Annotated in this window: 143 protein-coding genes, 7 pseudogenes and 1 other annotated feature; of the genes and pseudogenes, 61 read left to right on the top strand and 89 right to left on the bottom strand. The window is 57.1% G+C overall.

The genetic code is table 11. The annotated features are described in order from the left end of the window. Positions 1–144: 144 nt before the first annotated feature. A complete protein-coding gene (locus FH08_RS0109415) occupies positions 145–462 on the bottom strand; it encodes a helix-turn-helix domain-containing protein (protein ID WP_235210312.1) in 318 nt (105 codons plus the stop codon). A gap of 258 nt (positions 463–720) precedes the next feature. Continuing rightward, positions 721–1,206 (bottom strand): helix-turn-helix domain-containing protein, encoded by a 486-nt coding sequence (locus tag FH08_RS0109410; protein ID WP_031358081.1) that lies wholly within the window; start codon positions 1,204–1,206, stop codon positions 721–723. A gap of 237 nt (positions 1,207–1,443) precedes the next feature. Here FH08_RS0109410 and FH08_RS0109405 point away from each other — a divergent pair, with 237 nt between their 5' ends. From FH08_RS0109405 to FH08_RS0109395, 3 genes are read left to right on the top strand one after another with little or no spacing between them, the layout of a single operon-like run. Then, a complete protein-coding gene (locus tag FH08_RS0109405) occupies positions 1,444–2,490 on the top strand; it encodes a single-stranded DNA-binding protein (protein ID WP_031358080.1) in 1,047 nt (348 codons plus the stop codon). Between the two features lie 3 nt (positions 2,491–2,493). Next, positions 2,494–5,097, top strand: coding sequence for a DNA topoisomerase (locus FH08_RS0109400; protein ID WP_051888010.1), 2,604 nt, complete (start codon positions 2,494–2,496; stop codon positions 5,095–5,097). Next, the gene (locus FH08_RS0109395; RefSeq protein ID WP_031358078.1) at positions 5,094–7,361 is read left to right on the top strand and encodes a hypothetical protein; all 2,268 of its coding nucleotides are present in this window, start codon (positions 5,094–5,096) and stop codon (positions 7,359–7,361) included. Before FH08_RS0109400 ends, FH08_RS0109395 begins: the two co-directional genes overlap by 4 nt. 27 nt (positions 7,362–7,388) lie before the next feature. Here FH08_RS0109395 and FH08_RS0109390 read toward each other — a convergent pair whose 3' ends face one another. The 10 genes from FH08_RS0109390 to ltrA form a co-directional block, all read right to left on the bottom strand. After that, on the bottom strand, positions 7,389–8,627 hold the full coding sequence (locus tag FH08_RS0109390; RefSeq protein WP_031358077.1) for a hypothetical protein: 1,239 nt from the start codon (positions 8,625–8,627) through the stop codon (positions 7,389–7,391). A 37-nt stretch (positions 8,628–8,664) separates the two neighbouring features. Continuing rightward, positions 8,665–9,042 carry a hypothetical protein gene (locus FH08_RS0109385; protein ID WP_031358076.1) on the bottom strand — a complete coding sequence of 126 codons (378 nt, stop codon included), beginning with the start codon at positions 9,040–9,042 and terminating at the stop codon, positions 8,665–8,667. A gap of 55 nt (positions 9,043–9,097) precedes the next feature. After that, positions 9,098–10,135: a tetratricopeptide repeat protein gene (locus FH08_RS49360; RefSeq protein ID WP_160172448.1), complete on the bottom strand. Its 1,038-nt coding sequence runs from the start codon at positions 10,133–10,135 to the stop codon at positions 9,098–9,100. After that, on the bottom strand, positions 10,071–10,646 hold the full coding sequence (locus FH08_RS52495; RefSeq protein WP_160172447.1) for a hypothetical protein: 576 nt from the start codon (positions 10,644–10,646) through the stop codon (positions 10,071–10,073). Before FH08_RS52495 ends, FH08_RS49360 begins: the two co-directional genes overlap by 65 nt. A 22-nt stretch (positions 10,647–10,668) precedes the next feature. Then, entirely contained in the window at positions 10,669–11,742 is a 1,074-nt protein-coding gene (locus FH08_RS50310) for a TraU family protein (RefSeq protein ID WP_268810822.1), read from the bottom strand. Between the two features lie 84 nt (positions 11,743–11,826). Continuing rightward, on the bottom strand, positions 11,827–12,897 hold the full coding sequence (locus tag FH08_RS0109370; RefSeq protein ID WP_031358073.1) for a TrbC family F-type conjugative pilus assembly protein: 1,071 nt from the start codon (positions 12,895–12,897) through the stop codon (positions 11,827–11,829). A gap of 64 nt (positions 12,898–12,961) precedes the next feature. Further along, positions 12,962–13,477, bottom strand: a complete 516-nt coding sequence (lepB, locus tag FH08_RS0109365) for a signal peptidase I (protein WP_160172446.1) — start codon at positions 13,475–13,477, stop codon at positions 12,962–12,964. Further along, entirely contained in the window at positions 13,467–14,186 is a 720-nt protein-coding gene (locus FH08_RS52490; RefSeq protein WP_031358071.1) for a hypothetical protein, read from the bottom strand. Before FH08_RS52490 ends, lepB begins: the two co-directional genes overlap by 11 nt. Continuing rightward, positions 14,183–16,609, bottom strand: a complete 2,427-nt coding sequence (locus FH08_RS0109355; RefSeq protein WP_031358070.1) for a TraC family protein — start codon at positions 16,607–16,609, stop codon at positions 14,183–14,185. The genes FH08_RS52490 and FH08_RS0109355 overlap by 4 nt, the downstream gene beginning before the upstream one ends. Positions 16,610–16,795: 186 nt before the next feature. Then, positions 16,796–18,163, bottom strand: a complete 1,368-nt coding sequence (ltrA, locus tag FH08_RS0109350) for a group II intron reverse transcriptase/maturase (RefSeq protein ID WP_031358069.1) — start codon at positions 18,161–18,163, stop codon at positions 16,796–16,798. A gap of 228 nt (positions 18,164–18,391) precedes the next feature. On the opposite strand from ltrA, the gene FH08_RS0109345 reads away from it, so the two are divergent. Beyond that, positions 18,392–19,546: an IS110 family transposase gene (locus tag FH08_RS0109345; protein ID WP_031358068.1), complete on the top strand. Its 1,155-nt coding sequence runs from the start codon at positions 18,392–18,394 to the stop codon at positions 19,544–19,546. Between the two features lie 842 nt (positions 19,547–20,388). Here the strand turns inward: FH08_RS0109345 and FH08_RS0109335 are convergent. From FH08_RS0109335 to FH08_RS0109270, 13 genes are all read right to left on the bottom strand, one after another. After that, positions 20,389–20,712: a TrbC/VirB2 family protein gene (locus FH08_RS0109335; RefSeq protein ID WP_051888007.1), complete on the bottom strand. Its 324-nt coding sequence runs from the start codon at positions 20,710–20,712 to the stop codon at positions 20,389–20,391. Between the two features lie 87 nt (positions 20,713–20,799). Beyond that, on the bottom strand, positions 20,800–21,234 hold the full coding sequence (locus tag FH08_RS0109330) for a TraV family lipoprotein (protein ID WP_031358066.1): 435 nt from the start codon (positions 21,232–21,234) through the stop codon (positions 20,800–20,802). 153 nt (positions 21,235–21,387) lie between these two features. Continuing rightward, complete coding sequence (locus FH08_RS49355) at positions 21,388–22,686, bottom strand: TrbI/VirB10 family protein (RefSeq protein WP_051888006.1); 1,299 nt, start codon at positions 22,684–22,686, stop codon at positions 21,388–21,390. Positions 22,687–22,688: 2 nt separating this feature from the next. Further along, positions 22,689–23,786 carry a TraK domain-containing protein gene (locus FH08_RS0109315; RefSeq protein ID WP_031358064.1) on the bottom strand — a complete coding sequence of 366 codons (1,098 nt, stop codon included), beginning with the start codon at positions 23,784–23,786 and terminating at the stop codon, positions 22,689–22,691. A gap of 82 nt (positions 23,787–23,868) precedes the next feature. Next, positions 23,869–24,750, bottom strand: a complete 882-nt coding sequence (locus FH08_RS0109310) for a TraE/TraK family type IV conjugative transfer system protein (protein WP_031358063.1) — start codon at positions 24,748–24,750, stop codon at positions 23,869–23,871. Then, positions 24,747–25,025: a type IV conjugative transfer system protein TraL gene (gene traL / locus FH08_RS0109305; protein WP_031358062.1), complete on the bottom strand. Its 279-nt coding sequence runs from the start codon at positions 25,023–25,025 to the stop codon at positions 24,747–24,749. Before traL ends, FH08_RS0109310 begins: the two co-directional genes overlap by 4 nt. Next, entirely contained in the window at positions 25,022–25,471 is a 450-nt protein-coding gene (locus FH08_RS0109300) for a hypothetical protein (RefSeq protein WP_152602767.1), read from the bottom strand. The genes traL and FH08_RS0109300 overlap by 4 nt, the downstream gene beginning before the upstream one ends. Positions 25,472–25,880: 409 nt before the next feature. Beyond that, positions 25,881–26,423, bottom strand: a complete 543-nt coding sequence (locus FH08_RS0109295; protein ID WP_031358060.1) for a hypothetical protein — start codon at positions 26,421–26,423, stop codon at positions 25,881–25,883. Beyond that, complete coding sequence (locus FH08_RS0109290; protein ID WP_031358059.1) at positions 26,420–27,091, bottom strand: hypothetical protein; 672 nt, start codon at positions 27,089–27,091, stop codon at positions 26,420–26,422. Before FH08_RS0109290 ends, FH08_RS0109295 begins: the two co-directional genes overlap by 4 nt. 46 nt (positions 27,092–27,137) lie before the next feature. Next, positions 27,138–28,415, bottom strand: coding sequence for a GspE/PulE family protein (locus FH08_RS0109285; protein ID WP_051888004.1), 1,278 nt, complete (start codon positions 28,413–28,415; stop codon positions 27,138–27,140). Beyond that, a complete protein-coding gene (locus tag FH08_RS0109280) occupies positions 28,412–28,846 on the bottom strand; it encodes a hypothetical protein (protein WP_031358057.1) in 435 nt (144 codons plus the stop codon). The genes FH08_RS0109285 and FH08_RS0109280 overlap by 4 nt, the downstream gene beginning before the upstream one ends. After that, on the bottom strand, positions 28,843–29,451 hold the full coding sequence (locus FH08_RS49350; RefSeq protein ID WP_051888001.1) for a lytic transglycosylase domain-containing protein: 609 nt from the start codon (positions 29,449–29,451) through the stop codon (positions 28,843–28,845). Before FH08_RS49350 ends, FH08_RS0109280 begins: the two co-directional genes overlap by 4 nt. A 34-nt stretch (positions 29,452–29,485) precedes the next feature. Continuing rightward, positions 29,486–29,806 carry a hypothetical protein gene (locus FH08_RS0109270; RefSeq protein WP_031358055.1) on the bottom strand — a complete coding sequence of 107 codons (321 nt, stop codon included), beginning with the start codon at positions 29,804–29,806 and terminating at the stop codon, positions 29,486–29,488. A 141-nt stretch (positions 29,807–29,947) separates the two neighbouring features. Between FH08_RS0109270 and FH08_RS0109265 the strand changes: the two genes are divergently transcribed. From FH08_RS0109265 to FH08_RS52480, 12 genes are all read left to right on the top strand, one after another. Continuing rightward, positions 29,948–30,976 carry a conjugal transfer protein TraF gene (locus tag FH08_RS0109265; protein WP_081889411.1) on the top strand — a complete coding sequence of 343 codons (1,029 nt, stop codon included), beginning with the start codon at positions 29,948–29,950 and terminating at the stop codon, positions 30,974–30,976. Further along, entirely contained in the window at positions 30,976–32,457 is a 1,482-nt protein-coding gene (locus FH08_RS0109260; RefSeq protein WP_031358053.1) for a conjugal transfer protein TraH, read from the top strand. Before FH08_RS0109265 ends, FH08_RS0109260 begins: the two co-directional genes overlap by 1 nt. Positions 32,458–32,635: 178 nt before the next feature. Further along, positions 32,636–33,175: a hypothetical protein gene (locus tag FH08_RS51285; RefSeq protein WP_235210311.1), complete on the top strand. Its 540-nt coding sequence runs from the start codon at positions 32,636–32,638 to the stop codon at positions 33,173–33,175. Between the two features lie 420 nt (positions 33,176–33,595). Beyond that, entirely contained in the window at positions 33,596–34,630 is a 1,035-nt protein-coding gene (locus FH08_RS0109245; protein WP_031358051.1) for a hypothetical protein, read from the top strand. A 516-nt stretch (positions 34,631–35,146) separates the two neighbouring features. Beyond that, entirely contained in the window at positions 35,147–35,392 is a 246-nt protein-coding gene (locus tag FH08_RS0109235; RefSeq protein WP_031358049.1) for an AbrB/MazE/SpoVT family DNA-binding domain-containing protein, read from the top strand. Further along, a complete protein-coding gene (locus FH08_RS0109230; RefSeq protein WP_031358048.1) occupies positions 35,389–35,787 on the top strand; it encodes a PIN domain-containing protein in 399 nt (132 codons plus the stop codon). The genes FH08_RS0109235 and FH08_RS0109230 overlap by 4 nt, the downstream gene beginning before the upstream one ends. A gap of 31 nt (positions 35,788–35,818) precedes the next feature. Further along, complete coding sequence (locus tag FH08_RS51730; RefSeq protein ID WP_152602766.1) at positions 35,819–36,013, top strand: hypothetical protein; 195 nt, start codon at positions 35,819–35,821, stop codon at positions 36,011–36,013. Positions 36,014–36,406: 393 nt separating this feature from the next. Beyond that, on the top strand, positions 36,407–37,000 hold the full coding sequence (locus tag FH08_RS0109215) for a hypothetical protein (protein ID WP_031358047.1): 594 nt from the start codon (positions 36,407–36,409) through the stop codon (positions 36,998–37,000). 1,093 nt (positions 37,001–38,093) lie between these two features. Beyond that, positions 38,094–38,699, top strand: a complete 606-nt coding sequence (locus FH08_RS0109210; RefSeq protein ID WP_031358046.1) for a hypothetical protein — start codon at positions 38,094–38,096, stop codon at positions 38,697–38,699. Positions 38,700–38,715: 16 nt separating this feature from the next. Further along, positions 38,716–38,877, top strand: a complete 162-nt coding sequence (locus FH08_RS52485) for a hypothetical protein (RefSeq protein ID WP_160172445.1) — start codon at positions 38,716–38,718, stop codon at positions 38,875–38,877. 16 nt (positions 38,878–38,893) lie between these two features. Continuing rightward, positions 38,894–39,574 carry a hypothetical protein gene (locus FH08_RS0109200; protein ID WP_031358045.1) on the top strand — a complete coding sequence of 227 codons (681 nt, stop codon included), beginning with the start codon at positions 38,894–38,896 and terminating at the stop codon, positions 39,572–39,574. A gap of 688 nt (positions 39,575–40,262) precedes the next feature. Next, entirely contained in the window at positions 40,263–40,532 is a 270-nt protein-coding gene (locus FH08_RS52480) for a DUF1488 family protein (protein WP_031358044.1), read from the top strand. A gap of 602 nt (positions 40,533–41,134) precedes the next feature. Here the strand turns inward: FH08_RS52480 and FH08_RS0109190 are convergent. Further along, positions 41,135–42,505: a hypothetical protein gene (locus tag FH08_RS0109190; RefSeq protein WP_031358043.1), complete on the bottom strand. Its 1,371-nt coding sequence runs from the start codon at positions 42,503–42,505 to the stop codon at positions 41,135–41,137. 102 nt (positions 42,506–42,607) lie between these two features. Between FH08_RS0109190 and FH08_RS54125 the strand changes: the two genes are divergently transcribed. Beyond that, on the top strand, positions 42,608–42,790 hold the full coding sequence (locus FH08_RS54125; protein ID WP_326928941.1) for a hypothetical protein: 183 nt from the start codon (positions 42,608–42,610) through the stop codon (positions 42,788–42,790). Between the two features lie 195 nt (positions 42,791–42,985). Here FH08_RS54125 and FH08_RS0109175 read toward each other — a convergent pair whose 3' ends face one another. Beyond that, positions 42,986–43,570, bottom strand: a complete 585-nt coding sequence (locus FH08_RS0109175; protein ID WP_031358042.1) for a DUF7713 domain-containing protein — start codon at positions 43,568–43,570, stop codon at positions 42,986–42,988. A gap of 699 nt (positions 43,571–44,269) precedes the next feature. Then, on the bottom strand, positions 44,270–44,515 hold the full coding sequence (locus FH08_RS0109165; RefSeq protein WP_031358041.1) for a hypothetical protein: 246 nt from the start codon (positions 44,513–44,515) through the stop codon (positions 44,270–44,272). Between the two features lie 640 nt (positions 44,516–45,155). Between FH08_RS0109165 and FH08_RS0109155 the strand changes: the two genes are divergently transcribed. The 3 genes and pseudogenes from FH08_RS0109155 to FH08_RS0109145 all read left to right on the top strand — a co-directional run. After that, positions 45,156–45,398 carry a type II toxin-antitoxin system CcdA family antitoxin gene (locus FH08_RS0109155; protein ID WP_031358040.1) on the top strand — a complete coding sequence of 81 codons (243 nt, stop codon included), beginning with the start codon at positions 45,156–45,158 and terminating at the stop codon, positions 45,396–45,398. Then, positions 45,398–45,718 (top strand): CcdB family protein, encoded by a 321-nt coding sequence (locus FH08_RS0109150; protein WP_031358039.1) that lies wholly within the window; start codon positions 45,398–45,400, stop codon positions 45,716–45,718. Before FH08_RS0109155 ends, FH08_RS0109150 begins: the two co-directional genes overlap by 1 nt. Before the next feature lie 254 nt (positions 45,719–45,972). Then, positions 45,973–46,377: pseudogene (locus tag FH08_RS0109145) on the top strand (DDE-type integrase/transposase/recombinase); the annotation flags it as partial. Between the two features lie 527 nt (positions 46,378–46,904). Here the strand turns inward: FH08_RS0109145 and FH08_RS0109140 are convergent. Beyond that, a complete protein-coding gene (locus tag FH08_RS0109140; RefSeq protein ID WP_152602765.1) occupies positions 46,905–47,210 on the bottom strand; it encodes a hypothetical protein in 306 nt (101 codons plus the stop codon). Between the two features lie 306 nt (positions 47,211–47,516). Here FH08_RS0109140 and FH08_RS0109135 point away from each other — a divergent pair, with 306 nt between their 5' ends. Further along, a complete protein-coding gene (locus FH08_RS0109135; RefSeq protein ID WP_031358036.1) occupies positions 47,517–48,527 on the top strand; it encodes a zinc-dependent alcohol dehydrogenase family protein in 1,011 nt (336 codons plus the stop codon). Between the two features lie 222 nt (positions 48,528–48,749). Here the strand turns inward: FH08_RS0109135 and FH08_RS0109130 are convergent, their stop codons facing one another. The 3 genes from FH08_RS0109130 to FH08_RS0109120 all read right to left on the bottom strand — a co-directional run bounded on the left by FH08_RS0109130 (position 48,750) and on the right by FH08_RS0109120 (position 52,145). After that, a complete protein-coding gene (locus FH08_RS0109130; protein ID WP_235210310.1) occupies positions 48,750–49,697 on the bottom strand; it encodes a polysaccharide deacetylase family protein in 948 nt (315 codons plus the stop codon). Positions 49,698–49,864: 167 nt separating this feature from the next. Further along, positions 49,865–50,977 (bottom strand): NADH:flavin oxidoreductase, encoded by a 1,113-nt coding sequence (locus FH08_RS0109125; RefSeq protein WP_031358034.1) that lies wholly within the window; start codon positions 50,975–50,977, stop codon positions 49,865–49,867. A 43-nt stretch (positions 50,978–51,020) separates the two neighbouring features. After that, complete coding sequence (locus tag FH08_RS0109120) at positions 51,021–52,145, bottom strand: porin (RefSeq protein ID WP_051888000.1); 1,125 nt, start codon at positions 52,143–52,145, stop codon at positions 51,021–51,023. Between the two features lie 284 nt (positions 52,146–52,429). Between FH08_RS0109120 and FH08_RS0109115 the strand changes: the two genes are divergently transcribed. Both FH08_RS0109115 and FH08_RS0109110 read left to right on the top strand, forming a co-directional pair. Then, the gene (locus FH08_RS0109115) at positions 52,430–53,434 is read left to right on the top strand and encodes an AraC family transcriptional regulator (RefSeq protein ID WP_031358032.1); all 1,005 of its coding nucleotides are present in this window, start codon (positions 52,430–52,432) and stop codon (positions 53,432–53,434) included. Positions 53,435–53,857: 423 nt separating this feature from the next. Beyond that, positions 53,858–55,225 (top strand): MFS transporter, encoded by a 1,368-nt coding sequence (locus FH08_RS0109110; protein WP_051887999.1) that lies wholly within the window; start codon positions 53,858–53,860, stop codon positions 55,223–55,225. An 83-nt stretch (positions 55,226–55,308) separates the two neighbouring features. Here FH08_RS0109110 and FH08_RS0109105 read toward each other — a convergent pair whose 3' ends face one another. The 8 genes from FH08_RS0109105 to FH08_RS0109065 all read right to left on the bottom strand — a co-directional run bounded on the left by FH08_RS0109105 (position 55,309) and on the right by FH08_RS0109065 (position 65,394). Next, positions 55,309–56,805, bottom strand: coding sequence for a M81 family metallopeptidase (locus tag FH08_RS0109105; protein ID WP_031358030.1), 1,497 nt, complete (start codon positions 56,803–56,805; stop codon positions 55,309–55,311). A 144-nt stretch (positions 56,806–56,949) separates the two neighbouring features. After that, complete coding sequence (locus FH08_RS0109100; RefSeq protein ID WP_235210309.1) at positions 56,950–57,996, bottom strand: alpha/beta fold hydrolase; 1,047 nt, start codon at positions 57,994–57,996, stop codon at positions 56,950–56,952. A 1,458-nt stretch (positions 57,997–59,454) separates the two neighbouring features. Next, positions 59,455–60,345: an HpcH/HpaI aldolase/citrate lyase family protein gene (locus FH08_RS0109090; RefSeq protein ID WP_035565712.1), complete on the bottom strand. Its 891-nt coding sequence runs from the start codon at positions 60,343–60,345 to the stop codon at positions 59,455–59,457. 3 nt (positions 60,346–60,348) lie between these two features. Beyond that, positions 60,349–61,545, bottom strand: a complete 1,197-nt coding sequence (locus tag FH08_RS0109085; RefSeq protein WP_031358027.1) for a CaiB/BaiF CoA transferase family protein — start codon at positions 61,543–61,545, stop codon at positions 60,349–60,351. Positions 61,546–61,564: 19 nt separating this feature from the next. Next, the gene (locus FH08_RS0109080) at positions 61,565–62,419 is read right to left on the bottom strand and encodes an FAS1-like dehydratase domain-containing protein (RefSeq protein ID WP_031358026.1); all 855 of its coding nucleotides are present in this window, start codon (positions 62,417–62,419) and stop codon (positions 61,565–61,567) included. Between the two features lie 84 nt (positions 62,420–62,503). Then, entirely contained in the window at positions 62,504–63,436 is a 933-nt protein-coding gene (locus FH08_RS0109075) for an electron transfer flavoprotein subunit alpha/FixB family protein (protein WP_031358025.1), read from the bottom strand. 13 nt (positions 63,437–63,449) lie between these two features. Next, positions 63,450–64,199 (bottom strand): electron transfer flavoprotein subunit beta/FixA family protein, encoded by a 750-nt coding sequence (locus FH08_RS0109070; protein WP_031358024.1) that lies wholly within the window; start codon positions 64,197–64,199, stop codon positions 63,450–63,452. A 22-nt stretch (positions 64,200–64,221) separates the two neighbouring features. Then, positions 64,222–65,394, bottom strand: a complete 1,173-nt coding sequence (locus FH08_RS0109065; RefSeq protein ID WP_031358023.1) for an acyl-CoA dehydrogenase family protein — start codon at positions 65,392–65,394, stop codon at positions 64,222–64,224. A 109-nt stretch (positions 65,395–65,503) separates the two neighbouring features. Here FH08_RS0109065 and FH08_RS0109060 point away from each other — a divergent pair, with 109 nt between their 5' ends. After that, positions 65,504–66,433 (top strand): LysR substrate-binding domain-containing protein, encoded by a 930-nt coding sequence (locus tag FH08_RS0109060; RefSeq protein WP_031358022.1) that lies wholly within the window; start codon positions 65,504–65,506, stop codon positions 66,431–66,433. 25 nt (positions 66,434–66,458) lie between these two features. On the opposite strand, the gene FH08_RS53265 is transcribed toward FH08_RS0109060, so the two are convergent. The 6 genes and pseudogenes from FH08_RS53265 to FH08_RS54325 all read right to left on the bottom strand — a co-directional run. After that, positions 66,459–66,791 (bottom strand): TauD/TfdA dioxygenase family protein, encoded by a 333-nt coding sequence (locus tag FH08_RS53265; protein WP_081889407.1) that lies wholly within the window; start codon positions 66,789–66,791, stop codon positions 66,459–66,461. A gap of 1,164 nt (positions 66,792–67,955) precedes the next feature. Next, entirely contained in the window at positions 67,956–68,951 is a 996-nt protein-coding gene (locus FH08_RS0109045) for an RDD family protein (RefSeq protein WP_031358020.1), read from the bottom strand. A 173-nt stretch (positions 68,952–69,124) separates the two neighbouring features. Beyond that, positions 69,125–70,888: a ShlB/FhaC/HecB family hemolysin secretion/activation protein gene (locus FH08_RS0109040; RefSeq protein ID WP_031358019.1), complete on the bottom strand. Its 1,764-nt coding sequence runs from the start codon at positions 70,886–70,888 to the stop codon at positions 69,125–69,127. 647 nt (positions 70,889–71,535) lie between these two features. Beyond that, complete coding sequence (locus tag FH08_RS51720) at positions 71,536–71,895, bottom strand: hypothetical protein (protein WP_152602764.1); 360 nt, start codon at positions 71,893–71,895, stop codon at positions 71,536–71,538. Continuing rightward, positions 71,882–84,346 carry a hemagglutinin repeat-containing protein gene (locus FH08_RS48245; RefSeq protein ID WP_051887992.1) on the bottom strand — a complete coding sequence of 4,155 codons (12,465 nt, stop codon included), beginning with the start codon at positions 84,344–84,346 and terminating at the stop codon, positions 71,882–71,884. The genes FH08_RS51720 and FH08_RS48245 overlap by 14 nt, the downstream gene beginning before the upstream one ends. Positions 84,347–84,415: 69 nt before the next feature. Further along, a pseudogene (locus tag FH08_RS54325) lies at positions 84,416–84,523 on the bottom strand (ESPR-type extended signal peptide-containing protein); the annotation flags it as partial. A gap of 668 nt (positions 84,524–85,191) precedes the next feature. On the opposite strand from FH08_RS54325, the gene FH08_RS52475 reads away from it, so the two are divergent. Next, positions 85,192–85,332 (top strand): hypothetical protein, encoded by a 141-nt coding sequence (locus FH08_RS52475; RefSeq protein WP_160172443.1) that lies wholly within the window; start codon positions 85,192–85,194, stop codon positions 85,330–85,332. Between the two features lie 483 nt (positions 85,333–85,815). On the opposite strand, the gene FH08_RS0109010 is transcribed toward FH08_RS52475, so the two are convergent. The 7 genes and pseudogenes from FH08_RS0109010 to FH08_RS0108985 form a co-directional block, all read right to left on the bottom strand. Next, a complete protein-coding gene (locus tag FH08_RS0109010; RefSeq protein WP_031358017.1) occupies positions 85,816–86,610 on the bottom strand; it encodes an SDR family NAD(P)-dependent oxidoreductase in 795 nt (264 codons plus the stop codon). 101 nt (positions 86,611–86,711) lie between these two features. Next, entirely contained in the window at positions 86,712–87,341 is a 630-nt protein-coding gene (locus tag FH08_RS53260) for a ketopantoate reductase family protein (RefSeq protein ID WP_268810821.1), read from the bottom strand. Next, positions 87,321–87,746, bottom strand: a pseudogene (locus tag FH08_RS53255) (ketopantoate reductase family protein); the annotation flags it as partial. The gene FH08_RS53260 and the pseudogene FH08_RS53255, both read right to left, overlap by 21 nt. Before the next feature lie 68 nt (positions 87,747–87,814). Further along, entirely contained in the window at positions 87,815–88,843 is a 1,029-nt protein-coding gene (locus FH08_RS0109000; RefSeq protein WP_031358016.1) for a ketopantoate reductase family protein, read from the bottom strand. Positions 88,844–88,971: 128 nt separating this feature from the next. After that, entirely contained in the window at positions 88,972–89,796 is an 825-nt protein-coding gene (locus tag FH08_RS49330; RefSeq protein ID WP_051887986.1) for a 3-keto-5-aminohexanoate cleavage protein, read from the bottom strand. A gap of 43 nt (positions 89,797–89,839) precedes the next feature. Continuing rightward, positions 89,840–91,039, bottom strand: coding sequence for a metabolite traffic protein EboE (gene eboE / locus FH08_RS0108990; RefSeq protein WP_031358014.1), 1,200 nt, complete (start codon positions 91,037–91,039; stop codon positions 89,840–89,842). A 72-nt stretch (positions 91,040–91,111) separates the two neighbouring features. After that, entirely contained in the window at positions 91,112–91,417 is a 306-nt protein-coding gene (locus FH08_RS0108985) for a Dabb family protein (RefSeq protein WP_031358013.1), read from the bottom strand. 423 nt (positions 91,418–91,840) lie between these two features. Between FH08_RS0108985 and FH08_RS0108980 the strand changes: the two genes are divergently transcribed. The 14 genes and pseudogenes from FH08_RS0108980 (at position 91,841) to FH08_RS0108915 (ending at position 105,373) form a co-directional block, all read left to right on the top strand. Next, positions 91,841–92,947 (top strand): sugar ABC transporter substrate-binding protein, encoded by a 1,107-nt coding sequence (locus FH08_RS0108980; protein ID WP_035565708.1) that lies wholly within the window; start codon positions 91,841–91,843, stop codon positions 92,945–92,947. A gap of 87 nt (positions 92,948–93,034) precedes the next feature. After that, positions 93,035–93,985 carry an ABC transporter permease gene (locus tag FH08_RS0108975; RefSeq protein ID WP_031358011.1) on the top strand — a complete coding sequence of 317 codons (951 nt, stop codon included), beginning with the start codon at positions 93,035–93,037 and terminating at the stop codon, positions 93,983–93,985. After that, complete coding sequence (locus FH08_RS0108970) at positions 93,982–95,502, top strand: sugar ABC transporter ATP-binding protein (RefSeq protein ID WP_031358010.1); 1,521 nt, start codon at positions 93,982–93,984, stop codon at positions 95,500–95,502. Before FH08_RS0108975 ends, FH08_RS0108970 begins: the two co-directional genes overlap by 4 nt. 23 nt (positions 95,503–95,525) lie before the next feature. Continuing rightward, positions 95,526–96,497 carry an ABC transporter permease gene (locus FH08_RS0108965; protein ID WP_051887981.1) on the top strand — a complete coding sequence of 324 codons (972 nt, stop codon included), beginning with the start codon at positions 95,526–95,528 and terminating at the stop codon, positions 96,495–96,497. A gap of 57 nt (positions 96,498–96,554) precedes the next feature. Continuing rightward, positions 96,555–96,887, top strand: a complete 333-nt coding sequence (locus tag FH08_RS51715; protein WP_152602762.1) for a hypothetical protein — start codon at positions 96,555–96,557, stop codon at positions 96,885–96,887. Positions 96,888–97,080: 193 nt separating this feature from the next. Next, positions 97,081–97,869 carry an SDR family NAD(P)-dependent oxidoreductase gene (locus FH08_RS0108960; protein ID WP_035565775.1) on the top strand — a complete coding sequence of 263 codons (789 nt, stop codon included), beginning with the start codon at positions 97,081–97,083 and terminating at the stop codon, positions 97,867–97,869. A gap of 334 nt (positions 97,870–98,203) precedes the next feature. Then, positions 98,204–99,178 (top strand): zinc-dependent alcohol dehydrogenase, encoded by a 975-nt coding sequence (locus FH08_RS0108955; RefSeq protein WP_031358007.1) that lies wholly within the window; start codon positions 98,204–98,206, stop codon positions 99,176–99,178. Positions 99,179–99,305: 127 nt separating this feature from the next. Next, on the top strand, positions 99,306–100,187 hold the full coding sequence (locus FH08_RS0108950; RefSeq protein ID WP_031358006.1) for an intradiol ring-cleavage dioxygenase: 882 nt from the start codon (positions 99,306–99,308) through the stop codon (positions 100,185–100,187). 54 nt (positions 100,188–100,241) lie between these two features. After that, a pseudogene (locus FH08_RS0108945) lies at positions 100,242–100,724 on the top strand (iron-containing alcohol dehydrogenase); the annotation flags it as partial. 48 nt (positions 100,725–100,772) lie between these two features. Further along, positions 100,773–102,004, top strand: a protein-coding gene (locus FH08_RS0108935) for an IS3 family transposase (protein ID WP_419177991.1) whose coding sequence is annotated in 2 segments (ribosomal slippage) — positions 100,773–101,061 and positions 101,061–102,004 — 1,233 coding nt in all. Because the reading frame shifts where the segments join, the coding sequence is not laid out codon by codon here. Then, positions 101,051–101,167: a sequence feature (AL1L pseudoknot), on the top strand. (Overlaps the previous gene by 117 nt.) A gap of 38 nt (positions 102,005–102,042) precedes the next feature. Beyond that, positions 102,043–102,642 (top strand): annotated as a pseudogene (locus FH08_RS0108930) (iron-containing alcohol dehydrogenase); the annotation flags it as partial. Between the two features lie 94 nt (positions 102,643–102,736). Beyond that, on the top strand, positions 102,737–103,810 hold the full coding sequence (locus FH08_RS0108925) for a zinc-binding dehydrogenase (RefSeq protein ID WP_031358001.1): 1,074 nt from the start codon (positions 102,737–102,739) through the stop codon (positions 103,808–103,810). A gap of 54 nt (positions 103,811–103,864) precedes the next feature. After that, positions 103,865–104,149 (top strand): YciI family protein, encoded by a 285-nt coding sequence (locus FH08_RS0108920; protein WP_031358000.1) that lies wholly within the window; start codon positions 103,865–103,867, stop codon positions 104,147–104,149. 309 nt (positions 104,150–104,458) lie between these two features. After that, positions 104,459–105,373 (top strand): LysR family transcriptional regulator, encoded by a 915-nt coding sequence (locus FH08_RS0108915; protein WP_031357999.1) that lies wholly within the window; start codon positions 104,459–104,461, stop codon positions 105,371–105,373. A gap of 243 nt (positions 105,374–105,616) precedes the next feature. Here the strand turns inward: FH08_RS0108915 and FH08_RS0108910 are convergent, their stop codons facing one another. The 10 genes from FH08_RS0108910 to FH08_RS0108865 all read right to left on the bottom strand — a co-directional run bounded on the left by FH08_RS0108910 (position 105,617) and on the right by FH08_RS0108865 (position 115,762). Continuing rightward, on the bottom strand, positions 105,617–106,693 hold the full coding sequence (locus tag FH08_RS0108910; protein ID WP_031357998.1) for an SDR family oxidoreductase: 1,077 nt from the start codon (positions 106,691–106,693) through the stop codon (positions 105,617–105,619). Between the two features lie 98 nt (positions 106,694–106,791). Further along, positions 106,792–107,886 (bottom strand): maleylacetate reductase, encoded by a 1,095-nt coding sequence (locus FH08_RS0108905; protein ID WP_031357997.1) that lies wholly within the window; start codon positions 107,884–107,886, stop codon positions 106,792–106,794. Beyond that, a complete protein-coding gene (locus tag FH08_RS0108900) occupies positions 107,883–108,743 on the bottom strand; it encodes an intradiol ring-cleavage dioxygenase (protein ID WP_031357996.1) in 861 nt (286 codons plus the stop codon). The genes FH08_RS0108905 and FH08_RS0108900 overlap by 4 nt, the downstream gene beginning before the upstream one ends. Positions 108,744–108,770: 27 nt before the next feature. After that, positions 108,771–109,055, bottom strand: coding sequence for a YciI family protein (locus FH08_RS0108895; protein WP_031357995.1), 285 nt, complete (start codon positions 109,053–109,055; stop codon positions 108,771–108,773). A 26-nt stretch (positions 109,056–109,081) separates the two neighbouring features. Further along, a complete protein-coding gene (locus FH08_RS0108890; protein ID WP_031357994.1) occupies positions 109,082–109,987 on the bottom strand; it encodes an NAD(P)-dependent oxidoreductase in 906 nt (301 codons plus the stop codon). After that, positions 109,984–111,072, bottom strand: a complete 1,089-nt coding sequence (locus FH08_RS0108885) for a 2,3-butanediol dehydrogenase (protein WP_031357993.1) — start codon at positions 111,070–111,072, stop codon at positions 109,984–109,986. Before FH08_RS0108885 ends, FH08_RS0108890 begins: the two co-directional genes overlap by 4 nt. A 56-nt stretch (positions 111,073–111,128) precedes the next feature. Next, the gene (locus FH08_RS0108880) at positions 111,129–112,097 is read right to left on the bottom strand and encodes an ABC transporter permease (RefSeq protein ID WP_031357992.1); all 969 of its coding nucleotides are present in this window, start codon (positions 112,095–112,097) and stop codon (positions 111,129–111,131) included. Then, on the bottom strand, positions 112,094–113,077 hold the full coding sequence (locus tag FH08_RS0108875) for an ABC transporter permease (RefSeq protein ID WP_031357991.1): 984 nt from the start codon (positions 113,075–113,077) through the stop codon (positions 112,094–112,096). Before FH08_RS0108875 ends, FH08_RS0108880 begins: the two co-directional genes overlap by 4 nt. Continuing rightward, the gene (locus FH08_RS0108870; protein ID WP_031357990.1) at positions 113,061–114,611 is read right to left on the bottom strand and encodes a sugar ABC transporter ATP-binding protein; all 1,551 of its coding nucleotides are present in this window, start codon (positions 114,609–114,611) and stop codon (positions 113,061–113,063) included. Before FH08_RS0108870 ends, FH08_RS0108875 begins: the two co-directional genes overlap by 17 nt. Continuing rightward, entirely contained in the window at positions 114,608–115,762 is a 1,155-nt protein-coding gene (locus FH08_RS0108865; protein WP_031357989.1) for an ABC transporter substrate-binding protein, read from the bottom strand. Before FH08_RS0108865 ends, FH08_RS0108870 begins: the two co-directional genes overlap by 4 nt. Before the next feature lie 239 nt (positions 115,763–116,001). Between FH08_RS0108865 and FH08_RS0108860 the strand changes: the two genes are divergently transcribed. Next, positions 116,002–116,928: a helix-turn-helix transcriptional regulator gene (locus tag FH08_RS0108860; RefSeq protein ID WP_035565699.1), complete on the top strand. Its 927-nt coding sequence runs from the start codon at positions 116,002–116,004 to the stop codon at positions 116,926–116,928. Between the two features lie 1,696 nt (positions 116,929–118,624). Here the strand turns inward: FH08_RS0108860 and FH08_RS0108845 are convergent. Further along, on the bottom strand, positions 118,625–119,068 hold the full coding sequence (locus FH08_RS0108845; protein ID WP_031357987.1) for a type II 3-dehydroquinate dehydratase: 444 nt from the start codon (positions 119,066–119,068) through the stop codon (positions 118,625–118,627). A gap of 24 nt (positions 119,069–119,092) precedes the next feature. After that, entirely contained in the window at positions 119,093–120,460 is a 1,368-nt protein-coding gene (locus FH08_RS0108840) for an MFS transporter (protein ID WP_031357986.1), read from the bottom strand. 206 nt (positions 120,461–120,666) lie between these two features. On the opposite strand from FH08_RS0108840, the gene FH08_RS0108835 reads away from it, so the two are divergent. Then, positions 120,667–121,449: an IclR family transcriptional regulator gene (locus FH08_RS0108835; RefSeq protein ID WP_031357985.1), complete on the top strand. Its 783-nt coding sequence runs from the start codon at positions 120,667–120,669 to the stop codon at positions 121,447–121,449. Positions 121,450–123,013: 1,564 nt separating this feature from the next. Here FH08_RS0108835 and FH08_RS0108830 read toward each other — a convergent pair. From FH08_RS0108830 to FH08_RS0108820, 3 genes are all read right to left on the bottom strand, one after another. Beyond that, entirely contained in the window at positions 123,014–123,652 is a 639-nt protein-coding gene (locus FH08_RS0108830) for a hypothetical protein (protein WP_152602760.1), read from the bottom strand. 28 nt (positions 123,653–123,680) lie between these two features. Continuing rightward, positions 123,681–125,066 carry a cytochrome-c peroxidase gene (locus FH08_RS0108825; protein ID WP_063771181.1) on the bottom strand — a complete coding sequence of 462 codons (1,386 nt, stop codon included), beginning with the start codon at positions 125,064–125,066 and terminating at the stop codon, positions 123,681–123,683. A 150-nt stretch (positions 125,067–125,216) separates the two neighbouring features. Continuing rightward, complete coding sequence (locus FH08_RS0108820; protein ID WP_051887974.1) at positions 125,217–127,547, bottom strand: alkaline phosphatase family protein; 2,331 nt, start codon at positions 127,545–127,547, stop codon at positions 125,217–125,219. Positions 127,548–127,892: 345 nt separating this feature from the next. Here FH08_RS0108820 and FH08_RS0108815 point away from each other — a divergent pair, with 345 nt between their 5' ends. Then, positions 127,893–128,864, top strand: a complete 972-nt coding sequence (locus tag FH08_RS0108815) for a 2OG-Fe(II) oxygenase (RefSeq protein WP_081889400.1) — start codon at positions 127,893–127,895, stop codon at positions 128,862–128,864. A gap of 636 nt (positions 128,865–129,500) precedes the next feature. Here the strand turns inward: FH08_RS0108815 and FH08_RS0108810 are convergent. Beyond that, positions 129,501–130,778: an epoxide hydrolase family protein gene (locus tag FH08_RS0108810; RefSeq protein ID WP_200878722.1), complete on the bottom strand. Its 1,278-nt coding sequence runs from the start codon at positions 130,776–130,778 to the stop codon at positions 129,501–129,503. A 2,046-nt stretch (positions 130,779–132,824) separates the two neighbouring features. Here FH08_RS0108810 and FH08_RS0108795 point away from each other — a divergent pair. The 5 genes from FH08_RS0108795 (at position 132,825) to FH08_RS0108770 (ending at position 136,738) form a co-directional block, all read left to right on the top strand. Next, positions 132,825–133,250 (top strand): hypothetical protein, encoded by a 426-nt coding sequence (locus FH08_RS0108795; protein WP_031357977.1) that lies wholly within the window; start codon positions 132,825–132,827, stop codon positions 133,248–133,250. Positions 133,251–133,843: 593 nt separating this feature from the next. Then, a complete protein-coding gene (locus tag FH08_RS0108790) occupies positions 133,844–134,572 on the top strand; it encodes a cytochrome c biogenesis CcdA family protein (protein ID WP_031357976.1) in 729 nt (242 codons plus the stop codon). A 1-nt stretch (position 134,573) separates the two neighbouring features. Then, entirely contained in the window at positions 134,574–135,107 is a 534-nt protein-coding gene (locus tag FH08_RS0108785) for a thioredoxin family protein (RefSeq protein WP_031357975.1), read from the top strand. A gap of 247 nt (positions 135,108–135,354) precedes the next feature. Further along, the gene (locus tag FH08_RS0108780; protein WP_031357974.1) at positions 135,355–135,594 is read left to right on the top strand and encodes a hypothetical protein; all 240 of its coding nucleotides are present in this window, start codon (positions 135,355–135,357) and stop codon (positions 135,592–135,594) included. Between the two features lie 310 nt (positions 135,595–135,904). Then, positions 135,905–136,738, top strand: a complete 834-nt coding sequence (locus tag FH08_RS0108770) for a response regulator (RefSeq protein WP_063771180.1) — start codon at positions 135,905–135,907, stop codon at positions 136,736–136,738. Between the two features lie 140 nt (positions 136,739–136,878). Here the strand turns inward: FH08_RS0108770 and FH08_RS0108765 are convergent, their stop codons facing one another. The 3 genes and pseudogenes from FH08_RS0108765 to FH08_RS48230 form a co-directional block, all read right to left on the bottom strand. Continuing rightward, a complete protein-coding gene (locus FH08_RS0108765; protein ID WP_031357972.1) occupies positions 136,879–138,192 on the bottom strand; it encodes an epoxide hydrolase family protein in 1,314 nt (437 codons plus the stop codon). Between the two features lie 270 nt (positions 138,193–138,462). After that, a pseudogene (locus FH08_RS0108760) lies at positions 138,463–139,449 on the bottom strand (redoxin domain-containing protein); the annotation flags it as partial. 183 nt (positions 139,450–139,632) lie between these two features. Beyond that, positions 139,633–140,004 carry a hypothetical protein gene (locus FH08_RS48230; protein WP_152602759.1) on the bottom strand — a complete coding sequence of 124 codons (372 nt, stop codon included), beginning with the start codon at positions 140,002–140,004 and terminating at the stop codon, positions 139,633–139,635. Between the two features lie 195 nt (positions 140,005–140,199). Here FH08_RS48230 and FH08_RS0108750 point away from each other — a divergent pair, with 195 nt between their 5' ends. From FH08_RS0108750 to FH08_RS0108735, 4 genes are read left to right on the top strand one after another with little or no spacing between them, the layout of a single operon-like run. Then, positions 140,200–142,629 carry a PAS domain-containing protein gene (locus FH08_RS0108750; protein ID WP_063771179.1) on the top strand — a complete coding sequence of 810 codons (2,430 nt, stop codon included), beginning with the start codon at positions 140,200–140,202 and terminating at the stop codon, positions 142,627–142,629. Further along, positions 142,626–142,997, top strand: coding sequence for a response regulator (locus tag FH08_RS0108745; RefSeq protein WP_031357969.1), 372 nt, complete (start codon positions 142,626–142,628; stop codon positions 142,995–142,997). The genes FH08_RS0108750 and FH08_RS0108745 overlap by 4 nt, the downstream gene beginning before the upstream one ends. 10 nt (positions 142,998–143,007) lie before the next feature. Further along, positions 143,008–143,718 (top strand): response regulator transcription factor, encoded by a 711-nt coding sequence (locus FH08_RS0108740; protein ID WP_051887970.1) that lies wholly within the window; start codon positions 143,008–143,010, stop codon positions 143,716–143,718. Continuing rightward, complete coding sequence (locus FH08_RS0108735) at positions 143,711–144,142, top strand: ester cyclase (protein WP_031357967.1); 432 nt, start codon at positions 143,711–143,713, stop codon at positions 144,140–144,142. The genes FH08_RS0108740 and FH08_RS0108735 overlap by 8 nt, the downstream gene beginning before the upstream one ends. Before the next feature lie 95 nt (positions 144,143–144,237). Here FH08_RS0108735 and FH08_RS0108730 read toward each other — a convergent pair whose 3' ends face one another. The 10 genes from FH08_RS0108730 to FH08_RS0108685 form a co-directional block, all read right to left on the bottom strand. Then, positions 144,238–144,888 carry an ANTAR domain-containing response regulator gene (locus FH08_RS0108730; protein WP_035565693.1) on the bottom strand — a complete coding sequence of 217 codons (651 nt, stop codon included), beginning with the start codon at positions 144,886–144,888 and terminating at the stop codon, positions 144,238–144,240. Position 144,889: 1 nt separating this feature from the next. Further along, complete coding sequence (locus FH08_RS0108725) at positions 144,890–146,044, bottom strand: transporter substrate-binding domain-containing protein (protein ID WP_031357965.1); 1,155 nt, start codon at positions 146,042–146,044, stop codon at positions 144,890–144,892. A 78-nt stretch (positions 146,045–146,122) separates the two neighbouring features. Continuing rightward, on the bottom strand, positions 146,123–147,109 hold the full coding sequence (locus FH08_RS0108720; RefSeq protein ID WP_031357964.1) for an acetamidase/formamidase family protein: 987 nt from the start codon (positions 147,107–147,109) through the stop codon (positions 146,123–146,125). A 13-nt stretch (positions 147,110–147,122) separates the two neighbouring features. After that, positions 147,123–147,830, bottom strand: coding sequence for an ABC transporter ATP-binding protein (locus FH08_RS0108715; protein WP_031357963.1), 708 nt, complete (start codon positions 147,828–147,830; stop codon positions 147,123–147,125). Further along, the gene (locus FH08_RS0108710) at positions 147,827–148,537 is read right to left on the bottom strand and encodes an ABC transporter ATP-binding protein (RefSeq protein ID WP_031357962.1); all 711 of its coding nucleotides are present in this window, start codon (positions 148,535–148,537) and stop codon (positions 147,827–147,829) included. Before FH08_RS0108710 ends, FH08_RS0108715 begins: the two co-directional genes overlap by 4 nt. Beyond that, complete coding sequence (locus tag FH08_RS0108705; RefSeq protein ID WP_419177990.1) at positions 148,534–149,571, bottom strand: ABC transporter permease subunit; 1,038 nt, start codon at positions 149,569–149,571, stop codon at positions 148,534–148,536. Before FH08_RS0108705 ends, FH08_RS0108710 begins: the two co-directional genes overlap by 4 nt. A gap of 63 nt (positions 149,572–149,634) precedes the next feature. Beyond that, entirely contained in the window at positions 149,635–150,504 is an 870-nt protein-coding gene (locus tag FH08_RS0108700) for an ABC transporter permease subunit (RefSeq protein ID WP_031357960.1), read from the bottom strand. Between the two features lie 95 nt (positions 150,505–150,599). Then, a complete protein-coding gene (locus tag FH08_RS0108695; protein ID WP_031357959.1) occupies positions 150,600–151,835 on the bottom strand; it encodes an urea ABC transporter substrate-binding protein in 1,236 nt (411 codons plus the stop codon). 346 nt (positions 151,836–152,181) lie between these two features. Beyond that, positions 152,182–152,868, bottom strand: a complete 687-nt coding sequence (locus FH08_RS0108690; protein ID WP_081889399.1) for a response regulator transcription factor — start codon at positions 152,866–152,868, stop codon at positions 152,182–152,184. Positions 152,869–152,878: 10 nt separating this feature from the next. Further along, positions 152,879–153,250 (bottom strand): response regulator, encoded by a 372-nt coding sequence (locus tag FH08_RS0108685; RefSeq protein WP_031357957.1) that lies wholly within the window; start codon positions 153,248–153,250, stop codon positions 152,879–152,881. 530 nt (positions 153,251–153,780) lie between these two features. Here FH08_RS0108685 and FH08_RS0108680 point away from each other — a divergent pair. Further along, positions 153,781–154,434, top strand: coding sequence for a carbonic anhydrase (locus FH08_RS0108680; RefSeq protein WP_031357956.1), 654 nt, complete (start codon positions 153,781–153,783; stop codon positions 154,432–154,434). A gap of 43 nt (positions 154,435–154,477) precedes the next feature. Continuing rightward, the gene (gene cynS, locus FH08_RS0108675) at positions 154,478–154,948 is read left to right on the top strand and encodes a cyanase (RefSeq protein WP_031357955.1); all 471 of its coding nucleotides are present in this window, start codon (positions 154,478–154,480) and stop codon (positions 154,946–154,948) included. A gap of 213 nt (positions 154,949–155,161) precedes the next feature. Here cynS and FH08_RS0108670 read toward each other — a convergent pair whose 3' ends face one another. Beyond that, positions 155,162–156,244, bottom strand: coding sequence for a glycerophosphodiester phosphodiesterase family protein (locus FH08_RS0108670; protein WP_035565689.1), 1,083 nt, complete (start codon positions 156,242–156,244; stop codon positions 155,162–155,164). 196 nt (positions 156,245–156,440) lie between these two features. Further along, positions 156,441–157,478, bottom strand: coding sequence for a D-cysteine desulfhydrase family protein (locus FH08_RS0108665; RefSeq protein ID WP_031357953.1), 1,038 nt, complete (start codon positions 157,476–157,478; stop codon positions 156,441–156,443). A 246-nt stretch (positions 157,479–157,724) separates the two neighbouring features. Between FH08_RS0108665 and FH08_RS0108660 the strand changes: the two genes are divergently transcribed. Both FH08_RS0108660 and FH08_RS0108655 read left to right on the top strand, forming a co-directional pair. Beyond that, positions 157,725–158,438, top strand: coding sequence for an SDR family oxidoreductase (locus tag FH08_RS0108660; RefSeq protein WP_031357952.1), 714 nt, complete (start codon positions 157,725–157,727; stop codon positions 158,436–158,438). A 152-nt stretch (positions 158,439–158,590) separates the two neighbouring features. Beyond that, positions 158,591–159,691 carry an NADH:flavin oxidoreductase gene (locus FH08_RS0108655; RefSeq protein WP_031357951.1) on the top strand — a complete coding sequence of 367 codons (1,101 nt, stop codon included), beginning with the start codon at positions 158,591–158,593 and terminating at the stop codon, positions 159,689–159,691. Positions 159,692–159,750: 59 nt separating this feature from the next. Here the strand turns inward: FH08_RS0108655 and FH08_RS0108650 are convergent, their stop codons facing one another. Further along, positions 159,751–161,331 carry an MFS transporter gene (locus FH08_RS0108650; RefSeq protein WP_031357950.1) on the bottom strand — a complete coding sequence of 527 codons (1,581 nt, stop codon included), beginning with the start codon at positions 161,329–161,331 and terminating at the stop codon, positions 159,751–159,753. A gap of 119 nt (positions 161,332–161,450) precedes the next feature. Then, positions 161,451–164,378: a PAS domain S-box protein gene (locus FH08_RS49325; RefSeq protein WP_051887966.1), complete on the bottom strand. Its 2,928-nt coding sequence runs from the start codon at positions 164,376–164,378 to the stop codon at positions 161,451–161,453. A gap of 656 nt (positions 164,379–165,034) precedes the next feature. Here FH08_RS49325 and FH08_RS0108635 point away from each other — a divergent pair. The 3 genes from FH08_RS0108635 (at position 165,035) to FH08_RS54320 (ending at position 166,948) form a co-directional block, all read left to right on the top strand. Next, positions 165,035–165,451: an organic hydroperoxide resistance protein gene (locus tag FH08_RS0108635; protein ID WP_031357949.1), complete on the top strand. Its 417-nt coding sequence runs from the start codon at positions 165,035–165,037 to the stop codon at positions 165,449–165,451. Positions 165,452–165,761: 310 nt separating this feature from the next. Then, entirely contained in the window at positions 165,762–166,100 is a 339-nt protein-coding gene (locus tag FH08_RS0108630) for a BON domain-containing protein (protein WP_160172441.1), read from the top strand. Between the two features lie 425 nt (positions 166,101–166,525). Beyond that, complete coding sequence (locus FH08_RS54320) at positions 166,526–166,948, top strand: DUF3331 domain-containing protein (protein WP_075583303.1); 423 nt, start codon at positions 166,526–166,528, stop codon at positions 166,946–166,948. Positions 166,949–167,178: 230 nt separating this feature from the next. On the opposite strand, the gene FH08_RS0108625 is transcribed toward FH08_RS54320, so the two are convergent. Together FH08_RS0108625 and FH08_RS0108620 are read right to left on the bottom strand one after the other, a co-directional pair. Continuing rightward, positions 167,179–167,529 (bottom strand): BON domain-containing protein, encoded by a 351-nt coding sequence (locus FH08_RS0108625; protein ID WP_031357947.1) that lies wholly within the window; start codon positions 167,527–167,529, stop codon positions 167,179–167,181. Positions 167,530–167,597: 68 nt separating this feature from the next. Then, positions 167,598–168,440, bottom strand: a complete 843-nt coding sequence (locus tag FH08_RS0108620) for an alpha/beta fold hydrolase (RefSeq protein WP_031357946.1) — start codon at positions 168,438–168,440, stop codon at positions 167,598–167,600. Between the two features lie 553 nt (positions 168,441–168,993). Here FH08_RS0108620 and FH08_RS0108610 point away from each other — a divergent pair. From FH08_RS0108610 to FH08_RS0108595, 3 genes and pseudogenes are all read left to right on the top strand, one after another. After that, positions 168,994–169,689: a dienelactone hydrolase family protein gene (locus tag FH08_RS0108610; protein WP_031357945.1), complete on the top strand. Its 696-nt coding sequence runs from the start codon at positions 168,994–168,996 to the stop codon at positions 169,687–169,689. A 162-nt stretch (positions 169,690–169,851) separates the two neighbouring features. Next, positions 169,852–170,493: pseudogene (locus FH08_RS50290) on the top strand (response regulator transcription factor); the annotation flags it as partial. Between the two features lie 181 nt (positions 170,494–170,674). Continuing rightward, positions 170,675–171,442, top strand: coding sequence for an alpha/beta fold hydrolase (locus tag FH08_RS0108595; protein WP_031357942.1), 768 nt, complete (start codon positions 170,675–170,677; stop codon positions 171,440–171,442). Positions 171,443–171,695: 253 nt separating this feature from the next. On the opposite strand, the gene FH08_RS0108590 is transcribed toward FH08_RS0108595, so the two are convergent. Beyond that, the gene (locus FH08_RS0108590; protein WP_200878721.1) at positions 171,696–173,192 is read right to left on the bottom strand and encodes a catalase; all 1,497 of its coding nucleotides are present in this window, start codon (positions 173,190–173,192) and stop codon (positions 171,696–171,698) included. Positions 173,193–173,469: the final 277 nt, after the last annotated feature.

Raw genomic sequence — 173,469 nt, 5'->3', positions numbered from 1 at the left:
GGTGCGAATTCCGGTCAGCATCACCTCCGACCTCACCCTTGTCAATGGCTCCCCGCTTCGTCACCGTCTGCGAGCACTGGTTGCCTACGCAACCATACTGACACATCATTCTGGAGCACGCCGCAGTCCAATAGCACACTGCGACTAACCGTGTTCCGACACTTTGCGAGCTCGCGAAATGGCCTCAGGGCGCTGGAGCAGCGTGGCCGCGTCGACGTCCAGCGCGATTGCGATCTTCTCTATGTTGTCGATCGAGACATTGATCCGAGCTCGCTCCACCTGACTGATAAATGTGCGGTCGAGGTTTGCAGCGAAACCAAGCTGTTCCTGTGAGACACCCGCTGCGACGCGACAAGCCCGTACGTTGTAGGCAAGCAGCTCCCGTAGTGTCTTGGTCGGCTGGGATGGAGAAGGCGGCTTCAGTGTTGGCGACATGAACGCAATGCTTTCAATTCGAAGCATTTACATCCACAGCTTTTACACGTATGAGCGATAGAGCAGACCCGAATCAGGATGAAAGACCTTGTCAATCAACTGATGGGATGAATTCAGCCAGACCTCTGTCTCTGCGCCGTCTGCGCGGCCGGCACTGAAACGGTCTTGCAACGGGTCGCCCCGTCTAGTGTCTGTTTGCGGAATACAGCGGGCCGCCTCTAGTGTTCGGTCATACGACTAGCGGGCGGCCGTGGTTTCGCGCGACGGGCAATGAACACGCAGTTATTAGGGCTTCGGGATCGGTTTATTAAAAGCGGTCTCCGGCAGCTCCATGTGTGCGTGCTCGAGCAGAGTCCGCTTCGCGTACAGTTCGTACATCATCACGAAGGCCAATTGAACGCTTTCGGGTGTTTCGTTCCAGTCATCAGGGCTGGGCACAAGAACGTTTGCAGACGGATCGAGTTCCAGCTTTCTAAGCGCTAAGGCTAGAGATTCCTTTACGCCGTGAGAGACCACGCAGTCTTGCGCAGTGATGTAATTGCACCAGACCAGGATTGTCAGGACTGGCACTCCAAGGAACTTGGCAAACTTTTCTACATTGCTTTTGTCTCCTCCTCCCAGCCATCGGTCTCCAGCAAGAATACCTACCACGTGCGAGTAGGACAGTCCAAGAATCTCCGAGAGTCTTCGGGCATCAATGTTATGGCGAGCCATCATCGTCTTGACCTGGACGATAAGTTGACGCTGCTTCTCGAGGTAGGGGTGATCCATGTTTATGTCCTAGGGACGAAAGTAAAAGTTGAGGTCGATCACTTATGAGGTCGACCACTTATATACTCAATTTATGAAAATCTCACAATTGCTTTCTAAAATCTGTTGCAGGTTCCGCCTGGTAGGCTCTAGCAGGCCAAATGCCGAAATCATCGGCAAATTTTTCGCAGCGTGGCCAAAATTATTTCCTGCGGAGATTTTAAACTAGGATGGGAGTTCCTCAAATGGGAGCTTTCCATGACCGAAAAGTCCATCACGTTACTGTCTGTTGCCGCGCGGTCAGTACCTGCAAAACACCAGTACTACCGGGGCTTCAAGAACGTTGTCTACCTCACGGGTCACATTCATTCGATTGAGGGAGCAACGATCTGGATTCAGCTGACGAATAACCTGAATCTGCTCGTTCCCGTGACGGTGCCACCCGGAATCCGGCTACCGAGACCGTTCAAGGTGCGTGAGGCGGTAAAGATGATCTGCCAGGTTCAATCTCACAAGGAAGAGAGCGGAGAGCCGGGCCTTCGCGTGTACGCCCGTTCGTTTGAACGGCCGAACGTCCTCGAGCTACCGAACAAAAGCGCGTTTGAGAAGGTCGTTCCAGAACGCGCGCCTGAGGACAAAGACTTCCGCCCCTACGGTAGCGGCTACCGCGCGAGCAATGCGTGTAATCAGGTGAAGATTGCAGGCATGGTGGTGGGCATCAGCGTTCGCAAGACGGAAGTGGATCCGGGCGGTGAGGTCGTGCAGTCTGGTGCCTGTACTATTCTTTTGCGACAGGACACCGAGGAGGAAAACGTGATTCCCGTCAAATACTATGGGAAGCTCGCCGAGACAGTTGCTTCGTACATCAAGCCCGGCGACATGATCTATGCCGAGGGCAAATACCGGGTAAAGCCTGTCGAGATCGAAGGTGAACTGGTCGACGGTAAGCCTAAGGTGCGCCGCGTTCCGTTCATTCAGATCATGGAACCATCACTGCCGACTGCGATCGACATCGTTTATATCGGGGGTCCCGTAGACAAATACCCATCCTGGATGATCGAGATGCATCAGCGCTTCAAGCGCGGTGCGAAGCGCGCAGGACGCCCCGCGAAGCAAACTCCCGCGGCGCCGACTTCCACTGCGTCAGAAGCGTCAACGACCACTGGAGTGACGCCAGCAACACGCGAAGTTGACGTAGCGACGCTAGACCTCGAAAGCCATCCTCTGTGGGCGACCCTTTCCGCAGAACACCAGCAAATGTGCCGTGATAATCCAGAAGACCGGAAGATGATTCTTGGGGAGTAAGCCATGAAATCCCTGATCATCGCGGAGAAGCCGTCGGTCGCGAAGGACATCGCCAAGGCGCTCAATGTACGGGTTGTCGGGGACCATTGGGAAAACGACTCCCTGGTGATCTCCAATGCGGTCGGGCACCTTCTGGGGCTGACTGCGCCACCCGAAATTGCGAGCCTGCTCCCGGTCATTCCGGAACGCTTTGCGTTCGAGGTCCGGGATAAGGCGCAGAACCAGTTGAACAAGCTGATTACGCTGATGAAGCGACCGGATGTCGACACGGTGATCAATGCGTGTGACGCTGGTCGCGAAGGAGAGGAGATATTCCGGCTGATTGTGGAATACGCTCGCACATCCAAAACGCTAAAGCGGATGTGGCTTCAGTCAATGACGCCTGGAGCTATTCTCCAGGCCAGCAAAAACCTGCGCAGTGACGCGCAGATGCGGCCACTCGCCGACGCTGCCCGAAAGCGCAATGAGAGCGACTGGATCGTTGGGATCAATGTCACCCGCAGTTGTTCGCGTATACGCGGCGAGCAAACCACTGCTGGCAGGGTTCAGACGCCGACCCTCATGATCGTCGTGGCGCGTGAAGAAGCGATCCGCGCTTTTGTGGCACAAGAATACTTCGAGGTTCGGGCGCGTTTCACGCTTGCGGCCGGAGCGTATGACGCAACGTGGCACTGCCCTGCAGAATTGGTTAAGCCTGGCGCGCCGGCAGAGAGGTTGTGGGAACGGGGAAAGGCGGACGCGATTCTCTCCCGCTGCACCGGACGCAATCCGGATCGAATCGAAGAACACACAACGCCAAGCCGCTCGGGCGCACCCGTGCTCTTCGACCTGACAACGTTGCAACGCGAAGCGAACCAACGTTTTGGCCTCTCTGCAAACAACACGCTGAAGATCGCGCAGGCCCTCTATCAGACCCACAAGGTTCTGACCTATCCTCGCACGGATTCGCAGGCGTTACCGGAAGACTATGTGCCGACCGTAACCCGGACCGTTGAGGCCCTTGCGACGCAAGGATATGCAGAAGCTGCGCGACGGGTGCTCGATAACGGGTGGATCAGGCCGACAAAAAAGGTCTTTGATAACAGCAAGATCTCCGACCACTTTGCCATCGTTCCCACTGGATCCAATCCACAGGGTTTGTCGGCAGACGAGGCGAAAATCTACGATCTGGTTGCAAGGCGACTGCTCGCCGTCTTTCATCCAGATGCGGAATTCGCAGTGACGCTGCGTACAGCGTGGATTGGCGATGACCGATTCGTCGCACGCGGCAAAGTGCTTGTCGCACAGGGATGGCAAGCCGTGTATGGGGACGCCCCTGCGAAGAAGGCCAAGAAGGGTACCGACGGCGACGCGGAGGCCAAGCTACCAGCACTGGGCGCAGGTGAGCGAGGCAAGACCGAGTCCATGAAAATCAGCAAGGGAGAAACAAAGGCGCCACCTCGGTTCAACGAGGCAACGCTACTCTCCGCCATGGAGCATGCAGGAAAGGACGTAGCTGACGATGCGCTGCGCGAAGCGATGGCCAAGAAAGGGCTGGGCACTCCGGCCACGCGTGCGGCGACGATCGAGAAACTGCTCGAGGAGCAGTACATGACGAGAGAGCAGCGCAACCTCGTTCCCACAGCAAAGGCCTTCGAGCTGAAGGCGCTGCTCACACGGCTTGATGCCAAAGTGCTGCTTTCGCCAGAGCTCACGGGAGATTGGGAGGCGCACCTGAAGCGTATCGAGGAGGGGCAGGCGAAGGGGTCGGAATTTCTCGATGGAATCAAACGCCTGACGGTCGATATCGTTAACCGTAGTCTACAGGTACCGCCCGCCGCAACGTGTGAAGCATGCGGCAAGCCGATGATGCGGCGCGAGGCAAAGGGAAACAGGGGCCATTTCTGGGGATGCACAGGCTTCCCAGCGTGTTCGGCAACCCGTCAGGACGTCGATGGCAAACCCGGCGCGCAGCAGGCCGCGCCTACTTCGACTTCACCAACCGGCGAGACCTTCGCTTGTCCGACTTGCCGCAAGCCCATGATCAGGCGCACAACCCAGAATGGGGCTTTCTGGGGCTGCAGCGGTTACCCCAAGTGCAAGACGACTCTTCCGGATGCTGACGGGCGGCCGGGCGAGGCACGGACATCCCGTGAGGCACTGGGGAAAGTGACCGCGGCAGCGAAGGGGGTCACATTTCCGTGCCCAAAGTGCGGCAAAGCGCTCATGCAACGAAAAGGCGCAAACGGCCCCTTCTGGGGTTGTACGGCCTACCCGATGTGCAAGGCGACGTTGCCCGACGATAACGGCAAGCCGGGCGTCAGAACGGCCGACGTCGCGGGAAAAGCAACCCGTTCTGAGGTCGAACGGCTGACCTTGCCGCCGGCTCGGCCAAAACCTCCGACAGGAGCCACCGAGACGTTGGCGAAGTCCGGAACCGTCGCCGTCGCGGAAAAACCCGCATCGTCGACGCCGGCGAAAGTAACCGGTGGACCTATCGGATCAACGTGTCCGGGTTGCCAGAAAGGCACGCTCACACTCCGCTCCGCGCGCGCGAGTAACCGCCCATATGCCGGTTGTACTCATTTCCCCGAGTGCAAGTACTTCTACTGGATGGATAAGCCGTGATATCGCGTCAACAGCCCATCATCAAGGCTACCGCGTTTGTCTCGATCTTCTGGTGGTGTCTGCTGACGTTGTGGCACGCCGGCTGGAGCTTGAGAGATATGGTGTTGCACGGCGCGACGATGGGCTGGGAATATTCTCTCGCAGTCATCGTTTCCGTTGCAACCGGTATTGCCGCAGGCTCGGCGGTCACCACGTATTCGATCTGGTTCGACAGACGCCAGGTGCAAAAAGCGCTGAAAGGAAGGATCGAGCGCGGTGTCAGCATTACGATCGGACCCATACCGATTCATCTCGGCGAGTTGCCGCGCGACGACAAGTCGCTTTCAGAGCATGACGTCGCGGCAGTCCGCGAGATTCGCGAAGACGGTTCAACCGGATTCTTGACCCAGTGGCACGCGCATTTCGACGCGCGTGCACCGGAGCACAGCAGGCTCATGTACGCGCTGGAGCGGGTCATGGCACAACACCGTGCCCTGCCAGCGACCCACGTTCCAGGAGGCCACGGCGGTCGCAATCTGCTCGTTCATAGCCTGCTGGTTTGCTGGTACATGGTGAAGCTGGCTCCGTCGCACAACTACAACGGCACAATCAAGCTGCCTGACTTCAAGATCACGTTAAAGCTCAAGGAACCAGCGTATCAGTTCGACGGTGACGACCCGCTGATTGCTCTGGTGGGACTTGCGCACGATATCGGGAAGATCGAATGCTACGAGTACGATGACAGTGGTGCGCTGATCGGTTGTCGTCGTGACCATGATCTGACGGGCTCGCGCATACTCGCGCGGATGCCGGAATTCTGGGATCTGCCTGACGATGACCGCGATACGCTATCGCTTGTAGTTGGGCATTACCACCATCCCCAGGACATGCCCACTCTCGATGGGTTCGAGGTCCTGTCCGATCGCAATCACGCGATGCTTGAGCTGCTGATCCGAGCGGATGTTCTCTCGTCCAAGCGCGAAGCGGGCCTGAATGCTGCGGCGGCAAAAGGCGAGCTGGGCGGCGAGAGCCAGTTTGTTGAAACAATTGAAGGCAAGGATCTCTGGAAGGCGGTCGAATCCGTTCTGACGCGCGTTGGCACGATCAACGGTCGAACGGGCTCCGGGAACATCGGCTTCAAGTATCGCGACCCGGCTAGTGGCGCGAATCTTGTCTACCTCGTCGAGAAGGATTTCATTGACGCTGTCAGCGCTGAAGCGCGTGTCACCAACACCATTCAGGAACTCAGGAACGACGTATCCGCGGTCTCGAAAAAGGTGTTGATGCTTTTCAATGATCGTGGCGTGCTGTACACGGATCGCGAACGCAGTCCCTCGACGGCACTCTATAACGTCCAGTTTTTCGCGGCGAAAAGCTACTGGGCAGACCGCGAGCGCAAGGTGCCTAAAAGCGGAGAAGAGCGGGGCGCGCCGGCGTTCCGGTTGGGCTCGGTCATTGTCATCAGGGCTGACACCCTTTTCCCTGCGCTTGGCCAGTTAGCGGATTTCGACAAGGTGCCCGTGATCGGCAAGTCGAGGCTGGGCATGGGCGGCGTTCGCAAGGCGGGAGGCGCCGATCGCACCACTATCGCGGATCTTGCGCTCGGTGCCGAACTTCAGCCTGAAGTTACTGACTCGACACCCGTAGGGGATGCAGGCGAGGAAATGCCCGGTGGGTTCGACCCGCTTGGCGCCGCTCTTCAGGCGCAGGAGGCGATTCGGCGTGCGAAAGAGTCAACGGCGCCCTCGGCGCCGGCCGACGGGGAGGTCAATTCGGAAGCGAATTCTGACAGCGGTGACGGCGGAACGCCTTGGGACGACGAGGAAACACCGTGGGACGAACCGGATAGCGGCGAGTCAAGCCCCGGGGCTGACCCAGTACCGGATTCATCTGAGTCGCCATCGGCGCCAGTTGATAATGAAGAAAATGTAACGCAGGATGGCGAGAATTCAGCCCCCGCTTCTGCCGATCCTGCGCCGGCGCCGACGTCTGGCAAGCAATCCTTGTCGCCACGCACCCTGTCGAAAGCGGTCCGTTCGATGCTGTGGACGGGAATATCGAAAGGGGAGCTCGTGCACCGCGAACTTGCCGCCGATGATGATAGCCCGGGTAACAAGGTAATGTGCCGCACGGCCGACGTGAAAGCCTACATGGCCACGCGCTCGAAGCTTTCCTATACCTTTGAAGATATGGACGAGGCCATCAGGCAAGGTGTGATAGATGGCGTGCTGGTCGTCGGTGTGTGCTATCAGATCCTGCGCGACGCGCCGCGTGGCGGCGCATGACAACGATGAGCGCCGGCGGCGCCGATCTTAGCCGCCGCGCGCCTTACCTGAGCTTGTGCCCTGCTTCTCAAGCTGCAGCACAACCCGGTGGATTGAGACCAGCGTTTCCAGGTCAACCGGTTTGCGATTCTGCTGCCACCAGCGGTACATCGTCGACTCACTAACGGCCTGGCCTTCGGGCATATTCGCAGTGCACAGGACCGCAATCTCTCGAGCCGCCTTTTCGGGCGATGACTTGAGTCGCAGGCGCTTGCGCCAATTCTGAACGATCGTTTGCATGTCATTCGTGATCAGAAAGGCAGTATCCCGCTTTTTGAGTAACTGGGCGCGAAGGGCCTGCGCACGCGCGAGCAGACCCTGCGCCTGTTCGTGCCGATATACGTTGCCGGAGAGCAGCGCGGACACCACGGCCGTCGACGCCTCGAGGGCCTGTGCGAAACTTCGGTTCGTCATGCCGAGCTCGAGGCGAATCTCCAGCAATTCGCGGGCGGTCGGTTGGAGCTCCCGAACGGCCGGATCTGGGGAAGTCTTCGCGTCGGCCATCTCCCGCTCGATTTCAATCGAGTGCGCTTCGTCAATGAAGCGGGGTTTCTCGGTAGTCAGGTAGGGGGACAGTTGCGTTTTCATGGTGGAATCGCCTGAGGATTTTCGCGAATTATACGGGTCAATTTTATTTCTCGAACCAAGTGGTCGTCCGGCGCGACGATAACGGGAATCACTGCGAGGAATCGCCTGAGGCCAGCCCAATCGTTTGATTTTTTCGGCCAGCGCGCGCTTTGCGCTTTCCTGATCGAGGCTGATCTCGACATGATTGCCCGTCGCGGGTGAGGCGATCGTGGCCTCGTCCGGGATGCGGCTTACCGCATCTGAGTGGTCCTCATCATCACCGTCGTCCAATAATACTTCCCGCTGCGCGTTGCGCAAGGTGCGAGCACAGTTCTCCGCCGTCGCAAACACGAGGGAGTACACGTTTGCGGGCTCGTCGAGGTTGGCGAGCAGCTTTTCCGTGAGAATGAGCCACATGTTCATCATCAGATCGTCCGCGTCGCAGCTATACGCGAAGGCGTGTCGCATGGTCATCGCTCTTACGCGTGGACATTGAAGCCATGCCCGGGCCAGCTCCGGCGACTGACCTGTCCACGCCGACCGGGGTAGCCGGCCAAGTGCCACGTGCAGTACACCGGGCGGACGCATCGATGTACGCTGCGTCAACTGGCCCGTGCCAGAATCCAGGCTGACATGGCCGGAGATTTCGATCTTTTCCATTTGTGTATTTGCTCCAGGGTTCTAACGGCGAGCCCGGCTATGCCCCGTTCTCGCGTGGAAGTCGTGAGCAGGCGAGCTCCATCTTCTCGAGGGCGTTGTCTCCGGCGCAGGCGTAGTGGATCAGGGCCTCGCGGGCGACAGCATTGAGGTTCCGGGACGCGTCCCGAACCGCGATGATGCGAGCCAGCTCGTGCTCAAGACAGCTTGAGTGAGGAGGCAGCGAGCGCTCAACGCGTGAGGCGAGGTCCGCGACCGTTTCTGTCGTATCGACGTCGAGTCTGACGTTGCCGGCTGTGTCGACAATGATCCGCGGAACGCCGAACGTTGTGGCCCGGACATAACGGGCGATCGAGCGCAGGAAGTCGTCGATCGGGTGATCAGGCGATAGACGCGTATCGTGGCCGGTATGTCGCATCGTGTATGGCGCGGCAGTGAGTTATGGGAAAAGCCTTGCCTGCGGGCCGATCCGGTCAGGAAGGAACGGTCCCGAGGCCGTACTTTGGTTCAGTATTCATGGGCGCCCGATAGTCGACCCGTTCCGGCACACGGGCGTGACTTTGTAACCACAAGCGGGCGCTCTGCCGGGCGGTATCCTGCTGGTTCGGGTTGAGCCCATTCATCGCAGCCTGGGCAGCGCGGGCGTACGAAGGGTAGCCCTCGGAAGCAATCAGAAGCCACCGTGCTGCAGTGACAGGGTTTCGATCGAGCAGAGAGTTGGGATCTGAACTCTGGATAACGGCCAAGGTGTACATCGCCTCCCGGCTCCACAGATCCGCTGCGGCTGTGAGCTTGAGGTTCGCTTCGACCTGGTTGGCTTGCATCCCAATCCCACGCAACAGGCAAAGGCCAAACTTGTAAAGTGCATAGGGCTCCTGGCCCGCGGCCGCAGCGCGGTACCAGCGAGCGGCTTCGTCGAGGTCTCGTTGAACGTTCAGGTATCCATGCTCGTAGACGTTTGCAAGATTCATGGCAGCCGGGACAAACGCGTGCTGATCATCCCCTGCCGACGCGGTGAACCATTTCACAGCGGTCGCGGGGTCCGGTGAGATGCCATTGTCCCCGTACAGGTAGATGAGGCCCATGTTGTAGGCCGCGAGGGTGTTTCCAGTGATGGCCGTCTTGTCCGCGGCAGTGCGGCACGCGATACCGTAAGCCTTCATCGCAATCGCTAGATCTTTGCCGACACCAGGCGCCTTGCCAACGTGGTGCAGGTACCCGAACTGGAACGCTGCCCAGCGATCCCCGTTGTTGCCGCGTTGACGCAACTCTTCGAAAGCGGCGTTGCTGCCGGCAGCAGCTGCACGATAGAGGTTGTACGCGCGCTTCTCACCGTTGTCGAAGAGGCTAAAGGGTGCGAACTGCGCGCGAGCGCCTGCGGGAATGGCAAGGAGAGTGACAATCGTGAAGAGGGCTGATCTCCGCTTCGTTTGGATCACCGTCATTTCAGTCGCCATCACCACTTCCTCCGTCGCTACCACCTGCACCGTCAGCGCCGTCCGATGCCCCACCACCACCTCCGCCGCTGCCATCGGAGGCGGGCGCGCAGAGCTGGGCCATGCTTGGAAATGACTGTTGAGCGGCCTTAGGGTTGACCGCTCCCCCGTTGGAGTAGGACGTCGCATATGATTGCATGGCCTGAATCCAGGCTGCGCATGGTGTAACGGTTGAACCAGCGGGGAGGCCCATGGCTGAGAGCGCATTCGCCGCGCTTAGCGCGCCGCTTTGCATGGCACTTGTTTCCTGCTGCGATGTATACGGTGAAGTGAGTGGCGCGTTCGTCATTCCGGTACTGCCAGCGTTCGCACCGCCCAGCGAGCTGCCGACAAGACCGGTAGTACTCCCCGGAGTGCTACCGGCGGAGGAGACCAGTTGACCCGCTCCGCTCGCCTGCGACGTCACAGACGCGGACGCGCCGGCGGCGGCCGAAAACCCGTCTGATACCTGTGCTACCGCGCTTTCCGGTGTTGCCGCGACTGGCAGGCCGGAAAATAGCGTCACCCAGATTAGCTTTTTTCGCATGTGATGTCCTTTGTTGTCACCGTCACTCTTCGCAATGGTCTACCCATCGCCAAACGAGATACGCTTCGTCCTCACCGGTTCCGGGCACCTTTCGACCCAACCCCCAGAGGTATTCAGATGAACCAACACTGTGGGCACACCGGTTTTCAAGGAACGAGACCGGATTGATCGAGCCTGCGTTCAAGGAAGGATCGCTGTCAGTCCCGACCGAGTTACCGGCCTCGCTGACCGGGAACATCATCGTCATCTTGAATTCGCTCTTGTTCATGACGGGCATAGGAACGGGACTGCAGGCGCCGCTCACCACCGCTTCCCCGACAGTCGTCATGCCGTACTTCGAATTGACGGCGCCGTACCTTGCCATGGCATTCATCGTGTACATGACCTTGGCAGCAACAAGCGACGATCCGGTAGTGACGTCCTTGTTGCCGAAGTTGCCGGTTAGCGGGTATGCCGCTCCCCAGCACCCCATCCACCAGAACATTGCGTCGTCGGCGGCGCCGGCAATACTTGCGAGGCCCGATGCCATTTCCGCCGCGCAATCAAGCGGCGCGGCGATCATCGCGACAGGATTTTCGAAAGCAGCCGCTTCAGGAAACAGCAGATTAGAAAGTGCTTCGTCGTCCCAGAAAGGAAGAAACAGCGACGACATATACGAGTCATCGCTTATTCCGAGATCGGCACTTCCCGATCCAACGATGGTCGCGAATATAGAGGACAGAGGGAAGTCGTAGAGGTTGAATTGCCGAAAGCCGCCTTCGGCCAATGACCCGGACTCTGCTGTTCCTCCGGAGCCACCCGTGCGTCGACCGGCACCTAGTGTGCTCCCGAGATTCAGGCCTCCGAGCATCGGCGAGCATCCGGGCGAGCGAGTGGTCTCAATAACAGAAATAGGTACCCACGTGCCCTCTGGGTATCCGGGAATCTGGATATCAAACGGTCCATCGCACCAGCAGATTGTCTGGCGGACGGCATCATAAGGCGCGTCAACATCGTTTGGCGGAATGACGTCTACGCCCGCTATGATTAACGGGAACATTGAGTCGTAACAAAAGTTCGTGTAAAGGTCTGAAGGAGACGCAACGTTGCAACCCATGGCGACGCTTTGCGCCTGGACGCTGGCCGGATGCAGCAAGAATGGGATGACGAACGCGAGAAGCCGGAGAAAGTGCCTCATGGCCTACATGCCTCCTTCGACTCGGGGTGAAAACGTCTGCACGACAAGCAAGCCGTTTTCAGCCGTCAGCAGACTTGGAGCGGCCTGGAGCTGGAAGCGCTTGACAATAATCTTGTCGAGCATCATGGGCTTGATCCCGGTTTGCTGAACAAGCGTGCTCAGGCCCTCCTCGTCGAAGTGCGTGACGAGCAACCGTCCGTGGGGGTAGCGCTGCATCCATGTGCGGGCCATCGCGATTTGTCGCTCGTCGGCTGGGTCGATAATGACAATCGCACTTCCAGGCAGTCCCGACTTGGCGAGTGGGTTGTAGCGGGTCCCCTTGGCTATGATCAGATTGCCTTTCCGGTCTCGGATGTCTTGAGGGAACGTGACGCTCAGGTCAACGGTATACCGTGTGTCACGCTGTGCGAGCGGAAGCGGGGTCCCCAGATCCATCTGGCGCTTCATGTTTGCAGCCGTTCGACCTTGCCATGCCTTCCAGTCGTAGTGCTGCATGCGGTCGCGGAATACGTCGGCGAGATCCTGCTCGCTCACGGGCCACGTCATACCGGTAGCGCGAGATTTAACACCGGCGTCGATATCGCGGGTTGCAGATTCGATGGAGATTGCTCCGTCGACGCGATACCACTTGTGATCAACAACTGATTCGTGCATCACGACGGGCACTCGCGTCACGTCCCACCTTGCAAATGCCTGGGGAAGAACTGCAACGACAGGCTGGCCCTCGCGTAGGCGATTTTTGAAGTCCGTCACGGCCTTGACGTGTTCGTTGGTCTTGCGCCCGTTGTTGCCTTCCAGACCACGCAGAAAGAACACAACGTCACGCCGTCCGCGGCCTTCGTCCAGCAGGGCTGAGAGTTCACGATCTGGCATTGACATTGAAATGAAGACCGCAGTCTTGGCTTTGAGAACCGCTTCGGTCGCGGGATTTTTCCCGTTGTCATGCGTCGTCGGACCTCCGAACACGGACTGCGCCTTGAGCGCGCCGGCTCGGATCTGCTGGTTCTGTTCACGGACGATCGCCAGAACGTCGCTGGTCGCCCCTACGCCGGCGCGAATGTTCGCGCCGGTCACCGCGGACTGCGCATTTGCGAGCTGCGCAATGACTGTGACTCCAGCGAGCAGCGCTGAGATTTGCCTAATCCAGCAACGTATCTTTAGTGACGATTTGATCATGACGAATCGGTCCCCAGTAACGGGAGTCATATGAACGGTATTCGGATCCGAACACGAAGTACTGGCCGGCAGGAATGCGGTACCGGGTGTCCCACGTGTTGACGGGCTTGAAGAAGTGCTGCGCACCCCGCGCGAGCGTGCCAAGGATCTGGCCGTTAATGCTGATGACCCCTTGACCGATCACCACCGTGTCACCGGGCACACCGGCAACAATCTTGGTCATGAGTGCACCCCGCGGAAACAGGGATGCCTGTTCGTTTCGGAAGGTGACGAGATCCCCGCGCCGGATCACACCTGTATCGATGCTTCCCCAGTACCATTCCCACGGAAGGCAACCGGTTTCTTCACGGTCGAAAAATATGTAGCCGTAACGGTGCAGGAGATCGGCAGACGGCCGCGCCCCAAAGAGTGCGACTGGAACGAACGCCAGTATTGCCGCAATGAGCGTAGCGTTCCGGGCGGGCAATCTAGTTATCAAGTGCCGGGCTTCCAATGGAGGGACTTGTGGGATTGCTTCCGACGGAGCTCGCGGTGCTATCTGGTGCGGCAGCAGGGGTGGCAGCCGGCGTCGCGCCGGGGAGCGCGTCGGGCGCAACGATTTTCTGCGCACGCGACCAGTCAAGACCGAGCTCGCCGGCTACCTGCGCGCTAACGTCAATTCCCGCAGGCGCAGCGACAATGGCCTCCCGACGGACCAAGAGGCAGCTATCGGCAAGCGCGCCGATAGTCGCATCCATTTTCTGCAGCTGGCTACGGTAGAAAACCTGCGCCTCAGCGGCAGATTTTCCGTTGGAGCGGGTCAAGAGGTCTGCCACCATCAGCGACGTAAGGCGACTCATATCAATCGTGCTGTAGCAGGTGGCACTTCCCGTATTTGGCGTCGAGGACTTGAACCAGGCGAGTGGCGAAATGGACGGCATATGTGCGACCAGCGCGCGGCCTCCAAACAGCAAACCTGTACATACCAGCGCGACGGTCGCGACCAGCCGGAGCATGCCCCAAAGACCAGCGCGCACCGATGGGGCGGCCGCAGCCGCGGTATCAGCGATGGCGCCCGTACCCGACGCCCGCGAATCGATGGGACCGTCGTGGGCACGCTGGGTATCGTTCGACGTCGGCGTGCCGAGGGTAGGTTCGGACCGGGGCGGGTTCTGAGGCACGTCGGGGCTAGGCGAGCTCTCGCTCATGCGCTTTCTCCGCGAATGAATTCATGAACAGCTTCGATGACGTCGTCGCCGCGGTCTGCTGCGGCGAGGATCACGTGTTTCTCGGCGCCTTCCGATGAGAAGAGCACCTGGTTAAATCGCGATTCAACAAGTCTTGCGATCCCCGAGCCGCTCTCGGTCCGGAAGTAGATCTCGGAATATCCACCGCGACCCTTGATAGTGTGAACACTGCGCAGCAGGTCGGCCTCCGCTTCGCCGATATCCATCCACCCGTTTTTGCGAGCCAGGTTGATGGACTCAGATGCCTGCTGCATGATGAATTTCGTCGCGGCAGTGCCGGCGATGGTCGGGCCATGCGGACTGTTGTAGAGCTGCGTGAGGTTCTGAAGAATCAACCCAATCGACCCGGTTTCTTTGCGGACCTTCGCGTACAGCTGGGCGATGAAGCGAGCGAAGGGTTCGTCGGGCATGATGTCGCCGCCTTCCTCAATCACGAGGATTTTTTGCTGCACGCTCCCCTTCGTCGCATACATGTCCTGTTCGCAGCGGATCATCAGCAGCTGCTGGATGACCTGTTGCAGGTGAGGTTGCGATCGCAGTTCGAAAAGCTCGAATGTGACCAGCTGCGCGTCGGCATGCAGTGTGTTCGGGCCAGAGAACCATGCGCCGTAAGGACCTTCAGTGGTGAACGGGTAGAGCTTGCGTGCAAGTTCACGGCTGATTTCGTCATTTGCCTGGTTCATGAGGTACTGGTAGACCTGAGTGACCTCCATGGCGGGCCCGTACGATGCCCACACGCTCTTGATAGAGGACATGATCCGGACGGCCTCAGACGAACGGGTGGGCTCGTTCGGATTGGCCATCTTGCAGAGGAGGGCCTGCAGCACGCCGATACTTTCGTCAATGTCAGTGACGTTCGTAAAAGGGTTGAGGCTATCGCGGGTCTTGTCCGTAAATTCGATGTAGTCGCCGTGATGAGCCTTGGTGAACTTTCCGTGTGAACGACGGATGTCCAGAATCCGAACGATCGCGCCGAGCGCGAGGTAATCCTGCAACATGCGCTGCACGGCAAACGACTTTCCCGCGCCGGCGTCGGCCGTCAGCAGCCAGTTGAAGTTCGAGTTACGACCGTGAAAAAGGTCATAGCCAAACGGGCGGCCGCGGCGAGTGGTCAGAAGCATCGCGTTACCGTAACCTCGCCACTCGTCGATCACGGGCAGGAACTGCGCCGCATGGACCGAACCCATCGTGAAGAACCGGCGCGTTCGTTCAATGCTCCTAGCGCTAGGGCATAGAGGTAGGGTGTTGTAGAAATTCGGCCACGTGATGTGTTTTTCGAGGGACATCTGCATGTCCTTCCCAGAAAAATACGACTTGAGTCGCGCCGCCATACGATTGATATCCCGCGCTGAGCGATTAAAGAGCGCGAGCGTGGTATTGACTTCAACGGCATTGGCCCCGGAGTCGAGCGCCGATATCAGAGTATCGAAGCCTTTTTTCTTCGCGGCAAGAAGCGGCACCCACTTGAGTAGGGGGCCGAACGCCTGCTGAGTTATGAGCACTGACTTTGTTCGCACTCCACCAATCTTTTTGCTTTGCTCAGGGACGTGGACGGTTGTGGTTAGAACAAATGGCATGCTGATTTGCGTGCCGGTTCCATCGGGCGTTCCGCGCAGCAGGTCCATGAGATACAGGCTGGCTTTTTTGGGGTATTTCGCCGTCGTCATCAATCCGATATGGACGTGCCCCGCGCTGGTTGGAGAGTCGGCACGAATCGTAGACTTCAGCTGTTTGATACGCTGGCTGGGAGTGAAGATCTGATCACGAATGGTTTTATCTTCATCGTACGAGCGATTCCACTTTCCATACATGTCGAAGTAGCGACGCAGGACTGCCAGATACTCGTCGGGACCGATCGGCTCGACAGGAAGCTTCGCTGCCTCGTACATCGCCTGCACGCGGTCACGCAGCTCGCGGAACTCCGCTATCTCGGATGCCTTAGGGAAGGGTATGCCTCGCGTCGGAATCTTTATTGCCACATAGTGGCGGGCGTCGAGCACGCGTGTGGTCAAGGTCGGTGCGAGTCGCTGGTGGGCAGCAGCAGCGATAAAATTTGCGCGATCATCGCACGCGACTTTCGCTACTCGGTTGCCGTATGGGCTGTGTACACGCGCTTCCCGGTACGGGGAAAGCTGGTCGTCCAGATCCGGGACAGCCATCTGGATGTCCTGAATGAACGTGCCAGGCGGGTAATGTTCGCCGAGCACGTTCTCAAGCATCTTCTGGATGTTGATGTCCGCACCAGTAATGAAGTCACCCTGAAGAAGTGCGCCGAGCGCACCGTCTTCGAAGAAGAACATATTGTCGTCGGCAGCAAGACAGGTAAAAGCGTCTCCCGGTCGGTTGCGATCAAGCATTTCAGCTATACGGTCGGTAGCACCCATCAGAAGTCCAGTTTGAGTCAAGGTTGCCGAATGTGTCTGCCGAGGGTATCACCAATCGCAATAAGATAATTATTTGCGACTAAGGGTAACTATCAGGATCGGGATAGGGGCAGACCTCGCGGCCCGACCCCTCCCACACCACCGTGCGTACGGGTCCGTACACGGCGGTTCGGATCGGTTGACCGGCTATGTGCGTAACGATGGAAGACCGAGGGAGCCGAGATAGCGATTGGTGAGCGCGCGTTGCAGAGCGGGACTGTTGCTCAGCCGCCATGCATCGTGTGGGGAGCCGACCGTTTGGGCGGCCAGATTCCGGTCGACACCGCGTGCTGTCAGTTCCCTGAAGCGGTTGGGGCTAGTCCCCCACTGTTTCCAGAACACGCAGCGAATACGGCGTCGCACCCACTCATCCAGCCGCTGTAGCGTACTGGGCGTCTCGCAGAAGCCGAAGTAACCGCGCCACCCAGTAAGATAGCGTTTCAGCCGCTCCATCAACTGTTCGATGCTGATCCCTCGTGTGCGTTGCGTTAGCTCCCGGATTCGTTCCTTGAACCGAAGAAGTGCCTTGGGCGCGATGCGCCGTTTGACGTGTCCACGGGTAAGGAAGGTGAATCCGAGAAACTTCCGCGTGTGAGGTTCGGCCACCGCGCTCTTCGCCTCGTTGACCTTCAACTTGAGCTTGCCGGTGAGGAAGGCTTTCAGCCCCACCATCACCCGCTGACCCGCGCGTTCGCTGCGTACGTAGACGTTACAATCGTCGGCGTACCTCACGAAACGCAGCCCGCGTCGCTCAAGTTCCCGGTCGAGATCGTCGAGCATCAGATTGGATAACAACGGTGATAGGGGGCCGCCCTGGGGCGTACCCTCGTCCGTTGCGCCAACCATCCCGTTCTCCAGCACGCCCGCCGTCAGGAAGGAACGGATCAGCTTCAACATCCGTTTGTCGCTGACCCGTTTTGCCACCCGGCTCATCAGGATGTCGTGGCTCACGCGATCGAAGAATTGTTCGAGGTCCAGGTCTACAACCCAGCGATGTCCCGCCTGAATGTAGCCTTGCGCGCGCTCCACTGCCTGATGTGCCGAGCGTCCCGGGCGGAAGCCGTAACTGGCATCCGAGAACGTCGGGTCCCACTGCCTTTGCAACACCTGCAAGACCGCCTGCTGGACGAATCGATCAAGCGCAGAAGGAATGCCGAGCTTGCGCACGCCACCGCCATCAGGCTTGGGTATCTCGACCCGTCTCACCGGTTGGGGCTTGTACGTGCTGTTGAGCAGCGTGTCTCTTATCGACGGCCAATGCTCACGCAGGTACGCCGGTAGTGCCTGAACCGTCATGCCGTCCACGCCCGGCGCGCCCTTGTTCGCCTTCACACGTTTCAACGCCTGTCGCAGGTTTCCCCGCTCGCAGACTTCCTCCATCAGTCGGTCACAAGCCGACGGGCTTTCAGGTTCGGGGTTCGCCGCCATAGGTTCAGCCCCTCGGGCGGCAGTCCTCCGGGCTTCACCCAGATTTCCGTCGCCAAGGACGCGTTGCGTTTTCTGCTGCGCTCCCATGTCGAGTTCTCCGGCTTACTCGCCGCTCCTCTCCGTTTGGGCCTTCCAGCGTTGCCGCTGTACTATGCCCGCTGCTGACTCCTGCACGATGGTCAACGGCCCTTGCGAGCCGTTCAGTCCTGATTCCAGGACACCGCACAGGCCTCCCGAGATCCTATGAGGCATCCAGGCGGTCGGCGAACTGAGGGCTAAAATCAGCGTGCCAAGCCTCATTCACAGGAGAACATCATGCGCACAGATCAGGCATACCCAACGCATTCCGAAGAGGTCGTGCTGGCGGTGTCACTGGAGCTGGCCGCCAGCAAGTGGAAGGTTGCGCTGCACGATGGCCGGCGCGAGCAGCCGGCGGTGCATACGGTCGCGCAGCCGCAAGCCGCGGCGCGCCTTCAGGCGGTGCTGGACCTGATCGAGGCACACAAGGAGAAGTGGTCGTTGCCGGCGGGCGTGCGGATCGTCGTGAGCTACGAGGCCGGCCAGGACGCGTTCTGGATTTATCGCGCGCTGCGGGCGCGACACGTCGAGTGCTACGTCGTCGATCCGGCAAGCATTCCGGTCGAACGCCACAAGCGGCGGGCCAAGACCGACCGGCTCGATGCGATCAAGCTGGTGATCAACCTGCGCGCGTGGCTGCGTGGCGAGCGCGACCGCATGCATGTGGTTCACGTGCCGTCGCCGCAGGACGAAGCGTCGCGCCAGCTGATGCGCGATCGCGGGCAACTGCAGAAGGAAGTGCTGCAGCATCGCGACCGGATGCGCAAACTGTTGGTCACGCTCGGTTGCTGGGACGACGTCGACCGCAAGGCCTTCGCTGGCCGGCTCGCGCGTGACGAGGTGAGGTGCCACGACGGCGCACCGCTGCCGCTCGAGTTGCGTGAGCGGCTACTGCGCGAGTGCGAACGGCTGGCGCTGACCGAGCAGCAACTCGCGGCGTTGGAGAAGACGCGGCAGGCGAGTTTGCCGGCGCCCGCGCGCGAGCGAAGCGATCACTTGGCGCGCCTGAAGGGCATTGGCGAAGTAGGTGCGTCGCGCCTGACGCTGGAGCTGTTCTGGCGGCAATTCCACAACCGGCGCGAACTTGGTGCCTGCGTTGGCCTGGTGCCGCAGCCCTACGACAGCGGCGAGAGCCAGGTCGACCAAGGGATCAGCAAACAGGGCAATCGACGAGTGCGCGCGTTACTTGTCGAGATGGCGTGGTCCTGGCTGCGCTACCAGCCCGACAGCGCGCTGACGCAGTGGTTCAACCAGCGCACGCAGGGCACGGGACCGAACCGCCGCGCGCGGCGCATCGCGATCGTCGCGGTAGCGCGGCGGCTGGCGATTGCCCTGTGGCGCTATCTGAAGGACGGCGTGATTCCGGAAGGTGCACAACTGAAGTCGGCTTAGGCCATCCCGTTCGCAACCCGCCGGTAACGCGGAGTCAGGCAGTACGCAACACACACGTCTGAGGTGAACATGCCCGTGAGCTTACCGGGTTGCCAATGCAACCGATTCCTGAGATGGGGCATGTTCCTGGAGATGATTCCGGCGCAACGCGCATGCAGGATGAGGCTGGCCAGGCGCCAGCGGATAGAAGGTTGTGAGACGCTGGAGTCTCACGCGCGCGATGATCGGCTTCAGACCTGGGTGGCATGGAATGGATTACAGCCATTGTTGACGGCGGTGGAACTCCGCCGGAATATGCAGCACAAATGGCGCTTGTATGGTGGCGAGCTATCGCGCTCGCCACCATACGCCAGCATATTGCCCCTTCGCAGCGTCAAGGGTCCGCTGCGCCAGGCTTCGCCTGCCCTTGACCCAGTTATGGCGCTTCCGCGCGAATGCCGGGAAGGACTTTGACCGATGATTCGAGAGCCACAGTCAGTTTGTGAAAGGCCTTGACAACTTTCTGCTCATAGAAGGTAAGCTCAACCGCCTTCGCCACACGCCTGCCAGATCTACCACCCCGGACCTTGATGGTTATGGACTTCGCGATCATCGGCTCGCTCGTCCGGCCGAGTAGGCCTCATATCTGATTTCTGTTCGTCAGGTCGTGGCTTTGCTACACGCTTCCTTCAGACCCCTCCTCACGACGACGCCCTTGCGTTTCGCTAGCCCTTCACCACCATCAGGTTGGGCAGGGGACTCGCACCCCCAAGCTGTTGCGCATGCTCGGCGCACCGAAAAAAAACCGCCCGATGGGCGGTTAAGAGACCGGATTGCGGGGAGCAATCCGTCACGAGGTCTAGCTAGAAGATGGCCGAGAACATGCCAGTGAGAATGGTCGGGCCGTAGATAGCCGTTAGCGTGATGCCGAGACCCAGCAGCACGCCGCCAAGCGACCCGCGGGCAACCGCAGAAATCAGTGCGATCGCAATCCCCAACAGGGCCAGCATTTTCCCGCCCGAACCACTGAGAACGCCTGTCAACCACTGGACGACCGTATCGAAAGTCGAGTCGCTGCCGGCGAACGCGTGGACTGCCACCAGGCACACCGCGAGAATTACGACAATCTGCAGTAACAGCTTTTTGCGGGATTTCGGATCTGCCCAGCGTTCCTTCAGATTGGCCATCTCGGCTCCGTGCAAGGTTCAAAGTGGTTCGAATGATAATTGATAATCGCTTTGTGATTTAATAGTATGTTATGAGATTTCTAAAAATCAGTTACTCGTGTTGGTAGTTGGCAACTGACTCTGTGACTGCGCACGAGCAACAGGGCGTGCGGGGGTAGGCCGGCTTCCACCAGGCCCAGAGGTCACGAGTACTGCGCCCGTATTCGGGCTCGGGTCGATCCGGTAGGGCACGAGCGTCTTCGCCTGAGAGGTGTTCGAGTTATTGCCAATGGCCCAGCGGCGGGGCGTCACTTCGACGAAGACGATGCTTGGGAAATGGAGTTGCTGCTGATCGTCCTGCCACGTGTTGATCCACAGTCGCATGATTTTTGCCGGTTCCATCACGGGCATAGACTGCTGGACGGGTTCGGGCAGGCTGACCTGAATGGCTGACACCGGTTGCGGGTCAAGGAGACCTTGGCGTACGTCCTTGCCTGAGCCCTTGGCTTCGGCCGCCTCGACGGCCGCAGGGTTGTTAGACATCGAATAAGCTTCGCGCGCGGATACGCACCCTATTCCCTGACCGCCCGGGCAGGAAGGTGAAGAGGAGCCGATGCCGAACATCGATGCACAGCCGGACAGTGCCGTCGCCGTCAACGCGGCGGCCAAAATTGATTGGAAGCGCACGCTTCGTCCTTAAATGGGAAGGCTTACGCCTTTGGTTAGGATCACATCGACCTGTCGCAGGGGATTGATTTCGACGACGGGGACAATCTCCTTTGCAAGGTCGGTGTAGTGCTGGGCGGCGTTCGCGAAGGCTTGACCGACCGGAGCAGCTATTTGCTGGCCGTTGTTACTGTTGCTTCCAAGTTGGACATTCACACCACTGCTATGGATGTCCGATGCTTCGGTTGCGACATAGGTCGCAACGCCTTCGCCGACCGAACCTATCAGCGCGACGCGAATGGCGTTTGCAATGAAGGCGCCGTCTTTGGCATCAAGGGTTCCGCGCAGGCCCGGTTTCCCGTCTTCACCGACGACGTAACCGTCAACAGCCACTTCGACAACGCGCCCCCCCTTCAGTACGCAAGACATACGTTCGGCTCGCAGATTGGCCCGGGCAGTAGACAGGTCTCCTGTCCCGGAGACCATGAGGAAGCAATCCTTGACGGACGCGCGTTGCTTGCCGGGGAGGATGGCGTCTTTGTCGAGCCGGATGAGCATCGGGACCGGATCTCGCTGTGATGCCCGGGTCGTCGGAAAATCTCCGCCGTTGATTGCGAGGCCGCTCGTGATGCTTCCCATCGGCAGGAACATCTGCGGGCCGTCAGTAGCCTTTGTGTTTCCGGATTTCGACACGCTGGCCCCGCTCGCAGACGAAGAGGCGGCCGGCGTGTCGGTCGTGTCCCCCACGACTTCAATGCCGTCCGGCTGATCGTCGTTCGAGCCGGTCGCGCCATCACCGTTGCCATGTGGCGGGCTGATCGGCGAGGCTGCGACGGGCCCAGCGCCGGGCAATGGGCTGTTCAGACGAGGCTGCCCGGAGCCAGGAAACGGCGATGATCCAGGAGGTGAAATTCCGTCGCCGCTTCCTGGAGTCGGAAGCTGGGAATTCGTTCCAGCAGCGCCCGCGCTCTGGCCGTGCGTCAACGCTCCAGGACCGCCTGAACTGGTGGGATTGTCGCGTTGCTGCGTCTCGAGCGCGCTGAACCGGTGCTCCGTCTCATTCTGTTGCGACTGGAGGCGATGGTCCATGTCCAATAGCTGACGCTGGATCGCCGTAACGGTCGCATTAACATCGGTAAGATCCGTATTCCGCTGAGGTGGGGCAACCACGTTCACGCTGAGTTTGTCGCTGGGCGGCTTCGGAGGCGTCGTCTTGACGCTGAATATCCACGCGCCCGCACCGAACGCGAGGATCGTGCCGACTACAACAGCGCGCTTCTGGCGGGCAGGCGTCATCAGCGCCCAGTTGCGTTTGAGCTGGTCGAACATGATCACATCACCTGTTTGGCGAACATGATGAACACATCCGTGGTTTCGCCTGGGCGCACCGCGAGGTTCGGAAAGATGGTGACCGCAAGCACGTGCTCGCTGCCAAACGCCTCTTCAGACAGCGTGACGGATTCCGTTCCTGCGTTGGTCAGGCGGTATCGATAAATGTCTGCGTCAGAGCCTGCATACCGACCGACAGGGCTGGCCTTGATGGGTCCCGAGATGGCCATCGGCGCATCGAGCGGCGCCTGCGTGTAGCCATCCGGTATCTGGCCAAGTACCGCCTGTTTCATGGCGGCCGTGATGCCACCAACATAGCTCGAGTCTTCGCCTGCGGATTGGGCTTTGTTGCTTATCTCGGGAATGGCGCCGTCGAGTATAAGCGTGACGGAACGGCCGGCGATCTTCGCGGGCAGCAGGTGAAGGGACACAACGGGCGAGTTTGCTACCGCAGCATCCTTTACGAAAACGGTGGTCTCTTCCTTCGGCGAAAAGAAAACATCCGTACCCAGGACCCGTGAGCCTGAAGTATCCTCACCCCCAACTTTCTTGGCGATGACCTTCGGGGTCGTGAAGGGCGTTACCACCATGTTTGGCTGCGTGCTTGAGACCTGAAAGTCCGCGGTCACGCCGTGCCGTACGTGCAGTACAGCAGGGTCCTCCCCCGGCATCTGATCCACCGTCGGATTTGGCGGTGCTGGAAAGTGCCCATGTGGCGCAACGCGCGGGGTTTGCGGCGGTAGATTGACTATCGGAACTGTCGGGGCGGCCCGCGCTGGACTCTGTACAACTTCTTCGCCCGGACCAAGGCCGTCGGTCGACGCGTCGCCCGTCTGGCCACTCTTGAGGGAATTTACAAGCCGGGAAATGTCGGCTCGCGTGAGTATGGGCGGCAACGTCTGATTACCCGGAGCGACCGCGGCCTGGCGTGGCTGCACCGCAGCCGGAGCGGCAGCGGGTTGGGCAGACATGTCAGGTGTTGCCCCGGCCGGTGGATCCATCTCGATGTGAACGTTCTGCACAACGCCACTGTCCTGCGCGAATACTGTAGCGGGGGTCGCGGCGAGAGCGATAGTGAGCAACGCGATGGCCCGGGCCACGGGCCCGCGTCGAAAGCTCGTTCTACGCCGACGATCGACAGGGCGCTTGATAGATGGGGATAGCGTATGCACGGTCGATCCCTTATAGGCTTCCGGTTGATGCGTTGGCAGGATCGCGCCCAGTCGGTGTGACGGGTAGCGCAGGTGCAGGCCCCGAGTCGCGACTAGCCGTCGGAAGCCCACCGGCCGGAACCGGCTGGGAGATACCCGCGTTAGTGCCGGTACGGTGACTTGGCACGGCGCCTGCGCCGTCGGTCGGATTTATGCGACCCTGCCCGCTTTCAAGAGCGCCCCGGATGTCATCTGCCTGAGGTGCGATATTGGGATGCAGACGATCTCTGACTGTCGTGTTCGACGTAGCTGCCGGATGAGTTTTCTGCCATTGCAGAGTGCGGGCGGGACCCACGTACGAAGTGAAACCCGTGATTTTCGGCAGACCCGCAACCATGTGCATGGTCAGCTCGTAGGTAACAGGTAGTTGAGCCACGGGCTGAGCGGTGGTCTTATACGCAGTCGTGTTAAGCGTTCCTTCGATAAACACCTTGTGGGTGGACGCCTCCCAGGCCGTGTTATGAGGGACGAATACGTTCAAGGCGCCGCTCGTCGTGTACGCCGGATCATCGGCGATCGCATAGATCTGGTCGCGCACAGCCGGGTAAATCGTCGCATCAACGATGAATGCCAGATGGTCCGCAACGAAATGTGCGGTTTGCGGCGTCACCGATCCAACGGCACTCGCGACGTACAGGCCCCACGACTCATAGAAGTTGGATGACGCGCTGTCCCAGGCAACGGAGTATTCGGCAGTCATGTTGGGCGGCTGCTCCACGAGTCGCTCATGCATAGACGCGATCTTGAATGTGAGCGCCAGGTTGGCCAGAACGAGCCCGCCAATCGAGGCGGCGAGCCAGTAGTTCGCGTTGCGCGTGCCGTCCCAGGTTTGAAAGAGGCGAGGCATCTTCATTGGATGAATTCCCTGGCGAGCCCATTGGTAAAGTTTCTGTTGAGAGACATGAGGCCGTACCAGTAACCCATGTGGTGAAGCGTGCCCGGCAGCATGTTGCGCTTGTAGCGTATGTAGACGACGCTGAGCGCAAGTCCGGCCAGAACGGAGGTCGTGAAGCCGTTCATGATTACGCCGAAGCCCATTGCGAGCAGCACGGGCAACAGGTCGTCGGTCTCCCAGAACACGATCTGCGGTGGGTTATCGATCATCTGAGGGATGTCGCGCTCGATCACGGTGCACTCCTGGAATTTGATGGACGGCAAAGCGGCGCGACGGATTTCGCCAGCGCCCGCTTCACCTTGTGCCGCAAACGACTGTGCTTGGTGACTATCGGTGCTGTCTTGAGCACCGGCTCGTCGTCAAGATCGAGCGGCGCGGAAACAACCATGGGTTCGGGCTGATCGATCTCCCACCCATCTGGCGGGACCGGTTTGACGGGTTGAGCCGTGATAACGGGCTCCTGCGCGGTACCGAGGCTCGCGTAATCTGAACCGGTCGAACGCGTTTCAATGCCCAGCCAGCCGCGTTTGGCGACATACGGCTCGGGCGCATGCTCCGGCGCGCACCCTCCGAGCAGCCATGTTGTCGCGACCACCACGAGGAGGTTGCGACTGGATGGTGAAATGGCGCGCTGCATGCGCTTCGTGCGCGCAGTTGCCCGCTTGTAAAAGCCCCTCAAGATCTGCTCCTGCGCAAATGCCGTATTGCCCGCAATGGCTTGATGATTCGCCAGAGTAGCAAAATCTCCATGAGGTAAATAATTATCCTGAGGCGAATAAATGCGTTCTTCGCATGCGGAAAAACGAGTCGAAGCGTTGCTGGAGTCCACCCGTCCTCGGCAATGGAGGATACGGGCGTGCATGCGCCAAAATGCAGGGGCCAGGCGCTTAGCGAGAGCGTGGATAGGAACGCAGCGCGGAAGGGGCTACGAACCTGCCAACTGTCGCACCGCACTGGCGTCGGGCCCGGCGTGAACTCCCAGGGCGCGCTTGCTGAGTCCGCGGCAGCTGCGTGCGAATCTGCTTGTGGCGTTTGCGGTTGCTCGCGCGATATCGCTTCAACATCCGAGCACAGCGCGCAGGAGGCGATCAGGGCGCAAGCCATTCGGCAAATTCTGCCCATCCGCCGTATCCTAGTTTGACAGGTTGATCTTCGATAACGAACGCGGGGTAGCCGGGTAGCGACCGCGTGGCCAAGGTGTTTTCGTGTTGCGCGTGCTTCGCGAGCGGAGTGACGGGAACGCTCCAGCTTTGAACGAAGAAACCTTCCATGCTGTTGGCCGCAAACGCGCGAGCGGCTGCCGCGGCAGAGTCAGGCGTGTCGCCCACGGGCACGAACCGAAGCTCAAACGATAAGAGAGTGCGATCGTGAATGGCCGCATGGGTGCGCAGGTCAGATAAGGCATTCCTGCAAATGTCGCATCCTGAGTCCAGGATGAACCAGAGGGGAGTCCTGCCCAGGGACGGTTCATCTACGATGTACTTGAGCGCGCTCGTGTCGAGCTGAACCTGGAGGCTATGCGCAGCGCCGTCGAGTTTCATCGGAGTCGGCGCTGCGCTTGCTGAAGTGGGTGCTGTCACCGGCGCGAGAAGCGCCGCGATACACCCGGCGAGGAAGTCGCGGCGGCTCATGAGTTCATTGCCCTGGAGATCAGGCCGTTGAGCAGCTGGACGAGCGTTCCATATTTCCCGCCCGTGTAGTTCGCGTTGGTCGTGTAGCGGCCGCCGACGCCAAAATCTGGAGTGGCGCTTACACGATACCGGCGCGCGAGCGCGGCCGCCCGCAGCAGTCGGTCCCGCGTTTCGGGCGAATGTAACGCGGAAAGAACCACGTCGCGTCGCAGACCCATGCCGTAGAGAATCTGAGGAAAATCCTTGGCGGTGGGCATCGGATCGCGTCGTTGTCCGAGGTCATACGCACGTGCCTCGAACTCGGCCATTCGATCGGGGATGAGACTGCGTGCGACGTAATATGCCGCTGCGGCAGACAGGTCCGTTGGATCATCGATCATCAGCGGGACCGGGACAAAGAGTACCGGTTTGGGAATCGTTCTACCCCATGCCTCGAATGACTCTGCGTATTGGGCGCAGAATGGGCAGGTGTAAAGAAAGAACAAGAACACCCTGTTGCGGTCTTCTGCAAAGTCGCCTATTTCGAGATAGGGCTTGATGTTGATCTTGCCGTTGTCCTGGCCCACGAGGCTCGAACTGGTTGGAAGGCCAGGTACGGTTCCGTCGTCATCAACGGCCTGTGCGTTGACCGGCCGAGCGCCGATGCCAGTCAAGCTGGCGATTCCCATGGAGGTGGCCGAAAGGAGAAAGTGTCGTCGGTTTGCCATGGAACGCTCACTGGGCGAATTTAAGTGCTGTCCTGAAGTCGACAAGCCGCTGCGAGCTCATGTCGATTCCGGCCTGGAGAAGGGGCGCGTATTGTGGTTGCGCGAACGCCTCTTCGCGCATCGCTTCGCGATCACCACGTTCGATGCCCACACGTAGCGAATCGGTGCCGACGAGCATCTCCATGATCGGAATCCGCCCTTTGTAGCCATCCCTGCAATGTTCACAGCCGCTCGGGTTCGCCGCATAGAAAGGACGATGGAATTCAATACGGGAGCCGCCATGCTTCGTCTTTATCCTCTTGATCTGTTCGTCGGTCGGTACGTGCAGGGTCGAACAGCTCGGGCACAACATGCGCGGAAGACGCTGAGCGGTGACGAGACGAATCGCGTCTGCGATTTCATATGCTTTGACGCCCAGGTCGAGGAAACGGGTAATCGTTGAAAGCGCATTGCGCGTGTGAAGCGTGGACAGCATCAGGTGACCCGTGTTTGCAGCGGTCAGCGTCACGCCTGCGGTTTCTCCGTCGCGGATTTCGCCTATTAGTCCGGCTTCAAAATCCTGACGCAACATCGCTCGCAGAATCCTGGCGAAAGTACGGTGTGCGGTGACGGCGGTCTGTGTAGCTCCCCTCAGCGTGTATTCGATCGGGTCCTCGGCGGTCATGATGTGGATGTCCGGCTCGTTTAGATGATCGAGGCAGGCATATAAGGTTGTCGTCTTGCCGGAACCGGTCGGACCGACGTTGAGGATGAGACCTTCTTCTTCCTCGAGCGCTTCCATTAGCGCTGCACGAAGCTTGGACGGCATCCAGATGTCTGCAATCTTTCTCGCCGCGTTGGCCTCGTCAAGAATCCGGCAGACAATCGACTGTCCAAGGTCACTTGGGAGAATGCAGACCCGGATATCCACGCGGCGTCCGTCGACGGCGACAGTGAACTTCCCGTCGAGCGGTGACTCAGTGTCGGATACCTCGAGGTTGCAGCGCGAACGGATCTTGACGTTGATTTCCCGCGCTGCGTTGCTATTCAGAAGGAACCGCTCGCGCAGCACGCCGTCGGTTCGAATGCGCACCTGAAAGCCGTTTTGGTGATGTCGCATGTGGATGTCGGATGCGCCCTCCCGGCAAGCGGTCGGAAACAGATAGTTCAGAAATTCGACGAGCTTCCCATCACCGCTCGAGGTGCTGATAAACCGGTCGAGACCGTTATGAAGAAACCCGGTGGACGAGACGAGCAACGACGCGAAGTCAGGTTGCGTGGCCACGACCAGGTCTGGCGCATTCACAGCTTGTCTCCGTCGTTTTCACTTCCCGTCGCCGCAGTTGTGGAGGCAGCGGCGGTGTCGCCACCGCGATGGTGGCGGTTAGTCGCCCAAGGCTGCGGATCCTGGCCGGCCGTGTCTGCCGCAGTGCTGCCGCGTGGTCGATAGTCCCCAAAGACGGGGTCGACATCGTTGAAGCGGGGAAGGGGTTGTCCATCGTAAGCCCAAGACCAGATCGATGAACGGCATGCCTCGATCATAGGCAGAGCGTCGTCACGCACGTCGCGTCCGGTATCTTCATCGAGCATCCCGATTACCGCACCGAATAGCCGTACGCTCGCGCCTAGAGGCATGCAGGTTCGGCTGACACGTACAGCAGGGTCTGTAGACACCATGACATAGGTGACCCATCCAACCAGCGCGGCGCCGGCCACATAGGAGATGACCGTCTTCATTCGGTTCCGTCCTCAGTCGTAAAAACAATGTCGGTACCCGGAGCCGCGCCGGCTGGCTGCCGAGGCCCGGAGTTTGGCTGTGAATGTCGTCGTACCGAGCCCAGGCGAGGGGGAGGGGTACCCTGGTACCAACTCCAGACCTTGCGCACGTACTCCTGGCGGGCGTCGGTACAGGCTTCCCCCTTGAGTTGGGTGCAGGCGCTGTTGTATGCACCGACAGCGTTCCAGCTAGCACCCTGCTGCCGGATGGTTCGCGCCAGAATCCACGCCCCGACATCGATATTCAGGCAGGGATCGTCAAGCAGGCGATCGCGCGTAATGCCAAAACGTGCGAGTGTCGTCAGCCAGGATGAATTGATCTGCATAAGGCCAATATCAATCGTGCCCGTACGCGAAAAATGACTGAGATTCCTCGCGTCGGGGCGACCGCTCGATTCCGTCTCTGCAATGGCCCACAACAGGCGCGGGTCAATGCTGTATTTCGCTCCCGATGCGACAAAACAGGCGCCGACGTCGGCGTCAGATTGCGCGAATGCGGCAAGCGTCCCGGCAAACAGGACGGCTACGAAGACGAGCCAACGTGTCCAGAAAATCGGCAGTCGCATGATTTTTCAGAGTGTCAAGAACGTGCGCAAAGCATTACATCGACCTTCCCGGAAAGACCCGCGAGTGCACGGACGACACAACGTGACGGACATATTGGCCCGTCGACGAAACGGCCATGTGCGCCGCCTCAACGATGAGCAGGGCGAGTCCGACATCGAACAGGGTCACCGTAATTGGGATGAGTGTTTCAGCGACGGTACTTTGCGCGATGTTCGTCGATAAGGCCCAGATCGCTTCCACAAACACAGCCGCCACAGAGTCAACGACGATGTGCGGGAACAGTGGGACAAAGGAAGCATTCGTCAGGAGCGAAGCGACCATGAGTCCGAGCGCGACGCGGAGGATTTTTGACATGTGTAGAACCCCGTTGGCATGAAAGAGTCGGCCCCTGAAATGCAACGATCAGGCCGTATCCGGGAAAAGCGGATAAAAAACAGTCTCACAATAGAGTTACTATAACCGTATTCAGATTGTTGATTTAATGGTCAAGCACCAATGTCGCCAAGTCGAACGCGAAGGATTCTGGTCTGTGTCGCACTGTCCGTGGCGGGAGGGATCCTTGCGGGCCCGGCCGCGCAGGCAGACGGTTTCTACGAGGGAAAGAGCCAGGGATGGTTTTTTTACGACGACGGCCGCGCGCCGGCGCCGGCCGATGCTGTAGAGGCTGCGCCGGCAAGCAGTGTCGCGGCCGCCCCGGTCCCGGCGGCTCCGGCACCCGCGTCAGCGACGTCGAGTCCGGAGCCTTTTTCAGTCCAGTGGCTGAGCCAAAAGATGCAAATACTGAAGCTGAACGCGATGAACCACCCGACCGAGGAGAACCTGCAGGCGTACATGTGGGCTCAGCGAATGATGCTCGACATGAGCCAGAACTTCGCTGACGTCGGTTCGAAAGTGGCTGCGGAGGATCCATACCTCAACGAAGAAGTCAGGTTCCCGACAGCGGCGGCCGCGCGCAGCAACGCGCTATGGCACGTCGATCGCGCTCGGGAAGAGATCCTGACCGATCTGTCTGCACACGCAGGCCTGTGGTTCTTCTTCGATTCGCGGTGCCGGTTCTGTCAGGACGAGTTGCCGACGGTGAAGGCGCTTACTGACAAATACCACTTCCCCGTTAGGTACATCTCCGAAGACGGGGCGCCGTTGCAGGGGATGCGGCCTGAGGCCATGGTGGTCGACCGCAATCACGGCACGTTCAAGTCGTTCGAACTGAAATTGACGCCGGCGGTGGTACTCGTTGTACCGCCTTCGACGGTGATGATCGTGGCGCACGGCGCAATGGCGCAGGATGAGCTGCAGCGCAAGATCGTCGAGGCCGCGATCGACGCCCAGCTGGTTCCGCAGGACCTGATGGATACCGCGCAACTTGAAAAGCGGGGAATCATCAGTCCGGCGGATCTGGATAGGATGAAGAAAGAGGCTGCAGCCGCCAACACCGATGACCCAGCGGAGCTCGTCAAGCTAATGCGGGAAGCGGTTGGCCGCCGTATGCCAGGCGTAGTTCAGGGTACAGGGGAGCACCAGTAATGAAACTTCGGCGCACTATTCTCGCAGCTGCAGGGCTTCTTTCTTTCTTTTGCTCCGCTGTCCACGCGGACGTAAATTCGTCGCTGAACTCGATGTGGAACTCGTCAGCTGGCGGGGCGATCACTGGCCAGAATGGCATGGGTGTATATGGGCCGTCCTATTACATGCGTGCCCCGGTGGAAAACTACCAGCTTGTGCACATCGATCCGCCGCGGCTCGCGGCGGGCTGTTCAGGCATCGACGCTTTTTTTGGCAGCTTTTCAATGTTATCCGGCGCGCAGCTCGAGTCGCTCGTGCGCAGCATTATTCAGGCAGCACCTGGATACCTCATGCAGTTGGCAATCAAGGCAGTCTGCGACGACTGCTACTCAATTATGGCTGCCATGAAGCACTATGCGGACATGCTAAATAACGGGCAGATCAATTCATGTGCGGTAAGCAAGGCCGTTATCGGAAGCGCGATCAGCGCGACCGGCCTCGATAGTGAAGTGGGTGGGTCGTTTGCAAAGGACGTCGAAAACCAGACTGCCGTGGCGAAGGGCTGGTACACGGATATGTACGCTGGACTGAATGCGGCTTTCTCCGGCGGTCCAAACGTCAATCGCGGTGCGATGCAAAACGATACGACTGGGTACCGAAACACGTTTTTCAATACGATGTTCGCGACGGGGGCAGCAAACACGATGGACCTTGGTGCGCTCGGCGGGCAGGAACCGGGCATGGAACTAATCATGAGCCTGTTCGGAACTGAGGTGCGCCCCGACACCAACAACAGTCCGGTTTCGAAATCGCCAATTGACGACAAGGTATTTCCGGCGTCATTGACCTGGGAAGACCTTAAGGAAGGGTTCGATCCAGCCAAGCCCAGGCAGGTCTATCTATGCAACGACTTCCAGGCCAATGATGAGGGCTGCCAGCAGGTGGCGCAGACCAACTTTACCTATCAGGGGATCCGCCGGTATCTGATCGATCAGCTCGCGGGTGTACAGCCGGCAGCACCCGGTGGTACATCCAGTCAGCCGGGCAACATCATTACGACGATTCAGTCCGGGTCCATTATCTACGACTACAACACTGGGACGGCCTTGACTTCGACTCAGCAGCAGTTCGTCAATGTTTTGGGTATAAACATGCAGCGGATAATGATGGAGCTTACCGGCCTGAACCAGAACGACGCGATCCAGCTCTACAACCAGTTGATGGATGTGATGGCGGATCAGGTCACGTCGTCAGTGTCGTTTGCGATCATCAGTTCAGTTCAACAGGCATACAACCCAACGACCCAAGCGTCGCAATCGATAGACAATATATTGAAGCGGATCTCGCCGATGAACGCCGACCAGAAAGCGGCGTTCCTAAAGTTTCAGCGCGACGCGCAGCAGAGGAATGATTTTGAGGCCCGGGCAAGGCGGACCATGGCGATCATCGAAGAGCTGAAGGAACTGAGAACTGAAAACGGTCTGATCAGCGCTACACATTGATCGGCCAACCGGCGAGCCAGAATGCGCAGCCTTGGTCGATCTGCCGCACGCATCCTCTCGACAATCGGACAAAGTCAGGCACGCCCGGGTAGTGTTAAACAGCAGAGGAATCGCGGCATGAGAAGGACATATGCACGAACGCTCGAGCGGCAAAAATACGAGATGATGGAGTAACCCAATGGCTGGCGAAATGTACTCGATTGCTCTCGAGGCGAGAGTCTACTGGGCGCACCACAGGGTCAGCGTGGTGGCTGGCAACGAGAAGGGCGCAGAATGGAACCTTGGATGGGCGGTCAAATTGGCAAGGCGTTGCGGCGAGGTCGCCGCGCGCGAGAATCTGGAGCTGCCGCAATTAGTAGCTGACGTTCCACAACTCACCTGCGAGTGGGAGGCCGGGTTCAAGGCCGTACGCCTGAAACTCCTGAAGCTGCGCACGCGCGAAGGTCTCACGGACTGGATCAGTGCGATGGCCGATGAGGCAAGCAGAGGCTGCGGACAGGTCTATGAACTTTTCGTGAAGCGCTTTTCAGGGATGCTCGACGCGAGGCTTGGTGAGGTCGAGTTAGAGTATCAAGCGCTTGCGATCGAAATTGCGAAGTCACACGACTATGCGACGGCCGAGGAACTGAATGCCGCGTGGGAAGAAATTGAGGCCTCGGGCGGTTGTTCGCTCACGGGTATCAATCCGTGGTGCTGCCCCTGTGGCCGTCACGAATAGCGCCGGACTGGTTGGTTCGTCAGTCGCTCCTGCGCTCGCCGCCATCGGCGTCAGAGCTCTCTCCGATGAGCGCGGATCAGAAAACAGCGTTCGTAAAGTTCCAGCGTGACGCGCAGGCAAGAATAGGTGTCGAAGCCCGTGCGCGGCGCACCATGGCTATCATCGACGAGCTGAAGGAACTGCGATCCTAGAACAGCGTGGTTAGTGCCACGCATTGAGACGTCGTAGGTCGATTGTCCATGGGCCGCCTCTTGAGAGTGCGAATTTTTTTCGTCGGTACGTTTTGACAATAGACCTACGTGCGTTGGGCTCATTCAAGCGGCGCGGTTGGATCACGCAGCATATTTTCCGGCGAGACATCACCTGTGCTCAGTTCACCGCTCGCCTCAGCAGCGGGCTTACTTAAACAGGAGATTCATCATGGAAGTAGAAAGCGAAACACGTCTCTATGAGTCGAGCGTCATTGGGGAAATGGATTACTTCCAAGCCCAGCGCATGATTGATGCTGCGGTCACAAAGGTGCGTGGCTCTGAAGTTGGCGCATATCTCACGGTTGACCATCCCAATGCAGACGTGGGCTTCCAATTCGTGATGGTTGGTCCTGACGGGCGGACAAACAGGTTGCTTGCCTCGAAAACCCATCAGGATCGTCTGGACGCGCACTGGGGCGGATTTGTTGACGCGTACGGAGCCGCGGACGGGATGAACCGGAAGCTGAAAGCGCACCCCGCGGAAGTTGCTAACCTGCGATCGCTGTATGAAGCTGCGCCACTTGGCACGTGGCAAGTGGTGGACGGCGGCACGGCATACTATCCGCTTGCAATCGCGTGTAACGAGCACATTCTAGTGAGCTTTCATTCGTGGGACAGAGAGCGCGAGAAAAAGGCCGCGGCTATTGTGGAACTGCACAATGCGTTGCCGGCGCCGTTTGCTTTGGCAGAGTCGGGCATCGATTTGGCCGCCGTACGTAAACTTCAATCTTTGCACGAAGGACTGCCAGCCGAACCTTGGTCGGTTCGGCAACGTGATGGACGCAGCGCTGTAGCGGTGTTGTCCGGCAAGACACAGGTTATATCCTTCGATTCGTTTGAACCGGCCGCAGACTCGGTGGCCAACCTGGTCGTCCAGATGCATGCGGTGACGCCGCGCTTACTGTTCGCGGCAATGGAGGCGGCTTTGATCAATCGGGAAATGCCGCAAACTCTGGGGACGACGCGCGAATACCTGTTTGACGCTAAGCTGGATGCGTCTGTCCGCATTCGCGCAGTGAGCGAATGTGCCGCACGAACAGCCCTTCGTACAAAGCTTGATGCCGCAAGCGCAAACGTTGGTGAGATTCTCGGGCAGATCATCGTCTGCGAAGTAAGCATGAACGATGAGCCGCACTTGGCCGAAGTCGATGGCGAGGAACATGTCCCAGCTGGGAAGCTGGAAAGCCCATCGCCGGACATGTAATCGAGCCGCAATCCACAGCCCGCCTTCTGACTCCAGAAGGCGGGCTTTTTTACGCCTGTAATTTCGTCATTTTCCGAGGAAGTGAGGTTTTTCATGGCTGTCGGCGGCGCGTGCGCTCGGGTGCAAGCAAACTTCCTCGTAATACCCGAAAATGCGGCACGAAAACTTCGGGATTAACGGGCAGCGGCGCGATCAGCTATTCGTGCGAAACGCTGACAGAGATTGTCCGGCGACTGCATCAGCAAGCCGGGATCGAAAGCGGTAACGCATCGGCAGCTCGACGCACGTTTGCCGTGCGGCTACATCGCGACGGTCGCTCACTGAAGCTCATTCAAGAGCTGATTGGAGTTTCGAGCCTTTCTGCCGTAAAGAATCTCATCGACGGCGATCCGGTGCGGCTGTCGGCGATTGTGAGCGGGGTGATTTGAGAGCGACAAATCGCCTGTCAGGTGTCCATTTTTCGCTTGCTTTTGCATGCGCCTTACCTTAAAGTAAGGAATACCTTTAGGGGGCATCATGACAGCAGCAACCATCACATCGAAAGGCCAGGTCACGATCCCGGTTGACGTGCGCAACCAGCTTGGCCTGGAATCCGGCGACCGGATCGAATTCAGTTTCAACGAGGAAACGGGCCGGTACGAGGTCTATCCGGCCACTCGCTCTCTCGCGTCGCTCAAGGGCATCGTGAAGAAGCCAACCAAACCGGTTTCGATTGACGACATGAACCGAGCCATCGCCGAGCAGGGGGCATCGGCACGATGATCGGACTGGATACAAACGTGTTGGTCCGCTACTTCGCGCAGGATGACGCGGCGCAGTCGAAGAAGGCGACGGCGCTCATGGAGTCCTTTTCGGCCGAGCGGCCGGGCTACGTTTCGCAGATCGCGCTAGTCGAGGTCGTGTGGGTGCTCGGGCGCAGCTATGGTGTCGAGCGAGACCAGATGAAGGACATCATCGAATCCATGCTTGGCACGAAGGAACTGGTTGTCGAAGGCGCGGACACAGTGCGAAAGGCACTTCGCGTTTTCGCGGCGTCAGATAAGGCGGATTTCGCAGACTGCCTGATCGAGCGGTCGGGGCACGTCGCGGAGTGTGAGTACACCGCGACGTTCGATGTGACCGCCTCTAAGGTCGTCGGAATGATGTTGATTAAGTAACGGCGGCGAAAGCCGATAACAGGGAAAAGAAATGGCGAGGAAACCGGCAAGCCCTCAACCGGGCGGCACGTACATGATGGAAACCTCGGACGGAAGGACGATCATCTTCACGTTCGTCAACGTAGGGCACTACCGGGTCGGGGGCAGGGACATCCGCACATCGACCTACAGTGACCTGGCATCGCCCTATACGGTCGCGGCCGGTCCGTTCGAGTACCCGGGATAGGAAACACATGGCTTTGACCGGACGCCAACGCTGGCTCGCACTCAGCCCCAAAGAACGTGCCCGCATCGTTCATGAAATATCGTCCGGGGGAGCTACGACCGACTACAAGGCGAACGGTAAGCGGTTGAACAAGTCGGGCGGGCGTCTGATGCCCGGTGGCACGTCAAAGAACAAACATCGGTAAGCAACGGAAACCGCAAAACTCGTTGAATCAAATTCTATGACACTGGACACTCAATTGGGGATCGGCGAGGCGGTGCTAGCCGTTATTGGCGTGGTGGTGAGTATCGCAGGTATCGCTGTTGCTTATTTCTCCATCACAAGCGAATGGGCTCGCATCAGGAAACCCGAGGAACCGCGAAATGGAAGAAACCCTGAAGAAAGATCAAATCAATGCCGAGTTTGGAAAACATAGTTGAAGAACGACAAGTCGCCGTGCAACGCATCGGGCAACACGAAGCCCGGCACTGGATGGTCGCGCGCTCACTGGGCTTTGATGTTGGCCCTCTGGAGCTATCGCTCACTGGGCGCGGCAACGAACAGCCCGTGGCACATAAGGCAAGCTCGACGATTCATTTGCGACGTGATCTGCAGTCGGTCGATGACATCGCGACGTATCTTCGTGACCGTGTTCAAGTCCTGTACGCCGGCGCCCTCGCTCAGGCGCTGACTGACGGCTTGATTGATGAAGTGATCGTGAAAGATGCGTACGAGGGCAACGCTAAAAGCGACGTCGATAAGGCTGCGGAGCATCTGGAGCTACTGCTCAACGTCGAGCGAGGCGCGGATCCGTCGCTGCTGCAACCGTCTGCTCGCCGCGATGCGCGCAACGCACTCTGCAACGAATTGTTCCAACTCGCAGCTAGCCGCGTCCAGCAACACGCCTCGCACATCATGAAGATCGGGATGGAACTCGGCCGGCGAGCTGCTCAGAACAAGGTTGCTGTACTCGACGCAGGCGAGATCGAAAGTGTGCTTGCAAACTAACGGCGAAGGCGAGGCGGAATGTTCTATTCAAGTTCGCGCATCAAACAATCTGATCCAACCTTTCGGTGAGTAACCGCGGAAAACAAGGCACGTATGCGCCTCTCACCGGCCGATAGCCGGAACCACAAAAACGGGGAAATAAATCCAATGATTAAGGCAAAACTGATTGCATCAACGCTGGCAATTGCAGCGACGCTCGGGACAGCCGCTAGCGTTCTACGAAGTGAAGCACGGCGTTGAAATGCCTGAGTAGATCGTAACTCGACGGGGGTTAATAAATGTCACGATTCACGAAGACAACCGCGCCTAACGTCAAGTTAAAGGGCGGTAGCTGGCGTTCGAAAACATCGAAGGAAGACAGCCGCGATAAGCGCCGCAGAACGGTGGCTGTAGCGATGGAGGCCGGGAACAGGGAACGGCGTAACGCGAAAGCACGCGCGCAGCGTAGAACGCGTGCCATGCGCAATAATAGCGGGTTGCTTGACCCGCTAATCAATCTCGCGTTCAGGCTGCTGTCATGGTTGCTGTTATTGCCTTTCCGGCTGCTCTACAGAGGCATAGCGCGATTATTCAGACGCCAGTAAATAGATAGTGCCAGTCTGAACCGCTGGCAATTGGTTAGTAGGCAGTTTCCCCTTGAATCAAGCTCCCCGCAGCAAGCTGCGGGGTATGAACTGCGCTTTCCCAAGCAGCCGGTTTCCAACCGGCCTACGCCGCAAGCGGCGGGGAATCCGACCCGAAGAGATTGAAAGGATCGGAAAACCGAGTCGGCGACAACGCCCGTGGCTGTGTGTCGGCGATCAAGAATTTAAGTTGACTGAGGAAAGGTGCGAGTATGGCCAATGTCATCGGCCGATTAAAGCAACGAGTCGCTAGGCGGTACGGCAGAATTCGTCCGCAGACAGTCGTCGAAGTTGTTGTAACGCGAGAAAGAGGAATGTCTGAGCGGGGAACGGAGTCGAGGCAGCCAACACGCGACGACAGGTCGCTAAAGACGGCGTCGACGTGTTATGCCTGTGACGCCGCGCCAACGACGGACGAACATGTACCTCCCCGGTGCCTTTTCCCGGAAGCAAAGAATTTGCCGCCAGGTATGGACCTTCGCAAGTCGTTGATTACGGTTCGGTCGTGCGAAGAACACAATACGGTGAAGTCAAAGGACGACGAATACCTGCGGCTTATGCTCGTAATGAATGCTGCAAACAATGTAACTGCACGCGCGCATTTCGGCAATAAAGTAATGTCTGGCATAACGCGCAGACCTGCCTTGATGAATCAGTTGCTCGAGCAACAGGTCGCCGTATACATCCAAGATTTGGATGCCGATACGACGGAAAAGACCATTGCTGTGCCCGTCGATATGCCGAGACTTGATCGTTGCTTCGAACTGATGGGCAACGCGCTCTATTTTTTCCACTTCAAGCGGCATTGGACTGGTACTGTCAAAACCATTCCTCATTTCATAGTAGGCCTAGACGCGGAGGACCGGAACGGAAACGATTTCTCCCGCCAGGTTGAGTGTGTGGTGGATCAGGCGGTGGCGAACAGCGAACAACTTGGGGAGAACCCGGAGGTATTCTCGTATCGATATCGTGAGAACCCTGAGCCGGCCTGCGCGGTGGTCATGGCATTAAATTTTTATGAGGGCTCGAAGGTCACGATATTGTTCGAAAAAGCTGCCCAGACCATCCCGGGCTGAGACATTGGAAAACGCGATGCAGAACCAGTCCGCAATTTCGATGTCGCTTCATCCGTTCGTTGCCGTCGTGGCCCGCACGCAGTTCCCTGCGGATGCGATGGCAAAGTTGGCGGCCGCAGGCGCGGTGGAATCATCGTCGGCAGAAGAACAGCAAGTGATTAACCGCTTACCGCTATAACAAAAGGGATTTCAAGATGGTCGATGCGAAGCGATTCCAGGCGCAGGAGCTGGTTGTCCCCGAAGTGCTTGGCGACGTGCGCAGGTTGAGCGACAGCGAACGTCTTACGTACATCGCGATCGCGCTCGAACGCGCCAAGGACGTCGCAGCGTCGTTGCCCGATGGTGCAACGCTCTACAACGCATTCGCGCCTCTGTTGAGCTTCGTTGTGGCCAACGGTTACTTTGCCGGTTGCCATGATACGTCGGCGGTGCTGTACATGTGGTTATGCCAAGCCGGCTGTCGCGAAGACAGCATGGCACTGTGCATTGGGGAGGTGAAAGGGCACACCGGACGTTTCGATCATTCCTGGGTGGAAGTGAACGGCAAAGTGCTCGATGTGGCCGTTTGTGCGCCGGGTCCAAACGGAGGATTTGCCGGTGGCCCGGTGTTCGGTGGAATGGACCTAGGCAGCAACACCGTGCCAAGGACCAAATTTGGTGTTGCGTCAGAGGATGCGTTGGATGACGAAGCCGCCACGGTTTACGGCAAGAATCTGCGTCAGTATCAAGATTTTCAGGTGTCAAGGGGCTACAAGTCTATGGCTCAACTCGTACAGGAAGTGTACGGTGAGGACGGTAAAACGTTGATCGCCAAGTATCGCGACGTTAAGCGTGATTGGCGCAACCCGACGTTGAAACCGAAAGGACCAAACTAAGTACGCACCCCGAGCAACGACACGACAGGGAAGGTCGTCGCGTGCCTGTTCCAGATTCAGAGCGGCCACGAGCAATGAATGGGGCTTGCGGCGTTCGGCACGATTTCGCAAATGCGGTTCACGCGAAAATGGTCGTCATCGAGTAGAAACCTGCGAACAAATCGACAACGGAAAAGCACGTGAAGGACTTTCACGTTGCGGCATTCATCGGGAAACAAGGGGCGCACATGAACAACGCTGAACAACTGGATCTTGCATGCTTACTTACCTTTATTCGGTTCAATCGCGCCTCCGTCGGTGGATGACAAATAAGAGGGCTGCAGCGGACAGTAGTTCAAACAACTTGAGTTGGTGGTCGGCGTTCGCCGCGCGAAATCCGGCATGCTTAGACAGAGACCTGCTCGTCGTGGGCGCCCGGCGCCTCCGGACTGCTCTCCCAGCAGAGCCGCTTATCCGGTCGCGACCGCTTTGCCGTATTTGAGCGAAACTCCCCCGCGCGAACCGTGAGATGCATTCTCTGGGGGCACACAGGCGGGTCATTAATGGCAAAATGCGCTGTATGGACCAACAGTGCTTCTCATTGAATTGCAAAGCACCTAAGTTTCCCGTTAAATCCGATGCGGCGAGGCCAAAATGGACCTCATTTCCGCGAGGGCCGGTTTTTCAGCGAATGAAGCAGGGGTGCAAGATGGACACATTAAGCGTTGCCGAAATTGTTCTCGCCACCGATGGGACGGCGGTCGAGTTTCCGATTTTCGTCGGCGGTCGAGAAGTTCGTTGTTTGCTAACGCGAGATGCATTGGAACAGTTCTTTTGGCTGCCACCAGATGCCAACGAAGCTCGTGTGCGCAAGGCATTCGCAGACGGACGCAACCGCATCTTTGCGTTGGCAGTGCGCAGAGCAATGCGAGCCAAGACTGACTCTTTGAAACTGACGGCCAGTGACTTCGAGCGATAGTCGTCCTGTCGTCTGTTACTGACATGTTGCCGACAATCTTCATGGACGACTACTTCAAGAAACCATGGTCCCGTTAGAACGCGAAGAACCTAGTACTGAGCGTCGGCGCTCACCGGAAGCTCAGGCACTTGAACGAGTAGCCGGGGCAGCGCGCGAGGTGCAGGCCGCGTCCGCTGCATTAGAGCGCCGCTATTGCGAGCAGGATGCTCAGCAGCCATCGCTCCTTGAGTTAGCCCGTTTCTCGGCAGCGATGCAGGAGCTCAAAGACGCGCGCGAAGCGTTCGACTTGCTTGTAGCGGGCGACTGCCGTCCTCGATAGCACGGTAGTTGCGCTATGCTCAGGCGCTTTCCGAACCCTGTTATTGGCCCATCTGCCAGGGATTAGACATGCGCCCTGTGCACACGCATGGTCCATGCAGCATACCGAAACAAGGACAATTTCGTGCCGAGCCTCGCGGCGGGAGAACGACGATCGTTCTGCACTGGAAATGATCGACCGCTCCATGCGCTCTGCAGCGAGGCAGAGTTGGCAATCGGCATGCAAAAAATGGGGAGCCAACCGAACGTCCGGCCGGTGATGTCAATTGCCGCGTCATTTCTAATCAGAGCGACACGATTTGTTGCAATAATTCCAACGCTTTCATTTCGTCTAGATGACCAGTGCGCGCTTTACCCGCGAGTGTCTTGATCAGCGCCTCCGCTATCGGTGCAATACCTAGCAAATCGTCCAAGCTTGTTGATGAAATGAGGCTGCGCGGCTCCGAAATGACCTGCGTGACGGAGGCCGGTGCCAACTCCTGACGGGCGGTAGGGAACGAAACGTCGTTATTGGCAGGTTTCCGAATCGACGAATCGTCCGCAGGCGGGACCGCTTGATCTTGTTGCCCAATGATCACATGCGGCTTGACGGCAAGGTCTGTTGGACCGTCTGTGCCATCCGCATCGCGGGGGAGGGCGGGTCGAGCACCTGCAGATTTTATCTTCTTAACCGCAGGCTTCTTCGCGGCCGGTGTCGTTAACTCAACCGCGAGTGGCGTCTTTTGCTGAGCAGATGCATTGGAAGATGACGGATTAGCGAGCAAATCCGACACCGACTCCGGGATATCCGTTACTGTGCGCGGAATGTCCAGCCAGCCAGTCGGCAAACCAAGGCGCTCGGTGAACCGGTTTGCTTCGGCATCGTCTAAACGTTTCTGCCCATAATAACGATTGGCCATGTTGGAGGCGCTAATGTCCATCACTGTGCCGAGCCGCACCTTTGTTCCTTTGCGGGTCGTCAGCACGTGCAGATTAGCGCGGCGGATTTTTTCCAAAGCTGCGACGTCGTTCAAAGGCAACGCTTGCTGAGCCCCTGATTTAGAAGACGCTTTGACTTTCGCAGGTGTCGGTTGCGGTGGGGTTGTCGTGGTAGGCTTCACCGCTGTGGTGTTGCTTTTCGCGACGGCCCTTGGCGAGGCGACAATTGTCTTCTTTGGCATCTCAGGCTCTCTGGGCAAACTATCGGTAAGGGTAAGGCGGTGATTCACCTGTGTGGCAGGCGCTGACTTCAATACTTGCTCGTACGCAAATTCCGGTTCAGCGTTCGCGTGAATGAAATCAAGCGGTGACTTTAAGCGAGCAATCGTCTCAGGCGAGAGGACAGGATTGGGCTGATCGAAAAATCCATCCTGTAGCCCAAGCGTGGTTTCGATGTGAAAGGCTGTCTCGGGCGTAAATCTCTCGCCGTTTAGCAGCTCAGCCACGCGTGTTAAGTTGGAATCGAGGCCCAGCGCGACGTTCTCCTCACCCACGGCATCTACCAACAACTTAAACGAACGAGTTTTGAAAATGGATGCCGTCTGGGCCGGGTCTCGCGCAGATGGAGCTTTTACGTACGGCTTGTTTGGTCGGTGGGATGTCGTGTTTGAAGGTTGGCGCGATTGGCGCTGACCTTTGTCTCGAGGTCCCGAGTATCGCCCGTGTGTTTGACTCATAAAGTAGGGCTCCTTCGAGAAATCACTATCAGTGTTGGCATTATAGGCGAGGGTGCCCTGACATCGGCCTCGCCGTACAGGAAATAAGCCATTCTCGTCATCATGACTCTGAACGCCCTGCTCTCGGCGACCTCCATGTCGGGATCGAGGGGCAGCATGGAGTTAGCGAATTCGCAGATGCCGAAGTTTGCCGATGCGCGTGGAGTGTTTCAGGATGAAATCGGTGACGTACTCGGGAAGCAGGGCGGCCGGAAGATTCGCGGGAACCTCTTCGACCGCCCGTGACGGAACACGGGCGATGTAATCGTAGGGCGCTCTCCAAGTTGTGCTCGTAGCTGACGCGATAGTTCATGATGGGCCAGCTTTTGGGCAAAGTCGTTGTCACGCCGAGTTTTCTTAGCGCACACCCTTTTCCCCTGTTTTCGACGGTGTCGCTCCAGCTTACGTTTTCGGTGCTTACATGAAGCCGCCAATCACACCTCACATCTCGTCACTCGGATCGTGCACTTCAAGCTTAAACTGCCACCCTTCAAATGTCATCAGCATGTGCCCGAGCTCGTCCCACTCAACGCGGCGACCGTCTATGACGACACATGGCATACGTGAATCGTCGCTGCCATCCCATTCGATTCTGCCGCGGACGGTATCGTCGATGATCTGCAATCCGAGATCAGTGTCCCTTATGTGGATGACCGCAAGCGAACGGCGCATCTTTTCAATCAGCATTCCGAGCAAAACGAACTGATCCGCTAGCGGATCGCCAATGATTTGGAAGCGATATCCCGAAGGTTCATCGTCGCTTGTCGACTCGAATGACTCCAGCGAAAGTTTGTCGCCGAAAAGGAGTGTTCGAAAATGGAATTCGTGGGCGACTCCGTTAGCATCGTTCAGGTGCACCGGCTCAAACTTGATCGAACCGAAATTGTCGATACCGGCGTGGTGAGCCATTTCGCGATTGAAGCAGGCGGTGCACAATAATCGTCCGCTCAGCCCCTCGTTTGTAGTATTGACAGTTTCGTACGGCGGCACGTTGGTGCCGCAAGCTGCGCATTGGCTGACGGACATGATGGAACTCCAGGGAATTCAGATACGCAGCATCCGTCACAGTGCACTTCACCTCGCCGTGGCCCGCTGCAGCACAAAAGATCGGTTTCGTCTGGCCCCTGCATATTTTGGAACGTCTGAGATAGCTCTTGGCGACTACGCGACCGGGCAACGCTGACAACATATCAAGCACTCGTGGGGTCATCCATTAGCCAGCTGACATCCAAATCGTGAAATGCGATAAGTCGCAGTGGCCTCCTCATCAGCCGGTGCGCGACTGACCTCCAAGTCGTCTCTAGTATGATGCATCTCGCTTCAGCCGTTCTGCAGTAAGAGATCCGGGTTATGGTGCGTTTGTCTGCGAGACATGTGGCTGAGTTAGCTGTTCATCTGTCGCACATATGTCTGCCCCTTTTTCGTGATCAGACACCCGCCGTGCGGAGCCGCCGAAACCAGCTCACTCCTTTCCAGTTCTGTTTGGATGTCCCACTCAAGCATGAGGGGCGCTAGCAGCGTGTTCGTTAAGTTCCAAAAGCGCGGTTTTCGCTTTTGCACTGAGTTTTTCTGGCATGCCCAGCTCCTTAGAGCCCTCAAGACGCCAACTATGACGAATGTTCGATCGCTTGTCAGGGACGTCGTGCTCGGGGAAGTGATGGTCCTACCGGATAGCGACACTGCCACGGCGACAACTAGGGGGAACGAGCGTTGCGGCCGCCTGGCTCAAGCCGTGTGTCCACCATCAATCAAGTTGCGCGCCTCGCGGGCGCTGAGGTTCAACGCCCGCTCCGCGGTCATTTGTTCCTTATCCTGCGCTTCCGCCGGCCGGGTTTCGTTGAGAAGAAATTGCCCCGTGGATATGTCTTCGATGGCAACAGTAACATCAAAACGCACACGCTCAGGATCAGCGTCATTTCTCACTGCGTTCATCGAGACGGTAAAGCCTTTGTGCACAAACGAATTTTCCATCAGCTACCTCCGTTGATTAGGCGACCCTTAGTATGAGCCAAATCATCTGCCCGTGCCGTCCTGCTGGTATCCACGAGCAGTCGCACATCATCGCCCAGGAAGCGTGTCCCATACCATGAACCTTGGCGCCTCCATATCGAGTCTTCGAACGACGGTGTGAATGTTTTTGCCGTCACCGCAGTGCGTTACCAAAATGTGCATCTGCGAAACAAATCTTGCGCGACATGAAAGCTGATCACCATACTCTGAGCGAAGATATCTTGCTGCATCGCAGATTCGCTCGCTTATTTTGGAATGCGAACGAAAACTCGATTCTTGGCACCTACGGCTACGTGTTGCGCGACAAAGGGAACGGCAAATGTCAGCGTTTATCGACGCTGGAGTGATGTTTTGCAATAAAAGACAGCGGGTACCGTTGCGTCGCTTGCTTGGCCGTTTCTGTTGCGCGGAATCCGGTCGTGAGCCTTGATGTTGCGTGCGGGTACGGCCGAAATCCGCAACGCTTCTTTAGATACCACTGATGTTGATAATGTTAATTATGTAAAATTAGGATGTACCGGACGCTCTGAGGATGAGTTTCTACGAACGCTCATCGTTTATGTGGACTATAATGCACATGTTTTCAAACATGGAGATGCGCATGGGTAAGGCACTCGAAATCCGGGCGCGCAAGTCCACGAACGTCACGCTGCCGCCTGAAATCCTGGATCGGGCCAAGGAGCTCGGGATCAACCTTTCGCGCGCGAGTGAGCGTGGCGTGCGCGAAGAAATTCAGGAGACTGAGGCTCGTCGTTGGGCCGACGACAATGCCGAGTTGGTCGCAGCATACACAGCGATGGTTGAACGCGACGGGCTGCCGCTTTCGAAGTACAGGACGTTTTAATGGCGCGTTTTGATCTCTACGGTAATCCCGACGACGAGACGCGGCGCCTCGCGCCGTACCTGCTCGACGTGCAGAGCACGCATGTCGGAATCTTGCCAACGCGCATCGTGATTCCTTTGCGACCCACCCCGGATCTCGGATTCTCAGGCAAACCGTCCGATTTGCTGCCGGTCTTCGAGATCAACGGCGAGAAACACTTTCTCGACACGCCCGCCATGAGTGCTGTTCCCCTGAACGCGCTCGGCAGACGCATCGGCTCCCTGGCGGATCGCCGCGATGCCATCTTGGCTGCACTCGACCGGATTTTCGGCGCCTACTGACTGAAGACGACATGTGGTCGGTCTAGTAGGTAAAAACTGGCCAAGGGGCAGATATCAGCGGCTCTTTTGACACTCAGCGTTGCGCGCTAGTGTTGATCTCCGACGTCTACAATCCATCTATTCACAGCTCGGCACTGCCGCCCTTTTCGTGATTTCGTGCACCGCTGTGTTATGTGACTTATAGACTTAGACGCTACCGTCGAGATTTGCCTTTCGTTCGGTGCAGCAACCATTAATTCGCATAACTGATTAAAATGCGATCATTCGCTTTATGTCAAATTACAGCTGTTTCCGCCATTAGATTCTCCCAAGATGAATGCACACGCGCAGCACGCCTTTTACTTGCCGCCGGCAACGACGAACTCGCGAAAATTGTCTTGGCGCAAACGCCCAGCTATGCTGCGACGAACAGAGACTTGGGGATGGACGTTGAGCACCGCCAGCACAAGGAATTGAACAACCGGGCGCAGAACTCGCATCAACCAACACGGGTGCGCGAGAAGGTGATGCGCCGCTTCAAATCAGCGCGCCACCTGCAGCGATTCACTTCGGTCCACGATCAGGTGGCAAATCTGATTATGCACTGCCGCTACAACGCGAACGCGCAAGAGAAGCGGCAGGCGCGCACGCATGCCTTTGAAGCGTGGGAGGCGGCGACCGGCAATCCGATGCTGGATCGCCTTGCTGCACAAATCAGCAATATCCACGATCTACGTCTTCGCTTGTGCGACCTTTAACAACGTGACAGTACCCGTCAATGGATGAAATTAAAAGCGATGGCGAATAGCTAGACGAACTGCCGCCTGGCGATTGGTCGAACAACGGTCGTCGCTTTAGTCTCACTCGTTTCACCCGCGTCCCAGCGGGCATCGATGAACAGTCGAATAGCAACTCCAATCGGTTGGAAACGTCGCCAGCGTAGCTGATACAGCGAGCGTGCCGCGCGGCCTTGCTGGGCTCTTCTCCTTGAAAACTTCGCATATTTCCAAACAGCGTGTCCCATCGGGTATGCCGCCGTCTTGCCGTTTATGACGGCGGTCGTGTCGACGGAAATGACCTCCCACGGTTTGGTTCACACTCCTTTATGACATCCCCACAGACCGATCACGAAACGACGTGCCGATCAAGTCAGAATGCCAGCACCGCATGAATTATCGATTGCAATCCACCAGCCGCCATTTGGTTGCTAACGCAGCATGTCGGCGCCGCTCCCTTCCAAAAGCGGACCGCCAGACTTCATCTCCAATCCCCAGGCACAGACATAAAGCGCGATACCATCGCCCTCGACGATTTGGCGCGTGCCGAACTCGATCGGCAGGTCAAGAGTAGCTGCTGTGAACTCGCGGATAGCCCCCAAGCCGGTCAAACGTTTCCCGGGTTTAGGCAATACCGCGGCGTCGTTTTCATAACACGCCACAGCAGGCTCGACGTCGCGACACGCACGGGCATCTACCAGTGACGCCATCAAGGATGCAGGTGATCGGGAAGTCATGGCATTGCACCCCTAGGTAGGAATTTTCCAACCCAACAAGATCAACACTCCAGAAAGGGATCGAGCACCTGATGATTGAAGTCATCGACCATTTCATGCTCATTCGGCCCCGGGCGAGAACGCGACGTGCCCGGACACTTTGTCTCACATTGAAAATATAACGTCCCGATAGGTCAATCAAAGGATTGTCCGCGCACTCATTGTTCGTTAAGTGGAAATTCAGATCAACATAAGGTGATGTTCAATGTCTTCAATGTCTTCAATGCGTTCGTTTTTCTATCGTTGGAATGTTTGGGAGGAGCCGTCATGAGAGCTGTGCGCATCCGTGCTCCGGGAGGATTGGACCGGCTTGAGATCGTCGAACTCCCGGATCCAGGCGCGCCCGCTGCCGACGAAATCCGCGTGCGGATTCGTGCGAGTTCCTTGAACTATCACGACTATCGCGTGTCTTCTGGAGACGCTCCGAGCATTGATTGCCGCATCCCCATGGCGGATGGCGCCGGTGTCATCGAGGCTATCGGAGGGGATGTTTCGGACTTCGAAGTTGGTGACCGGGTTGTCTCCGTGTTCTTCCCTCAGTGGCACGACGGCCCTCCCCGTGTCGTAGGAGACTTCTCACACACGCCCGGCGATGGCGTGGACGGCTATGCGCGCGAGGTCGTGGTGCGCCCTTCCAGCTGGTTCACGCGAGCGCCAGCGGGCTACACATATGCCGAAGCTGCAACCTTGACGACCGCTGGCGTGACAGCTTGGCGAGCGCTTGTGTCGGACGGCAAGTTGAAAGCGGGCGACACGGTACTTGTTCTGGGCACGGGCGGCGTGTCCATATTCGCCTTGCAGATCGCGCGGTCCATGGGCGCTACGGTAATTGCAACTTCATCCTCGGATGCAAAATTGGAGCGGCTCAGCGCGATGGGCGCCGCGCATACCATCAACTACAGGACCCAACCGGACTGGGGGCGCGGAGTGACCGACTGGATGGGCGGTCAGGGGGTCGATCATGTCATGGAGGTCGGTGGCGCCGCCACCTTGCCGCAATCGATTTCGGCGATCCGGATCGGAGGCCGTATATCGCTGATCGGCGCTTTGACCGGACGCTCCGGCGAGCTTCCGACCGTTGCTTTGATTGTCAAGAACGTGTGCCTGCAGGGCGTGACTGTCGGCAGCCGGTCGGACCAGACTGGCTTGATCGCCGGCCTGGAAACAACGGGCGTTAAACCGGTGATCGACCGAAGCTTTCCCCTGGAGGAACTCGCGCAAGCCTTTAAATACCAAATAGAGGGGCGCCATTTCGGCAAGATCGTGGTTGAGTTCTGAGGCCGTAATTGACGCATTCGAACGCTTGGGCCAATGACCTTCGTCCGCCTGGTCCAGACGAAATGCAACGCAATGCAACGCAATGCAACGCGAGAAAAGTTAAGCCAGCGTCGCGGTCGAGCGTGCGATTATCGGCGCAAGGCTCGCCGTTTCATTTCCGGCCGGACGAGACCGGAAATGAAACGGCCGGCAGCTACGGCCCGGATCTGCCAGAGAGGCCGATTACTGGCGCGAATTCTGAACGGCATAAGCGACCAGTTCGTCGTGTCGCGCGAACCAAACGCCATCCGGCAAGCTCTTTGCGTGTTTGATCAACTCTTCCACTATCCATATGCGCGAGCGGTTGGTGATCACGTGCGGGTGCATGGTGAGTTCAAAGACCCCTCCTTCTGCGTAGGCGGCGTCCAGTTCACGCTTGAAGATGTCAAATACTTGCGACGGTGGTGTGTAAGGTCGAAGTCCCTGAAAGCGATGCATCAAAAAATACACAGCGTCGTCACGAACCCAGTCAAAAGGCAGTTCGACAATGCCGGTAGGCTGCCCGTTCATCTCAAGTTCATAACAGTCGTCGTCCGCGCACAACGACGAGTCGTAAGCAAAGTCCAGATCTTTCAGAATCTGCAACGTGTGTTCCGAGAAATCAGCCGAGGGTGAGCGAAAACCTGTGGGCCGGTTGCCGGTTATCTGTTCAAGCGTATCCAGTGAACGGGCGATCAGATCGCGCTCGTCATTCATGCCCAGTTTTGAATTGAGCTCATGGATCCAGCCATGGACTCCTATCTCATGGCCGGCGTCGACGATTTCGCGTTGTTCGTCTGGATAGAGAAGCGCCGTCACGGCGGGCACGAAAAAACTCGCCGGCACGTCATATTTTTTCAACAACGAGAGAATACGGGGAACGCCCACTCGATTGCCATATTGACCCCAGGCCAATCGATTGATAGACACTCCGCCATCACGCAACTCGTTGGTCTCATGGTCGGAATCAAACGAAAGCGCTACAACGCAGCGAGCGCCTCCCTTCCATTCCAAGGGCCGAAAGCTGCGCCCGGCGCGTACCCGGTTCACTAGGCGACGCCACTCTTTTTCCGGCCATTGCCAAGGCTGGACTGTACTTTGCTCGCTCATTGCAATTCTCGCTTCGCGCACATATCGCGCGATGTTGTTCAAGGAAGGGATCTGTTCGACACCGCAGAATGGTCAGTACTACTCTAAAGCCCCCAGGCATGCATCGGTTCGCAGGCTGGGACATCCGCTATACATTCCGGGTCGTAAGCATCACGCGATACGCATCGAAACTGAAATGCTTTTTTTATGGACATTTGAGCGGACACTCGTCAACTGAGTGAAGTCAGTGCGCTCGGCGTAAAGTCGCCAAGTTCGTGAGTCCGTCCTTCACGCACTTTCTCGAGCCAGGCGGGGTCCTGCAACAGCGGACGCCCAACGGCGACCAGATCAAATTCGCCCCGCTCCAGCCGCGCAAATAACGGCTCCAACGACACAGGATGAAAGCTCTCGCCTGCGAAAGTGGCGTAGACATCGCCCGAAAGACCGACCGAGCCGACAGTAATAGCGGTGACACCCGTCAGGCGTTTTGCCCAGCCGGCAAAGTTCATATCCCGGTCGTAATCCGGAAATGCAGGTTCCCAGAATTTGCGCTGCGAAAGATGAAAGGCGTCTGCGCCCGCCTCAACCAGAACGCCGAGAAAACGCTCCAGTACATCAGGCGTATCGGCAATGCGGACGTTGAAATCTTGCGGCTTCCACTGGGAAAGGCGAAAAATCACAGGAAAGCCTGGACTCACCACGCGTCTGATCGCCTTCAAAATCTCAACTGCGAACCTCGAGCGCTCAATGAGCGTCGCGCCGCCATATTTATCGCTACGCAGATTGAGGTTGTCGAAAAAGAATTGGTTGATGAGATAGCCGTGGCCACCATGCAATTCAACGCCATCAAAACCGAGTTGCTCGGCATCCGCCGCCGCCCGCGCGAAAGCGACTATGGTATCGGCGACATCCGCGTCGCTCATAGCTTCGCTCACCCGCTTGCCAGATAGATCGAGGCCGGATGGACTTTCGAGTGGAACTGGTGAATACCAGTCAGGCGTCGTATTCGAGCGCTTTTGACCGGCATGCCAGAGTTGAGGAACGATACGTCCTCCTGCCGCGTGCACTTCTTCCACGACTTGTCTCCAACCGGCGAGCTCGACCTCACCATGGAAACGGGGAATGTCCGGCTCGTTGACTGAAGCCAGACGCCCAATCCCGGTCGCCTCCGTAATGATGAGGCCGACGCCCTTCTCCGCCCGCCGGCGGTAATAGGCGGCAACCTCTGCAGTCGGCACACCGCCGGGTGAACGAGACCGGGTCATTGGCGCCATGACGACTCGATTCGGAAGTTCCAATGCGTTCAGCCGGTAAGGGCTGAACAAGATATCGATACCCTTCATTGGTTCGGACCTCTAATGGACGACAACGTGAATCGTAGAACTATCAGAACAAGTGGTAGATGCCAATGCTGGCTCCCAGTTGGCCGGCGCCGAGCAAGGTCTGAGTCTGGGTATCCAGACCCATGTTGCTCGCAGCCGAATTCCAGACCTTTCCGACATTCCCATAAAGAGCCGTCCTTTTAGAAAACAGATATTGGGTTTGAAACGCCAACGACGTCGGCTTCGCGTCAATACCGGTGACCTTCTGGTGGTACAAGCCCAAGGCCAGTAACCAGGCAGCAGTGACGTGTTGAGTGACGCCGCCCCAGTACAGATTGGAGTTCTCGACTTGACTACTCTCGACCGTTCGCAAATGACGATAGCCGGCAAAAAGCGAGGTGCCTCCGAACGTGTACCGCCCAGCAGCGGCAATCCGCTCTGCCCGTGCTCCCGTGGTCGGCGCTGTAATGGCCAGCGACGGAACAAACAGACCGAGCTCGTACTGGTTGGCCACCAGAGGACCGTGGATCTTGTCGTACACCAGCGCAGCCATCGCGCGCTTGGTCGTATAGTCAACTGACGCCGAAATTTCCTTCGAATGCCCGGCCGCTCCCGCAGTAGAACCAGGAGGGGTATCGACTGCGTTCTGTCCGAAGCTGTAAAGCACATTCTCGTGGAAAGGACCGTCCGTGCGCGTGTAGCGAACCCCATTGTCAACACGTGAGGTGAAACCGCCATCCTGAGTCAGCACACCAACATTCGATCCAAATAACGGGTCGAGATAAAGCAGTACGTCATAAAGCGGGGTATATACCCTGCCCATGATGACTTTATTATGGCCATCGCTTAGCCCGACCCATGCAGACCGGCCGAAGAGCCGGCCACCTTGCAGAGAGGTGCCGGTATTCGGATTAAAACCCGCCTCCAGCTTGAAGATCGCCTTAAGCCCGCCACCCAGGTCTTCAACGCCAGTCATGCCAAACAAATTACCGTAGACTTCACCCGACCCCAACGTCACTGACGAGTGGCGTGTTTTCTGCGCGTTGGTCTGATATTCCAGTCCGGAATCGAGAATTCCGTACAGCGTCACGCTGCTTTGCGCCACCGCGTAAGCAGGCGCCAATATGGCGCTGGTCAGTGCCACCGCTACAGCGCACCTTTCTTTCCATGCCTTGCTGAAGATGACCATGATGCGTTCCTGTCCGATTGTCGAATGAAGTTTGTGAACAGCGAGCCAATTTGCTAAATTGAAATTGCTTAGGTTTGCTAACCTAATGATTTGTGATACAGATGAATTGCATCGAAATACTGTCCGCGTTGCCCTAGGGCCCGAATCGTTGTACGGCTTAACAATGTTCTTTTGACCGGTTTGACTATAGGGATCCAAATTTATTATCCGTTGACATTCTGGGACATATGCTTTTCAATTTGGGACAGGCAAGTGCCATTCGAAAACGGCTGAGCGGAGGCGATATGACGAAACGGGTCGTGAGAAGCGGCACGCTTTTTGGCTACATGGAAGCAGCGCGGGAAGTTGAAATCGATGGCGACGCGCTGTTGCGTAGTGTCGGTTTGCGAAGGGATTTTGTGGACAGCCCTGACAGCCTGATCTCCCTTGATGCGTTTGTTGATCTGCTGGAAGCGTCCGCGAATCAGTCAGGCCGGGCTGACTTCGGCACTCGCATGGCAATTGCGCGAGGCGTTCCTGATTACGGCGTCGTGAGCCTCTTGCTGCGGGAAGAAGCTACGCTCGAAGAAGCATTACGTACTTACATTGCTCACATCCATCATCATTGCATTGGAATGTACGTGGACCTGGACACACGCTTTGGCAAGCCATTCCTTTCGGTCCAGATCGTTTCCGAGGGTCCATCCACGCAAGTGATGCAGTTTGCGGCCTGCGGACTCGTGCAGCTGATACGGTGGCTGGTAGGCCCGCACTGGAATCCGGATGCAATCTGCCATGAACATTCGCGTCCTGCGCGCACCACGATCCAAACCAGTTTCATGCGCTGCGAGACTCGTTACGATCAAGTCATAAGCGGAATCCTGCTTGGGCGCGATGCTCTCAAGCTGAAGGTAATTACGTCGCCCGAGGTGCTGCGTCGACAAGCCAAAGCATTGATAACACAAACCCTTGGCAGCACGTCGGATCAGTTCGAAGTACAAGTCGCGCGCATCCTGAATCAGAAATTGCACGATTCCAGCTGCAGCGCGGACACGCTCGCCGCGAGCTTGGGCATCAATCGACGGACACTCCACCGGCGACTTGCGAGCAAGGGACTTTCATATTCCGCGATGCTGCAGCAGGTTCGATCCGATGCCGCCAAGAGGCTCGTTGAAATAAACACAATGCCGCTGACCGAGATCGCCGAGGCCGTCGGCTTCGGTAGTCTCAGCTCGTTCTCCAGATGGTTTCAAGCTAGTTTTGGCTGTTGCGCATCGGAGTGGCATCGCCATGACGCAAGCTCGACGTGAGCGGCGCGTTGTTGATTTCTGGTCTGATCATCAACGCGCGTGTATCTTCGCCTTCTCTTGCTTGGCGAGGACCTGCTGGCGCTTGATTTCGACCATGTCATTACTGAGCGATAGTGTTGGTCTGGTCTGCGGTCGCAACGCATGAAGTTCGCACTGCCATCATCCAGGATCTTTTGGGCGGCCCCTCGCCCGCGTCGCAAAGCGGCTCTGACGCTGATGTACCAGCCAATGCGCCGACCTTGAATGTCTTCTCGTCATAGCAGGCCGCCCGACAACGCGCTCGTGACTGTCCACGGCGTTTCTCCTACCTGTCCCAATTTGCAAAGTGAATGTCACAAACGGAAAAGCCGAAAGGATTTTGCGCTCTTACATTTAGGCGCAAATAAGGATTCCCAGAACATTCACTTTGACTGGAGGCGGTACATGAAAAACGTTGAACCGGACCGCGATACAACGCAGTCGACCAGGTCCCGCATACCCGGTTGGCGCACTGTTATTTTGACGGGGTTACTGGCTTTATCGTTTGCCTTCTCGTACATGGACCGGCAGATTTTCCCCTTGCTGATTGAGCCGATCCGGCACTCGTATGGATTGAGCGACACCCAGATTGGCGCACTACAAGGATTGGCCTTCAGTGCGTTTTATGCATGCGCAGGCATTCCTCTTGGATGGCTGGTAGACCGGTACCGCCGCGTCAGCATAGCAGCGGCCTGCGTGGCCGCGTGGGGCCTAGCGACCGCTTCGTGCGGGCTATGCGGAAGCTTTGGACAATTTTTCGTCGCACGCGCAGGAACGGCGATCGGCGAAGCGGGCTGTTCGCCGGCTTCCTACTCGCTACTGTCGGACATGCTGACCGGGCGCGCACTATTGCGGGCGACCTCCGTCTACAACACGGGGCCTTACGTGGGCGGCGGGATGGCACTGATACTCGGCAGCAGCACGCTTCATTACTTCAATGGAACGGGTGGCGCAACGTTGCCGCTCGTCGGGCGTGTGGATGCATGGCAGGCAGTGTTTGTCGTGCTGGGATTGCCGGGCTTGCTTCTTGCCGCGTTCATCTTGATGTTGCGTGAGCCGAAGCGTCGCGAATCCGGAAACCAGCATATGGACATATCGACACTTGCTACCATCAAGGTGTTGTTCGGGTCATCACAACTGATGACCTATTACGCAGGGTGGATCTTTATCTCATCGGGCTTGTTTGTTCTTCTGACCTGGTTCCCGAGTGTGATGATCCGGGAAGGATTCGGTACTGCGTCGGCGATAGGACGACCACTCGGAGTCCTGTTTCTCGCGGTCGGTCTAAGCGGCTGCGTCTTGTCTCAGTTTCTGCTTCGGAAACTGGACAATACGGATTTGGTCAGCCCGTTGCTCAGGCGTCTGACAATCGTGATTGCGCTACAGATACCTTTGGTCGTGGCATTTACTTTCATCGATACAGTGACCGTTGCTTACTGGTTTTACGGATGCGCAGTGGCAACCTTTTCGGTATTGACGACGTTCATGGTCACTCCTATCCAGCTTGGCGTTCCTAATCGTATGCGGGGCCGGGCGACCGGTTTATTTTTACTATCAAACTACATGATTGGAGCGAGTATTGGACCGGCCGCAGTAGGAAAGTTAAGTGACCTGATGAAGTCCAATCCGCATGGCCTCACTAACGCATTCGTGATCGTACTCTGCGTATCGAGCGTCGGCGCCGCCTTGCTAATGTACCTTTCATCGACAAAGCGGACAGTAGTGACTGCCGCCGCCTTGTCCCGGGGACAAGTCTTGTCCGGGAATCCCTGAAGTCTTGAGGTCTTCCGCAGGGAATGCAAAGAAGTTCAGGTCCGATATTTCAGACCTGAACTTCTTTGAATGATAAATGATCGTTACAGCCTGCGGAGAATGTTGTCAGGCAGTTTCTTCCAGGGCAAATCTCCCGGATCGGCAGCCATGGCACCACGCGCTTTTGCCGTCAACACATCCTTGAGTTCGTCCTCTACCAGCGGCACGAAGTCGGCACGGAAGTGGTTGCTGCTCTTCACCACCAGTATCTTCATCTCTTCAGCATTGATGCCCACGAAGCGAAAGAGCTCCCTGTCTTGCGCGCCGATTTTTGCGCTTGCCACGACAACGAGTACGCCATCGATTTCAACACAAACGCTCGGCCCAAGCTCGGCGACAAAACCTGTCATCTTGGGACCCTTGAAAGTGACCCTGCCGCTGCTCGCCGCGAGGACCTTGAAAACCCCTTCGACTGGAGGATCGGACGGGCCGTCCCAAAGCATGGATGGCTGTCCGAGGCTCCCTTCGAAAGTCGCTCCTACGCCTGCCTCGGTCGCCTTGGATGCGAAGCCAGGATCATTCATCACGGCTAATGCGACACGTCTAGGAAAGGCTCGGCCAGCACCCTCGTCAAGCAACGCGCGCAACATGCCGGTCGTGGATGCGGTCCCGCCGATCCCGGGGTTGTCTTGTGTATCTGCAATCACGACGGGCTTGTCCGTCTCTTTGCCACGACGAATCGCCTCCTTCACCGCGTTCTCGGCGGTATAGATGTCCAGGCGCCATTGTGTAGGCTCACTCGCCATGGCTTCGAGTTCCATAAGCGCTTCTTGAGCTTGCCCGCCAATGCTCCAGATCATTGGAGCGCATTCCGCGAAATCTGCCGATGGAAAAGCCATGCAGAAACTCGACAGCGTACCCATCTCTTCATCCAGTTGAACCAACCGGTCGTAAATGGCCTTCGGCTTGCCAAAGGTCGTGTTTTGAGAATTGACGGGAATGAGGAACGGCAGCCTTGAGAAACGAATGGACTCGCGCTTGCCAAGTGCAAGCCGGCGTTTCAAAGCCTCGCCAGCCAGAACGCCCGTCTCCACGTAGTCAATATGCGGATAGGTTCGGAACGAGACGAGTGCATCAGCACACTGAAGCATTTGATGCGAGACATTTGCGTGCAAATCGAGACTCGCAACAATGGGAATTTCGTCGCCAACGAGTGCTCGAATACGGCTGAGCAGTTCGCCTTCCGCATCGTCGAAACCTTCCGCCATCGCAGCGCCGTGCAGATCGATATATACCGCGTCGAACTTCAAGCTCGCCACATCCCGGCAAATCTCAGCGCAAATATGTTCGAAGGCCTCTGCAGTCACATAAGACGAGGGCACGGCAGCACACCAAAAGCTCGGCACAGGCTCCCAACCTTGTTCTCTCGCAAAGCGGAGAAAGCCCATGCCGGGCACTGCCACCTTCTCCAGCATCTCAAGCATGGGGGCGCCTCGCACAGCGGCCGGAAAACTCTCGCCCGCTTCAAATGCGGACCAAGACGCTTTCTCGGAAGCGAAGGTATTAGTTTCGTGCTTGAATCCCGCTATTAACACTTTCATTGATGACCTCGTTCGAAAATCGCGCGAATTCCGGGGCATTCGCGACGACATGCAATATCAGAAATTCCGCGATATCTCGCCATCGCTCGACAAGAAAGCGCGGTGCAGCTTCAGAGAAGTGATAGGTGACGTAGTCAATCCGCGTTAAACGGCGTCGATCCAAGCCGTCACTGCAGTGTTGAAATCGGCTGGTCGATCCTGCATGATCCAGTGCCCCGAGTTGGTCCATACGTCGACTTTTGACTTGGGATTTGTGAACCAGGGGGTCATCGTGCTGGCCTGAACCGGATCGCGACACAGGTGGTAGAAAGGCAACTTCAAGGTTTGGCAGAAGGCCGCACTCGCCTGCCCAACACCCACTTGCGCGGCACCGAGGAACAGTGGGCCGAACGACTCGATCACGACGTCCGCCGGCATTCCCGGGACGCGCCTCGCGTGCCATCGCTTGAACGCCGGATTAGTCGCGGGATCGTAAAACGCCTCGAACAAAGTCGCGGCTGCGACAGCCGGCCCCTGAGAGACCAAACTATCTGCAGCCTGCTGGAAAACCGGCGCGTAAGCGGCTGCGAAACCCAGGGATCCGTCGACGGATACGACGGCACTGATCAAGTCTGGCCGGCTGGCCGCTACAAGGGCAGCGATCTGACCACCCATTGAATGCCCTATAAGGGTGAATTTCTGGCCGGGATAATTGGTCGAGATGAACGACACAATGTCCGCCACGTAATCAGCAGGCAAGTACTTGCCCGACGGCATGACCTCAGACCTGCCGTGTCCTCGCAGGTCTAAAGCAACAACCCGGTATTTACTTTCAAACACGGGGTACTGCCAGCTAAAGTCGTGAGAGTCACACGTCCAGCCATGCAGAAACATCACGTTCTTACCCGTACCCACATCGGTGTAGAACAGCGTCGCCGCCGTTGAGGCCGTCGTAGCTGCGGACGCGCCGCCGCAGCCGGCCACTGCGCCGGCTGTGGCGGCGCCCATCAAAATCAGCAGACTACGCCGGGATAGCTGTACCGTATCCATGAAATCTCCTTTAACGAAAGCAAGGACGCCGGCTCCGGGAATTTGGAAACTGTTGTCGCTTGATCGGAAGTAATGATGTTGTATTTGAGGCTTGACACCGCCCTGCCGCGCGAGCCAATCAAGGCGTGTTTGCGTGAGCGGAAATGGGCGGTGATCTGACATGCGACCTTCACAAGCTCGTCGATATTCCACGCGCGATGCCCGACGACTGAATGTAAATCTCTCAAATTCAGTCGCTTTTGCATTTCGGGACAAAAGCTGTTCTGATTGGGACAGATGTCGAAACATTCAGGAACGTGTGGATGGCGCGGGTGACGAGTGGTCACGACTGCGCAGACGTCCAACGTCGCATGCGAGTTCGAGTTAGACGACGAGGGAGGCCGTCTCCGCACTGCGAAGTTAGTGATGCCCAATGAGCGGGCAACTCACTATCAATGTAATTTTGATAGATAGGCTAGCAATTTCAGCGGTTGCATCCACGAAAACTGCCCCCACTGGACGCTGCCCGCGCTGCGGCCCGAATCAGACGTGGCCGGTTGCAAGCGGCACTAATCGTCAATAGTGGCCACCTGCAAGGCAGGCTGTGACTCGACTGTTGCGCGCAACTCGGCATGTCGCTCATGCAACCGGACGCAGCCGATCGCGACGGCGCATCCGCAGACGCCGCACGATGAGCGCGAGACCTCTCTCTTTAACCATACTCTTAGACGAGGACACCCCGATACTGAGGATGCAGAGCTCGTGCTCGCTTTCAGTTCAATCGATTTTCTAGATGCCGGTCCGTACGAAGGACGGCTTATGCCTAAGGTTGCAGGACGCCTGCGCCTCGCTCACAGGCAGATCTTCGTCCTTATCTTTGATCTCTTCGTCGGCAATCAAGGACAGCTCCTGAGGCGTTTTCTTGGGTCTCGGCCGGTATTGTTGAATCAATGGCGATAACAGAATGAAGCGTAAATGAAGAAGGACAGCTGACGCCGAAAGAAGACCCGCTGCTTTTATCAACGCATGGGCTTTAACCAGCCAAGACGAAGTCAACTCGTTACCCAGACGCCGATGCCGATCGCAATTAGCAGATCAAGGCGCAGACTACGAGCCATCCGCGCCGCAAGATCGTGCGCGCCTCGCTTAGCTCCGCACCTATTCAGCCAATGGCGACGGATCTGGCGAGGACTAGTAACTAGGGCATGTTCCTCGCTGGCTTGAATCCAGTCGTCGATTGTTTCCCGTTGGTTCGGCGCGATCGCCCCGCACAATTGCCGACACTGTAGCCGACGTGACCACTCTACGCATGTAGCTGGCATGCTCAACTACATCAACGACGAGACTCGGCTAGGGTTACCAGTTCGGACAGGGAATCAGCCGAAAACGGTCGTTCGGCCAAACGACGTGAGTGCTCCTCCTGCACGTACCCGGTCGGACGACGAGCTGCCCATATCCAGCCGTGGCGCACATGATGCAGTTGCGCAATCGTGATCTGCTCGGGAATCAGGAGTCACTGCCAGATCGGCGGGCTAACGCCTCGCAGGCTGATTCGCAACTAGAGAACAGAAGTGGCTTCGGAAGAGCCGGAGTTCATCGGCCCACTATAAACACCTCCTTCATCTATTTTTCGGGGCTGATTCAAGCCCCTGCTTTGGCGCGGTCTCCCGGTAGCGGTTGTTTTTCTGCGTTTGCGACAATCGCCTCGGCCGCGCGGATCACGGGCAGATCGACCATGCGGCCCTCCAGACTGAAGGCTTCGCCACCATGCCTGGCGGCTTCTTCGAGCACGCGGTGCGCCCAGGCTTGCTCGGCCTCGGTGTGGCCGAACGCATCGTTCACCTCGGCAACCTGGGCCGGGTGTATGCAGAGCTTGCCGCCGAAGCCGAAGGCGCGCGCGCGTCGGGCATCGGCTGCCAGACGCTCAGCGTTGCTTGTTTCGGTGGTCACGCCGTCGATGGGCGCAGGCAGTTTGGCGCGACGCGACGCGGCCACGAGCGTATTACGCGCAAATGCCAATTCGAACTCTTCGGCGGTTGCACGCATGCCCAAGTCGAGCTGAAAGTCCAGGTGACCGAAGGCCAGACGCACGACCTGGGGCTCGCGAGCGAGCGCATTGGCTGCGTCGAGGCCCGCCAGCGACTCGATCAATGCCACGATGCGCGCCGCATCGCCGAGCGTTTTGGCCACGCTGCGCAGCGCGCCGGCATCCTCAGCCTTGGGTAGCATCACCGCCACGCCTTGGGGAGTCCAGTCACGCAGCAGCGCGATGTCGGCCTCGTGCCAAAGGTTGCCCGCAGCGTTCACGCGGACCACGGTGCGTGCCAGTTGCGCGCGCGTCATGCGCGGCAGATGTTGCGCGAGTTGCTCGCGCGCGCTGTCCTTGCTACCCTCGGCCACCGCGTCTTCGAGGTCGATGATGATGCAATCTGCACCCGAGCCAAGCGCCTTGACGAAGCGCTCGGGCTTCGTGGCCGGCACGAATAGCAGGCTGCGCGCATGGCGCTCGGCAACACCAACGGTTGTGGACATGGTTCAGATCACTCCGTCGACTTGCAGCTTCTCGATGTCAGCATAAGAGCGACCCAGCTCTCGCAGAATGGCTGCGGTGTGTCCGCCCAGCGCAGGAACTGGATCCATGCGGACATCGAAGCTGTTGACGTTAGCGGGCGGCAGCAACGCCTGGAGCTCACCAGCGGGTGAACCGATGGTGGTAAAACGCTGCCGCGCTTGCAGTTGCGGATGCGTCCACAAATCGCCGACCTGGTTGACGGCGGCGTTAGCGATCTCGGCTTGATCAAGACGCGCGATCACATTCTGAGCCGTGAGGCTGGCAAAAGTCTGCTCGATGACTACCTTTAAGGCTGCGCGGTTTTCCACCCGGCGAACGTTGGCGTCAAAGCGCGCGTCGACCGAGAGTTCAGACCTGCACAGCACGATGTCACAGAACAGTTTCCACTCGCGCTCGTTTTGCAGGCCTAACATCACCACCCGGCCGTCGCCCGCCTTGAATGGGCCATAGGGATAGATGGTGGCATGCGCCGCGCCGTTGCGTCCAGGCGGCGGCTGACCGTCATAAGCGTAGTACATGGGAAAGCCCATCCATTCGCCAAGCGCTTCGAGCATGGAGACCTCGACATGCGAGCCTTCGCCGCTGATATTTCGCTGCAGCAGCGCACTCAGAATGCCCGTGTAGGCATACATGCCCGCCGCGATGTCGGCAATCGAGTTGCCCGCCTTGCTGGGCTCCTCGTGCGTGCCCGTGACCGAGAGAAAAGCGGCCTCGCTCTGGATCAGCAGGTCGTAGGCCTTTTTGTCGCGATAGGGGCCGTCGGAGCCATAGCCCGAGATGTCGCAGACGATGAGCCTCTTGTGCTTCGCGTGCAGCGCCTCAAACGCCAATCCCATCCGTGCGGCCGCGCCGGGCGCGAGGTTTTGCACCAGCACGTCGGCCTTGGAGATCAATTCGCCAAGCACTTCCTGGGCCGCTGGCTGCTTCAAGTCTAGCGTTAGGCTTTCCTTGGAGCGATTTGTCCAGACGAAATGCGAAGCCAGCCCACGGGTGCGATGGTCGTAGGCACGCGCGAAATCGCCGACGCCAGGACGCTCCACCTTGATGACGCGCGCTCCAAGGTCGGCGAGTTGGCGGGTGCAGAACGGCGCGGCAATCGCGTGTTCCAGTGTGACGACAGTGACGCCGCTGAGCGGCCCCTTGCGGTTAGGTTTTGACATGGCTTGTCTCGTCTAGGTGTTATTCGATTTCTGCGCCGGCCTGCATAGCCAGTTGGCCCTCGGGGCCGCTCGCCCACAGACGTGCCGCCGCTCCTTCGACCTTGCCGCTGACCGTAAACGGCGCGGTGTCGAACAAGGGGCTGACGGCCTTGAATTCAAAACTGCGGACAGCTTTACCCGGATGCGCGCGGCGCATTTCTTCCATAAGCAGCGTGGCGATCAGCGGCCCATGCACCACGAGGCCGGGGTAGCCCTCTTCCTGCATGGCGTAGGGACGGTCGTAGTGGATGCGGTGGCCGTTGAAGGTCAGCGCCGAATAGCGCATCAGCAGCACGGGGTCAGGCAATACAGTGCGGCTGAACTGCTCGTCGGTGGGCGCCGCGATAGGCTGTGGTGCAGGCGCCCCAGCCGCCGGTGCGTCGCGGTAGACGATGTCTTGTTCTTCGCGAATAGCGATGCCCAGCGCATCGCTGATTTGGTGCAGCACGGTCACGAACACGAGCTCGCCACTGCGCCCGGACTTGCTCTGTATGCTCTTGATCGTGGAAACGCGCCGCACTTGTTCGCCCAACTCCAGCGGACGCAGAAACTGCAGTCGCCCTCCGGCCCACATACGCCGCGGCAGCGTAATGAGGGGCAGAAAGCCGCCGCGCCGAGGGTGGCCGTCCGGGCCGATGCCGGACTGTCGCTCACCCGGCAGAAAGTACAGCCAATGCCACAGCGGCGGCAGTTGAGACGGCAGCGCGCCGGCATCGGCCACGTCCAGCGTGGCTTGCATAAGCCGCACAGGTGCTTGGGTGATCTGGTCCGTTCTTTCATCGCTGCGGCCCACCCACGCGTCGAAGGGTTCAGGGCTTTCAAGACTCGTTCGCATCGCGCTCTATCCGGGCAAGGTGACAACCACCTCTAGCGCTCACCTGCTTAGCGCTGGAAGCTCTTTTTTCAAATGCTTCAGGCGCTACAGCGCCTTGACGAGGTCGGGCACGGCCGTGAACAAATCGGCTTCCAGTCCGTAGTCAGCCACGCTGAAGATCGGTGCCTCCGGGTCCTTGTTGATTGCTACGATAACCTTCGAATCCTTCATCCCTGCCAGATGCTGGATTGCACCGGAAATACCGCAGGCGATGTACAACCGCGGCGCCACGATCTTGCCAGTCTGGCCCACCTGCAAGTCGTTCGGAGCGTAGCCCGCGTCCACTGCCGCGCGCGACGCGCCGATAGCCGCACCCAGTTTGTCGGCCAGAGGCGTGATTACTGCCTGGAACTTCTCTGCACCGCCGAGAGCTCGGCCGCCCGAAACGATGATCTTGGCGGCCGTCAACTCAGGGCGGTCGTTCTTCGTCACTTCACGGCTCACGAAGCTGCTCTTGCCGGAGTCGGCCACGGCTGACACGGTTTCGACTGCGGCGCTGCCGCCGGTGGCGGGCGCAGCGTCGAAGCCCGTTATGCGCACAGTGATGACGGCGACGCTGTCACTGCTTTGCACGGTGGCAATCGCATTGCCGGCATAAATGGGGCGCTCGAAAGTGTCGGGACTGTCGACCTTGATGATGTCGCTGATCTGCGCTACGCCCAGCCGCGCCGCCACGCGTGGCGCGGCGTTCTTGCCGTTGGCCGTTGCCGGAAACAGAATGTGGCTGTAGTTGGCCGCGATGGCCAGCACCTGGGCCGCGAGATTCTCCGCCAGAGCGTCCCTAAGGCTGGCGCCGTCGGCATGGATGACCTTCGCCACGCCGGCGATCTGTGCGGCGGCCAGGGCTGCGGCTTGTGCGCCTTCGCCAGCGACGAGCACATGCACGTCACCGCCGCACGCCCAGGCTGCGGTGACGGTGTTCAGGGTGGCGCTTTTGATTGATGTGTTGTTGTGTTCTGCAATAACGAGTGCGGTCATTTCCATCACCTCCTTAAATCACTTTGGCTTCGTTTCTAAGCTTATCCACCAGGGTCGCCACGTCAGGCACCTTAACTCCAGCCTTGCGCCCTGCGGGCTCGGCCACCTTGAGGGTCTTAAGGCGTGGAGTCACATCCACGTCAAGGTCCTCGGGCTTGAAAATGACTAGCGGTTTTTTCTTGGCCTTCATGATGTTGGGCAGCGTCACGTAGCGCGGCTCGTTCAGGCGCAGGTCTGTGGTGATGACGGCAGGCGTCGACAGAGATAAGGTTTCGAGGCCGCCGTCGACCTCGCGGGTCACATTGACCCCGTCGCCGGACACTTCGACCTTCGAAGCAAACGTGGCTTGAGGCAAGTCAGCAAGGGCCGCAAGCATCTGGCCAGTCTGGTTGGCGTCGTCGTCGATAGCCTGCTTGCCGAGGATGATAAGACCGGGCTGCTCCTTGTCCACCAGGGCCTTAAGAAGCTTGGCCACGGCCAACGGCTGAAGCTCGGCATCGGTTTCAACCAGAATGCCACGGTCCGCCCCGATGGCCATAGCCGTGCGGAGGGTTTCCTGGCACTGGGCAACTCCGGCGGAAACAACGATGACTTCAGTGGCTACGCCTTTTTCCTTGAGGCGCACGGCTTCCTCGACTGCGATTTCGTCGAAAGGGTTCATGCTCATCTTGACGCTTGCAATGTCCACGCCTGTGCCATCACCCTTGACGCGGACCTTAACGTTGTAGTCCACCACACGTTTTACGGCTACGATAATTTTCATTCGTTAGGATTCGTTTGGAAAATCAGTAGGACCGCGGAAGTTGCAGCACATGCTCGGCGACATGTCCCAGAATCATGTTGGTGGAAATGGGCGCCACCTGGTACAGGCGAGTTTCGCGGAACTTGCGCTCCACGTCGTATTCGCAAGCAAAGCCAAAGCCGCCATGCGTTTGCAGGCAGGCGTTAGCGGCTTCCCAACTAGCCTTAGCGGCCAGGTACTTGGCCATGTTGGCGTCGACGCCCGCGTTCTGGCGCGCATCGATCTTCTGACAGGCTCGCCAACGCATGAGGTTAGCGGCCTCGAGTTCGATGAAGCACTCGGCGAGCGGGAACTGAATGCCCTGGTTCTGGCCTATGGGACGGCCAAAAACCTTGCGCTCCGTCGCATAGTCGCGCGCCTTTTCGAGGAACCAGTAGCCGTCACCAATGCACTCCGCAGCAATCAGCGTGCGCTCAGCGTTCAGGCCGTCGAAGATCACTTTCAGGCCCTTGCCCTCGGTGCCAAGCAGCGCATCCTCAGGGAGCTCCAGGTTGTCGAAAAACAACTCGTTGGTCTCGTGGTTGACCATGTTGAGAATGGGACGCACCGTGAGCCCGTTGCCGATGGCCTTGTCGAGTTCGACGATGAAGCACGAAAGGCCGTCGCTCTTCTTTTGGACCTGGTCGAGCGGCGTCGTGCGGGCCAGCAGGATCAGCAGGTCGCTGTGCTGCACACGAGAGATCCAGACCTTCTGCCCGTTGATGACCCAGCGGCCGTCCTTTTTCACAGCCGTAGTCTTGAGCTTGGTGGTGTCGCTACCCGTGGTGGGCTCGGTCACACCCATGGATTGCACGCGCAGCTCGCCCACAGCAATGCGGGGCAGATAACGCTGCTTCTGTTCCTCGGTGCCACTGAAGACGATAGTGTTCATCACATACATCTGGCCGTGACAAGCGCCCGAATTGCCGCCCGAGCGATTGATCTCTTCCATGATGACTGAGGCCTCTACCATTGACAGTCCCGGACCTTCATATTCCTGCGGAATCAGCGCGGCCAGCCAGCCAGCCTTGGTGAGAGCATTGACGAATTCCTCGGGGTAGCCGCGCTCCTCATCAACCTTCCGGTGATATTCGGCCGGGAACTGACTGCACAAGCTACGTACTGCGTCACGTATCTCCTGATACTGATCGGGGGCAGAAAAAATGGAAGCGCTCATGGGTAAAGTCTCCTTCATTGCTTTAATTTATCCATAGTAATCTTTGATAATTTCGACGAATAATAGAATTATTTGATACAAACATCAGTTTTCGACATTGAGGTATCTGATGGATCTCAAGCAACTGCGCGCCTTTGTCACCGTAGCCGAGACCGGCAATGTCACCCGTGCATCCAGCCTACTGAATCTGGTACAGCCCGCGGTGTCGCGCCAGTTGCGCATGCTTGAAGAGGACATGGGTACCGAGCTTTTCGATCGCAGCCGTCACGGCATGAAGCTCACGCCATCGGGCAAAACCATGCTCGAATACGCGCACCGCATACTCAACGAGGTGGCGCGCGCCAAGGCGGAAATCCAGCCCACCGAAGGGCCAGTGTCGGGAATTGTGAGCATGGGTCTGCTGGCCAGCACGTCTGACCTTCTGGCCACGCTACTGGCAGCCGAGGTGGCGCGACGATATCCGCACATTCGCTTGCGGCTGACTATCGGCTACGCAGGACATTTGCAGGACTGGCTCGAAGCCGGAGACCTGGATGCTGCCCTGCTCTACGGACAAAAGGAAACACCCGCGCTGCACGTCAAGGCGCTTCTTGAGGAAAACCTGTGGGTGGTAGCCAATGCGTCCGCACGGCTGTCGCGCAAGCGCCCGCTCGCGTGGTCGCGGGTCGCGCGTGAGCCCTTCGTTCTACCCGCCGCGCCTCAGGGCCTGCGCGCCGTGATCGAACATGCTGCGACCGAGGCCGGCGTGACATTGCAAATCTTTGCCGAAACGAACGCACTGAGCGTGCAAAAAGAGCTGGTCGTGCAAGGTCACGGTTGGACAATCCTTCCGGCCGTTAGCGTCACGAAAGAGGTCGAACAGGGCCTCTTGTGTGCAGCACCCCTGGCGTCACCAGGTTTGCAGCGCACCGTCGTCCTGGCGGCGCCCAGCAGTCGACAGACCACCGCGCCCGTGCGCTGCGTTGTCGCTGTGCTGCTGGACTGCGTCAAGTCCACGTTCGAAGAGGGCTGCTGGCCCGATGCGCACTGGCTGGGCTAGACAACCTTCCGTCGTTTCCACAACATCAGTGCGGCACGCAATATTTTGATGCGGGCAAGCGGAACGTCGTGCGCTTCATCAAGCGCGGTTGCTCCAGCATCATGTTGTCTCGCCGGTGCATCGTGCAGCCGTTGTCCCACATCATCAGATCCCCCGAAAGCACTTTATGACGGTACATCGCCGAAGGATCGCCACCGGCGGCAAAAAGCTGAGGCAAGATCTCCGCATTCTCGGCTTTGCTGAGGCCGTCGATTGACACGAGGGTCGTCAGTTCCGCGTAGAGTGCCTTCTTGCCGTCACCGGATGCTGCAGTACGACCGGATGGTACACGTCCGGCGCACGGGCCATTTCTTCTGATTTACCTTCCAGTTCGGTCGCATTCATGATAGCCAGCCGCTTCGGATATCGATATGTGCCTATCCAGCTTTCGATCTTCGCCCGCACTTCAGGCGAGAGCAGTTCGTAGACGCGATACTGATCTGCTCAGTAAATATCGCCGCCGTCGCGGGGCACTACGACGCCATACAGGATTGCGCCTGTCGATGGCCTGGGACTGAACGTCTGGTCTGCGAGAGCGAGCCTGACGTCTGTCGGACGACCGGGTGAAAGCACCGTAGCCCCAGGCTCGCCGCTCCAGCTTCCAATCTCAATAAATTTCGAGTCTCGTTGGTCTGTCAGCTAGCTAGTAACGTACTTAAAATCGATCACTTCGCTTTATGTCAAACTGAACTATGAGTTCGATCCGGCTCAGTCTCCTATTCGGGGTGCGCTCAAGATTCGGAGTTTTGCGTACGCTTGCGTTCTGCGGCGCCTTGATGGGTAAGGCTTCCTGCTTTTCGTGCAGTCGTGGTATCGACTGCGCCAGGACAAGCGCGCGAAGTCGTTGATTTACATGATTGTGCGGTGCGGCTATCGTACGTTTTCATCCGAATATGACACTTATGGTCTGCGCCAGGACGTCGTGACGGCTGTTGTCGGCTATCTGGCTGGTCATAACCGCCCCGTCCACGAGGTACTTTTTGCGAAGCCGCGATCGCTTGAGGACGAATACGAGGCGGCTTTGTCGGCATGACCGTCGATCAGGTCGATCTGGCTGCACTTGAGGCCGTTCAGTCCCGACTCCACCATGACCTTCCACGGGCGTTGACCGCGGAGCACCGCGAATTTCTCGCCTCGCTCGTGAGACTCGAGCCAGACTGGTCACTGATGCCGTATGACCATCTACGTGACCTACCGGCAATCCGCTGGAAGATCGAGAATCTTGGCAAGCTTAGGACACACGCGACGCGACGCGCTCTGCCCATCAGGGTGCGTTACTGGAGGAAGGCTTCGCGGCGCTCGATGACAGCTAACTTGGCTCCCTCCGATCTCGAACGACTGCCATAGAGAAAGTCGAGCGCCTCAAGTCGACCCACTGTAGAGACATTCGGAGTTGCCGAAAGCGGCCGTCCAACAACGCGGCTTGGAGAAGTTAGGATGTGCGGTCCGCTATACCTGCCGATTTGCCACCTTCGCGGGACACTCACCCGTGGCCATCAGGATGCGTACTACGGCCAATCTTCGAAGCCCATTGCTTGGGCGACAAGGTCAAGGTGTACCCCCTACTCCAACTCGCAATGCCGAGAGTAACATCCTGTCTGGCTGCAATGCGAACAAGGTCCTGTAATGTGAGTAGACCTGAAGCCGAAAATGCTGCTTGCGCCAGGTTTTGCACCCCTTTGTCGCTAACGATGGCTGCGTTCCGAACAGTTGTGTCTACCGCGATCCATGTTTGGTCCGACTGTCCATACTTACTGTCGGTACGCGTGTTTCCCGTTATTACGCTGCTCTGCACGACACCGTCTATCGCCATGGTGGCCCGTTGAATGGCAGTCAAATCGGCCAACTGCGATGGCTTAAAGAAATGACTTACGCCGACACTGCCGACGATCATGAGCATGTTGATCGCCCCAATATAGAACCAGTGTTTGCGTGCGACCGATGCCATTTCCAAGCGTTGCTCTGACTGCGGCACGACCATCGTCAACGTAAAAAGATCGTGCAGCGATTGCCGGGTTGGTAGGTTGAAGATCAACAGATACGCGAGCGCAATTTCTAAAATCAAGTCAAATGTATTGTTGGTCCAGAAAATCGCCTCCTTGCCCGGCGCATGCAGAGATGGCAAGTCGATAAAGCTCATTCCGTTGAGTACGAGTGGAACTGCAATCACGGCGCATCGGCACCAGGCCCGACCGACGCTCAAGCTGAGGTTTCCTTGGTGGCCACATCTCACGACCTTGATTTTCATCACCCGTTTGCCGAGTGATTGGTTTTTACCCGGGCCACCTTCCAGAAGGGCGAAATACGCGGAGCCAATCGCGAAACCAATGATTCGCCCCCACCCGCCTATTTCAGATAGAGCATCGAAAAAGACGTTGGCAAGTATGATTCCGATCAGACCCAAGAAGAGGCAGTCGAGCCAAAATGCGATCGCCCTGCGCCAGAATCCTGCCGCGCGTTGCCCCGAAGCTTGGTTCATATAACTTTCGTTTGTGTTTTCCATTCAACTTGGTAGTCGTAGTAGATAGCCCTCAAACGCGACCCGGATTCCTAGGGAGCCAGCATCCCCATCGCAGCCTTCCTCCTTACCGACATTCATACCGCCAGCAATATCGATGAAGAGCGTTGCCGCGTTAATTTTTATCCTAAATTTTAGAATTGCGAAGTCAGCTGGAATCCCACCGTCACCCGTGCGGTTGGAAAGGTTCTCGGTTTGTAAAGGGGAGTGCCCGCGAACAGGTCATAAGCAAAAGAACCGAACTTGGCCGCCGCTGAACCTCTAAAGCCAATAACCGCGCCGGCCAGTTGTGTTCCTGCCAGCACAGCAGTGTTTTGCCCATATACGTGCCCGTAGTCGATACCAGCGTAAATCGATTGCCCCGTCGATCCGATCGGTATTTGCAGTTCGTTACGCCAAAAGAAGCCTCGCTCGGAGGCCAGCAACGTCTCCCCGTCAAATCCCCGAACCGTGTAGCGGCTGCCGATCGAAAGGTCATCGATGTAGAACAGCTGGTCGTTGGTGAACTGCCCGTGAAAACTGGTCACGTATCGCAGCGCCTCGCTTGCGATCTGAAACGGTACAGAGAGGTTCGCGTCAAGCACAGCCATTTTGAAACGATAGGTGGGACCGCCCGTTTGCGCTGACGTGTCGGGTGTCGCCCCTAGCCAGCCGATGCCCTGCCGGTACGCGAGGCTGCCGTCGAACTGCGTCGATCCGAAGAAATGCCGGTCGGTCAGCCCGGCTTCAACAAAGGTATTGTCCCGGCGCTGCTGCGTAATCTCGGTGTCTTCGATATAGCTCGCGCCAAAGCGCTTGGTCAATCGCATCTCCATGCCGAGCACATCGGCCTGGCTACGGCTTAGCACGCGCTGAATCTTGAGATCGAGGGTTTGACTATTGCCGCTGGAGACGAATGTCTGGTTGACGCCAGCGATCTGCTGGTAATACGTGTTTGTGTTGCCCGAAAGCGTGGCCGTCCAGAATCCATAAGGAATCGAGTAGAACGCATTCCAGCCGTGCGAGCCGCGCGTCTTGTCGCCAAACTCAAGATCCTGATTCGCGCCCGCATTGAAGATATCGTTCAACCCCAATAGATTGTCGATACCAATGCTCACGTTACCCTGCAGCTTGCCTGTCGCCCGCGTGCCCGAGTTGTCGACAGATGCTATGAACGTCCAGGGTTTCTGGCGCTTCACCGAAATCACTACATCACTTTCGCCAGGCTGCTCGGTGGGAACGATTTGCATATCTACGTCTTGGCTGGACACGTGCTTCATCTGCTCTAGGCCCTGCTCAAGTGCGCGCAGGTTTAGCAAGTCGCCTGAGCGCGCGGGGAAAGCAGTTTTCCACGTGCCGCGCATCGACGGATCGGCAAAACGCAGTGCACGGATGACGCCCGGTATCAGCGTGAGTTTCAGTTCACCACTCGACACGTCCTGCTGAGGCACGAGAACCCGCGTGGTGACATAGCCGCGGCTCAGGATGGTCTCGGTCAGCGCGCCAACAATCGTCTCAATGCCTCGCTTGCCGATACACTGTCCTGCGTAATGCGATAGCCAGTCCTGCGCGAAAGCGAAGGGGTCCAGAGGCAACGCCGAGGCGCCTAGCCTGCGCGCTGCATCGGGTAGCAGCGTTGGCACGTCAAGCGAGAAGCGGTCGATAGGGAAGCACGGTGTTTCAGCCGGAAGGCTGGGATAGGCGCCCGCCCGCGGCGCGCTTGATTGAACCGAAGGCGCATTCACGACACGTGCGCGTTCCCGAGCTTCGCGCTGCTGGTCGAGGAGCTGATTCTGCTGAGCCGCTGCGCGTGCGGCGTTTGCGGCATCGGTCGAAGCAGGCAGGGTTTGCGCCTGAGCACCGAAATTGGCGGTCAACAGACCGGCGCTTAATGCGACGTTGATCGTCGTGGATGCGATTTTGGTTGTTTCCAAGAAGCAGCTTGCGGGAAAATCACTAAATGCTTAGCGAATAAAGCGACGCACAGAAGTTTGTTTTAACGGCATCGATTGGGAATTCTTTAGTGCGAAGGAGTTTTGACCGTGACTCGCATTTACATCGTTCGATGAACCACAGCAGTTTTCGTTGTGGCCTGACGTCCCCGGGCTACTGAGACAGGAACCGTGCGTTCGCTTCCAGCGATTCCCGCGCCTCGCAACGCGTGTTCTTCCCGCCTCGATAGAATTGTCTTCAGTGTTCCGACCTGCTGAAAATGGCCCCGTCGCATCAATAGTGGGCGTCGCTGTTCCCTGTAGAGTCAGAGCACTCCAGCAGTACGGGGAATTTGTCCTGACCGTGCTGAATAAGGTTCATCACAGTCGACAATGGCGTATTCAACATGCACTGATTTTTCAAAAAGGAGTCGTTCCGTGCAACGTCATTGGTAACTTGCAAGCCAGTTGTGTCACGCACCGCGCTCGCCGGAGTCGAAGCATTCACCGGCAATATCTTCTACGCTTATTCGAACGCGACCTCTGACCGGTCCTTTCCTCGTAGACCTGTGCAAAGTCCTTGGCGCTGTCGTTCGCCCAATTGGGTTCGTGGGTACAGTGGCCAATATGCCGGTCTAACTACGGGCTACATAACCAAAAAATTCATCGAGCAACGCTAGATTGCGGGCAATTGCTTCTGTCGAAGCTTCTAACGTAAAGCGTTCTGAATCTTTGTATGACCAGAAATCTGCCGGCCCGAAATACTGCGGGCCGATCCCCAGAGATAGCCCGCTCAGACAAATATTTCGGTCCTTAACGATTGCATACTCAACAACATGCTTTCTATCCACTAAAAATCTAACGTAGTATCTTTCACCGCTCCCCGGTGCTTGGTCAGCAAAAATAGAAACATGTCTATTTTCAAGCGCTTTGTAGAATCCGATTACAGTTTCATAGAGCTGGGCGAAGCTCGTCATGTCATCATTTAGTTGCACGATAGAATCCCGATTTGTCCGGCACAATACGATATCCACTATCCTGAAGATACTTATATTCCAAATTGGTAAAGGTACCTACATTGGCATTGGCGGGATTAGCTGTAAAAACGAATGTCTTCCCTTGAGCCATTTGCTGATCCAGAAATGCCTTGTTGATGCTCCACATCTTGTCGGCACCGAGCTGTGCCTGAACGTTACTCCAGTCTGACATCGAAAAATAAGTCGCGCCTTGCGTTTGCGCGACAGCCTCATAAGAGTCGCTGCTGCCCGCAATATATTTTCCCAGTATAACTTCCGAAGCTCCAGCGTTATGTGTCGAACTCGTGGCCGCTTGAGCAAAAGCTTGTTGGATCAGGTCGACAGGCGCACCATCCCGATAATAGTTGTTGAGAATGATCGCCTCTTTGGCCGCTGCGGCAGTTCCAACTACAGCCGCACCGGTGCCTGCTGGCATCGCGCCGCCCGCTGCGATCTCACCTGCGCCAATCGAAGCCTGATTAACACACAGCACCGGATTGGCCACGCACGCTTCAACTGCGGCCGCCGCGCCTGCCACGACCGCAGGTCCTGCCGCAAGTCCGCCCGTGATCACACCCGCCGTCACGAGACCAACTGTCGGATTGGCCACTGCACCCGGTAACGCGCGCTGCTCTGGATTGAGCGACCCATCCGCGGTTCCATTGAGCAACGGACTTTTGTATTCCGTCGACGTTGCTGTGAACAGGTTTCCGGCGTTCTGCGTGATGTACTGCGCTGCCGTCGAATCAAAGCCAGGGCCACTCGCCGTGGCCTGATCAACACGAATATAACCGTTTGCCAGCAACATTTGCTGAGCCTGATCGACCGAAATTGACTGACCTGTTTTGTCCTCGTAGAACTGCGCAAACGCCTTCGCATTGTCGCTTGCCCACTTGCGTTCATCTGGATGCAATTGCCGGTTGTACCGATCCGCATTCGACGCTCCCACCGCTCCCGACGATCCTCCTAGCGCTGCGCCAATCCCACCAGCCTCGACGTTGTTCACAAGGTTTGTCACCGCCGCGCTCACGTCCGGGTTCGTGATCCCGAGTTGAACCGTCAGTTGTTTCGCCAGATCACCCGTGGCCTGAGAGGCAAGCACTGAACCGGCTGTTCCGGCAGCGGCGCCCAACGCATTCCCCCCACCCAATCCCACGACCAGCGCAGCGCCAGCCCCATGAAGCGCCGCCCGATATGCGCCGTTGTCGGCCCAACCATCCGCAGTGGTCTGGGCTGCATCGAGTGCAGCCTTGTTCGCGTCACTCGGATCTGCTTGATAAGCCTGCTGCGCAGCCGTCAATTGCTGATCGGCGGCCTTCTCTTTCGCCGTCGCAATATCTCCGACCGTTTTCGAAACCGCTTCACCTGCCGCACTGGTGGCGGCGGCCATATCGGCTTGATTCGTGAGGATGTTGTTCAGGTCAGGACTCTTGCTCAGAACCGTGTTTGTACCAGTCGTATCTCGCGACAAGCTCGCTAGATCCTGCGTTTGCTGCGTCCCGTTGGTCAACACAATACTGCCGTCGCTCACGGCGCTTCTGGTTGTACCGTCCTGACTCCCGTTTGAGTTCTGGGGCAAGGCAGGCAAGATACTGCCCGTGTTCGTGCCCGACGTGGGACCCGTCGGCTTTTCGACCGACTGACTACCGGTCGTCATGGCGCCGCTAATCCCCTTCGTCGACGCGCTGTAGTCCGCATGATTCTGAATGTCACTAAAAGTCAGCGTCCCAGTCGTCAGGCTGTTCTGGTCCGCGCTCGCCGTACTGGAAATAATCCCGCCCTTCAGATCGGTATTACCCTTTACCGCGATGTTGAATCCACCATCTCCGGCCGAGATGCCGGTCTGCTCGGCAACACTCGCGTAGTTGCTTGAACCGTTCTGGTTTTGCGCACTGAAACTGCCCGAGCCACCACCATACTGGCTGTAACTGACGGAACCACCCGCGCTCTGCTGGTGCGCGCTCGATTGGGCTGTGTCCTGCAGGCTTTGGAGATTTAGATTTCCCCCGACGTTGGCCGTCACGGTATTCCCTGTCACGGTCGCGCCGGTCAGGTTCGTGTCGCCTTGAGAAATGATGCTGGCGGTATCGGTGGCGGCAATGTGCGTGTTGTTCTGCGTGACGCTCGCATTGTCTGAGTTACCGCTCGCCTTCGAGGCCGAGGCAGAGCCGCCCCATCCGTTCGTACCGTACGAAACGGCCAGGCTCGTGCTACTCGACTCATTGGTGCTGTGGCTATTCGCCGTATCCTGAGATGCCAGCAAGTTCACCTGATTCGCTGCTGCGAGCGCGACGTTCGTCCCTGAGACATTGGAGCCGACGATATTCAGATTTCCGTCCACCGGGTTGCCCTGCGCGTCGCGACCGGTGGCGGTAAGCGAGACGTTGCCACCGCCGCTCAGATTTGAGCCCAGATTCGTGGTGCTGTTGTCGCTTTCCGTGGACTTGCTGTGGCTGTTGCCCCAACTGAGCTGGACCGCCATGCCCTGCATCCCGTTCTGCGTGCCACCTGCTGCGGTACTGCCTTCAATAGCACTCCCGGTATCGTACGCATCACGCGCTGCCGCCATTCCGTGCAACGCTGCCGCTCGTGAATCCTCGCTTTTAGACGCAGACCCAGCCTCCTGCGAGGTATTCTCCGCGAGACTGATCAAACCACCCGTCGCACCCAGCGTGAGACCGCTTGTTTTCGATTCCTGTGATTCGTCGTGATGCTGTGTGGTGACGGCTGAATCGATCGTGACGTTCGCTGCTGTCCCCGTAATGTTTTGCGCCGCAAGCACGTCACTGCCCGTGATATGCAAAGTGCTGCCCGCCGCAAGGTTGACACTTCCGTTTGTACTGCCTACAAGACTGCCTACCGGCGTGGTGGACTGATCGTTAGTCGCCACCTTCTGCGCATCAGTGCCGTATGACAAGCCGTCACTTGCACCAATCCCCGTCATGCTGGACTCGTGATAGGTGCTGCTTTGGCTTGTATTCTGCGTGGTCCCGATGGTCAGATTCCCGCCGGCCTGCAGGCCAACATCGTTAGTCGCGGCAATCGTCGAACCCGCTACCGTCAAATCCTTACCCGCAACAGCGCTTACTGAGTCGGCTGAAACAGTCGAGCCGATCGAATTCGTTGCGTGCAAACTGCTTGTGTCGAGAGTCTTCTCGTCATCGAGGAAGCCGGAATGGTGTGTTTTCGCCCAGCTATCGGCATCGTGGGTTTCGGTGACGGCACCAACCGTCACATTGCCCGATGCCAGCAGGTTTGCCGCCCCGGTTTGCGTGGTAACCGAAGAACCCAAGATCGCCAGATCACCCTTGGTCGCAGCAGCAACTGGATTGTTAGCCGGAGTAACGCTCATCGCCGTGAGCAGAGAATCTGCGGCACTCGACTGACCCGCAGCCAGCGTAGCTGCACCCACCGTCTGAACGCTGCTGCCCTGGACCGTTTCGTCGTAGGACGATTTCGTGTATTGGCTTCGCGGGCCACCCAGCGACGCTTCACTGTGCGTGTGCGTATCGACCGCCGCCGTCACCGTCAAATTGCCCGCTGCGACGAGCATCGCACTGTTGCCCGCCTGCACGATCGAGCCGGTAATAGTCGTGTTGCCACCCGATATGCTCAGCAGATTCGCACCGGCCGACAGCGTACTACCCAGGTTCTGCGTGATGCTGTCGTGCCCGTAGTTCTTGCCATCGCCCGTCTGCACGTCCTGCGAAGTGGTAAGCGCAACCGTTCCCACATTCAGGTTGCGCCCGGCCGCTACTACCGTGTTAGTACCGGCCGATATAGTCGCCCCCACCACATTCACGTCGCGCTGCGCGGTAACCGTTGTGCTTCCTGCGGCACTGATGGCGGCGACCGCCTGCACGCCCGTGCTCAAGACACTCGAAACACCGCCGTTTTCTCCACCGGTCGCCATTGTTTGCGACACGCCGATCGTTTGGGTTTCGTTCACGACATCTCGACCGGCGCTCACCACGACATCCTGCCCGCCGATACGCCCGCTTAAGTTGCGCACGTCCTGCACCGCACTTACTGTCGTAGTGCCGCCGCTGCCAATCACGCCCTGGTTGACGATGTTGTTGCCGAGGATCGTTGTCGCCACGTCGCTCACGATGTGGCCGCTGTTGTTGACGGTGTCCGCCGCGTTCATGTCCACCGTGTTACCTGCGACAAGCGCACCGCTGCCCGCGAGATCCACCGTATCGGCCTGCGCCAGATACAGCTTGGGTACCAGCACCGATTGGTGCGTGCCGTCAGGCAGCGTCACATCTTGCGACACCAGCCACACCATGTCGGTGGTCAACTGCTGCATCTGCGCATCCGACAGGCCCACACCCGGAGTCAGATTGAAATCCTTTGCATACGTCACGCCGTTATTCATCAAACCCGTGTATTCGTCCATGTTGTCCGAATAACCAGCGAGAAACGTGCGCCCCGTGAGGGCGGTGACCTGATTGCGCACGATCTGCTCTTCATACGCGCCATCGCCCAGGCGTTTTTGGACCTGTGTCGGATTGAGGTTCAACGCGCTCAGCATGTAGTCGCTCGACACGAAACTCGTGTACTGCGTAAAACGCGAATCGGTCGCGACCAGATAGGTTTGCGTCGGCGCCGTGTGAAACGTGTAGAGCCCGTTGGTCGGCAACGCCAGATCAGGCAGGCCACCGGAGGCCGTGCCCAGCGTCTGCGGATGCAGCGTCATGCCGCTTGCCCCGGATAACGTCGAACCACCGTGAACGGCAAGCGTGGACACGCCGCTGGTGGCGGAAAGACTCGCGGCTGCGATCGAACCCGAAGCGCCTGCGACTAACATACCGCCTGCGGTCCCCGATACGCCGCCCGAGCTGCCCGGAATGCCGGACAGAGTGGTCGCGCCAATCGAGCCCGATGCGCCTGCCACCGACGTACCGCCCGAAGTCCCGGTGGCAGATACCCCGCCAGCGCTGCCCGTCACACCTCCCAATTGCGTGCCGGTCGCGTTGCCGCCCGTGACGCCATTGCCGGTTACCGTCGCCCCTAGCCTGTTCACCGCCCCGACGGTTATGTTTTGTGCATCGGTCACCAAGGCTCCATTGGCCGTCGCAATCGCCGGCAACCCACCCACCGTGGTCGCGGCCGTCACCACCGCCGGATACAGTACCACCTGCGTGTCGCTGTTGTTCCCCGTTTTCTGGTGCCAATAGAACGTCGACGTGTCGGTCTCGCTCGTCGTCTGCTGCAGCAAGATACCAGTGTCGTTGACACTGCCTCCTGTCGCACGACGGATCAGGTTACCGCCTGCCGCCATCGTCGAGGACTGGTTGTTGATCGACCCGCCGTCGCTATTGATCCGGATCGTGCCTTGCGCCTGAATTTTCGCAGCCGCTGTGGCGCTAAGCAGTTGGTCGGTCGTGGTCGTGATCGCAGCGCTACGCGAGATCTCGTTGTAGTCGTGCGAATCGGGTCCCAGGTCATAGCGCACCCTGACCTGATCCGGCCGGATGTTTTTAGCCGGATCCCAGTCCGGCCAGAAGGTGATGGAATACGTCGAGCCGTTATCCTTGATGCTCTGGTAGTACTGCGTCGGATTGGTCGTGAGCGGCCGGGTGAGTTGCGGCGCGGGTGTAAATTCGTCGCTGTCCCATGTCCCGGCCGATTCTGTGTAAGTGTCCGTTGGTGCGACCGAAAACGACAGTGTCTGCGTGCCGGTGTTGAGGCTCGCGACGCTCGACTTGGGCACGGTGATGGTGATTGGAGCAGAAAGAGCGCCTACAATCTCAGCTTTGAGCGGGGCATTGTCACGTGACCAGGTCCACGGCCCGATTGTTTCGCTGTTGTACTGGCCCAGATCGCCCATCGACAGGCCTGCCGTCCAGACCGAGAGTGTTTGTGTGCTCGTTTGCGGCGTGCCCGCTTGCGTGACGATGCTCGTGCGGCTGTTGTTCACCGTATGCGCCGCAATGTCGATGCTGCCGTCCGCTTCTATATCGGCCGAACGATTCGTGAGTACATTAACCTGGTCGGCGAGCATCCCGGTCCCATCGCGATTGCCATCTCGCGCGATTTGCATATTCCCCGCGCTGTAGATCAATGCACCATCGAGATTCGACACCGAATTGCCGGCATAAATGTTGACAGCCTGCGCACCGGCGATCACGGCGCGCGAACCGATGTTCTGCACATCGGTCGCATTCAACTGCACGGCGTTACCGATGATGGTTGCCGTATTGGCCAGCGTTGCGCTGGTCGTGTTCACAGCGTCGCCTTCGATCCGCCCGTCATTGGCCAACGTGCCCGCAGCGTTCACATTGGTCGTTGCTCCAACGAGGTCGCCGCTCGCGGTATTGGTCACATTGGCGCCGCTCACTGTGAGCGTGCCGCCCGCACCCAGGGTCGCGGTATTGGTGACGTTACCGCTCGCCGCAAGCGTCAACCCGCCATCGGCATGCAGGTGATTCGCCGCGCCATTAGTGTAGTCACCCGCAACCGTCAAACTCAGGTTGCGGCCCGCTGTCATCTCGCCGTCGCCGACAATCGCACCGCTCGCGCTGATGTCGCGGTTCGAGCGGATGATGCCACCCTGGTTGTTCAAATAAGCGACGTTAGCGGACACGTCTAGCCCGCCGAGCAGGGTGCCACCGTTATTGGCCATCGACACGCTGGCCTGAATCAACCGCAGGGCCGTGCCCCCGTAGAGCAAGCCACCGGAATTGTTCACGCTTGCGATGACATTCAGGTTCAACGCACTCGAGCTCACCACCTGCGCACCCGACATGTTCGACAGGCTCTGCGCATTCACGGCGACATCGCCGTTGCCACCCAGGACGCCCGCCGCATTTTCGATACTTGCCGCAGAAATCGTCGTCGCGCCGTCGGCGGCATTGGTAAGGCGCCCCGCTGTATTGTTCACGCTCGCCCCTGACACGCTGAGCGTGCCATGCGCCGCGCTCGTGCCGTTCGCCGTGATGGTCCCCTGGACATTCGTCACCGCGCCGTCTGCCTGCACGGCAAGGCTTGCCCCGCTCTCTGTGAATCCGGCCGTGTTGTCGAACTGGCCGTGCGTGGTCACACTCGCGCCCGTGTTGCCGTAGAGTGTGCCGCCGCTGCGGTTCGCCACGTCAGAGGACGCCACCACGTTCAGGGTCTGTTGAGCCGATATCGAACCGCCCGTGTTATCGAGGCTTCCGAGTTGCGCCACAAGCGCACCATTAGTACCGATCCGCCCACCGATATTGGTATCGGCGCCAGCGGCGCTCAGGCTGAACTGGCCGGCGCCCGCATGCTGGATCACACCGTGGTCGTTGATCAGGCTGGCCGCAGTGATTCCCAGGTAGGTGGCGTTGCTCGACACCGTACCCGATGTGTTGATGAAGGTACCGGCGACGGTGATCTGCTGGTTGGTTGTGCCGTATTGCGTAAGCGTGCCGCCCGAATTGTTCAAACCACCTCGCGAGGTCACAGCGAGTTGCGTGCCTTCAAGGTGGCCGGCCGAATTATCGATGGAAGCCGCGCCAACGGAGGCGGTACCACCCGCACTCAAGAGCCCCGACTGATTGCTGAATGCACCGGGTATCTGAACGCCGATGTTGCCGGCAGCAACCAGTGAGCCGTTCGCGTTGTTCACGCTCTGGGCGGTAAGCGTCTCATTGCCAGTTGCGCTCACATCGCCCGAGTTGGTGATCTGCGCGTCCGACAGTGTAACGTCACCGTTGCCTCCAACGAAGCCGCGCACCGAGCCCAGCGCTGCGTTGGTGAATGCCTGTTGCGCGGTAACGGTCGTGAGCCCAGTACCGGCATTGGCGATTCGTCCTCCCGTGTTATCAACACCCGAACCGGACACGCTCACGGTCGATTGCGCCCCCGCTGCTTCGATCGTGCCGCTTCGGTTCGTTACCGTGCCCGTCGCTTGCACCGCTTGTGAGCCGCCCGCATGCAACATGCCGTTCGTATTGTCGAGCGCACCTTGAACAGTCAACGCCGAATTGCTCTGAGCCGAGATCGTGCCCTGCGCGTTCGCCAGATTCGCCGCAGTAAAAACAACATTGCCGTTGGTCGCGAGACTCCCGTCCACGTTGCTCACCGTGCCTTGCATGGAAACACTCATTGTGCCGTTCCCCGAGTGGGCAATCTGACCGGTGTCATTAGTCAGGCTAGCCCCTGTCACCGTCAGGTTCGTCGCGTTCGATGCAAGTTTTCCGCCGGTATTATCGATGGCGCCACCGGCGGAAATCGCCGTATCGACGTTTCCAAACTGGCTGATCGTGCCCTGTCGATTGGACAGGTTACCCGCTGTCGTGATGCTAAGGTGATTGCCCTGAATCGAGCCGGATCCGTTGTCGATCGATGCCGCCGACAGATCCGCTTCGACCGCCGAGAGAGTGCCTTGCGTGTTCGTGAAAGCTCCGGATACCGCGGCGGTCAGTGTGCCGCCTGCGGTGGTTGTCCCCGAGCTATTGTCGAACGACTGCGCGTACGCGGTTGCGTCGCCGAGCGCGCTGATCTGGCCGTGATTCGCCAGTGCCCCGGTGGCCGTCCGAAGTGAGCCATTTGTGCCTATCAGACCACCCGCAGCCCCACTTGCCGTTGTACCCGCCGCGTTCGTGAGTGTTCCAGTCGTCGTGATCGACAGCCCGTCACTGTTGAGCGAAACCAACCGGCCCGCCGTATTGTCGAGCGACGCCGAGGTGCTCGTCAGCGCACCGCCCGCCTGGATCTCGCCTTGCGTGTTCAGGATCGCACCGGTCGTCTGCAAGCCGATGGCGCCGCTCGCGGTGAGCGTTCCGGTACTGTTGTTGAATTGGCCTGCGACGTTCGCATCCCCGTTGGCCGAGACCAATCCGGCGTTGGTGACCTGCTGGCCTGACAGCGTGACCCCTCCGTTGCCGCCGATGAATCCCCCGGCCGCATTGCTTAAGTCCTGTCCAGCCGAAACGGTCATGACGCCATCGCCGACGTTGGCCATGCGACCCGTTGAATTGTCCACGCTCGCACCCGAAACGCTCAAGCTAGCGTGTGTGCCCGCGGCCTCGACGGTACCGCCCTGATTCGTGATCGCACCATCGGCCTGAACCGTTTGGGATCCGCCCGCGTGTAGCAGCCCGTTCGAATTGTCCAGTGCGCCGTGGACCGTCAGCACGGAGTCACCCTGCGCTGAGATCGTGCCTCGCGCATTCGCCAGACTTTCCGCATTAAAGACGGCGTTGCCATTGGTCGCGATGCTGCCCGACACGCTACTCGCAGCGCCTTGGACTGCCACAGATAAAGCGCCCGTGCCCGCGTGGGCAATCTGACCGGCGTCGTTGGTCAGGCTAGCGGTGTTCACCGTCAGGTTCGTCGCGTTTGAGGCAAGCTTCCCGCCGGTGTTGTCGAGCGAGCCGCCAGCGGTGATCGTCGTGTCGAGGATTCCAAGCTGACTGATCGTACCTTGGCGGTTAGACAGATCGCCCGCTGTGGCAAGGCTCAGGTGATTGCCCTGGATCATGCCAGCGCCGTTGTCAATCGACCCGGCCGAGAGGTCTGCTTCCACGCCCGAGAGCGCGCCTTGGGTGTTCGTGAGCGCTCCAGATACCGTAGCGCTCAGCGTGCCACCGGCACTGGTTGCCCCTGAACTATTGTCGAACGATTGTGCGTTGACGGTAGTGTCCGTTAGCGCACTCATCTGGCCGTGATTGGCAAGCGAGCCCGCTTTCACTTGCAGCGCGCCGTTGCTGCCGATCACCCCGCCTGCTGCACCACTGATCGTCGTACCCGTTGCGTTTGTCAGGGCTCCTGTCGTCGTGATCAGCATGCCGTCGGCGTTGAGCGACACAAGCCTTCCAGCCGTGTTATCGAGCGACGCCGAGGTGCTCGTGAGCGCACCGCCCGCCTGGATCTCGCCTTGCGTGTTCTGGATCGCACTCGTAGTCTGCAAATCAAGCGCACCGTTCGCGATCAGCGTGCCCTTGCTGTTATTGAGCGCTCCGTTGATTTGCGCGCGGCCACTTGCTGACACCGATCCAGCATTGGTGATCTGCTGGCCCGACAGGGCTACGTCTCCGTTACCGCCGATGAATCCTCCGGCAGCATTGCTCAAGCCTTGCTGCGCTGATACGGTCTCCGCGCCATCGCCGACATTCACGATGCGCCCAGTCGAATTGTCCACGCTCGCACCCGAAATGCTCAGGCTCGCGTGCGTGCCTGCAGCCTCCACGGTGCCGCCCTGATTCGTGATCGCGCCACCGGCTTGCACCGCTTGAGATCCGCCGGCGTGCAGCAGTCCGTTCGCGTTATCGAGCACGCCGTGAATCGTCAGCGTCGAGTCCCCGAGCGCCGAAACTGTACCCTGCGCATTCGCCAGACTAGCCGCATCAAGAATCACTTGGCCGTTGGTCGCGATGCTACCGCCTACGTTGCTCGCGGCGCCCTGGGCACCTACCGTCAGCACGCCAGTTCCCGCGTGCGCAATCTTGCCAGCATCGTTCGTCAGGCTGCCCGTAGCAAGTGTCAGATTGGACGCATTCAGCGTCAGCGTGCCCGCGGTATTGTCGAGCGCGCCGCCAGCGGTGAGGGTCGTGTCCGCCGTACCGAATTGTGTGATCGTGCCGCTGCGATTCGAGAAGTCTCCCGTCGCGGCAAGGCTCAAGTGATTGCCCTGGATCGAGCCGGAACCGTTGTCAATCGACCCAGAAGAAACGTTAGTGTTCGCACCGGAAAACGAGCCGCCAGTGTTCTTAAGCTCCCCGGTCACGGTGGCGCTCAGCGTTCCCCCTGAGGTCGTCGTCCCCGACGTATTGTCGAACACTTGCGCGTTAACAGCGACGTCCCCTAGCGCATTGATCTGACCGTGGTTGGCGAGCGCTCCCGCGCTGAGTTGCAGCGCGCCGTTGGCACCAATCACGCCACCCTGCGCACCACTCCCCGTAGTGCCCACCGCGTTCGTCAACGCACCCGTGCTCGAAATGGACAGTCCGTCGCTGTTCAACGAAACGATGCGGCCTGCCGTGTTATCGATCGAAGCGCCGGAAACACGCCCGGCGCCCGCTGCCTGGATGATCCCTTGCTGATTGTTGATCGCGCCAGCACTTTGCACGCTGGCGGTGCTAAGTGAAACGACCTGGCCCGCCTGATTCGAGACGGCACCTGCAGTGATGCTGAGCGGCCCCTGCGCGCTCGTCGACGCTCGATCGTTAATCAGGCTCCCCTGCGCGCTCGCATTCAACACGCCGCCCGCATGCGTCGTCGCGCCTGTCAAATCAAGGTTACCCGCACTCGCGGTCGCGGTCAGGTTGCCGTTCGTCGAAGTTTGGCTGCCGGAAAGGCTTGCGCTAGCGCCTTGCACCGACGCATTGCCGCCAGCCGCGTTCGTGCCGTTGGCAGACACCGAGTTCACGGCACTCAGCGTCAGGTCGCCGCTTTGCGCCATCGAACCATCGGCATTGACGCCCGCGCCTAACAGGCCGGTCGAGGCGATCGCGCTCCCGTTGACCGTGGTGTTTTGCTGCGCAGCGAGACTGCCGCTATTGGCAATCGTCCCACCTGAGTTAACTGTGACCGATTGCGCGGCATATGTCGTGCCGCTATTGGTGATGCCGTCGCGCGCCGAAAGTGACACATTGCCAGCGGCGCTTGTCTGGCCGGTGAGTAGCAGTTGACCCTGCGTGGTGAGCGTCAGATCGCCCGCCTGCGCCGCTTGCACCCCACGTAGCGACACCCCGACGCCTTGCTCGGTGCCGACCAGGACGATGCGGTTGGCATACATGCCGCCCAACTGGCTCACGTCGATGCTCACGCCGAGCGCCGTGCCGGTCCCAGCGATGGGCGTCGCCACCAGCGTGTCGTAGTCAACTTGATTCGCGCCTGTAACAACGTTTAGATTGTTCGCGTAGATCGCGGCATTGGCGGTGACCGCTCGCGCGATCAGATCGACTTGGTCGACATTCGCTGCATTCAGGCCCGCGCCCTGAACCGTGATCATTCCACCCGTCACCGTAAAACCAGAGACGTTTCCACCCGCATCGAAGTTGGGCGTGCCTGTCGTAAGCGTGGCTCTGGAAGTGTTGATGAAACCACCACCGTCGACCAGGATGCCATTGGCGTTAGATAGGATTACCTGAGCCTTGGGGCCCGCAACCTCTAGATAGCCATTCAAGGACGACGGTAAATTGCCCGTGACCTGGTTCACGATAATGCGCGCGGACTGGCCCGGCGCGAAGTTCGGATTGCCGTTGATGTAGCCCGCTTGCTGGGTTTGGACGATCGTGGACGAATTGTTGAGAATCATCCCAGCGTGCGGCACCGACAATTGCGAATATGCGTTGGTGGAAACCCCAGCAGCAGAGGGTGCGACGATGTTCACCTGCGGCAAACCGTTCGCTGTCTGAATGACTGTCGGCCGACGTGCGCCAGCATTTGGATCGGCTACGACCTGCCCAAGGACAGCCGTAGGCAACACGCAAGCCAGCACAGCGAGAGCCACCTTTCGATAGCGTAAAGTCGCCGAGCACTGCGATCGGTCCTGGCGGCCGTGACGCCCTGCACGAGTACTACGGGATCCACCCTGACTCGCTTGACGTCCAGTGCTAGCGGTTTCCTCAACAGCAACCAACATTCCCCGATGCCGGTTGAAAACCAACCGATGGCTTTTTGCATTCATTGTTCGACCCGATTCCAATACTTACATTTTTAAACAAAATGTAACATGCTGTAACGGTTTATTGTCTGAACAATCGCAAAAAATGCAAACTTTTAGGCCAAACTACAGTTTCGAAAGCAGTTAGCCCACGTAAATCGCCATTACTTGCACGGTTACTGGCCTCCGTCGGCAGATCGGACATCTCGTACTGGATTTGCAGGTATATGGCGCCGGTGTCGTCAACTGCCCAGGAGTGATGCCATCCCCACTCGCGATAGGTGTCGGTCACATCTTGGATACCGTCAAATGGAAGAACGCCCCCACCTTCAGCGGTCAGGAACGTCGAGAGCAGACCCTCACGGGCCAACGCACACGAAAAAACTCCAGCAAGGCGGGAGGGTGCATTTGGCGAGACCCGAGCCGCTGCAAAGGATGACGGAGACTATCGCCCCCTGAATTGGTGGCATAGAGCTGTTAATGAATCGGTGGATAAGATTCATCATTCGCGCGGCACCGTTCCCCGTCACCCGCCAAGAAATAATCGTTTTTTGGCCGGTTCGCCAAAATCACGCAATACACACCACTACTTCCGGAAAGACCCGCTTACCAAAAAGATGTTGTTGCCGCTCCCTGTCACGAAGGCCCGAACTGTTTCGCTCGAAAACCACCTTGCGTTGGTGAGATGCGCCATGTTCACGGGAACGCCGATGAGTTGCCTGCTCAAGACTGTGTATCTGGCGTGCTTTCTCTACGAAGCGCTGCCTGGCCGCTCGGTGCTCGAACCGTTCGCGAGGCCGAGCGAACTCTCTTACGGAGTGTGCAGGACGTAGAGCGCAAGGAAGGTTGGTCGATGTTTGACAAGAACGGCGCGATCCTGAAAATGATTCTCGCATTCAATTAAATTTCGAGCCTAGCTGATTTTCAGCGAACGATTCATATATATACATACTTAAAATCGATCAATAAGATTATGTAAAATTAATTAGGAAAACGGCGATAACGTCATTGATGGCGTTGCCTGCTTACCAGTGCTTCGCGCTTGGCTGCCCCGTGATCGCATCGTATGCGTTGATCGTGCCACCGCAATTGACCACAAGTAGTTCATTGCTGGGCGCGTCGAAATTGCTCGGCGCCGCCGCGATGCCCCACGGAGAGTTAAGCACACCCCCCAAGTAATGGGTCGCAGAAAATGTCCTGCTGTATCGAACGCGTCAACTGCATTGTTGCCGGTTGTTGTTCGAGCTGTCGCCACAGGCGTTGAGTCCTGGCACAACAGAGCGGACAGGCCTAATCAAGGTTGAGATACATTGAAGTCAGCTTATACTGTCTACTATCCCACCATCCACGCGCAGCGCGGCCCCAGTTGTCGCCGAAGCCTGCATCGAGCTCGCATAAACCACCATATTTGCGACCTCCTCTGTACTGGTCGACCGCCGGATGATGGATGAGCCTCGGGTTTCGAGTACGAACTCATCAAGAATTTGCTCAACCGGTTTTCCAGTTGCCTGCGCCCTTTCATTGAGCATTTCCCGAATACCGTCCGATAGCGTTGGACCAGGCAGTACGGAATTGACCGTGACGCCCGTGCCAGCGGCAAACTTCGCTACGCCTCGCGCGATACTCAGTTGAGATGTCTTGGAGAATCCATATGCGAGCATGTCACCAGGGATGCTAAGTCCAGACTCGGAAGATATGAATATGACACGACCCCATTTTCGCTCGATCATCCCCTGCAAATAGGCTCGTGTCAGCCGGACACCGGACATAACGTTGACCTCGAAGTAACGCTGCCACTCATCATCGTCGGTTCCTAGAATATCCCCGGGACCGAAGAAGCCAAGGTTGTTCACAAGAATATCAGCTGCTGGAATCGCCTCTACAAATGCATCACAGCCTTCACGCCCACCAAGATCGCGAGCGACGCCGCGCACCCGCGCGCCTGAGACATCCTGACGAATGCGCTCGATCGCTCGGTCCACGGCGTCTTGCTTTCTACCGTTGATCACAACCTCAGCGCCAGCCGCCGCCAGCCCAGTTGCAATGGCTAGCCCTATACCCGCGCTTGATGCGCTGATCACCGCTGTCTTTCCGGAAAGATCAATTTTCACTGTTTGATTTACCTCGGTAGTGGCACGTATCGGTCATGCTCGAATTTTGTGACCGGGAAAAACCGAAATGACCGTCATCGCTAGTCGCGTTATTTTCCAATTCAAGGTCGCATTACTTCTTTCAATAGGACTTGCATGTTTCCAACACCCGGTGTTTCTTGCCGTCGCTCAATTTGATGCGCAATGCGAACGATTGCTCGATTGGCAGGAGCGTTTCGTCCGGCAAGGGCCAGTTGGTCCACAACCAGCCCATTCATGTCATCAACCTCACTACGACGGCCTTTTTGCCAATCTTGAAGAACCGTCGTTGTAGTCTCTGGTAGAACGAACCCACTCATCAACGTATCCAAGAGCCGTTCAACGACCTTCTCCCGATCTGCGACATCCTCTGACCTCAAACCGAAAATCGGCAAGACGTCGTAATTTTGCAGCAAGCCTGCCTCCAAAGCTTCTTGACCTGAGCGCAACATGAACTCCCGCATACCCGGAAAATGCATCGCTTCCAGCATCGGGAGGCCCAGGATCGCAGTCGTCACCAGGGTCGTTGCGTTACTGATGATTTTCATCCATTTTGTGGCGCGGATATCCTTCACAATCGCTACCCGGCCTACATCACTTAACAGCGACGAAATTTCCAGTTCGCGTCCCTGCGTTTCAGTGCTTGTTGCTCCAACTGCAAACCAGGAACGATCGGGCGGAGAATCCCGGCGTACGACGCCTGGATCAAACATCGTCGATGAAATCTCTATCACCGTGCCCATGCTTCGGTGCGAACCAACGACCTCTGTGATCGCATCGACGGTCATCCCGTTTTGCACGCCGGCAAGCAAGCCGCCGGGTTTGAGATACGGCTTGATCAGGTGGCAGTGCCAGCGCGTGTCGTAAGCTTTGCATGACAGCAATACGATATCGAACTGGTCCGTGAATGTGCAAACATCGGAAAGATGAAAGGCACGAACTTCGGTCACTATCGTCTGGTCACGCATTATCTGCTTGACGCCTTATGCGCGCATTGCCTCGACATGAGCAGCCCATTGATCAATTAACACCACGTCGTGACCTGCACGCGAAAGATCGGCCGCAATCGTGGCGCCATTGGCGCCTGTGCCAAGTAGGGCAATACGGCATTGGGTCAATATCAACTCCTGGGTCCGTGAAATCAAACAGGTCGGGTCGACAAGTGATCCGCCTGGACAACTGGCCGCTACTTCACGGCATCGAGCAGAAGTTTGATGTTGGACGGATCAGCGTCGAGTTGACCCGACTCGATCTTGTGCGCAATCTCTACTACGCGCAGGTTGATTGGCGAAGATTTTCCGACTTTCTCCAGCCATTCGACGACATAGCCATTGACGTCGTCTGTTTCACCGCGGCGACCTTTACGCCAGTCCTGCAGCGTGGTTGTCAGCGTGCTCTCCATAGAGAATGTCTTGAGCACTTCATCGAACAGATCATCGACCACTTTCTCCGGTTTGGATGGGTCAACACCCGACATGCCAAAAATGGGCACGATCCTGCTACCGCTTGCCAGTGCTGCGTGGATTGCCTCGTAGCCCGCCTGGCGCATGAATTCGAGCATTCCTGGCACACGTGCCGCAGCAGCGAGGGGAAGATTGAGAATGGCGGACGGAACAAGTTCCGCTGCATTCACTACGAGCTTCATCCATTTGGACGAGCGAATGTCGGATGTCACTTCGACAGTGCCCGTATGCTTCAAAATATTGGCGATTGACTCGGCACGGCCCTTGGTCGCCGCGTCATACCCGCCAACGGCAAACCACGACGTGTCTTTATCGTTCTGGCGATTTGTAACGCCCGGAACGAACATGTTCGATGCTATTTCAATCACAGCACCAATGGTTCGATGCGGACCGACGACACTTGCGATCGCGTCAATCGACATGCCATTTTGCAAGCCCACGACTAATCCATCCGACTTGACGTATGGCTCGATAAGCTGGCACGACCACTTAGTGTCATATGCCTTCGTAACAATGAAAACTACATCAAATTTCTCGCGCAGTTCCGCCACCTCGCATAAATGCAGCGCTTTGACCTTTGCATTGATCGTGCGAGTGGGCAGGTTTACCGTGATACCGTTTTTCCGCATTGCCTCTACGTGATCAGGCCATTGCTCGATAAACGTAACGTCCAGCCCTGCGAGTTGCAGGTCCGCGCCGATGGACGCACCCTGAGCGCCCGTGCCGAGCATGGCAATTCTTAAATCAGACATTTCTAGATTCCTTGAAATTCAAAGTTGCGAACCCCGAGCAGACGGGCTGTTTGGTTCTGAGATCAGCAAAAACAGTGAAACGTCAGAAGCGTTTCTCGATTACAGCGATTCTGTCTCTCGTATTCCGGTCAAACCAGCGAAACCTGCGTTGCATCGTCGAGCGATAGAACGCGGCGAGCCTCGGCGAAAGACGCAGGCCTACGTCCGTATTCCTTGCATAGCTGAACCACTCGCGAGAGCGTCGCCTTATCGCGGTCATGGGAATCGTCATTCGCGTTCGCCTCAGCCGAAACGATTGCCTTGCAATGACCACCGGTATCCATCGACCAGCGTGCGAGTTCTAGTTCGCTTTTTCCTCGACCGATGCCTGACCACATTGCATCCGGTGCGAGCCGCCTGAGCGTTTGGACAAAAAAGCCGAAAGCATGTCGATCCGACGGGATTCCAAACTCTTGCCCGAAGCAGAAATTGACACGCAAAGGGCCCTTGAGCAGCCCGTCATTTTGCAACGACACCGCTTGAAACAACATCGACAAATCATGTAAGTCGAGAACCAGACTTGATCGGAGACGGGGTACCTGTTCTTCTTGAGAGCGCAAGATAGCGGTCGCGTCCTTGGCGAAAAATGCGCTCAACGGAACCGACACAATGTCAGGCGCAAATGCGCGGTAATCGCGAAGCAGATCAGCGAGATGCATGAAGCTGTGTGCCGTGATCTGAAAGATCGCTTCTGGATAAACATCTCGTATGTCGGCCACAATGCGGGCCAGCCGTTCGCTGCCTCCCGCGGGCAATGTGCCAAAGGTCATCGCCCCGAGGTCTATGACGCTGGCCCCCTGCTCGATTGATATGTTCACCAGTTCGATCAATCTGCTGGCAGCACCGTCTTGTCCGCGAGCAGAATCGTCAAACACATAGTGGAACGACGCACTGATGACACACACAGAATTCATGTCGCTTAACTCCCGCACAGCCGTTATAAAGACCGCGACATCGTTAGTCGATCAACTGAGAACGCACCCAGTCCAGCTCGCGGGATACATAATCGACAATGTCGCCAGTCTTAAGATGATCCGGGAGAACGTCCCACGTATAGGTTTCTATCTCAAGATGGGACGACAACGGTAATGCTTTGTGGAGTCGCAAAGCGTCCACGATTGCGAACCGCGTTGTCCTGAGGACACCCAGTTCCTCGAGAAAAACGGGTACATGGAAGTGGATACGCCATTCACGGGGACCAGGATCACGCTCCCACGCATCAAACGCGTCTTCAAGGTTTAGATATTGCTTGACCTTGCCGTCTTTGATTTCGCTCGTTTGGGTTAGGTAGATCGTGTCGGCGAACCTCCTGAGCGCGTCAATAGACTCTTGAGTCACCTCGGCAACGCGGACCGCAGACGCTTCCTGCAATTTGAAGATCGGTACGCCCGCATCCACGAGCCGATTCAACGAATCCTCAATATCCTCGCATTCCACGGCCTGATGACAGATATCGTACACAATGCCGACATATCTTCTTAGGGCGCCAATTGCTTCCGACACGGGCATTCCGCTGATCTTGGCCAGATGACGGGCCGACGCACCGGAATAGAGTTGCTCACGAAAATACGTCACGACGTCGTCGGTGGTCTCGAGATAGCAAGCGGGCTCAGGCTCCAGCGCAAGCGTCACTCGACGTCCCGTTGTCTTTTCGAGATTCGCAAGATGCGCAATCATCCTAAGTACATTTGTCGTCATCGTCGCCAAATACTCGGGCGTATCGACTTTCGGACGGAACGCAAGTGGCGCAGTCTGGATCGAAGGCGCGACACCTGCCGGTGCTAGATCAGCCAGAATATCCGCGACGTTCTTCGTATATTGCAAGCGTTCTTCTGTGTGCCAGTCAGGCTCATAGACTTGTTCCTTGACCAGAGTATTTTTGAAGGTGCCATACACAAAGGCGTTCGCCGTAAAAATATATAGATCATTCTCCTGAAAAAAGCGCTTGAGCTCTTCGCGCGCGCTCTTGTTTTGCACCAATTCATTTGCCGTTGCAGAAGCCAGGCGGATGCATACACCGAACGGTTCGTCAGGTGAAAAACGTTTCTTGACCTCGGGCAGATATTTACGAAGGCTCGCATTGATTTGCTCCCAATTGTCGCCAGGATGCACCAACGTTGAGTATGTAAGATGGTCAAGTCGATTGCCGATATCCATTAGTCTCTCCAGAATAGTTCTTGTACTGTGGCGCGGTTCTGTCTGCGATGAGTTGGGTCGATTCTTAAAAGCTCAACCCGTGGTCTCGTAGTCCACTTGATGTCGCGCAATGCGGATCTCCCCAATCAACCCTTTGACGCGAAGATGTTCGGGGTGATTCGCATAGGCAGTCAAGGCATCCAATGAGTCAAATTCGGAATACAGAACAACATCGCACGCATAGTCGACGCGGCTCGCGTCAATTCCAATCTCGAGCATGCGCATTCCGGGCACCTTGCCATTGAGCGACTCAAATGCCTGCTTTAAGAGATTCTTCGAATCCGTTTTTTCTTGTTCGGACGAGCCACCGACCCGCCACATGACGATATGTTTAATCATGTTTTCCTTTCTCTTTCATTTTTTGATTTCATTGATTCGAACTCGTCTTCGAGAATCAGATTTCGCGATCGTCATCGTGAGCGTACTGCGAACGACTATAAAGGCCGCATCTCCTCGCCGATAGCGCTGTCAACAGAAATCTAATTTCCGCTTAGTGGAAGAATTGCAGCGACGCAATGACCACAAAGCGATTGATGGACCGAATGCCTTCCTCAGTCAGGGTAATCCTTATGATTTTTCCATTTGGTGGAAAACTCATTTAAGGCACCCGCTCTTCTAATTTTGCTTGATCGAAACTATCGTTCTTTCACGTTGGCACCGCTTGGTACTTGAGCAGCTACCAGACATGTTTGACATCATTCCCGACGACGATTCACAGCTTACAAAAGTGAACTTAAATACATAACAAATATGGAGACAGACATGGCACATGCCGCCAAGACAAGAATCAAGTCGCTTGCGACGATACTTTCCGCCACCGCTTTTTTTGGTGGGCTGCTGGTCCAACCCCACGCGTTCGCTGCTGCCGGTTCCGGCGAAAAAATCATCGCTGGCATCGATGAAACGGCATCGGAATACTGGGCCGAATATGTTCGCGGTGTCGACGACATCGCTAGCTCGGCCGGGTCTAAACCAACGGTCATTGCGGACAACTATCAAGGCGACCAGTTGCTCGCGCAACTCGGCGCGCTCTATGCGGGTGGTTGTACCGGATGCTCCCTTACCGTCGATGCGACCTCAAATGCGTATGTGAAAGCTGTGGTTGAACGGTCTGCGAAGGCTGGTGTGTTCGTCGTCACAATCTGGAACCGCCCGGAGAATCTCCATCCGTGGGATACAGGTAATGGTAAATGGGTAGCTCACACCTCTTTTGACGGCGTCGAGTCCGGGTATCTGCAGGCTAAGGCGCTATGCAAGGCGCTCAACGGCAAAGGACAGATCGCTGCGATCGAAGGTGTTCCTTCCACCCCACCCGCGTTCCAGCGCATGGAAGGCCTTAAAAAGGCGCTGGCTGAGTGCCCGGGGATGAAGCTGGTTGATACCCAGGTCGGCGACTGGCAGGAAACGAAGGCGCAAACGATCGCACGTACGTGGCTAGCTCGATATGGCGATTCCCTCAACGGAATTTTTGCATCCAACGATGCAATGGCACGGGGTGCGGTGGCGGCTCTTCGTGAAAAGCAGCTAAATGGAAAAGTATTCGTTACTGGCTCAGACGGATCGAAGGTCGGTCTGGACATGGTCAAGAGTGGTGACATGCTTGCCACTGTGTGGAATGACGCGGTGCTGCAGGGTGCTGTTGCCACTGCGTTGGCCCGAGCCGCGGCGCTCGGAGACATTCAGCCCGACAAGCTCACCAAAGCACAACGGGACTTCTATCTGAAGCAGGAAGTTGTCACGAAAGACAATGTCGACCACTTCCTCGACCTGAAAGCCAACTCTCCAAAGTACACCTACGCCGATATTAAGAAAGATTTCTGGCAGTACTCGGCAGGTCAGATTCCCGTTGGTGTGAATGCCGCAAAGTAAATGCGCCAATGAGTTGGAGAGATCATGTTGAACTCGCATAGCGTTAGCAATAAAGACGTAGAGCTCGGGCGAAGCCGACCACTCTCGATGAAAACCCTGCAGAACCTGGGGCCGTTGATTGCCCTGGTGATAATGGTGATCGTCTTTCAGGCTCTGACGGGAAGCTTTATTAGCATCGGGAACTTCCGGTCGATCCTCGAGGCAGCTGCCGTTCCGAGCATCCTCGCCGTGGGGATCACCTTTGTGATCCTTCTCGGCGCAATCGATCTCTCCATGCAAGGCACCATCGCCACAGCGAGCATGACGCTCTCGCTGTTGGTGGCTAACGGAATCAATCAGCATGACTTCGGATTATCCGGCATCTTGATTGCGATTTCTATCGGTGTGATTTTCGGCGCCCTGAACGGCACCTTACACGTCTTCGGAAAAACGCCGTCTTTGATAGTGACCCTCGGAACGTGGTTTATTGGACTAGGCCTGGCAGCAGTACTTTTCCCCGATAGGGTGCCCACCATCCATGAGCCTTTGGTCCTGGGCTTTTCATCAGTTCACCTGGGCGGGTTGAGCTTGATCGTCTATATCGCGTTTGCGATTGTCGCGGCAGCTTATTTTGTGCTCAAGTACACGCGCCTCGGACGAATGATCTATGCGATCGGTGGAGACGAAGGGATCATCGTTGCGTCAGGCCTTCCCATCAAGCGCTACAAATTTATCGCATTTGTTATCTCGGGCGGTATCGCCGCATTTGGTGGAGTACTCCTATCGGCGCAACTAGGTAACGGCAATGCTGATATCGGTGCGGGTCAACTCTTCCCAGCAATTAGTGCCGCTGTCGTCGGTGGGACGCTATTGAGCGGAGGCCGAGGTGGCGCACTTCAATCGGCCCTGGGTGCAGTGATTCTTGAAGTTCTGGGCAATGGCCTGATTCAAATTGGCGCGGGCCCGTACTCTCGCAACATTTTTAGCGGAGCGGTGATTCTCGTGGCGATCAGTTTGACCAGTTACCACCTGCGTCGGAAATTAAGGGTCGTGAAATGACTACCATTCTCGAACTGAAAAATATCAGCAAGCGGTTCGGCCAGGTCGTCGCGCTCGACAACCTCAATCTTGAACTGAGAGCAGGAGAAGTGTTGGGTCTGGTTGGCCAAAACGGTTCAGGAAAATCTTCGCTTATGAAGATTCTAGCGGGTCTGCAGCACCCGGATTCCGGCGAAATTCTGCTTCGAGGCAAACCCGTTTCAATTCGTTCCGCGGCGATGGCAACATCCCTGGGGATTGGAATGGTCCATCAGGAACAGTCTCTGGTCCCCAACCTCACCGTTGCGGAGAACATCTTTATCGACAAGCCGAACCATGCTACGCGGGGCGGCATCTACCGCTGGCAAGCGTTGTTCGCGGCGGCACAAGCACAATTGGACAAGATTGGCGTCAATACCCGACCGGATGTGACAGTTGAGGACCTAAGTTTCGCAGAGCGTCAGCAGGTTGAACTGGCGAAGGTACTCGCCATTGAGGAATTGGTCGACCATCCTCCCATTGTTCTCTTCGACGAACCGACATCTGTGCTCAATCCAGATGAGATCAAGATCCTCTTCCGTGAAATCCAGCGCTTGAGAAGTCGCGCGTCCATCGTTTTCATCTCGCACCGGCTCGACGAGATTCTCGAGATTTCAGATCGGGTCGCCGTTTTAACGAACGGCGTCAAGGTGGCGGATGAGCAAGTTTCCGCTCTCGATCGGGACGAGTTATACAAACTCATGGTTGGTCACGAGCGCAAGGTACGACCACGCAAGGAGAGGGAGTCAATTCGCGTCGATACGCCTGGTCCACGCTTGAAGATCAGGAAACTCAGCGACGGCAGCAAGTTCAAAAATCTCGACCTCGACGTAGCACGAGGTGAAATCGTCGGGCTTGTCGGCGTACAAGGCTCAGGGGCTGAGGAGATCTGCCGGACCGTCTTTGGCGCAGGAGAATCAGTAACTGGCCAGATAACGCTCGATGATAAGCCTGCATTGTCACTCAGTCCACGAGACGCAGTCGACCACGGCATTGCATATCTACCCTCCAATCGGCGGCTTGAGGGCATGCTGGCAGGAAGGACTCTTATCCAAAACATGGTAGTCACTTACGGCCTCGAATATGGTCGCAGCCGCTTTTTCGTTGACTACCGTGCAGAGGAAGCTGCCGCGACCCACTGGATGCAGCGACTCAAGGTGAAGTCCACATCTGGGAAGGACCGAATCGAGCGCCTCAGTGGTGGAAATCAGCAGAAAGTGGTGCTTGGAAAATGGCTGATGTCCAAGAAACTCAAGCTCCTGTTGCTGGACCACCCCAGCCGCGGCCTGGATCCGGGGGCACGCGATGATCTCTTTGACGCAATCAGGGAACAGGCTCAGTTGGGCATGTCCATCGTATTTGTCGCGGATACCAGCGAGGAAGTCATTGAACTCGCCGACCGGATCATCGTGTTGAGGGATGGGCACATTACAGCCTCTCATAATCTTCGTGAAGGCGACATTCCGAGTCAAGAAGACATTGTCAAGTCAATGGTCTGAACAGCAATGAGGGGTATAAAAAAATGAACATCGCGAAACCTGTCAGTCCTGCCTTAGGGGTTTATTTCAGCCGAGCCCGTGGCCTGATCCCGCTGCTGGTTCTAATCCTGCTGGTCGCCGGAAGCTCCGTCTTTGCACCCGGCGTGCTGTCTACTGGCGGCCTGTCGAATTTCTTCACCGATGCGGCTCCGCTGCTGATTCTCGTGGTAGGAAGCACCCTGCCGATACTCGCCGGCAGCATTGATCTTTCCGTAGCCGGGATTGCCGCGCTGGTCGGTGTTCTGATCGTCAACTGCCATCCGGTCTTTGGGCTCTGGACAACACCCATTATCCTTCTAGGCGCATTTCTGTTTGGTGGACTTCAAGGTTATGTGCATGCGAAGCTACAGCTTCCGTCATTCATTACGACGTTGGCGACGCTCAGCATCGTAACCGGGCTTGCGCTATTGCTCTCGAACGCAACGGCGCTGCCGATTCCGGATGACGATTCGGTCGTCGGATGGATTTCCGAGAGCTCCGGCGTCATTCCAAACTCGATCATCGTCGTGTTGACCCTCACGCTGATTCTCACCCTTCTCATACGGTACACCCGGTTTGGCCGTGATCTCTACGCGCTCGGCTCAGGTGAACGTACGGCAATCATGTCGGGTGTCGACACGGTTCGTATTCGTTGCCTCGTATTTGCGTTGTCGGCGCTTTGTGCCGGGATCGGAGGCGTTCTGCTGAGTTCAATCACCGGATTCAGTTCTCCCGGCATTGCGGGCAACCTTCTTCTCCTGTCGATTGTCGGCGTGGTGTTGGGTGGTACTGCGATTTCAGGTGGTGTCGGCGGTATCGGCGCGGCCCTGGTGGGCGGCGTGATCACTGCATGGTTGCGCGTGATTACGGTCATGGTCGGCATTTCACCAACGACGCAGAACATCGTGTTCGGGGTCATGGCGCTGATCGCAGTGATACTCACCACAGATCGCGCAAAGATCGGAATCGTGAAGTAACGCCGTCCGATTTTCCTCGCCGGCGCCAGGTGTGATCCCAAGGATTCAAGGTGTCACATGGGAACTCTCTTTGACGAAACTGAAATCGTGAGCAAGATTGATGAAACCCGGGATCTGGATGCCCGCGATATGGAGATTATCGCGAGAGCCCTGGCTCTGTTACTAAGCGAACGTTCCCGCTGCTTCGAGCTAGCCGCCGAAATAGCACGGGCAAAGGGTGAGCCGTCGCCAAATCATAAGGACTTCGGATTATCGTCTATCTTGCGTCTGTCCCGTCGTTTCTCGTGTTTGTCACCGGAACATACGAGACAACAAGCGCGCCGATCCAAACAACAGATGATCAGTGCATCTGGCATCGCGCATATTAAAGACGGAGCAGACACGACATGAAAACGCCTAGCACCACTTCTACGGTTCTCCACCGTCAAATTCTTTGTATTAAGAAGTTTCTCTGGAGTGTGGTTTTCTGGCGCACGCGTGGAGAATGTGTAGACGATACGGATCAATGGTGGCGCAAGTAGAGAAACGTTCAAATCGACCACTCAAATGCGTAATCCTCAAAGTCTGGAAATGGAGAATTGTTGTGAATTCAAGAAAACTTGAAAGGAAAGTAGCAGTTGTCACAGGCGCAGCTCGAGGCGTTGGTCGAGGTATCGTTCTTCGGCTTGTAAAGGAAGGGGCCACCGTGATCGCAGCGGATCTTGCTTCGTGCGACGACACTGTCGCCGAAGCACTTGCCGCCGTTCCGGATTGCAAAGTCTCTTCGCTCCAGGTCGATGTTGTCAGTAGCGACTCAACGAATGCCTTGATCGAATCGACAGTCGCGAAACACGGCCGTCTAGACCTTATCGTCAACAACGCGGCAGTCGTTCAGACAATGATGCTGGTCGCGGACACTCCCGACAGTGAGTTTGACCGGATCGTTAGCGTGAACTTCCGGGGCGTATTCAATGGCAGCCGAGCCGCGGCCCGTGTCATGCGAGATCAGAAGAGCGGTTGCATTATCAACATTGGCTCCTGGTACGCGAAGCAGGGGTTCGCCAACTTTGCGGTCTACTGCGCAACCAAGGCGGCGGTCGTGCGAATGACTGAAGCGTTAGCGCTCGAAATGGCACCCTTTTGTGTCCGGGCAAACACAGTCTGCCCCGGAAACACCGAAACCGACATGCTTAAGAAAGCGATGAGAGAGGAAGCGGTGTTACGCGAGATAACTTATGAAGAACAGGTCCAGCACGTAAAAAACAGTATTCCATTGGGCCGACTCGGTCGACCGGAAGACATAGCTTCAGCGATTGTGTATTTGTCGTCCGAAGACGGCGAATATGTGACTGGGGAAGCCTTGAACGTGAACGGCGGTGTCATATTTTCTTGACTGATACTGGCTAGACGAATGCGGATTGGATTGACGACCGTATAAAGCTTAAATCAAGCGTCGAGACGTGAACTGATTCGAGTCGCATGGGTTCGGTGTTGATCAACGCTACGATAAAAATCAGATTGCAACATCTTGGATCTTCGCAACCCAAGCGGGGCACATGTTTTGGTCCATTTTCACACATAAGGCGCGGTTCTTCCAAAGACCAACCAAGAGCGCCGAGACAATTGACGAATCTCGCTTTTGGAGAGATTCACGTGTTCGGCGCTTGAAAGGCAGGTAGCCTTCGACGGCTGCAAGCCGCGACCTGAAAACCACCTTGAGACAAAAAATGAAAGCTCTGGTATTTGAATCCCCCGGAAAACCAGTAGTAAAGGAAGTCCCTATCCCAAGCATAAAAGACTCGGAAGTCTTGATACGCACGCGCGCGGTCGGGATCTGTCACTCCGACTACGAATTGCTCGGCGGCCGCTACATCATTCCGATTTCGTATCCCGTGGTTCCTGGCCACGAGTGGTGCGGTGAAGTCATGGCAATAGGCAGTCTTGTCTCCGGGCTGCAAGTGGGTGATCGGGTAGTCGGCGAGTGCGTCGTGGAAACACCCGAACGTCTGAATCATTTTGGATTTTCGATGGACGGCGCGGATCGCGAATACTTCGCTGTTCAGCCTGAATGGCTCCACAAGCTACCGGCGAATCTGGATGACACCACGGGCTCTCTGATCGAGCCGTTCACCTGCGGATACTACGCGGTGATGCGCTCAGGAGGTACCAACGCTAGCGAGACCGTTGTGGTTTCCGGCGGTGGCACGATCGGACTTTGCTCGGCGGCGGCAGCAGTCGGCATGGGCGCCCGGGTTATTGTGATCGACCCGCTAGAACGCCGGCGTGCGGCCGCCATCGCACTCGGCGCGGCCTACGCGCTGGAGCCGACCGACAAGGTGATTGAGCAGGTAATGGCGCTTACCGGCGGTAAGGGTGCGGAACTGGTGATCGAAGCATCCGGGCATGATTCGTCTCTCGAAAAGGTGTTCGACTTCGCTGCAGAAGAAGGACGCGTGTCAATGGTCGGCATTAGCCTTGACCGCAAGGTTGCTCTAAATCTCGGGAAGATTCAGATGCGCAATCTCACCGTTCGCGGCTGCATAGGGTCCCCTGGTGTCTGGCCGGCGGCGATTCGCTTCCTTGAGAAGACAGGGATCGATCTCTCACCTATTCAAACTCATCGTTTCGATCTAAAGGACGCCATTGAGGCGCTGAACGTTCCGCCAAGCGAGTGCATCAAGGTCACCCTTACCAACGACTGAGCGATAAAGGCGAGCGCGAAACGCGAGCGAGTACGACGAACGTGTGTGAGCTCGGGCACTGGAAATTGAGGTGGCTTCTGTGCGCCGTAAATGGCCGGCAACCTGATTTGACATTTAGAGAGAGACCATGCGCAATATCAATGAAAACACGATCACTCTAGCTGTGGTTGATTCCATGTCGGCGACGAAAGATGCCAGGCTGCGGACGGTGATGACAAGCTTGGTCCAACATCTGCACTCGTTTGCACGAGAAGTGAAGCTGACCGAAGATGAGTGGGCTAAAGCAATCGACTTCTTGACTGCGGTCGGGAACATAACCGACGACAAACGGCAAGAGTTCATTCTTTTATCCGACACGCTTGGCCTGTCGATGCTCGTTACCGCGCAAAACAACAAGAAACCTGCGCAGTGCACCGAAGCAACGGTCTTTGGCCCCTTCTACGTCCACGGAGCACCAGAATATGCTAACGGGGGCGATATATCGAACGGGGCGTCAGGCGAGCCTTGTTTCGTCAGCGGTCGGATTCTGGGTGTGGACGGGTCCCCCGTTACGTCTGCACGAATTGACGTATGGCAGTCGGATCAGGAAGGGTTTTACGATGTCCAGATAGTTCCCACTTCTCCTACGACGCCGGAACATCGGGCGCGTGGGAGATTGCGCAGCGCGGCGGACGGCGCTTTTCATTTTCGTTCGATTCTGGCGGAGGCATACCCGATACCTCACGATGGACCGGTTGGCGAATTGCTCGAGGCGCTGGGCCGCCACCCGTGGAGGCCCGCGCATCTCCATTTCATGATCACTGCGCCGGGTTATGAAACGCTGGTAACCCACATTTTCCGCAACGGGGATAAGTATCTTGACTCAGACGCAGTCTTTGGCGTGCGGTCATCTTTAGTCGCAGATTGGGTGCGGCACGAGCCTGGAGTGGCACCCGATGGAACACGGGTAAGCAGTGTCCACTACACGCTTAATTACGACTTCGTCCTTAATCCTGTAGATGACGCTTAACCACAATCCCTGAGATTTGATGAGTAAGTGGAACGTATTTCTCCGAGGTCAGCAATGGAATCGCTGGAGTTTGTGTATACGGGACGGCCGTCGAAGGTGGTGTTCGGAGAAGGCTCATTGAGCCATCTCGCACGCGAAATACGGGCGTTAAATGCCGAGCGAGCGCTAGTTATTTGTAGCCCGGAGCAACGAGAAACAGGGATGGAAGTCGGCGAGCGACTGGGTAGTCAGCTTGCTGGTATTTTCGACAAGACGGTGGCCCATGTCCCGATTGAACTTACACGAGAAGCGCTCTCTCTCGCGACAGCCCTCAAAGCGGATTCAGTGGTGGTCGTGGGAGGAGGATCAGCAATCGGTTTAGGGAAGGCAATCGCGCTCGATTCCACACTTCCTATCTTAGCCATTCCGACAACATACTCGGGCAGCGAGATGACACCGATTTATGGGATTACCGAGTCAGCGTTGAAGCGAACCGGTACAGACGTGAGAGTCTTGCCTAAGACTGTTATCTACGACCCAAGCCTAAGCACGACGTTGAACCGCCCCGGATTTTGAGGAGGCTCCAACCTCTGAGAAGATGGAGCCATGAACAAGTCGAATAAGTTTTCACCTGAATCCCGTGAGCGCGCCGTGCGTATGGTGCAGGAGCACCGCGGAGAGTACCCGTCGCTTTGGGCTGCGGTGGAGTCAATTGCGCCCAAGATTGGTTGCGTGCCGCAGACCCTGTTGGTATGGGTCAAGCGCCAGGAGGTTGATACCGGGGTGCGTGAAGGCGTGAGCACGACCGAGACCCAGCGCGTCAAAGACCTGGAGCGCGAGGTCAAGGAGTTGCGCCGGGCCAACGAGATCCTGAAGCTGGCGAGCGCTTTTTTCGCGCAGGCGGAGCTCGACCGCCGACTCAAGTGATGAGGGACTTCATTGACGCGCACCGGGCAACGTACGGGGTTGAGCCGATCTGCAAAGTGCTGCGGATTGCCCCGTCGGGGTACCGTCGTTACGCAGCTCAGCGGCGTGACCCCACACTGCGACCTGCGCGGGCTCGACGTGACGAAGAGCTGGTGCCGCAGATCGAGCGTGTCTGGCGGGCCAATATGCAGGTCTACGGCGCGGATAAGGTCTGGCGTCAGTTGGCCCGTGAAGGTACTGCGGTTGCGCGATGCACCGTCGAACGACTGATGCGTCGTCAGGGACTGCGCGGTGTGATGCGCGGCAAGGTGATGCGCACGACGATCAGCGACGACAAGGCGCCCTATCCGCTGGACCGGGTCAATCGGCAATTCCGAGCGGAGCGGCCGAACCAGCTGTGGGTTTCGGATTTCACCTACGTATCGACCTGGCAAGGTTGGCTGTACGTGGCCTTTGTGATCGACGTCTTTGCCCGGCGTATTGTTGGCTGGCGCGTCAGCAGTTCGATGCGCACGGACTTTGTACTTGATGCATTGGAGCAAGCTCTCTGGGCACGCCAACCAGAGCAGGACAGTCGCTTGATTCACCATTCGGATAGGGGGTCGCAATACGTGTCGATTCGATACAGCGAGCGGCTAGCGGAAGCCGGCATCGAACCTTCGGTGGGCAGCAAGGGCGACAGCTACGATAATGCCCTAGCAGAAACGATCAATGGACTTTACAAAGCCGAGCTGATTCATCGTCGAGTGCCCTGGAAGACCAAAGAAGCTGTGGAGTTCGCCACGCTGGAATGGGTGTCATGGTTTAACAACCATCGACTGCTGGAACCCATCGGTTACATCCCTCCCGCCGAAGCGGAAGCAAACTACTACCGGCAACTCTCTAATCAAGCTGTCCCAATGGCAGCGTAACTTAAACCCAACAGCCTCCACGGAACCCGGGGCGGTTCACGTTGCCCACAGGTCTGTCAGTGACAAGCGGAATCAATGCCATGGCCCACGCTGCAGAGGGACTCTACGCGCGTGACCAGAATCCGGTAACCAGCCTCATGGCCGAAGAAGGGATTCGCGCGATGGCGCAAGCGCTTCGCGGGATTGTCCGGGATCCTATCGACGTTGCGGCTCGATCAAAGGCGTTGTATGCATCGTGGCTATGCGGGACTGTTTTGGGTACCGTCGGAATGGCCCTGCATCACAAGCTCTGTCACGCGCTAGGAGGAAGTTTCGGTCTTCCGCACGCACAAACTCACACGATCATATTGCCACACGCCCTCGCCTACAACACAAATGCGGCGCCGCAAGCAATGAAGCGAATAGCGCTTGCAATTAATGCGGATGACGCTGGTTGCGGAATGTACGATTTTGCTAAAGAAGTTGGCGCACCCATGTCGCTGAGAGAGATCGGGATGCATCAGGACGATCTTGATCGTGCGGCAGATATTGTCTGTGCCAACCCATACTGGAATCCGCAGCCGATCGATCGAGGCCGAATCAGAAGCCTGCTTCAAGACGCCTTTGATGGCGTCAAGCCACGCACTTGGAAAATTTGACTCGTGTCCGGATCGCAATGCCCGGAGCACATTGATGCTGGTAGAAGACGCGATTTCGGCGTCGCCAATTCACACTAATTGATGGAGAAGATGTATGAAAGCAGTTCGATTTCATGGTAAGCGCGACATACGCGTCGAAGAAGTCGCGGCACCGGAAGAGCCGCTTGCTGACGATGACGTCCTTGTGCGCCCATTGGTCTGCGGGATCTGCGGTACTGATCTGCACGAGTATGTTGGCGGACCGATAGTCACGCCAAAGACACCGCATGCCTACAGTGGAGCAACACTCCCGCAAATCCTTGGTCATGAGTTTTCTGCAGAAGTCATGGACGTAGGTCGCTCGGTTAAACACGTGTCACCGGGAGACAGAATCTCCGTGCAACCGCTGGTCTCGCCGCGAGACGATTATTTCGGTCGTCGTGGTCTATTTCATCTCAGCCCTTGCCAGGCGTGCATTGGACTTTCGTGGAAGTGGGGTGGAATGGGTCAGCAGGCCGTGGTCAAAGGATACAACGCGATCCCGGTTCCGAAGAAACTGACCGATGCGCAGGCAGCAATGCTGGAACCGGCCGCAGTTTCACTCTATGCGTTAGACCGTGGCCGGGTCACAACCGGTTCGACAGTACTTATCTCAGGTCTCGGACCCATAGGTGCCCTGGCGTTGCTTGCTGCAAAGGCAGCGGGTGCATCGAGGATTTTCGTTGCGGAGGTCAATTCGAACCGCTTGCGAAAGGCGGTCGAACTCGTGCCTGATTGTATCGCGATAGATCCGTCAAAGATCGACTTGATCGAGGCAATTCGCGACCAGACCGAAGAAGGTGTTGGCGTTGATACTGCAATTGAATGCGTTGGCCTGGAGAAATCGCTCAACGCATGTGTGGACGCGGTTCGCCCTCAAGGCGTTGTTGTTCAGGCTGGACTGCACTCTTCTCTCGCTACGGTCGATGCAATGAAGTGGGCATTGAAAGATATCACCGTTGAGGCCACGTGGTGCTTCCCAACCTACAGCTTTCCTCGCGTCGCTGCGATGATTGAAAGCGGCGTCTTGCCGGTCGAGAAAGTCGCAACCGCGCAGATCGAAATGGACAACGTCGTGCGAGACGGCTTTGAAGCGTTACTGGATCCGTCAGGGGAGCACCTCAAGATCCTCGTCAAGGTTGGCGAATAAAGTCAGGACTTGAGATTGCATTTTTACAGACTACTCAAATCAAAAGGATGACAGATGAACTACATCGTGTATTGCCTCGATCATGACGGGATGGTCGACACACGTCTTGCACACTATGACGCGCATAAAGCGTATCTGGCAACCTTGCCGGTTAAGACGCTCATTTCCGGACCCTTGGTTGCCGATGATGACAAGACAATGATTGGGAGCTTTTTCCTCTACGAATCGGAATCGATCGAAGCGGTGCGGAACTTCGCCAAGGAAGACCCTTTTAATAAGGTTGGCATCTGGAAGACCATGGAGGTCCGGCCGTTTCTGAAGCGCGTTGACAATCGCTGACCAAGTGGTGGCAAGCGATCCTGCTTCAAACCAGTACCATGGGCTGTTCTTGGAGTGGATGCGTTTTTGTACAGCATAAGCGCATCTCTAAGCTAGTCGCCGCGCGGATCGAGTTTCTTATTCTCAACCACTCTTACTTTCCATCAGCTTGGTGGTCTATGGAGCGCGCCGCTTTGGCAGAGATGTTAGCGGCGGTTCCCGTTTAAAGTGCATGGCTTGCATGCGATGCAGTGATAAAATGTCAGTTCCTCCAGGTGTGTCAGATGTCAAAATAACTACTAGCTTTGAACGGGAATATGAAGGAGACTCATGGACCGTTGGACGGAATTTGAGCTGCTGGTTAAGACAGCCGAGTTGGGAAGTTTGAGCCGTGCGGCGCAAGCGCTGGGAATGTCGAATCCCGCTGCTACTCGTTATTTGTCGAGCCTGGAAGATAGATTGGGAGTAAGGTTGGTTGAACGAAGTACCCGACGGCTTTACTTCACAGAAATCGGTCGCGAATACGTCGAACGCACAAAAGCCATGTTGCAGGAAGCGAAGGAAGCCGACTCGACGGCTCAAGCAAGCAATGTGAATCCTACAGGCACATTACGGATATCTGCTTCCTTGTCATTTAGCATTCTGCATATCGCTCCGATCATTCCTGAATATACCCGTCTGTATCCAGAAGTATCGGTATATGTCGAAACTGCCAATCGATATCTCGACATGATCGATAACAGCATCGACCTAGCCATTCGTACCAGAGAATTTGAGGGAGATTCGACGATTACGATCCGTCGTCTAGCGGTAACGCGGCGAATTTTGACGGCATCTCCTGAATACCTTCAGTCAAACGGGGTTCCAGACAGCCCTGAGCAACTTGTCGATCATAAAATTCTAAATTACACCCTCTCAAAGAACTATCGAGAGTTGAAATTTACGCGCGGCACCGAGACCTCCACCGTGTTGGTCGATGGGCTCATGGAGTCGAACGATGGGCAGGTTCTACGTACAGCTGCGCTTCGCGGTCTCGGCGTGCTGATACAGCCAAAATACATTGTGTACGATGATCTCGTAGCAGGCCGGCTGGTTCCCCTTCTCGATGAATGGGATCTTCCGCGGCTCACAATCAACCTCGCGTACCCTAGCAGGAAGCATTTATCCGCGAAGGTACGGACGTTTATTGAACTGCTCTTAAAGTCGTTTCGTGAGAACGACTACGAGCGTCTTTGGACACGTTAGCGATTTACTTTTCGGACATTCCTTCGAATTTCTCTTCACCAGCGCGTCGGTCATTTTACGTTCGGCGGGCAGGTTGCCACTGCCCCGCCACATCACAACATGCTTGACCATAGGTTCCATCTCGCTATTCCGATCACGCCGGTACTCGCCGACAGCAAGCTCAAGCGAAATGGCGACGATCCTGTTCATGCAAGTCACCGTCCGAACAAAATCATTAGGCCACTTTTAGTCCCCTAGTAAAGTTCAGCCACGCGTTGGTATGATCCGCTCGGCGGCCAACCGGTCAAAAAGGTCGAAGAACGCCTCGTCGGTTGCCTGGTAGTCAAGAAACCCTGCCTTGCGACTTTTCGACATATCGGTGATGACTTCCATTGGGCGGCCAAGGTCCGCGTCGGTGTGCCACCAGGAAGCCAATTTATTGATGTCCGTTTCCGCCAATGAGAGCTGCGACGCGATATCTTGCCATTGTGCGACCGCATTTTGCATCCTGCTTTCGAGTGGACGAACTTCGCCATCGAACGCGATCGGCTCAATGTCAAAATAATCGGCAATGCGCGACCACATCCATTTCCACCGGAACACGTCTCCGTTGACGATGTTGAAGTCCTCGTTCTTCGCCTCATCAGCGGTGGCGGCCCATTCAAGCTGACGCGCCAGGAGACGGGCATCAGTCATATCTGTCAGGCTGTTCCATTGCGCCACTGATCCCGGAAATACAAAGGGCGTGTTCGTTTGTTTGCAAAGCGTTGCATATACCGCGAGGGTCGTACCCATGTTCATCGCATTACCAACGGCATAGCCGATGATCGTATGCGGGCGATGGACGCTCCAGGTGTAACCCAGCCGCTGCGCGCCAGCAAACACCCGATCTTCCTGTTCATAGTAGAAATTTTCGACATTCTGTCTTCCCTGGCTTTCCCGGAAAGGCGTGTCGGGAACTGCGCCCGTTGCATACGCTTCGAACGGTCCGAGATAGTGCTTGAGTCCGGTAACTAGAGCGACATGTTCAAGCGACGACGGCCCATCGGCGAGTGCGTCCAGCACATTGCTGATCATCGCGCCATTCACGCGAATATTTTCGGCCTCGGTCGCCTGGCGTGCCCAAGTAGTGAAGAAGACATGACTGACATCAAGTGCGCCGAGCGCAGTTTTCACCGATTCTGCTGCGGTCAAGTCAGCGAGTATCGGTTTGACCTCGGCCGACACGGCAGTCCGTCCACGGGAAAGTCCGTAGACCTCCCATCCCGATCTCACAAGCTGGTCGGCCAGATTGCTGCCAGCGATTCCACTAGCCCCGACGATAAGTGCACGCTGTTTCATAATGAAAGGCCTTTAAAGTTATGCACGGCTGAGGTTCACTTCGTTGCAAACGGCCGTGCAGATGATAGATTTCGCCCAGGCAACGAACGACGGTCAAACTAGTTACGCAGGAACGCAGATGAGATGGGCGTATCACCTTCAAACGCCATTTGCAGCAATGTTCTGACCGACTGCAGCGAAAGGGGCCGTGGGTTGAAATACGGCGAACGCATCGCGAATTCGGCCACGCGATCGAGGTCCGACTCGCTTACCCCTAGCTCCGCCAGCGAGGCCGGGACTGCAAGCTTGCGGCCAAGCTCGTAAAGCGCCACGGCCGGATCATCAGTGTCCAATGCACGAGAAAGCCGCGCTCTTGCATCAGGAACAGCAGGTAGATTAAAAGCCATTGCGTATGGAAGAATCACTGCATGCGTTTCCGCGTGCGGAAGATTAAGCGTACCGCCCAGGGTATGGCAAAGCTTATGGTGGAGCGCCATGCCGACGTTTCCCAATACCGTGCCACAAAGCCATGCACCGTACTGCGTGACTTCCCTTGCCTCGATGTCCTTCGGCTGAGCACACACAAAAGGGAGACCTTGAGCCAAGCTGCGAATGCCCTCTTCCGCGAACATGGACATGACGGGGTTGCCATCTTGCGCGTATAACCCTTCAGCAGCATGCGCAATTGCGTTGAGGCCGCTCGTAGCGCTCAAAGCAACGGGGAGCGTCAATGTAAGCGTTGCATCGTAGATTGCTGTACGCGGCAGCACTCGATGACTTTTGCCAGTTTTCTTCTCACTTCCGGCTGTCAGCCCGTAGATAGACGTCACTTCGGACCCGGCGTACGTGGTAGGAATCGCGACAATAGGCAGGCTTGTCTCAAGCGCGATAGCCTTCGCCAGACCCAGAGTCGATCCGCCTCCAGCAGCAACCAGACCGTCTGCGCCGTGCTCCTTCGCGGCCCGGACACCGGCTTCTGCCGTTTCAACAGGCACGTGCATGACCGCGCCATCGAATATTGCGTGGCAACGCGCGCCCCCAATTGCGCGCACCCTTTCTGCTAGCTCTCGCTGCTCAGGTGTACACAACACCAATGCCCGGCGGATACCCAACTCATCGAGCTCGTTACCCAGGCGTTCGAGCGAACCTGCACCAAACACAATGCGCGTTGCCCGCGTGCTGTAGATAAACGGTGTAGCAAAGTGAGGTTTCATGATGCGCGATTCAGTACAAAGTCGAAGTCGAGGGTGCTGAACGGCGTGTGCATGCGCGAGCCGTCGGGGGCTTGTCCTTCATCGTGATGAACCCACTGCGCAATGAGCGACGAACGCACACCGAACACAGCATCGGTATCCAGGTATGGGTCGCCATCGCGAAATACATGAGTGACAAGCCGTTCAAAACCTGGCGCGGTGATCATGAAATGAAGATGCGCAGGTCGCCACGGGTGACGTCCAAGTGCGGACAGCATCCGCCCCACCGGGCCATCATGAGGTATCGGGTAAGGGACCGAAACAATGGTTCGGAAACTAAAACGACCGTCGGTTCCGCTATGCAGCAACGCGCGCGCACGATGCACATCACTATCGTACTGAACGTCGTAGAAGCCTTCAGAATCCGCTTGCCAGACTTCGATCTCTGCGTTTCCAATGGGCACGCCATCAAGCCCTCTGATACACCCGGACACGTAACAGGGTTCGCCGCTCGCGCCGTTGGCGATATCGTCACCGTTTGCGTGGACCGGTGCACCGTCGACGAAGAAGGGGCCGAAAACCGTCGCTTCGGTGCACCCAGCCGGCTTGACGTTCGCCATCGCGGTGACGAGCATTGACAAGCCAAGTGTGTCGGATAACAGGATAAATTCCTGGCGCTTGTCATCGGTGATGTGCCCCGCTTCAGTCAGAAAGCGAATCGCCGACTCCCATTCTGGCTCCGTCAATTGCACCTCCCGCGCAAACGCGTGAAGGTGGTTGACCAAACTCGTCATGATCTCCTTTAACCTTGGGTTTGAGGCGCTGGCGTGGCGCGACAGCACCGCTTCGGTAATCGTATTTTCGTCAAGGTTTCTCATGGAGATGGGCTCATCGTTCCGGTTCAGTCAGCGATTGTCGACGCGTTTGAGAAAAGGGCGAATATCCACGCTTTTCCATATGCCGGCTTCGTTAAACGGATCCTTTGCGTTAAACCGCTGTACGTCGCCCATGTCCTCAGCCTCGTACAAAAAAAAGCTGCCGATCATGGTCTCCTGGTCCTGCGCAAGCAACGGGCCTGACATCACCATCTTCACCGGCGTCGTCGCAAGATAGGCTTTGTGCGCTTCGTAATGGGAGAGACGGCGTTCAACCATGTTGTCATGGTCGAGGCAATAGACTGTGTAGTGCATGTGATGCTCCTCAAAAAGATTGGCGCTTAGTTATCAAGGCCAGCGCTCAGTTCAACTGCACGCACGATGGAAAAGAAATCGAGTTCGGCGCCGTCTGCTCCGACGTAGTCTGCGAACTGCTGGCGCACCAGCGCAGCCGCGGCCATGGGAACTCCGGCAGCTTCGCCAGCCTCAACGACCAAGGACATGTCTTTCAGCATTTGCCGCGACGAGAACGCAGCCTTGAAATTCCTCTGTTTGAGCGGCTCCAGCTTGTATTTAAGAAGAGGCGATGCTGCAACGCTGTCGCCGATGACCGTCAACATTTCGTCCCAGTCCAGACCGCCTTTCTTGCCCAAGGTCAAGGCTTCGGCGAGTAGCACTGCCGTTGAGCCGACCAGATGATTGATCGCAAGCTTGAGATACCGGGCCTGCTGATCCTCGCCGACGTAATACTGCTTAGCCGAGATTGCTTCGAATATAGGCAGTACAGTATCAAAGGCTGCACGTGGGCCCGACGTAAACACGGTCAGTTGCGCTTTTTCGGCAAGGACCGTGCTGCCCGAAACCGGTGCAGCGATGTATCCAACGCCCTTCTCTTTCGCCTCGTCGCTAACTCTTACGGATACTGCCGGCGACACCGTGCTCATATCCACGTAGACCGCGCCGCGCGACAGATTAGAAATAACGCCTTGCGAACCGAGCGCCACCTTGATGAGAACCGAATCATCGGGAATAATTGAGAACACAACCTGAGCGGAAGCCGCCAGAGCCGCGATGTCCGGCGCAGGCCTTGCACCGTGTGCGGCAAGCTCACCCGCCCGCGTCGGGTCCGTGTCAAAGACGGACACCTCGTAGCCAGCCTTCAGCAGGTTGACGACGATGGGTGAGCCCATCTTACCCAGGCCGATCCATCCAATCGACGGTTTCTGTATTGCATTCGGTGTGCTCATGCGGCTGCTCGCTTGGATGTAAGTTGCGGGTTGATCAGGATTTTCATTTTGTCGCCGCCCTTGTCGCTCAAAGCATCGAAGCCTTTGGCAACGACATCGTCGGCATCGATCAGATCGTGGATTAGCTTCTCGACCGGAAACTTGCCATTAGCGATCATCCCGATGATGCGAGGCCATATCGTGACGGGGTAGCACCATGTGCCTTCGATGTGAATGTCCTTGAGCGACCATTTCATTGGATCGACTGTCGCTGTACCTACATGCAGGCCAGCCTGTACAACCGCGCCGGCCGAACGCACGGCATCAACGCACGCATTCAGAGCGTGCTGATTTCCTGAGCATTCAATCGCGACGTCGACACCCACGCCCTCAGTGAGGTCGCGAATCTTTTGTGGCAGTTCGCCATCTGTCGGATCGAAAATTTCTGTCGCCACACCAAAACCTGCCATCTTCGCCGCTCTTGCCGCATTGGGCTCGCTCACGAAAATTTGACTCGCGCCCGCCGCATGGCAAGCCAGCGCCGCGAGCACGCCTATTGGCCCGGCACCCGTGATCAACACCGACGAGCCAACAGTTACCCCTCCCCTGTCGACCGCGTAAAGCGCGACGGCGGCCGGTTCAATCAGCGCACCTTGTTTGTCACTGACGGAGTCGGGCAGCTTGTTCGCGTGATAGTCATTGATGACGGTGTATTCCGCCATCCCGCCTCCATTCCAGCTCAAACCAACGCACGCCATCTTGACGCACAGGTGGCGCATTCCACGAGTGCAGTAGTAGCACTGCCCGCATGACGCAAGTGGCATCACCGAGATGCGGTCGCCCGGCTGTACGTTCTTCACGTCCTTGCCGACCTCAAGCACCTCCGCGCTGAATTCATGCCCCAGCACTTGGGGCGCAGTTGCCCCCGTCAGAGGATGGGGTTCCGTAGGCACGACGATGGGTCCTGCTTGATACTCGTGAAGGTCTGTACCGCAAATGCCGCACCACATCGGTTTGACGATCATCTGGTTGGCGCCCATGCCGCTCGGATCGGGAATGTTCTCGACCCGAATATCGTGTGCGCAGTGAAACCGAACTGCTCTCATGTTCAATCTCCTTTTTGGCGGACAAATCCTTCATCAGTCGTCCGCGTTGAATGTCTTTATCGTGCGCGCCGGATTACATAGCAGGCTGACGCGCCGATAATGATTGCGCCTTTGACTATGATTTGTGCCTGCACTGGCATGCCAAGCAACAACACAATGTTGAAGACAATGATCAGGATTGCGGCGCCGACCAGCCCGCCAAGCAGCGTCCCCTTGCCGCCTGACAGAGCGACACCCCCCATGACTGTCGCTACGATGGAATCAAGCTCAAAGCCTCGTCCCACCCAGTTATCGACGATGCCGACAAAGCCGGATAGCACTAGCCCTGCTAGACCGGCCAGCAGTGCGCTGACGACGTAGCATGCGATCCGGATGACGTCAGGGTTCACACCGACCAAGCGTGCAGATTCGGAGTTCCCGCCGACCATGAACACGCGTCGTCCAAACGTCGACAAATGAAGCAAGACACCAAAAATAAGCGCCAGCACCACGACGATCAGCACATTGACTGGCATCCCGGCGAGGAAGCCTGTACCCATCTCATGAAATAGTGGCGGTACGTTGCCTGACGGGGCACCTTGCGTGTAGGCAAAGCGGAGGCCCTGTAACACGACGGCGGTTGCAAATGTTGCGAGAAACGGGGAGACCTGCCGCTTCGCGACCAGCAAACCGTTCAACAAGCCTGTGAGGACACACATGCCTATGGTCGCTGCAAAAATTTTTGGCGCTGAAGTATTCGTCCCGTCAAAACAAGTCGCGATAACTGCAGCCGTTGCCATGACTGATGCAACCGATAAATCCAGTCCACCGACGAGAATCACGAACACCTGCCCAATCACGACCATCCCGAGTGGGGCAAATTGCACCAGCATGTTGACCACATTGTCTTGACGCAAGAACGTCGGCGACAAAATGCCAGAGGCGATCACGAGGAGCGCAAAGAAAATGAAGATGCCGTAGCGACGCGCAACGTTCAAGGAAATGAACTGCGACCATGCGGGCCGTTTCGCAACAACGGCGCTCATGCTGCCACCCGTTTGCGTTGTGTATTGACTGAAACCGCGATAATCACCGCAAGCCCTTGCACAATCAATTGATACTGCGAAGGGATGCCCGCGAAATTGATCAGATTGTTGAGCAGACTGAGCAGATATGCCGCTATCAGCGTACCGATGACACCACCTCGACCACCTGTCAAAACTGTCCCGCCTACGACCACTGGCGTGATTGACGCCAAGGTGTAGTTCACACCTAGGTAAGGTTGACCCGAGCCGAATTGAGCGGCAAGGTAGATGCCCGTGAGACCCGCGCAGATCGCAGAGAAAAAGTACACAAAAAGAATTACGCGTGTCGTCGGAACGCCGGACAACGCCGCAGCGTGCTCGTCATCGCCCACCATGTAAATGTAGTGACCGAAGCGCGTCTTTCGCATCATGAAGGAGGCGACGAAAAACAGCAGCACGACGATCGTTGCAGTGACAGGGATATTCAGGAAACGGCCGTAAGCAACCGAATCAAATCCGTCCGGTACGCTGCCTGCTGGCCCCAGGGAGTAGTAAAGAATGCCTCCCTGCAGAACGGCTCCCATTCCCAGCGTGACAATCAATGGATGAACTTTCAACCACAGGATAAGACACCCGTTGATCAATCCGATTAAACCGGAAAGCAGGACTACGGCGATCACGGCAGTGGGCCAGCCGCCATAGGGATTGTCGGCGAGACCTGATGTGAGCGTTGCTGCCACGCTGATAATGGACCCGACCGACAAGTCGATGCCGCCAGTCAAGACCGCTAACGTCTGTCCGAGCGAAACAAGTGCGAGACCCGTTGCCTGCTGGTGCACATTGAGCAGGTTGCCGACAGTCGAAAAACGGTCGCTGATCAGAGTGCCGGATACAAGCAAGACGAACAGGAGAACAAGCACGACCCAAGCGGCTGCGTTATGCGATAAATGGCGGCGCATTGACAGCGACCGGCCGTTGTTCAAACTAAAGAGCGTACTCATGCTGGCCTCCTGTAGTGTGTGTCACCGAGGTCGTTGCGAGTCGCATAATGTCGTGCTCGGTCATGGCGCTGCCAGTGAGCTCGCCATTAATACGGCCTTCGTGCATCACCAGGACCCGGTCGGACATGCCGATGACTTCTTGGAGCTCGGAACTGATCATCAGAATTCCTAATCCGCTTTCGGTCAGTTGTCGCATGACTCGATAAATTTCAGCCTTGGCGCCCACATCTACTCCGCGCGTCGGCTCATCGAGGATCAGCACACGCTTGCATACGCGGACCCAACGGCTGATCAATACCTTCTGCTGGTTACCGCCCGACAGCGTCGACACACTACCCGTTGGACGTGCCCCAGCAATTGCATAGCTTTTGATTGCTTCCACAGCAGCAGCCTTTTCTGGGCCGCGCCGCATCAGGCCTAGCCGCGAGACACCTTTGAGCGTCGTTGCGGTGACGTTCTGAGCGACATTAAGCAGCATCAGCAAGCCTTGTGATTTCCGGTCCTCCGTGACAAAGCCGAGCCCGAGCCGGATTGCAATGGCGGGCGTAATGCGTGTTCGCTTGATGCCGCCAATCTTGACCACTCCACTTCGGGCAGGAAGAGCGCCAAAGATTCCAGACGCGAGTTCGGTGCGCCCCGATCCCACCATGCCGGCTATCCCCACGATTTCCCCTGCCCGCACCGACAATGATGCGTTGAACACCCTGTTGCCAACGCACAGATCACTTACTTCCAAAAGGGTTGGCGCATTCACTGCGAGCGCCGGCTTAGACGGGTAGATATCCTTCATCTCGCGTCCAACCATAAGGCGAACCAGCGCGTCCCGCGTGGTGTCGGATACGTTATGTGTGGCGACCTTGCGGCCGTCTTTCATCACCGTCACGCGATCACACAACGCGAAAATCTCATCCAGCCGATGCGAGATATAGACAATTGCAACACCCCGCGCCCGCAACGCACGTACACGATCAAAGAGCAGTTCCACTTCTCGCCCCGCGATCACCGCCGTTGGTTCATCCAGCACCAGCACTCGAGTCTCGCTGGCCATCGCCTTAGCGATCTCCACCATCTGCTGGTCGGCGACGGACAAGTTGCCCACCCGCTCTCGCGGGTCAAGTTGTACGCCCAATTCCGTTAGCAAGCGTTGCGCATCCCTGTTCATCGTTGCGTGATCGAGCAACCCCAGACGGGTGCGCGGTTCAGCGCTGGCGAAAATGTTTTCGGCGACAGTCGATTGCGGAAACAACACGAGCTCCTGGTGTATGACGTGAATGCCGCGACGCTTCGCGTCAGGTGCCGACTTCCACTGAACTACGCGTCCATCGAATCGGATCTCGCCCGCGTCGGGTGCATAAACCCCCGCCAGTACCTTAGTTAGCGTCGACTTGCCAGCGCCGTTCTCTCCAACGAGCGCATGGATTTCACCCGCACGGACCCCGAACGACACCTGATCGAGGCTTTTCACACCTGGGAATTCCTTCGTGATCTGGTGAAGTTCAATCAGATCAGCCGTGGAGACGACGCCGGCGCTCATTTCTCACCTGGCAGCGTGACCTTGAACGTGGACGGGTTGTAGCCCGGTCCCATGCCGCCATCAATGATTTCATCCGGAGGACCTTTGGCATCCACGATCTGGTCGAAGTATTGGTCGGGGTGTGGCACTGACGGCGTTTCGTCACCTCGGGTCAGCGCAATTTGCGGGCTGATTTCATAGATCTTGGGAAGGGACTGACCAGCGAGGACTTTCAACGCGACATCGATCGCCGTGCGCCCCATCGTCGGCGGATAGCCGATCTCGAGCATCGGGATTTTGTATTGCAGTGCGAGTTGAAGCGGACCGTTGAGGTCGGCAGTTGTATGCGGAGGGATCTCGCCCGCCTTAAATCCTGCAGCAACGAAGGCATCGATCGAACCCGCGACCGGCAGTCCATGCGCACACCAGACGGCATTAATCGTGTGACCGTACTTCGCGATCATGGCCTGCATCTGTTGCTTGGCTTTTACCGGACTCCAGTCCGAGTAGACCGTGTCCAGCACCTTGATGTCCGGGTACTGCGAAAATACTTGCTTGGCTGCTGTTTCGCGATCGGCACTCACACTTGATCCTGCTTGCCCAGCGAGCATGATCACGTTTCCCTTGCCGTGAAGTTTTTCCACGATCCACTGAGCCCATACGCGGCCCATCATCGCGTCAGATCCCGTTACGAACGATACAAAGTTATCCGACGAGATCCTGCGGTCGACCATGACTACGGGAATACCCTGTTTCATTGCGCGCGTCACAACCGGATCGAGTGCTTTCTGAGTATTTGCACTCACGATCAACAGGTCGACGCCACGTGAGATCAAGTCCTGTATGTCGGCAGCTTGCTTCGCATCGTCCATGTTGCCGTTGGTGATGATCATTTGCTTGATCACATCGGCGTGCTCGGAGGCAGCTTTCATCAGCGAGTGCTGCATCACGACACGCCAGCTGTCGCCCAAGCCCGCATTAGAAAAACCGATGACATAGGGCGCTTTCTTCTTGTACTTGGCCGTGTCCGAGAAAGGAATCTGCACCGCTGGATTAAAGAGGAATGTGCGGGGGGCACCGGTGTAGTCGGCGTGGGCGCCAAGCGCCGGGACCATTGACAACACTGTCGCGGCAAGCACGCCCGCACCCTTTCTACGAAAAGAAGATCGCATTAATGTCTCCGTAAGTTTTCTTATTCAGCGACGCGAGGTCTAGCGCCTCCTTGCACCGCCGCAAGTTTTCTACGCCGCAAAACCATCGTTCTTCAAGCCGCCTATAATCGTTAGGCCTTGAAGACAAGAATCGATCTGACGCGACGACGGACTGAGAGTGACACGGTTCGTTTCGCTAAACTAGCAACTGCTATTACTAGTATTGGCAGTAACAGGAATAGATTCAGGAGACGATTGCTATGGAAAAGCAGCAACGATTGGACGAGCTGGCTGACTTTCTGAGAACCCGACGCGCAAGGCTGCGTCCACAGGATATTGATTTTCCGTCCGGACCCCGACGAAAAACCCCAGGACTTCGTCGCGAAGAAGTGGCAGAAAAAGCGGGCATCAGTGTCACGTGGTACGCATGGCTTGAACAAGGCCGCGAGGTGAACGTCTCGTTTAGAACCGTCGAAAGCATTGCCAATGCGTTGAAGCTATCGCCGCATGAACGTACCCATTTGTTCGAACTGGCTAACCATTACACTCCCCCTGGTCCATATCCAATCGCGCAGAACGTGACGGATACGGTACGCCGCATGCTCGATCAGCTGGGCAACATGCCGGCTTATGTCGTTGATGGAAACTGGAATTACGTCACGTGGAACGAGGCTGCAACGAAAGTCTTCACAGATTTTCGAAAGCTGCCCGCGGGACGCTGCAATCTGTTGTGGTTCACGTTTCATGGCGAAGGCGCACGCAAGCTGTTTCGAGGATGGGATGCTTACGCGAAGTGCGTGCTTGCGCAGTTTCGTGGGGACTACATTCTTCGTCCATCCGGGGAGGTTTTCCTACGAGACCTTGTCGAAGAATTAAACGATACTGACTCGGACTTTTGCAGATGGTGGGCTGAGCACGACGTGCTTAAGCGCAGCGACTGGCGCAAGGCTATTGAGCATCCGGTAGCAGGGCTGTTGGAGCTTGATGCATTGTCGCTCGAAGTTCCCGACGCTCCGGGTACGCGCATCATGGTGTACACCCCTGCTCCTTCTACAGACACGGCTGAACGCATCGAGGCACTCATGAAGAGCTCGCGTTCAGCCACAAAAACCTTCGAAGCCGCTACAGTTCTTGAAACATTTCGGAAACCCACTGCACTGGCACTTAGGAAACGCCTGACCGAGTGATTGGTTGCGTTCAAGATGTCGGGGACTGTGAGGTTGCAAACAATCCGGGGTTGTTTGCAACCTCTATCCGCCCACCTTTTTCGATTGGACAACGGCGACGCGTGATGTGTGGCGGCAAGCTCGGTTGCCGCGGCTGAGAGCGCGTAGCCGAGGCTCGCCATGCGCGTTTCGTCGAGTCGGGAAGCGGGCCCGCGATGCTTATCAACCCAGCGCTGGATGACCCGGCCGTTGCACCCATTGCGGTCTTGCCAGGAGCAAACACTTCGTTGATCGCTGCATATCCGCGCGCTCGAGCCGTATGAATGAACTCAACAATCCTGGAATCGTAGTGTGTGCATTGGGCCCGTATTGTTTCGGTTGTCCGAAGCTCTGACACAATACAAGTTCAAGTGCCCGCTCGTCAGTCATGGCATCGTCCACGCATGTATGTCTTGCGGCACTGCAGGACAAAACTGGCCCATGCCCGGGTAACCGTTCGAATCGTGCAAACTCTGGCGGTTCTCACGAAACAGGTCTGAATCAATGGCTCGCATGCTATGTGCCATGGGCCATCCAAGAAGCGGCAAACCCTTGATGGGCAAGTCTCTGCACCCGCCCCCGCCATGAACGCTTACGCCTTGGCAATTGAGCTTACGCTTACCATGTGGTCGTAGGGCGCTTGACGATCGGGAAGCTTCGCCCGATCGTCAGTGCGGTGGCGCTCCTGTTTGTTGACTGGGGTTTTCGGCACCGTGGCTGCGGCAGCAGCCACGGTGCTGGAATAGTTAGAATTGCTTGACGGTTAGTTGCAAGTTGTTTTGTCCGGGTAGCCGTGACATAAAGCCGGCAAGTACCGCGTTCGCGTCTGCCAGAAAGACATCGAGAAATGCGAGTGAAATTGCGAAGCGGCCCGCGGCCGCGAGCGTCACGGACAGTTGCGCATCCTATGCTGACTCGCCCACAGCACACGCTGCACGAACGCAACGCCGCCGCGCCGGGCGACTAGGCGACCAGGCGCAACGCGTAGCCCAGCGACTAGTCGGTCAGCATGTCGGCGCGGTAGGTGACGGCAAGCGCCGTAAGGATCGCCAGCTCCACACGGTCCGGACGTGGCGGCACGCGCCGTTGGCCATCCGCATGGCGGGCATGTTCCGACGCTGCGTCATCCGCTTAGTCGTCGAGCGGGCGGCTGGCCGAATCCGGCGCGCGTATGCCCGAGGACTCCCCTGCCCTAAACGCGACGACCGCGGGTCAAGCGCCCTGCATGCCGTTTCTTGATGGGCCTTGTCGGACATTGGATTTTCGACCCCGGAAACCGAGGCGCAGTGTGAAAATGGGCTGTTTTTAGGCTTGAAATGCCATTCCGACTGCATTGTCAGCTGCTGACCGGCTTCGATTGACGCTGCAAATGCGCCTTCTGGACAGCGCCAGCGACTGGTGTAGAACTAGCCTTGATTGAGCAAGTACAAATGTCATCGCGGCGAGATCCGTAGAGTCAAAAAAGCGACGCCGTTGCGATGATCAGAAAAATGGCGCGCTGGTTGCGTGCCAGAGGCAGACGTTGTCGGTATCTCGCACCTTGCGAAATCAAATCTAACGTGCCACTGTGAGCTCACTGCCCGTCGCTCGCATCGCCAAACAAAGAAAAAACGGGATATCGACGCTCTCGCGATGGCTTCGGGCGCGCACAAGTAGCTCATTTAGCGCCGCGTCAACGCTATGCGCGCTGCATGGCGCCTGCGACCGCTCGAACGGCAAGCAGGTATCCGTCGACACCAAGGCCACATATCACGCCGCGTGCCGCCAACGAGACCAGCGAATGCCGATACTGTTCGTCCCGCTGGTGGATGTTGGTGATATGCACCTCGATCACCGGCTGACGAATCAGCTTGACCGCATCCAGCACTGGTATCGACGCGAACGAAAAACCGGCCGGATTGATGACGACTGCGGCATCCTTTTCGAAAGCCTCTTGCAGCCAGTCGACCATCACTCCTTCGTGGTTCGTCTGACGGAAGTCGCATTCGAGACCAAGCTCGGCCGCGAGGGTCTCAGTGCGTTCTTTCACCTGGGCCAGCGTCGTCGTACCATACAAGTGCGGTTCGCGCTTGCCGAGCATGTTCAAGTTCGAACCATTCAGGACATAAACAAGTGGTTTCATCTGCGGTGCCTGCTTTTCAGTGATTCAGTGTGGTTGGGATTGCGTGGACGGATGTGCCGATGAACCCATGACTTCTCCGGCAGAGTCGACCCGGTTCATATCGATACCCAGCGTTTCGGGTGCGGTCAAAATCGCGGCCAGCGAGATAACATTGAACGTGACGCACACCGCGACGACGCCCCACGGCGAGCCATTGCAAAGGGCGAAGAGCCAGACCGCAAGAACAGGCATGGGACCGCCCGCGATCAGGTTGGCGCCGGTATAGGCCAGCGCCGAGCCTGAGTAACGCACATTGGTCGGGAACGCTTCGGCGAATGCAACCGGCTGGATACCGCTCTGGAATTGCGTGAAGCCGAGAAAGAAACCCATTGCAGCCAGCATGGGCACGAAGCTCTTCGTATCGAGAATCTGGAAATACACGAAAAGCATGAGCAAGGTGGCGATCGAACCGATTGCAAGTGCTTTCCTGCGGCCGATCCGGTCGCTCAGCATGCCGCCGGCCAGCGCCCCGACGATTGCGCACACGTTCGCGCCCATCAACAACAAGAAGCCCGTCTGTTTCGGCACACCCAGCGTTTTCGTCACATAACTCAAGGAGAACACAACAATCAGATAAAAGATCGCCGCAGGACCGCAGAAGAACAGCATCCATCGGAGCACCGTTCGCCAGTGAAGCCGCAGCGCATCGCGAAGCGGACTGCCGACACGAACGACTTCAGTTTTACGGAACGCGACGAAAGCAGGCGTCTCACTGACTCGCAGCCGGATGTAGATGCCGACTATCACGAGGATGAAGCTCAGGATGAACGGAATGCGCCAGCCATATGTGTCGAATGCCTGCGCCGACATCGCCGATGAAAGAGCGAGCAGTACGCCGTTGGCCATGATCTGGCTGAGCGGCGAACATAGTCCGAGAAGGCCGGAGTATTTGCCGCGACGATCGGAACTTGCATGCTCGATCGCCATCAACTGCGCGCCTGTCGATTCGCCGCCCAGCGCGAAGCCCTGCAAGATACGCAGGATAACTAGCAATATCGGCGCCGCCACGCCAATGCTCGCGTAGGTCGGCAGCAAGCCCATCAACATCGAGCAGACGCCCATGACGGTGACGGTACCGAGCATCAGGTTGCGCCGTCCGAGTTTGTCGCCAAGGTAACCACAAATGATCGCGCCTAGCGGTCGCGCTGCGAGCCCGACACCGAACGTGGCAAGCGAGGCCAGCAACGCGGAAGTCGAATCCATCGACGGGAAAAAAAGCTTGGGCAGCACGGTGGCCGCCAGTGCGCCGTATAACGTGAAATCAAACCATTCGAGTGCGGTGCCGACAGCCGCCGCGGTCACTGCGCGCGTGCGCATCGCCTGCTGCGCGGGGAGGTGCGAGTGCTGATCCATGTTGTCTCCGTATTCCAAACCTTGTCGGCATCACGTCACGGCGAACTTTGAATTGTTCAACGTGCGTGGCGCGCCTTTTTCATGCGTCTTATCTTGCGAGACGGCTAATAGGCAGATTAACAGCGCTGCCGGGACGTTATTCCAGGCTGGAATCTCATCTCATATTGTGCAATCATCGTCGCCTGATCGAGAAGAAAGGACTCTCCATGCCAGGCGTAACCGAGCGGACATTAGCGGTGCTGGAATTTCTCGCGACACAGATGGAAGGAACGCCGCTCGCGTTGATCTCGGATCAACTTGAGATCCCTCGCAGTGCCTGCCATCGTCTGCTTGTCGATCTCAAGCAGTGCGGCTATGTACGTCAGTTACGCGAGCACGGTGACTATGTGCTGACCACGAAGCTCGCTGGGCTGGGGCTCAGTTATCTGGCGACGTCCGGCATTATCGACATTGCGCAAACGCTGCTCGACCGCCTCGCGGAATCGTCGGGAGAGCTTGTCCGGCTCGCTATCGTCGACGGAGACAGGCTGACGTGGGTTGCCAAGGCGCAAGGCGCGCTGAAGGGGTTGCGATATGACCCGGACATGGGGATGGATACCATCCTCTCGTGCAGTGCGACCGGCCACGCCTGGATGATGACCATGACCGATGAGCGTGCGCTCGAGTTGGTGACGCGCCAGGGGTTTGGGCAACCGAAGCAGTACGGACCCAACGCACCGACCACCGTGAAGGCGCTGCTGGCGTTCGTCGATGCCGCTCGTGCCCGTGGCTATGCAACGATCTACGAAGTGTTCGCGCCGGGAATGACGGCGATGGCTGCCCCGGTCCAGCGACGGGGTTACCCCGCGATCGGGGTCATCAGCATTGCAGGGCCAGCCGTCAGATTGACTGAGAAACGCATGGCCACGCTTGGGTCCGCGCTGCTGGCAGCTGCAAACGAACTCGCAACCGCGAGCCTGGCATCCCCGCTATTTGGCCGGATGCGCTAGCGTTCGCGTGACGAAGGCTATTTGTTCGAATACGAGGGCTGCCTATGAATCATCAACGCACGTTTACCAATACTGCCGATTGTTCGCATGTGGCCAAATCCCGGTCCGACGTTGAACCGGCGGGATACGCCGCCATTGATTGGTCCGCCTCAGGCAGAAGTCGACCATTTATAGACCATCGTATGAATTGACCGAACGACCGCGACCGCTAGCATCACAGACAACATACTGCAAACTCGCGTCGAGCCCGCCGCAGTCCTCCGATGCCACAAGAAATCTACTGAGATGCTATCCCACGCATCGGCTGCGATATGTGTCGCCGCCTACCGGGAATGGCAGACGAAAACGACGTCATATGAATCGAAAAGATCAGGCTGGAGGCCAGTCGCTTTGCTCGCCTGCATGACCGCCCGTTCAAGCGACCCAGTATCGAGCGCCTCTACTACGGTAGTGCGACGAATTTTCACCTTCTGAACTTCGACGCATCGAATTTTCCTGCGTGGCGATGGCTGCGTTGGCACAGTCAGCAGTTTTTCACCGCATCATTAGATCGAATCTGGCACAACGTGAAAATGTGGTCAAAAAAACCCGTCTTTCAACGGGCGCGCGATTAGTTGAGAGGAGCGTTGTCGCAAGGGACAACTGATCGTAGCCGTGCCCAGCAAGCCTGCATAGACACAAAAATGAAATGCAGCGCTGCTGAATCTGATTCAATGGCGACTCGGGGGCGCCAAGCTCCTCGCGGGCTTAAGGGCGGGTGTTTGTCAAGAAAGCGGACAAGCGAGCGAGACTTGTCAATGCGATACGCTGACAAGAGGGGATGCACTGAAACTTGCATTGCCGCTATGCGGCCTTCCGACAAACTAGTTAAGACATGTCCTATGTTTAACTTAGGATACCTTCATTGTCGATCTGTCGACTACGATCATTAGATTTATGTCAAGTCAATTAGGAAACCAGACCGTGCTCAAGTCACGGGTTTTCCGCGCTGATTAGTGTTCCACGATTGCCTCGAACGACCTGAAACGCAACGCAGAGCGTGTAGTGCACAATGCCCTCATCCATTGCTCATGTGGTAGTCCGTTCCATTAGAATGGGAGGCCCGGCGAACGTTACGTCGACGCCACCTGGTCTGGAGTTTCCTACGGATATAGTCCCAATCAGCATTTCTTGATCGGGGAAGCTCGAGCGCAACGTTTTGTTTCAGGAAACGGCCCGGATACATTGGGACACAAAGCATTGTGTGAAATCAGAATCCTAAATTTGATCAAACAGATCGCGACAAGCGTCCTCGGCGAGCAACGGCTTGGAACATCGCGCGTAACCGTCAACGCAACCAGCTTAACTCGATGGCGCTAGCCGAAACGACAACCCGTCTGGTTCTTTATTGAGGCGCAGCGAGGGCACCTCCCGAGGTATCCGGTTCACTGGCGAGATACCGACAACTCGGAAGTCTGGAGACTCACCATGAAAAGGCGATTGCATTCCTGACGGTCGCAGCGCTTGGAACGTGAGTGAACGAGAACACTTCGCGGGCACAACGAGCGCCTCAACCCCCAGCGCCCTATAGCGGCTGCCAACCGTCGCCACCGGCCACCAACACCTGCGTCAGTTCCGTGGAACCGCTGCCCTTGACCACACGAGCGAGTATCGGAAATGCGCCCTGCACCGCCGGATCGCGTGCCCACGGCGCCGGCTCCAGCGTGTAGGTGTAACGCACGGTGGCAACCAAGTGCTCAGGGCTGTCTTCGCTTTTGTGCGGCTTGTCCCAGCCCGCGATTTTGGCCAGATGCACATGGCCGTAGCATAGATCGGGTTGCGCCGCGTCGCTGTTGCGCCCGGCAGTCCGCGGCTGCGCGTTGAGGAACTGTCTCCCCTTGTCCGTCAGGTTGTAGCGCAATGCCTTCACGGTCTCGTCGGTGCCGTCCCGGTGATGCAATTTCATCTCAGCATTCACGTGTGCCACCAGCCCCGCTCGTTCGAGCGCTGGCATCTGGATGCCATCGCGCAAGCGTCCTGCGACAGGCACATCCGGCACGTCGACCGGCCAAATGTGACGGCCGATGCAAAGATCACCGTGGGCTTCGAGGTGCTTGTCCAGGGCGGCACGGAAGTTGACTTCATTGGCAGCGTCGGGGTGATCGCAGCCAGCAAGCGCCAGCATCACTGTGGCGAGCATGGGGGCGGACAAAATAGGTTTCATCGCTTGTTTCGTTCATTGGTGTTAGATATCACGGCGTAGCCGGCTTGCTTGCAGCGGGGTCGTTGATCGCGTCAGCAACGTTATGGACGTGCGGGCCGCCGACCTCAGCGTTAGCGGGCGGCACGAAGCCATCGGTCAACGTCTTCAGGAAGACGGCCAGGGCCTGCATTTCCTGGTCCGTCATCGGCGTCTGGCTGCCGGCGCCGCGCAGATCCAGTGGCATCTGGTTGTCGATATTGGCGCGGTACTTCGCCGGCAGGTCGTCGAACTTGTTCACCTTGCCCCTCGCATCACGCGGATACCACTTCTCTGGCGCGGTATCGCGCGTGTTGTAGAAGCGGAGCATTTCCTCCAATGACTTGAACACTCCGTTGTGCATGAACACGTGGCGCGTCGCCACGTTGCGCAGCACCGGCGTCTTGAACATGCCGCAGGTTTCCCTCGCGCCCTTGTCTTTGCCGGGACGATGGTCCGTTCGCAACGGACCGCACAGACCCAAGTCGAAATATTTCGGATCGGCGTTGGCGGGAATCTCCATGTTGCGCGGCACGCCGATCGCGTTGAACGAGTAATCGCTGGTCATGTCCTGGCTACCATCGTTGCCGCCGCCAATCAGGTGGCAGGCGACACAGTTGCCTTTGTTGGGATCGAGGAACACACGCAATCCGTGCATTTCAGCATCAGTCAGCGCACCACCCACCTTGTTGTTACGGTAGCGATCAAACTTGCTGCTGTACGGGTGGAAGCTTCGGTCTTCGACTTGGTACGCCTGCAGCGCCGCGCCAATCAACGCGAAGGCCTTCTCCGTATCGTCGAATACGTTGGGGCCATACGTCTCACGGAACTGGCCTGCATAAGCACCCTTGCGCACGGCCTGCACGACGGCGGCCCTGCTGGTGGCGGCCATCTCGTTGAGCGCCAGCAGCGGAATCGCCGCCTGCTCAGCGATCGTATTGGCACGTCCGTCCCACGTGAGGCCGCCGCCCGGTCCAGGCGGGCTAATCATGTCAGGGTTCTCGAATGTGTCCGAATACGGATTGGTGTAATCCTTGTACATCAGTGTGGGCACGGCGCGCGTGCCGGGCTGCTTGCCGTCACGGCCGCCCAGTTGCACAGCCAGATCATTGGCGGGCGCATAGGCGTGCTTCGGATCGTGGCACGAGGCGCACGACATCTTTCCCGAGCCCGACAGCGACTGATCGAAGAACAGTTTCGCACCGATCTGCGCGGCGGCCGATAGCGGCGCCGCAGGAGCAAGCGGCGGTGCAACCTTGCCCGGCACGGCTTGCTTCACCGCAGCCGGCGCGGAGGGCGAATGAGATGTCGAGATGGAATCCTTCGCGGGCTTGCACGCGGCGAGTGCAACGACGAACATGGCTGTCGTGAAGCAGGCAGCGAGCATGGTATAGCGCATGGTGGTGATGGGTTTTGGCGGCCGGCCATTCGAGCAGCGAAACGCGCGAATGAATCGGCAAAACTACATGGTGATAAGCACGGTACAAAGCCGGGACGCCCCCGCTCGCGCGGATGCGTTCCGGCCATGCACGGACTTCGCGTTTGGCGCTTACGGCTTGATCGTCCAGATGTTTGTCTGCGTGGTGTCCGGACCAGTGGATGTGCTATTGCCACTGCCCACCGAACCGCTGCCGCTGCCGCCCTTCTGGCTGCCGCCTGAAACCAGCTCACCGGCCTTCATCACGTACTTATGGTTCATCGGACGAACCGAATCGAAGTGCGTGTTGGCGCTGCCCGAGTATTCGGCCAGGTTGGCCAGGTTGCCCGCGATGAATTGCTCGGTGTACTTTGAGCGATTCATGTACGACGTCGGTACGCCCGGGTCCGCCAGCGCGAACATGTCCTGCATCGTGCGCACGAACGAAAAGTGGCTGTACGAATCCGAGTCCACGATCTGCTTCGGCGCATTGGGTTGGTTCGTCAGTAACGAGAAGATCGTCGGGCCGTCGCCCTTGTTGCCGCCGCTGTATTTCGGAATCGCAGTGGTGATGCCCTCGCCCAGAGGTGCACCGCTGGTGGCTCCCCCGCCCACGTTCCAGCCGCAGCACGACGAGCTTCCGTAGAAGCTCGTGCCTTCGTCGAACAGCATGACGATGGCCGAGCGGCGGTTCGTGTTCTTCCAGATTGGCGAGGCCTGTATGGTGTCCACCAGATACTTGGCATAGGCATCGCCACGCGCGATCCCCGAGGACGTGCAACTGCCAACACCACCGTGGATATCGTCGCACTGGTCAGGCACGATGTAGTTCAGCGCGCCAATGTCGCCGCTCTTGAGATCGTCCTCGAGCTGATGCGTGTTCCACGCGATCTGGTTGGCCGAGGCAAAGGATCCGATCGACGCATCCCACTGTCCGCCGCCGACCGAGCGGGCCAGATTTTTGAAAAAGTCCGGACGGTTGCGCACTTCGTCGAAATTGACGGCTGGGTGGTGTTTGGTCTTGTAGAGGCTGGCGGGCATCGTCTCGGTGACCCCCGTGGTGCGGTTCGTTCCCGAGATGGCGGTGTTGGCGACTCCGTCTTTGCGCGGATCCTGGCCCGGGTTCATCGACTCGCTGTACACCCGTGTGCCCATGCCCGCGTTGTACATCGCGGTGAACATGTTGCGGCGGCCCTTGATGTTGTGCACCTTCGTGTCGGAATCGCAGGCTTTCAACGGCATGTAGACATCGGTCGGCTGGCTGGCGGTGTCGCCGGCCGGCAAGCAATTCCACGCGTTGTCGTCAGCCACGCCCCAATCATCGGCGCTGGCGAGCGCGATGTAATTCGGCTCGCTGGGGTTGCCGGTGGAGAAGTAATTGGCGGCCTTGTTGCCTTCCACGTGTAGGTAATTGTAGAAGTTCGGATAGGCCGGATCGTCGATCGACTGGTTGCTGTGGTTCTCGAAGATCACGACAAACAGGTGATCGTAGCGCGGGATGCCTTCCGGATTGAACGCCGCATCCTGCGCGGCTTTCATCGTCTTGACCGGATCGATCGCGCTGTCGCTGACATAGCCGCGATCGAGGATCTTCGTAGCGAGCATGTAGCGGCCAGCCAGCGTGTTGGCCTCGCTCAGAAGTGCCTTGGACGCGCCCGAGCCAGTGATGTTCGTAAGTGAACTCACGACATCGTCGGGATTGACGGTCACGTCAACGGTGCCACCGGTCAGGCTAAGGCGCCCGGCGATGGCGGCCTTTGCATCGGCGAAACTCAATTGCTCGGCCTCAGTCAGACGCACCACTTCCGTTGACAGCGAGCTGATTACAACGTTTGCCCCCCCTCCGGCTTGGGCGGCGGCGCTACTCAGGTTCATCTTGCTCGCCACTTTGGTGGTGCCGGCGCGCGGGTCGGTGTACGTTGCGTCGGTATCGACTACGGCAACCAGGCTCGTGGCCGGAGCGGCCGGCGTTAATGTCAGTGTGAAGAGGCCGTTGCTGTCGGTGCGCGTGAACACTTCGCCTTCGTCGCACACGCCGTTGTTGTTGGTATCGGCGCACACTGTGGCATTGGCATACGTAATAGGCACGAAGGTCTGCTGCACGTCGTCGCCCGTGGTGCTTTTGGCGTAATCGACCCCGGATGCCGACGAATTGGCGAAGCCGGCTGGACTCTTGTAAGTCGCACCACTGACGATACCGCTGACCGTTCGCGTGGTGCCTCCGTTGCCACCACCGTCGCCACCGTTCCCGCTGTCGCCTCCGTTACCACCGTTCCCGCTGCCGCCGTTACCACCGTCGCCGTTACCGCCGCTATTGCCGCCGTTGTCGATACCGCCGCTATTGCCGGGGTTCGGGGTATTGCCGGGGAGATCGCCGCCACAGGCCGTAAGCGTCGCGGCTGCAGCAAGCGCGGTGAGCAGCGGAACAAAGCGATGGTGATTGCCTCGGAATTGTGGGTACATTTTTTAGCTCTCTTGTTCGTGGCGATTTATTAGTGATGTTGTCGTCGTGTACCCGTGTACCGCACTGATAGCCTCTCTCGGCGCTTCCTTCTGGCGAGTGTTCCGCCTGCACGAGATGTCGCCCCGACTGAGGCGACCTGTAGGCAACGTCGATCACGTAGCGGGCACATGCTAGAAGCCGAACATGACTATTTAATTACAAACTTACACATATGTTACTTGTAGCTTTCAATCGTTGTCTTTGTGGATAGGCAAAAGAAATAAAGTTGAAGTAATTCAGAAAGATAGCAACACTTGCATCCTGGCTAACCCGCGCACCGAGCGATTCGCTCCAGCAAGCTCGCAATGAAATCCGCTTCACAAACTGTCTTGCCATCCGCGTCCTCAAATGTCGCCGTGTCGCCCCGGCAGCTTGCCACCCTGCATTTCTCTCTTGAATTGCGCGACTGGATTGTCCGGGCACTGCAGCGAGGCGGCAGTCCCGATGACATCGCACGTGCACTTGCATCCCAACAGTTCGATCCGGACATGGCGCGCGACCTGGTTGATGCCTTCGCACGCGTGCTGCATGAATGCCTTCCTATGCCCGAATGCCAACTCACGATAGAACGCTCGCAAGCGGCAGCTGTGACCGCGCAAACGCGACTGCCACGCGTGTCGGTTTTGCCCGGCGGCGATCGAGACGTTTACGTGTTGTCCCGCGTCGAGAAGCCGCTAATCGCCGTGCTCGAAGGCGTGCTAAGCCATGATGAATGCGGTGCGCTGATTGCCGCGGCCCGTCCTCGCCTAGCACCGTCGACAATCGTTGATCCGCATACGGGGGAACCGGTGATCAGCCGCGACCGCAGCAGCATGGGCATGTTCTTCCGTCAGGCCGAAACGCCGCTGCTCGCCAGGATCGATGCGCGTGTGTCCGCGCTGATGCGAATGCCCTTGGAAAACGGCGAAGGTTTGCAGGTGCTGCACTACACGCCAGGCACGCATAGCAGCCCTCACTTCGATTTCCTGATCCCCGGCAACGCAGCCAATCAGGCGTCGATCGCACGCAGCGGCCAGCGCGTGAGCACGATGGTGATTTACCTTAACGATGTGTCCGTCGGTGGCGAGACTGTGTTTCCAGAAATCGGTTTGTCGGTGGTGCCACGCAAAGGCAATGCCGTGTACTTCGAATACTGCGACGCCATCGGCCAACTGGACGGCAAGACACTGCATGCCGCCGCCGAGGTGTTGAGCGGCGAAAAGTGGGTCGCCACCAAATGGATGCGGCAGCGAAGTTTCGTCGTTGCTGGCGAGGAAGGACGCGGCGGGATGATGTGACCGGCTGGATCTTCGGAAACAAAGAGGCTTGGTCCCATTAAGACGGCTGCTATGCTGCCGACGACAAACCGAATGACTGATCGATGAAACACGCGCTGGTTTTGCCTGTACCACGTGCTCAGGCGCCCGCATTCGCGTATCTGTAATCAAGCTGTCACCGCCGCGCGTTCGAATCTGTCAGCTTACGTTTGTGCGGCGTTGAACTATCTATCTGGATCGGATTGACGTGGTATTGATCGGGCGATGAACCTGATCGAATAACCTCTTCACGTGTTAGCCCAGGCAATGGATCAACGTTTGGTATCCGTACGCCCTTCTCTAAGCGCAGGTTTAGACGAGAAATCGAGAAGGTCGTTTATCCCAGCGCCGTTCACAGCTTCATCGAAGCGGTATTTATCCTTCTCGGCGTGAGCAAAACGGCGCTTGACAATACCAGCACGCAGACGAAGACCGGCATCGCGCAACGGAGGCCGGACTGAGACTCGATTGGTCGCAAGACGACTATCCTGTGGTATTCCAGCAATCGAAGCCACGAACCTTCGACGGGTCGATTCTGTGTGGACATCAACAAGTAAAACAGCCCTGAGAATTAGAATCTAACGCGGACGATGATATGCACCGTCCGCGCAACGCGCTTTAACGCAGCGGTCTAAATGCTACCCTGAGCTCCTTCGTGAGGACGTCCGGTTGCTCCCAGGCGGCAAAGTGCCCACCTCTCTGCAATCGGTTGTAGTACAGGAGATTCGGGAAAGCCTGTACTGCCCAACTCCTAGGAGCTTGATAGAGCTCATCCGGAAACGCACTGACTGCTACCGGGATTTTGATTCCCTTCGGCGCAAAGAACGCTAATTTATTCTCCCAGTACAGACGTGCCGAGGACACTGCGGTGTCGGTGAGCCAATAGAGGGTAATGTTATCCAGGACATCATCTCGTGAAAGGCCTTCGTGCTGGCCGTCAAAGACACGTGCGATGAGCGCGTAACTGCGCGCGTCGTGATCAAGCATCCAGGATGCAAGGCCGACGGGCGAATCCTCAATGCCGTACAGCGTCTGTGGTCGGTTCGTCATCTCCTGAGCATAAGAAAGACCATGTTTGTAGAAGAAGTCGAGCTGGCCATAAGCATATTGTTCATCAGCAGAAAGTCCGGATGGCGGCGCTCCGCCGGACTGGAGCGCTTTCTCAATCTCGGGAGGGACCGCACCCGGCATGTTGGTGTGAATACCAATGAGTTCCGGCGGCGCTTGCACCGCCATTTGCTCAGTAACGGCGTCACCCCAATCGCCACCTTGCGCAACAAACCGTGTGTAACCAAGCCGCTTCATCAGCACCGTCCAAGCGCGGGCAATATGAGCGGGATCCCAGCCGAGCGCAGTAGGCTTTCCGGAAAATCCGTATCCTGGCAGTGAAGGGATTACAACGTCGAAGGCGTCTGCTGCTTTCCCGCCGTGCTCCGTCGGGTTAGTCAGTGGGTCAATGATCTTGAGTTGCTCTATGATGGAGCCGGGCCATCCGTGAGTAACGATGATTGGCATCGCATTTTTGTTTTTCGAACGAACGTGGATGAAGTGAATTTCCACGCCATCGATGGTGGTCACAAATTGCGGCAAAGCATTGAGTCTTGCCTCAACCTTCCGCCAATCATAGTCAGTCGCCCAATATTGCGCGAGTTTTTGCATAGTCTTCAGCTGCACACCCTGTGTCCCATCTTTCACCAGTTCCTGGCTCGGCCATTTGGTCGCAGAAATCCGTCGACGGAGGTCGGCAAGAGCCTCATCTGATGCGTGGAATTGGAACGGACGTATCGATACATCGGCTGCACGCTGACCGTCCAACGATGCTGATGCTTTACTAGGTAGTGCTGTCGTAGTATTAGTAGTTTCGGCGTGAGGAGAGAGTGGCAAAAAAATCGCCATCGTCCCAACCAATGCGGAGGCCGTAAATAAACGCCTGTACGCGCATGCTTTTAGATATGTCATATTATCCACTTTCTCGTGTTTGGGGGGCTATCGTATATTTGGTTCGAGTAGCTGAATGACGAGCATCATCGCGTGCTCCTCTCTCGTATCTTCTTGGGTGTTTGCATGAAATTTTGGATAACTATGCAATTCAACCTTCCTTAACGTGGCGCCGACCGCACCGCCGAAAGTCCACTGGGAAAGAAGGCTGATGAAATATTCCGTGAAAATCGACTTTATATTGCTACTCGCTTGCGGCGCAATTGCATAGTGTTAGTACCCTCGATAACGCGTCACCCGGGTCAACCGCATCGATTGACACAACTGCGAAACGACTTCCACTGTGACGTGAAGTACTAGAAGGAAGGATCGATCAATCCGAATGACCGTCGTCCACCACGCAAGTGCACAATTTCCTGAGCGCATTTGCAGAGACTTGCGCTTTCATGTCGGCGATGGCGATATTTATGCCCTCCATAGATGGGACAAAAACTCCAGCGTGAGTCGGTTTTGGAGCGTTAAACGCGGCCGCGAGAACCCAAACAATGGCTCGCCGCAGTTGACTTAAAGTTAATGCAACGAGTGTCTATCTGCTAGCCCTACTAATGGATCTCACAGTCAGATAATGAGATAGTGGTTCTCATATCTTTGTATATCATCGGGCGCTTTCCTTATCGCCATAACTGCTGCCTCAATTGAACTGAAGGTTCCTGTGGGTACCTCGCACCGTGCAGTAGACCTAGACTCGCTCGTGAATGGGAAATGTCCGAAAAAGAGATTTCCCTTTGCATCGTACTAGTGTCTATGTGGCAGCATTGGCTCGTCAAATGTACCGGCTAGCGGCCTCCGATATCACTTTTTGCGTTCTCTCCGGATGACTGCTGACACGTGTCACCAAATCCAAGGTTTTGTCGCAGCAAGGAACTCTAAACGATCCAGCTCGACGTCGATAGGAATGCTTATATTGTTAAATATTATAACTGTACGGCCGCAGCCTTGACAGTCTTCGCTCGGAAAATCTATCAGGCACCTCGAAGCTGGGCCGAGCTTATCTACCACAATCTCGTCCCTTTCAACGAGGTCAACAACGGTTGTCGGCTGCATGCCAGCGGCCGTCATCTTCGGTAGCGAGCTCCGCGCAACATTCATTCACTACAGCAACCACTATGGCCGGGTAGGCGCGCAGACCGTGCGCGCCAACTTGCCCGGCATGCAGCCTTTTACGCGATTTCAATGCCGCAAGGGTTGCCGTCTGTTCGAAGCGAAGGCCGTCGCGGACGTCCCTCGGAGCTGCAACCACTAAGCGCTCGGTGATGGGTAATTCCTGCGCAGACCAGAGCGGTAGCGTTCATTCTCGCAATCAGTCACCTAGCCCAACGTCCACCTCCCTCACGCTTTCTTTTCCAGGTCCACACTCACATTTCGACGCGTCGAATAGCATCCACAAATCAACGGAAGCATAGTCATTCTCCTTCTGGGGCACACGGTGCCAAATCGCTACGAATTTGTTTGTCCAGAGTAGCACCAGGCTGGTCCTTCGACGTGCCGACCTATATAAAAGTATCGATACCATCGTGTAATGGATTCGGTTACACGATTATGGTGTGATTGCGTCTAGAAGAGGGTTTGCAACTCGCTTCATGCGCGTCGATGTCGTTCCAGGAGAAGCGTTCTTTCTATTCGACTGGAAACAGGTTAAACCCAATGTTGTTCGCACAAACAAGATGGAGCGCAAGGCGGCTCCTAGCCGCGTGGGCTTTTCGTGGCCATTCGAACCTGCCCTATACAACCCATAGAGAGATAGCGAACGGACAGATTCAAGCATCAAATGGCGGGCGGATATCGCTCACCCCGAAGCAGTCGGGGTTCTCCGCGGGCCGCGAGGATCGCAAGAATTCCCCCGGATCGGTCGAAGCCCTCAATGCGAGCACGTTTCAGATTCTCAATGCAGCCTGCTCGTGAACCAACAACAAAACCGGTGCCCTCGTGCACGGGAGAATGATCGTGAAAAGCCTCAATTTTCTGACGCATCAGGAAATCTTCGACGCTTCAGTGACACACCTTCTAAGCCAGGGTCAGGCAGTATTGCTGGCGCGTGGCGGCGGTGCATATCGGGGATATTGCGGGGGTTGCCCCGTTGGCAGTTTCATCAAGCCGCGCGACTATATGACCGCGATCGAAGGCGTACCCGTTCGCTATATCGGTGAGCAACAGGATCGGATACCCGAATACATGGACGTCGGCGTAGCAGCGCTAAAACGTGCGCTTCTGCGGTCGCACATCAACATCTACGATCCGACGACCGTCGAATTGCTGAGCTGCTTGCAGAATGTTCACGACGCCTTCGGAAAATGGGAATGGCGAGATCGCTTCTTTTCCATATCCCGTCAATTTGGTCTTTCAGCAGACCGGCTCAGATCAGTGGCTTGAGTGACTGGTTCGACCGGGCGACGTGCACTCACATGCTATGCGCAAAGGATATGTACGGAACAGAGATCGGACATCCGCTTTCTCAGCGGGCGGTTTCGGTGCAGCGCGCATACATTCGCCTGCCATAGGCGCGTCATACCCAAGTCGGTTGTAGCCTATTGTCGAGACAGCTCGCAATACGCCACAGATAGCGCAACGCGAGTTGACTCTTCGGCTCACGCTAAGGTGTCGGTCAACACCATCGATCAATCGAACCATTCCCGTCCTCGAGCATGAATGCATCCGAGATACGTCCCGATACAGGCGGATCCTGTTGTCGCGACTGACGCCAACCACAACAGAAGAATCATCATAGGGGACGTATGCGTGCCCTCGACTGACGATCAGCGCGATGGCCCGCTACAACAAGGCGGTGATTTACAGCCTGCTGTTCAACACCGTCTGCTTTACCGCCTGGCTAGCGCGGATATTTGTCTCAGATTGTGTCTGCACTCTCCCCGACATAAAAGGTTGCACCGCCCCTGTGTCGCAGACACAAGCCAGATACGTGAGGAGGTTCCAATACGGTCATACCAGCCAACGGAGCGCCCATCTTGCACAACACCATTGAAACACCGCTCGCCTTGCTGGCGGGCCTGCTCACTATTGCATCGCCCTGCATCCTGCCGGTCATGCCGATCTTGCTCGGCACCTCGGTCGAGCGGCCAAGCCGCATTCGTCCCTTGTTTATCGTTGCCGGTTTCATCCTGACGTTCGCCTCTTTCGCGATGCTGCTCGGCGCGGTCTCCAGCACAGTGCATGTCGCACAACAAGTTTTGCGCAACACCGGGATCGCATTATTGGCGCTGTCTGGATTGCTGCGCGTGTGGCCGGGTCCCTATGACTGGCTGGTAGCGCGTTTGCAGCCACCACTGCAACGCATTGGCGCCGCGGTCGCGCCCGGCATCCAGCCTGGAATTCAACCCGGAAGCGGCAACGCCGCCGGCTTCGTGCTCGGCATGTCACTAGGGGCGGTGTGGACACCCTGTGCCGGACCCGTGCTGGCATCGATCCTGGTGCTGGTGGTCAAGGCTCAGGACCTAGGATGGTCGGCACTGCTGCTCACGCTATATGCAATCGGGGCCGCCATTCCCATGCTGGCAATCATTTATGGCAGTCACTATATGACTCAGCGCGTCCGGATGGTGGCGCGTCACGCTGAACGCCTCCAGCAAGTGTTCGGCGTACTCGTAATCCTCACTGCACTCGCGATCTATCTGCAAGTCGACGTCTTGGCGTACGCCCGGATCGCCTCTATTTTCCCCTCCCTGAAAGGACTCTGACATGCTCTTCCGACTCAAAAACCTCGCCATCACGACCCTCCTGCTTGCAACGACGGCCACCGGCTCCGCTGCCTTCGCAGGCTCACCCAAGAACGGCGGGACTGCCCCGGAATTCACCGGTATCGATAAATGGCTAAACAGCGATCCGCTGACCATGCAGCAATTGCGGGGCAAGGTCGTGCTGGTCGACTTCTGGACCTATACCTGCATCAATTGCATCAATACGCTGCCGCACATCAGGAGCTGGAACCAGAAGTACAAGGACCAGGGACTGACGGTTATCGGTGTACATACACCAGAATATTCGTTCGAGCGCGACACTGACAACGTCAAGGCTGCGATCAAGCGCTTCGGGATCACTTACCCGGTGGCCCAGGACAATCGGTATGCGACGTGGGGCGCGTACAACAACCAGTATTGGCCGGCGGTTTATCTGATCGACAAGAAGGGGCAGGTTGTCTACTCCCACTTCGGCGAAGGCAATTATGCAGAGATCGAAGCGAAGATCCAGGCACTCCTCGCGCAGAAGGATTGATGTTGTATTGATGTCGAAATGTATCTGCCGGCCAAGGCGACACATCATTGGATTGGGGCATTTTTTCGACACACGCCAGATGCCTCAGTAGATTCCAATGCACTACCGCGAGATTCCGGAAACTGCTCTGAACCGGTAAGCGTTGCATATGGACATTGACGTTTCACTCGCAAACGTAGTACGCCATATTTATTATTCTTCGGCTCTCAGAATGCCTGGTGAGACGGAACAAACTGGAGGTTTCATCATGAACAAGCATCTCATTGGCGCCCTCATCATTGCGGCCAGCGTCGCGGCCGCCGGCCCGGCTTTTGCCAACGGCTACGGTCCAGCGGTCCACTACGACCCGATTTCAGGGGCACCAACGTCACAACGCGGGCAAAGCGTCCAGACACTGCGGGAGAACTACAACGCCACCGAAGCTCACGTCACGAGAAAAACGGACACACGGTCATATGGCGGTATTGCAGACTCAACGTCCGACTAGGGCGACCGCGCCGTACCAGCAGGAAATGGGCCCTCGCCCTTCGCGGATCACTAGTCGGAGTCGGACCGGGGAAGAACACGAAACCGCTCAGGCGCGAGTTCGCGTACGCCTGATACCTAGGTGTCAACTAACACCATCGTCTTAGAGATTCGCTCCCCTGCACGTGCTCCAATCCAGTGTCTGAGACATCAGTCTTTAACTGATGTCATTTCGAAACACTGGGTACAGCGCATGCTCGATATTGTCGATCAATGCCGTGTCGCCCGGAATCTTGCCGAGGCGCGGGCGCCGTCGGCTCCAGGAGCCGCGCATGGAGCATGTTGATCACATCCTGATCGTCGATCACGACCCCATTATCCGCCAGATGGTGGCAGAACATCTGCAGCATAACGGGATGCGAACATCGGTCGGGGCCAATAGCCGCGAAATGCACGCTGTACTCGATCGCGATCCCGTTGACCTGATCGTGCTGGACGCAACGATGCGTGGCGCCGACGGACTGCTGCTTTGCCGCAGACTGTGCGCAGGCAACCACCGCTCCGTCCCTGTCCTTGTGCTAACGTCCCGCAACGACACAACGGAGCGGATCATCTGCCTCGAAATGGGCGCTGACGACTACGTCGTAAAACCGTTCTCGGCGCGCGAGTTGCTGGCCCACATCAACGCCGTGTTGCGTCGCACGCGTATGCTGCCTCCCAATCTGCGGATTTCCGAAGCGAGTGCCCTGCTCTCTTTCGGGTGCTGGAGGCTGGACACGAGCGTCCATCACCTGATTGATCAAAACGACAATGTCGTGATGCTCAGTAGCGCAATGTACCGTTTATTACAGGCTTTTCTTGATCATCCACAGCGCATTCTGAGTCGTGAACAGTTACTCAACCTGACTCAGGCACGCAGTATCGAGCAATTCGATCGATCCATCGATCTGCTGGTTAGTCGCCTGCGTCAACGCCTGTGCGACGACGCGCAGGAGCCACTCTACATCAGAACTGTACGTAGTGAAGGCTATGTGTTCTGCCAGCCCGTCACCATTATTGGCGGCGATACCCTTCGGATGTTTTCCGCCAGCGTCATTCACGGGGCAAAACCACCGAGCGTGCCGCACGCAAAGAGTTATGCTTTGACGTCGCCCGAGCTCATATAAACCGCCGTTCTGAGCCGTCATATTTGGCCCGTAGTTGGAAGATACAAGTTGATGAGTCAATTTTGTGAATTTGTATACGGATACAGAATAAAAGCGGTGCGCGTACCGCGCACCGCTGAATTCCGATTACTACCAGCTAATTAGCGCAGCGATCTGAACGCCGCACGAATTTCTTCGGAGAAGAGTTTCGGCTGTTCCCATGCCGCAAAATGGCCGCCCTTATCAACCTCATTGAAATAAATCAGTTTGTGGTAGCTTTGCTCGGTCCAGCTTCGCGGTGCCTGATAGATTTCGCCCGGAAAGACAGTAACGGCGGCAGGAATCGAGATGTCGACAGCGTTGAAGTTGTTTGCGTTATTTTCCCAGTAAAGCTGAGCCGAAGAAGTCGCGGAGTTGGTGAGCCAATAAAGCGTGATGTCGTCGAGCATGTCGTCCTTCGTGAGTTCGCGCTCGGGGTCGCCGTTCGTGTATGTCCAGGCAGCAAACTTGTCGTACATCCACGCAGCCTGGCCGGCAGGTGAATCTGCCAGCCCGTAGCCCACAGTTTGCGGACGAGTCACCATCATCGCCGCATAGCCCCCACCCTTCTTGTAGAGGTTATCCAGCGAGAGGAAAGCGGCCTTCTCCTTGGCGGTCAATCCCGCCGGTGGTGCATCGCCGTCGTTGAGAGCTTTCGCGACATTCGGTGGCACGGTCGCCGGCATATTGACATGGATACCGAGCAGTCCCGGCGGCTGCTGATGCGCCATCTTATCCGCCACGACCGAGCCCCAATCCCCGCCCTGGGCCACATAATTCTTGTATCCCAATCGCTTCATCAGAACAGCCCATGCACGAGCGATGCGATCCGCGTCCCAGCCGGGACTCAAGGGTTTGCCCGAGAAGCCGTAGCCCGGCATGGAAGGCAGAACCAGATCGAACGAGTCCTCCGCGCGACCGCCATAAGCCGTGGGATCTGTGAGCGGACCAACGACCTTCAGAAGCTCGAACGCGGAGCCGGGCCAACCGTGCGTCATAATTAGCGGCATTGCTTTGGGATTGCGCGAGCGCACCCATATGAACTGGATGTCGACGCCGTCAATGGTCGTTACGAACTCCGGCAACGCGTTGAGTTTCGCCTCGGCCTTTCGCCAGTCGTAGTCGGTACCCCAATAGTTGACGAGCGCCTGAATCTTCGCTAGTTGAACGCCCTGTGATTGATCGGTGACGGTCTCGCGATCAGGCCATCTCGTCGCGGCAATGCGCTTGCGAAGATCGACGAGAGCGGCCTCGGGAACATTGACGTGGAACGGCCGGATTGACGTGTCGTCAGCGGTTGCGGACGGAGTGGGCGCAGCAGCTGACACGATCGGCGCGTAGCTGAAAGCGCCTAGCAGAGCAAGGCTGAATGCGCCTGCGGCTGCAGTGGTTGCTCCCACTCTGCGGCGGATTGGAACTGATGTTACGGCAAGCATGGTCAAATCTCCTTCGATGTCGAATAGCATGAAAGCGCACCCTGCTGGGCGCTGGGAAGACTGCGGGCATGACCATTCTTTTCACCAAAGAACGAGCTTGACCGTAGGTGAGTTGCGATTATTCAAATCATATGAACGCAGTACACAAGACACGGAAGCGATCAGACCAGAAGCACGGACCCGAATCGATTGCACGAAGGTATTGATCGCTACCTTCGTATAGGGAACACATTGAGCGCGCCATAACAGAGAGGACCGCAATTGCGAAGATCAACCGAACGTGAACGCAAAGGCTTCCACGCCCGGATCTAGGAATTCGATTTCAAACTGTCGATCGGTGACCTGGTTTTTTTGCCGGATCAGTTGATAGAGACGCGCTTTAGTGACCACGCCTCTACCAGCATCGTCGACGTCAACGCCATGCGCGGCGCCAGGTGGATGTCCGTCAACGAGGACGCGAAAGCGCACAGCAGATCCTTGCACTGCCGGTCCCATGACGAGATGAAGATCGCGGGCGTGGAAACGATAAATGATCTGGCCGCCCGGCCTGTTTAGCGAAACGGCCTCATCCTGCATGGTCCAGTCGCCGGCGAGCGCCCAATGGTTGAGCGCCAGGTGCGCGGGAGCGGAATAGGCATGGCTCGCGTTCGGTACTGCACCGCCGCGAGACTCAAAGTTCTCGGTACGTGCATAGCCGACATAGTTTTCCGGCGAGACCAGGCTGAAGGGGGCCGCGGGAGCTTCCACCCCCCCGGCGTCTACTAATGCCGGTTCATGGACTATTCCACTAGCTCCCGCTTCCACCAGCAATTGTTGTATCAATGCTTCCGACTTTTCGTATTCACCCTCACCGAAAACATGATGACGGATATGCCCCTGCGCATCGATAAAATAGAGCGCTGGCCAATATTCATTCTGAAACGCGCGCCATAGGAAATGGTCACTGTCGAGCGCGACTGGATAGTCGACCTGCAGATCACGCGCGGCGCGACGAACATTATCAATGTCCTTCTCGAACCCGAATTCGGGCGCGTGTACACCGATGACCACGAGCCCCTGCGCTTTATATTTATCGGCCCACGCGCGCAGATACGGAAGCTGGCGCAGCGAGTTGATGCAGGAATACGTCCAGAAGTCGACGAGAACTACTTTGCCGCGCAGATCGGCAGGCGTTAAGGGAGGCGAGTTAAGCCATGATGTCGCGTGATCGAAAGGGATCAGGCCACCCTCGCCGCGGAGTTGGAGTGCCGCGGCTGTGACGTGCAGTCCGTCCGTGTCTTGGGCATTCGCAACAACAATTGCTGCTGCGGCACACGCAAGCATGCCGCACAGGAAGAGCGCATTGACTTTCATGATGGATGCCTTTCGTGGGATCCAATGCATCTGTAAAGCGGCCACAGGTGTGCGGCCGGCTAGAGAACGTCTCAAAGCCTGGAGCCTCTATCCCTGCCGCTCGATAAAGGGCAGTGACAACTCACTGCCGGCAACATCCTTTGCATAGAGATAGTTCTGGCGCGCCCGATCACTCAGACGGTCGAGGTCCACATGCCCTCGTGCATCGCAGGGAAACGCATAGCCGCGCCCGGGTAAGAACAGGGAGTGGTAGAGCAATTCGTAGTGGCCTGGGCCGGTTGCCGTATCCGGGGTACTTAGGGTTACGGGCTGGCCATAGACAACGGGCATGGCAGAAGACCTCATGTCAATCTCCTCTTTGAACGGTGAAATCGCATCTGTGTGCCCAGCGCGTCGGTAGGTCGATGCGCGATACACAGCCGCAATCAGACTCCTGTCCTTGAGTCGAGACGATTGCACGATGGTGTCGGTCAATACGATGGTGTTAGCGGCTGCCAGGCAAAGGACACTCGATGCAGAGGCAGTAGGCGAATTGCTGCCAGGGGGACGAGAGGCGCTGACGGGTTCGGCGGAACCGACACCAAAGTATGATAGCCACCGACCCTCGAAGCGGCGCATGCTACGGCCATGACGTCCGCCACGGGAAGGGCCGGAATGGAGAATGCCCTCACTCACGTCGTCAATTCGCTCCCGGGTCTTTTGTGGACGGCGCGGCCTGACGGACAGATCGACTTCCTGAACCGCCGCTGGTGCGACTACACGGGCCTTCAGGCTGACCGGGGCTTAGGTGTTGGCTGGCAGAGCGTCGTTCACGCCGCGGACCTGCCTGAGCTGATCGAGCGCTGGCAAGCCATTCGAGTATCCGGCGAGCCCGGCGAGATCGAAGCGAGGCTACGACGTTTCGATGGTGAATATCGATGGTTTCTCTGCCGCATCAGTCCGTTGTCCGAGGCGTCCGGCTCGCCGGTCAAATGGTGTGGTTTGCATATTGATATCGAGGATAAGCGACGCGACGAAGATATGCTGCGCGCAAGCGAACGGCGTTCTCATATGATTATTGACGGTTTGCCAACGCTTGTGGCCATTTCGAGTGCCACGTTCCAGTTGGAAAGCGCCAATCTTCACTACCTCGAGTATTTCGGTGGAACGATGGACGAATTAAAGGCCCTCGGACCCGTGCACAACTGCCATCCCCACGACCGCCCCGGCATCATGGCCGCGAGACAATTGGCGCTCGAAACGGGTCGTCCCTACGAAATCGAGGCACGGCGCCGGCGCGGCGACGGTGCATATCGCTGGTTCCATCTGCGCCACTTTCCGCTAAAAGACACGCATGGACGGATCGTGCTGTGGTGTCTCTTGCAGACGGATATAGAAGACCGCAAACGCGCTGAGGCTCTACTCGCCGGTGAGCGGTCGCTACTCGAAATGGTCGCGGCTGGCGAGTCGATGTCCCGGATACTCGAGGCGCTTTGCCAACTCGTTGAAGAGACAGTCAGTGGATGTTTTTGCAGCGTCGTGCTCGTGGATTCGAGCGGTACACGCCTCGCCCACGGAGCCGCGCCGAGCCTGCCTGCCAGCTTCATCGACTCAATTGTCGGGTTGCCGGTGAACCTCACTTCCGGCCCGTGCGCGATGGCGGTGTGCCGGAACGAACAGGTCGTCGTTGCTGATCTCGCCTCGGAGACAAGGTGGGCCGCCTACGAGTGGTGTCCGTTAGCCTTGGCGCAAGGATTACAGGCATGTTGGTCAACGCCCATTTCATCAGCAGCCGGCAAGGTGCTCGGCGAGTTTGCCATTTACTACACGGAGCCACGAACACCGACACCGGAGCACCAGGCGATGATCAGCCAGATCAAACACATCGCGAGTATCGCCATTGCACGTGCGCAAAATGACGCTGCGCTCAAGCGCAGTGAAACATTTCTCGCAGAGACCCGGCGTATCAGTTCCATCGGCGGTTTTTCCAAACGCGGCGCTACCGACGAAATTACTTGGTCCAAGGAGATCTATCGCATGTACGAGTTTGATCCGGCCGTGCCGGTCACGCTCGATCTCATCTATTCGCGGATCCATCCGGAAGACCTTCCATCCGTACTGGAATTGATCGAGTTGCAGCGGAGCGGTTGCGACTACGAGCACGAATACCGATTGCTGATGCCCGACAGTTCGATCAAGTATCTACACGTGATTGGCCATGCGAGTGTGGACCATGCAGGTCAACTCGAATACATCACGACAATTCAGGACATTACAGAACGGCGTCGGTCTGAAGAGGCGCTTGCGAAAGCGCGCTCGGAGCTGGCACATATGGCGCGGGTCACAAGTCTCGGCGCGCTCACTGCTTCTATCGCCCACGAGGTCAACCAACCCCTGTCGGGCATCATCACCAATGCAAGCACATGCTTGCGCATGCTTGCAGCTGATCCTCCCAATATAGACGGTGCACGTGAGACCGCCCGGCGGACCATCCGCGACGGCAACCGCGCGTCCGACGTGATCATGCGACTGCGCGCGCTATTTACGAAGAAAACCGTTGTGACCGAATCGATTGATCTGAACGAGGCGACGCGGGAGGTGATCGCTCTCTCGCGTAGTGAGTTGCAACGCAACCGGGTCATCGTGCAGACGGAGCTTGCTGACAATCTACCCTGTGTCGTTGGCGATCGCGTCCAGCTTCAGCAAGTCATCCTGAACTTGCTTCTGAATGCCTCGGATGCAATGAGCGGCATCGAAGATCATCCGCGGCAACTGGTCATCAGCACCGAGCTGTACGAAGGGGATCAGGTCCGTCTGGGCGTGAAGGACTTGGGAGTGGGTTTCGACTCCCATGACGTGAACAGGCTCTTCGAAGCGTTCTACACGACCAAGAGTACCGGTATGGGAATCGGGTTATCTGTGAGCCTTTCCATTATCGAAAGTCATCAAGGTCACATCTGGGCTACACCCAACGAAGGTCCGGGAGCAACATTCTTTTTCTCTATCCCGCAGCGCGGCGAGGGAGACACTCTCGGCAGTAGCAGTGTTGCCGGTCGCGCGACAGACTTGGCGGACGATCAGCAACCCACAGGGAAAGCGCAATGAGCCTACGTCCGCTTATCTCGATCGTGGATGACGACGAATCCGTACGTGAGTCGCTTCCGGACCTGCTCACGGAGTTGGGCTTTACGGCCCAGGCGTTTTCTTCAGCGGAAGCCTTTCTTGAATCCGGCGATCTCAACCAGACCCGTTGCCTGATCCTCGACATCGCGATGCCCTCAATGTCCGGCCCCGATCTACAACGAGAGCTGACGCTTCGCAAGCACGCCATTCCGATCATATTCATCACAGCCCATTCCGATGAGAATGTCCGTACCCTTCTCCTTGGCAAGGGCACCGTCGAATGTTTGTTCAAACCATTCAGCGAGACGAGCCTATTGGCTGCAATTTCTGTCGCACTTCAGGTTAATTGAGGACTTCATCATGTTTATCGACCTAGGGAACAGACTGAGCCAGGCGAGTGCACCCGGCCAGGAGTCGAGATCGCGATCGGAGCCACCGGCGTTGCCCATCGTGTTTGTAGTCGATGACGACATCTCCGTGCGCGAGTCTCTGGAATTGCTGATCCGATGCGGCGGCTGGCAGCCCGAGACATTTGCGTCGGCCCAGGATTTCCTTGCGCATCCTCGAGTGCGCACGCCAAGCTGCCTCGTGCTGGACGTGACGCTGCCTGACCTCAATGGCCTCGATTTGCAAAAGCTCGTCGCGGCGGATCGTGCCGACATGCCGATCATCTTCATCACGGGTTACGGCGACGTGGCAATGACAGTGAAGGCGATGAAAGCAGGTGCGGTCGAGTTCCTCACGAAGCCGTTCCGCGACGACGTTTTGCTGGACGCGATCCAGTACGCAATTGACCGCAGCGACACGGCGCTCGATCACGATGCGCAGATGCAAATACTGCGCGACCGTTACGCGCGGCTCACTTGTCGTGAGCGCGAGGTCATGGGGCTGATCATCACTGGAAGGTTGAATAAGCAGGTCGGGGGTGATCTCGACATCAGCGAGATCACGGTGAAGGCGCATCGAGGTAACGTCATGCGAAAGATGAACGCTCGCTCGTTTGCCGACCTCGTCAATATGGCGGCGAAGCTTGATCTGCGAGCCGCGCCCAGGAGTTGGCGCAATGATTGAGCTTGTCGATACGCGCCTTAACGCAGTGCGTCATCACATGGCGCTCGAGTCCATCCACGATTGGGATGGTGTCATGGCGACCTTCGTGCATCCGTATTACGAAATGCATTTCAGCGGTGCGGTGTACGACGGCGAAGCGGCCGTGCGAGGATATTTCACCGCATCGCGCACGCCGTTTCCGAATCTCGCGCCCGAAACCATCGCGATCGCAGCCGATGCCGATACCGTTCTTGTCGAGTTCTGGGTCACGGGTACGCACCTCGGGCCACTCGAGTTATCCGGTCGTACTATTGAACCGACGGGCAAAACCTTTCGTGTGCGCGGCGCGGCAACCTTCGAGTTTGCTGAGGGATCGGACAAGATTGTCTGCGAACGGAGCTACTTCGACCATGGCGCGATACTCCGTGCATTAGGGATCGTTTGAGCCTTCGCTTAACGCCCGGTCAAAAGCATACTAGGCGCCCTACTTTTCGATCCGGGATTTGCATTGTGGACGATCTCCTCATCAGCATTTCCCTTTTAATCGATTGATCCGCTATCAGCCGACCTTATACGGGCATGTAATTGAAGCACCGCGCCTGCCTGGATGACGGAACGACAAATATCGTCGACCGTCACTCGTTTTGCCATTGCTTGGGCACGCAACATTTCATAAGCATCAGGCTCGCTGAAATTATGCATGAGCATTAAAATGGCCTTCGCTTCTCTCAACTGCTGGTTATCGAGTAGCTTCTGCTCAAGGCTTGCGATTCGCTGTGAGGATTGCCGCGCTTGCTTCGCATGTCGCAATGCCATCACGATCGTGGCCAACAAGCCGGAGGCCCGGATTGGCGTAGTGATGATCCCGTCTGAGCCCATCTTGATGGCTTGATCGATGAAAGTGGGATTTTCGAATGCAACGACCGAAATTAAAGTGGGTGCATCGGGACCCAGCCATTCATCCTTCGGCGCCCGCTCTTCCGGCAGCAGCGCGCGGAACACCAGATCCACGTTGTCGGATAAAACACCGGCCGGTGGCCACCTGGTTTCGACATTGAAACCAACGCGCCGGAGGTGACTTGTCAGCGTCAACCCATCGTCGTCCTGCGGATGGAGGACGAGGACGCGCAAATTCCGGTTCAGGATTGAACCGGTCAAACTTCTTTGTACGCTATCGCGACGCGAGTTCACGTTAGTACTCCCGCGTGCTGAGTTTGGTCACCCAGTCTCCGAGCGTCTGCCGGGTCATGTAAGGATCCGGAGGCACGGCAAACTTGGACTCCCGAAGGACGCTGAATTGTCCATCCGCATTTGCGCGGCCGACGCGTGGATAAAGCGCCATATGGTGATTGACCGGGTCGATCCGTACACGCCCCTGCGGCGCCGCGAACTCCGCCCCAAGCAACTGAGGCATGATTGCGCTGATCTCGTCGGAGCCCGCCACCTCAAACGCCTTCGCGAACATGTGCATCTGGTAGTAGGCCGACTCCCAGTTCATATCCAGAGGCTGCGCCGGTCCGAAGCGTGCCTGATGACGGATTAACGCGGCATGATTCTCCGGCGTATCCACGCTCTGAAAATAAGGTGCCGCCGTAAAGTGGCCAGACCCGGCGCCGTTCCTCATAGCAAGTATTTCAGTTTCAGAGGTGTTGAGACTCGCGATCGGCATTCTGGTCGGGTCGAAGCCCGCCTCCATATAGGCCTCGTACAGATACGGAACGGTTTTCCCGATTACTGTGGAAAAGATCCAATCGGGTGCCTTTTTCCTCATGTCCGCCACAACCTCGGTGAACTGTTCGCGCCGGGCCTCGAGACTAAGATAGCGTTCCCCGAGGATTGCTCCCTCCGGATGCTGCAGCAGCAGCTCCTGCATGGTGCGGTTGCATTCGTAGGGATAGACGTATCGTGATCCGATCATGTATACCCGGGCACCAAAGGTCTCCGTCATGAAATCGGCGAGTTGGACGCCGTTCTGGTTGGGAGATGCTCCGCTATAGATAATGTTGTCTGAGTATTCGAAACCTTCGTATTGTTGCGAGTACACAAGCAGCCGATTGTATTTTTCCACGACCGGTAGCATGGCCTTCCGACTCGTGGAGGTATAGCCACCGAAGATTACCCGAACACCATCTTTTAGAATCAACCGTTCCGCAAGGTCGCGAAAGGCGGTTGGATTGGAGGCCGGGTCATAATGAACCGCAATAAGCTCCCGGCCATTTATCCCGCCGCGCTCATTTATTTCCTCAATCGCCTGCACCGAACCACGCCACTGGGACATCTCCAGTAGTGATGTGGTACCGGTCTTGGAGCAGAGAAGACCAACTTTGATAGGGTCCGTTGAAGCCATGTCGATGTACGCCGAAAATGAATTGTCGATTAAAGGACGAAGCGTATCCGCGCAACGTCCCGCTCAACTGCGGCATGCTTACTTCAGATAGTGCTTCGCAATCATCGCCCCGACGGTGTACTTAGGGTCCACGAAATTCCCCAGACGGACCTTGCCTACCTGACTTAGCATCATGTACGCATCCCATTTGTCAAAACCGAATTCGGCGGCCATCCACAACACCAGTTCACGGTATGCAATCCGCGTTGCGTCTTCCAGTGGTCGCGCGCTGCCGATGCTCATCAGCGCGTCTTCGTTCTCCAGCCGCGGCCACGCAATCTGCCAATTCTTGATCAGATCAACGCGAACGGTCGTCGTGCTTGAGAATTCAACTGCCGTTCCACACACTTCTCCGTCACCCTGGCAAGCATGTGCATCCCCAATGAAAAGTCTTCCTCCCGGCGAACGAACCGGAAGGTACGTAATGCTGCCTGGTCCCATGTCCGGTACATCCATATTACCGCCGTGAGAATCTGGCGTGAGCGAGTTGATTGAATCAATCTCAGGCGACAAACTCAAGGTACCAATATGAGGCCGGTATGGAAGCGTATGCCGACGACTCCAGTACACATTCTCTTCATCTATTTTGATCTTTCGCACGATCTCAGGTAGCGGCTCGTTCAGCAGTGCCGTGTAATCAGTCCCGGTCAGGCCGCCAAAATTGGCGATCATGCAACAGAATCCATGCGGGTCTTCGCCGCGCGGGGACATCTTTTCGATGTGCACCGCGATAACGTCGCCCTTCTGTGCACCCTCGATCATCACGGGACCGTTCTGCGGATTAAGAAACGGCACCGTAAGCAGTTCGGAAGGCTTATCTGTTTCAGAGGTGATCTTTCCCTCAAATGCGTCCCGGGTTTCGACTACTACACGATCCCCCGGTTTTATATGGATCACCGGCTGAGAATAGGGGCCAATAGTGTAATGATAGGTCTTCTGCAACTCTTCGGAGAGGTAATGCACCACCGGCTCACGGTCGGCACCAACGCCTCGTTGCATCATGATTGAATCGTTAAGCCATTTCATGTTTCCACCTTCGTTAGAGTGCCAGGTACTGGCGAATCAAATTTTCATCTGCGAGTTGTTTACGGGTTAGCGTATCGATCACGTGCCCTTTGTCCATGACACAGCAACGCGTTGCAATACTCTCGACCATGCCCATGTCCTGTTCGACGAGCAACACGCCGATACCCGTCTCTTTTGTAATCTTCAAAAGCGTCTCTCCAATCAGGTCGACAATCGAAGGCTGGATGCCCTCGGACGGTTCATCGAGCAGAACAACTTTCGGTCCTCCAATCAGGGCTCGTGCAATGGCTAGCTGTTGCTGTTCGCCTCCACTCATCGTGCCGGCCTTCTGCTGAAATTTCGCTTTTAGAACCGGAAAATAATCAACAACTTTGTCGCGCATTTCCGATGCGCGGCGGCGATTGGCCTGTGCGCCAACCTGCAGGTTTTCTTCAACGGTCAACGCGCCGAACACCTCGCGCCCCTGCGGGACATATCCCATTCCCTTCTGCGCACGCGCATAGGGTTTGTCACCGCCCACCTCACGTCCATCCAGTCTGATGCTGCCCCTCGCGAGCGGCACAAGTCCGATCAGCGTGCGCATAAAGGTCGTTTTTCCAACGCCGTTGCGGCCGATCAGCGCGAGAATTTCGCCCTTGTGAATTCGAAGTGAGACGCCGTTGAGAACCTTCCCACCGCCGTACCCGCTCTCAACGTCAGACACGTCCATCAGCGCCGTCATTTCTTTCTCCCTAGATAAATTTCAGCAACATCGTCGCGACCGAGGATTTCATCGAGTGGCCCGTCGGCAAAGAGGCGTCCTCCGTGCAATACGCTCACACGCGACGCGATCTGCTTCACGAAGGTCATGTCGTGCTCAACGACCATGATCGTTAGCCCTGCGTCCCGAAGCCGCTTGATCAGCTCCCCCGTTGCGTGCGTCTCCTTCACGGACATGCCCGCTACCGGCTCGTCGAGAAACAGCAACTTCGGTCCGAGCGACACGGCCATTGCTATCTCGAGCCATTGTTTCTTTCCATGAGACAGATTGCACGCCAGCACCGACGCCTCTTGTTCCAGCATGAATCGATGAAGCAACTCGTCCAGGCTCGTCGAACTGACGTCCTTGGCCCGATACAAACCAAGCTGAAGGTGCTGGCGGACAGTCAGATCGGCAAACACGCCAGGGATCTGGAATTTGATGCTCATGCCCATTCGAATGCGCTCGTGGGGCAATACTCGGTTCATGTCGCGGCCGAGAAAGTGGATGCTGCCGTCTGACGGCGTGTGCTCGCCCGTAATCAGCTTGAAGAAGGTGCTTTTGCCGGCCCCGTTGGGACCAATGACACAGCGGATCTCGCCGGTATCGATTTGAAAATCGATACCATTGATCACATGAGCGCCGCCAAAGCGTTTCGTCAGTGCGCGAGTCTCAAGTAGCCTGGTCACGATTTGCTCCCTCTGCCAGCCTTTAGGGCGGTTTGTGGTTCAGGTACAGCATTCGACTGTGGACGCGTAGCTAAGCGCCGCAGGTGCGTGATCACATAGGGCAGCAACCCCTCGGGAGCAAGCAGCACTACAATCAGTAGGATGCTTCCAAGCAGGATCAACGCGTATTGGCTGCCGTAGACTGCCAGGTTCTGCGAGAGCCAGACCAACAGGGCCGTGCCAATAATCGCGCCACCAATACTCTTTCGGCCGGCAGTTGCGACCCAGATGACCGGAAGCGCAGCTGAGGTCAGGCCCATCGTCGAAGGCGTGATATAGGAGCCCCAGATGGTGTAAAGCACGCCCGACAGACCACCCAACGTTGAACCAAACACGAAGATGAGAAGCTGATGCCGTCGAATGTCGACGCCGAGCATTTCAGCGCGCTGCGGGTTCTCGCGGATAGCAATAAGCGTCAAACCGAACGGACCGTCGAGTAATTTGCGCGTACCCCAGTAGACGAGTGCAAGCAACGCGAGCACAAAGTAGTAGAAACTTGTGTTCTCGAGTGTCAGCGGACCGCCGTGCCACGGTATCGTCAGTTGCGGCATGCCTCCCATGCCGTTGTACCCATTCAGTTTCGCCGCGCCTATCGCCCATTGCGGGCCGGCAGTTTGCGACATGAACGTTTCCAACACAAGTGTGATCGACAACGTCACGATGCCAATGAACACCCCTTTGATCCGGCCGTAGAAGATCATGTAGCCGATCAGGGTTGCCGCGGCGACGCTCACCACGAGCGCAGCCAGAAGGCTGCCCCACGAGGTGATCCAGCTGTCACCAAAATTGAGGGCGATAATCCCGTACGCGTAGCCCGAGAGCCCGAAAAACGCAGTTTGACCGAACGAGAGAATGCCGCCATAGCCCCACATCGCAGCTAGTCCAATCGCACCGAAGGCCCACACGAGGCAGTACGCAAAGTTGCCACTGGCATTGCTATCGACAATCAGCGGCAAGCCGAGCGCAACCAACCACGGCAAAAATTTGAGGGACAACGAAGTTGCCCTTTTACGCCGGGCTCCCGTGGATACCAATTCAAGTTGTTTCACGGCAAGCTCCTAGCGTGAGCGACTGAATAGATTGCCCAAGCCTTGCGGCATTAGACGAATCACGATAATCACCGTAACCAGCAAGCCGATCTGGCCAAACAACTGGCCATATGAAGCGGTAAGTCCGGTCTGTATGATTGCAAGAATTCCCGCGGCGGGCGTGGTGCCGGCAATGACGTTGGCGCCCCCGACCACCACTGCAACGAATGCCTGCACGATGAAATTACTGCCCATCGTCGGCACAACGGTCATGGTCGGTGCATACAACGCACCGGTAAGGCCGGCGAGACCTGCGCCCAGCGCAAAGGTCAGCGTGTAGAGCCTGTCAGTGCGCAGTCCCAGACACTGGGCCATCCTGGCGTTCTGAATGGTCGCTCTGGCGCACACGCCATAGTTGGTTCTGAAGAACAGCCAGTACAGCGCGAACAGGATCCCGAGCGCGATGGCCGGCAACACGGCGCGATAGGTCGAGAACGAATAATCGCCCAACGAAAACGAGCCGAAAGGTGTCCCGATTCCTTCGAGGGACGGTCCGGCTACCAGCAGCATTGTCTGTTGGACAATCAGGCTTATCGCCCACGTCGCCACCACCGAGTCGAACAGCCGGTCGTATAAGTGACGTATGACGAGACGCTCAATGATGATTCCCGCGATAGCAGCGGCGAGCGCACCAAGAAGCATCGCCAATGGCAGCGGCAAGCCGTGCTTGGCCGAAATGATGGTGACGTAAGCACCGCACATGATGAACTCACCATGAGCGAGATTGATCACGCCCATCATTCCGAAGATCACCGCGAGCCCCAGCGCGGCAAGCACAAGGTAGGCGAAGTTGTCGCCGAATTGATAGACCAGCGAATAGAGAAAAGACAACGAAGTCATGGAAGCCTCGACCAGTTTGGCCGGTTGGCGGCTCAGGTGAAAGTGAGCCCCTTACCGGATTTATGACACGTTCAAGCACGCGATTGGTGCGGGGACTATGACTTCTTCGGCAGATCCGTCGGCGTGTATTGGCGGTGATCAGGCTTTGCAGGCAAATCACAGCCGACCTTACCGAGCCAGTACGGCTGGACGTCGCTCCATACCTTGGGGATCTCCACTGAGTGGTCAGCCTTCACATGAACCAGATAAATCGTGTGGCTCAAGTGATGACTTTTCGGGTCGATGCAGACCTTTCCCGACGGACCGTCGGTGCAGATTCCACCGCTTTCCAATGCCTTCTTTACGGCGTCCTGATCAATGGACTTTGCTTTTTCAACGGCTGCTTTGTAGAGGAATACGGCGTCGTACGCGTTGGCTGCTTCCTGGGTGATATAAGGCTCATTTGGGAATTTTGCGTGGAAGCGTTTCTTGAAGTCGTTGCTCGCAGGGGTATCGACTTCTTCCACATAATTCGCCGTCACGTACATGTCTTTGAGTGCAGGCGGCTTAAAGCGTTTGTGCTCGTAAGCCTGTCCGACACTGACCGAGCTGGCCATGGGCAAGTTCAAGTGAGTGGAAGCTTGTTGCTCGTAGTAGGTTGCCTGATTGGCACCCACCAGAAGCGTGACGACGAAGTGCGGCTTCGCCTTTTGGATGTTCTGGATCGTTTGCCCGAACTGCGAGACGCTGAGTGGGATGAACTCTTCTCCCACCATCGTGCCGCCATTTTCCTTGACGATATTGCGCACCCATTCCGCCGAGATCTGGCCGAAGTTGTAGTCAGCAGCAATCGTGTAAACTTTTTTTCCGAACTTCTGCATCATCCACGGAATAAGTGTGGAGAACTGCTGCTCGGGTACTGCTCCCGTTACAAACGTGTTGGAGTCGCACACGCCTCCTTCGTACTGGTTGTCGTAAAAATAGAGCTGATGCGCGCGATCCATGATCGGCCGAATTGCCTCGCGAGAGGCGCTGGAGAACCCACCAAACACAACATTGACCTTGTCGGTCTGGATCAATCGACGCGACAGCTCTTGGAATTTCGTGTTGTCCGATTGAGTATCGTAGGAGATTAAAGTAATGGGGCGGCCCATGATGCCGCCCTTCGCATTGATTTCGTCGACAGCCAATTGCGTGGCGTGAATCTTGGGAATGGTTGCTAACGCAAAATTCCCGGAAGCGTCCTCAAGCAACCCAATTTTCACGGGGTCTGCGGCCATGGCGGCGACCGAAGAGCAAGTAAGCCCTACGGAAATGGCCAGATGTAGCCAACGAAACGTGCTAGATAACATTTGTCACTCCAGAAGAATTTGAGTCAGCAGGAAGAGAAAAAAAAAGCCCCCGGCGAACCATAGGTTCGTCGGGGGCTTCTACGCCGCATCCCTGAGTGGACATCGTTGTCGGATATCAGGGATATGAATTAATGCTAGAGCACGAAGATTTGAATGTCAACGGCAGCCTGTGGTGCGCCGCAAGGCATCTCGCGTCTGGTTCGCCTCTTAATACCGCGCGTTGATCCATGAAGTCCTTGACCCGCGCGGGCACGGCGCATTCACGGATGATCTTGGGCAGCGGGATTGTCGGAAACCCGACCTAGACCATAGTATTGGTCGATACTTGGACCAAAAGGTTGAACAGTCAGTCCACCGTGGCGGAGGTAAGGCCCAGTCGTGCGCCCATATTGACCAACTCCGCCAACGACTCCGCTTCCATCTTGCGCATCACGCGGCCACGGTGCGCCTTCACCGTAATCTCGCTAATTCCGAGTTCGCGGCCGACCACCTTGTTCAATCGTCCCCTCACCACCAGTTTCATCACCTCACGCTCCCGGCCGGTCAGTGACCTGTAACGCGCCTGCAGCATGCGCACCTGGGCCTCCTCGCCCAGCGCTGCACCGCTGCGCCCTAGGGCTTGACGGATCGCCTCCAGCAGCACTTCATCAGCGAAAGGCTTCGTCAGAAATTCGACCGCACCTGCCTTCATTGCCTGCACCGTCATCGGTACGTCGCCGTAGCCCGTGATAAAGATGATCGGCATATCGAGTCGGTCCGCCGCCAAGCGTTTCTGCAAGTCCAGACCACTCAGATCCGGGAGGTTCACGTCCAGTATCAAGCAGCTTGGCGCGAGCACTCGCGGCCGGCACAAAAACGCCTGCGCCGACGAGAATATTTCCGGCTGCCAGCCGGCGTTGCGAATCAGTAATTCCAAGGACTCCCGTACGGAGATGTCATCGTCGACGACGAATACGACCGGCACTGCGGACGTCACCGATTCCTCGGCAGCTGCCCTCGCAAAACTTAGCTGTTTCCCGGGATAGTACGGCATGGTGGATACCTCAATTCTCTCTCAGCGCAACCGCGAGCGCACACAGCAGCGCTGCCTCGCTGAATGGCTTGAACAGACATTCGACTGCCCCCTGCTTCAGTAATCGCGACCGCACCAATCCGTCTGCGTTCGCGGTAATAAACACAATGGGAATGGGCCGTCGGCGCAGTATCAGTTCCCTTTGAAGGTCGAGCCCGGTCATGCCCGGCATCGCGACGTCGAGAATCAGGCAGCGAGTCTGGCCGACATAGTCCGAGGACAAGAACTCTTTCGCCGACGAGAACGCCTGAACCGCAAACCCACATTCCCTCAGCAGGTCCGGCAGCGACTCACGCACCGATTCGTCGTCGTCAACGACTGATACGAGTGTTTGCGTAGTCATTGTGGCTTTCTTCCAGCGAAACGGAAACGGAAAAGTCCGATGTCAAGATCGAGCCGCGCAGTCCACACCGATCCAGGCAGCGCATCAACAATGCGGATGAGTTCACTCTGCACGCCGCTCTCCCTGGCAGTCACCGTGGCCCAGCATGCCCCATTTTTAAGTAAAATTTCAATCATACTTTGGCGTCGACCTTGATGCGAAGGGATCGCTCTGCGCCGTCTTTCAACAGGCTAATCGAGGCCGACGAATTCTTACGCGGATCATACCTTGGCATACCTTGACCCTCCTCGTTTATAGCCAGATCATGATTGCATCGAACACAAGACCGTTGCGATAAATCTCCATCGGCAAAGAAATTTTTCGTAACTGATTTTTTATCTAATAAGGATACCAGATGAATCTAATACACCTGGTGCGTGATAGGTATCAGTTAACCGGCTGAAGCGGAAATTAACGCCATACAAGCTGTCTCCTCACTCACCAGTTCGCTTGACCACGTTTCAAGTCACCTCAACGGATAGGAGTAAATCATGCAGGATGTCATCGACGGTTTTCTGAAATTCCAGCGCGACGCTTTCCCGGAGCGCAAAGAGCTTTTTAAAAAACTTGCCACCAGCCAAACCCCTACAACATTGTTCATTTCCTGCTCTGACAGCCGCATGGTTCCCGAACTGGTGACGCAGCGCGAGCCGGGCGATCTCTTCGTGATTCGCAACGCGGGCAACATCGTGCCGTCATTCGGTCCTGAGCCGGGCGGCGTCTCGGCTACGGTTGAATATGCGGTCGCGGCGCTCAATGTTACCGACATCGTGATCTGCGGTCACTCGAACTGCGGCGCAATGACAGCCATTGCCACCTGCAAGTGCCTCGACCACATGCCAGCCGTGGCAAATTGGCTGCGTTACGCGGACTCAGCAAAATTCGTCAACGAAGCGCGCGAGTTCACCTCGGAGCAGGAACGCGTCGATTCGATGGTCCGTGAAAACGTCGTCGCACAACTCGCCAATATCAAAACCCATCCTTCAGTCGCACGTGCACTGGCCCAAGGGCATCTGAGTCTGCATGGTTGGGTGTACGACATCGAGACCGGCTCAATCAACGCATTGGACGGCGCTACACATCGATTCGTGTCACTCACGGAACATCCGGACGTCACGGCCACCCCTGCCAGCGTCAGAAGCTGAACACCCCCGCGCCGAAAGGCCTCACCACCTCGAAGGAACCATCATGAACCAATCACAACATAGCCAAACTGCTCGCGAAGCGCTGACCGACGTCATCATCGATGCCAAAATGCGCAAGAATCTGACGTTCGAAGCAATCAACGAAGGTACCGGTCTTGGTCTCGCATTCGTCACCGCCGCCCTGCTCGGCCAGCACCCGTTACCCGAGCATGCGGCAACGGTTGTCGCCGACAAGCTGGAGCTGGGGGAAGACGCAGCTCGCCTGCTCCAAACTATTCCTGTACGCGGGAGCATCCCGGGCGGTGTGCCGACCGATCCGACAATCTATCGTTTCTACGAGATGGTGCAGATCTACGGCTCGACGCTCAAGGCCCTGGTCCATGAAAAGTTTGGCGACGGAATCATCAGCGCGATCAACTTTAAGCTCGACATTCAGAAGGTACCGGACCCCGACGGCGGTGAACGCGCGATCATCACCCTTAACGGCAAATATCTTCCGACTAAGCCGTTCTAAAGACAACCGGTACGCGCTCGCGCCTTAGCGCGCCGCACGTTGTCATGGGCTCGTTTCGAAGCGACGTAACGAGCCCATGCACTCAGGTTGGGATCGAGAGCGTCCCTGAGGATTCCATCCCTTCCGAGGGATCGTGCACGCCGAGACCATCTACAAAATATTCAGAACGCAGCCGCGAACATCGACGCTCGCACAGCGTCATCCGTACGGCTGTTACCGCTTCGCGACTAGTGAAGGCAACTTCATGCCGCGCTCCGCCATGATATTGCGAAGGACATCCGGATAATCAGTGATGATTCCATCCACCTTCGCGTCGATCAGATAGTTGGCAGTTGCAGCATCGTCGACTGTCCAGGGAATAACTTTCATGCCCGCAGCATGAGCACGCGACACCAGGTCGGGCGTCGTGTAGGGGACGTATCCGGCCTGCCCGTACGTACCGTTTTGCGGATCACCCGTAACCGGCGAAATCGCATTCGCTCCGAACGACGCAGCGGCCTTGACCAGGTCACCGCCGAATTGAGGATCATCGATATCGATACCTCCAAGCCAAGGAGAAGCGCCCGGGACGCCAACCTGCAGAAACTGCTGCCCGTTTGTCAGTGCGACAATCGGGAGAGCCGGCTCGATTTTGTGGACGAGCATTAACGCTCCCCAATCGAAGCTCTGAATCGTAATCTGGCGTGTCAGTCCCGAAACACGAATCTCGTCTAGTACTGTTTTGACAAACGTCTCGCGGGGCGCAGTTTCGGACGGTGCACCCGCTTCTACCTTTATCTCGATGTTCATCATGACCTGGTCCGCCTTGTACGACTTCACGAGGTCAAATACCTCCCGCAGCGTAGGTATCCTGACACCAGGAATGAGCTTCTGACGAGGGAAATTGCTTTGCGCAAGGGAACCGCAGTCCAACGTCTTGACCTGGGCTAGCGTCAGATCTTTTATGTAGCGTCCTACGTACGGATATAGAGGATCGCCAGGCGTCGCCGGCATCGTATCCAGACATTTGCCTTTGGAAACTTGGCGATCGTGCGTGACCACCGCTACACCGTCTTTCGTAATCTGAGTGTCGAGTTCGAGGGTAGTCACTCCGGTTTCCAATCCGCTCGCGAACGACTGCAAGGTGCTTTCAACCACAAGACCCAGACCACCGCGATGCGCTTGCAGGTCGAATTCGCGTGTTTCAAGGAACAGATGCTTGGCAGGCGCAACATCGGGACTATCGCCGCCGCAGCCACTCAAAAAGGTCGAGACCGCAACAATGGACAGCACTTGCTTGATACTGCATTTCTTCATGCTCACGTTCTCCAGGAAAGTGAGCATGATGGGTTACGTTTATGTAATGTACATTACAGTTGAATTATTATTAGCGGCTATTTTTCGAGTCGGATACTTAACAACGAAATGCTTGAGGATCTCACAGGAAATGGTTGTACGAGCTGCTTGATCCACTGTTAGCCAAGCTTCTTCTAACGGATGACGCTGGTACGAATCAGGACTGCGCGAATACGTCGCGATAGGCGTACAGGCCTGGCGTGCCGCCCGTCATGACAAACAGCAGATTGTCGCCAGGTGCGTATCGTCCTTGACGGACGTCCGCAAGCAAACCTGCAAATGCTTTGCCGGAATACACAGGGTCAATGAGCAATCCCTCCTGTGCGGCCATCAGTTGAACGGCGCTGATCATCTCGTTAGTGGGGATGCCATATCCGTCACCGCGATACGCCCCGTCAACATCGATTTCGTCCAGAACAGGCAAGTTCGGATGGCCGAGCAACTGCAAGGTTTCCTGAGTCAGTCGAAGCGTCGTGTCTGCCGTGACATCCCGGTCTGCAAGCACAGAAAAAGACCTGACGGATCGGGCGCCGCGACCCATCATTGTGAACCCGGCGGCAAGGCCTGCGTGTGTCCCTGAACTGCCATTCGGGACAATGATCTGCCGGAACGGCTTGTCCTGTTGAGCCTCTTGATGAGATATCTCCAGTGCACAGGAGGCGTAGCCAAGGCATCCAAGTGGCGTCGACCCGCCAGTCGGAATGACCAGCACTTGACGTTCCAACGCGCGTAGCTGTTCGGCACGTTTCTCAGCCGCTTCGAGCGCGCTTTCACCGCTTGGCACGATGTGAGTATTAGCGCCAAAAATATTATCGAGCAGGACGTTGCCACTCAGCTCGTAATTGTCGTCGTTACGCGGCACGGATCGGCTCAAAAAGAGCTCACACGTAAGTCCCAGACGTGCACAAGCTGCGGCCGTCAGTCGCGCATGGTTCGATTGCAACCCACCCACTGTCAAGACAGTATCAATGGAAGTGGCTTTAGCAGCGCCTAGGTGAAATTCAATCTTGCGCAATTTATTGCCACCGCCGCCAAGACTCGCCTCGTCGTCACGTTTGACGAAGAGATTCACTCCGTGCCCCTCGGCACCGAGCACTTCTTCAATTCGCGTAAGACGCTGAATCATCGTCGGACCATTTAATAGCGGCACGCGTGCAAAAGCATGCAGGGCATTCTCGAGCTTCTCTGTGTTCATGGGGATGTTCGTGGTTCGGGTTGAAAAAGATATAGCACATGACTGTATGACCAAAAGCAGTGCAAATAAAGCCTGCAATCCATTCAGATACAAATTAGTCCTGCTGGAAAACATTGCGACACAGTGCAGATACATAGGTGCGCTCTAATGTATCGACCGTATGACGTTGCAGTGCCATCGGGCGTCAGAGCGTTATGCCGCGACCGATTCGAACCCGATGCTAACCATCCTCAAGAGGAGCCTCAAATGATCATCAAAGATTCTGTCATCCTGGTTACCGGAGCCAATCGCGGCCTGGGTCTTGCGATCGCAGCCGCTGCCTTAAGAGCGGGCGCGCGCAAAATATACGCAGGCGCTCGGGATCCATCGGCCTTAAAGCTGGAAGGCGTAGAACCGTTGAAACTCGACGTCACTAGCGCCGAGGATATTCAAGCAGCGGCTCTGGCGTGCCCCGACGTCACTTTGCTTATCAACAATGCCGGCATCGACCTGGGGTGCGGGGTAACGTCTCCAGACGCCACTGCAACCTTGCGCGCAGAATTCGAAGTGAACGTTCTGGCTCCTCTGGAACTAAGTCGTGCGTTTGCGCCGATCCTGGCACGCAACGGCGGCGGTGCCCTGGTGAACATTCTCTCGGTTCTGAGTTGGCTGAACGCACCGCCGCACGGCACCTACAGCGTCACCAAGGCGGCTGCGTGGTCAATGACAAATGGCTTGCGAAACGAATTGGGCGCTCAAGGAACCCAGGTTGTTGGCGTGCATGTTGGTTATATGGACACGGACATGACTGCCGGTATCGACGTGGCAAAGGCCTCTCCCGCGGCAGTGGCCGAAACAATCCTTACGGCAATCGAGGCGGGCGCTGACGAAGTATTGGCAGATGAGACGTCCAGATATGTCAAAGCCAGCCTCTCGGCAGAGCGCGGAGTCTATCTCGGTGAACCGCGTTCGCAGCTTTGAAGGGCCATTGCTTCTAGCGCGTAAATTCGTTGATTTCCTACGCAGCTTGCATCTCGAACCAAAATCACAACGCTTCACTAGCGCCGTATTACGAGCTCGACGCGCGTGGCGATCGAGCGTTTGCGAGATCGCATCCGGAAGCTGAAATAGGAATGACAGTGCATCACAACCTTCTCAAACCCTTCGAACTCAAGTCCCTCGTCCTTAAGAACCGGATTGTGATGGCGCCGATGACTCGACGCTTCAGTCCGGGCGGCATTCCCGGACCAGACGTGGCCGAATACTATCGTCGCAGAGCAGCGGGCGACGTCGGCCTCATCATCACTGAAGGCACGACCATCGGCAGACCAGCCGCCTCAAATGACGAAAGCATTCCCAATTTTTACGACCCCGCTAGCTTGGACGGCTGGCGGAAGGTGGTAAAAAAAGTCCATCTGGCGGGAGGAAAAATAGCTCCTCAGCTTTGGCATCAGGGCTTGGCACGACCGATGGGATCAGGGCCCGTCCCTTCCGCGCAAAGCGAAGGGCCGAGCGCGGACCAGACAGCCTCGGTTGCAATGTCCGACGAGGACATTGCCGACACCATCGAAGCATTTGCCCTTGCTGCCGCGGCCGCGAAGAAAATTGGTTTCGACGCCGTCGAGTTACATGGAGCACACGGATATCTCATCGACGAGTTCTTCTGGCGCGGGACGAACCGCCGTGAAGATGCGTATGGCGGAGATATCGTTAAGCGCTCGCGATTTGCGACCGAGGTTATCAGGGCAGTAAGGTCTGCGGTGGGTCCAACATTTCCGATCAGCCTCCGGTTTTCCCAGTGGCGTATTCAAGACTACGGCAGCAAATTGGCAGAGACGCCAGAACAACTGGAGCAACTGCTCGCACCGCTTGTCGAAGCTGGCGTTGACCTGTTCCATGCATCTACCCGGCGCTACTGGGAGCCCGAGTTCACGGGGTCGGATTTGAATCTGGCGGGATGGGCCAGGAAACTGACCGGCGTGCCGACAATCACCGTTGGTTCAGTCGGCTTGAACGGACCAGACTTCCTGGCAGGACTGTTCGGGAAGGATGACTCGAAAGTAGAGCCGGCAACGCTGCATGCGCTAGAGCGCAGGCTCGAACAAGGGGAATTCGATCTAGTCGCTGTCGGACGCGCATTGCTCGCGGATCCCGATTGGGTCGCAAAAATCGAACAGGGCCGGTTCTGGGATGTCGCGCCGTTTGACAGGTCGCTGCTCAAGCAACTGGTTTAGCTCGTAGCGGCTGGACTCGCACGCCTTAGGCTCGCTGCGAGTCGTTGTAAATGAGCACATCAAACGTTTCCGACGCGGCCTATGCGGACCGGCGGTACGAACCACGCGAGGAGCAGGCCGATCATCGCAGCGGTGGCGGCAAAGGCAAGTCCCAGGTGGATCGATTTTACGAGGGCGCCGCGAGCCGCGTGCATCATTGTGTCGTCTGCATGGCCGGCCATGATTAGCCGATTAATAAGCGCCGCCTGTTCACCTCTATCGACTTGGAATTCGGGACTAGCGAACGATCTGAACCATCGGGACGCCTGATACACACTCAACGAGCCGTGAGCGCCACGCGCATACAAGCGGCTGAGCAGCGCACCGGTAATGGCGGTACCCAGCATGCCGCCCAGCAGACGCAAAGAGTGCAGCAGCGCCGTTGCTGAGCCAAGGTGACTGCGCGAGACGAGATGCTGAGAAACGAGCGTGATACTTGACACGACGAGCCCCATCCCGAAACCACTAAGGCCCATATAACTCATCCATACGTAGCGAGGCATTTTGCCATTGATTTCGACGAACCCCAAAGCCGCGCACATAAATAACGCGAACCCGATGAACACAATCGCGTTCGCTCGCCGCACGCGCGTGATGATGCGATTGTTCAATATGCCGCCCAGGGTCGTACCCAGGAGCAGAGGCGTCACCAGGATGCCGGACTCGTGGGGAGACATGCCGAATCCACCTTGGAACAGCAACGGCACATAAAAAACCATCGTGAAGAGCGCAAAGCCGCCGAGTACTGACATTGCAAACAACGCCACCAGCTTTCGATCCACCAGCATGTCGAACGGAACGATCGGGTATGCGGCTTTCCTGCCCGATGACCACAAGACGACCCCGGCGCCCACGGTTGCGATGCCCAGACCCATGGTCACCGGCGTGACGCCGATAGCAGGCACCAAGGCGATCAGCAATTGCAGAAGGCCAAATATGACCACCATTACTACGGCGCCAATCCAATCTATCGCCACCGGCACACCCGGGTGTTGCCGCTTCAGTCGCGGAAGGAATGCCTGAACGAACGCGAGAGAAATCAAACCGACCGGCACGTTGACGAAGAACACCAGACGCCAGCCTCCGTATTGCGTTAGCATGCCGCCCAGTGTTGGACCAGCGAAGTTGGCAACGACAAATGCCGAACTGACAAACATTTGCCAACGCAATCGAACTCGCAAATCGGGAAACAACTCGGCTACGCTGGCGAACATGGTCCCGATCAGAATCCCGCCGCCAATTCCCTGCACGCCGCGCGCGATCACGAGGGACAACATGCTCGTCGCCATACCGCACAGCACAGATGCAGTAGTGAATATCACGATCGCGGCAAGAAGAAAGGGCTTGCGGCCGAACACGTCGCCGAGCCGGCCGAAAATCGGAATCGTAACGACAGAGGCCAGCATATATGACGTTGCAACCCACGCATACAGGTCGAAGCCCTTCAGGTCGGCGACAATGCGCGGCATCGCTGTGCCGACGATTGTTTGATCCAGGGCTACCAGCATCGCGACGAACGAAATGCCGAGCATCGCTAGCAGCGACTCACGAAATGGCAGCAGTTGTCCACGCTGGTTACTAACAGAAAAATCGGGCGTCATTTAATTGTCTTATTGACCGTAAAAGCTTGCAGGCCAGGTTCGGAAGCAGTTTCAGACGTGGGTTCCACCTGGTTAGCCGCACGCCCGCCTCATGATTCAAACATGTGCCCGGCAGTGGCTCAATTAGACGATGGTATTGGCCTGAGGCCCGACTCCCGCATGACGCTCCGGCTGTGCGAGGGCATTAGTTGTCCTTGCCCACGCGGAAGAGAAAAACAAAATGTAGCGCCCGGGCCTTCTTCATTGGGAGCCGCCCATAGACGTCCCCGATGACTCTCGACAATCGATCGGCTAATAGACAGGCCAATTCCCATGCCGCCTCGCTTGGTGGTATAGAAAGCGTCGAAGAGCCTCTCCGCGCTTTGCAGCTCAAATCCAACCCCCGTGTCTTGTACCGTCAGACGTATTTCATCGCCCGCGTAGTGTTCCGTGGCGACCATCAATCGCCTCGGGCGATCGTCGACATCGCTCATTGCATCCGACGCGTTTAGCAACAGGTTAAGAATAACCTGCTGAAGCTGCACGCGATCCCCCATGACAGCGGGCAAATCGCTGGCAAAAACCGTGTGCACGACGACCTGGTTGACCTGTAGTTCGCTTCGCGACAGCGCAATCACTTCCTGGGCGGCTTCATTGAGATCCAGCGGCTCATTTGTCACCTCTTTCTTGCTGAACAGGGCCCGCAACCGCGCCGTCACATCCGAGGCCCGGTTGCCGTCGCGGATGATGCGCCGCACAGTTTCGCGCGCACCGTCGAGATTGGGCGGCTCCCCACCGAGCATTCGTAGACAGGTGCTCGCGTTGGTAATGATGCCCGACAGGGGTTGGTTCACCTCATGTGCAATCGACGCAGTCAACGCTCCGAGGCTCATTACTCGCGACACGTGCGCGAGCTCCGAGCGCACCTTTCCCAGCGCCTGTTCAGACTGCCGACGCTCTGTCACGTCCTGAACTGCGCCGATGTATTCCAGTTGTCCTTCGCGGTTGCGGGTCCCATGGGCGACGAAGTGAAGATGTTTAACGAAGCCATCGGGCATGGATAAACGACATTCAAAGTCAAAGTCCCTTCCGTCCGCGAGCGCTATGACTCGTCGCATGAGCGATATGTCCTGCGGGTGAACTCGCGCCAGAATCAGTTGGAGTGTGATCTTAGTCGCGATGTTGTAGTCGAAAATACGGAATGTCTCATCAGACCAGAAGTGGCGATCGACATATACACTCCACCCAAAACTGCCCGTCAGGCTTAGTTTCTGGGCCTCCGCGAGATAGGCGCCGCTGCGTCTCAATTTCTCCTCGGCCTCCTGGCGTTCCGTAATGTCGCGCACGTAGCACGTGAAGGACGGCGGCCCGTCCAAAGGAATTCGCGTAACCGCCACTTCAACCGGGAATTCGTTTCCGTTCGCGCGCACTGCCGCCAGCTCGACGCGTCTCCCGAGCATGGTTGAGTTGCCGTTAGCAAGCGAGAGCGCAAACTCCCGCTTGTCCTGGTGCTTGAGCAATGACGGAATCATGACCTCAGCCATGCGCTCGCCAACCACCTCGTGCGCAAGGTAACCGAAGGTTTGTTCCGCCGCTGGATTGAACTCGATGATAGTGCCCTCGTGATCAATCGTCACAATGCAATCGAGTGCCGAGTCCAGAATCGCCGCCTTGCGTACCTCACTGCTTCTCAAGGCTGCATCACCGAGCGCACGTTCGATGGCGATACTCGCGATATGCGTGATCTGGTCAATAACGGCTTCGTCCTGCGCAGTCGGTGTCTTGGGCTCAGGATAGTAAATTGCGAACGCGCCAAGGACTTTCCCGTCCGACGATTGAATCGGCGTGGACCAGCACGCGTGCAGTCCGTGCGAGAGAGCCATCGGACACCATTCGTACTCGGCCCATCTTGACTCTGAAGTGAGGTCAGTAGCGATGACCTGTTCGTTTAGGTAAGCAGCCATTGCGCATGGCCCAGACTCGGCATTGACAGGGCGTCCGACAATTGAAGCGGTGAAGCTTGCTGGCAAACTTGGTGCGGCTCCGTCTTCAAGATGAGTACCGTTCCTGTCCACCAGCACAACGCTGCAGTAACACCCGCTCACCGTACCCTCAACGAAAAGGCATAGCGCAGCGAGTATTTCCGTCATGGCGCGGCCACATGCGACCATCTCAAGCAACTGCTTTTCACCCGCCAGTAAGGTTTCGGCACGCCGGCGATCGTCAATATCAGTGTGTAACAGGTACCACTGGACAACCTGCCCGTTTGCATCGCGCAGCGGAATGCCTCGCATGTGAAACCAGCGATAAACGCCGTCGGAGCGGCGACGGCGGGCCTCTAGGTCCCAAGGATTCCCGGCGTCCACAGACTCCTTCAACGAAGCCAAGACGTCGTCTCGATCCTCCGCATGGAATGTGTCGCCCCATCCTTTAAGTTCTTCCAGGGTTCCACCAAAATATTCAAGGAACTGCCGGTTAGCAAATTCAAGGTGGCCAGCCGGTGTTCGAAGCGAGACCATCGTCGGTAGACCGTCGATGATCCGGCGAAAACGTCCCTCGCTCACTCGCAGCGCTTCTTCAGCGCGCTTGCGATCCTCAATTTCGGTGTTCACTCCACACCATTTGACGATTTTTCCGGTCACGTCGGCCAGAGGAGAAACGCGTACCAGAAACCAACGATATTCTCCGTCCGCACGCCGCAGCCGAGCTTCCAGTTCGCCTGACTCGCCGCCCTGGAGGATCGTTTGCCAACTCTCGAGTACCTCAGGCAGATTCTCGGGGTGAACCGCAGCTTGCCAGCCCTGTCCACAACCCTCCTCAACGCTCAGGCCTGTGTACTGACACCAATGTTGATTCAGAAAATCGACGTATCCATCCGGAAGTGCCGTCCAGACGGACTCGGGAATCGTATCAATGACGCGGATGAGTTCGCTGTTCACTCCGGCCCCCTTCTGGCAATCGCCATTTACGTGAGAATGCGCCAATTTACAGGCAAGCGGATACCATACTTTAGTGTCGGTTGTCATGAGGCGTGCGGCAACCACACCGACCAGACGTTGAACCTTCATATGTATTCATGGGAGCCTCGAACGGAGGTTCGCGCCCATTATTGACCGCAAGAGCCGGCAGCGCTTCGTGTACCCGATTCGCTCCTGGTGCCTTGTCGGTATCGCTAGCGCAGATGTCGCAAGGATCAAGAAAGCCAGTGGACAAACTAACCTCTTTAGAACGACATGCACGATGCCGCCCGTGAGCGGTCGAAATTATGCGTCCGCGGAATAGTTGGCAGCGCCGAGTCTCTTTGAACGTACTTTTTGGTAGCGAGTATCGAAGCTGATATTCATATGGCTGCAACTCCGACTGCCGACTAGAAAATACCGCAGCTCCGGACTACTCTACAGAAAGCACACTCCCCAAAATTCCGCCAAAACCTCCACGTCAATAAGGACATCATTCTGGACGGAGCGTTACGCGTCCCGCTTCAATCAATAGCCTGACGTTCCTGCACTTTTTATCAGCCAGCGTGTACGCCACGGTGAAGGCACGCTAATCCCGAAGGTATCCTCGCACGCACGATCCTGCTAACTCATACTTTGGCATAACTTGACCCGCTCGATTGGCAATCGGAAGATGTTCCATATCAACCAACGTCGCACACGCCAGTGATCTTTAGCAGATACGAAGGATTGCGATATATCTGATTTTTCTCGAAAAGGAACCCATCATGACCCAATCGGCAAAAGTACTATACACCGGCAAAATGCACACGTCAGGTGGCCGCGACGGCGCCTCGCGTAGCTCCGATGGCCGTCTCGACATCAAGCTATCCATTCCGGGCTCAGATGGAACCGGCACCAACCCCGAGCAACTGTTCGGTGCGGGTTGGTCGGCTTGTTTCATTGGTGCAATGGGAATTGCAGCTACCAAAATGAAGATCAAGATGCCGCCCGATACCGCTGTCGACGCCGAAATAGACCTTTGCTTAGAAGGCAGTGCCTACTTCCTGCAAGCGCGGTTGAATGTCAGCATTCCCGGCGTCCCACAAGAGACTGCGCAGGCACTCGCTGATGCCGCGCATCAGACTTGCCCTTATTCGAAAGCCACCCGTGGGAACATCGACGTCTTGATCAACGTCATCTGAATTCGCTGAAGCACAGTTTAAGTTTGCCAGGATAAGTAGTAGGCGCACTTAAACAGGAATCAGTGTAGTTGAAGTTGAGCATGTCCAAAGACCCGTTAATGCCAGCCTTACAAACCCTTCTTGCCACTGCCGCTACGGCGGTGGTGACTGCGTTTCGCGAAGCTCTTTGCGTTAGGAAGACCGCGCTAGCGCTGATATTCACTTAATCGCTTTTTGATAGTCGGATCCGTCTTTTCGCACGCTACGACAGCGGCCGCAAAACAGCCAACGCCGCATAGGTCGAGCGACTTATTCATAAGGAATGTACGCCGTGAACACATACAAAATTATTGTAACCTCTCTTCTCCTGATGGCCGTACTTACCGGCGTGACCACTGCACAAGCGAACGACTCCAATACCACTGCTTCAGTGGACAAGAAAGCCGCTCGCACCGCAAATTCGCAACTTCAACGTGCGGTACGGTCGGAACTGATCAAGCGAAAGATCGATATTTCGGGTGTCCGCGTCGTGGCTCGTAACGGCAGCGTAACGCTCGTCGGAACGGTAAAAGACGAGAGGCAAATTGCTCTCGCGGGTGACAGCGCCGATACTGTACCAGGCGTGCAGAGCCTCAAGAACAATCTCACGTTGCGCGTGGAAGGTCATTAAGAGGAAGCCGCCTAGGTAAACGCTAGGCGGCTATCTTGCTTGTCCTGCTCAGTGTCGCTGTGGCAGAGAATGCAGCAATTGTGTGTGAGCACGCTCTCTGAAATTGCAATCTAAAACCTCGTGGCTGCATTAACAATCGACCACGGACAATCCACCGACGCGTAAGACGCAACCTCACATCGATATGCTTCAGTAGTCGACGCCCTTCGTAGTCCAGCAGGCAATTCAGCGGCGTTGCGGCTCGCGTTATTGCATAGCTCGATCTTAGGCTCTTCGAAGACGCTGCTGTTCGTTTCGCACCTGTCTTCTACCGCGCTCTATTCCACATGCGTCGTCTCATACCATCGTCCACTCGTATTCACAACGAGCTTCATGTCTCATAGGAAATACGACGACGCGATATTCGATTTACTAAAGGATTTCTCATGCTTAGTGACGATTCCAATAGGTGCTGGGGGCATACCGTCCGGTTGCTTGGTTCATCACCTATCCGCCCACTCGCCGGCAGTGGCCGGATTCCTTCATCAGAGCCAGTGGCGCGGCAGCGACGCAAGATCAAACCTTATACCCCGCCCACTGCTTGTGCGGTACGCGTGATAGACCGGCTGGGCCCAACTGTCGCGATCGTCGCGTGGAGTGACCCAACCGCTTGCTATTACGGCGATCAAACTTGGCAGGCGGGTATCGCCAGACATCCGGGCATTTGCGCGGCGTGCGGAAAGAACATTCGACGTGGCGATGCGGTGTATATGCCACGCCGCAAGCCGCTGCCCGCCAATGCCGACGCCATGATTCTTGCAGTCGTCGTACAGAACTCGATGTCCCCCCCCAATACCGGTATAGGCTAACGTGCGGCTGTATGGCCAATTGCAGTGCCGTCGACTACACCCGACTTTACGATGTGCAGTAAAGCCGCACCCTTCACGGAAATCCGCAGAAAATACCCACGTTTCCGACAGGGGGCCGGTTGACGCGCATCCAGAGCGAAGCATACATACATCTCTTCGCCTCGCTCGTGGACTCGGCGCCAGCCGTTGTCTAGCGCATCGTTCGGTTGATCTGAACAACCGCTAGCGCGCTAGTTACCGATTTCCCTGACAGTAAGTTTATTCGATACCGTACTTGAGTTCGCAGCGCCCCGCGCAACACTTTCTGCGAGTGCGATTTGCGAATCATCAGCCACGGTGCCATTGAGCGTCACGACATTTTTCTTCACCAGAATCGTGACGCCGGAGGAATCAAGTCCCTTTGTTTTCGTCAGCGCCCGACGCACTGTTTTTTCGATCTGGCGATTTTGTGCTCGTACGACTTTCTTGCTCGAAGCAGTCGAAGGCGCGGTAGCAGCTGTATCGCCCACGTTTTGTGCGAAGGCCGGCACCGCAATGAGAGCCGCTGCGGCCGTTGCCAACACGAATTTGAGCACTTGCATGATGTTCCCCAAAAGAGATAAAAATCTGTCGACGTAATTGCTAGACACACGCGCGTACAACGGTGGTGTCATTCGTCCAGGAATCGCGTCGCACTCTGAACAAAGCGTTCCGGAAACTGGAAGATTGACCCGTGACCGGAATCAGGAAACACAAGCAGTTCCGCATTGGGCAACGTCTGTTGAAGCGTGAAGGAGTTGACGGTGGGAACCATCAGATCCGTCTTTCCCTGCACAACCAGAACCGGTTGCGAGATTTCCGCGAGCCGCGCATACCGGTTGGCAGTTGGAACAGCGCCCCAGGCGTTAATTGCGTTCGCTTGCGCCTGCATCGCGGCCATGGAAGACGGAGTGTCCTGATCCGCTCGCTCGTGCCGGCGCTTCCAGAACGCCCGCCCGGCGGCCTGGCTTGTCTCGGTGGGATAGAAGAACAGATAGAGGAAATTTTCTTCGACCGGTACTTCTTCGATAGCGTGGGCAGTAACGAGATCCGGGTATCCGACCATCGACTCGCCCCCTTCAGGGCCTGTTCCCGCAAGGATCAGTCGGCGCACGAGATCAGGACGGTCTAGCGTAACTTGCTGCGCCACAAACCCACCCATCGAGAAACCAAGGATGTCGACCTTCTGCAGGCCCAGCGCCTCGACAAACGTAATCACGTGCGTGGCCATACCGGCGATCGTATCCGCAGGCTCACCACCGGAACTCGCTACGCCGGCGTTGTTGAACAGGATAACCGGGCGCGTCGCCGCAAGGCCGTCTGTGACAGCTGGATCCCAATTGTCAAGTCCTCCTCTGAAATGCTGGAGACAAATAATGGGCACTTCACTTCCTGATCCAAAAAGCCGGTATGCATACGGTATTCCGTCGGCTACGACAAACCGGGTCGAAGCTGTTGAGTGCGTCTCTTGCATATTTTTATCCTCATCAAATCGCTTGCTTTTTAAAATCTACGGCGTTCAATCTCACATATCGAAATGAGCGCTTTCGAGAGAAACCATGCCTTCTCCAGGCAACGTTGCTCAACCGTTCAAAGATGTTGTTCAATCAAGTAAAGCTAACGGGTAGACGAACGAACGTCTTACCTTGAGACAGGTCATGGCCTGGAGGCGATCTAATCAGAGACGCGCCGGAGCGTCGATTAGACGATGGTATGAGGCGACACGTAGGTACTTCGCATGTATGCGGGAACGCATACGTCATACGCCTCAGCCGGGCGGACAGACAGACAGACAGACAGACAGACAGACAGACAGACAGACACCATAGTATCAATCGATACCAAGGTCTACTCGTCATTCTGGCGAGCTTGTAGTTTGATTACGAACGTGTACTCCCTATATATCGCAAGCGAACGGATCAAATAAAGCAGCCAGTTGTTTCGGCTAGCCCGAAACGTGACGAATCTGCGATCCCATTGCTTTCCACCGAGAACCATCGATGTCCACTCACTACCGCAAGGACCGCATGAACAAGACCATCACCATCGAGACGCGAGACGGAAGTTTCTCGGCCTATGTGGCACAACCCGTTGTGACGTCGGCGCCGGTCATCGTTGTCATCCATGAGATCTTCGGCGTCAACGCAGACTTGCGCGATACCTGCGACGAACTTGCTCACCAAGGTTATCTAGCCATCAGCCCCGACCTGTTCTGGCGCATGGAACCGGGTGTCGACATGTCGGATCAGTCCGAGGCCGAATGGGAAAAGGGATTTGCGCTGTACACAGCCTTTGACTACGACGCTGGCGTCGAGGATATTGCTACGACAATAGAGGTCGCGCGCACTCTGTCCGGTTCCAACGGGAAGGTTGGATTGATGGGTTTTTGTCTGGGCGGGCTGATGACATTCATCACCACGGCCCGCAAGGGCGCCGATGCATCTGTCGTGTACTACGGCGGGAGCACGGAGAAGCACCTTGACGAAGCAAACGACATCAAGAATCCGTTGATGATTCATCTTGCCGAGGAGGACGAGTACATTCCCCGAGCCGCTCAAACTGCCATTATTGACGCACTCCGCGGCAACCCGTTTGCAAAGGTTTTCACATATCCAGGTTGTAACCATGCCTTCGCGCGTCACCGAGGCTCGCATTACAACGAGCAGGCAGCAAAACTGGCGAATCTTAGAACCGCGGGCTTTTTTCAGGAACACCTTCGGTAAAACAACCGACGACTACGGCAGCATTTTGGAAGTTCGCTTGAGTCCAGATGCACCTGGGAATATCCACCCGTAGGGCTCGTAGAACAATCGTTGAAAAAGGCCGCCGTCAACTCGCTTCGTAGAGTTGCTTGCAAATCCTTTCCCTCACTTCACAATTCGACCGTGCACAACCTACCTATTCAACCGAGTAATACGACCAACTCAACGGTCTATATCGTCGACGACGATGAATCAATCAGAGCGTCGTTGTCCGGTCTGCTTTGCTCGGTCGGTTTGCACGTCCGCGCATTCGAGACGACCCAGGGATTTCTAGAGGCATCAAGGGAGCAAGTTCCCAGTTGCCTGATTCTGGATGTCAGGTTGCCCGGAGAAAGCGGGTTAATGTTCCAACAGCACGCCCTCAAACTAGAAATTGCGATCCCAATTATTTTTATGACTGGCCACGGTGACATCGCTATGACCGTGGCGGCAATGAAAGCAGGAGCGGTGGATTTTTTGGCAAAGCCATTTCGTTGCCAGGATATGCTTGATGCGGTAGCGTCCGCACTCGCTAGCGACGCTGAGCGCCTTGAAAAGCACCAGGCGGAAGTTGAAGTCCGTGAAAACTACAAGACGTTGACTCCTCGTGAGCGCGAGGTTGTAACGTATGTTATCGCCGGTTATCTCAACAAGCAGATCGCCGGGCGAATGAACGTAAGTGAAATTACCGTCAAGATTCATCGCGGGTCCGCAATGAAAAAAATGGCAGTGCGTTGCGTTCCTGACCTTGTTCGTAAAGCCCAAACGCTAGGTGTGCAGCCTGCGACACCTGATTCGAATTTTCCGCATATAAACCACACTTCGCTGGCGCGATCACAGCTAAAAAATCGGGAGCAGTCATTTTCATTGCCTCGCTTTCCATCTGGTAGCGATCAAACGCTGCCATGACACTTAGGTTGCGCCGATTATTCAATTCAATCTCACGCACATTTACAAGGATTCCAGAATGTCTAGGCATTACATCTATTCAGCGATTTTTGGCTCCATACTCTGCTCTCTGGGACCCTGGGGCTTGGCCTCTGCTGCTGACGTCAAGAAAGTCGTTATCGTTCACGGTGCGTTGGTCGATGGATCGGGATGGCGAGCAGTTTCCGATGGTCTAACAAAGAAGGGGTACAACGTGACGATCGTTCAGGAGCCGCTCACATCGTTGCCTGATGATGTCGCAGCGACTAAACGTGTACTCGATCTTCAGGATGGTCCCACCGTTCTAGTCGGCCATAGTTATGGTGGCATTGTGATCAGCGAAGCCGGTCACGCCGGGAATGTGGCAGCACTCGTGTACGTCAGTGGATTTGAACCTGAGAAAGGGGAAAGCGTGGCGAAGTTACAAGCGAGCAGCCCCGTTCCTGATGCAAAGAGCACCATCAAGGCAACGTCTGATGGCTATCTTTATCTGGAGCCGTCGGACTTGCCTCGGTTCCTCGCGACAGATATCCCAAAGGGTGACGCCGAATTTATCGGACGCACACAAGTGTTCACCTCTTCCAAGGTCTTTGCCGCCGAAGCTGGAGAGCCGGCATGGAAAACCAAACCGAGCTGGGCTGTTATCGCAACAAAGGATCGGGCGATCAACCCCGATCTTGAACGGAGTATGGCCAAGCGTGCAGGGAGTAAAGCCGTCGAATTGGACGCGAGTCACTTTGTTTTCATGTCAAAACCTAATGACGTTGTCAATGTCATCGTCGATGCCGCGAAAGGAGCATCCCGTTAGCCGCTCCTGAATCACAAGTCGACCAGCAGGGCTCATCGATCACCGAGAAGCAACTAGACAATCAACAGGTCGGCACGGTTTGCGGGTCTGTCGAATTGCTAGATGATCTGCACGTCGAGGCGCCATGCACTTCCGATTAGCTGCGTCGCCGCATAATATCGCAGAGACGAGCTACTGGCGATAATCGACGATCAGGATTTGACGTGAGCACGGGCCATTCGCTTGGCCCGTATCCAGCCTTCTGACAAAGAGATCAGACCGCCCGGTTCGGCGTCGCACTGCTCGCACACGACGATTCAAGGGCAGCAGCCACGCCTTGCCCATAGGTCGGATCGGCCTTTGTACAGTGCTCAATGTGCAACTTCCGGATCGGCGCGGATACACCCTCGAGCGCACGTGCAGTGTTATCGAACAGTGCTTGCTTCTGCGCATCCGACATAAGCCGGAACAGCGCGCCGGGCTGCGAGAAGTAGTCTTCGTCAACGCGATGATTCCAGTGATCCGCAGCGCCTTCCAGCGATAGCGCCGGCTCGCTGAAATCCGGTTGATCGAGCCATTCCCCACGCGTGTTTGGGTTATAGGGCGTAGTGCCGCCGGCATTATCATCCACGCGCATCGACCCGTCGCGATGATAGCTGTGCACAGGGCATTTCGGCGCATTCACAGGAATGAGGCTGTGGTTCACGCCAAGCCGGTAACGCTGCGCGTCGCCGTACGAGAACAGCCGGCCTTGCAGCATCTTGTCCGGCGAAAAGCCGATACCCGGCGGTACATTCGCTGGATTGAACGCGGACTGCTCCACGGCGACGAAATGATTTTCCGCGTTGCGATTCAGCTCCATCACGCCGACCTCGATCAGCGGATAGTCCTTCTTCGACCACACCTTGGTCAGATCGAATGGATTGCTCGGATAGGTCGTCGCCTCCTTTTCCGGCATCACTTGCACGAACAATTTCCACCGAGGAAACTCCTCGCGCTCGATCGCTTCATACAGGTCGCGATGCGAACTCTCGCGATCGACACCCACGAGGGCCGTCGCTTCCGCATCCGTTAGGTTCTGAATGCCTTGTTGCGTCACCAGATGAAACTTGACCCAGAAGCGTTCGCTGGCCGCGCTGATGAAGCTGAACGTATGACTGCCGAATCCGTGCATGTGACGGAAGCCTTTGGGAATTCCGCGCTCGCTCATTACGATCGTAATCTGATGCAATGCTTCGGGAAGTTGGGTCCAAAAGTCCCAGTTGCTTTCGGCGCTGCGCAAGCCGCTGCGCGGGTCGCGTTTGATCGCGTGATTCAAGTCGGGAAATTTCAGCGGATCCCGGAGGAAGAACACCGGTGTGTTGTTGCCGACCAGATCCCAGTTGCCCTCTTCCGTATAGAACTTGACAGCGAACCCGCGAATATCCCGTTCCGCATCCGCGGCACCACGTTCACCCGCAACAGTCGAAAAGCGGGCAATCAGTTCCGTCTTTTTGCCGACTTCCGAAAAGATCTTGGCACGCGTGTACTTCGTGATGTCGTGTGTGACTGTGAAGGTGCCAAAAGCGCCCGAGCCCTTAGCGTGCATTCGCCGCTCCGGGATCACTTCACGATCGAAGTGCGCGAGCTTCTCGAGGAACCATACGTCCTGCAGCAACGCGGGACCGCGCGGCCCAGCGGTTTGAATATTTTGGTTATCTACAACAGGTGCACCAAAAGCAGTCGTCAACTTTTTCACGAGTAGTCCTTGAACAGAGGTGGAGAAATTCATTAACCGATAAGTTAAAAACACGTTGAGTTGCGGGGCTTATCGGCCGGGCATCAGCGTGGTGCCCGCGGCTTCAGGATGCAGACACACAAAAGCTGGTTATGGCATTTCGCGCCGGCGAACAAAACGCAGCACGAATGTCGTACATAGCCCCGTTTCGCCCCGACGATCGTATCGCCATTCGTGGTACCTGACAGCAATACACAGGTGTTAGCTGGTGCGACTTGCTTCAACTTACCAAAAGACGATAAGTCGCTAATGTTTGCACTGCATTTCGCCT

This window comes from Caballeronia sordidicola, from assembly GCF_000729995.1.
Taxonomy (GTDB): Bacteria; Pseudomonadota; Gammaproteobacteria; order Burkholderiales; family Burkholderiaceae; genus Caballeronia; species Caballeronia sordidicola_A.
Note: the sequence above shows the minus strand (reverse complement) of the source record. Positions and strands in the feature narration are given on the sequence as shown.

Excerpts from the sequence above, each read along its gene's own strand:
- FH08_RS0109415 (WP_235210312.1), bottom strand. The coding sequence starts at position 462 with ATGCTTCGAATTGAAAGCATTGCGTTCATGTCGCCAACACTGAAGCCG.
- FH08_RS0109410 (WP_031358081.1), bottom strand. The coding sequence starts at position 1,206 with ATGGATCACCCCTACCTCGAGAAGCAGCGTCAACTTATCGTCCAGGTC.
- FH08_RS0109405 (WP_031358080.1), top strand. The coding sequence starts at position 1,444 with ATGACCGAAAAGTCCATCACGTTACTGTCTGTTGCCGCGCGGTCAGTA.
- FH08_RS0109400 (WP_051888010.1), top strand. The coding sequence starts at position 2,494 with ATGAAATCCCTGATCATCGCGGAGAAGCCGTCGGTCGCGAAGGACATC.
- FH08_RS0109390 (WP_031358077.1), bottom strand. The coding sequence starts at position 8,627 with ATGGAAAAGATCGAAATCTCCGGCCATGTCAGCCTGGATTCTGGCACG.
- FH08_RS0109385 (WP_031358076.1), bottom strand. The coding sequence starts at position 9,042 with ATGCGACATACCGGCCACGATACGCGTCTATCGCCTGATCACCCGATC.
- FH08_RS52495 (WP_160172447.1), bottom strand. The coding sequence starts at position 10,646 with ATGCGAAAAAAGCTAATCTGGGTGACGCTATTTTCCGGCCTGCCAGTC.
- FH08_RS50310 (WP_268810822.1), bottom strand. The coding sequence starts at position 11,742 with ATGGGTTGCAACGTTGCGTCTCCTTCAGACCTTTACACGAACTTTTGT.
- FH08_RS52490 (WP_031358071.1), bottom strand. The coding sequence starts at position 14,186 with ATGAGCGAGAGCTCGCCTAGCCCCGACGTGCCTCAGAACCCGCCCCGG.
- FH08_RS0109355 (WP_031358070.1), bottom strand. The coding sequence starts at position 16,609 with ATGGGTGCTACCGACCGTATAGCTGAAATGCTTGATCGCAACCGACCG.
- ltrA (WP_031358069.1), bottom strand. The coding sequence starts at position 18,163 with ATGGGAGCGCAGCAGAAAACGCAACGCGTCCTTGGCGACGGAAATCTG.
- FH08_RS0109345 (WP_031358068.1), top strand. The coding sequence starts at position 18,392 with ATGCGCACAGATCAGGCATACCCAACGCATTCCGAAGAGGTCGTGCTG.
- FH08_RS0109335 (WP_051888007.1), bottom strand. The coding sequence starts at position 20,712 with ATGGCCAATCTGAAGGAACGCTGGGCAGATCCGAAATCCCGCAAAAAG.
- FH08_RS0109330 (WP_031358066.1), bottom strand. The coding sequence starts at position 21,234 with ATGTCTAACAACCCTGCGGCCGTCGAGGCGGCCGAAGCCAAGGGCTCA.
- FH08_RS49355 (WP_051888006.1), bottom strand. The coding sequence starts at position 22,686 with ATGTTCGACCAGCTCAAACGCAACTGGGCGCTGATGACGCCTGCCCGC.
- FH08_RS0109310 (WP_031358063.1), bottom strand. The coding sequence starts at position 24,750 with ATGAAGATGCCTCGCCTCTTTCAAACCTGGGACGGCACGCGCAACGCG.
- FH08_RS0109295 (WP_031358060.1), bottom strand. The coding sequence starts at position 26,423 with ATGAGCCGCCGCGACTTCCTCGCCGGGTGTATCGCGGCGCTTCTCGCG.
- FH08_RS0109290 (WP_031358059.1), bottom strand. The coding sequence starts at position 27,091 with ATGGGAATCGCCAGCTTGACTGGCATCGGCGCTCGGCCGGTCAACGCA.
- FH08_RS0109280 (WP_031358057.1), bottom strand. The coding sequence starts at position 28,846 with ATGAAGACGGTCATCTCCTATGTGGCCGGCGCCGCGCTGGTTGGATGG.
- FH08_RS49350 (WP_051888001.1), bottom strand. The coding sequence starts at position 29,451 with ATGCGACTGCCGATTTTCTGGACACGTTGGCTCGTCTTCGTAGCCGTC.
- FH08_RS0109270 (WP_031358055.1), bottom strand. The coding sequence starts at position 29,806 with ATGTCAAAAATCCTCCGCGTCGCGCTCGGACTCATGGTCGCTTCGCTC.
- FH08_RS0109265 (WP_081889411.1), top strand. The coding sequence starts at position 29,948 with ATGTCGCCAAGTCGAACGCGAAGGATTCTGGTCTGTGTCGCACTGTCC.
- FH08_RS0109260 (WP_031358053.1), top strand. The coding sequence starts at position 30,976 with ATGAAACTTCGGCGCACTATTCTCGCAGCTGCAGGGCTTCTTTCTTTC.
- FH08_RS51285 (WP_235210311.1), top strand. The coding sequence starts at position 32,636 with ATGGCTGGCGAAATGTACTCGATTGCTCTCGAGGCGAGAGTCTACTGG.
- FH08_RS0109245 (WP_031358051.1), top strand. The coding sequence starts at position 33,596 with ATGGAAGTAGAAAGCGAAACACGTCTCTATGAGTCGAGCGTCATTGGG.
- FH08_RS0109235 (WP_031358049.1), top strand. The coding sequence starts at position 35,147 with ATGACAGCAGCAACCATCACATCGAAAGGCCAGGTCACGATCCCGGTT.
- FH08_RS0109230 (WP_031358048.1), top strand. The coding sequence starts at position 35,389 with ATGATCGGACTGGATACAAACGTGTTGGTCCGCTACTTCGCGCAGGAT.
- FH08_RS51730 (WP_152602766.1), top strand. The coding sequence starts at position 35,819 with ATGGCGAGGAAACCGGCAAGCCCTCAACCGGGCGGCACGTACATGATG.
- FH08_RS0109215 (WP_031358047.1), top strand. The coding sequence starts at position 36,407 with ATGCCGAGTTTGGAAAACATAGTTGAAGAACGACAAGTCGCCGTGCAA.
- FH08_RS0109210 (WP_031358046.1), top strand. The coding sequence starts at position 38,094 with ATGGACCTTCGCAAGTCGTTGATTACGGTTCGGTCGTGCGAAGAACAC.
- FH08_RS52485 (WP_160172445.1), top strand. The coding sequence starts at position 38,716 with ATGCAGAACCAGTCCGCAATTTCGATGTCGCTTCATCCGTTCGTTGCC.
- FH08_RS0109200 (WP_031358045.1), top strand. The coding sequence starts at position 38,894 with ATGGTCGATGCGAAGCGATTCCAGGCGCAGGAGCTGGTTGTCCCCGAA.
- FH08_RS52480 (WP_031358044.1), top strand. The coding sequence starts at position 40,263 with ATGGACACATTAAGCGTTGCCGAAATTGTTCTCGCCACCGATGGGACG.
- FH08_RS0109190 (WP_031358043.1), bottom strand. The coding sequence starts at position 42,505 with ATGAGTCAAACACACGGGCGATACTCGGGACCTCGAGACAAAGGTCAG.
- FH08_RS54125 (WP_326928941.1), top strand. The coding sequence starts at position 42,608 with ATGACTCTGAACGCCCTGCTCTCGGCGACCTCCATGTCGGGATCGAGG.
- FH08_RS0109175 (WP_031358042.1), bottom strand. The coding sequence starts at position 43,570 with ATGTCCGTCAGCCAATGCGCAGCTTGCGGCACCAACGTGCCGCCGTAC.
- FH08_RS0109165 (WP_031358041.1), bottom strand. The coding sequence starts at position 44,515 with ATGGAAAATTCGTTTGTGCACAAAGGCTTTACCGTCTCGATGAACGCA.
- FH08_RS0109155 (WP_031358040.1), top strand. The coding sequence starts at position 45,156 with ATGGGTAAGGCACTCGAAATCCGGGCGCGCAAGTCCACGAACGTCACG.
- FH08_RS0109150 (WP_031358039.1), top strand. The coding sequence starts at position 45,398 with ATGGCGCGTTTTGATCTCTACGGTAATCCCGACGACGAGACGCGGCGC.
- FH08_RS0109140 (WP_152602765.1), bottom strand. The coding sequence starts at position 47,210 with ATGACTTCCCGATCACCTGCATCCTTGATGGCGTCACTGGTAGATGCC.
- FH08_RS0109135 (WP_031358036.1), top strand. The coding sequence starts at position 47,517 with ATGAGAGCTGTGCGCATCCGTGCTCCGGGAGGATTGGACCGGCTTGAG.
- FH08_RS0109125 (WP_031358034.1), bottom strand. The coding sequence starts at position 50,977 with ATGAAGGGTATCGATATCTTGTTCAGCCCTTACCGGCTGAACGCATTG.
- FH08_RS0109120 (WP_051888000.1), bottom strand. The coding sequence starts at position 52,145 with ATGGTCATCTTCAGCAAGGCATGGAAAGAAAGGTGCGCTGTAGCGGTG.
- FH08_RS0109115 (WP_031358032.1), top strand. The coding sequence starts at position 52,430 with ATGACGAAACGGGTCGTGAGAAGCGGCACGCTTTTTGGCTACATGGAA.
- FH08_RS0109110 (WP_051887999.1), top strand. The coding sequence starts at position 53,858 with ATGAAAAACGTTGAACCGGACCGCGATACAACGCAGTCGACCAGGTCC.
- FH08_RS0109105 (WP_031358030.1), bottom strand. The coding sequence starts at position 56,805 with ATGAAAGTGTTAATAGCGGGATTCAAGCACGAAACTAATACCTTCGCT.
- FH08_RS0109100 (WP_235210309.1), bottom strand. The coding sequence starts at position 57,996 with ATGTCAGATCACCGCCCATTTCCGCTCACGCAAACACGCCTTGATTGG.
- FH08_RS0109090 (WP_035565712.1), bottom strand. The coding sequence starts at position 60,345 with ATGTCCACAACCGTTGGTGTTGCCGAGCGCCATGCGCGCAGCCTGCTA.
- FH08_RS0109085 (WP_031358027.1), bottom strand. The coding sequence starts at position 61,545 with ATGTCAAAACCTAACCGCAAGGGGCCGCTCAGCGGCGTCACTGTCGTC.
- FH08_RS0109080 (WP_031358026.1), bottom strand. The coding sequence starts at position 62,419 with ATGCGAACGAGTCTTGAAAGCCCTGAACCCTTCGACGCGTGGGTGGGC.
- FH08_RS0109075 (WP_031358025.1), bottom strand. The coding sequence starts at position 63,436 with ATGACCGCACTCGTTATTGCAGAACACAACAACACATCAATCAAAAGC.
- FH08_RS0109070 (WP_031358024.1), bottom strand. The coding sequence starts at position 64,199 with ATGAAAATTATCGTAGCCGTAAAACGTGTGGTGGACTACAACGTTAAG.
- FH08_RS0109065 (WP_031358023.1), bottom strand. The coding sequence starts at position 65,394 with ATGAGCGCTTCCATTTTTTCTGCCCCCGATCAGTATCAGGAGATACGT.
- FH08_RS0109060 (WP_031358022.1), top strand. The coding sequence starts at position 65,504 with ATGGATCTCAAGCAACTGCGCGCCTTTGTCACCGTAGCCGAGACCGGC.
- FH08_RS0109045 (WP_031358020.1), bottom strand. The coding sequence starts at position 68,951 with ATGAACCAAGCTTCGGGGCAACGCGCGGCAGGATTCTGGCGCAGGGCG.
- FH08_RS52475 (WP_160172443.1), top strand. The coding sequence starts at position 85,192 with ATGTTCACGGGAACGCCGATGAGTTGCCTGCTCAAGACTGTGTATCTG.
- FH08_RS53260 (WP_268810821.1), bottom strand. The coding sequence starts at position 87,341 with ATGTTTGATCCAGGCGTCGTACGCCGGGATTCTCCGCCCGATCGTTCC.
- FH08_RS0109000 (WP_031358016.1), bottom strand. The coding sequence starts at position 88,843 with ATGTCTGATTTAAGAATTGCCATGCTCGGCACGGGCGCTCAGGGTGCG.
- FH08_RS49330 (WP_051887986.1), bottom strand. The coding sequence starts at position 89,796 with ATGAATTCTGTGTGTGTCATCAGTGCGTCGTTCCACTATGTGTTTGAC.
- eboE (WP_031358014.1), bottom strand. The coding sequence starts at position 91,039 with ATGGATATCGGCAATCGACTTGACCATCTTACATACTCAACGTTGGTG.
- FH08_RS0108985 (WP_031358013.1), bottom strand. The coding sequence starts at position 91,417 with ATGATTAAACATATCGTCATGTGGCGGGTCGGTGGCTCGTCCGAACAA.
- FH08_RS0108980 (WP_035565708.1), top strand. The coding sequence starts at position 91,841 with ATGGCACATGCCGCCAAGACAAGAATCAAGTCGCTTGCGACGATACTT.
- FH08_RS0108975 (WP_031358011.1), top strand. The coding sequence starts at position 93,035 with ATGAAAACCCTGCAGAACCTGGGGCCGTTGATTGCCCTGGTGATAATG.
- FH08_RS0108970 (WP_031358010.1), top strand. The coding sequence starts at position 93,982 with ATGACTACCATTCTCGAACTGAAAAATATCAGCAAGCGGTTCGGCCAG.
- FH08_RS0108965 (WP_051887981.1), top strand. The coding sequence starts at position 95,526 with ATGAACATCGCGAAACCTGTCAGTCCTGCCTTAGGGGTTTATTTCAGC.
- FH08_RS51715 (WP_152602762.1), top strand. The coding sequence starts at position 96,555 with ATGGGAACTCTCTTTGACGAAACTGAAATCGTGAGCAAGATTGATGAA.
- FH08_RS0108955 (WP_031358007.1), top strand. The coding sequence starts at position 98,204 with ATGAAAGCTCTGGTATTTGAATCCCCCGGAAAACCAGTAGTAAAGGAA.
- FH08_RS0108950 (WP_031358006.1), top strand. The coding sequence starts at position 99,306 with ATGCGCAATATCAATGAAAACACGATCACTCTAGCTGTGGTTGATTCC.
- FH08_RS0108925 (WP_031358001.1), top strand. The coding sequence starts at position 102,737 with ATGAAAGCAGTTCGATTTCATGGTAAGCGCGACATACGCGTCGAAGAA.
- FH08_RS0108920 (WP_031358000.1), top strand. The coding sequence starts at position 103,865 with ATGAACTACATCGTGTATTGCCTCGATCATGACGGGATGGTCGACACA.
- FH08_RS0108915 (WP_031357999.1), top strand. The coding sequence starts at position 104,459 with ATGGACCGTTGGACGGAATTTGAGCTGCTGGTTAAGACAGCCGAGTTG.
- FH08_RS0108910 (WP_031357998.1), bottom strand. The coding sequence starts at position 106,693 with ATGAAACAGCGTGCACTTATCGTCGGGGCTAGTGGAATCGCTGGCAGC.
- FH08_RS0108905 (WP_031357997.1), bottom strand. The coding sequence starts at position 107,886 with ATGAAACCTCACTTTGCTACACCGTTTATCTACAGCACGCGGGCAACG.
- FH08_RS0108900 (WP_031357996.1), bottom strand. The coding sequence starts at position 108,743 with ATGAGAAACCTTGACGAAAATACGATTACCGAAGCGGTGCTGTCGCGC.
- FH08_RS0108895 (WP_031357995.1), bottom strand. The coding sequence starts at position 109,055 with ATGCACTACACAGTCTATTGCCTCGACCATGACAACATGGTTGAACGC.
- FH08_RS0108890 (WP_031357994.1), bottom strand. The coding sequence starts at position 109,987 with ATGAGCACACCGAATGCAATACAGAAACCGTCGATTGGATGGATCGGC.
- FH08_RS0108885 (WP_031357993.1), bottom strand. The coding sequence starts at position 111,072 with ATGAGAGCAGTTCGGTTTCACTGCGCACACGATATTCGGGTCGAGAAC.
- FH08_RS0108880 (WP_031357992.1), bottom strand. The coding sequence starts at position 112,097 with ATGAGCGCCGTTGTTGCGAAACGGCCCGCATGGTCGCAGTTCATTTCC.
- FH08_RS0108875 (WP_031357991.1), bottom strand. The coding sequence starts at position 113,077 with ATGAGTACGCTCTTTAGTTTGAACAACGGCCGGTCGCTGTCAATGCGC.
- FH08_RS0108870 (WP_031357990.1), bottom strand. The coding sequence starts at position 114,611 with ATGAGCGCCGGCGTCGTCTCCACGGCTGATCTGATTGAACTTCACCAG.
- FH08_RS0108865 (WP_031357989.1), bottom strand. The coding sequence starts at position 115,762 with ATGCGATCTTCTTTTCGTAGAAAGGGTGCGGGCGTGCTTGCCGCGACA.
- FH08_RS0108860 (WP_035565699.1), top strand. The coding sequence starts at position 116,002 with ATGGAAAAGCAGCAACGATTGGACGAGCTGGCTGACTTTCTGAGAACC.
- FH08_RS0108845 (WP_031357987.1), bottom strand. The coding sequence starts at position 119,068 with ATGAAACCACTTGTTTATGTCCTGAATGGTTCGAACTTGAACATGCTC.
- FH08_RS0108840 (WP_031357986.1), bottom strand. The coding sequence starts at position 120,460 with ATGGATCAGCACTCGCACCTCCCCGCGCAGCAGGCGATGCGCACGCGC.
- FH08_RS0108835 (WP_031357985.1), top strand. The coding sequence starts at position 120,667 with ATGCCAGGCGTAACCGAGCGGACATTAGCGGTGCTGGAATTTCTCGCG.
- FH08_RS0108830 (WP_152602760.1), bottom strand. The coding sequence starts at position 123,652 with ATGAAACCTATTTTGTCCGCCCCCATGCTCGCCACAGTGATGCTGGCG.
- FH08_RS0108825 (WP_063771181.1), bottom strand. The coding sequence starts at position 125,066 with ATGCGCTATACCATGCTCGCTGCCTGCTTCACGACAGCCATGTTCGTC.
- FH08_RS0108820 (WP_051887974.1), bottom strand. The coding sequence starts at position 127,547 with ATGTACCCACAATTCCGAGGCAATCACCATCGCTTTGTTCCGCTGCTC.
- FH08_RS0108815 (WP_081889400.1), top strand. The coding sequence starts at position 127,893 with ATGAAATCCGCTTCACAAACTGTCTTGCCATCCGCGTCCTCAAATGTC.
- FH08_RS0108810 (WP_200878722.1), bottom strand. The coding sequence starts at position 130,778 with ATGGCGATTTTTTTGCCACTCTCTCCTCACGCCGAAACTACTAATACT.
- FH08_RS0108785 (WP_031357975.1), top strand. The coding sequence starts at position 134,574 with ATGCTCTTCCGACTCAAAAACCTCGCCATCACGACCCTCCTGCTTGCA.
- FH08_RS0108780 (WP_031357974.1), top strand. The coding sequence starts at position 135,355 with ATGAACAAGCATCTCATTGGCGCCCTCATCATTGCGGCCAGCGTCGCG.
- FH08_RS0108770 (WP_063771180.1), top strand. The coding sequence starts at position 135,905 with ATGGAGCATGTTGATCACATCCTGATCGTCGATCACGACCCCATTATC.
- FH08_RS0108765 (WP_031357972.1), bottom strand. The coding sequence starts at position 138,192 with ATGCTTGCCGTAACATCAGTTCCAATCCGCCGCAGAGTGGGAGCAACC.
- FH08_RS0108750 (WP_063771179.1), top strand. The coding sequence starts at position 140,200 with ATGGAGAATGCCCTCACTCACGTCGTCAATTCGCTCCCGGGTCTTTTG.
- FH08_RS0108745 (WP_031357969.1), top strand. The coding sequence starts at position 142,626 with ATGAGCCTACGTCCGCTTATCTCGATCGTGGATGACGACGAATCCGTA.
- FH08_RS0108740 (WP_051887970.1), top strand. The coding sequence starts at position 143,008 with ATGTTTATCGACCTAGGGAACAGACTGAGCCAGGCGAGTGCACCCGGC.
- FH08_RS0108735 (WP_031357967.1), top strand. The coding sequence starts at position 143,711 with ATGATTGAGCTTGTCGATACGCGCCTTAACGCAGTGCGTCATCACATG.
- FH08_RS0108725 (WP_031357965.1), bottom strand. The coding sequence starts at position 146,044 with ATGGCTTCAACGGACCCTATCAAAGTTGGTCTTCTCTGCTCCAAGACC.
- FH08_RS0108720 (WP_031357964.1), bottom strand. The coding sequence starts at position 147,109 with ATGAAATGGCTTAACGATTCAATCATGATGCAACGAGGCGTTGGTGCC.
- FH08_RS0108715 (WP_031357963.1), bottom strand. The coding sequence starts at position 147,830 with ATGACGGCGCTGATGGACGTGTCTGACGTTGAGAGCGGGTACGGCGGT.
- FH08_RS0108700 (WP_031357960.1), bottom strand. The coding sequence starts at position 150,504 with ATGACTTCGTTGTCTTTTCTCTATTCGCTGGTCTATCAATTCGGCGAC.
- FH08_RS0108695 (WP_031357959.1), bottom strand. The coding sequence starts at position 151,835 with ATGTTATCTAGCACGTTTCGTTGGCTACATCTGGCCATTTCCGTAGGG.
- FH08_RS0108690 (WP_081889399.1), bottom strand. The coding sequence starts at position 152,868 with ATGCCGTACTATCCCGGGAAACAGCTAAGTTTTGCGAGGGCAGCTGCC.
- FH08_RS0108685 (WP_031357957.1), bottom strand. The coding sequence starts at position 153,250 with ATGACTACGCAAACACTCGTATCAGTCGTTGACGACGACGAATCGGTG.
- FH08_RS0108680 (WP_031357956.1), top strand. The coding sequence starts at position 153,781 with ATGCAGGATGTCATCGACGGTTTTCTGAAATTCCAGCGCGACGCTTTC.
- cynS (WP_031357955.1), top strand. The coding sequence starts at position 154,478 with ATGAACCAATCACAACATAGCCAAACTGCTCGCGAAGCGCTGACCGAC.
- FH08_RS0108670 (WP_035565689.1), bottom strand. The coding sequence starts at position 156,244 with ATGAAGAAATGCAGTATCAAGCAAGTGCTGTCCATTGTTGCGGTCTCG.
- FH08_RS0108665 (WP_031357953.1), bottom strand. The coding sequence starts at position 157,478 with ATGAACACAGAGAAGCTCGAGAATGCCCTGCATGCTTTTGCACGCGTG.
- FH08_RS0108660 (WP_031357952.1), top strand. The coding sequence starts at position 157,725 with ATGATCATCAAAGATTCTGTCATCCTGGTTACCGGAGCCAATCGCGGC.
- FH08_RS0108655 (WP_031357951.1), top strand. The coding sequence starts at position 158,591 with ATGACAGTGCATCACAACCTTCTCAAACCCTTCGAACTCAAGTCCCTC.
- FH08_RS0108650 (WP_031357950.1), bottom strand. The coding sequence starts at position 161,331 with ATGACGCCCGATTTTTCTGTTAGTAACCAGCGTGGACAACTGCTGCCA.
- FH08_RS49325 (WP_051887966.1), bottom strand. The coding sequence starts at position 164,378 with ATGAAGGTTCAACGTCTGGTCGGTGTGGTTGCCGCACGCCTCATGACA.
- FH08_RS0108635 (WP_031357949.1), top strand. The coding sequence starts at position 165,035 with ATGACCCAATCGGCAAAAGTACTATACACCGGCAAAATGCACACGTCA.
- FH08_RS54320 (WP_075583303.1), top strand. The coding sequence starts at position 166,526 with ATGCTTAGTGACGATTCCAATAGGTGCTGGGGGCATACCGTCCGGTTG.
- FH08_RS0108625 (WP_031357947.1), bottom strand. The coding sequence starts at position 167,529 with ATGCAAGTGCTCAAATTCGTGTTGGCAACGGCCGCAGCGGCTCTCATT.
- FH08_RS0108620 (WP_031357946.1), bottom strand. The coding sequence starts at position 168,440 with ATGCAAGAGACGCACTCAACAGCTTCGACCCGGTTTGTCGTAGCCGAC.
- FH08_RS0108610 (WP_031357945.1), top strand. The coding sequence starts at position 168,994 with ATGAACAAGACCATCACCATCGAGACGCGAGACGGAAGTTTCTCGGCC.
- FH08_RS0108595 (WP_031357942.1), top strand. The coding sequence starts at position 170,675 with ATGTCTAGGCATTACATCTATTCAGCGATTTTTGGCTCCATACTCTGC.
- FH08_RS0108590 (WP_200878721.1), bottom strand. The coding sequence starts at position 173,192 with ATGAATTTCTCCACCTCTGTTCAAGGACTACTCGTGAAAAAGTTGACG.